Source organism: Pulveribacter sp. (assembly GCF_032079985.1).
GTDB lineage: Bacteria > Pseudomonadota > Gammaproteobacteria > Burkholderiales > Burkholderiaceae_C > Melaminivora.
In genome coordinates, this window is record NZ_DAMATK010000004.1 from 1 (window position 1) to 225,880 (window position 225,880).

Below are 225,880 nucleotides of genomic sequence, written 5' to 3' on the forward strand. Positions count from 1 at the left end.
TCCATCATCCAAACCCCCCTGCAGCTACAAGCGCAGGGGGGTTTCGGCTTTGGGGAGGTGAAAACCACGCAGGCAAGAAGAGAGCAGTTCCGGGATGGCTGGGGTAATATTGACGTACACGTCAACGCCAGCCTTGGAGCGATAGCGCGGCTGGCGCTTTTGATCCTTTCTCCTAGCCATGGCCACCTACACCATCAGCGACCTTGCCCGGGAATTCGACCTCACTACACGGGCAATGCGTTTTTATGAAGACATGGGTTTGCTATGTCCAGAACGCAGCGGTCCCGGCGGACGTACGCGCGTCTACAGCAGTCGTGATCGCGCCCGCTTGCGCCTGACCTTGCGGGCCAAGCGCCTTGGGTTGTCACTGACCGAGGCCAAGGAGATCATCGACCTGTACGACAGCCCTCGCGACACCGGCGTACAGCTGCACCGTTTCCTGGAGGTGCTAGGCACGCACCGTAAGCAACTCGAGGCCCAGATGACTGATCTGCAGGCCAACCTGGACGAAGTGCGTGAGCACGAGCGCGAAGCACGGGAGCTGCTACGAAAAATTGACCTCGCATCGGCGCAAAGTCATGGATAATTGACGTTTACGTAAACGTCACTACTTTCCCTCGCACATCTCACAGGAGCCGATTCATGAGCATCAACCAGTTGCCTGGCCTGAACTTCCAGTTGGGCGAAGACATTGACGCGCTGCGCGACACAGTGCGCGAGTTCGCGCAATCGGAGATCGCCCCGCGTGCTGGTGAGATCGACCACAGCGACCAGTTCCCCATGGACCTGTGGAAGAAGATGGGCGACTTGGGCGTGCTGGGCATCACGGTGTCTGATGAGTACGGCGGCGCTGGCATGGGCTATCTCGCACATATGGTGGCGATGGAGGAAATCTCCCGCGCCAGTGCCTCGGTCGGCCTGTCCTACGGCGCCCACAGCAACCTGTGCGTGAACCAGATCAACCGCAACGGCAACGAGGCACAGAAGGCCAAGTACCTGCCCAAGCTCATCGGCGGCGAGCACGTCGGTGCCCTGGCCATGAGCGAGCCCGGTGCCGGCTCCGACGTGATCAGCATGAAGCTGAAGGCCGAGGACAAGGGCGGTGTTTACCTGCTCAATGGCAGCAAGATGTGGATCACCAATGGCCCCGACGCCGACACACTGGTGGTTTATGCCAAGACCGAGCCAGAACTGGGCGCGCGCGGCGTGACGGCCTTCCTGATCGAAAAAGGCATGAAGGGCTTTTCCATAGCGCAAAAGCTCGACAAGCTGGGTATGCGCGGCAGCCACACGGGCGAACTGGTATTCGACAACGTCGAAGTGCCGGCTGAAAACGTGCTGGGCCAGGTCAATGGCGGCGCCAAGGTGCTGATGAGTGGCCTGGACTACGAACGCGCCGTACTCACCGGCGGCCCGCTGGGCATCATGCAGTCCGTCATGGACAACGTCATTCCCTATATCCACGACCGCAAGCAGTTCGGCCAGAGCATCGGCGAATTCCAGCTCATCCAGGGCAAGGTGGCCGACATGTATACCGTGCTGCAGGCCGGCCGCTCGTTTGCCTACACCGTTGCCAAGAATCTGGACATGCTGGGCACCGAACACGTGCGCCAGGTGCGCAAGGACTGCGCCAGCGTCATCCTGTGGTGCGCCGAGAAGGCCACCTGGATGGCTGGCGAAGGCATCCAGATCTTCGGCGGCAACGGCTACATCAACGAATACCCGCTGGGCCGCCTGTGGCGCGATGCCAAGCTGTACGAGATCGGCGCCGGCACCAGCGAAATCCGCCGCATGCTGATCGGCCGCGAACTGTTCGCGGAGACCTGCTGACCGGCGCGGCCAGCCATATGCGGGGCGCACGCCGCCCTTTTCTTTCAGCCAACCAAGGATCCCCGATGACCACCGCTTCCATCGAAGAACTGTTCGTACACAACCGTGAATGGGCGCAGCAGATGGAGCGTGATCGACCGGGCTTCTTCACCGGCCTGATGGCGCAGCAAAAGCCGCGCTACATGTGGATCGGCTGCTCCGACAGTCGCGTGCCGGCCAACCAGATCACCGGCCTGGAGCCTGGCGAAGTCTTCGTGCATCGCAACATCGCCAATGTGGTCGTGCCCAGCGACCTGAATGCGCTGTCCACCATCCAGTACGCCGTCGACCAGCTGCAGGTGCAGCACCTGATGGTCGTTGGCCACTACGGCTGTGGTGGCGTGCGCGCGGCGCTGGAGGACATGCGCGTGGGCCTGGCCGACAACTGGATTCGCCACGTGAAGGACGTGCGCGACAAGTACGCCTCCGTGCTCGAAAGCCTGTCGCCCCAGTGGCGGCTGGACGCGCTGTGCGAACTCAACGTCATCGAGCAGGTGGCCAACGTGGCGCACAGCACCGTGGTGCACGACGCCTGGGCGCGCGGGCAGGACCTGACGCTGCACGGCTGGTGCTACAGCCTGCAGAACGGCCTGATTACCAACGTCGAGGTGACGGTGCCCGGAGCCGGCGGACTGGACGAGGTGCAGCGGCGCGCCGTCGAGCACGTCGCCAGCCGCCAGCGCGGCTGAGCGGCCGCCGCCCCGGCAGGGCAGCGGTAGCCCCGGCCTGACCGACCGACCATGTTCCCCGAACGCCTCGACGCCCCGCAGGCCTATGCCATCGCCCGGGCGATGATGGACGGCTTCAACCGGCACTACCGGCTGTTCCGCGCGGAATCGGCCCGGGCCAAGCACCGTTTCGAAACAGCCGACTGGCACGGCCAGCAGCGCGCCCAGCGCGAGCGCATCGAGTTCTATGACCTGCGCGTGAAGGAGTGCGTGCGCCGGCTGGACAAGGAGTTCGGCGCCGGCGCTCTGCCCATGGAGGTGTGGCACGAGGTCAAGCTGCACTACATCGGCCTGATGGTGAACCACCTGCAGCCCGAGCTGGCCGAGACCTTCTTCAACTCGGTCACCACCAAGATCCTGCACCGCACGCACTTCCACAACGACTTCATCTTCGTGCGCCCCGCCGTCAGCACGGAATACATTGAAAGCGACGACCCGGCTGCACGGCCCACCTACCGCGCCTACTACCCCCAGGGCGACCGGCTGCACAAGACGGTGGTTCGCATCGTCGAGGACTTCGCGCTGCAGCGGCCCTTCGAGGACTTGCCACGCGACGTGGCGCTGGTGATGCGCGCCATCCGCGAGCGCCTGGGCGCGGCCAAGCTGCGCACCAACTTCCAGGTCCAGGTGCTGGCCAGCCTGTTCTTTCGCAACAAGGGCGCCTACCTGGTGGGCAAGGTCATCAATGGCTATGTGGAGCTGCCCTTTGCCCTGCCCATCCTGCATGGTGAGCAGGGAGGCCTGATCATTGATGCTGCCCTGTTCGGCGAGAGCGACCTGCAGATGCTGTTCAGTTTCGCGCGGGCCTACTTCATGGTCGACATGGAGGTGCCCAGCGCCTACGTGCAGTTCCTGCGCAGCCTCATGCCGCGCAAGCCGCGCGGCGAGCTGTACACCGCGCTCGGCCTGGCCAAGCAGGGCAAGACGCTGTTCTACCGCGACTTCCTGCACCACCTGAAGTACTCCAGCGACCGACTGCGCATCGCCCCCGGCATCAAGGGCATGGTCATGCTGGTGTTCGACCTGCCCAGCTTCCCCTACGTCTTCAAGCTCATCAAGGACCGCTTCCCCGCGCCGAAGGACACCACGCGCGAGCAGGTGCAGGCCAAGTACCTGCTGGTCAAGCAGCACGACCGCGTGGGCCGCATGGCCGACACGCTGGAATACAGCCTGGTGGCCTTCCCCCGCGAGCGTTTCGAGGACGCGCTGATTGAGGAGATCCAGCGCCACGCGCCCAGCCAGATCGAGATCAGCGACCGGGACGGCGACGGTCACCAGGAGGTCATCATCCGCCACCTGTACATCGAGCGGCGCATGATCCCGCTGAACATCCACCTGCAGGAGTGCTTTGACACCGGGCTTCAACAACCCGAGGCACGCCACGCGCTGGAGCACGCCGTGGTCGAATACGGCAACGCCATCAAGGACCTGGTGGCCGCCAACATCTTCCCTGGCGACATGCTGTGGAAGAACTTTGGCATGACCCGCAATGGCAAGGTCGTGTTCTACGACTACGACGAGATCGAATACCTCACGGACTGCCACTTCCGCCGTGTGCCGCCCCCGCGCAGCGAAGAAGATGAAATCTCGGGCGAAGTCTGGTGGCCCGTCGGCCCGCGCGACGTGTTCCCCGAAACCTTCGTCCCCTTCCTGCTCGGCAACCAGGCCGTGCGCGAGATCTTCCTGCGCCACCACGCCGACCTGCTGGACGTGCAGTTCTGGCAGTCGCACCAGGAGCGCATCCGGGCCGGCCACGTCTACGACGTGTTTCCCTACGACGTGCAGCGCCGCTTCCAGGCGGGCGGAGCCGCATCTTCTTTCTTCTCCCAACCCTCATCCGTTTCAGGAGCCATGCCATGACTTCCCCGCAAACCAATCACGACCCCATCGTCATCGTCGGCGCCGCGCGCACGCCCATGGGCGCCTTCCAGGGCGACTTTGCCGACCTGCCCGCCTGGGAGTTGGGCGGCGCCGCCATCCGCGCCGCCGTCGAGCGCGCCGGCATCGCACCGGAAAAGGTCGATGAAGTGCTGTTCGGCAACTGCCTGATGGCCGGCCAGGGCCAGGCCCCCGCACGCCAGGCCGGCCACGCCGGCGGCCTGCCGCGCAGCACCGGCGCCGTGACGCTGTCCAAGATGTGCGGCGCCGGCATGGAGGCCACCATCCTGGCCCACGACCAGCTGGTCGCCGGCAGCCGCGACGTGATGGTCGCCGGCGGCATGGAGAGCATGACCAACGCCCCCTACCTGCTGAAGAAGGGCCGCGGCGGCTACCGCATGGGCCACGACAAGGTCTATGACCACATGATGCTGGACGGCCTGGAGGACGCCTACGAGCCCGGCCGCTCCATGGGCACCTTCGGCGAGGACTGTGCGGCCAAGTACCAGTTCACGCGCGAGCAGCAGGACCAGTTCGCCATCGCCAGCGTGCAGCGCGCGCAGGAGGCGGCCAAGAGCGGCGCCTTCCAGGAGGAGATCACGCCCGTCACGGTCAAGACGCGCAAGGGCGAGGTCACTGTGAGCGTGGACGAAGGCCCGGCCAAGGCCAAGCTGGACAAGATCGGCAGCCTCAAGCCCGCCTTCAAGAAAGACGGCACCATCACGGCGGCGTCCAGCTCCAGCATCAACGACGGCGCCGCCGCCCTGGTGCTGATGCGCGAATCCACCGCCTCGGCCCTGGGCGCCAAGCCCCTGGCACGCATCGTGGCCCACGCCATGCACGCGCAGGAGCCCGAGTGGTTCACCACCGCCCCCGTGGGCGCAACGCAGAAGGCGCTGAAGAAGGCCGGCTGGAAGGTCGAGGACGTGGACCTGTGGGAGATCAACGAGGCCTTTGCCGTCGTCCCCATGGCGCTGATGGCCGACCTGAATGTGCCGCACGACAAGGTCAACGTGCACGGCGGCGCCTGTGCCCTGGGGCATCCCATCGGCGCCAGCGGCGCGCGCATCCTGGTCACGCTGCTGCACGCGCTCAAGACGCGTGGCAAGAAAAAGGGCCTGGCCACGCTGTGCATCGGCGGCGGCGAGGCCACGGCCATGGCCATCGAGCTGGTCTGAGTGCGGGTTGCCTGCACTCATTTTTCGATAGCTGCCAGCGCTTGTGGGACAAGCGCTGGAGGCAGATTTGACCTAAAACCACACCCATGCCTACAGCCCTGGTGATCGGCGCCTCGCGCGGCATCGGCCTGGAGTTCGTGCGCCAATACCGCGAGGCCGGCTGGCGCGTGCTGGCCACCGTGCGCGATCGGGCCGGCGCCGAGCGCGTGCAGGCCCTGGGCGCGCAGGCGCTGACCGTGGACGTGGCCAACCCGGCGAGCGTCAGCGGCCTGGGCTGGCTGCTCGACGGCGAGCGGCTGGACCTGGCCTTGTACGTGGCCGGCATCATCCGCCGCCCGGACGCGCGCACGCCGCCCACGCGCGAGGACTTCGACGCCGTCATGCACACCAACGTGCTGGGCGCCATGCAGGCCCTGCCGCAGGTGGCGCCGCTGGTCGAGGCGGCCGGCGGGACGTTCGCTTTCCTGTCGACCTCCATGTCGCAGATCGGCACCGTGGCCGCAAGCAACGCCTGGTTGTACCGCACGAGCAAGGCGGCGCTGAACATGGCCGTGGCCGCCGCGCAGCACGACTATCCCGGCGCCACGCTGGTCACGCTGGACCCTGGCTGGGTGCAGACCGACATGGGCGGCGAGACCGCGCCGCTGTCGGTGCAGGGCAGCGTGCAGGGCCTGCGCGCCGTGCTGGCCAGCCTGCGGCCCGAGGACCGTGGCTGGCTGCTGCACCACGACGGCCGGCGCGCCAGCACCTGGTAGCCGGACGCGCTTTCAAACTTCAAAAGTCAAAGAGACAAGGAACACAGCCATGCTGCTGACCCAGGACCAGGAAATGATCCGCGATGCCATGCGCGACTTCGTGCAGGGGCAGATCGCGCCGCACGCCGCGCAGTGGGACCGCGAGCACACCTTCCCGCGCGAGGTGCACCGCGGCCTGGCGCAGCTGGGGGCGTATGGCATCTGCGTGCCCGAGGAATGGGGCGGCGCCGGGTTGGACTACGTCAGCCTGGCGCTGGTGCTCGAAGAGATCGCCGCCGGCGACGGCGGCACCAGCACGGCCATCAGCGTCACCAACTGCCCCGTCAACGCCATCCTGATGCGCTATGGCAACGATGCGCAAAAGCGCCAGTGGCTGGAGCCCCTGGCGCGCGGCGACATGCTCGGAGCCTTCTGCCTGACCGAGCCGCACGTGGGCTCGGACGCATCGGCGCTGCGCACCACCGCGGTCAAGCAAGGCGATGAATACGTCCTCAACGGCGTCAAGCAGTTCATCACCAGCGGCAAGAACGGCCAGGTGGCCATCGTCATCGCCGTGACCGACAAGGGCGCTGGCAAGAAGGGCATGAGCGCCTTCATCGTGCCCACCGACACGCCCGGCTATGTGGTGGCGCGGCTGGAGGACAAGCTGGGCCAGCACAGCAGCGACACGGCGCAGATCAACTTCGACAATTGCCGCATCCCGGCCGCCAACCTGATCGGCGTCGAGGGCGAGGGCTACAAGATCGCCCTGGGCGCGCTGGAGGGCGGGCGCATCGGCATCGCCGCGCAAAGCGTGGGCATGGCGCGCGCGGCCTTCGAGTTCGCACTGCAGTACAGCAAGGAGCGCGAGAGCTTCGGCCAGCCCATCTTCAACCACCAGGCGGTGGGCTTTCGCCTGGCCGACTGCGCCACGCAGATCGAGGCCGCGCGCCAGCTCATCTGGCACGCCGCCGCGCTGCGCGACGCCGGTAGGCCGTGCCTGAAGGAGGCTGCCATGGCCAAGCTGTTCGCCAGCGAGATGGCCGAACGCGTGTGCAGCGCCGCCATCCAGACCCTGGGCGGCTATGGCGTGGTGAACGACTTTCCCGTGGAGCGCATCTACCGCGACGTGCGCGTGTGCCAGATCTACGAAGGCACCAGCGACGTGCAGAAGATCATCATCCAGCGCGCGCTGGCCTGAGGGCCTTCCCTCGGCCCGTCACTCGCTGCCGCGCCGGCGCAGCACCACGGTGATGTTGCCGTTGGCCTCGATGGTGGCGCGCTCCACCTCGCGCAGGTGCAGGCCGCCGCCGGACCGCAGCGCGGCCATCAGGTCCTCGATGGTCAGCAGCTCCTTGCGCATCAGCCGGTCGTTGACCTGGCCGTTGCGCACCAGTACCCGCGGCGAGCCGTCGATCAGCCGCTCCAGCCGGGGGACGCGGTAGGTCAGGTGCGCCAGCAGCACGTGGCACGACAGCAGTGTGGCGGCCGAGATCAGGCCGCCGACCAGCGAGTTGTCGCCTGCGTTCATGGAGTTCTGCACGGCGTTGGACAGGATCAGCAGCAGGACCAGGTCGAATGGCGCCAACTGCCCCGTCTGGCGCCGCCCCGTCAGGCGCAGGAACACCAGCAGAAATACATAGACCACCACGCCGCGCACAATGAATTCCCACCACGGCACCTCCATGTCGAACATGGTCCTACCTCCCATCTCTGCGGACCCCTGCCGCAGCTACCTTCGAGCATAAAAAGCCCTGCGCCGCGCCATGCGGGACGAAAAGCCGACTGCCTGCCGGCGGCCATCCATGGCGTCGGGGCCGCGGACAATGCCGGCATGACCGCACGTCACGACGACCACCCCGCCACCGCGCCTTGCCCCTGCGGCCGCGCGCTGGCTTACGCCGCCTGCTGCGGCCGCTACATCGATCACTGGGCCGACACGCCCGCACCGGATGCGGAGAGCCTGATGCGCTCGCGCTATACGGCCTTCGTGCGCGAGCAGGCAGAGTATCTGCTGGCCACCTGGCATGCCTCGCGCCGGCCGGCGCAGCTGGACTTCGAGCCCGGCGTGCGCTGGCTGGGCCTGCAGGTGCGCGCGTACCACGTGTCTGCGCCACAGCGTGCCGAGGTGGAGTTCGTCGCCCGCTCGCGCACGGGCGGCGGCCCCGCCCACCGGCTGCACGAGCGCAGCCGCTTCGTGCGCGAGGACGACGGGCGCTGGTACTACGTGGATGGGGAGATTTTTGGGTGAAATCGGGCTCTAACGCTTGCCAGTCAAGCGCTGGCAGCTATTGATATGGGAGCGTCCGTCATTCCCACCACAGCGCGCCGATGTCGTGGGCGAAGATGGGGTAGTTCATCCAGGCGCCGCGCAGGCCCTTGCGCACCACGGTGACCAGGTCGGGCGTGAAGATCCACGCGTTGACCGCGTCACGCGCCAGGTGGCGTTGCAGCTGGGCGAATAGCTGCTGGCGTGCGCGCGGGTGTTCGGCCAGGGCGTGCTGCTCGGCCAGCGCCCGGAAGGCCGGGCTGTCGTAGCCGAAGTAGTAGCCGGGGTCGGTGTAGATCAGGTAGTCCAGCGGCTCGACGTGGTTGATCAGCGTGATGTCGAAATCGCCACGGAAAGGGCCGTCCAGCCATTCGTGCCACTGCATGCGCCGCAGCTCGGCCTGTATGCCGACCTTGGCCAGGTACTCGGCCACCACTTCGCCGCCCAACAGTGCATAGGGCACGGGCGGTAGCGCCAGCTGCAGGCGCAGCGGCGTGCGCACGCCGGCCTCGCGCAACAGTGCGCGGGCGCGTGCCGGGTCGTATGGGTACAGGCTCTGCATGTGCAGGTAGCCGGCGTCGGTGGGTGCGAAGTGGCTGCCGATGGCCGTGCCATGGCCGTCCAGCGCCCGGCGGATGAAGCCTTCGCGGTCGATGGCGTGGGTGATGGCGCGGCGCACGCGCACATCGTTCAACGGAGGGCGGCGGTGGTTCAGCGCCAGCATGCCCTTGCCGCTGGAGTTGCCGATCAGCACCTGGTAGCGCCTGTCGCCGCGAAAGCGCCGCACGCTGCTGGTGGCGAACTGGAAAAACAGGTCCACCTCGCCCGCCTCCAGCGCGGCCTCGCGCGCCTGCAGGTCGTGGATGAAGCGAAAGACAGCGCCGTCCAGAGGCACCTGCTGCGCCGCCCGCGCATGAGGCGCACGCGCCAGCGCGATGCTGTGCCCGCGCTGCCACCCGGTGACCTGATAGGGGCCGGTGCCCACGGGTGCGCTGGCGGCCTGGGCTGCGCTGGCCGGGTGGAGGATGACGGCCGTGGCCTCGCCCAGGCGAAAGAGCAGGTGTGCGTCCGGACGGTGCAGCGTCAGAGTGACGGTGTGCGCATGCGGCGTCTCAATGGCGGCGATGTTGTCGAACAGCGCGCGCCGCGCCTTGTTGCTGGAGCCCGGCGCCTGAGCCCGCTCGAAGGAAAAGCGCACGGCCGCTGCGTCCAGCGCGCTGCCGTCATGAAAGCGCACGTCCGGGCGCAGCCGGAAGCTGAAGGCACGCCCATCCGGGCTGGCCTGCCAGCTCTCGGCCAGCAGTGGGGAGACGGAGCCGTTTTCCTCCACGCGGGTCAGGCCCTCCAGCACGTTGTAGTGCACCACCTCGCCCACTGCGGCCGCCGCGGCCACGGTGGGATCCAGGCTGTTGGGCTCCAGCGAGAGATTCAGCGTCGCCGGGCGCTGGCTTCCCGCGGACGGCTGGGCCTGCGCGGCCGCTGTGCCCGCCGCCCACAGCGCGGCTGCCCGTGCGATGGATTCGCGCCGGGTGAGGAGCGCCGTGGCGGGCTGCGGTGGGTCGAAACAGGGCGGATAAGAGAGGCTCATTCGGGAAAACCTATGGTGAGCAACGGGCCGTCAGCAGACAATGGTAGTGCCAGTAACTAACCGCAACCTCGGGCGCATCTCGTCCAGCACTCGCCCACCTGACACGCACTACATGCAGCCCTCCATTTCACCCAACGGTCCCGCCGCGCCCTCGCGCGCGTGGTGGCTGCTGCCGCTGGTGGCCGTGCTGGGCTGCCTGGCGCTGGGCTGGGGCGTGCGCACAGCATGGCAGGAGCGTGAGCAGCGCTACCGCCACGTGATCGAGGGCAGCCTGGCCGCCATCAACCAGCTGCAAGTAGGCAGCGTGGCCGCCTGGCGTCAGCGCCGCATGGGCGAGGCCGCATCGCTGGCCGACGACCGCCTGTTCGCTGCTGCCGTCTCGCGCTGGCGCCGCGCACCCGCCCCGGCCAATGCCGCCGTGCTGCGCGAGCGCCTGCGCGGGTTGGTCGAGCACCTGGGCTACACCGGCGCCTATCTGGTGGACCCGCAGGGCCAGCTGCTGCTGGGGCCAGACGGCTCCCTGCAGGGCCAGATGCCAGCGCCCGCGCGCGAATCGCTGCGGGCCTCGCTGGCGCTGGCCCAGCCCGCGGGCACGGGGCTGCAGCGCGACGCCAGCTTCGCCTTCCCGTACTTCGGCCTGCTGGCGCCGCTGTACGACGGCAGCCAGCCGCTGGGCGCGGTGTGGCTGGTGGTGGACGCGCGCACCACGCTGTACCCGCTGCTGGCCACCTGGCCCAGCAGCAGCCACACGGCCGAGTCGCTGCTGGTGGAGCGCCAGGGCGACTTCCTGGTGTTCCTGAGCCCGCTGCGCCACCGCAGCGACGAGGCGCTGACCCTGCGCATGCCCTGGCGTCCCGACAGCGGCGAGCCCGTCGCCCTGGCCGCAGGCGGCTCGCGCGGCACGCTGTACGGGCGCGACTATCGTGGCAAGCAGGTGCTGGCCACCGCCAGCGCCGTGCCCGGCAGCAACTGGCTGCTGGTGTCCAAGATTGACACCGACGAGGCCTTCATCGAGGCGCAGCGGCGCGAGTGGCTGGCGCTGGGCCTGGTTGCCAGCCTGGCGCTGCTGCTGCTGGGGGGCGCGGTTGTGCTGTGGCGCTGGCGTGCCTGGCGGCGCGAGCGCACCCTCAAGGACCGGCTGGAGCACAACATGCGCTGGCTGGAGACGGCTCAGCGGGCCGCCTCGGTGGGTTACTTCGCCTATGACGCGGGCAAGCGCGTGTTCACCATGTCGGCCATGGCCAACGTCATCTTCGGCGTCCCAGCGGACACCGAGCTGACGCTGCGCCAATGGATCGACATGGTGCACGCCGACGATCGCGAGGAGATGCTGCAGAAGCACGGCGATGCCATGGCACAGCGCGGCCCGCTGCGCGCCCAATACCGCATCCTGCGCGCCAGCGACCGCCAGATGCGTTGGCTGGAGGTGCGCGCCGAGTACGGCGACGCCAACGGCCCCGAGCGCTCGCGCATGACGGGCACGGTGCAGGACATCACCGAGCGCCGCCAGGCCGAGGAGCAGCTGGAGCGCTACCGCGCGGCGCTGGAGGCGCAGATTCGCATCGACCCGCTGACCCAGCTGGCCAACCGGCTGGCGCTGGACGAGCAGGTCGCCTTCGAGTGGGAGCGCGCCCTGCGCGGCGGCACGCCGCTGGCCCTTCTGATGATCGACGTGGACCGCTTCAAGGCTTTCAACGACCACTATGGCCACGTTGCCGGCGACCGCTGCCTGCAAAGCGTGGCGGTGGCGCTGTCCACCGCCACCGGGCGTGCCGGCGACGTGGTGGCCCGCTATGGCGGCGAGGAATTCGCCGTATTGCTGCCCGGTGCCGGCGAAGACCAGGCCTGGGCCGTGGCCGAGCGCCTGCGCGAGGCCGTGCGCGCGCTGGGCATCGAGCATGCGCGCGGCTGCGAGGACGGCATCGTCACCATCAGCGTGGGCGTGGCCAGTCTGCAGCCGGCCGGGCGCGAGGTGACCACCGGTGCGCCACGCGTCGGCGTGGACATGGCCCACGCCCTGTTCCGCCAGGCGGACGCGGCCCTGTACCGCGCCAAGCAGTGCGGCCGCGACCAGACCATGGTCTATGGTCCGGAGTGCGACATTGCACTGCACGACGCGCCGGACAGCCTGCTGTAGGCCCGGCCCCCACCTCTCCCTTTTCCTCATGAATGCAACAACCCTGCGCACGGCGCGCTTCGACGCCGTGCTTTTCGACTGCGACGGCGTGCTGGTGGACAGCGAGCCCATCACCAACGGCGTGCTGTGCGCCATGCTGAACGAGGCCGGCTGGCCCATCACGGCGGCCGAATGCATGGCCACCTTCGTCGGCAAGACCGTGCGCAGCGAGGCCGCGCGCATCGAGGCGCACACCGGCCGCCCGCTCACCGATGCCTGGATGGCCGAGTTCTACGCCCGGCGCAATGCGCGCCTGGCGGCCGAGCTGCAGCCCATCGACGGCGCGCTGCAGGCCGTGCGTGCCGTGCACGAGCGGCTGGCCGGGCGCATCGCCTGCGCCTCGGGCGCCGACCGGCAGAAGGTGGAGATGCAGCTGGCCCAGGTCGGCTTGGCGCCGCTGTTTGCCGGGCGCGTGTTCAGCGGCCACGAGATGCCGGCCACCAAGCCCGCGCCGGACGTATACCTGGCGGCCGCCGCCGCCGTGGGCGTGCCGCCCGCGCGCTGCCTGGTGGTGGAGGACACGGTGACCGGCGTGACGGCCGGCGTGGCCGCCGGCGCCACCGTGGTGGGCTACAGCCCGTCGGCCATCGGCCACGGCTCGCCCGAGGCCCTGCGCGCGGCCGGCGCCGTGCACGTCATCGCCGACATGGTGCAGCTGCCGGCGCTGCTGGGCTGATTTGCTCAGATTTTGATAGCTGCTCGCGCTTGACTGGCGGGCGCTGGGGCCCGATTTTGCTTGAATTTCAGGCGCGCAGCGCGGCCAGCAGCGCCTGGGCCCGGTCGGTGCGCACGTCCTTTTCCTGGGCCATCTGGCGGGCAATGGCGTCAATCTCGGGGCCCGTCGCGCCGGCCACGATGGCGATGTTGCGCGCGTGCAGTGCCATGTGCCCGCGCTGGATGCCTTCGGTCGCCAGCGCGCGCAGGGCGGCCAGGTTCTGCGCCAGGCCCACGGCCACGGCCGCCTCGCCCAGCTCCTGCGCTGTGGCCACGCCCATGATCTTGAGCGACAGCTGCGCCAGCGGGTGGGTCTTGGTGGCGCCGCCCACCAGGCCCACGGGCATGGGCATCTCCAGGCTGCCGACCAGCCAGCCGCGCGCGTCCTTCTCCCAGCGCGTCAGCGAGCCGTAGTGCCCGTTGCGGCAGGCCCAGGCGTGGGCGCCGGCCTCCACCGCACGCCAGTCGTTGCCGGTGGCGACGATGACCGGGTCGATGCCGTTCATGATGCCCTTGTTGTGCGTGGCCGCGCGGTAGGGGTCGACGGCGGCGAACTCGTAGGCGTCCAGGATGCGCTCGATCATGTCGCCGCCGTCGTAGTCGGCCGTGGCCAGCGCCTCGGGCGACAGCGCCACGCGGGCGCGCGACAGGCGCAGGTCGGCCAGGTTGGACAGGATGCGCAGCCGCACCTGCCCGCCGGTGATGGCCTCGACCAGCGGCGAGACGGACTCGGCCATGGTGTTCACGGTGTTGGCGCCCATGGCGTCGCGCACGTCCACGATCAGGTGCATCACCAGCATGGCACCGCGCCGCGTGTTCTCCAGCACGTGCACCTCGATGTCGCGGCAGCCGCCGCCCAGGCCGATCAGCACCTTGTCGCGCTGGTTGGCCAGGTCGATGACCTCCTGGCGGCGGCGCAGCAGCGACTGGCGCGCGCCGTGCGGGTCGGTCAGGCCCAGCACCTGCACCTGGGCGCGCATCAGCGGCGCAGTGCTCGACGTCTCGAAGCCGCCGCACTCGCGCGCTATCTTTGCCATGAAGGAGGCGGCGGCCACCACGGAGGGCTCCTCCACCGCCATGGGGATGAGCACGTCCTTGCCATTGATCTGGAAGTAGCCGGCCACGCCCAGCGGCAGCTCGAAGGTGCCGATGACGTTCTCGATCATGCCGTCGGCCACGGCGGGGTCCAGCGCGCCGGCGTGGGCGAGGCGGCGGGCGTCGTCGTCGCTCAGGTGCGCCGCGGCCGCGAGGTGCGCGAGGCGCTGCGGCACGGTCATGGAGCGGAAGCGGGGCAGGCGGGAGTCAATGCGGGTCATGGTGGATGGAGCAGGAGCGGGTGAGGAAAACGAAAGGGATGGCGGCCGTTCGCAGGCAGGCGCCCAGGTACAGTGCGGGCGCATGAGCGCTCCATCTGATCCCCTGTTCATCGCGCTGGCGGATTCGCTGGAGCGGCAGATCCGCGACGGCGTGTACCGCAGCGGGGACAAGCTGCCTTCGTTGCGCGAGATCGCCGCGACGCGCGGCTACGGCAAGAACACGGTGGTGTCCGCCTTCGAGCTGCTGGTGGCCCGGGGTCTGGTGGAGCCGCGGCGCGGCTCGGGCTTTTTCGTCAAGGAGGCCGTGCCCGAGGCCGGCGAGAGCGCGGACAACCCGTCGCGGCGCCGGGCCATGGACATCGTCTGGCTCATGCGCATGCAGCTGCGCAACGAGCCGGGGCAGCTGACCGTGGGCGACGCGTTCCCGCCGTCCGAATGGCTGGCCGGCGCGCGGCTGGACCGCTCCCACCACAAGGTGGCGCGCGGCGGGCTGGGCGCGCTGTTTCGCTACGGCGACCGGCTGGGCTATGCCCCGCTGCGCCACCGCCTGGTGCGGCGCCTGGCGGACGTGGGCATAGCCGCCCACCCGCAGCAGATCGTGCTGACCCACGGGGCCAACGAGGCCATGGACCTGATCGTGCGCTACTTCGTGCCGCCCGGCGGCGTGGTGCTGATCGACGACCCGGGCTACTACCCGCTGCTGGGCAAGCTGCACCTGGCCGGCGCCCGCATCGTGGGCGTGCCCCGCCTGGCGGACGGCCCCGACCTGCAGGCCCTGGAGCAGGCGCTCAAGGCCGAGCGCCCACGCCTGTTCTTCACGCAGTCGCTGGCCCACAACCCCACGGGCTCGGACCTGTCGGCGTCCAAGGCGCAGGCCGTGCTGCGCCTGGCGGAGCAGCACAACCTGCTGCTGGTCGAGAACGACGCGCTCTCTGACTTCCGCCCCGCCACGGCGCCGCGGCTGTCGGCGCTGGACGGCCTGGAGCGCACGCTCTACCTGGGCAGCTTCTCCAAGTCGCTGTCGGCCGCGCTGCGCGTGGGCTTCGTCGCCTGCAGTGCCGACCTGGCGCAGGAGCTGGCGGACCTCAAAATCCTGACTGCTGTCAGCAGCTCGGAATATGCCGAGCGCGCCGTCGAGACGCTGCTGGCCGAGCGGCGCCATGCCCGGCACCTGGAGCAGCTGCGCGCCCAGCTGGCCGAGGCCACGCAGAGCGCCTACGCGCTGCTCGACCGCATGGGCGCCGAGGTCTTCGTGCGCCCCGCCCACTCGCTGTTCATCTGGGCGCGCTGGCCCGGTTTCGACGACGCCCAGGCGCTGGCCCAGTCCATGCTGGACCTGGACATCGTCATGGCGCCCGGCAACATCTTCAGCGTGGACAGCACGCGCATCAGCCCCTGGTCGCGCTGCAACCCGCACGCGGTGCAGGACCCGCGCTTCGCGCGCGCGCTGGAGCGGTTGCGAGGATGACATTTCATCCATAGCGCTGTGCGCTGCGTGAAACCGATGAAACTGGCGCGACCCACGCGCGGGCAGCCGCGCAAGGGCCGCCCCGCCGCGCTGGCTGCGTCCCCCTGCCCGCAGCGCGCAGGGCTGCGAGAGCGGGGGGAAGGCGCGAAGCGCCTCAGGGGGGTGTTGTTTCATTTTTTGCGTTTTTTCCATGCGCGCAGGTCGTGCATGCCGGGCAGGGTGCGCGGGTCCACACCGGCACCGAAGATGCTGTGCTTCTGGATCTTCTGCGTGCCCGTGGTCGGGATCTGGTCGCTGAACCAGACCCAGCCCGGCGTCTTGAAATAGGCCAGGCCGGCCTCGCAGTGCGCGAACAGCGAGCGCAGCAGGACCTCTCTGTCTTGCGCCTGGCGTGCATGGGGCTTGAGCACGATGCAGGCCAGCACTTCCTCTTCGCGGATGTCGTCGGGTACGGCCATCACGGCGGCCAGCTCCACGTCGGGGTGGGTCAGCAGCCAGGCCTCGACCTCGGCGGCCGCGATGTTCTCGCCCGAGCGGCGGATGATGTTCTTGCGCCGCTCCACGAAGTGCAGCATGCCCGTGGCGTCGCGCGTGACCACGTCGCCGGTGTGGAACCAGCCGCCGCGCCACGCGGCCTCGGTGGCGGCCTCGTCATCGAGGTAGCCCGAGAAGAAGTCCTTGCGCGGCGTGGCGGCCGAGTGGCGGATCAGCATCTCGCCCGGCGTGCCGTCGGGCACGTCGCGCCCCGCGTCGTCCGCCACGCGTACTTCGATGCCCGGCGTGGAGCGGCCGAAGGCGCGCGTGCCCACCTGGCGCGGCGGGTGGCAGTCCACCAGGATGCGCACGTTCTCCGTCATGCCCCAGAGTTCGAGCAGCGGAAAGCCGAAGCGCTCTTCGAACGCGGCGTGCAGCTGCGGCTCCACGCCCGCGCCCATGCCGAAGCGCACGCAGTGGTCACGGTCGGCGGGCGAGGGGGGCTGCACGCAGAGCATCTGCACGATCACGCCCAGGTAGTGGACGATGGTCGCCCGCGTCTCGCGGACCTCCTGCCACCAGCGCGTGGGCTGGAAGCGGTCGGTCTGAATCTGGCAGCTGCCGGTGAGCAGAGCCGCTTGAAACGACAGGATGGAGGCGTTGACGTGGAACAGCGGCAGCGGGTTGTAGATGCGCTCGCCCTCGGGCCGGAAATCGACGAGCCCGCCACGCGTGGCGTAGTAGGCGCCCGCGGCCAGCTCGTAGCGGTGCGAGAGCACGCAGCCCTTGGGCCGGCCCGTGGTGCCCGAGGTGTAGAGGATGCTGGCGGGCGTGTCGGCCTCGGGTGTCCAGTCCGTCGTCGGGATGGGTGCCGGGGGCAGGTCGGTGTCGAACTGCTCGAAGAGCACGGCGGGCGGCTGCCACGTGGCCTCGCGCGCCCCGGCCTGCCAGTCGGCTTGGCGCGACTGCAGCACCACGGCCAGATCCACGTGCGCATGGTCGATCAGATAGGCCAGCTCGCGCGGGCGGTAGTCGGGGTTGACGGGCACGCAGCAGATGCCCAGCGCGTTCATGGCCAGCTTGTGCAGCATGTGCTCCAGCCGGTTCTCCAGCAGCAGGGCGATGCGGTGGCCCTGGCCATAGCCCGCTTGGCGGTAGAGGGCCATCAGCTTCTGCACGGTGTCAGCCGCTTGCGCATAGGTGATGGTGCGGCCCTCAGGGTCGTAGGCGCGCGTGAGGTTGGGCGGGGCCACGAGCAAGGGCCGGTCGCCGAACGCGGCGGCGGCCTCTTGCAGCACACCGCCGATGGTGGCGCTCTCGTGCGGAGTCAGCATGGGTTTCTTCCCAGAATGAGGTCGGCCGCCTTCTCGCCGATCATCATCGAGGCGGCGCAGATGTTGGCCGAAGGAATGGCCGGCATGACCGACGAGTCGGCCACGCGCAGGCCCTGCAGTCCGTGTACGCGCAGCTGCGCATCGACCACGGCGCCCGGGTCGTCGGCGGGCCCCATGCGTGCCGTGCCGCACAGGTGGTACGACGACACGCCGTAGCGGCGGATGTAGGCGAGGATGTCTTCGTCGCTCTGTGCATCCTGGCCCGGCATGGCCTCGGCTGCGAAGAAGGGTGCGAGCGCCTGGGTGCGCAGCAGCCCGCGCGCCAGGCGCACACCAGCGGTGAGCACACGCACGTCCTCCTCGTGCGACAGGTAGTTGGGGCGGATCAGCGGGTCGGCCCAGGGGTCGCTGGACCGCAGCCGCACCTCGCCCTCGCTGCGCGGGCGGTGCGCCCAGACGCCGCAGGTCATGCCGGGGTAGGTGTCGAGCTGGCCGACATAGCCCTCGCGGTAGCTGGCCGGGGTGAACACGCCCTGCAGGTCGGGCCTCACGCCGTCGCCCAGGCCCGAATGCCAGAAGAAGTGCACCAGCGACGGGCTCAATGCCAGGATGTTGGGCTTGCCCGCGAGCCAGCGCGCCGCCTGGCCCCACAGGCGCGGCATGCGCGCCAGTTCGTTGATGGTGAGCGCGCTGCCGCGCCGCACGTGCCCGACCACGCGCACCGAGAAGTGGTCTTTCAAATGCGAGCCCACGCCTGCGAGGGAATGCACCACGGGCAGGCCCAGCGCCTGCAGGTGGTCCTCCGGGCCGATGCCCGAGAGCTGCAGCAGCCGGGGCGTGTTGATCGCGCCCGCGCAGACGATGACCTCGCGCCGCGCGCCCACCGTTGTGGCTTGTCCCTGCGGGCCACCGCGCGTGTACTCCACGCCCGTGGCGCGTGTACCTTGGAGCACGATGCGCGTGGCCTGCGCATGGGTGCGCACTGCCAGATTGGATGGAGGCGAGCGCAGGTAGCCGCGCGCCGTGCTATGGCGCCAGCCGCGGTGGATGGTGCGCTGGAAGTAGCCCACGCCGGCCTGGGTGTCGCCGTTGTAGTCGGGGTTGCGCGGCAGGCCCTGCTCCTGGGCGCCGGCGATGAAAGCCTCGCAGATCGGATGCGTCCAGTCGATGGGCGTGACCGGCACCCGGCCTGCGGTGCCGCGCCGCGTGCTGCTGCTGCCCATGGAGTTGTTAGGGCCCAGCCAACGCTCGTTGCGCTGGAAGTAGGGCAGCACCTCGGCGAACGACCAGCCCGGGTTGCCCAATGCGGCCCAGCCGTCGTAGTCCTCGGCCTGGCCGCGGTTGTAGATCAGGCCGTTGATCGCGCTCGATCCGCCCAGCGTCTTGCCCTGGGGCAGCGGCACGCGCCGCTCCAGCGTGCGCGCATCGGGCTCGGAGCCGTAGGTCCACGTGTACTTGGGATCGAACAGCATCTTGATGAAGCCGGCCGGCAAATGCAGGTAGGGATGGCGGTCGGGCGGCCCGGCTTCGAGCAGGCAGACACTGACGGTCGGGTTGGCTTCGGCCAGCCGCCGCGCCACGATGGCGCCGGCCGCGCCCGCGCCGACCACCACGTAGTCGAAACTTTCCTGCACCTCAGTGCTCCCCGATGCTGCGCATCGTCCGCGGCCGATAAAACTGGCACGCGCAAGGCCAAGGCAGCCGAGCAAGGGCCGCCTCGCAGCGAGGGCGGCGTCCGCCCTCCCGCAACGCGCAGCGATGCGAGAGAGGGGGGAAGGCGCGAAGCGACTCAGGGGGGTGTTGCATGTCAGTGCCCCCCGAGGTAGGCGGCGCGCACCTTCGGGTCGCGGCGCAGCTCGCGGCCGGGGCCCTGCAGCGTGATGCGGCCGGTCTCCAGCACATAGCCCCGGTCGGCCACGGCCAGGGCCTGGTTGGCCATCTGCTCCACCAGCAGGATGGTCACGCCCAGCGTGCGCAGGCTGCGGATGGTGTCGAAGATTTCCTTGACGATCAGCGGCGCCAGGCCCAGCGAGGGTTCGTCCAGCAGCAGCAGCTTCGGCCGCGCCATGAGGGCGCGGGCGATGGCCAGCATCTGCTGCTCGCCGCCGGACATGGTGCCGGCCATCTGCAGCTGGCGTTCGCCCAGGCGCGGAAAGCGCTCGAACTGGGCCTGGATGTCGGCCTCGATCTCCGCCGCGCTGGCGCGGCGGTGGTAGGCGCCCAGCACCAGGTTGTCGCGCACGGTCTGGTCGGCAAAGACCTGCCGGCCCTCGGGCGACTGCGCGATGCCCAGGGCCACGCGCCGGTGGCCGTGGATGGCTGCCAAGTCCTGCCCCTGGAACAGCACGCGCCCGGCCTTGGCGGGCTCCAGGCCCGAGATGCAGCGCATCAGCGTGCTCTTGCCGGCCCCGTTGCCACCGATGATGGTGACCACCTCGCCCGCCTGCACGTGCAGCGAGACACCCTTCAAGGCCTGTACCGCGCCGTAGTGCACGTGCAGGTCGTCGATGCGCAGCAGTTCATCGGACATGGGCACCACCTTCCTGTTCCTCGTCTTCTTCTTCGCCGTCGGCCGTGCCCAGGTAGGCCGCGATCACGCGCGGGTCGCTCTGCACCTGCGCGGGCGCGCCCTCGGCGATCTTCTGGCCGTAGTCCAGCACGATCACGTGGTCGGACACGGCCATCACCAGGTCCATGTGGTGCTCGATCAGCAGCACGGTGACGCCCAGGTCGCGGATGCGCAGGATGACCTGCGCCAGCTCCTGCGTCTCCTGCGGGTTCAGGCCGGCGGCGGGCTCGTCGAGCAGCAGCAGGCGCGGGTGCGTGGCCAGCGCGCGTGCCAGCTCCAGGCGGCGCTGCACGCCGTAGGGCAGGCTGCCGGCGATCTCCTGCGCCTTGTCCTTCAGGCCCAGGGCGTCGAGGATCTGCAGCGCCTCGTCGCGCGCGGCGCGCTCGGACGCGCCGCCGCGCCCCAGCAGGCTGCCGAAGAAGCCCGTGGGCATGTGCGCATGCAGGCCCAGCTTGACGTTGTCCAGCACCGACATGCCGGCAAACAGCTTGAGGTTCTGGAAGGTGCGGCCCAGGCCCGCGCGGGCGATGCGCCAGGGCGCCAGCCCCGTCACGTCGCGGCCGTCGAAGCGGATGCTGCCGCGGTCCGGCGGCACGATGCCCGAGAGGATGTTCAGCAGCGTGGTCTTGCCCGCGCCGTTGGGGCCGATCAGCGAATGCACGTGGCCGGCGCGGATGTCGATGTCCACCTCGTTGGTGGGCACCACGCCGCCGTAGGCCTTGTACAGGCCCTGGGCCTGCAGCAGCATCTCGTCGGCGCCGGCCGCGCCGCGCGGGCGCCAGGGCGCGAGCTGCCCGGGCAGGCTTTCAGCGGGCAGCAGGCCGGGCGCCCAGCGCCGCGCCATCTTCTTCACGAAGCCGGCCAGCCCGTCGGGCATGGCGTAGAGCGCGAACAGCAGCAGCGCCCCGTAGGTGAAGTGCTGCACGCCCGGCCAGCGCGAGAGGACGGCGTCCAGCAGCGTCAGCACCACGGCGCCCAGCAGCGGCCCGTAGATCGAGGGCCCGCCGAACAGCACCATCAGCAGGATGAAGATCGACAGGTTGAAGGTGATGAAGTCGGAGTTGATGTACTGGTTTTGCTGCGCGATCAGCGCGCCGGCCAGGCCGCAGGTGACGGCGCTGATCACGAAGGCCAGCACCTTGAAGCGGTAGACGCTGATGCCCACGCTCTCGGCCGCCACCTCGGCCGTGTTCACGGCCATGAAGGCGCGGCCGAAGCGCCCGCGCAGCAGCAGGCGCAGCATGACGTGCAGCGCCACGGCCAGCAGCAGCACGAACCACACCCAGTGCTTGGAGCTGAACATGGTGCCGCCCAGCGACAGCGGCAGCACGCCGTAGATGCCCTGCTGGCCGGCGAACACGTCCTGCCATTCGGAGACGATCTTCTCCACCACGATGCCGAAGCCGATGGTCACCATGGCCAGCGCCGGGCCCTTGACGCGCAGCGCCGGCAGCGCGATGACGACGCCGAAGATGCCGGCCATGACCCCGGCGGCCACGAAGGCCGGCCAGGGGTTCCAGCCCCAGCGCGCGGTGAGCAGGGCCACGGTGTAGGCACCCACGGCGAACAGGCCGGCATGGCCCAGCGATTTCTGGCCCGTGTAGCCCACCAGCACGTTCATGCCCGCGGCGGCGATGTAGTTCACGCCGATCAGGAACAGCACGCGCAGGTAGAAGTCGTTGTCGGTCAGCAGCGGCACGGCCGCCGCCAGCGCGACGACAACGATGAGCCACAGGGTGTGCTGTTGTTTGTGCGCGCCGCCCATCACACCTTCTCCTCGATGCGCTGGCCCAGCAGCCCCTGCGGACGCACCACCAGCACGATGATGATGAGAAGGAAGATGCTGATCTCGCGCAGCTCGGCATGCCACAGGCCCACCAGCGCCTCGATCACGCCCAGCAGTACGCCGCCCAGCATGCAGCCGCGCGGGCTGGTCAGCCCGCCGACGATGGCCGACGAGAAAGCCTTGAGCGCCAGCGTGAGGCCCATGAACACCGAGGCGGTGGTGATGGGCGCAATCAGCAGCCCGGCCAGCCCCGCCAGGCTGGAGCTGATGACGAAGGCCAGTACCACGATGGCGCCGACGTTGATGCCCATCAGCGTGGCGGCGCTGCCGCTTTGCGCCACGGCGCGCACGGCCTTGCCGATGCGTGTGGCGCGCATCACCCAGTCCAGCGTGAACAGCACGGCCACGCTGGCCACCAGCACCAGCACCTCCTGCGGCAGCACGCCGGCGCCGCCGATGCGGATCACGTCGTTGCCCAGCGGCGAGGGCATGACCAGCGGCGAAGGGCCCCAGATCGCCAGCGCCGTGTTCTGGATGATGATGCCGAAGCCGATGGTGCTCATCACCCAGGCCATGCCGCCCTGGCCCACGAAGGGCCGCACGGCGGTGTAGTACAGCAGCACGCCCAGCAGCGCCAGCACCACCATGGAGCCGACCAGGCTGAGCAGGTAGCGCGTCAGCGTCACCTCGGCGGGCAAGAGCGCGTCGGTCATCTGCTTGCCGGCCAGCAGCAGCAGCACCGAGACCGCGACGAAGGCGCCGGCCACCAGGAACTCGCCCTGGCCGAAGTTCAGCGTCTTGGTGGTGTTGAAGGTGATGTTGAAGCCCACGGCCACGAGCGCGTAGATGCTGCCCAGGGCCAGGCCGCTGAAGATCGCCTGGAGTATCGATTCGGCCATGCGCCGCCCTCCACTAGCACTGAGGCTGGAGATATCAAAAAAGTGAGCTGCTGGCGCTTGTCCAGCAACGGTTTCAGGTGGTTTTTATGCTGAAACCCTTGCCAGTCAAGCGCTGGCAGCTCCTATTTTTAAGAGAGGCCGGGTGCCCAATGCCCCCGGCGCCGGCGATCACTGCTTGAGATCGGCGGGCGTGAGGGACTTGTAGACCGGGTCCTCGAAGCGCTGCACCTCGGTACCATTCTTCCAGCGCGCCAGGTAGAAGTCGCCCACGTGCAGGCCCTCGTGCATGGTCTTGCTGAAGGGCTTGTCGTAGGTCTTGATGACGCCCTGCACGCCGCTGACGTTCTCGAGCGCGGCGGCGACCTTCTCGCCGTCGGTGCTGTTCGCCTGCTTCATCGCGGCGGCCAGCAGCATCACCGAGTCATAGGCCTGCGCGGCGCAGGGGAAGCAGGTCAGCGCCGGGAAGTTCTTGCGCACGCGCTCGCCCAGCGACTTGGTCTTGTCGGAGGTGTCCTCGGTGGTGGAGGCGGCCATGATCAGGTGCTCGGACAGCTTGGGCCCCGTCATCTTCGGGAACAGCGAGCTCAGGTTGCCCCAGGTGCCCAGCGTGGTGGGCATGTAGTTGATCTTCTCCATGCTGCGCACCACCTGCGCGGCACCGTCGGCGATGCCGTAGATGATCACGGTGTCGGCCCCCGCGGCCTTGATCTTGTTGAGCTGCGAGGTCATGTCCGTGTCCTTGGGGCCGTACTTCTCGACGGCCACGGGTTTCACGCCGTGCAGCGCCAGCACCTCGGTCGCGTCCTTGATGCCGCCCTGGCCGTAGCCGGTGGAGTCGGCCAGCACGGCGATCTTCTTGTCCTTGGACGCCTTGACCGCGTAGGCGGCCAGCAGCGAGACCTGCTCGCGGTCCACCATCGACACGCGGAACAGGTAGTTCTGCGGCTCCTTGGCATAGCGCGTGGTGATCTCGGTGGCCGTGCCGATGGGCACCACCACGGGAATCTTCTTTTGCTGCGGGATGTGCAGCCAGGCCAGCGCGTTGCCCGAGTTGGCCGGGCCTACCAGGGCCTGCACCTTCTCGCTGTCGAGCAGGTCCTGCACCGTCTGGATGGCCTTCGGCGGCGTGCCCTGGTCGTCGCGGATCACGCCGACCACCTTCTTGCCCAGGATGCCCCCGGCCTTGTTCACGTCCTCGATGGCGGCCTCAAAGCCCCAGCGCCCGGCAATGCCCAGCTCGGCCACGCCGCTGCCGGACTGGTCGGCCGTGTAGCCGATCTTGATGTCCTGCGCCTGGGCGGTGAAGGCGCATGCCACCGTGAGAGCCGTGGCCGCGGCCTTGGCGATCTGGCGAATTCCTGTCATGGCTTGTCTCCTGTTGTCGTCGCCATTGCTGGCGGTGCGGATCTGGTGATCCATCTGTACCCGCCGCTGGCCGCACCGGTAAAGCGGGGCAGCAGGCGAATCTCTACCCACTGTAAGCCTGCTGTACCTGCCGGGACAGGTACAGTTGGTGCCAACAGCTGGCATTCGGGCGCTGCGCCGCTCACAAGCGCAGCAGCAGGTCGGCCGCCTTCTCCGCGATCATCAGCGTCGGGGCGCCGGTGTTGCCCGAGGGCATAGCCGGCATCACCGAGGCGTCGGCCACGCGCAGCCCGTCCAGGCCGTGCACGCGCAGCTGCGCATCCACCACCGCCGACGCGTCGTGCACTGGCCCCATGCGGCAGGTGCCCATGAAGTGCCAGGCGGTGCCGCCGCGCTGGCGCGCGTACTCCAGCAGGTCCTCGTCGCTCACCGCGTCGGCGGGCGGCGCCTCGTCGCGCAGCACGTAGGGCAGCAGCGGGGGCGCGTGCAGGATGCGGCGCGTGAGCCGCAGCCCGTCGACCACCACGCGGCGGTCTTCCTCGCGCGCCATGTAGGCAGGCTGGATCTCGGGCGACTCGAACGGGTCGGCCGAGAGCGCCCGCACATGGCCGTGGCTGGCCGGCCGCATCTGGTAGAAGCCCAGCGTCATGCCTGCAAAGCCGTCGAGCCGGCCCGCGATGCCCGAGGCGTAGCTGCCGGGCGAGAAGTGGAACTGCAGGTCCGCCGCGTCCAGCCCCGGCCGCGAGGCCGCGAAGGCATAGGCCACCGACGGGCTGATGGCCAGCACGCTGGGCCGGCCCAGCGCCCATTTGGCGATCTCCAGTCCCAGGCGCCAGCCGCGCGCCGTGCTGTTGATGGTGGCGGTGCCCTGCACGCGCACCACCGAGCGCACCATGAAGTGGTCCTGCAGCCGCTGGCCTACGCCGGGCAGCACGTGCACCGGCGCCACGCCCAGGTCCGCCAGCCAGCCGGCCGGCCCCACGCCCGACAGCTGCAGCAGCTTGGGGCTGTTGATGGCCCCGGCGCACAGGATGACCTCGCGCCGCGCGCGCACCGTGCGCTGCGCGTTGCCCGGCTGCATGCGCACCTGCACGCCCACGGCGCGCCTGCCCTCGAACACGATGGCCGCGGCGTGCGCGCCGGTGCGCACCGCCAGGTTGGGGCGCCCGCGCGCGGGCTTGAGGAAGGCGGTCGCCGCGCTCACGCGGCGGCCCTGGTGGATCCAGCGCTGGTAGTAGCCGGCGCCGTCCTGCACGCCCGCGTTGTAGTCGCCCGCCGGGCCGATGCCCAGCGAGTGCGCGCTTTCGATGAAACCGTCGCACAGCGGGTGGCGCCAGTCGCAGTCGGTGATGGGCAGCAGGCCGTCGTGCCCGCGGTGCGGTTCGTCGCCGCCGCCGATGCGCCGCTCGGTGCGCTGGAAGTAGGGTAGCACCTCGGCGTAGCTCCAGCCCGGGTTGCCCTGGGCGGCCCAGCCGTCGTAGTCGCGTGCGGTGCCGCGCGTGTAGTTGAAGCCGTTGATGGCGCTGGAGCCGCCCAGCGTGCGGCCCAGCCGCATGGTCACGCGCCGGCCCGCCGTGCCCTCGCCGGGCGCGGTCTCGAAGGGCCATGTGTAGCGCGGGTCATAGCCTACCTTGATGAAGCCGGCCGGGATGTGGATGAAGGGGCTGCGGTCCGGCGGCCCCGATTCCAGCAGGCAGACGGTGTGGCGCCCGTCCTCGCTCAGGCGGTTGGCCAGCAGGCAGCCGGCCATGCCGGCGCCGACGATGACGTAGTCGAAGGTGTCGGCATTCATGCCGGGCGCAGGTCGGGGGAAGGGGTCGGGTCCACGCCCTGCTCCAGGGCCGCGCGGTGCTGGGCCTGCAGCGCCCGCTGGAACGCCGGGCGCGCCTGCAGCCGCTGCCAGTAGTGCGCGACGGCGGGCGGAAACTGCCCGTCCAGCTCCAGGTGCTGCGCCAGCTGCAGGGCATAGGCGACGGCCACGTCGGCGGCGGTGAAGCGGCCGGCGCACAGGAATTCGCCGTGCTGCACGGCGGCATCCACGGCGCGCAGCCGCGCCAGGAACCAGCGCGCATAGTCCTGCGCCACCTGGGGCTGGCGGCGCTCTGGCGGCTCGAAGTGGGTGTAGCGCAGCACCAGGGTCTGGGGAAAGGTGAGCGTGGCGTCGCTCATGTGCAGCCAGTTCAGGTAGCTGCCGTAGGCGGGATCGTCCACGGCCACGTCCAGCCGCCCGGCGCCGTGGCGCGCCGCCAGGTACTGGCACATGGCGGCCGACTCGGTCATGCGCGTGGCACCGTCCTCCAGCAGCGGCACGGTGCCCAGCGGGTTGTCCTCCAGGAACGGGCGGGCATGCACCCGGGGCGGAAAGGGCAGGGCGCGCAGGCGGTAGGGCAGGCCCAGCTCCTCCATCATCCACAAGGGGCGGAAGGAACGGGCGCTGACGCAGTGGTGTAGAACGATCATGGCGGATGCATCGTGGCCGCCGCGCAAGGGGGCTGTCAAGCCGCCGGGCCGCGGATCAGTCAGCGGGCCGGCTGCGGTGCCGGAACTCGGCGGGCGACTGCCCCGTCCAGCCCCGGAACGCCCGGATGAAGCTTTTTTCGTTGGCAAAACCCGCCGCCTGGGCCACTTGCTTGATGGGCCGGTCGCTGCGGTGCAGCAGCTCGGTGGCCCGTGCGCGGCGCACCTCGTCCTTGAGCTGCTGCAGCGTCGCGCCCTCGGCGGCCAGCTGGCGGTGCAGCGTGCGCGGCGACAGGTGCAGCTGCTGGGCCACGGTCTGCGCGCTGTGCATCGCCTGGGGTGCGGCCGCCAGCAGCTGGCGCACGCGCTGCACCAGCAGGCGGTCGCGCCGGTACTGGCGCACGGTGAGCGGCAGGGCGTGCTGCAGCATCTGGTCCATGGCGGCGGCGTCGCGCACCAGCGGCAGCTGCAGGTAGCGCGCATCGAACTGCACGGCCGCCTCGGCCGCGCCGAACTGCGCGGGGCCGGCGAACAGCACGGCATAAGCGTCGGCATGCGCCGGCGCCGCGAACGGGAACTGCGCTCCCAGCACCGGCAGGCGCGAATCGATGAACCAGCTGGCCAGCCCCAGCGCATTGCGCAGCACCGAGACCAGGCAGAACTCGCGCAGGCCGCCCAGGTCGCGTTGCTCGGCGATGGCGAGCTGGGCCTGCCCGCCCTCGGTCGTCAGGCGCAAAGCGATGGCCTGGGTCAGCAGGCCGTGGTGGCGGCACCAGCGCGCCAGCGCCAGGCCCAGCGTCGGCGCGGTGAGCGAGGCGCGCGCCAGCAGGCCGTAGCTGCCCCAGGGCAGGCGCCGCTCGAACCAGCCCAGGGCCTCGTCGTCCAGTTCGCGCATGGCGGCGTCGCACAGGGCCTCCATCTGCCAGGCCGTGATGCGTGCCCGCGGGTCGGCCCGTTGTTCTGGCGCGATTTGTGCCTGGGCCAGGGCGCCGGCCGGGTCCATGCCGCGCTGCGCGTAGGCCTGCGCGATGGCCTGCACGAAGGCCATGGGCGTGGCCGCCACGGCCCCCTGGCGGGCCGGCGCGGGGCGGTGCGAGGGCAGGGACGGGGTGTACATGGCGTGGCAATTATTGCAACCTTGCTGGCCTCATCGGGGACGGGGTGGGGCTTATCCTGCGCCCAGGCGGCCTGCCTGCGCAGTGCGCGGGCGCGCCCGGCCCTTTCTGCGGAGACAGCACACACCATGGACAGCGCATTCCCCTCCCGCCAGCGCTACACGCTGAGCCACGCCAGCGGCGCCACCGAGACGCCGCTGATCGAGCAGACCATCGGCGACTTCTTCGCCGGCATGGCGCAGCGCCAGCCGCAGCGCGAGGCGCTCGTCAGCCGCCACCAGGGCCGGCGCTATACCTATGCCGAGCTGCACCGCGAGGTGCGCCGCCTGGCCAGCGCGCTGCTGGGCCTGGGGCTGCAAAAGGGCGACCGCATCGGCATCTGGTCGCACAACAACGCCGAGTGGGTGCTGATGCAGCTGGCCACGGCGCAGGTGGGCCTGGTGCTGGTCAACATCAACCCGGCCTACCGCGTCGCCGAGCTGGAATACGCCTTGACCAAGGTCGGCTGCAAGGCGCTGGTGACCATGGCGCGCTTCAAGACCAGCGACTATCTGGGCATGCTGCGCGAGCTGGCGCCCGAGCTGAACCGGTGCCTGCCCGGCAAGCTGGCCGCCAAGCGGCTGCCCGATCTGCGCGCGGTGGTATGGATCGACGTGGCCGGCCAGGGCGAGGAGCAGTCCGGCATGCTGCGCTTTTCCGAGCTCATGCAGCGCGGCAACCCCGAGGATGCCCAGGTGGACGCGGTGGCGGCGGGCCTGAAGAACACCGACCCCATCAACATCCAGTTCACCAGCGGCACCACGGGCTTCCCGAAGGGCGCCACGCTGACGCACCGCAACATCCTGAACAACGGCTTCTTCATCGGCGAATGCATGCGCCTGACGCCCGAGGACCGGCTGTGCATCCCCGTGCCGCTGTACCACTGCTTCGGCATGGTGCTGGGCAACCTGGCGTGCTTCACGCACGGCAGCGCCATCGTCTACCCCAACGACGGCTTCGACCCGCTCACGGTGCTGGAGACGGTGCAGGCCGAGCGTTGCACCGGCCTGCATGGCGTGCCCACCATGTTCATCGCCGAGCTGGACCACCCGCGCTTCAAGGAATTCGACCTGGGCACGCTGCGCACCGGCATCATGGCCGGCTCGCCCTGCCCGACGGAGGTCATGAAGCGCGTGGTGGGCGAGATGCACCTGTCGCAGATCACCATCGCCTACGGCATGACGGAAACCAGCCCGGTCAGCTGCCAGAGCAGCGTCGACACGCCGCTTGAAAAGCGCGTCTCCACCGTAGGCCAGGTGCAGCCGCACCTGGAAGTGAAGATCGTCGACCCCGAGACCGGCTCCACCGTGCCCGTGGGCACCAGCGGCGAGCTGTGCACGCGCGGCTATTCGGTCATGCACGGCTACTGGGGCGACGAGGCCAAGACGCGCGAGGCCATCGACGCCGAGGGCTTCATGCACACCGGCGACCTGGCCACCATGGACGAGGACGGCTATGTGAACATCGTCGGCCGCATCAAGGACATGGTGATCCGCGGCGGCGAGAACCTGTACCCGCGCGAGATCGAAGAATTTTTGTACCGCCACCCTCTGGTGCAGGACGTGCAGGTGGTCGGCGTGCCCGACGAGCGCCTGGGCGAGGAGCTGTGCGCCTGGATCATCGCCAAGCCCGGCACCGCGCCCACCGAGGACGACATCCGCGCCTTCTGCAAGGGCCAGATCGCGCACTACAAGGTGCCGCGCTACATCCGCTTCGTGGCCGAGTTCCCGATGACCGTCACCGGCAAGATCCAGAAATTCAAGATCCGCGACGCGATGAAGGACGAGCTGGGCCTGCGCGAAGCCAAGACGGCCTGAGCCAGCCCCGCACTCTTATTGGATTTGGACGGAAAAACCCATGATTCTCGAAACCCAACTCAACCCGCGATCGGCGGACTTCCAGGCCAACGCCGCGGCCATGTGCGCCCTGGTGGACGACCTGCGCGTTCAGGTCGAACGCGTGTCCCAGGGCGGCGGCGAGGCCGCCCGCGCCAAGCACCTGGCACGCGGCAAGCTGCTGCCGCGCGACCGCGTGCAGATGCTGCTCGACCCCGGCACGCCCTTCCTGGAGATCGCGCCCCTGGCGGCGCTGAACATGTATGACAACGCCGCACCCGGCGCCGGCCTGATCGCCGGCATCGGCCGCGTGGCCGGCACGGACTGCCTGATCGTGTGCAACGACGCCACCGTCAAGGGCGGCACCTACTACCCCATGACGGTGAAGAAGCACCTGCGCGCGCAGGAGATCGCGCAGCAGAACTGCCTGCCGTGCATCTACCTGGTGGACTCGGGCGGCGCCAACCTGCCCAACCAGGACGAGGTCTTCCCCGACCGCGACCACTTCGGCCGCATCTTCTACAACCAGGCCAACATGAGCGCGCAGGGCCTGGCGCAGATCGCCGTGGTCATGGGGTCGTGCACGGCCGGCGGCGCCTACGTGCCGGCGATGAGCGACGAGACCATCATCGTCAAGAACCAGGGCACCATCTTCCTGGGCGGCCCGCCGCTGGTCAAAGCCGCCACGGGCGAGGTTGTCTCGGCCGAGGATCTGGGCGGCGGCGACGTGCACACCCGCCTGTCCGGTGTGGCCGACCACCTGGCGCAGGACGACCTGCATGCCCTGGCGCTGGCCCGCGCGGCCGTGAAGAATTTGAATGGAAATCGGCCTCTAGCGCCCGTGGAGCATGCGCCAGCAGCTCCTAAATTTGCAGCAGAGGAGCTCTACGGCGTCATCCCCACCGACACGCGCAAGCCCTTCGACGTGCGCGAGATCATTGCCCGCATCGTGGACGGCAGCGAGTTCGACGAGTTCAAGGCGCGCTTCGGCTCCACGCTGGTCACGGGCTTTGCCCGCATCGAAGGCATGCCGGTGGGCATCATCGCCAACAACGGCATCCTGTTTTCCGAGTCGGCCGTCAAAGGCGCGCACTTCATCGAGCTGTGCTGCCAGCGCAAGATCCCGCTGGTGTTTTTGCAGAACATCACCGGCTTCATGGTCGGGCGCAAGTACGAGAACGAGGGCATCGCCCGCCACGGCGCCAAGCTGGTGACCGCGGTGGCCACGGCCAATGTGCCGAAGTTCACCATCATCATCGGCGGCAGCTTTGGCGCCGGCAACTACGGCATGTGCGGGCGCGCGTACTCGCCCCGCTTCCTGTGGATGTGGCCGAACGCCCGCATCTCCGTCATGGGTGGCGAGCAGGCCGCCAGCGTGCTGGCCACCGTGCGCCGCGACGGCATCGAGGCCAAGGGCGGGCAGTGGAGCATGGAGGAAGAAGAAGCCTTCAAGGCCCCCATCCGCCGGCAGTACGAAGACCAGGGCCACCCCTACTACGCCACTGCGCGCCTGTGGGACGACGGCATCATCGACCCGGCCGACACCCGCCGCGTGCTGGCCCTGGGCCTGGCCGCCGCGCGCCACGCGCCGGTGCCGGACGTGAAGTTCGGCATCTTCCGCATGTGACGGGCAGCAACGGGAGGATGTCCATGAGCGCTCTGAAGATTACCTACGGCGAACATCGCGCCACCATCACGCTGACCCAGCCCGAGGTGCGCAACGCCTTCAGCGACGAGGTCATCGCCGAGATCACCGCCGCCTTCCAGGAGGTGGGCGCGCGCGACGACGTGCGCGCCGTGGTGCTGGCGGCCGAGGGCCCGGCGTTTTGCGCCGGCGCCAACCTCAACTGGATGCGCCGCATGTCCGACTACACGCGGGCCGAGAACCTGGCGGACGCGGGCAAGCTGGCCGAGATGCTGCGCGTGATTTACGAGTGCCAGAAGCCGACCATCGCCCGCGTGCAGGGCGACGTGTACGCCGGCGGCATGGGCCTGGTGGCCGCGTGCGACATGGCGGTGAGCGTGGACACGGCGGGCTTTTGCCTGTCTGAAGTGAAGCTGGGCCTGATCCCGGCCACCATCAGCCCCTACGTGATCCGCGCCATGGGCGCGCGTGCGGCGCACCGCTATTTCCTGACGGCAGAGCGCTTTGACGCGCAAGAGGCGCTGCGCATCGGCTTCGTGCACGAGGTGGTCGCTGCCGACCAGCTGGATGCGCGCGTCGATGCGCTCGTCAAGGCCCTGGCCAGCGCCAGTCCCAACGCCGTGCGCGCGTGCAAGCGGCTGGTGCAGGACGTGGCCGAGCGCGCCATCGACGGTCAGCTCATCGCCGCCACGGTGGAGGGCATCGCCGACATTCGCGCCAGCGACGAAGGCCGCGAGGGCGTGCAGTCGTTTCTGCAAAAACGCAAACCGGCCTGGGTCGCGGGCTGACGCAGCGGTAGACCGGCCATGGACCAGCTCTGGCTTGCCTTCGTGCAGTGGCTCCACACCGTGGGGCTGCATGTGGACGCCGGCACCTCGCGTGCCGTGGCCGAGAGCGCCGCGCGCGCCACGCAGCAGCTGGACATGCCGGCGCTGCTGGCGCTGGCGGCGGCCCTGGGCTGGGCCAGCGGCTTTCGGCTGTACGCGGTGGTCTTCATCGTGGGCCTGATGGGCGCGGCGGACTGGCTGGCGCTGCCTGCGGGCCTGAGCATGCTGGCGCACCCGGCGGTGCTGGCCGTGAGCGGCTTCATGCTGCTGGTGGAGTTCTTCGCCGACAAGGTGCCCTGGCTGGACAGCGCCTGGGACGCGCTGCACGCCTTCATCCGCGTGCCCGCCGGCGTGGCGCTGGCGGCCGGCGTGTTCAGCGCCGACAACGCCACCATGGCCGTGGTGGCGGGGCTGCTGGGCGGCTCGCTGTCGGCCACGGCGCTGGCCACCAAGATGACCACGCGGGCGGCGGCCAACACCTCGCCCGAGCCGTTCTCCAACTGGGGCCTGTCGTTCCTGGAGGACGGCCTGGTTGTGGCCGCGGTCTGGCTGGCCACGCAGCATCCGGTGCTGTTTGGCATCGCGCTGGTGCTGGTGCTGGCGCTGTCGGTGCTGCTGCTGGTGGTGCTGTTCAAATTTTTGCGCGCCGTGCTGCGGCGCATCTCTTCGCTTTTTTCCCGTTCTGCCAAGGTGGCCTGAATGTTCCAAAAAATCCTGATCGCCAACCGCGGCGAAATCGCTTGCCGAGTCGCCGCCACGGCTCGTCGTATGGGTATCAAAACCGTCGCCGTCTATTCCGACGCCGACGCCAATGCCAAGCACGTGGCCGCCTGCGACGAGGCCGTGCACATCGGCGGCAGCGCGCCCAAGGACAGCTACCTGCGCTGGGAGCGCATCCTGGACGCCGCGCGCGCCACCGGCGCGCAGGCCATCCACCCGGGCTACGGCTTCCTGTCGGAGAACGAGGACTTCGCCCAGGCCTGCGCCGCGGCCGGCCTGGCCTTCATCGGCCCGCCGGCGTCGGCCATTGCCGCCATGGGCCTGAAGGCCGAGTCCAAGCGCCTGATGGCCCAGGCCGGCGTGCCGCTGGTGCCCGGCTACCAGGGCGAGGACCAGGACCCGCAGCTGCTGCAGCGCGAGGCCGACGCGATCGGCTACCCCGTGCTCATCAAGGCCAGCGCCGGCGGCGGCGGCAAGGGCATGCGGCTGGTGGAAAAGAGCGAGGACTTCGCCGCGGCCCTGGAGTCGTGCAAGCGCGAGGCCATCAACAGCTTCGGCAACGACGCCGTGCTGGTCGAGAAATACGTGCTGCGCCCGCGCCACATCGAGATCCAGGTCTTCGGCGACACGCAGGGCAACGTGGTCTATCTGTTCGAGCGCGACTGCTCCGTGCAGCGCCGCCACCAGAAGGTGCTGGAGGAAGCCCCCGCCCCGGGCATGCCGCCGGCGTTGCGCCAGCAGATGGGCGAGGCGGCCGTGGCAGCGGCCAAGGCAGTGGGCTACGTGGGCGCCGGCACGGTGGAATTCATCGTCGAGCAGCCGGGCGGCTATGAGCAGCCGGAGGCCATGAAGTTCTACTTCATGGAGATGAACACCCGGCTGCAGGTGGAGCACCCGGTGACCGAGGCCATCACCGGCGAGGACCTGGTGGAGTGGCAGCTGCGCGTGGCCGCCGGCCAGCCTTTACCGAAGCGCCAGGACGAGCTGCGCATCGTCGGCCATGCCATCGAGGCGCGCATCTGCGCCGAGAACCCGGACAACCAGTTCCTGCCGGCCACCGGCACGCTGTATGTCTATCGCAAGCCGGACGCCGCAGCGTTCGAGCGCGGCACGCCACGCATCGACGATGGCGTGCGCCAGGGCGACGCCATCAGCCCCTTCTACGACAGCATGATCGCCAAGCTGATCGTGCATGGCGACACGCGCGAGCAGGCGCTGGCGCGGCTGGACGAGGCGCTGGCGCAGACCCACATCGTCGGCCTGGCGACCAACGTGCAGTTCTTGCGCCACGTTGTGGCCAGCGGCGCCTTCCGCGAGGCCAAGCTCGACACCGCGCTGATCCAGCGCGAATCCGCCGTGCTGTTCGAGCAGGAGCGCGTGGGCCTGCCCCTGGCCGCCGCCGCCGCCGTGGCCGCGCTGCTGGCGCGCGAGCAGCAGGCCGAGCGGGCGGGTGACCCGTTCAGCCGCCGCGACGGCTGGCGTTCGCTGGCCGGCCACCGTCGCCGCTTCGCCTTCGATTTTGGCGGCCAGCCGGCGACGGCCTGGCTGACCTATGGCCAGCGCGGCCAGGCGCACCAGCTCGCCGTGGGCACGGAGGCGGACGGCAGCGAAGGCGCCGTGCAGGGCGCGCTGTCCTTCGCGGCGCTGGCGGACGGCAGCGTGGACCTGCAGTTCGCCGGCCAGCGCATGCGCGCCCACATCTACGCCCAAGGCGAGGCCTTCGAGGTCTTCACCCCGCGCGGCGCCACGCGCATCGGCGTGGCCGACCCGCTGGCGCATGCCGGCGAAGCGGCGGGCGAGGGCGGCCGGCTGACGGCGCCCATGCCGGGCAAGGTCGTGTCGTTTGCCGTGCAGGCCGGCGACAAGGTCACCAAGGGCCAGCCCCTGGCCGTGATGGAAGCCATGAAGATGGAGCACACCATCGCCGCGCCGGCCGACGGCGTGGTGGCCGAGCTGCTCTACGCCCCTGGCGACCAGGTGGCTGAGGGCGCCGAGCTGCTCAAGCTGGCGGCCGCCTGAGGCCGGCATGCCGCCAGGATGCTGCATGGAAAGCTTCTGTTTTGATAGCTGTTCGCGCGTGACTGGCGGGCGCTCAGGGGCATTTTTGCTTGTAGCCCTGTCAGCGCGGCCCTGGTGCTAGGCTCGGTTGCCATGAAGATCGCCTTTTGTTGTACCGGCACCCGGCCGGAGCCCTGGCTGGAAGGCCTGTCCGCCGCGCTGCCGCAGGCCCAAATACAGGTCTGGGAGAGCGGCGCGCCGCAGGCCGACTACGCCGTGGTCTGGGCCCCGCCCCAGCAGTTCATCGACGAGCAGCCCGGCCTGCGTGCGCTCTTCAACATCGGCGCCGGGGTGGATGCCCTGCTGCGCCTGGCGCTGCCGCCCGGCCTGGCTGTGGTGCGGCTGGAGGACGCCGGCATGTCGGTGCAGATGGCCGAGTACGTCTGCCATGCGCTGGTGCGGCATTTCCGCGAGTTCGATGCCTACGAAGCTGCCGCCCGGCAGGGGCAGTGGAGCTTTCGCAAGCCGCGGCTGCGCAGCGACTTTCCCGTCGGCATCATGGGCCTGGGCGTGCTGGGCCAGCGCGTGGCGCGGGCCGTGGCGCAGTTCGATTTTCCCGTCAACGGCTGGAGCCGCTCGCCGCGCACGCTGCCGGGCGTGCGCACCTTCAGCGGCGCGCAGGGCCTGCGCGACTTTCTGGCCGCCAGCCGGGTGCTGGTGAACCTGCTGCCGCTCACGCCCGAGACGGACAACATCCTGAACCGCGAGACCCTGGGCGCGCTGCAGCCGGGCGGCTATGTGATCAACGTGGCGCGCGGCGCCCACCTGGTGGAGGCCGACCTGCTGGCCCTGCTGGACGAGGGCCACCTGGCCGGCGCGACGCTGGACGTGTTCCGCACCGAGCCGCTGCCGGCCGACCACCCGTTCTGGCAGCACCCGGCGATCACCGTCACGCCCCACACTTCGGCGCGCACGCTGCGCGACGAGAGCATCGCCCAGATCGCCGAGAAAATAGCCCGGCTGCACCGCGGCGAGGCCGTGGGCGGCGTGGTCGACGTGGCGCGCGGCTACTGACACCGACGGACCATTCTTTTTCTGCCCCGGAGGGCCACAGACATGCAGCTACCCACCCGCGTGAAGATCATCGACGTAGGCCCGCGCGACGGCCTGCAAAACGAAAAGCAGCCCGTGCCCGCCGAGGTCAAGGTGGGGCTGGTGCAGCGCCTGCAGGACGCCGGCCTGGCCGAGATCGAGGTCACCAGCTATGTGTCACCGAAGTGGGTGCCGCAGATGGCCGACAACCACGAGGTCATGCAGGCCATCGCCCGCAAGGCCGGCGTGCGCTATTCGGTGCTGACGCCCAACCTGAAGGGCTGGGAAGCGGCCGCGCAGGACGCGCCGGACGAGATCGTCGTCTTCGGCGCCGCCAGCGAGGCCTTCAGCCAGAAGAACATCAACTGCTCGATCGCCGAGAGCATCGTGCGCTTCGCCCCCGTGGTGGAGGCGGCGCGCGCCGCCGGCGTGGCCGTGCGCGGCGCCATGAGCTGCACCGTGGGCTGCCCCTACGAGGGCGAGATCGCCCCCGAGCGCGTGGCCTACCTGGCCGGGCTGATGAAGGACATCGGCGTGCAGCGCGTGGACGTGGCCGACACCATCGGCGTGGGCACGCCGCGCAAGGTGCAGCGCGCCATCGAAGCCACCCTCAAGCACTTCGCACTGGACGAGATCTCGGGGCACTTCCACGACACCTATGGCCAGGCGCTGGCCAACACGCTGGCGGCGCTGCAGCTGGGGGTGTGGAACTTCCAGTCCTCCGTGGCGGGCCTGGGCGGCTGCCCCTACGCCAAGGGCGCCACGGGCAACGTGTCCACCGAGGACCTGGTCTTCATGCTGCATGGTATGGACATCGAGACCGGCATCGACCTGGACCGGCTGGTGGACGCCGGCGTGTTCATCAGCGATTTCCTGGGCCGCAAGCCGAATTCGCGCGTGGCCACGGCGCTGCTCAACAAGCGCGCAGGCTGAAGGCGCGCACCATGGATGACATCGTCCGCCAGGCCATGGCCAAGTGGCCCAACGTGCCGCACTGCCACGGCTGGTTGGGGCTGGACAGCCGCGGGCGCTGGTTCCTGCGCGACGAAGCGGTGCAGGCCCGCGGCCCGTTCCCGCGGGACAAGGGCGAGGAGATCCGGCACGAGGCGCTGCTGGCCTTCATCGCCCGCAACTACGGCGCCGACGCGCAGGGCCGCTGGTTCTTCCAGAACGGCCCGCAGCGCGTCTTCGTCGAGCTGGAGCTGACGCCCTTCGTCTGGCGCGTGCAGGGCGACGGCAGCGTGGCCGCGCACACCGGCCAGGACGCCGGTGCGGTGCGTGAGTGCCTGCTGGACGAGCACGGCCGGCTGCTGCTGGCGTGCGAGTTGGGGCTGGGCCTGGTGCACAGCCTGGACATGGAGCGCGCGGCCGCGCAGATCGAGGCCGGGCGCTGGACGCCGGAGCCGGTGGACTGTAGCGCGCTGGAGCAGCGCTTCGGCTACGTGCGCAGCCCCGCGCTGCAGGCGCTGCCCGAGGGCGTGCGGCGCGTGGCCGCCGCGCTGGCCGCCGCCGGCCATCCGCACGCGCCGCGCCTGCTCGATGGCGCTGCGCGCACCGCGCAGCAGGCGGCCGACGCTTTGGGCGTGGCCGTCGGCCAGATCGCCAAGAGCATCATCTTCCGGCGCGAGCGTGACGGTGCGGCGGTGCTGGTCATCGCTTCGGGCGACCGGCGCGTGGACGAGGCCAAGGTGGTGGCACGGGTCGGTGCCATCGGCCGCGCCGACGCGGCCTTCGTCAAGCAGGCGACGGGTTTTTCCATCGGCGGCGTGGCGCCCCTGGCGCACCCCCATGCGCCGGTGACGCTGATCGACGCCGACTTGTTTCGCTTCGACGTGGTCTGGGCGGCGGCGGGACACCCGCATGGTGTGTTCGCGCTGCAGCCGCAAGACCTGGTGCACCTGACCGGCGCGCCGGTCGTGGACGTGGTGCAGGAACCGCATGACTGATACTACTGAATTGATAGCTGCTCGCGCTTGCTCGGTAAGCGCTGAAGGCCATTTCTACCCTGAAAACCCGGGGCCGGTCGCCTCGCCCTGCGTTTCGGTGTGCCGCATGACCGCCGACCGCAGCCACTGCCAAGGGTGCTTTCGCACCATCGACGAAATCCGCGCCTGGGCCGGCGCCGATGCCCAACAGCGCCGCGCCATCTGGGCCGCGCTGCTGCAGCGCGCCGGCGTGGCCTGTCCCGAGGAGCTTGCCCGGCCATGAAGCACATCACCTTCTACCTGGACTTCGTCTCGCCCTACGCCTGGCTGGCCTTCGAACGCCTGCCGCAGGAGCTGGAAGGGCTGAGCTTTCACGTCAGCTACCGCCCGGTGCTGCTGGGCGCGCTGCTGCAGCAGCACGCCAACCCCGGCCCGGCGGGCATCGCCCCGAAGCGCGACTGGACCTACCGCCATGTGTCCTGGCTGGGCCATGCCCTGGGCTGCGGGCTGGACATGCCGGCGCGCCACCCCTTCAACCCGCTGCCGCTGCTGCGTCTGGCGCTGGCCTGCAGCGACGACGGCAGCATCAACCGCTTCGTTGCCGGCAGCGTGCTGCGTCACGTCTGGCTGGGCGGGCAGGATGCGCTCGACCCCGCGCGGCTGCAGGCGCTGGAGGAGGTGCTGGCCGAACAGCGCCGCCCCGACCCCGATGGCCAGCAGGCCAAGGCCCTGCTGCGCGCCAATACCGAGGCCGCCGCCGCGCGCGGCGTGTTCGGCGTGCCGGCGTTCGAGACGGACGGGCGCCTGTTCTGGGGCCTGGACGGCCTGCCCATGCTGCGCGCCAGCCTGCAGGGCGACGCCTGGTTCGACGGGCCGGCCTGGCAATCCGCACCGGCCGTGCCATCCGGCCTGCCGCCAGCGCGCTGACGGCGCTGCGCACCATCGCCGGCTGGCCCTTTTGGGCCTTGCTGTCCATTCAGGGTTTGTCCTATGCGGGGCAAACCCTTGTTTTTTATGGCGGGTTAACCCTGGTTTTCTGACGCCGGCGGGACTCGCCCGCTGGCCCGGGCGGGGCATTTCCCGCATGAAGAAAAGCAACCCAAGGGTTGCCACGGATGTTGTCAGGACGGCGTAAGCGAGGCGCCCGGAAGCCCTGCCCGCATGTCAGTTTTCGGTCAGATCGCCCATCGATATTGCGCCACCGAGCACTACAGCGCACGTTTCCGCCCTGGATGTGGCGCGTGTCTGCAGGCATCAATTTTTGGACATTCATCCTTACAACGCAGGAGACAACGCATGGCTACCCACACCGCAACGCTGGCCGCCAAGCCCGCGCACCGGCCGATGTCGGCGGAAGAGAAGAAGGTGATCTTCGCCTCGTCCCTCGGCACCGTCTTCGAGTGGTACGACTTCTACCTCTACGGCTCGCTGGCGGCCATCATCGCCAAGCAGTTCTTCAGCGGGCTGGATGCGGGCGCGGCCTTCATCTTCGCGCTGCTGGCCTTTGCGGCCGGCTTCCTGGTGCGGCCGTTCGGTGCCCTGGTGTTCGGCCGCCTGGGCGACATGATCGGGCGCAAGTACACCTTCCTGGTGACCATCCTGATCATGGGCGTCTCGACCTTCGTCGTCGGCGTGCTGCCCTCCTATGCCTCCATCGGCATGGCCGCACCGGTGATCCTGATCGTGCTGCGCATGCTGCAGGGCCTGGCCCTGGGCGGTGAGTACGGCGGCGCCGCCACCTACGTGGCCGAGCACGCGCCCAACGGCCGCCGCGGCGCCTACACCTCCTGGATCCAGACGACGGCCACGCTGGGCCTGTTCCTGTCGCTGCTGGTCATCCTGGGCACCCGCACCATCATGGGTGAAGCGGTGTTCAACGACTGGGGCTGGCGCATCCCGTTCCTGGTCTCCATCCTGCTGTTGGGCGTGTCGGTGTGGATCCGCCTGTCCCTGTCCGAGTCGCCTGCCTTCCAGAAGATGAAGGCCGAGGGTAAGACCTCCAAGGCACCTCTGTCCGAGTCCTTCGGCCAGTGGAAGAACCTGAAGATCGTGATCCTGGCGCTGGTGGGCCTGACCGCCGGCCAGGCCGTTGTCTGGTACACGGGCCAGTTCTACGCGCTGTTCTTCCTGACGCAGCAGCTGAAGGTGGACGCCGTCACGGCCAACCTGATGATCGCCGCGGCCCTGCTGATCGGCACGCCCTTCTTCGTGATCTTCGGCTCGCTGTCGGACAAGATCGGCCGCAAGCCCATCATCATGCTGGGTTGCGTGCTGGCCGTGCTGACCTACTTCCCGGTGTTCAAGGCGCTGACCGAAGCCGCCAACCCCGACCTGGCCCGCGCCCAGGCCACGGCCGGCGTGGTCGTCACGGCCGACCCGACCACCTGCTCCTTCCAGGGCAACCCCGTGGCCCGCGAGATCGACTTCAAGAGCTCGTGCGACATCGCCAAGCGCTACCTGGTGCAGAACTCGGTGAGCTACGACAACGTGGCCGGCCCCGCAGGCTCGCCCGCGGTGGTCAAGATCGGCGACAAGACCGTCACCGCCCCCGTGGGTACGGTGGTCAACCACAAGTTCGACGCTGACAGCACCGCCGCCATCGCCGCCTTCAAGAAGGAAATGGCCGAGGACCTGAAACTGGCCGGCTACCCGACGAAGGCCGACCCGGCCAAGATCAACAAGCTGATGGTGCTGGTCATCCTGAGCTACCTGGTGATCCTGGTGACCATGGTCTACGGCCCCATCGCCGCCATGCTGGTGGAGCTGTTCCCCACCCGCATCCGCTACACCTCCATGAGCCTGCCCTACCACATCGGCAACGGCTGGTTCGGCGGCCTGCTGCCCACCACCTCGTTCGCCCTGGTGGCCTCGGCCGGCAACATGTACAGCGGCCTGTGGTATCCCATCGTCATCGCCGGCATGACGGCCGTGATCGGCACGCTGTTCCTGCCCGAAACCAAGGACGTGGACATCTACGCGGACGACTGAGATCGTTTCCAATACTCCGGGGCGCGTCGCCGCGCCCCGGCCGCAACGGGCCCCGCAAGGGCCCGTTTTCTTGTCACAGCCGGCTGAAAGACGGTGGCTGTGGCGGTAAAACATCACGCCCGTGATCAGCTGGACATTCCAGTGTGATAGCCCGGGGTCTAGCACCTAGAATTTGTGCCGTAGTCGCACATGGCGCAAACCGGCCCGATGCAGGCGGCAAAGCAGTGCCTACCACCCGATGGACACAAGCAATCAAGGAAAGCAAATGCAAAAAGCAAATCGTCTGCTGCTGGCAGCCGTCGCCCTGCTGGGCACCTCCGCCGTCTTCGCCCAAAGCAGCGTGACGCTGTATGGCCGCGTGAACACCTCCGTCGAGCGCCAGAAGGTTGGTGACGACAGCCGCACCGTGATGCAGAACAACTCCTCGCGCTTCGGCTTCAAGGGCACGGAAGACCTGGGCGGCGGCCTGAAGGCCGGCTTCCAGCTGGAAAGCGGCTTCAACTCCGACGACGGCACGGGCTCCGGCTGGACCCACCCCACGACCGGCATGTCCTTTGCCCGTCAGAGCGAAGTGAACCTGTCGGGTGGTTTCGGCATGATCCGCCTGGGCAACTTCACGCCCGAGTCGTACTACGCCACCGCCGACTACGTGAGCATGCACAACCATGACACGGGCACGTCCTCCGACGCCTTCTACTACGACCCCGTGTGGTTCGGCGGCCTGAGCACCAAGAACAAGATCGGCTACCGCACCCCCAGCCTGGGCGGCTTCACGCTGGACGCATCCGTGAACCTGCATGAGCAGACCTCCGGTGGCAAGAACGGCTACGACCTGGCCGCCAACTACAACATCGGTGCCCTGAACCTGGGCGCCGGCTACAGCCAGGTCGACGACAACAAGCAGCTGGGCCTGCGCGCCCTGTACACCATGGGTCAGTTCGTGGTTGGCGGCTACTACCAGCGCAATGACCAAGACGTGCTGGGCACCCGCAACAACTATCGCGTGGCTCTGGCCTACATGATGGGCGCCTCCGAGTTCCACGTGAACGTGGGCCGTGCTGCCAAGTGGGAAAACCTGGCTGACAGCTCCGCCACGCAGTGGACCCTGGCCTACAACTACAACCTGAGCAAGCGCACCAAGGCCTACGCCTTCTACACGAAGGTGGACAACAAGTCCGGCGCTGATTACATGACCGGCGCTGCTGGCGCTGACTTCAGCTCCTTCGCCGTGGGCGTTCGCCACAACTTCTGATGCCGCGGCAGCGCAAGCTGCCCGCAACGCTGGTCTGAGCCGCTCGCGGCCGGATCGGCTGGCAACGAGGCCTCACACGCATGTGTGAGGCCTTTTTTCATGCCGTCGCACCATCTGGCAAGCGTGGGCGGCCAGGATCGTAAATACCAGCCTTTTTGGCCCCCAGCCCTTGTCCAGTAAGCGGCAGCAGCTATTGTTTCAGTAGCCTTTCAGTGGCTCCACCTCTGGGCGTTGGCAGGTACCTGACCGGAACGCAGGCAGGGGTCGACCGGCGCCAGCGCCCGCACGTCCGGCGCGACGGGGCCAGCGCGGGGCGCACGCCCGTCTCAGGCCGCCAGCACGGCGGAGGTGGGCAGCAGGACCCGCAGGCGGCGGCGGGGCAAGAGGGTTCGGGCTTGCATGAAGCGGCTGCTGCCTGCGGGCAGGCGGGACGGCCAGCCGCCGGGCGGCGCCCGTCAGCGCTGGAAGCGCCCGTCCATGCCGATGATGGACAGGTCGGCGAAATCCAGCCCGGTGTGGTCCGCGCTGCTGTAGCTCAGCTCCAGCCCGCCCAGGTCGTAGCGGCTCAGGCTCTCCAGGGCGGCGTGCAGGCGGGAGCGGTCCGGCTTGGGGCCGGCACGGCGCAGGCCTTCGACAAGAACCTTGGCGTTCACGAAGCCCTCGACCATCGCCGGCGTCAGGTCCTTACCCTGGGCGCGTGCCAGGCCAATGGCCTCCTTGATGACGGCGTAGCTCAGCGAGCGCTCGGACGGGAAGACCTGCGACACCACCACGCCGCGCGCCTGGTCGCCCAGGGCCTGGACGAAGCCGCCCGAGGCGTTGTTGGACAGCGTCACGATCTGGCCGCCCACGCCCGCGGCGCGCAGGGCCTTGATGCCATCCACCACCGCCGCGCCGGTGCCGATGAAGATCACGGCCTGCGGCTCCTGGGCACGCACGCGCGGCGCGATGGCGGAAAAGTCCGGCTTGGCGCGGTCGAACTTCTCCACGAACAGCGCCTGCAGCCGGTTGGCGGCAAAGCCCTTTTGCGCGCCGGCCAGGGCGTCTTCGCCGAAGCCGTCGTCCACGTGCACCACGCCGATGCGCTGCACACCCAGCAGCGACAGGTGGGCGATGGCTTTTTGCACCTCGCGCTGGTAGGGCGCGCGGATGTTGAAGATGTTCCTGCGTACCGGCTCGTGCAGTGCCATGGCGCCGGTAGAGGGGCCCACCAGCGGCACGCCGTGCTGGTCCAGCAGCGGAAGGATGCCCAGCGTGTGCGGCGTGCCGCGCGTCATGAACAGCGCCAGCACGCCCTTGTCCTCGATGAGCGTGCGGGTGTTTTCCAGCGTCAGCTTGGGGTCGAACTTGTCGTCCAGCGTGACCACTTCGATGGTCTGGCCGTTCACACCGCCGCGGGCGTTCACCTGGTCCAGGTAGAGCTGGGCGCCCAGCATCGATTCCTTGACCGTGGCCGCCGCCGACCCCGTGACGCCCACCGACTGTCCCACGAGCAGCTGGGCCTGCGCCAGCGGCGCCGCCAAGGCAGACAGGCCCAGCGCCAGGGCGGCGCCGACCAGCTGCCGGCGCAAGAGGTGATTCCAAGACTTCGTCTTCATGGGAGGGTCTCCGTTGCCGCAGGAAAGGGATTGCGCAGAGTGTAAGAGAGTGTGTGCGATACCGCTTGCGCTCGCGGCACATGAGTCCGGCAGGGACTATGGTGTTTCCATAGAATTTTCGCCCCTCGCCCCCATAACTGCACTCATGACCCACGGACTGATCCGCATCCACGGTGCACGCCAGCACAACCTCAAGAACATCGACCTGGACATCCGCACCGGCGAACTCACGGTAGTCACCGGGGTGAGCGGCTCAGGCAAGTCCAGCCTGGTGTTCGACACCCTCTACGCCGAAGGCCAGCGCCGCTACGTGGAAACCTTCAGCGCCTACGCGCGCCAGTTCCTGGACCGCATGGACAAGCCGGCCGTGGACAAGGTGGAGGGCGTGCCGCCGGCCATTGCCATCGACCAGACCAACCCGGTGCGCAGCTCGCGCTCCACCGTGGGCACGATGACCGAGCTGAACGACCACCTGAAGCTGTTGTTCGCCCGCGCCGCCCAGCTGTTCGACCGGGCCACCGCCCTGCCGGTGCGCCACGATTCGCCCGACAGCATCTACGCCGAGCTGCTGGAGCGCGCCCGCCAGGCCGGCGACCCGCGCTTGGCCGTCACCTTTTCCGTCGAACTGCCGGCCGGCACCACGGCCGACGAGGTGCAGCAATGGCTGTCCGCCAGCGGCTACACCCGGGTGCAGGCCGAGCGCGAGCTGGCCACGCCCAGCGGCCCCAAGAAGGTGCTGGACGTGGTGGCAGACCGCTTCCGCGTGCTGGGCGCCGAGCGCGCCCGGGTGTTGGAGGCCATTGAGGCCGCGCTGCACCGTGGCGGCGGGCGCCTGGCGGTGTACGTGCTGGACGAAGGCAAGGAGGGCGGCGAGCCTCCGGTCTGGAAGTTCTCCACCGGCCTGCACTGCCCCGAGAGCGACCTGCGCTACGCCGAGCCCATTCCCTCGATGTTCAGCTTCAACTCGCCCGCCGGCGCGTGCGAGACCTGCCGGGGCTTCGGCCGCGTGATCGGCGTGGACTGGGGCCTGGTCGTGCCCGACCAGCGCCTGACCCTGCGCGCCGGTGCCATCAAGACCATCCAGACGCCGGCCTGGAAGGAAGCGCAGGACGACCTGATGCGCCACGCCGAGGTGGCCGGCATCCCGCGCGACACGCCCTGGTACAAGCTGACCGACGAGCAGCGGCACTGGGTCATCGAGGGCACGCCCGGCTTCAAGAATGGCAACTGGAACAAGCAGTGGTACGGCATCCGCCGGTTCTTCGAATACCTGGAGAGCAAGGCCTACAAGATGCACATCCGCGTGCTCTTGTCCAAGTACCGCAGCTACACCACCTGCCCGGACTGCGCCGGCGCCCGCCTCAAGGGCGACAGCCTGCTGTGGCGCGTGGGCGGCAAGCAGGACGCCGACGCCGTGCTGCCGCCGGACCGGCGCTTCCTGCCGCGCGGCACGGCGTGGACGCGTGGGCAGCTCGAAGCCCTGCCCGGGCTGTGCCTGCACGACCTGATGCTGCTGCCCATCGAGCGGCTGCGGCGCTTCTTCGCCCTGCTGGGCGCGCAGGCGCAGCAGGCGCCGGCGGCCGACGAGGCCGGCGACCAGCAGGCGCTGCGGCTCATCCTGGAGGAGATCCAGGCCCGCCTGCGCTACCTGACCGACTCCGGCCTGGGCTACCTGACGCTGGACCGCCAAAGCCGCACCCTGTCCGGCGGCGAGGTGCAGCGCATCAACCTGACCACGGCCCTGGGCACCTCGCTGGTCAATACCCTGTTCGTGCTGGACGAGCCCAGCATCGGCCTGCACCCGCGCGACATGCACCGCATCACCGAGGCCATGCTGCGCCTGCGCGATGCCGGCAACACCCTGGTGGTGGTCGAACACGACCCGGCCGTCATGCTGGCCGCCGACCGGGTGCTGGACTTCGGCCCCGGCCCGGGCGAGCAGGGCGGGCGCATCGTCTTCGACGGCCCGGTGGCCGCGCTGCGCCGTGCCGACACGCTGACCGGCCAGTACCTGGGCGGGCGCCGCCAGGTGGGCGCCGGCGTGCGCCGCCAAGTGGCCGAATCCACCCCGCGCCTGGTGCTGGAGGGCGCGCGCGAGCACAACCTGCAGGACGTGACAGTGGACTTCCCGCTGCAGCGCCTGGTCACCGTGACCGGCGTGTCGGGCTCGGGCAAGTCCACGCTGATCCAGGACGTGCTGGCGCCGGCGCTGATGCGCCACTTCGGCAAGGCCACCGAATCGCCCGGCGTGCACGACCGCCTGCTGGGCGCGGACCACCTGGCCGACGTGGTGTTCGTCGACCAGTCGCCCATCGGCAAGACGGCGCGCTCCAACCCGGTCAGCTACGTGGGCGCGTGGGACACCATCCGCGAGCTGTTCGCCGTCTCGCCGCTGGCGCGCGAGCGCGGCTACACGGCGGCCAAGTTCAGCTTCAACTCCGGCGACGGGCGCTGCCCGACCTGCGGCGGCTCGGGCTTCGAGCACGTGGAGATGCAGTTCCTGTCCGACGTCTACCTGCGCTGCCCCGACTGCGACGGCAAGCGCTACCGGCCCGAGGTGCTGGAAGTGCGCATCGAGCGCGGCGGCCGGCTTCTGAGCGTGGCCGACGTGCTGGAGCTGACCGTGGCCGAGGCGGCCCAGTGCTTCGCCAGCGACCGCGACGTGATCCGCGCCCTGCAGCCCATCGTCGATGTGGGATTGGAATACGTGCGCCTGGGCCAGCCCGTGCCCACGCTGTCCGGCGGCGAGGCGCAGCGCCTGAAGCTCGCCGGCTTTTTGGCCGAGGCGGCGCGCAGCGCGTCCAAGTCGCGCCAGGCGCTGTCGAAGAAGGGCACGCTGTTTTTGTTCGACGAGCCCACCACCGGCCTGCACTTCGACGACATCGCCAAGCTGATGCGCGCGCTGAGGAAGCTGCTGGACGCCGGCCACTCGCTGGTGCTGATCGAGCACAACCTGGACGTCATCCGGGCCAGCGACTGGATCATCGACCTGGGGCCGGACGGCGGCGACGCCGGCGGCCGGCTGGTGGCCGAGGGCACGCCCGAGGACGTGCGCCAGCACCCCACGTCGCACACCGGCGCCGCGCTGCGCGAGTACGAGCAGGCCCTGGGCGAAGGCGGGCACAGCGCGCAGGAAGCCGCAGCGGCGCTACAAAGAAGTGAGCTGCTGGCGCTTACCAGCAAAGCGCCAGGGGCCGAAAATGCCATTGAAATCGTCAATGCCAAGGAGCACAACCTCAAGCACCTGAACGTGTCCATCCCGCGCGGCAAGTTCAACGTGGTGACCGGCGTGTCGGGCTCGGGCAAGTCCACGCTGGCCTTCGACATCCTGTTCAACGAGGGCCAGCGCCGCTACCTGGAGAGCCTGAACGCATACGCCCGCTCCATCGTGCAGCCGGCCGGTCGGCCGGAGGTGGACGCCGTCTACGGCATCCCGCCCACGGTGGCCATCGAGCAGCGGCTGTCGCGCGGCGGCCGCAAGAGCACGGTGGGCACGACCACCGAGGTCTGGCACTACCTGCGCCTGCTGTACGTGAAGCTGGGCGTGCAGCACTGCGTGCACGACGGCGCGCCGGTGCAGCCGCAGACCATGGAGAGCATCGCCGCGCAGCTGCTCACGCAGTTCCGCGGCCAGTGCATCGGGCTGATGGCGCCGCTGGTGCTGAACCGCAAGGGCGTCTACACCGAACTGGCCGACTGGGCGCGCCCGCGCGGCTACACGCACCTGCGCGTGGACGGCGAGTTCCTGCCCACCACGGGCTTCCCGCGCCTGGACCGCTTCAAGGAGCACACGGTTGAGCTGCCCGTGGCCAGCGTGCGCATCGATGCCGCCCACGAGGACGAGCTGCGCACCCACCTGGCCAAGGCCCTGGAGCTGGGCAAGGGCGTGGTGCACGTGCTCAGCGGCATCGAAGGCCTGGAGGCGGCGCTGCACGACGGGCTGCCCACGGCCGGCATCGGCCGCGTGGCGGCCTTTTCCACCAAGCGCGCCTGCCCGGTCTGCGCCACCAGCTACGCCGAGCTGGACCCGCGCCTGTTCTCCTACAACAGCAAGCACGGCTGGTGCCCCGATTGCGTGGGCACGGGCGTGCAGCTGACGCGCGAGCAGCGCTCGGTGCTGGACGACTCCGCCCCCTTCGACAAGACCCAGGGGCGCGAACAGACCTTCGCCGAGCCCGAGGTGGACGACCTGGAGGACCGCGCCTGCCCCACCTGCGAGGGCACGCGGCTGAACGCCGTGGCGCGCGCGGTGCTGTTCGCAGGCACGCCGATCACCGGCGTGGCGCGGCTGTCGGTGCACCAGGTGCGGGCGTGGATCGACACGCTGCAGCTGTCCGGCCGCGAGCAGGAAATCGCCCGCGACCTGATCCCCGAGATCAAGAGCCGGCTGGACTTTCTGCAGGAGGTCGGCCTGTCCTACCTGACGCTGGACCGGGGCGCGCCCACGCTCTCGGGCGGCGAGGCGCAGCGCATCCGCCTGGCCGCGCAGCTGGGCAGCAACCTGCAGGGCGTGTGCTACGTGCTGGACGAGCCCACCATCGGCCTGCACGCGCGCGACAACGGCATCCTGCTGAATGCCCTCACGCTGCTGGGCGACAAGGGCAACACCCTGGTGGTGGTGGAGCACGACGAGGACACCATCCGCCGGGCCGACCACATCATCGACATCGGCCCCAGCGCCGGCAAGCGCGGCGGGCGCCTGGTGGCGCAGGGCAGCGTGGCCGACATCGAGGCTGCGCCCGATTCGCAGACCGGCCGCTATCTGCTGCACGCCATGCGCCACCCGCAGCAGGCCCGGCGCCCGGTACTGCCTGGCGCGGCTGCTGCAAAAAGCATAGCTGCCAGCGCTGATGAACCGGGCGCTTCAGCTTCGAAGCCCACCAAAAGCCGCAAGAAACAAGCGCCAGCAGCTACTGAAACTATAGCGACCGAGGCCGCGCCTGCCTGGCTCACGGTGTATGGCGCCCGCCTGCACAACCTGCAGCAGGTCGACGCCCGCGTGCCGCTCAAGCGGCTGGTGGCCGTCACGGGCGTGTCGGGCTCGGGCAAGTCCACGCTGGCGCGCGACGTGCTGCTGGCCAACGTGCAGGCCTGGGTGCAGCAGCGCGCCACCAAGGCCGGGCGCGACGCGATGGACGCCGGCAAGTCCCCGCCGCTGGTCGGCTGCACCGGCCTGTCCGGCTTCGAGAGCATCGACCGCGTGCTGGAGGTGGACCAGACGCCCATCGGCAAGACGCCGCGCAGCTGCCCGGCCACCTACATCGGCTTCTGGGACACCATCCGCAAGCTGTTCGCCGAGACGCTGGAGGCGAAGGCGCGCGGCTATGCGGCCGGGCGTTTTTCGTTCAACACCGGCGCCGGCCGCTGCCCGGCCTGCGAAGGCCAGGGCATGCGCACCATCGAGATGAGCTTTCTGCCCGACGTGAAGGTGCCCTGCGAGGTCTGCCACGGCGCGCGCTTCAACCCCGAGACGCTGGCCGTCACCTGGCGCGGCAAGAACATCGGCGACGTGCTGCAGATGGAGGTCGACGAGGCGGTGGAGTTCTTCGCCAGCATGCCGGCCATCGCGCATCCGCTGCAGCTCTTGAAGGATGTGGGCCTGGGCTACCTGACGCTGGGCCAGCCCAGCCCCACGCTGTCGGGCGGCGAGGCGCAGCGCATCAAGCTGGTGACGGAACTGACCAAGGTGCGCGACGAGGTCGGCCGCCGCGGCCAGAAGGCGCCGCACACGCTGTACGTGCTGGACGAGCCCACCGTGGGCCTGCACATGGCCGACGTGCACCGGCTGATCCGGGTGCTGCACCGGCTGGTGGACGGCGGGCACAGCGTGCTGGTCATCGAGCACGACCTGGACGTGATCGCCGAGGCCGACTGGGTCATCGACCTGGGGCCCGAGGGTGGCTCGGGCGGCGGGCGCATCGTGGCCGCCGCCACGCCCGAAGAGGTGGTGCGCCTGGGCACGCACACCGGCGTGGCCCTGGCGCCGGTGCTGGCGCGGGCCTGAAAAGCGGGGTGATCGGCGGCCCGGCGGGGCGCCGATCTCCTACACGGTCATCAGCGCCGCGCGCACAAGGGCGGGAAAAACACGTTTCTAGGATCACGCCAGCTTCTCCGATCCACCCCTTCCTTACGACTGCCCGCAGCAACATGAAGAACAACATCACCTCCAAGACCTGGGCCTGCCTGGCCGTCACCGCGGCCGCTCTGACGCTCACCGCCTGCGGCGGTGGCAACGACGACGATCCCGAACCCAGCGAGCGCACTGGCGTGCTGACGGTCACCAGCGCCACGGCGCCCGGCTTCGACGGCGTCTATGGCGATGGCAACGTCAACCTGACGGACGTGGACAAGAAGAACCCCGTGGGCTCCTACCCCGAGGTCTGCACCTTCAAGTTCGACGGCATCAACCGCGTGGCCGGCAGCGGCCAGGCCTCGGGCGACGTGCGCTACCGCCCCGACTCGGCCGTGGTCTACGAGGCCTTCATCAGCTTCATGGGCAGCGAATTCGGCGCCAGCGACTGGGGCGACGTCCAGGTCGTGCGTTCCACCGACCGCATCCGGCTGGTCAACAAGGTGCTCGAGAACGACCAGGGCGTGCGCATCACCGTTTCCGGCGTCATCCCCATGCGCGGCAACCGTCCCGGCGGCTGCTGATTCCCAACCCCTCGCCCCTTCACAGGGGTTTGCCCCGGCTGCCGTCAGGTGGCCGGGGTTTTTTATCGCCGGTCGGATGGGACAATCGCCGCCATGACCACCCCTTCTGCCGACACCCTGACCCTCGTCCGCCCCGACGACTGGCACCTGCACGTGCGCGACGGCGCGCCCCTGGCCACCGTGGTGCCGCACACGGCCGCCCAGTTCGCCCGCGCCATCATCATGCCCAACCTGCGCCCGCCGGTGACCACCGCCGCCCAGGCGCTGGCGTACAAGGCGCGCATCCTGGCCGCCGTGCCCGAGGGCCTGCAGTTTGAGCCCCTGATGACGCTGTACCTGACCGACAACCTGGCGCCCGAGGAAATCGCCCGCGCCCGGGCCGCCGGCGTCGTCGCCGCCAAGCTCTACCCGGCCGGCGCCACCACCAACAGCGACGCCGGCGTGACCGACCTGCGCAAGATCTACCCCACGCTGGAGGCCATGCAGAAGGCCGGCATGCTGCTGCTGGTGCACGGCGAGGTGACCAGCCCGGACATCGACCTGTTTGACCGCGAGGCCGTCTTCATCGAGCAGCAGCTCATCCCGCTGCGCCGCGACTTCCCCGAACTGAAGATCGTCTTCGAGCACATCACGACGAAGGAGGCGGCGCAGTACGTGACGCAGAGCGACGCGCACACGGCCGCCACCATCACCGCCCACCACCTGCTGTACAACCGCAACGCCCTGTTCACCGGCGGCATCCGCCCGCACTACTACTGCCTGCCGGTGCTCAAGCGCGAGACGCACCGCCTGGCGCTGGTACAGGCGGCCACGGGCGGCAGCGGCAAATTCTTCCTGGGCACCGACAGCGCCCCGCACCCGGCGCAGCTCAAGGAGCACGCCAGCGGCTGCGCCGGCTGCTACACCGCCCACGCCGCCATCGAGCTGTATGCCGAGGCCTTCGACAACGCCGGCGCACTGGACCAGCTCGAAGCTTTCGCCAGCTTCAACGGCCCGGCCTTCTACGGCTTGCCGCGCAACCAGGGCACCATCACCCTGCGCCGCCAGGCCTGGACGGTGCCCGACAGCTACCCCTTCGGCGACGCCGAGTTGAAACCCCTGCGCGCCGGCGAGTCGCTGGCCTGGCGGGTGGACGCCGGCCGCTGACAACGCCCCTGCACCCCAGACGAAAGGCCGCCCATGCCGGATTCCGAACGCGGATTGCGCATCGCCCTGCTGATCGACGCCGACAACGCACCGGCCGAGAAGATCGACGAGATCCTGACCGAGCTGTCCACGCTGGGCGAGATCAACATCCGCCGTGCCTACGGCAACTGGACCAAGCACGGCCTGCAGGGCTGGCAGAGCCGGCTGCTGGAATTCGGCATCCGGCCCATCCAGCAGTTCGACTATTCCAGGCGCAAGAACGCCACCGACATGGCCATGACGGTGGACGCCATGGAGCTGCTCTACACCGACCGGCCCGACGCCTTCGGCATCGTCTCCTCGGACGCCGACTTCACGCCCCTGGTCATGCACCTGCGCGCCAAGGGCTCGGCTGTCTACGGCTTCGGCGCCGAGCAGACGCCCAAGCCCTTCGTCAACGCCTGCTCGCGCTTTCTGTACCTGGAGTCGCTCACCGGCGAGCCGGAAGGTGAGGCCGATGCCGCGCGCTCCGCCGGCCAGCCCGCCGACGCGCTGCCCGCCGAGCCCGCCGAACCCGTGCCTCCGCCGCAGGAGCTCCCCGCCCCCGGCGTGCCGGCCCGCCCGGCCACGCTGCGCGTGCCCACCACCGCGCTGCGCCAAGACACCCGCCTGCTGAACCTGCTGCGCCACGCCGTGCAGGCCTGCCAGGACGAGGACGGCTGGGCCCGCGTGGGCGCCCTGGGCACGCAGATCGGCAACAAGACCTCGTTCGATGCGCGCAACTACGGCTACGCCACGCTGTCCAAGCTGCTGGCCGCCACCCAGGCCTTCGAGCTGCGCGACGAGGGCACGCCGCGCGTGGCCGTGCGCGACAAGCGTAGCGCCCGCACGCCGCAGCCGCCGCTGCATGGCGCCGCCGGGTAACTTGGCCCCTATCGACTGGCAGCGCCCCTGGCTGGCCGACCTGGCCGCGCTGGGCCGCCGCGCGGCGGCGCTGGTGGAGCAGGGCGCCTGCGTCGCCGAGGCGCTCAACGCCCTGGTGGCCGCCGGCCATGCGCCCGACCCCGGCGTGCGCTTCGTGCCCCAGCAGGCCCTGCCGCCCGGCCTGGCCTACGAGCAGTTCGTCTTCGAGCGCCGCCGCGTGCCCACGCGCGACAACCTGCACGACTTCTTCAACGGCCTGGCCTGGCTGCGCTGGCCGCAGGCCAAGCGCCGGCTGAACGCCTGGCAGCACGGCGCCATCGTCCGGGCCGGCGTGGGCGCGGTGCGGGGGCCACTGCGCGACGCCATCACGCTGCTGGACGAAAACGGCGCCCTGCTGTGCGCACCCGCGCCGCTGCACCAGGCGCTGGCCGCGCGCCAGTGGCGGCATGCCTTTGTCGATCTGCGCCCGCTGTGGCGCCAGGCCCGGCTGCTGCCCTTCGGCCACGCGCTGCTGGAGAAACTGGGCGAACCGCGAAAAGGCATCACAGCCCATGTCCTGCAAGCGCCGCAAGCTATCGAAACAGTAGCGGAGGCGGATGCCTGGCTGGCCCACGGCCTGGGTGCCGAGGCCCTGGCCGCCAAGCCGTTCAATCCGGTGCCGGTTCTGGGTGTACCCGGCTGGTGGGCGGGGAACGAAAGCCCGTGCTTTTATGATGACCCGCTCGTTTTCCGGCCGCCGCGCGGGGCTTGAACCGCCGGCCGGGCGCCCCATCTCTGCCGGGCGCGCCAGCGCCGATTTCCTTCTTTCGTGGAGCTCTCCTCTCAAATGAAACGCATAGCGCTTTTCCTGCTGACCAACGTCGCCGTGGTGGTGGTGCTGGGCATCGTCGCCAGCCTGCTGGGGGTGAACCGCTACCTCACCGCCAACGGCCTGAACCTGGGCGCGCTGCTGGGCTTCGCCTTCATCATGGGCTTTGGCGGCGCCATCATCTCGCTGCTGATGAGCAAACCCATTGCCAAGATGAGCATGGGCGTGCAAATCATCAACAACCCGCGCAACCAGGACGAGGCCTGGATCGTGGAGACCGTGCGGCGCTTTTCCGAGCAGGCCGGCATCCAGATGCCCGAGGTCGGCATCTACCAGGGCGAAGCCAACGCCTTCGCCACCGGCGCCTTCAAGAACTCGGCCCTGGTGGCCGTCTCCACCGGCCTGCTGCAGGGCATGACGCGCGAGGAGGTCGAAGCCGTCATCGGCCACGAGGTGGCCCACGTTGCCAACGGCGACATGGTCACCATGGCGCTGATCCAGGGCGTGATGAACACCTTCGTGGTGTTCCTGTCGCGCGTCATCGGCTATGCGGTGGACAGCTTCCTGCGCAGGAACGACGAGAACAACTCCGGCCCCGGCATCGGCTACATGGTCACGACCATCGTGCTGGACATCCTGCTGGGCTTTCTGGCCGCCATCATCGTGGCCTGGTTCTCGCGCCAGCGTGAATTCCGCGCCGACGCCGGCGCCGCCCGTCTGATGGGCCGCAAGCAGCCCATGATCAACGCCCTGTACCGCCTGGGCGGCATGGTGCCCGGCGAGATGCCCAAGAGCCTGCAGGCCATGGGCATCACCGGCGGGCTGGGCAAGCTGTTTTCCTCGCACCCGCCCATCGAGGAGCGCGTGGCCGCGCTGCAGAACGCGCAGCAGCTCTGACCCGCGCTTGCACAGTAGTCAAACCGCCGCAGGGTTCGCGCCCTGGGGCGGTTTTTTTCTGGCCTGAATGTCAGGGTGCTATTGGAAAAATAGCTGCTGGCGCTTAACTGGCGCGCGCTAGAGCTCGTTTTGGCTTGAAGTTTCCTGCCCGCCTCCCCGGCGGCGCCACAGCAGCTCGGTGGCCAGCAGCGCCACGGCGGCGGCCACCAGCGGCGCCAGGTAGTACAGGGCACGAAACGCCAGCACCACGGCCAGCGCCTCGCTGACCGGCATATAGGCCGACAGCACGGCCGTGCCCACGGCCTCCAGCACACCCAGCCCGGCGGGGATGCGCGAGATCAGACCCGCCACCGCGCCCAGCAGCACGGTGGCCAGCGCCGCCGGATAGGGTGCATGACCACGCGCCAGCGCCCACACGGCCGCACCCATCAGGCCCCAGCTGGTGCACGACAGCGCCAGCTGCGACAGCGCCACCGGCCAGCGAGGCAGGGGCAGACTGTGCCCGCGCAGCGTGAGTGCCTGGCCGCCGCGCCAGGCGCACAGCAGCACGTAGCCGGCGCTCAGCGCCGCCAGGGCCAGGCCCAGCCAGCGCAGCTGCCCGCCGTCCAGCGACCAGCTGGGCGGCAGCGGCGGCGCCCAGCGCCAGAACACCAGGCAGGCCAGCGCGAAGTAACCCACCCAGTTGGTAACAATGGAGACCACCACCACCTGGGCGATCTGGCCCACGTTCAGCCCCAGGCGCGAGTACAGCCGCCAGCGCACCGAGACCCCGCCCACCAGCGAGCCCAGGTTCAGCGTGAACGGGTAGGCGATCAGCGTGACCGCCATGGTGCGCGCGACCGACAGCCGGTGGCGCACCAGGTAGCGGCCAAACAGGTCGAAGCAGCCGTAGGCCAGATGCCCGGCCCAGCCCAGCAGCGCTGCCAGCGCCAGCGTGGCCGGCGGCAGGCCGCGCAGGGCGCGCCACACGGCCGGCCAGTCCACCTGCATGGCGCCGCGCACCAGCAGCCAGACGATGAAGAGCGCCACGGCCGCCATGGCCGCGCCGCCGGCCCAGCGCCAACCCGGGCGCGCCAGCAGCGCGCGCCAACGGCCAGCGCCAGGAGCAGGCGCCGCAGCGGCAGTGCGGGAGGGTGAGGCGGTCACGCTGGCGGCTCCTGGTGGGGTCATTGCGCGCCGGGGCGCACCAGCGAGATGGTGGGCTGGTGGCGTGGCAACCAGCCGGCCCAGGTGGGGAACCAGCGCATCAGGTGGTACACGCAGTAGCCGCGCAGCAGGCGCAGGCCCTCGAAGGCGCCTTGCGGCTCGGGCCGCACCTGCTTGCAGCTGTCCTGCATCAGCCGCTGCAGCCGGTCGTACAGCAGGGCGTTGAAGGCCTCGTCGCGGATGACCACGTTGGCCTCCAGGTTCAGCGACAGGCTCAAGGGGTCGAGGTTGCTGGAGCCCACGGTGGACCACTGCCGGTCCACCAGCGCCACCTTGCCGTGCAGCGGGCGCTCGCAGTATTCATAGATGCGCACGCCAGCACGCAGCAGGTGGTCGTACAGCAGGCTGGCGGCCGTCTTCACGATGGGCATGTCCGGCTCGCCCTGCAGGATCAGGCTGACCTGCACGCCCCGGCGCGCGGCGCGGCGCAGCGCCCGCACCAGGCGCCAGCCGGGAAAGAAATAGGCGTTGGCGATCACCACACGCTCGCGCGCGGCGCGCAGGGCGATGCGGTAGTGGCGCTCGATGTCGGTGGTGTGCAGGTCGTTGTCGCGGGTGACGAAAAGCGCGTCGGCGCCGCCCGCGTGCGGCAGCTCGGGCAGCGGCGTGCGCCGCTGGCGTTTTTGCTCATGGCGCGGCAGCACGGCGCGCCGGGCAAAGCGGTGCATGTGCGCCACGATGGGCCCGCGCACGGCCACCGACCAGTCCTGCTTGGCCTGCGGGCCGAAGTCGGCCACGTGGTCGGCCGAGTAGTTGATGCCGCCGATGAAGGCCAGCTCGCCGTCGACCACCACGATCTTGCGGTGCATGCGCCGCAGCAGGTTCAGCCGCTGGCCGAACAGGCGCCGTCCGCCCGGGTCGAACACGCGGAAATGCACGCCGGCCTGCACCAGGCTGGCGATGAACTCGGGCGGCAGGTCGGGCGAGCCGAAGCCGTCCACCAGCACATGGACCTGAACGCCGCGCTGTGCGGCCTCCAGCAGGGCGGAATGCAGGGCCTGGCCGATCTTGTCGTCGAACAGGATGAAGGTCTCCAGCAGCACCTCGCTGCGCGCGTTGCGGATGGAGTCGAACACGCGCGGAAAGAACTCCTCACCGTTTTCCAGCAGCTCAAAGTGGTTGCCCGGCACCCAGCGTGAGGAGCGGCGCGGCCGCTGGGCCCGTGCCGTCGGCGAGGCGGTCACAGCGCGATCTCCGCGGCCAGCGGCGCATGGTCGGACAGTCGGTTCCACGGCTGGCGCGGCAGGGCCAGCGGCGTGTGTACGGCCGCGCCGCGCACGTAGATGCGGTCCAGCGGCAGCAGCGGCATGGGCGCCGGGAAGGTGCGCACGGCGCGGCCCAGCGAGTGCACGAAAACCTCGCGCAGCCCGGCCTCGCGCGACAGCAGGTTGTGCGCCCGGCCGCGCCAGTCGTTGAAGTCGCCGGCCACTACCACCGGATCGCCCTCGGGCAGCGAACGCACCAGCGCCGCCAGCCGGTGCAGCTGGCGGTGGCGGTGCGCTTCCTGCAGCCCCAGGTGCACGCAGATGGCATGCACCGGCATGGCCAGGGTGGGCGGCTGCAGCACACAGTGCAGCATGCCGCGGCGCTCCGGGCCCGACACCGAGATGTCGTGGTTCTCAAAATGCATGATGGGGAACTTGGACAGCAGGGCGTTGCCGTGGTGACCCTTGTCGTAGACCGCGTTGCGACCGTAGGCGTACTGGCTCCAGATCGAGTCGGCCAAAAATTCGTAGTGCGGCTGGGCAGGGAAGTTGGCCACCCGGCTGGCGTGGCGCTCGTGCGTGCCCAGCACCTCCTGCAGGAAGACGATGTCGGCCGAGACCTCGCGCACGGCCTCGCGCAGCTCGTGCAGCATGAAGCGGCGGTTGAAGGAGGTGAAGCCTTTGTGCACGTTCACGGTGAGCACCGTGAAGGCCATGCGGTCGGGGGAGGGGTTGGGAGTGGGATGTCTCATGGCAATGCAGCGCGCCGGCCGTTGCTCGGGGCGTGGCGTCGATTTTTGCCAGCGGCCCGTCGATGGCCTGTAGGACGGTGGGCCAAGGCCCTGCATGTGCCCGGCGCGAAAGCTCGTCCCTGCAGAGAGCATGAAAAAGGGCCTCCGCTGGAGGCCCTTGGGGTGGTTGGCTGGCTGCGACCCGCTCAGCCGGGCAGGAAGCCTTCCACCGACAGATAGCGCTCGCCGGTGTCGTAGTTGAAGCCCAGCACGCGGCTGCCGGCCGGCAGCTCGGGCAGCTTCTGGGCGATGGCGGCCAGCGCGGCGCCCGAGGAGATGCCCACCAGCAGGCCTTCCTCGCGCGCGGCGCGGCGGGCGTATTCGCGCGCCGGCTCGGCGTCCACCTGGATCACGCCGTCCAGCAGATCCACGTGCAGGTTCTTGGGGATGAAGCCGGCGCCCAGGCCCTGGATGGGGTGCGGGCCGGGCTGGCCGCCGGAGATCACGGGCGAGCCCGTGGGCTCGACGGCGAAGACCTTCAGGCTGGGAAACTTGGCCTTGAGCACCTGGGCCACGCCGGTGATGTGCCCGCCCGTGCCCACGCCGGTGATGACCGCGTCCAGCCCGTCGGGGAAGTCGGCCAGGATCTCCTGCGCCGTGGTGCGCGCGTGTACCTCGACGTTGGCCGGGTTCTCGAACTGCTGCGGCATCCAGGCGCCGGGCGTGCTGTCCACGATCTCCTGGGCGCGGGCGATGGCGCCCTTCATGCCCTTTTCCTTCGGCGTCAGGTCGAACGTGGCGCCGTAGGCCAGCATCAGGCGGCGGCGCTCGATGGACATGCTGTCGGGCATCACCAGCACCAGCTTGTAGCCCTTGACGGCGGCCACCAGCGCCAGGCCGATGCCGGTGTTGCCGCTGGTGGGCTCGACGATGGTGCCGCCGGGCTTGAGCGCGCCGCTGGCCTCGGCCGCCTCGACCATGGCCAGGGCGATACGGTCCTTGATGGAGCCGCCAGGGTTGGCGCGCTCGGACTTGACCCAGACGTTGGCGCCCGGCCCGAACAGCCGGTTGATGCGCACGTGGGGGGTGTTGCCGATAGTCTGCAGGATGTTGTCGACTCGCATGGTGTCTCCAGGAGGGTTCGGTTGGAAAAGCCGGCAAAGCGGGTTGAGGCCGCCCATTGTGGAGAAATCGTTCTGCGGTGTCGCGATATGGATATTCCGCCCGCGGCCCGCCGTGCCCGCGCCGCAGCAGGGTGGCGGCGTTGACCTGCGTCAAGCGGTGGATGCGAAGCGGCGCACGGCGCGGGCGGGCGGGGCGGACAATGCACGCATCCACCGCCCCTTGCCGCTTTGTGCCATGACCCTGCTGCACACCACCATGCTCATGCTGACCGCCAGCTGCGCGCTGCTGCTGGTCGGCTTTTCCGCGCGCGAGTCGCGCTGGGGCCCGCTGCTGATGATGGCGGGCATCGTCGGCGCGCTGCTGCTCATCGCCTACAACATCTTCCAGCTGCTGCCGGAGCACTGAAGTCCGCCTGCGAAAGCCCCGCGGCCGCCGCCGCGGCGCGCCAGGCCCGATAATCGCGCCCGTGAAGCACGCCAGACCGCCGCTGGTGCAAGCTGGGAAACCAGGCACTGGAGGAACGTCCGGACTGCACAGGGCAGCGTAGCAGCTAACGGCTGTCCACCGTGAGGTGAGGATCAGAGCAACAGAGACGAGTTCGAGCGTAGAAGCGCCCACCCGGGGTGTTCTGCGGTTCGCCAGCGCAAGCTGGCGCGGCTGGCGCAAGCCAGACGGTGACGGGCGATCAGCCCGGCACGACGCAGCCACTTCGGGCGCTTCGCGCCCGAAGTGAAACGGGCAATCTCTACGCGCAGCAATACCAAGTAGGCCAGCGTTGACGTGGCTCCGCGGAGCTGGCGGGTAGGTAGCATCGAGCCGAGGTGGCGACACCCGGCCCAGAGTAATGGCGGTCACGCCGCGGGCAACCGCGGTGCACAGAATCCGGCTTATCGGCGTGCTTCACACTTTTTTTCCGCATTCATAGTCAAAATCGGCTCCAGCGCTTATGGGATAAGCGCTGACCGCTCTCTTTTTAGGAGCAATGTGGCGCCTGGCCGGCGCGCAGCTGGCGCGCCCGCTCGGCCGTGGCGGGGTGGCTGCCCAGCCAGTCGGTCCAGCCCGCCCCTGCGTCGGCCGTGCCCTCGCCCTCGCTTGGGCGCGCTTCCCTCTTCGCCTTGCTGTCGCCGCCAATGTGCAGCAGCAGGTCGGCCATGGGCGCGCTGGGCAGGCCGGCCTGGCGCAGCAGGGCCAGGGCGTGGCAGTCGGCCTCGCGCTCGTGGCTGCGCTGGTAGGCCAGCCCGGTGAGGGCCGAGCTGCCTGTGGCCAGCAGCCCGGACACGTCGCCCAGCGCCAGCCCCAGTCCCATCTGCACCACGCCCTGCTCGACCAGCATGCGCGTGGTGTGGCGGTGGGCCACGTGGCCGATCTCGTGCGCCAGCACGCCGGCGATGGCGTCATCCTGCAGCCCGGCCGCGCGGGCCGCCTCCACCAGGCCGTCGGTGACGACGATGGCGCCGCCGGGCAGGGCAAAGGCGTTGGCGCCCAGGCCGCGGCGAAAGTCCAGCGTGTAGCGCGGCGCGTAGTGCGCATAGCGCGCCGGCAGCGCCGGCATGTGCGCCACGAGGGCCTCGAAGCGCGCGCGCAGCGCCGCCTGCCGCTCGGGCGCCAGGCGGCTGGGCTCGAGCACGCCGTCGTCCATCTCGCGCAGGGCATGGCGCGACAGGGCCTGCTCCCACGGCAGCGGCACGTGGCGCGTCAGTTGCGCGGCCAGCCAGGGCGTGGCGTGGCGGTAAAACAGCGTCACGATCACGGCTGCCAGCAGCAGGCCGACCAGCAGCGCCGGCCAGCGCGTCTGCAGCCGCTCGCGCACGCTGGCGCGGCCGCCGGCGGCGCGGCGTGCGGCATGCCAGGCCGCGGCATCGTCGATCTCCAGGCTGCCGGCCTCGCCCAGGTCCACGACCGCGCCCTGTTGGGGCGCGGTACGCGCGCTCCACATCTCGGGCCAGCCGATCTGGCGCCCTTCCAGGCGCAGCGGAGCGGCGCCGCTGGCGTGCAGCACCAGGGCCGGGCCGCCGCGGGCGGGCACCAGCGCCACGTGCACGGCGCGCGGCTGGCTGCTGCGCCCGTCGTACCAGCGGGCGCGCAGCAGCTGGGGCGCGGGCGGCGGGGCGGTCATGGCGCTCAGCCGATCAGGTCCAGCCCGGCCGCGTCGGCCAGCGCGTCGCCGATGCCGCTGGCCTGCTGGCGCTCCAGGCGGCCGGCGACCTGGTCGACGCCGCCCTTCACGTGCACGGTGACGGACTGTAGCTTCATGCGGTACTCGCTCACCCGCGCGAAGGGGCGGTACAGGCCCAGCGTCAGCAGCGTGAAGAGCGCGTTGCGCAGGCGCAGCAGCACGAAGCCGCCCACGCGCAGATTGCATTTGAAGCGGGCGATGCCGCTTACCCCGGTGTGGCCCCAGGTCAGGCGAAACAACGCCGCCTCGCGGTAGGCGCGCGCCGGCGCCGTGGCCAGGGCCAGCAACAGCAGGCCCAGCACCATCGCCGCCACGATGAGCAGCACCGCGCCCATGCCGGGCCGGGCCGGCACCAGGGCCTTGAGCAGCGCCCACGAGCCGCCCAGCACGGCTGCCAACAGGGTCGACAGCACCAGCACCGAGACGATGAACACCGCCAGCGTGGCCAGCCACAGCCAGACGAAGTCGCGGTAGCGCAGCTTCAGCCGCCCGGCTTCCTGGCCGATGCTGGCGCGGCGCACCATCAGGCTGCGGTAGTTGTATTCGAGCCGGATGACGCACAGCACGGCCAGCACCAGGCCCAGGGCGATCAGGCCTCCCATAGGCGCGGTGAAGGCGGGCAGGCGGCGCTCTTCGGCCGGGGGCACCTCGGGCGCCAGCAGCTGCAGGCCGCCGCCCACGGCCAGCACCACCAGCGCCAGCGCGAAGACCGGCCAGCTGGCCACATAGACCTCGCGCCAGGAGGCGTTGAAGGCCAGGCGCACGCCACGCCAGCGCGTGTTGCCCAGGCGAAAGCGCATGGCGCTGCCCCAGATCAGCGGCGACAGCAGCGCGCCGCCCAGCAGCAGCAGGCCCAGGGCCAGGTCCTGCCCGGTCTGCGCGGCCAGCTTGTAGGCCAGCGTCAGCAGCGCCACGGCGATGAAGCCCACCACCATGCGCCGCTGCTGCGCGGTGAACTCCAGCGCGCTGCCGGCCACCAGGCTGTGGCCGTAGAAATACTGGGCCGTGCGCCGCCGCGCCCAGGGCGTGTACAGCCCCAGCGTCAGGATGGACAGCAGCACGTTGACGATCCACACCCGGAAATAGCCGCCGCCGCTGCCGGTGAAGCGCAGCGGGTGGGCCTCGATGTCGTGCGAGGCAAAGGACGCGCGCAGCGCGCCGCCACCACCCAGGGTCTGGGCATCCATAGATTTCCCCTCTCTCTTTCTTTTTTGTGCCCGCCACAGGCGGCGGTGGCGCAGTGTATCCGGGTGTTTCCACGGCACACAAGCAAAGAGTGAAATCTGCCTTCAGCCCTTATCCAGCAAGCGCTGACAGCTATTGTTTCAGGAGCTAAAAGCGCTCCCAGGGCAGCAGATAGCGCCACTGGCCCTCGGGCAGCTTGGCCAGCGCCACGCGGCCGATGCGGATGCGCCGCAGGGCCGTAACCTGCAGTCCCACCGCCGCGCACATGGCCGGCACCTGGCCGGGGCGTATGCCCTTGAGGGCAAAGCGCAGGCGCTGCTCGCTTTGCCAGCTGACCTTGATGGGCGGCAGCGCCCGGCCGTTGAAGGACAGGCCGTGGCACAGGCGCTGCAGGCCGCCTTCGGCGATCTGGCCTTCGACCTGCACGATGCATTCCTGCTCCAGCGTCTCGATGTCCTCCACCAGCCGGCGCGCCATGCGCCGGTCCTGGGTGTAGACCACCAGGCCGCTGGCCTCGGTGGTCAGGGGCGTGTGGCACACCAGCTGGCGGAAGTGCCGCTGCAGCACGCGCACCGGCGGGCCGCCCTCAGCGTGGCGGCTGTCCGGGTGGATCAGCGTCAGCGCATCGGGCGCGCCGCGGCTGCGGCTGGCGTGCGCATCGCCGGGCGCGGCGCCCAGGCCGGCCTCGTAGCCGGCCGGTTTGTGCAGGACCAGCGTGATGGGCGGCACCTCCTCGGCGCGGGCGCGCGGGGCCAGTTCCACCTGCTGGCCCGGCGCTACGCGGGTGCCCGGCTGCTCGACCACCTGGCCGTCCACGCTGACCCAGCCGCCCTCGATGTACAGCTCGGCCTCGCGGCGCGAGCACTGCTGCTGCTCGGCCAGGCGCTTGGACAGGCGGACGGTGTCTTGGTCTTCTTCGGTCATGCGGGGCAATTCAAGCGATGGCTAAGGCAGCCAAGCTTACGCAACTGGCGCTCGCCCAAGCCAGCAGACGCCGCGGATCCGGCTTTGCCGGTCCGCTGGCGTCGTCCCCCTGCCCGCCATGCGCAGCATGGCGAGAGCGGGGGGAAGGCGCGCAGCGCCTCAGGGGGGTGTTCAATCATTCCCTGGTTCGAGCATGCGGATGCGCTCCACGTGGGCCAGCAGCGAGCGCTGGGCCAGCGGCCACATGCGCGGCGGCACGTCGGCGTAGGCCAGACGGGTCCAGTCCTCCATGCTGCCTTCGGGGCGCGCCTGCATGGCGGCCAGCACCTTGGCCTCGCGCGCCAGGCGGTGGGCGGTGAGCTGGGCAATGGCGCCGCGCGCATCGCACAGCACGTAGCCGTGGGCCGGGGCGATGAACTCCACGCCGTGCTGCACGCACAGCGCGTCCAGCCGGGCCAGCGAGTCCAGGTAGTGGGCCATGTTGCCGTCGGGCGGGTCGATGATGGTGGTGCTGCCGTTCAGGATGTGGTCGCCGGAGAACAGCAGCCCGTCCTCGCGCAGGATCAGGCACAGGTGGTTGGCCGCGTGGCCGGGCGTGTGCACCACCTCCAGGGTATGGGTGATTTCGCCCTCCAGCCCTTGTCCTGTCAGCGTCAGCAGCTCTCCATCTGATAGCGCCCGGTCAGGCACGAAATGGCTGGCCGCGCGCGCCGTGGGGGCCGAGGGCAGGCCCAGCACCGGCGGGGCAGCACGGCCGTGCGCGACCACCAGGGCCTGCAGCGGCGCGGCGCCAGGGGAGTGGTCGGCGTGCGAGTGGGTGCAGACGATGGCGCGGATGTCGCCGCCGGCGGCGCGCCACAGGCGCTCCAGGTGCTCGCCGTCCTGCGGGCCGGGATCGATGGCGATATAGCCGGTGGCCGGCTCGCCCACTAGGTAGCTGTTGGTGCCGGGGCCGGTCATCACGCCGGGGTTGGGGGCCGTCAGGCGCTGCACGTTCTTGAGCAGCGGCACGGGCCGCTCGCACTGCCAGTCCAGCACGTGCTGGCCGAGGCCGTCGGGGCAGACCAGGGCCAGCTCGCCAAACGGCGCCTCGTGCTCCATGTAGCGGGCCTCCTTGCCGGCCAGCAGGCCCGAGCGCGGGCTGCTGACCCACAGCGGCTGCTCGTGCGCCACGGCGTCCAGCACGGCCTGCACGTCGGCATACTGCGCCAGGCGCTCCAGCGTGCGGATGGTCGGGTAGATCATGAAGAACTGCCCTGCCTCGTGCCGGGCCAGGGCGTCGGCGGGACTGACCCAGACGGGCTCGAACTGCTCGGACTCGTCGGCCACGGGCTCCTGGCCGGGCGGCATGCGCGCCACCAGGAAGGGCACGGCGAAGCGCTTGGGCAGGTTGCGGTCGGCCGTCCAGTGCGCCAGCGGGTACATGGCGTCCGCCGCCAGGCGCAGGCCGCGCGCGGCCACCTGGGCGGCGAAGGGCGCCTTGCGGTCCAGCGCGGCGATGTCCTCGGGGCCGGCCCAGCGGCCGTCGGCGCGCCGCGCCAGCAGGATGCCCAGCTCCTCGAAGCTCTCGCGCAGCGCGGCCAGGGCCTCGGTCAGGCGCTCGCCGGCCTGGGCCGGGCGGTGGTCGGCCAGGGCGTGGGAGGCGGGCGCGGCGTCCTGCGCCTCGATGCCGCCGCCGGGAAAGACGTAAGCCCCGGGCACGAAGCTGGCCGTGGCCGAGCGGCGCGTCATCAGCACCTGCAGCGTGCTGGCGCTGCCATCGGGTGCGGGCGCGTCGCGTAGCAGCAGCACGGTGGCCGCATGCAGCGGTGTGACGGGGGGGCGGCGGGGGTGGAGGTGCTGGCTGTCGCGGGGCATCGGCTCATTATCGGCAGGCTCCGGGCGTCACCGGGCTCAATTGCGACAGGCGCTCCAGCACCGGGCCGACCAGCGCCGGGGCGCGGGCCACGCCGGCGCTCCACAGCAGCTCCAGCAGCTCGATCAGCGCGGCGCCGTCGCCGCTTTGCCGCACCAGCGCGGCGGCGGCATGCTCGTCGTCGGCGTGCAGGTGGTTCAGTACGTTCAGGGTGAGTGTCATGGGGGTCTCGTCCATCCGTTCATCGCAGGGCCGCCATGCTGCGCAGCCCGGGCGCGGCGGGGTTGCGGCAGGTCAAATCCGAGAAAAAAACTCAAGTTCTCGCCCCTGGGGTTTTCCCGCGTGCGGTGCGCCCGGTGCTGCGCCCCGGGCCGGCGCCGGATAATCCCCGCCATGCACATCCGCTTCACCAAGATGCAGGGCGCCGGCAACGATTTTGTCGTGCTGGACGAGACGGCGGCCCCCCTGGGCCTGCAGCCGGCGCACTACCGCCGCCTGGCCGACCGGCACTTCGGCGTGGGCGCGGACCAGGTGCTGACGGTGCGCCCCTCGCCGGCGCCTGGCATCGACTTCGAATACCTGATCCACAACGCCGACGGCGGGCAGGTCGAGCAGTGCGGCAACGGCGCGCGCTGCTTTGCCCGCTATGTGCACGACAAGGGCCTGACGGACAAGGACGTGCTGCGCGTGCAGACCCTGGCTGGCGTGATCGAGCTGCGCCTGGCGCCGGACGGCCGCGTGCGTGTGGACATGGGCCGCCCCGCCTTCGACCCGGCCAGCGTGGCCTTCGACGCCGGCGGCCTGCAGCCCGTGGCCGAAGGTTTGGGGCAAAAATGGCCTCTGGCCCTTGAGGGGCAAGCGCAGGCAGCTATGGTTTGGATAGCGCTGGTATCCATGGGCAACCCGCATGCCGTGCAGCTGGTGCCCGACGTGGACGCCGCCCCCGTGGCCCTCGTGGGCCCGCTGGTGGAGGGTCATCCGCGCTTCGCCGAGCGGGTGAACGCCGGCTTTCTGCAGATCGTGGACCGCACCCGGGCACGCCTGCGCGTGTACGAGCGCGGCGCCGGCGAGACGCTGGCCTGCGGCTCGGGCGCTTGCGCCGCCGTTGCGGCAGGCATCCGCCTGGGGCTGCTGGACACGCGCGTGGATGTGCACACCCGCGGCGGCCTGCTGACCATCGAATGGAGCGGCGAGCCACACGCCAGCGTTTTCATGACCGGCCCCGCCACCACGGTGTTCGAGGGCGAGATCGACCTTCCCGCGGACGCCAGCGCGTCCGCCTGACCGCCATGACCCTGCCCATCACTCCCATCACCGAAGACGACATCGCCCAGTACCTGGCGGCCACGCCGGGTTTCTTCGAGCGCCATGCCGAGCTGCTGGCCTCCGTTACCTTCGCCAGCCCGCACGGCCAGCGCGCCGTCAGCCTGCACGAGCGCCAGGCCGAGATGCTGCGCGACAAGATCAAGCTGCTGGAGCAGCGCGTCATGGAGATGGTGCGCCACAGCAACGAGAACGCCGCCATCGCCGGCAAGGTGCACCAGTGGGCGCGCCAGCTGGCCGGCGTGCGCTGGGCGGCCGAGGTGCCCCAGGCGGTGGAGCAGGGCATACGCACCCTGTTCGACGTGCCCCAGGTGGCGCTGCGCGTGTGGGGCGTGGCGCCGGCCCACCTGAACGCGCCCTTCACCCAGGGCGTGAGCGAGGACGTGCGCGCCTTCGCCTCGTCGCTGACCATGCCGTTTTGCGGTCCCAATCTGGGCTTCGAGGCCACGGCCTGGCTGCCCGACGCGCAGGAGGCGCGCTCGCTGGCGCTGCTGCCGCTGCGCGAGGGCGCCATCGACAGCGCCGACAGCCCGGCCTTCGGCCTGGTGGTGCTGGCCTCGCACGACGCGCAGCGCTTCGAGGCCACCATGGGCACGGACTTCCTGGTGCGCATGGCCGAGCTGGCCAGCAGCGCCCTGTCGCGCCTGCAGTGAGCCCCGAGGCAGTGCCCCCGGCCGACGGCGGCCTGCCCGCCGAGGCGCTGGCCTACCTGGATTACGCGCGGGTGCAAAAGCGCTTGGCCGCGCGCACCCTCATCCTCTACACCCTGGACCTGCAGCGCCTGTGCGCCCATGCGCGCGAGGCGCAGCTGCCGCTGCTGCAGCTGGGCAGTGGCCACATCCGCCGCTTCGCCGCGCAGATGCACGCCGGCGGGCGCAGCGCGCGCGGCATCGCGCTCATCCTGTCGGGCTGGCGGGGTTTCTATGCCTGGGCGGCGCGCCAGGGCCTCATCGCGCACAACCCGGTGCAGGACGTGCGCGCGCCCAAGGCGCCCAAGCCGCTGCCCAAGGCCCTGCCGGTGGACGACGCCGTGCGCCTGGCCGAGCACGAGCAGCCCGGGGCCGACCCCTGGCTGGAGGCGCGCGATGCCGCCGTGGTGGAGCTGCTGTACGGCTGCGGCCTGCGCGTGGGCGAGCTGGTCGGGCTGGACGTGGCCGCTAGCAGCGCCGCCCAGCAGCAGGGCCGCGGCTGGGTGGACCTGGATGCGGGCGAGGCCCACGTCTTCGGCAAGGGCGGCAAGCGCCGCAGCGTGCCCCTGGGCGGCGCGGCGGCGCGGGCGCTGGCGCACTGGCTGTCGCAGCGGGCGCTGCCCTTCGGCGGCGGCGCTGGACGACTGGACGACTGCGCCCTGTTCGTGGGCCGGCGCGGCGCGCGCATCACGGCGCAGACCGTCTGGCTGCGCCTGCGCGAGCGCAGCAGCGTGGCCGGCCTGACCACGCCGGTGCACCCGCACATGCTGCGCCACTCGTTTGCCAGCCACCTGCTGCAGTCCAGCGGCGACCTGCGCGCCGTGCAGGAGCTGCTGGGCCACGCCAGCATCACCACCACCCAGGTCTACACGCGGCTGGACTTCCAGCACCTGGCCCAGGTGTACGACCAGGCGCATCCGCGCGCGCACAAGAAGAGCGGGGACTGAAGGGCCGGGCCTGGGGCGCTGCCTTGCGGCCGGGCGGCAGGCGTGGGAAAGTGTCACCTCCCGTGCACTTTTCCATCCCCCCACGAAAGGAGCGACTCATGGCCGATACCTGGCTGCCTTCCCTCATCACCGACACGCCCCAGCAGGGCTTCGAGCTGGCCATCACCCTGAGCCGGCGCGGCGTGAAATACACCCAGCCCGACCCCGAGGTGCTGCACCGCCTGCGCCCCGAGTACGCCGAGGACCACCAGGCGCTGACGGCCGCCTCGCAGGTGGTGGCCCTCAACTTCCAGACCGTAGCAGCCGCCAACAATTACTGGCGCAGATAGACTGATTGCTATTGAATAGATAGCTGCTGGCGCTTGGCTGACAAGCGCTGGAGGCCAAAAAGGCTTGAATATCAACCCCGCAGGCCGGGGCTTGGCGGCTTCGCTACAGTCAGGCCCCGAATCGGCCCGCGCGCGCCCCTGGCGGCGGCGCGGGCGCTTTTGTTGCAAGCCATTCCCGCAAGGCGCCTTCCATGTCCCTGATCCCCGTCACCATCCTCACCGGCTTCCTCGGGGCCGGCAAGACCACTTTGCTCAAGCGCGTGCTGACCGAGGCGCATGGCCAGAAGATCGCCGTGATCGAGAACGAGTTCGGCGAGGAGAACATCGACAACGACATCCTGCTCACCGAGTCGAAAGAGCAGATCGTGCAGATGAGCAACGGCTGCATCTGCTGCACCATTCGCGAGGACCTGCGCGAGACGCTGCAACTGCTGGCCGCCAAGCGGCGCAAGAAGATGCTCGACTTCGAGCGCGTGGTGATCGAAACCACCGGTCTGGCCGACCCCGGCCCGGTGGTGCAGACCTTCTTCATGGACGACGAGATCGCCGAGACCTACCTGGTCGATTCCATCATCACGGTGGTCGACGCCAAGCACGCGGACAGCCAGCTCAACGAGCGCCAGGAGGCACGCCGCCAGGTGGGCTTTGCCGACCAGATCTTCCTGTCCAAGACCGACCTGGTGAGCGAGGCTGAGAAGGACGCGCTGATCCACCGCCTCAAGCACATGAACCCGCGCGCGCCCATCAAGGCCGTGCACTTTGGCGAGGTGCCGCTGGCCGAGGTGCTGGACCTGCGCGGCTTCAACCTGAACGCGCGGCTGGACATCGACCCGGACTTCCTCAAGGAGGACGACGGGCACGACCACGGACACGTGCATGACGAGCACTGCGGCCATGACCACCACGACCATGGCCACGAGCATGGCGAGCATTGCCACCACCCGCACCACCACCACCATGACGACGACGTGAAGAGCTTCGTCTACCGCGCCGATCGCCCGTTCGATCCGGCGCGGCTGGAAGATTTCCTGGGCGCCATCGTCAACATCTACGGCCCGCGCATGCTGCGCTACAAGGGCGTGCTGGACATGAAGGGCACCAGCCGCAAGGTCATTTTCCAGGGCGTGCACCAGCTCATGGGCAGCGACCTGGGACCCGAATGGACGGCGGATGAGCCGCGCGTCAGCCGCATGGTCTTCATTGGCATCGACCTGCCGCGCGACATCTTCGAGCAGGGCCTGGGCCAGTGCCTGGCCTGAGGCGTGCGCCGGCCATGGCGCAGTGACCCCGTGCGGTATGCGTTGCTCCCTGGCCCCCGCCTGCCATGGTCTATACAATCGCGCCCCGGCTCGAACGCCCCCGCCAAATCACGCTAGTGGCCGCAGGGGCGTGCCACCCGCGCCTGGCGCGGCGTAAGCGCTGGTTGCTGTTGCAGGCCGGTCGTCCGACAGGCGCACAGCAGCTGGCACTACACCGCGCATCCGGTTCCGCAGGCAGCATGGGCAGCTTCCCCGCTGCGCCCTGCGGCCGGCGGAAATTCGAACAACCTACGACGGCCGGCAGCGTGCAAGCGCTGTCCGCTACGCCAGCTTCATCATTCAGACCATGACTACGACCCTGCAAAAATCTGTGGCGGCCGCCAAGAAAGATCCCAAGCTGGCCAACAACTGGAAGACCAAGCCCGCCGAGGAGCTGACCGACGCGGAAGTGCTGGCCATGCCCGAGAGCGAGTACATGAACGACAAGCAGATGGCGTTCTTCCGCCACAAGCTGGTCGAGCTCAAGCAGGCCATGCACGAAAACGCCGGCGAGACCACCGAGCATCTGCGCGAGGACACCGTCGTCGTGCCCGACCCGGCCGACCGCGCCACCATCGAGGAAGAGCACGCCCTGGAGCTGCGCACCCGCGACCGCGAGCGCAAGCTGCTCAAGAAGATCGAGCAGTCCATCGCCCGCATCGACGCTGGCGACTACGGCTATTGCGACGAGACCGGCGAGCCCATCGGCGTGCCCCGCCTGCTGGCCCGCCCCACGGCCACGCTGTCGCTGGAGGCCCAGCAGCGCCGCGAGCTCAAGCAGAAGATGTTCGGCGATTGACCGTCGCCCCTCCTGCTTTTCCCGCAATCGCCACAGCCGCGCACGAGGCACAATGGGCCGCATGAGCAAGGACGAATCTTCCTCCTCATCGCCGCCGTCGTCCTCCACGCGCGGGCTGCTGTCCAAGGTGGTGCGCTTCGTGCGCAACCCCACCGTGAATTGGTCCGAGCTCGACGCCATGGATGAAGAGCGCGAGAGCCAGTACAGCAAGCAGATGCTCAAGGAGATGATCGAGCGCAAGCGCCGCAACGATTTCGTGCGCCGCCGCGAGTTCGATTACCTACGCAAGCTGCGCCGCAGCGAAGGGGCTCGCGCCGAGCGCACCGACGATGCGGGCCCGCGCAGTTCGGCTTTTCAGACCAGCATGACCTCGCCCGACGACCGGGCCGACACGCTGCGCAAGATCGACGAGATCGAGGCGCAGATGTCCCAGCAGTGGTGGAAGGGCAAGGGCGCCCCCCCGGGTAGGCCGGCCATGGCGCCTGCTCCGCTGCCGCCGGCCGCTGATGCTCCAGCGCCGCGCATCGACCCCGACCAGCCAGCCCCGGCATCGGCCGCCATGGCCTCGGCTTTGGCCGGCTCGCCCTTTGCCGCCGGCGAGCACGGCCGCGCTTTCGCGCCGACCGCGCCCATGACCATGCCGGCGCCGGTCGCTCCCCCGGTCGCCGCACCGCCCCCCGCGCCGGCCATGGTCGAGCCGCTGTTCCCGCCGGCCGTGGCACCCGAGCCCGCGGCTGCTCCCGCGCCCCACGCCGCGCCGGCGCGCGAGAAGTTCGTGCACGACCCCGACCTGGAAGAGGCCGCCATCCGCTTCGCCAATGCCGACTACGACGGCGCCGAGGCCGCCCTCAAGGACGTGTTGGCCCAGCGCGAGGGCACACCCCCGGCCGAGCAGGAGCACATCTGGTACACGCTGTTCGACCTGCACCGCGCCACCGGACGCCAGGAGCAGTTCGAGACCCTGTCCATCGATTACGCCGCCCGCTTCGGCCGCTCGGCGCCGACGTGGTTCTCCATTCCGCTGCAGCTGGGCCTGAAGGTGGACGTGGCCGGCAGCGGCACGGCCGTCGCCGCGCAGCAGCGCGAGCTGACCTGGAACGCCCCGCCGCTGATCACCCTGCAGTCCATCGCTGCGCTGCAGGCCTCGCTGGCCCGCGCCGCATCGCCCTGGACGCTGACCTGGAGCCGCCTGACCGGCATCGAGCCGGCAGCCGTTCCGGCCCTGGCCGAGCTGCTGGAGCGCTGGGCCGGCCAGGACGTGCAGCTGCGCTTCATCGGCGTGCCTGCGCTGCGCGCGCTGGTGCAGGCGCAAACGCCTTCGGGCGAGCGCTCGCGCGACCCGCAGTGGTGGCGCCTGCGCATGGCGCTGCTGCGCGTGATGGGCTGGGCCGACGAGTTCGAACTGGCCGCGCTGGACTACTGCGTCACCTACGAGATATCCCCGCCGTCCTGGACGGCGCCGCGCTGCGGCTTCAGCGGCGACGCGGACGCCCCGGCTGCGCCGGAAGCTGACGGCGCCCCGATGCGCGACGCGCCCGACAGCGACCTGTACATGACTTCGGGGTTCGCCCTGTCGCAGCCGGCTGGCATCGACGAGCCGCCCCTGCCGGCTCTGGTCGGCCACATCGAGGGCGACGCTAGCGCCGCCCTGCAGGCCCTGCAGTCCTTCGCCCGGCCCGGCGCGCCGCTGGTGGTGGAATGCGGGCAGCTGATCCGCATCGACTTCGCGGCCGTGGGCGGCGTGCTGAACTGGGCGGCCACGCAGCAGGCTGCCGGCCAGGAGCTGGAGTTCCGCCGCCTGCACCGCCTGGTGGCCGTGTTCTTCAACGTGATCGGCGTCAACGAACACGCCTGGATCGTGCCGCGCCAGGACTGAAGCGGCCCGCCCGGCGCGCCGGCGTGGTTGCAAACGCGCGGCCCCGCCCCATTTCCTCTCCCATGGAACAGTTTCACGGCACCACCATCCTCAGCGTGCGGCGCGAGCGCCCGGACGGCAGCGTCCAGGTCGCCATCGGCGGCGACGGCCAGGTCACCCTGGGCAACATCGTCGTCAAAGGGTCGGCCCGCAAGGTACGCAAGTTGCACCACGGCAAGGTGCTGGCGGGCTTTGCCGGCGCCACGGCCGACGCCTTCACCCTCTTCGAGCGTTTCGAGGCCAAGCTGGAAAAGCACCAGGGCCACCTGACGCGCGCGGCCATCGAGCTGACCAAGGACTGGCGCACCGACCGGGTGCTGCGCCGCCTGGAGGCCATGCTGGCCGTGGCCGATCACAGCGCCTCGCTGATCATCACGGGCAACGGCGACGTGCTGGAGCCTGAACAGGGCATCGTCGCCATCGGCTCGGGCGGCGCCTACGCGCACTCGGCGGCCAAGGCGCTGCTGGACAACACCGATCTGCCGGCCGAGGACATCGTCCGCAAGTCGCTGGCCATCGCCGGCGAGCTGTGCATCTACACCAACATGCACCACACCGTCGAGACGCTCTGAGCGGCCGGCGGTTGCTTCTCTTTTGATGGCTTCCAGCGCTTGACTGGCAAGGTCTGGAGGCCAATTTGGCTCTATTTTTTCAGGCAGGCCGCAGCATGTCCTTGTCCATGACTCCCCAGGAGATCGTCTCCGAACTCGACCGCCACATCGTCGGCCAGGCCGGCGCCAAGCGCGCCGTGGCCATCGCCCTGCGCAACCGCTGGCGGCGCCAGCAGGTCGACAGCAGTCTGCGCCAGGAGATCACGCCCAAGAACATCCTGATGATCGGCCCCACGGGTGTGGGCAAGACCGAGATCGCCCGCCGCCTGGCGCGCCTGGCGGACGCCCCCTTCATCAAGGTGGAGGCCACCAAGTTCACCGAGGTGGGCTACGTGGGCAAGGATGTGGACGCCATCGTGCGCGACCTGGTGGAGGTCGCCGTCAAGCAAACGCGCGAGACCGACATGAAGAAGCTGCGTGCCCGCGCCGAGGACGCGGCCGAGGAGCGCATTCTGGACGTGCTGCTGCCCAGCGCCCGCACCGGCGAGCCGCCGGCCGACAGCACGGCGCGCCAGGTGTTCCGCAAGAAGCTGCGCGAGGGCCTGCTCGACGACAAGGACATCGAGATCGAACTGGCCGAGGCCCGCCCGCAGCTGGAAATCATGGGCCCGCAGGGCATGGAGGAGATGACCGAGCAGCTGCGCGGCATGTTCAGCCAGATGGGCCAGGAACGGCGGCGCACGCGCAAGCTCAAGATCGGCGAGGCCTTGCGCTTGCTGACCGACGAGGAGGCCGCCCGCATGGTCAACGAGGACGAGGTGCGCCAGCGCGCTCTGGCGAATGCCGAGCAAAACGGCATCGTCTTTATCGACGAAATCGACAAGGTGGCCGCCCGCCAGGAGGCTGGCGGCGCCGAGGTCTCGCGCCAGGGCGTGCAGCGCGACCTGCTGCCGCTGGTGGAGGGCACCACCGTGTCCACCAAATACGGCATGGTCAAGACCGACCACATGCTGTTCATCGCCTCGGGCGCCTTCCACCTGGCCAAGCCCAGCGACCTGATCCCCGAGCTGCAGGGGCGCTTTCCCATCCGGGTGGAGCTGGCCTCGCTGTCCGCGCAGGACTTCGAGGCCATCCTGACCCAGACGGACGCCTCGCTGGTGCGCCAGTACCAGGCGCTGCTGGCCACCGAGGGGGTGCAGCTGCAGTTCACCCCCGAGGGCATCACCCGGCTGGCGCAGATCGCCTGCGACGTCAACGAGCGCACCGAGAACATCGGCGCTCGCCGCCTGGCCACGGTGATGGAGCGGCTGCTGGACGAAGTCAGCTTCGGCGCCACCCGCCTGTCGGGTCAGACGGTGGTGGTGGACGCGGCCTACGTAGACGAGCGGCTGGCGTCTTTGAGCCAGGATGAGGATCTGTCCCGATACATCCTGTGATGAAGGCGGGCAAGGCCCGCCGGTGCTTCACAAACCACTTCCATAGCAGCAGCTAACTGCTTGGCTGGCAAGGTTTTTTTGCCAGGCAAGGGCTGAGCTTTGCCGGCTAAGTCCTTGATTTCATTGCAAAATGTTATGGCATGCCCCCTTGCCTGGTGTGCTTTTCCTGCTACAGTGCAAAAAAGTGCAATGAAGTGGTGAAAAGTGGCCTCCGACGCGCTTTTTTCGTCATCGCGCTGTGAAGGCCATACCGACCGAGGGGTTCAGTTTCCGTGTTTCAAGGGGCGTCATCGCTGAGTCTGGATGCCAAGGGGCGGCTGTCCGTGCCGACCCGGCATCGTGACGCCCTGGGCGGCGAACTCACCATCACCAAGCACCCCGACGGCTGCCTGATGGTCTTCCCGCGTGCGCAGTGGGAGCAGTTCCGCGAACGCATCGCCCAGCTGCCCATGTCGGCTCAGTGGTGGAAGCGCATCTTCCTGGGCAACGCCATGGATGTGGAGGTGGACGGCACCGGTCGCGTGCTGGTCTCGCCCGAGCTGCGCGCCGCCGCCGGCCTGTCCAAGGAGGCAGTGCTGCTGGGCATGGGCACCCATCTCGAGTTGTGGGACAAGAGCACCTACGAGGCCCGCGAAGCCGAGGCCATGCAGGCGCAGATGCCCGATGTCCTTCGGGATTTTTCGTTTTAAGGGGCCCACATGAACGCGCCCCTGCGGCACACCACAGTCTTGCTGGGCGAGGCTGTCGATGCATTGCTCGGCGGCCCGCTGGGCGCGTACGGCACCTTCGTGGACGGCACCTTCGGGCGCGGCGGGCATTCGCGGCTGATCCTGTCGCGCCTGGCGCAGGACGGGCGGCTGGTGGCCTTCGACAAGGACCCCCAGGCCATCGCCGAGGCCGAGAGCATCCAGGACGCGCGCCTGTCCGTCCGCCACGAGGGCTTTTCCCACCTGGGCGAGCTGCCCGCGGCCAGCGCCAGCGGCCTGCTACTGGACCTGGGTGTGAGCTCGCCCCAGATCGACGAGCCCGGGCGGGGCTTCAGTTTTCGTTTTGACGGCCCGCTGGACATGCGCATGGACCCCACGCGCGGCCAGAGCGTGGCCGACTGGCTGGCGGCGGCCGATCCGGCCGCGATAGCGGAGGTGATACGTGACTATGGCGAAGAACGGTTTGCTGGCCCCATTGCAAAGGCGATTGCTGCTTGGCGCACAAAGCAGGGCCCGATCACGCGAACTGCCGAGCTGGCCGACCTCGTGGCTGGCACGGTCAAGACCCGCGAGCCTGGCCAGCACCCGGCCACGCGCACCTTTCAGGCTTTTCGGATTTTCATCAACGCCGAGCTGGAAGAGCTGCGCCAGGCGCTAGCAGCCAGCCTGCAGATCCTGGCGCCGGGCGGGCGGCTGGTGGTCATCAGCTTCCATTCGCTGGAAGACCGCATCGTCAAGCAGTTCATTGCCCAGCACACCAAGGAGGTCTACGACCGGCGCGCGCCCTTCGCCCAGCCGCAGCCCATGCGGCTGGCGGCCGTGGCGCGGGTGAAGCCGGGCGCGGCCGAAGTGGCCGCCAACCCGCGCGCGCGCAGCGCCGTCATGCGCGTGGCCGAGCGCACGGAGACCCCGGCATGACCCGGCTCAGCGTGGTGCTGCTGCTGGCCGTGATGGCCAGCGCCCTGTATCTCGTGCACACGCAGTACGAGTCGCGCCGCCTGTACACCGAGCTGCACCGCGCCCTGGCCGAGTCGCGCCAGCTGGCCACCGAGCAGCAGCGCCTGCAGGTGGAAAAGCGCGCCCAGGCCACGCCGTTGCGCGTGGAGCGCCTGGCGCGCGACCGCCTGAACATGCGCATGGCCACGCCCGCCATCACCCAGTACGTCACGGATGACGGCCGCGCCGGTGCGCCGGCCGCTTCCGCCGCTGTTGCGGCAGGCCCCGGGAAGGCCCCCTCGTGAGCAGCCGCGCCGTCGCCTACACCTCCAGCCCGCTGCTGGCGGCCAAAACGCCCGTGTGGCGCAGCAAGTTCATCGTTGCGCTGGTGGCGCTGGGCTTTTTTGCGCTGGCCGGGCGCGCGGCCTACGTGCAGGTCATCGGCAACGACTTCTTCCAGCGCCAGGGCGAGGTGCGCTTCGCCCGCACGCTGGAGCTGCCGGCCAACCGCGGCCGCATCCTGGACCGCAACGGGCTGATCCTGGCCTCCAGCGTGCCGGCGGCCAGCATCTGGGCCATCCCCGAGGACGTGGACAACGACAGCGCCGAGGGCCGCGCGCGCCTGAAGGCCCTGGCGCGCCTGCTGGACATGCCGTTGCCCGCGCTGATGGCCCGGTTGGCCAATGAGGACAAGACCTTCGTCTGGATCAAGCGCCAGCTGGACTGGGACGTGGGCCAGCAGGTGGCGGCGCTGAACATCAAGGGCATCTACCAGCGTAAGGAATACAAGCGCCAATACCCCGAAGGCGAGCCGGCGGCGCACATCGTGGGCTTCACCAACGTGGAGGACCACGGCCAGGAAGGCATGGAGCTGGCCTTCGACAAGGAACTGGCCGGCAAGCCGGGCTCGCGCCGCGTGATCAAGGACCGCCTGGGCCGGGTGGTGGAGGGCGTTGGCGCCGAGGTACCGCCGGTCGACGGCCGCGACCTTCAGCTGTCCATCGACAGCAAGGTGCAGTTCTTCGCCTACCAGAAGCTGCGCGACACGGTGCAGCTGCACAAGGCCAAGGCCGGCAGCGTGGTGGTGCTGGACGCCCGCAGCGGCGAGGTGCTGGCGCTGGCCAACTACCCCAGCTACTCGCCCAGCGACCGCACCAAGCTCAGCGGCGAGCAGCTGCGCAACCGGGCGCTGACCGACGTGTTCGAGCCCGGATCGGTCATCAAGCCCATCACCATCGGCCTGGCGCTGGAAAGCGGCCGCGTGCGCCCGGATACCCTGGTGGACACCACGCCCGGGCGTCTCACCATCACGGGCTCGACCATCAATGACACGCACAACTACGGCGTGCTCACCGTGGCCGGCGTGGTGCAGAAGTCCAGCAACGTCGGCACCACCAAACTGGCCATGCAGATGCCGGCGCAGGAGATGTGGGAGACCTTCTCGGCGCTGGGTTTCGGTCAGAAGCCCGCGCTCACCTTCCCCGGCGCCGTCAGCGGCCGCCTGCGCCCCTACAAGAGCTGGCGCCCCATCGAGCAGGCCACCATGAGCTACGGCTACGGCCTGTCGGCCAGCCTGTTCCAGATGGCGCGCTCGTACACCGTGTTCGCCAACGAGGGCCGCATCATCCCGGCCACCATGCTCAAGACCGACCACCCGCCCGCCGGGGTGCCGGTGTTTTCGGCGCGCACCGCCAACGAGGTGCGCAAGATGCTGCAGATGGCCGCTGGCCCCGGCGGCACCGGCCAGAAGGCGCAGACCGTGGGCTACTCGGTCGGTGGCAAGTCGGGCACGGCGCGCAAGCAGGTGGGCAAGAGCTACGCCACGGGCAAGTACCGCGCCTGGTTCACCGGCCTGGCGCCGGTGGACAACCCGCGCATCATCGTCGCCGTCATGGTGGACGAACCCGGCGCCGGCGTGATCTACGGCGGCGCCGTGGCCGCGCCGGTGTTCAGCGAGGTGGTGCAACAGACCCTGCGCCTGATGGGCGTGCAGCCGGACGTGGCTGTCAAGCCGCTGATCGTCGCCAACCCGGTGGAGGAATCCCTATGACCGCGCAGCCGCTCGTGCTGGCATCGCTGCAGCAGGCCGTGGACTGGCTGCGCGAGCGCGTGGCCGGCACGCTGCAGACCGACAGCCGGCTGGTGGCGCCCGGTGACGGCTTCATCGCCTGGCCCGGCGCCGCCACCGACGGCCGCGCCCACGTGGGCGATGCGCTGGCGCGCGGCGCCGCCGCCTGTCTGGTGGAAGGCGAGGGCGTGCAGGCGTTCGACTTCAGCGGTGCGGGCGACGCCGTCGCGGCGCTGCACGGCCTGAAGGCCGCCACGGGGCAGATCGCCGCCGAGTGGTTCGGCCAGCCCAGCCAGCGCCTGCAGGTGCTGGCAGTCACCGGCACCAACGGCAAGACCAGCACCTCCTGGTGGCTGGCAGAAGCCCTCAACGTGCTATCGAAAGAGAAGCTGCCCGCGCAGGCTGGATGCGCTCTGGTGGGCACTTTGGGCATTGGCGTGCCGCCGGACCTGGCCTCTACCGGCCTGACCACGCCCGACCCGGTGCGGCTGCAGCGCGCCTTCGCCCGCTTCGTGCAGGACGGGCACGGCGCCTGCGCCATCGAGGCGTCGTCCATCGGCCTGGCCGAGCACCGCCTGGCCGGCACGCACATCCGCGTGGCGCTGTTCACCAACTTCACGCAGGACCACCTGGACTACCACCCCAGCATGGCCGCCTACTGGCAGGCCAAGAGCCAGTTGTTCGACTGGCCCGGGCTGCAGGCAGCGGTGGTCAACGTCGACGACGCGCGCGGCGCCGAGCTGCACCAGAGCCTGTCCGGGCGCCCGCTGGACCTGTGGAGCGTGTCCATGCAGGGCCCGGCCCGGCTGCAGGCGCGCGACGTGGTCACCACCGGCGCCGGCCTGGCCTTCACTGTGGCCGAGGGCGTGCACAGCGTGCCCCTGCAGACGCAGCTGGTGGGCCTGTTCAACGTGTCCAACCTGCTGGGCGTGATCGCCGGCCTGCGCGCCCTGGGTGTGCCGCTGGAGGACGCCGTGCGCGCCTGCGCCCGGCTGCACCCGGTGCCCGGGCGCATGCAGCAGATCACCGCGCCCGACCAGCCGCTGGTGGCCGTGGACTATGCCCACACGCCGGACGCGCTGGCGCAGGCGCTGGCGGCGCTGGCGCCCATGGCAGCGCAGCGCGGCGGGCGGCTGTGGTGCGTGTTCGGCTGCGGCGGCAACCGCGACGCGGGCAAACGCCCGCTGATGGGCGCCGTGGCGCAAAAGGGCGCCGACCAGGTCATCGTGACCAGTGACAACCCGCGCGGCGAGGAGCCCGCGGCCATCATCCACCAGATCCTGGCGGGCACCATCGCTGGCACCAGCGTGCGCGCCGAGCCTGACCGCGCCGCCGCTATTCGGCTGGCGCTGGCCGAGGCCGATGCGCGCGACGTGGTGCTGATCGCCGGCAAGGGCCATGAGGATTATCAGGAAACACAGGGCGTGCGCCGGCCGTTCTCCGACCTGGAGCAGGCCCGTGCTGCGCTGGCCCTGCGCCCCGCCGCGCCGCAGATGACGCTGGCCCAGGCCCACGCCCTGGTGCAACGGCGCCTGCCGCAGGCGCGCCTGGTGGGCGACGGCGCCACGCCGATCGCCCGCGTGCACACCGACACCCGCACCCTGGCCGCCGGCGACCTGTTCGTGGCGCTGGCAGGCGAGCGCTTCGACGCGCACGACTTCCTGCCCCAGGCGCGCGTCGGCGGCGCCGTGGCGGCGCTGGCCGCGCGCGGTCTGCAAGAGGCCGGCCTGCCGGGCATCGAGGTGCAGGACACCCTGGCCGCCCTGGGTGCGCTGGCCGAAGGCTGGCGCGCCCAGCACCCGCTGCCGCTCATCGCCGTGACGGGCAGCAACGGCAAGACCACCGTCACGCAGATGACGGCCGCCGTGCTGCAGGCCTGGCTGGGCGATGCGGCCCTGGCCACGCGGGGCAACTTCAACAACGAGATCGGCGTGCCGCTGACGCTGCTGCGCCTGCGCTCCACGCACCGCGCGGCGGTCGTGGAGCTGGGCATGAACCACCCGGGCGAGATCGCCCGCCTGGCCGCCATGGCGCAACCCACGGTGGCGCTGGTCAACAACGCCCAGCGCGAGCACCTGGAATTCATGCACACCGTGCAGGCCGTGGCGCAGGAGAACGGCAGCGTGCTGGCCGCCCTGCCGGAGGGCGGCACGGCCGTCTTCCCGGCGGGCGACGCCTTCGCCCCGCTGTGGCGAGGCCTGGCCGGCGCGCGCCGCTGCCTCACCTTCGGCGACGGTAGCGACGTGTACGCCACCCGGGCGGACTGGCAGGACGGCGGCTGGCAGGTGCATATCGCCACCCCGGCCGGCGACTTTGCCATCCGGCTGTCCATCGCCGGCCGGCACAACGTGGCCAACGCCCTGGCCGCCACGGCCTGCGCGCTGGCCGCGGGCGCGCCGCTGGCGGCCATCGCGCAGGGGCTGCAGGCCTTCCGGCCGGTGACCGGCCGCTCCCGCGCCTTCGCGCTGCAGCGGGCCGGCCGCGCCATCACCGTGGTGGACGACAGCTACAACGCCAACCCCGACTCGGTGCGCGCCGCCATCGATGTGCTGGCCGAGCTGCCGGCGCCGCGCGTGCTGGTGCTGGGCGACATGGGCGAGGTGGGCGACCAGGGTGCGCAGTTCCACGCCGAGGCAGGCGCGCATGCGCGGGATGTGGGCATCGAGCAGGTCTACGCGCTGGGCACCCTGAGCGCCCATGCCGCAGTCGCCTGCGGCGAGCGCGCCCGGCATTTCGAAGACATGGCGGCGCTGCTGGCAGCGCTGCGCAAGGCCCTGCCCGAGGCGGGCAGCGTGCTGGTGAAAGGATCGAGATTCATGAAGATGGAGCAGGTGGTGCAGGCCATCCAGGAAGAAGGGGTGGTCGCATGCTCCTGATGCTTTCCCAGTGGCTGCAGGGGCTGTCGCCCGAGCTGAGTTTCCTGCGCGTGTTCCAGTACCTCACGCTGCGCGCCGTGATGGCCGCCATGACGGCGCTGGTGATTGGCCTGGTGGCCGGCCCGCGCGTGATCCGCATGCTGGCGGCGCTCAAGATCGGCCAGCCCGTGCGCGGCTACGCCATGCAGACCCACCTGGCCAAGAACGGCACGCCGACCATGGGCGGGGTGCTGATCCTGCTGTGCATCTCCATCTCCACCCTGCTGTGGTTCGATTTGTCCAACCGCTTCGTGTGGATCGTGCTGGCCGTCACGCTGGCCTTCGGCGCTATCGGCTGGGTGGACGACTGGCGCAAGGTGGTGCGCAAGGACCCGGAGGGCATGCGCTCGCGCGAGAAGTACTTCTGGCAGTCCGTCATCGGCCTGCTGGCGGCGCTGTACCTGGTGTTCTCCATCTCCGAGAACTCCAACGCCCGCGTCTTCGAGCTGTTCGTCAGCTGGGTGCAGTCGGGCTTCTCGCTGGACCTGCCCCCGAAGGCCGGCCTGCTGGTGCCCTTCTTCAAGGAGGTGAGCTACCCGCTGGGCGTGCTGGGCTTCGTCATCCTGACCTACCTGGTCATCGTCGGCTCCAGCAACGCCGTGAACCTGACCGACGGCCTGGACGGCCTGGCCATCATGCCGGTCATCATGGTCGGCTCGGCGCTGGGCATCTTTGCCTACGTCACGGGCAGCGCCAGCTATTCCAAATACCTGCTGTTCCCGCACATCCCTGGCTCGGGCGAGCTGCTGATCTTCTGCGCCGCCATGGCCGGCGCCGGCCTGGCCTTCCTGTGGTTCAACACCCACCCTGCCCAGGTCTTCATGGGCGACGTGGGCGCGCTGGCCCTGGGCGCGGCCCTGGGCACCATCGCCATCATCGTGCGCCAGGAGATCGTGCTGGCCATCATGGGCGGCATCTTCGTGGTTGAGGCCCTCTCGGTCATGCTGCAGGTGACCTGGTTCAAGTACACCAAGCGCCGCTACGGCGAGGGCCGGCGCCTGCTGAAGATGGCGCCGCTGCACCACCACTTCGAGAAAAGCGGCTGGAAGGAGACGCAGGTCGTCGTGCGCTTCTGGATCATCACCATGCTGCTGTGCCTGATCGGTCTGTCCACGCTAAAGCTGCGATGAACGACGAGCCCGTCCAACCCCCCGTGCCACCGGACGCCGCCGCGCCCGCGCTGACCGCCGCCGCCGAGGCGGCGCGGTTCGTTGCGCGCATCTTCGCCGAGGTCGGCCAGGCGGACGGCGAACAGCCGGCCGGCGTGCCGGCCACCCTCCAGGCAGAACAGACGGCCGAGCCAGCCGCCGCTCCGCTGGACTACGCCGCCGCGCAGCAGGCCCTGGCCACGCTGCTGACCGGCCGGCGCGTGCTGGTGCTGGGCCTGGGCGCCTCGGGCCTGGCCATGGCGCGCTGGTGCGCCCGCTGCGGCGCCGAGGTGCTGGTGGCCGACACGCGCGACAACCCGCCCCAGCTGCCCGCCCTGCGCGCGCAGCTGCCGCAGGCGCAGTTCGTCGCCGGGCCGTTCGACGAGGCTCTGGTGCAGAGCCGGGAGCTGTATGCCGTGCTGCGCTCGCCGGGTCTGGCGCCCAGCGATATTGCTCCTGTATTGAGAGCTGCCGGCGCTTGCCAGGCAAGCGTTTGGGGCGAAATTGACCTATATTCCCAGGCGCTTGCCGCACTGCGCGAGGCCCAGGGCTACGCGCCCGCCGTGCTGGCCGTCACCGGCACCAACGGCAAGACCACGGTGACCTCCCTCACCGGCCAGCTGCTGGCGCACGCCGGCCTGGACGTGGCCGTGGCCGGCAACATCGGCCCCACGCTGCTGGACACCCTGGCCGCGCGCCTGGACGCGCACGAGCTGCCGCAGGCCTGGGTGCTGGAGCTGTCGAGCTTCCAGCTCGACGGCGCGGCCGGCTTCGAGCCCACCGCCGCCACCGTGCTCAACCTAACGCAGGACCACCTGGACTGGCACGGCAGCATGCAGGCCTACGGCGCCGCCAAGGCGCGCATCTTCGGCCGCCACGGCCTGATGGTGCTGAACCGCGAGGACTCGGCCGTCATGGACATGCTGCCGCCGCCCGAGCGTGAAACCGTGCGCGGGCGGCCGGCGGTGCTGCGCCAGCGCGAGCACGTCACCTTCGGCGCCGACATGCCGCGCCGGCCCGGCGACTTCGGCATCGAGGTGGTCAACGGCATGGCCTGGCTGGTGCGCGCGCACGAGGCCGACGAGACGGCACGCCGTGGCCGCGCCGGCCGCCCGGAAGGCGAAGAGCTGCACATCCAGCGCCTGATGCCGGCCGACGCCCTGCGCATCCGCGGCCGGCACAACGCCACCAACGCCCTGGCCGCGCTGGCTCTGGCGCAGGCGGCCGGCTGCACCCTGGCCCCGCTGCTGCACGGCCTGCGCGAATACCGCGGCGAGCCGCACCGCGTGGAGCCCGTGGCCATCGTGGCCGAGGTGGAGTATTTCGACGACAGCAAGGGCACCAACGTGGGTGCCACGGTGGCCGCGCTGTCGGGCCTGGGGGCCGAGCGGCGCCTGGTCGTCATCCTGGGCGGCGACGGCAAGGGGCAGGATTTTTCCCCGCTGGCCGCACCGGTGGCACGCCACGCCCGCGCCGTGGTGTTGATCGGGCGCGACGCGCCGCAGATCCGCGCCGCGCTGCAGGACACGGGCGTGCCCCTGCTGCATGCGGCCACGCTGCCGGACGCGGTGCGCGAGGCCGCGGCGCGCGCCCACGCCGGCGACGCCGTGCTGCTGTCGCCGGCCTGCGCCAGCTGGGACATGTTCGGCGGCTACGAGCACCGCGCCCAGGTGTTCCGCGAAGCCGTGCAGGCGCTGGCCGAAGAGGCCGGCCAGATGATCGGCGGAGGCATGGCATGAGCAGCAGCAGTAGCGGCGCCGCCACCGCCCGCACCACGGCCACGGGACTGCTGCAGCGCCTGCTGCCGGGGCGCGAGCCGCGCGCCGCGGCCGACGTGCTGCCGGTGCGCGTGGGCGGCACCGAATACCGCCAGACGGCGGCCACACCGGCGCGCGTGCTGGGCTTTGACCAGGCGCTGCTGTGGGTGGTGGTGCTGCTGCTGGCCGCCAGCATCGTGATGGTGTATTCGGCCTCCATCGCCATGCCGGACAACCCGCGCTTCGGCTCGATCGCGCCCACGCACTTCCTGGTGCGCCACACGGTGGCCATCGGTGTGGGCTTCGTGGCGGCGCTGATCGCCTTCCAGGTCTCGATGAACGCCTGGGAGCGCATGGCGCCATGGCTGTTCGTGGTGTCGCTGGTGCTCTTGATCGCGGTGCTGATCCCGCACGTGGGCACGGTGGTCAACGGCGCCCGCCGCTGGCTCAGCCTGGGAATCATGAACTTCCAACCGTCCGAGCTGGCCAAGTTCGCCGTGCTGATCTACGCCGCCGACTACATGGTGCGCAAGATGGAGGTCAAGGAGCGGTTCTTCCGCGCCGTGCTGCCCATGGCCGCCGCCGTGGCCGTGGTGGGCGCGCTGCTGCTGGCCGAGCCCGACATGGGCGCCTTCATGGTCATCGCCGTCATCGCCATGGGCATCCTGTTCCTGGGCGGGGTGAACGCGCGCATGTTCTTCGTGATCGCCGCCATCCTGGTGCTGGCCTTCGCGGCCATGGTGTGGCTGTCGCCCTGGCGGCGAGAGCGCATCTTTGCCTACCTCGATCCGTTCAGTGAAGCGCACGCCCTGGGCAAGGGCTACCAGCTGTCGCACGCGCTGATCGCCATCGGCCGCGGCGAGATTTTCGGCGTGGGGCTGGGCGGCAGCGTGGAGAAGCTGCACTGGCTGCCCGAGGCGCACACCGACTTCCTGCTGGCCGTGATCGGCGAGGAGTTCGGTCTGGTGGGCGTGCTGGTGCTGATTCTGGCCTTCCTGTGGATGACGCGGCGCATCATGCACATCGGTCGCCAGGCCATCGCGCTGGACCGGGTGTTCTCCGGCCTGGTGGCGCAGGGTGTGGCCATCTGGATCGGCTTTCAGGCCTTCATCAACATGGGCGTGAACCTGGGCGCGCTGCCGACCAAGGGGCTCACCCTGCCTCTGATGAGCTTCGGCGGCTCGGCCATCCTGATGAACCTGGTCGCCATCGCGGTGGTGCTGCGGGTGGATTACGAAAACAAACTTCTCATGCGCGGAGGCCGCGCATGAGAAGTTTGTTTCGCCAAAACAAGTTGCGCCCGTGCGCCAGCGCGGGCCAGCGCGCAGCGCTGATGCGCGGAGGCCGCGCATGACGCAGAAAACTGCCCTCATCATGGCCGGCGGCACCGGCGGCCACATCTTCCCTGGCCTGGCCGTGGCCGAGGAGCTGGCCGCGCGCGGCTGGCGCGTGCACTGGCTGGGCACGCCCGGCAGCATGGAGTCGCGCATCGTGCCGCCCAAGGGCTTCGCCTTCGAGGCCATCGATTTCTCCGGCGTGCGCGGCAAGGGTGTGCTGACGCTGGCGTTGCTGCCGCTGCGCCTGCTGCGCGCCTTCTGGCAGGCATGGGGCGTGCTGCGCCGCGTGCGCCCGGACGTGGTGGTAGGCCTGGGCGGCTACGTCACCTTCCCCGGCGGGCTGGTGGCCTCGGCCGCGGGCTGCCCGCTGGTCCTGCACGAGCAGAACTCCGTGCCCGGCATGGCCAACCGTGTGCTGTCGATGGTGGCCCACCGCATCTTCACTGCTTTTCCCGGGGTGCTGAACAAGGGCCAGTGGGTGGGCAACCCGCTGCGCGCCGCGTTCACGCAGCAGGACGGCCCGGCCGAGCGCTTTGCCGGCCGCAGCGGCCCGCTCAAGCTGCTGGTGGTGGGCGGCAGCCTGGGCGCGCGTGCGCTCAACGAGATCGTGCCGCAGGCGCTGGCGCTGATCCCCGAGCAGCAGCGCCCCATCGTCACGCACCAAAGCGGCGCCACGCAGATCGAGCAGCTGCGCGCCAACTACCAGGCGGCAGGCGTGCAGGCCACGCTCACCCCCTTCATCGACGACACGGCCGAGGCCTTCGCCCAGGCCGACCTGATCGTCTGCCGGGCCGGCGCCAGCACCGTGACCGAGATCGCGGCCGTGGGCGCGGCGGCAGTGTTCGTGCCTTTCCCCTTCGCGGTGGACGATCACCAGACCACCAACGCCCGCTTCCTGGTCGACGCGGGCGCCGGCTGGCTGGTGCCGCAGGACCGGCTGACGCCCGAAGGGCTGGCGCAGATGCTACAAAATACAGAGCGGCCTGCGCTTGTACAGCGGGCGCTAGAGGCCAAAAAGATGCAAAAAACCCAGGCTGCCCGCGAGGTGGCGATGGCCTGCGAGGAGCTCGCTGCGCGATGAAACACGCCATTCGCCACATCCATTTCGTCGGCCTGGGCGGTTCGGGCATGTGCGGCATTGCCGAGGTGCTGCACAACCTGGGCTACCGCGTCTCCGGCTCCGACCTGGCGGACAGCAGCACGCTGTCGCGCCTGGCCGCCATGGGCATCGCCACCCACGTGGGCCACGCCGCCGCGCACATCGATGGCGCGGACGCGGTGGTCACCTCCACCGCCGTGCAGGCGGACAACCCCGAGGTGCTGGCCGCCCGCGCCGCCGGCATCCCCGTGGTGCCGCGCGCCCTGATGCTGGCCGAACTGATGCGCCTGCGCCGCGGCATCGCCATCGCCGGCGCCCACGGCAAGACGACCACCACCAGCCTGGTGGCCAGCATCCTGGCCGAGGCCGGGCTGGACCCGACCTACGTCATCGGCGGGCGCCTGAACAGCGCTGGCAGCAACGCGCGCCTGGGCCAAGGCGAATACATCGTGGTGGAGGCCGACGAGTCCGATGCGTCGTTCCTGAACCTGCTGCCCGTGCTGGCCGTGGTCACCAACATCGACGCCGACCACATGGAGACCTACGGCCACGACTTCGGCCGCCTCAAGCAGGCCTTCGTGGACTTCTTGCACCGCATGCCGTTCTACGGCCGCGCCATCCTCTGCGTGGACGACGCAGCCGTGCGCGACATCGCGCCGCAGGTGGGCCGGCCCATCACCACCTATGGCCTGGCCGAGGGCGCCCAGGTGCGCGCCACCGATGTGCGTGCCGTGGGCACGCAGATGCATTTCCAGGTGCAGCGGCGCATCGGTGCCGAGGTGCTGGCGCCCCTGTCCGTGGTGCTGAACCTGCCCGGCCTGCACAACGTGCAGAACGCCCTGGCGGCGATTGCCGTGGCGGCCGAGCTGGAGGTGTCCGACGCGGCCCTGCTGCGCGCTCTGGCCGCCTTCACCGGCGTGGGCCGGCGCTTCCAGAGCCACGGCGAGCTCCCGGCCGCCGGTGGCGGCAGCTTCACGCTGATCGAGGACTACGGCCACCACCCGGTGGAGATGGCCGCCACGCTGGCCGCGGCGCGCGGCGCCTGGCCGGGGCGGCGCATCGTGCTGGCCTTCCAGCCGCACCGCTACAGCCGCACGCGTGACTGCTTCGAGGATTTCGTGGCCGTGCTGGGCCAGGCCGACGCCGTGCTGCTTGCCGAGGTCTACGCCGCCGGCGAGGCGCCCATCGTGGCCGCCGACGGCCGCGCCCTGGCCCGCGCGCTGCGCGTGGCCGGCCGCGTGGAGCCGGTCTTCGAGCCCGACGTGGGCCAGCTGCCGGCGCGCATCGCCGCGCTGGCGCAAGGCGGCGACGTGGTGCTGTGCATGGGCGCCGGCTCCATCGGCGCGGTGGCCGGCGAGACCGCACGTTTACTACAAAAAGATGAGCTGCCAGCGCAGGAGGGACGGACGTTATGAGCCAATTTGACCAAAAAATCGACGTGGCCGGCCTGGGCAAGGTGGCGGTGCTGATGGGCGGCGCCTCCAGCGAGCGCGAGGTGTCGCTGATGTCCGGCGGCGGCGTGCTGCAGGCGCTGCGCGCGCGCGGCGTGGACGCGCACGCCTTCGACCCCTCGCAAAGCGATCTGTCTGAGCTGAAGTCCCATGGCTACGCCCGCTGCTTCATCGCGCTGCACGGCCGCCACGGCGAGGACGGCACGGTGCAGGGCGCCCTGGAACTGCTGGGCATTCCCTACACCGGCCCGGGCGTAATGGCTTCCGCCATCGCCATGGACAAGATCATGACCAAGCGCATCTGGCGCTTCGAAGGCCTGTCCACGCCCGACTGGCGCCTGGTGGCCAGCGCCGACGAGACCGCGCAGGCCTTCCAGGCGCTGGGCGCGCCCATGATCGTCAAGCCCTCACGCGAGGGCTCCACGCTGGGGCTGACCAAGGTCACGTCTATCGGCCAGTGCCAGCAGGCCTACCAGCTGGCCGCGCGCTTCGACCCCGAGGTGCTGTGCGAGCAGTTCATCGACGGCGACGAGACCACCTGCCCGGTGCTGGGCCAGGGCGAGGGCGCGCAGGCGCTGCCGGTGATCCGCATCGTGGCCCCCGAGGGCAACTACGACTACCAGAACAAGTACTTCACCGACGTCACGCAGTACCACTGCCCCAGCGGCCTGCCCGAGGCCGAGGAGCGCGCCATCCAGGAACTGGTGGTGCGGTCCTTCCGCACCCTGGGCTGCCGCGGCTGGGCGCGTGCCGACGTCATGGTGCGCAAGAGCGACCGCCAGCCCTTTCTGCTGGAGATCAACACCTCGCCGGGCATGACCGGCCACTCGCTGGTGCCGCTGTCGGCACGCAGCGCCGGCATCAGCTACGAGGACCTGTGCCTGCGCATCCTGGCCGACGCCTCGCTGGACGCGCTGCAGGGCCGCGCGCAGCCGCAGGACTAAAGAGGACGCAAAGGACATGAGCGCCACGCTGCCCGCACCGCTGGACGTACGCCTGATGAACGTGACCGCCACGGTCCTGTTCGCCGGCGTGGCCGTGGCCGTGCTGTGGGCCTGCGGCGGCTGGGTGCTGCGCCACCCGGCCTTCGCCGTGGGGCGCATCGCCGTGCAGGGCGAGCTGGTGCACACCAGCGCCATGAGCCTGCGCGCCAACGTGGCGCCGCAGCTGGTGGGCAACTTCTTCACGCTGGACCTGGACGCCGCGCGCCGTGCCTTCGAGCAGGTGCCCTGGGTGCGCCGCGCCCAGGTGCGGCGCGACTTCCCCAGCGGGCTGCTGGTGCAGCTGCAGGAACACGACGTGGTCGCCCACTGGGGCCCCGAGGGCAGCGGCATGCTGGTCAACAGCCACGGCGAGGTTTTCGAGGCCGCCGCCGACGACCTGGAGGCCGACAACCTGCCGCGCCTGGTGGGTGCGCCCGAGCGCTCGGCCGAGCTGCTGCACCTGGCCCGGCGCCTGGCGCCGGCGCTGGCGCCGCTGGGCTCGCCCATCGACACGCTGGAGCTGACGCCCCACGGCGGCAGGCGCGTGCTGCTGGACAGCGGCGCCGTGCTGGAGCTGGGTGCCGGCGACGAGGCCGCTCTGCTGGAGCGCGTGCGCCGGCTGGTGGCCACGCTGCCGCGCGTGGCGCAGGAGCAGGGCGGACGCACCGTGGCGGCACTGGAATACGCCGACCTGCGCCACGCCAGCGGCTACGCGCTGCGCCTGCGCGGGGTCACCACGGTGATGAGCGCCGAGGCGGCGCAGCAGGCCGCCCGCGCGGCACGCGCGCCCGCACGGCCGGCGCAGGCGCGCCGCGCGGTACAGAACAACTGAGGGCAAGGACTGGGTACAAGCGATGGCAAAAGAATACAAAGACGTGGTTGTGGGGCTGGACATCGGCACCGCCAAGGTCATGGCGGTGGTGGCCGAGGTGCTGCCCAGCGGCGAGCTGAAGCTGGCCGGCCTGGGCGTGGCGCCGTCCAACGGCCTCAAGCGCGGCGTGGTGGTGAACATCGAGGCCACCGTGCAGAGCATTCAGCAGGCCTTGAAGGAGGCCGAGCTGATGGCCGACTGCAAGATCCAGCGCGTCTACACCGGCATCACCGGCAGCCACATCCGCGGCCTGAACTCCAGCGGCATGGTGGCCGTCAAGGACAAGGAGGTCACCCCCACCGACGTGGCCCGCGTGGTGGAGACGGCCAAGGCCATCAACATCTCCAGCGACCAGCGCCTGCTGCTGGTGGAGCCGCAGGAGTTCGTGATCGACGGGCAGGACGTGCGCGAGCCCATCGGCATGAGCGGTATCCGCCTGGAGGCCAAGATCCACATCGTCACCGGCGCGCAGAGCGCCGCCGAGAACATCATCAAGTGCGTGCGCCGCTGCGGCCTGGAGGTGGAGCAGCTGCTGCTCAACCCGCTGGCCTCCAGCCAGGCCGTGCTGACCCCCGACGAGCGCGAGCTGGGCGTGGCCGTGGTGGACGTGGGCGCCGGTACCACCGACGTGGCCATCTTCACCGGCGGGGCAATTCGCCACACGGCGGTGATCCCGATCGCCGGCGACCTGATCACCAGCGACATCGCCATGGCCCTGCGCACGCCCACCAAGGACGCGGAGGACATCAAGGTCGAGAGCGGCTACGCCAAGCAATTGCTGGCCGAGCCCGAGGCGCAGGTGGAGGTGCCCGGCCTGGGCGACCGCAGCCCGCGCATGCTGAGCAAGCAGGCGCTGGCCGGCGTGATCGAGCCGCGCGTGGAGGAGATCTTCTCGCTGGTGCAGCAGGTCATCCGCGAGTCCGGCTACGAGGAAGTGCTGTCCTCGGGCATCGTGCTCACCGGCGGCAGCGCCGTCATGCCGGGCATGGTCGAGCTGGGCGAGGACATCTTCCTCAAGCCCGTGCGCCGCGGCCTGCCCAAGTATTCCAGCGCGCTGTCCGACATGATCGCCCAGCCGCGCGCAGCCACCGTCATGGGTCTGCTGGAGGAGGCGCGCATGGCGCGCCTGCGCGGCTTCAAGGTCGCGGCCAAGAGTGGCTCGGTGAAGACGGCGTTCGGCCGCTTCAAGGATTTCATCGTGGGGAACTTCTGACATGAAGAACCCTTACCTGCACCGCAAACGGGCACGCTGGCGGCACGCCAGGCCACCGCCTGCAACGACCGTCCTTTTTCATCACTTCCACAGAACCCCCCAACCCCTTACGGCCATCCCCGACTACAACGCAAAGACAGGAGCACCTTCATGAGCATCGAAATGATCGAAACCGACGAGTTCAACCAGGGCACGCACATCAAGGTGATCGGCGTGGGCGGCGGCGGCGGCAACGCCGTCGAGCACATGATTACCCGCGGTGTGCAGGGCGTGGAATTCATCAGCGCCAACACCGACGCGCAGCAGCTGCTGCGCAGCTCGGCGCACCGCACCATCCAGCTGGGCCACAACGGCCTGGGGGCGGGCAACAAGCCCGAGCGCGCCCGCGAGGCGGCCGGCCAGGCCGAGGAGGAAGTGCGCCAGGCGATCGCGGGGGCCAACATGCTGTTCATCACCGCCGGCATGGGCGGGGGCACGGGCACGGGCGCCGCGCCCGTGATCGCCCGCGTGGCCAAGGAGATGGGCATCCTCACCGTGGGCGTGGTCACCAAGCCCTTCGAGTGGGAAGGCAGCCGCAAGATGAAGAACGCGGAAGAGGGCCTGGCCGAGCTGGAGGCCAACGTGGACTCCCTCATCGTGGTGCTCAACGAGAAGCTGCTGGAGGTGCTGGGCGACGACGTGGGCCAGGAAGAGGCCTTCGCCCACGCCAACGACGTGCTGAAGAACGCCGTGGGCGGCATCGCCGAGATCATCAATGAGTACGGCCAGGTCAACGTGGACTTCGAGGACGTGCGCACGGTGATGGGCGAGCCCGGCCGCGCCATGATGGGCACGGCCGTGGCCACCGGCCCGGACCGCGCCCGCATCGCCGCCGAGCAGGCCATTGCCTGCCCGCTGCTGGAGGGCATCGACCTGTCGGGCGCCAAGGGCGTGCTGGTGCTGGTGACGGCCAGCAAGGGCAGCCTGAAGCTGGCCGAGTCGCGCTTGGCCATGACCACCATCAACGCCTACGCCTCGCCGGACGCGCATGTGATCTTCGGCGCCGCCTACGACGAGACGCTGGAGGACGCCATCCGCGTGACCGTGGTGGCTACCGGCCTGGCACGCACCGGCGCGCGCCGCCAGCCCATGCAGGTGGTGCAGGGCAGCCTGCGCACCGGCACCGACAACGTGGCCTACCACATGCCGGTTGCTGGTGCGGCCGTGGCCGGCGGCGTGGTCGGTGGTGCCAGCGGCACGGACTACGGCAACATGGCCGTGCCCAGCGTCTGGCGCACCAATCGCACCCAGGCCACGGCACGCGTGGATGCGCTGTCCTCGGGCGGCATGGACGAGCTGGAAATCCCGGCCTTCCTGCGCAAGCAGGCGGACTGATCGCCGGGCACAGGCCACTCAAACAAAAAAACCCGCTGGTTTGTGCCAGCGGTTTTTTTTCATGCCTGTTTGCTTTTTTAGAAAGATTCCCAGTCGTCCTGGGTGCCTGCCGGCACCTTGGCTGGCGCGGTGGTGGGCACCGCAATGGCCGGGCGCGGTGCCGCTGCCCTGGCAGGGGGGGCCGCCTGCCGGGTCGCCAGAGGCTGAACGGCGGCCGGGCGCGGCGTCGGCACGGCCGCGGGGCGGTGGGCAGCAACGGGCGCGGCATCCGCTTCCAGGCGGAACAGCGCCACCACCTGGGTCAGCCGCAGCGCCTGCTCGCGCAGGCTCTCGGCTGCGGCGGTGGACTGCTCGACGAGCGCGGAGTTCTGCTGCGTCATCTGGTCGAGTTCGCTCATGGCCGTGCTGACCTGGGCAATGCCCTGGCTTTGCTCGGAGGTGGCTGCACCGATCTCACCAATGATGTCGCTCACGCGCTGCACACTGGCCACGATCTCGTCCATGGTGCTGCCGGCGCTGCCCACCAGCTGCGTGCCCGTCTCCACCTTGTCCACCGAGGCGCTGATCAGCGTCTTGATCTCCTTGGCGGCCTCGGCGCTGCGCTGGGCCAGTTGGCGCACCTCGCCGGCCACCACGGCAAAGCCGCGGCCCTGTTCGCCGGCGCGGGCCGCCTCCACGGCGGCGTTCAGCGCCAGGATGTTGGTCTGAAAGGCGATGGAGTCGATCACGCTGGTGATGTCGCTGATCTTGCGGCTGCCGGCGTTGATCTGCTGCATGGTGTCCACCACCTGCGCTACCACCTGGCCGCCGCGCCCGGCGACCTGCGCGGCCGAGCTGGCCAGCTGGTTGGCGGTCTGGGCAGAGTCCGAGGTCTGGCGCACGGTGCCGGTCAGCTCCTCCATGCTGCTGGCCGTGGCCTGCAGGTTGCTGGCCGTGTCCTCGGTGCGGTGGGCCAGGTCGTTGTTGCCCTGGGCGATCTCGGCGGCGGCGGTGGCGATGCTGTCCGAGGCCGAGCGCACCTCGGCCACCAGCCGGCGCAGCGAGGCCACCATGTGTGCCAGGCCGTCCAGCAGCGAGCCGGGTGTGCTGGCAGGCACGGGCGCGTCCAGGCGGCCATGGGCTACCTCGGCCATGACGGCCATGGCCTGCGCCGGGTCGCCGCCGATCTGGCGCAGCACCGAGCGCAATACCGCCCAGCCCACAGCGCTCACCAGCAGCATGACCAGGGCCACGAGCGCCATATCCTTGAGCAGCGCCTGGCGCACGGCCGCGTCCACATCGTCGGTGTACAGGCCCGAGCCGACGAACCAGTTCCAGCCGTCCACGCGCATGGCGTACTGCAGCTTCGGGGACAGCTCCTGCTGGCCCGGCCGCGGGAACATGGCGGCGACGAAGGCCTTACCATCGGTGCTGGCGGCCAGGGCACTGGTGATCTGACGCAGCAGGTCCATGCCCGTGCCGTCCTTGAGCTTCCCGTCCATATTCTGGCCTTCCCATTCCGGCTTGATGGGGTGCATCACGCCATGGCTGTCCAGCGTCCAGATATAGAAGTACTCGGTGCGGCCGTCCGGCCCGCCGTAGCGCGACAGGCGCAGCGCCTCCCGGGCAGCGTTCTGCGCTTCCTCCTTGGGCACGGCGCCGCTGTCGGCCCGGGCCTTGTAGGCCATCACGATGCTGTGCGCGGATTGCACGGCTGTGGCCAGGGTGTCCTGCCGCGCCTGGATGATGAGTTGGCGCGCCTGCAGCAGCGCCATGGTGGCCATGGCCAGCAGCGCCAGCAGCGCGGTGGCCAGCATGAGGACGATCTTGGCCTTGAAGCTGAGTTTGTTCATGACGGAAAAAAGGAGAGGCACTTATTGCCTACGTTTGCTTACACAAGAGTCGTATTGTGCCTTTTGCCCGTACCCACGCCCTATCGGCGCCATAGCCGGGCGTTGGCCGTGCAGCGGGCCACCGGCCGCCTAAAATCGACCGATGCTTCAGCAACGCACCATCAAGACCCTCACGCGCGCCGTGGGCGTGGGGCTGCACAGCGGCCAACGGGTGGAGCTGACGCTGCGCCCCGCCGCGCCCGATACGGGCATCGTGTTTCGCCGCGTGGATCTGCCCGAGCCGGTGGACATTCCCATTCGCGCCGATTCCGTGGTGGATACGCGCATGGCCTCCACCATCGGCGTGGGCGGGGCCAAGGTGCACACGGTGGAGCACCTGATGTCGGCCTGCGCCGGCCTGGGGCTGGATAACCTGTATGTGGACATCACCGCCGAGGAGGTGCCCATCCTGGATGGCTCCTCCTCGTCCTTCGTCTTTTTGCTGCAAAGCGCCGGCATCGAATTGCAGAACGCGCCCAAGCACTTCATTCGCGTGACGCGACCCGTGGAGGTGCGCGAGGGCGAGGGGAGCAACCTGAAGTGGGCCCGGCTCGACCCGTACCACGGCTTCAAGCTGCGCTTCGAGATCGATTTCGCCCACCCGGCGGTGGACTCCACCGGCCAGAGCGTGGAGTTCGATCTGGGCGAGGGCAACTATGCGCGCGACATTGCCCGTGCCCGCACCTTCGGCTTCACCCGCGACGTGGAGATGCTGCGTGCCAGCGGCCTGGCCTTGGGCGGAGGGCTGGACAACGCCATCGTCATGGATGACTACAAGGTGCTCAACGCCGATGGCCTGCGTTACGACGCCGAGTTCGCCCGGCACAAGATCCTGGACGCCATGGGCGACCTGTACCTGGTGGGCCGCCCGCTGCTGGCGGCCTACAGCGCGCACCGCTCGGGCCACGCCATGAACAACCAGCTGCTGCGCGAGCTGTTGGCGCAGCAGGATGCCTGGGAGTTGATGGCCTTCGAGCACGAGCGCCAGGCGCCGCGCGGCTTTGCCCAGCCCGTGCGGGCCTGGTGAGCGGGGCGCGCCATGCTGCTGTTTCGCTGGCTCGTGCTGCTGCTGTTCCTGGCGGCGGCCGTCTCGTTCGCCTTCTTCGCCGCCACCGGGCAGCAACGCTACAAGCGTTTTGGCGTCGTGATCGTGAAGTGGACGCTCATCGCCGGGCTGGTGTTCTTCGCCGTTCTGGCCCTTGAGCGCCTGGCCTGAAGGCCGCCTGCCTATACTCGCGTCTGCTCCGGGGTGCACGAACGACAAATGGCGTGCTGAGATGGCGGACCGACCGCCAAAACCGCGAACTTGATCTGGTTAGTACCAGCGTAAGAAGAGCTGCAGCCATGGCCGGCCTGCGTCCCCCCTGCGGGGTGTACTAGGCCTTCATGGCCGATTGCGGAGCATTTCATTCATTCGTCCTGATGAACTGGAGTGCCCGTCATGAACGCCCCCGACCTCGACCGTTTCGCCCAGCTGCTGTCCAGCGCCCGCGAGCCTTTCCCTGCCTCGCGCAAGGCCTATCTGTCCGGCAGCCGCGCCGACCTGCGCGTGCCTGTGCGCGACATCACGCTGACCAATGGCGAAGTGGTCAGCGTCTATGACACCTCGGGCCCCTACACCGACCCGGCCGTGCAAATCGACGTGCGCCGGGGCCTGGCCGGCGTGCGCAGCGAATGGATTGCGGCGCGCGGCGACACCGAGGGCTACGAAGGCCGCGTGCGCAAGGCGCTGGACGACGGCCAGAAGGCTGAGGAGGGCGAGCGCCTGGCGCAGCTGCGCGCCGAGGCCGCGGCCCTGCAGCGCCGACCGCTGCGCGCCAGCAGCGGCGCCAACGTCACGCAGATGCACTACGCCAAGAAGGGCATCGTCACCCCCGAAATGGAATACGTGGCCCTGCGCGAGAACGGCCGGCGCGAGTGGATGCAGCCCTACCTGCAGGACGCCGCGCGCGAGCAGCGCCTGAGGGGCAACGGCCTGGGCGCCAGCATCCCCAACATCATCACGCCCGAATGCGTGCGCGATGAGGTGGCGCGCGGCCGCGCCATCATTCCGGCCAACATCAACCACCCGGAGGTGGAGCCGATGGCGATCGGGCGCAACTTCAAGGTCAAGATCAACGCCAACATCGGCAACTCGGCCGTCACCTCCAGCATCGAGGAGGAGGTGGAGAAGCTGGTCTGGGCCATCCGCTGGGGTGCGGACAACGTGATGGACCTGTCCACGGGCAAGAACATCCACACCACGCGCGACTGGATCATCCGCAACAGCCCCGTGCCCATCGGCACCGTGCCCATCTACCAGGCGCTGGAAAAGGTCGGCGGCATTGCCGAAGACCTGACCTGGGAAATCTTCCGCGACACGCTGATCGAGCAGGCGGAGCAGGGCGTGGACTACTTCACCATCCACGCCGGGGTGCGCTTGGCGTTCATCCACCTGACGGCGCAGCGGCGCACGGGCATCGTCTCGCGCGGCGGTTCCATCATGGCCAAGTGGTGCATGGCGCACCACAAGGAGAGCTTCCTGTACGAGCACTTCGAGGACATTTGCGACATCATGAAGTCCTATGACGTGAGCTTCTCGCTGGGCGACGGCCTGCGTCCGGGGTGTGCGTCCGACGCCAACGATGAAGCCCAGTTCGCCGAGCTGCACACGCTGGGCGAGCTGACTCAAACGGCCTGGAAGCACGACGTGCAGACCATGATCGAAGGTCCCGGCCACGTGCCCATGCATCTGATCCAGGCCAATATGGCCGAGCAGCTCAAGACCTGCCACGAGGCGCCGTTCTACACGTTGGGGCCGCTGACCATCGACATCGCACCGGGCTACGACCATATCGCCTCGGCCATCGGCGCGGCCATGATCGGCTGGATGGGCACGGCCATGCTGTGCTACGTGACCCCGAAGGAGCACCTGGGCCTGCCCGACCGCGACGACGTGAAGCAGGGAATCATTGCCTACAAGATCGCTGCGCATGCGGCCGACGTGGCCAAGGGCCATCCGGGCGCCCGTGCGCGCGATGACGCCCTGTCGCAGGCGCGCTTCGACTTCCGCTGGCAGGACCAGTTCAACCTGGGCCTGGACCCCGAGACCGCGCAGGAATACCACGACGAAACCCTGCCCAAGGACAGCGCCAAGGTGGCGCACTTCTGCTCCATGTGCGGGCCGAAGTTTTGCTCGATGAAGATCACGCAGGAGGTGCGCGAATTCGCGCGCCAGGGGCTGCAGGCCAAGGCCGAGGAGTTCAACCGCTCGGGGGGGGAGCTGTACGTTCCCATCCTTCCCGTCGGCTGAGCGGGCCTGTGGCGTGGGCTAGTGGGCCGGCAGCAGCGCGGTTGTGCTGCTGGGAAGCGTCCTCCCGGCTGGCTCGTCGGGCAGGCGGAACTGGCTCACCTGCGCGGCCAGGTCGTGGGCCTGGCCGCGCAAGCTTTCGGTGGCTGCAGCCGATTCCTCGACCAGCGCCGTGTTCTGCTGCGTTGCCTGGTCGAGCCGGGATAGCGCGGCGTGGATGGAGAGGATGTCCTGTTGCTGCGTCTGGTGGCTGGTGCGCATGTCGGCCATGGTGCGGGCGGCGCCCTGGATGGCCGTGACCACGTGCTCCATGGTGTGGCGTGCGTCTGCGGCTAGCGTGGCGCCGGTATCCATCTGTTCGACCGATGCAGCGATCAGCGCCCGGATCTCACGGCCCGCCGCGGCAGAGCGGTTGGCCAGGCTGCGCACCTCGCTGGCCACCACGGCAAAACCCCTGCCCTGCTGGCCTGCGCGGGCCGCTTCCACCGCCGCGTTGAGCGCCAGGATGTTGGTCTGAAAGGCCAGCCCGTCGATAACGCCGGTGATGTCGCCGATCTTGTGCGCCGTGTGAGATATCTGCTGCATGGTTTGCGCCACGCGCGCCGCGACGTCGCTGCCGCTGCGTGCCACGGCGACAGCCTGGGCCGCTTGCGTCTCGGTGAGCTGCGCTGTTTCCACCGATCGCTGCACGGCGCGCGTCACTTGCTCGAGGGCGGCCGCTGTCTCCTGCAGGCTGGCGGCCGTTTCCTCTGTGCGGTGGGAAAGACGTGCGTTGCCGTTGGCAATGTCGGTCGAGGCATGGTGCAGGCCATGCACGGATGTGCTCACCTGCCAGACCAGGCGCCGCAGCGCACCCTGCATGGCCGACAGCGAGTTCAGCATCTGCCCCGTCTCATCGCGGTCGTGCCCGACGATGTCCTGGCGCAGGTCCAGGCCGGCGACGCGGTGGGCCGTGTCGCTGGCCAGGGCGATGGGCCTCGTGATGCGGCCCACCAGCCACAGCGCCAGGAGCGTGCCGAGCACCAGCGACAGGACACCGAAAGCCAGCAGCGACAGGCGGGCACGGGAGCTCCAGTCGGCCACTACCAATGCCGACGAATCAATGGCTTGGCGCTGGGACTGCGTCAGGGCGGCAAGGCCTTCCATGAGTGCTTTGGAGGCAGGCATGAAGCGTTCGCTGTAGACCTGCCGGATGCGCGAGGTGAGCCCGAAGTCCCGGGCCTGCAGCAGCTCCGCGCGGGCTTGGCGGAAGACCGTGGCGCGGCGGTATACCTGCGCCAGAAGCTCCTCGTCCGGCGTGCCTGAGAGGCGCTGCGCCAAGGTGGCGATCAGCACGTCGTATTGGCGCTGCGTGGCGTCGATGTCGGCACCCAGGATGTCGCCCACCTCGGGTTCCGAGCTCAGGGCGACAGCCTTGTAGCGTTCGGCGTTGAGGGCCTGCAGGCGATAGGCATCCGCCACCAGGCGCTCGTTGGCCACGCTGCGCTGGACCATGTCGTCGGTGGAGCGGCCAATGTGCTGCAGCGACCAGAAGCCGATGGCCGAGCCTGTCAGACTCAAAGCCAGCATGGCCAGAAACAGGCCCAGCAGGCGCCGGCCCAGCGGGCCGATGGCCTGCCGGCTGGAGGGAGATAAAGGCGGAAACATGGGAAGGATGTCGTCGATGCCGGAAGTAATGGTCTGGCATGCACTTTTCCTCATAAGTGTGTCAATTTGTTTTCAATTTCCATTTCCGAAAACACTTGCTTGCACATGTTCGTGAGGAAACTTGATCGTGAATACCCTCTATCGAACGTTTTTTTTGCCACATAAAGTGGCGCCACCGGCAGACGAAGCGGCGATACCCAGGCCGTAGACCAGGCTCGGCAGAGGAATTCCATGACGATCACGGGGCGACTTTCCATCCGCGCGCGGCTTTATTTCGCGACCGTTTTTTCACTGCTGCTCCTGGCCGTTGTTGGCGCCATGGGCTACGTGGGGCTGGACAGAGCCCGATCGACCATGCACGAGCTGTTCGCCCGGCAGGTTCAGACCCTTACCTCCATGAGCGAGTTGCGCACCGGTCTGGGACAGCTGCGCCGTGTGGAGAAGGACATCGTTATCAACTTCAACAACTCCGTGGAGGTCAGCGCGCTGCGCGAGACCTGGACGGTGCAGCTGGGCGCGCTGCGTGAAGGCCTGGCCACCGTCCGCCGCTCGCATGTGGGCGACGGGCCTTTTGCCGCCGCCATCGACCAGGCGCTGGCGGAGATCAAGGCCTATGCCGACGGCATCACGCCCATCTTTGAGCAGATCGAGCGCGCCCAGCTCGACGGCGCCGGCGCAGGAGCCTATGCCGACCGGCTCAAGGCGCATATGGAATCCACCGACAGCGTGCTGGCCACCCTGGGCACGCAGGCGCGCGAGCGCATGGACGAGGCGCGCGCGCAACTGGACGCGCGCACGGCCACCATGTCGCTGCTGATCGCCGCTGCCGTGGTGCTGGCCCTGGCGGTTCTGGTGCCGCTGACGCTGGTCACGGTGCGCTCCATCGCCCGCGCCTTGCACCAGGCCAGCGGCCTGGCCGAGCGCATCGCCGCCGGCGATCTGTCGCAAGCCGTGCCCGCGGGCCAGCGCGACGAGATCGGCAGCCTGATCGACGCCATGGCGCGCATGCAGCAGTCGCTGCGCACGCTGGTGGGGCAGGTGCAGCAGGCGGCGGGCAACATCACCACCGCCAGCGCCGAGATCGCCACCGGCAACCAGGACCTGAGCCAGCGCACTGAGCAGGCTGCCGCCAGTCTGCAGGAGACGGCTTCTTCCATGGAGATGCTCACCGGCACGGTGCAGCACAGCGCCGAGTCCTCGCGCAGCGCCAGCCGGCTGGCCGCCGAAGCGGCCAGCGTGGCCGAGCGCGGCGGCGCCGTGGTGGCGCAGGTGGTACACACCATGGGCGAGATTTCGGAGAGCTCGCGGCGCATCGGCGACATCACCGGCGTGATCGACTCCATCGCCTTCCAGACCAACATCCTGGCGCTCAACGCCGCCGTGGAGGCCGCTCGCGCCGGTGAACAAGGCCGCGGCTTTGCCGTGGTGGCCGGCGAGGTGCGTAGCCTGGCGCAGCGCAGCGCCGAGGCCGCGCGCGAGATCAAGACGCTGATCCAGGCCTCGGTTGAGCGCGTGGCCGGTGGCGCACGGCTGGTGGGCGAGGCCGGCGAGACCATGACACAGATCGTGGGCAGCGTGCGCCGCGTCTCCGGTATCGTGACCGAGATTACCGAGAGCACGGCCCAGCAGAGCGACAACCTGGGACAGATCAACCAGTCGGTGAGCCAACTGGACCAGATGACGCAGCAGAACGCGGCGCTGGTGGAGCAGTCCACGGCCGCCTCGGAGGCGCTGAACGAGCAGGCCCGCCAGCTGGCCCAGGCCGTCAGCCGTTTCCGTGTGCAGGAGGGACACGGCGAAGTACGCAGTGCGGTGTCCACACCCGGCCATTCGCCGCGCCAGGCCGTGTCGCTGATGCCGGCAGTGCCCGCCCTGGCTGGCTGAGTGGCAGCTCCACACAGCAAAACGCCCGGCAGTGCCGGGCGTTTTTGATGGGGCGGGGCGCTTCAGCGCGTCAGAAGCTCACCGCCATGGCAGGCACGTCCACACGCACCATCGGGCGCGACAGCGCGGCGACCGTGGCCTGCCCGAACTGCGTGGCCCACTGCGGATCGGCGAAGTGCCGCGCGCCGGCGGCCTGCGCCACGGTGAGCACCTTGTCGGCCAGCAGCACCTTGCCGCTGGGGCGCAGGGGCTCGCACTCCAGCCGGGTGAATTCGTCGTCCAGCCAGCGGCGGGCCTGCTCATGCTCCATGGGCTGGCTGCCTTGCAGGTCCAGGCGCATCTCATCGCCGGGGGTGAGGGTGACGAACACTTCGCTTTGCATGGTGACTGCCTTTGCCTTGAAAAAGGGTTGGATGAAGGGCCTGGCCGAGCTTACACCGCGGCGGCGCGGCGGGCCTTCACGGCGGCGGCCAGCTCGGCCAGCGTGGCGACCGAGTCGTCCCAGCCCAGGCAGGCATCGGTGATGCTCTTGCCGTACTCCAGCGCCTGCGGGTCGTCCGTGCCCGGGGTGAACTTCTGCGCGCCGGCCACCAGGTGGCTCTCGATCATCACGCCGAAGACGCTGCGCGATCCGCCGCCGATCTGAGCGGCGATGTCGCGCGCCACGTCGCGCTGGCGCTCGTGCTGCTTGGCGCTGTTGGCGTGGCTGCAGTCCACCATCAGCGAGGCGGGCAGGCCGGCCTTCTCCAAGTCCTGGCAGGCGGCCTGTACGCTGGCGGCGTCGTAGTTGGGTGCCTTGCCCCCGCGCAGGATGACGTGGCAGTCCTGGTTGCCCTTGGTGTGCACGATGGCAACCTGGCCGTTCTTGTGCACCGACAGGAAGTGGTGCCCGCGCCCGGCCGACTGGATGGCATCGGTGGCGATGCGGATGTTGCCGTCGGTGCCGTTCTTGAAGCCGATGGGCGCAGAGATGCCCGAAGCCAGCTCGCGGTGCACCTGGCTCTCGGTGGTGCGCGCGCCGATGGCGCCCCAGCTGATCAGGTCGCCGATGTACTGCGGGCTGATCACGTCCAGGAATTCGCTGCCCGCCGGCACCCCCAGGCGGTTGATGTCGATGAGCAGCTGGCGGGCGATGCGCAGGCCCTCGTCGATGCGGTAGCTGCCGTCCAGGTAGGGGTCGTTGATCAGACCCTTCCAGCCCACCGTGGTGCGGGGCTTTTCGAAGTACACGCGCATGACGATCTCCAGCTCGCCCGCGTGTTGCTCGCGCACAGCCTGCAGCTGGCGCGCGTACTCCAGCGCCGCCGCCGGGTTGTGGATGGAGCAGGGGCCGATCACCACCAGCAGGCGGTCGTCCTCGCCATTCATGATGCGGTGGATGTTCTGGCGCGTGCGGGCGATGAGCGATTCCACTTGCGAGCCCTGGATGGGGAAGAAGCGGATCAGGTGGTCTGGAGGCGGAAGCACGGTGATGTCCTGGATACGTTGATCGTCGGTCTGGCTGGTTTTCTCGACGTTCGGGTACCAGGCATCGCTGGTGGGGACTCGGGCGTTCATGGCTGCTTCCTCTCGGGTATGGGTGGGATCGGTTGAAAAAGAAGAAAAAGGCCAAAAAAAACCGCCGGGCTGCTGGAGCTTCGGCGGTTTCTTGGGAGGGGTTCGGTTGTCAGTCGGGGTGCGCGCGTGCCTCTCTCATCCGCCTAGGATAGAGAACCAAAAGTAAAAGTAGGACGCGCTACGGCTGTGCATGCGGACCAATGTAGCAGGTTTGCGGCGCCGCAGCATAGGGCGGCGTTGCCCAGGCGCTACAGGCCGCGGGCCGCCAGCCAGCTGCGCAGGCGTGCCAGCAGGGGCGTGCGGGAAGGCCGCGGCGGAGTGGACAGGGCCTGCAGCGGGCTGCCGCCCTGGTGCTCGTAGATGTCCATCACCAGCAGCGCCTCGCCCAGGGTGCGCCAGGCCAGGCGCTCGAACTGGCCAAAGCGCTCGGTCTCGGCGGCGGCATCGCGCGCGGCCAGCGCCTGCCTCCAACGCGCCAGCGCATCGCGCAGTTCGCGCAGGGCGCGCTGGTAGGCGCCGAACTCGTACAGCGCGTGCCAGGCCGAGTCCATGCCCGTCAGCAGCCGCTGGTGTTCCTGGACGCAGCGCGCCAGCAGGGCCAGCTGGCGCTCGATGGCGTCCGCGTCCTGGTGCGCGCGCCGTGCCTGCGTGGCCTGTTCGATGTGCCCCGACAGCGTGGACAGGTGCTCGCGCAGCGGCCGCGTATCCTCATGCGCCGCGCCTTCACTCAGGAACTGGCTGAGGGCCGCAAAGCTGTGCAGCGAGCCCTGGCGCAGCTGGACGAAGGCGGTGGAGGTCTGCGGCATGCGTGTCGCGCTCCACCGTCGGCCAGGCCGTTTCAGGCCGTGCCGCCCACAGTCAGGCCTTCGATGCGCATGGTCGGCTGGCCCACGCCCACCGGCACGCTTTGGCCCTCCTTGCCGCAGGTGCCCACGCCGCTGTCCAGGCGCATGTCGTTGCCGATCATGGTCACGCGCTTGAGCGACTCGGGGCCGCTGCCGACCAGGGTGGCGCCCTTAACGGGGTAGAGGATCTTGCCGTTTTCCACCCAGAAGGCCTCGCTGGCGGAGAACACGAACTTGCCGCTGGTGATGTCCACCTGCCCACCGCCGAAGTTGGTGGCGTACAGGCCCTTCTTGATGCTGGCGACGATTTCGCCCGGGTCGCGGTCGCCGCCCAGCATGTAGGTGTTGGTCATGCGCGGCATGGGAATGTGGGCATAGCTCTCGCGCCGGCCGTTGCCGGTGGGGGCCACTCCCATCAGGCGCGCGTTCATCGCGTCCTGGATGTAGCCCTTCAGGATGCCGTCCTCGATCAGCACGTTCTTCTGCGTGGCATGGCCCTCGTCGTCCACGTTCAGCGAACCGCGCCGGTCCGCCATGGTGCCGTCGTCCAGCACGGTCACGCCCTTGGCGGCCACGCGCTCGCCGATGCGCCCGCTGAACGCGCTGGAGCCCTTGCGGTTGAAGTCGCCCTCCAGCCCGTGGCCCACGGCCTCGTGCAGCAGCACGCCGGGCCAGCCCGGGCCCAGCACCACGGTCATCTCGCCAGCCGGTGCCGGGCGGGCGTCCAGATTGGTCAGCGCCGCGCTCACGGCCTCGTCCACGTACTGGCCGATCTGCTCGTCGGTGAAGTAGGCCAGGCCGAAGCGCCCGCCGCCGCCGGACGAGCCCACCTCGCGCCGCCCGTTCTGCTCGGCGATCACCGTCACCGACAGGCGCACCAGCGGGCGCACGTCGGCGGCCAGCAGGCCATCGGCGCGCGCCACCAGCACCACGTCGTATTCGCTGGCCAGGCCGGCCATGACCTGCACCACGCGCGGGTCCTTGGCGCGGGCGCGCTGCTCGGCGCGCTCCAGCAGCTGCACCTTGGCCGTGCTGTCCATCGAGGCGATGGGGTCGATGTGGGGGTAGAGCGAGCGGCTTTGTGCTACTCTTTTAGGAGCTACTCGCGCTTTACCCGCCTTGCCTGCGGCCGAAATCGACCGAACCGTCGAGGCCGCGTCCATGAGCGAGGCCAGGGAGATGTCGTCTGAATACGCGAAGGCCGTCTTCTCGCCGCTCACGGCCCGCACGCCCACGCCCTGGTCGATGGAGAACGAGCCGGTCTTGACGATGCCTTCCTCCAGGCTCCAGCCCTCGTGGCGGGTGTACTGGAAGTACAGGTCGGCGTCGTCCACCTGGTGCGCGCGGATGTGCGCCAGCGCCTGGCCCAGATGGGATTCGTCCAGCCCGAAGGGGGTCAGCAGCAGGTCGCGGGCGACGGCCAAACGCTCGATGGTGGGTTCGCGGGAGATCATCGGGTCATTTTAGGCAGCGCCCCGTGACCCTGCCGGCGCCCGGCTACTGCACGCCGCCCTCGGTGGGTTGGTGCTGCGCGCGCGCCACCGACATCAGCACGCCGAGCGCCAGGCCCAGCGTGGTCATGGCCGTGCCGCCGTAGCTGATGAAGGGCAGGGGCACGCCCACCACCGGCAGCAGGCCGCTGACCATGCCCATGTTCACGAAGGCGTAGGCAAAGAAGATCATGGCCACGGCGCTGGCCATCAGGCGCTCGAACAGCGTGCCGGCCTGCGCCGCGATGGCCAGGGCGCGCCACACCAGCAGCAGAAAGCACACGATCAGCGTCAGGTTGCCCACCAGGCCGAACTCCTCGGAAAAGGCGGCGAAGATGAAGTCGGTGGTGCGCTCGGGGATGAACTCCAGGTGCGTCTGCGTGCCGGCCATGAAGCCCTTGCCCCACAGCCCGCCCGAGCCGATGGCGATCATGCCCTGGATGATGTGAAAGCCCTTGCCCAGCGGGTCGCGCGTGGGGTCCAGCAAGGTGCAGATGCGCTGCTGCTGGTAGCTGTGCAGCACCGGCCAGCGCACGCCGTCGGCGCACAGCTGCGGCTCGAACCACACCACCAGCGCGATGCCCACGGCGCCCAGCAGCACCGGTGGCACCACCAACTTCCAGGGCAGGCCGGCGAAGAAGATCACCGCCATGCCCGCGGCCATCACCAGCAGCGAGGTGCCCAGGTCGGGCTGCTTCATGATCAGGGCCACGGGCAGCGCCAGCAGCAGCCCGGCGACGACGAAGTCCAGCGCGCGCAGCTGGCCCTCGCGCTTTTGGAACCACCAGGCCAGCAGCAGCGGCATGGCGATCTTCATCAGCTCGCTGGGCTGCACCACCACGCCGATGTTGATCCAGCGCTGCGCGCCCTTCTTGGTGATGCCGAACAGCGCCACCGCCACCAGCAGCCCCACGCCCACCGCGTACAGCGGCACGGCCAGGGCCATCAGCCGCTGCGGCGGCACCTGCGCCACCACGAACAAGATACCTGCCGCCAGCAGCATGTTGCGGCCGTGGTCGACGAAGCGCGTGCCGTGATCGAAGCCGGCCGAATACATGGCCACCAGGCCGATGCCCGCCAGCGCCAGCAGCAGCAGGATCAGCGGCCAGTCGAAGCCGCGCAGCAGCGGCGCGATGCGCTGCGCGAGGGTGGGCGAGTGAAACGAAGCGCGGGTGCTGGCGACCATGGGGGCGCAATTATCGGGCCGCAGGGCTTTTCAAGGCATTTCCTGGGGGCGGCGCCGCACAATCGCCGCCATGCCCAACACCCATCTGCTGTACCTGCACGGCTTTCGTTCCTCCCCGCGCTCGGCCAAGGCGCAGCTGGTGGCCGCCCACGTGGCGCAGCACCACCCCGGTGTGCGCCTGTGGTGCCCGCAGCTGCCGCCCTCGCCGCGCGCGGCCATGGCGCTGGTGGCCGAGGGCATCGCCGCCTGGCCGCACTCGCGCATGGCCGTGCTCGGCTCCTCGCTGGGCGGCTACTACGCCAGCTGGGTAGCGCAGCACGCGCGTTGCGCCAGCGTCATGCTCAACCCGGCGGTGGACCCGGCGCGGGATCTGGCACGCTACATCGGTGAGCAGGCCGCCTGGCACGACCCCGAGGAGCGTTTTTTCTTCCGCCCCGAGTTCATCGACGAGCTGCGCCAGCTGGACGTGCGCGAGCAACCCCCCGCCGGTCCCCAGCTGCTGGTAGCCGCCCAGGGCGACGAGCTGCTGGACTGGCGCGAGATGGTGGCCCGCTACCCGCAGGCACGCCAGCGCGTGCTGCCCGGCGGCGACCATGCGCTGAGCGACTTTCCCCGCCTGCTGGACGAAGTCATCGCCTTCTGCGATTTGGCCTGAGTGTCTCTCAAGGCGTGCTGCTGGCTGGCAGGCCCCGGCTGAAGCGCGCCCAATCCCGCGGCCAGGCGCGGCGGTAGCGGTCGGCGTGCAGCGCGGCCTCGTCCTCGCGCCCCAGCAGGCGGGCGCTGGCGATCAGCTTTTCGATCACCCGCGGCTCGGGCGAGTAGTGCAGCAGCCGCGCCGCGGCCTCGTGCACGGCGGCGGCGTTGGCGGCATCGACCGGCGTGGTGGTCAGCCAGGCGAACAGCGCCGGGCCGCCGAACACCGGCCAGCGCCGCGCCACCTCGCGCCCATCCAGCGTGCGCAGGTCGGCCGGGCGTTCGGCCGCCGGGCGATACAGGGCGGCGACCGGGCGGTAGCCCTGCGCCAGCAGAAGGCCGGCGGCCGGCGCCAGCAGCAGCGCCGCCACGCCCGCGGCGCGCAGCGGCCCGCGCCAGGCGGCGGGCAGGGGCGGCAGCAGCGCGGCCACGGCCAGCGCCGCGGCCAGCTGGAAGGGGCCGTACCACAGCGGAAACTCCAGCAGGCTGTGCGCGGCGATCAGCGCCAGCACCCCCCAGGCCAGCTGGCGCGCCGGATCGCGCTCGGCCCACGGCCGGGCGCGCCAGGCCGCCCACAGGGCGCCGCCCACCAGGGCCAGCGCGGCGGGCAGGCCCAGCTCCACCGCCAGCTGCAGCGGCAGGTTGTGTGCGTTGTCCAGCAGCACGCAAAAGCGCAGGCCCTCGAAGGGGGTGATGTAGTGGCCGTACTTCAGCTCGCCCCAGCCCCAGCCCGTCCACGGCCGGGCGGCGATCAGTTCCAGCACGTTGCCCCACAGGGCCACGCGGCTGGTGCAGGCCTGGTGCGCGCCCTGGGCCAGCCGGGTGAACAGGCCCTCGGCCTGCACGCCCGTCCACTGCGCCAGCAGCAGCGGCAGGCCCCAGGAGGCCAGCAGATACGCCGCCAGACCCGCGGCATACACGGCCGGCGCCAGGGCGCCCGCGCCGCGCCGCCACATCAGCAGCAGCGCCGGCACGACCAGCAGCCATTGCAGTGCCCCGGTGCGCGAGGCCGTGGCCGCCCCGGCGGCGGCCAGCAGTGCCAGTGCCCAGGGCGTCGCCGCGGCCAGCAGCAGCGGCGCCAGCCGGCGCGCCGGGTGTGCCAGCGCCCAGGGCTGCAGCCGGGCCATCCACCACAGCAGCGCCCACAGGGCCAGCGACACCAGGGTCGCCTGCTGGTTGCGCTGGCGCAGGTTGCCCATGGCCTGGCCCAGGCTGGAGGCACGCACCCATGGCGACAGGCCGGCGTCGCCCAGGAAGTACTGCGCCAGGCCGATGGCGCCGCCGACCAGGCCGGCCGCGAGCAGCCCCGCCGCCAGGCAGGGCGCCAAGTGGCGGCGCGCCAGGGCCCCGCTCCAGGCCAGCAGGGCGACGAGCCAGGCGCAGGCGGCACTGGCCATCAGTGGCCAGAAGTTGCTGTTGGGCGCTTCGGTGAACGGAAAGACGAAGGGCAGGGCCACGGCCAGGGCGGCCAGCAGGCAGGCGGCCCGGCGCGCGGGCGGGGTTTCGGGGCGGTCGGTGGGCGCGCGCGTCATGGTCGCGGCCATGATAGGGCGGGCAGTGGCGGCTGCTGGATTGGGCGCAAAATCGGCCTCCATCGCCCGCCAGACAAGCGCCTGCAGCTATTTTTTGCATAGCAACCCTGCAACCGCCCGGGCGGGCCGGCCGCATGGGGGAAAATCGCGCCCTTATGCATGCACTGTTTGACGACGCCGGCAAGTTCCTGGCCGGGCGCATCCTCTCGGAGGCCGAAAATTCCGCGCAGATCGAGCTTGACTCGGGCAAGCGGGTCAAGGTCAAGGCCGCCAACATCCTGCTCAAATTCGACAAGCCCGCGCCGGCCGAGCTGCTGGCCGCCGCGCGCGAGCAGGCCGGCGGCATCGACCCGGCGCTGGCCTGGGAGTTCGCGCCCGAGGAGGAGTTCGGCTTCGCCGAGCTGGCGCGCGAGTATTTCTCCGCCTCTGCGCCGCCCGCCGAACAGGCCGCCATGCTGCTGGCGCTGTTCGAGGCGCCGCACTACTTTCGCCGCGCCGGCAAGGGTCGCTTTCGCAAGGCCTCGGCCGAGGTGGTGCAGCAGGCCCTGGCCGCCATCGAGAAAAAAAAGCAGCTGCAGGCGCAGATCGACGCCTGGGCCGGCGAGCTGGCCGCCGGCAGCTGCCCGCAGCCCATCCGCGACCAGCTCTACCGCATCCTGTTCAAGCCCGACAAGAACGCGCCCGAGTACAAGGCCGTGGTGGAGGCCAGCCGCATCGCCCACGAGGCGCCGCTGGCCCTGCTGACGCGCGCCGGGGCCATCGCGTCGAGCTACCAGTTCCACTGGCAGCGCTTTCTGTTCGAGCACTTCCCGCGCGGCACGGGCTTTCCGGACCTGGCCGCGCCCGAGCCGCCGGCCGACCTGCCACTGGCCGAGGTGCAGGCGTTTTCCATCGACGACTCGGCCACCACCGAGATCGACGATGCCCTGTCGCTCACCGGCCTGGGTACGGGCACGGTGCGTCTGGGCATCCACATCGCCGCGCCCGGCCTGGCGATACAGCCCGGGGGCGAGCTGGACCGGCTGGCGCGCACGCGCCTGTCCACCGTCTACATGCCCGGCCACAAGCTCACCATGCTGCCGGACGAGGTGGTGCAGCGCTACACGCTGGACGAGGGCCGCGCCAACCCAGCCGTGTCGCTGTACGTGAGCATCGACGAGCAGACGCTGGCCATCACCGCCAGCGAGACGCTGCTCGAGCGCGTGCCCGTCGCCGTCAACCTGCGCCACGACCAGCTGGACCACATCGTCACCGAGGCCTGGCTGGCCGACCCGGCCATTGAGCATGAAAACACGCCCCGGGCCTTGTCCGGCCTGCGCGAGCAGCTCACATTTTTATATCGCCTGGCGCGGCACCTGAAGGCCCAGCGCGAGGTGGTGCGCGGCAAGCCCGAGAGCTTCACCCGGCCCGACTACACCTTCCGCCTGCAGGGGCAGACGGGCGACGAGCCGGACGGCAGCGAGACGGTGGTCATCGGCACGCGCAAGCGCGGCGCGCCGCTGGACCTGATCGTGGCCGAGGCCGCCATCGTCGCCAACAGCCACTGGGGCCAGATGCTGGCCGAGCACGGCGTGCCCGGCATCTACCGCAGCCAGGCCAGTCTGGCGCCGGGCGTGAAGGTGCGCATGGGCGCCAAGGCGCTGCCGCACGCCGGCATCGGCGTGAAAAGCTACGCCTGGGCCACCTCGCCGCTGCGCCGCTACGTCGACTTGGTCAACCAGTGGCAGGTGATCGCCTGCGCGCGACACGGCCGCACGGCGGCGCTGGCCGCGCCCTTCAAACCCAAGGACGCGGAGCTGTTTTCCGTCATCAGCAGCTTCGACGCCACCTACGGCGCCTACAACGCCTACCAGGCCGGCATGGAGCGGCTGTGGACGCTCAAATACCTGCAGCAGAACGGCATTGCCGAGATCGACGCCACCGTGGTGCGCGACGGCATGCCCGGCGGCGGCTTTCTGGTGCGCGCGGATGCGCTGCCCCTGGTGCTGCCGGTGCTGGGCGCACAAAACCTCGCGCGCGGCGCCCGGGTGCGCGTGCGCCTGGGCGAGATCGACGAGATCGCGCTGGACGTGAACGGCACCGTGCTGGAGCGCCTGGACGACCCGCTGGATGCGCGCGACGACGGTCCGGTGGACGAGGGCGATGGCGGCGAGGACGACGACGGCGCCGTGGCCGGCCCGCTGGCCATCGCTGTGGACGTGCAGGGCGACGGCGAGGGCAGCGGCGAGGCCGCGGCCGGGGAGGGCGCCGCCGCGGGCGGCAGCGCCGATAATCCGGCGCCGTGAAAAACGCCGCCGCTTCTTTGCCCCAGCGCCTGTCCACGCTGCAGATCGCGCTGGGCCTGTCGATCGCCGTGCATGCGGTGCTGCTCACCGTGCGCTTCGTCGACCCCGAGGGCTTCAACCGGGTGTTCCAGGACACGCCGCTGGAGGTCATCCTGGTCAACGCCAAGTCCACCGGCGCGCCGGACAAGGCCCAGGCCATCGCCCAGTCGGCCCTGGCCGGCGGCGGCGACGCCGCGCAAGGGCGCGCTACCAGCCCGCTGCCGTACTCGGCCCTGACGGCCATCGGCGAAGACCTGGAGGACGCCCAGCGCCGCATGGACCAGATGCTGCAGCAGCAGACCCAGCTGCTGGCCCAGGTGCGCAAGGAGCTGGCCGTCATGCCCGTGCCCGACCCGCGCGCGCCCAGCGACAGCGCCCAGCAGCAGACGCAGGAGCAAAAGCGCCTGCACCTGCAAAAGCTGCTGGCCGAGATCGAGCGACGCATCAACGAAGAAAACGCCCGCCCGCGCAAGCGCTACGTCAGCCCCGCCACCATGGAGGGCGTGCACGCCGTCTACTACGACGCGCTGCGCCGCAAGGTGGAGGACAAGGGCACGCAGAACTTTCCCGAGCACGGCGGCAAGAAGCTCTATGGCGAGCTGGTCATGATCCTCACCGTCAACCACGACGGGCGCGTGCTGGAGACCGAGATCGCCCAAAGCTCGGGCAACCGCCACCTGGACCGCCGCGCCGAGGCGATCGCCCGCGCCGCCGGGCCGTTTGGCAGCTTCGGCCCGGCCATGCGGGCCCAGATGGACCAGCTGGCGCTGGTCGCGCGCTTCAAGTTCACGCGCGAGCAGACGCTGGAAACGGATTTGCGCTGATGAGCACCACCCCCGACCTGTACTGCGTGGTGGGCCACCCCATCGCCCACAGCCGCTCGCCCTGGATCCATGCCCGCTTTGCCGAGCTGACCGGCCAGGCCCTGGTCTACGAGCCGCTGCTGGCGCCGGTGGACGGCTTTGCCGACGCCCTGGCCGCGTTTGCGGCGCGCGGCGGGCGCGGCTGCAACGTCACCGTGCCCTTCAAGCACGAGGCCGCCCAGTGTGCCAGCCAGATCAGCCAGCGCGTGCAGCTGGCCGGCGCGGCCAACACGCTGACCCTGCAGCCGGACGGCAGCTGGCACGCCGACAACACCGACGGCCTGGGCCTGGTGGCCGACATCGTGCAAGGCGCCGGCAGGCCCATCGTTGGCTGCGACCTGCTGCTGGCCGGCGCCGGCGGCGCGGCGGCCGGCGTGCTGGGCCCGCTGCTGACGCAGCAGCCGCGGCGCATCGTCGTCACCAACCGCACGGCGGCACGCGCCCAGGCCCTGGTGGCGCGCCACGCCGAACTGGCGGCGCTACACAAAGTAGAGCTGCTGGCGCAGGGCCAGCAAGGGCTGAAGGGCGATTTCGACATCGTCATCAACGCCACCGCCAGCAGCCTGGAGGGCGGCGCCATCCCCGTGCCGGCCGGCGCCCTGCGCCCCGGCGCCCTGGCCTACGACATGATGTACGGGCCCGCGGCCCAGGGCTTCCTGGACTGGGCGCGCGCGCAGGGCGGCCAGCCGCGCGACGGGCTGGGCATGCTGGTGCACCAGGCGGCGGCCGCCTTCGCGCTGTGGCGCGGCGTGCAGCCGCCGGCCGAGCAGGTGCTGGCCGAGCTCCGCAAAACCCTGTTTTGACGGCTGCCATGCGGGGGCTGCTGCGCTGGCTGGGCCTGGTGCTGTGCGCGGTGCTGGCGCTGCAGCTGTTCTTCGTGCTGCGCATCGCCGCCATGGCGGCCATCGACCCCGAGTCCACCGCCTTCCAGCGCTCCGAGGCCTGGGCACAGGTGGCGGGCGGCGGCGGGCTGCGCTGGCGCCGGCAGTGGGTGCCGTACGCGCAGATCTCCGACCACCTCAAGCGCGCCGTGGTGGCCGCCGAGGACGACGGCTTTGCCACCCACGAGGGCGTGGACTGGGAAGCCATGGAAAAGGCCTGGCAGCGCAACGCCCGGCTGGCCGCGCAGGCGGACAGCCCCCGCGCCGGCACGCGCGCGCCGCGCATCCGCGGCGGCTCCACCATCACCCAGCAGCTGGCCAAGAACCTGCTGCTGTCGGGCGAGCGCACGCTGCTGAGGAAGGGCCAGGAGCTGGTGCTGACCTTCGCGCTGGAGCGGCTGCTGACGAAGCGCCGCATCCTGGAGATCTACCTCAACAGCGTGGAGTGGGGCGAAGGCGTCTTCGGCGCCGAGGCGGCGGCGCAGCACTACCATCGCAAGAGCGCCCGCCAGCTGTCCGCCGGCGAGGCGGCGCGCCTGGCCGTCATGCTGCCGGCGCCCAAGCGCTTCGAGAAAACGCCGGGCTCGGCCTACCTGGCCGCGCGCAGCCGCAGCCTGCAGGCGCGCATGGGCCGCTCCGAGCTGCCGTGACGCGTGGAATAAGCATCAAAACGGCCTTCAACCCAATACCAGCAAGCGCTGGCAGCTATCAAAAGCATAGTTCATGAGAATCCTCGGCATCGACCCCGGCCTGCAGACCACCGGCTTCGGCGTGGTGGACGTGCAGGGCCAGCAGCTGGCCTACGTGGCCAGCGGCACCATCCGCACCACGGGGCTGGCGCTGGGCGACCTGCCGGGCCGGCTGAAGGTGCTGTTCGACGGCATCGGCGAGGTGGCGGCGCGCTACCAGCCCGAGGCGGCGGCGGTGGAGATCGTGTTCGTCAACGTCAACCCGCAGTCCTCGCTGCTGCTGGGCCAGGCGCGCGGCGCAGCGCTGACGGCGCTGGTCAACGCGCAGCTGCCGGTGGCCGAATACACGGCGCTGCAGATGAAGAAAGCCGTGGTGGGCCACGGCCGCGCGGCCAAGGCCCAGGTGCAGGAGATGGTGCGCCGCCTGCTGCAGCTGCCCGGCTTGCCAGGCCCCGACGCGGCCGACGCGCTGGGCATGGCCATCACCCACGCCCATGCCGGCGCCGCCATGGCCCGCGTGGGGGCGGTGGCGCAGCTCAGCCGCCGCCAGCACGCGCTGTACAAGGGCGGGCGCAGCTACTGATCGACGTCCGCAGCGGCGGCCAGGAAGTCCGCCACCCGCTGCGCCACCTGCGTGGGATGCTCGCGGTGCGGCACGTGCCGGGTGTCCGCCAGCACCTCCAGCCGCGCTGGGCCGGCCACGCGGGCGGCGATGGCCTCGGGGTGGGCGCGCGAGCCGTATTCGTCGTCGCTGCCGTGCAGCACCAGCGTGCGGCAGCACACCCGGGGCAGTACGTCGTTGAGCGACCAGGAGGCGAACTGCGGCGACAGCCAGGTGCCGATCCAGGCGTCCAGCACCCACTCCGCCTTGTCTGCGTGGTAGCGGCGCAGGCGCTCGCGCTCCTGCGGGTCCTGGAAGGCCGCCTGGGCCTGCAGGATGCCGTCCCGTGTGCGGTCCTCCACGAAGGCCTGGGCCGATTCGGTGATGAGCGCCTCGCAGCCATCGGCGTGCAGGGCCGCGCAGTGCACGGCCATGCCGCCGCCCACGCTGTGGCCGAACAGGGCGAAGCGCTCCAGGCCCAGCTGCTCGCGCAGCCGGGGGAAGAATTCGCGTGCCTCCTCTTCGATGAAGTCCGGCGCCAGCCGGTCCGTGCGCCGGTCGGACTGGCCAAAGCCCAGTCGGTCGTAGGCGATGACGCTGCGCCCGGTCTGGCGCGCCAGCAGGGCGGGGAAGTCGCGCCACAGGGCCACGCAGCCCAGCGAGTCGTGCAGCAGCACCAGCGGCGCCGCGGCCGCGTCGTTGCTGCCTGCCCAGCGCCGCGTCAGCAGGCGGCCCCGGCCGGTGGCGATCCACCGATCCTGCGGCGCGGCGGCTGCGGCGCCTGGGCTGCCGCTCATGGCGCGGCCAGCAGCTGCAGCAGCCGGGCATGGATGCCGCCGAAGCTGCCGTTGCTCATGCACACCACGTGGTCGCCCGGCTGCGCGGCGGCCGCCACCTGCGCGGCCAGGGTGGCCACATCGCCGGCTGTCTGCGCCCGCACGCCCAGGGGCGCTAGCGCGGCGGCGGCGTCCCAGTCCAGCCCGCCGGTGTGGCAAAACGACAGGTCGGCCGGCTCCAGCGCCCAGGGCAGCTGGGCGGCCATGGTGCCCAGCTTCATGGTGTTGCTGCGCGGCTCGAACACGGCCAGGATGCGCGCGTTCGGCCCCAGGCGCTGGCGCAGACCATGGAGCGTGGTGCGGATCGCCGTGGGGTGGTGGGCGAAGTCGTCGTAGACGGCGATGCCGCGCACGTTGCCGCGCAGCTCCATGCGCCGGCGCACGTTCTGAAAATGCGCCAGGGCCGCGCAAGCCTGCGCTGGCGCCACGCCCACGTGTTCGGCGGCGGCGATGGCGGCCAGGGCGTTGAGCTGGTTGTGTACGCCGCTCAGGGCCCACTGCACGCGGCCGGCCGGCCCGGCCTGGCCGCGGCGCAGCACGGCGAAGTCGTGCGGCGGCCCGTCGGCGGTGAAGTCGCTGTCGGCCGCGCCGAAGCTGGCCACGCTGCTCCAGCAGCCCTGGTGCAGCACGCGCGCCAGGCTTTCCTCCAGCCTGTTGACCACCACCCGCCCGGACGGCGGCACGGTGCGCACCAGGTGGTGGAACTGCCGCTCGATGGCGCCCAGGTCGTCGAAGATGTCGGCGTGATCGAACTCCAGGTTGTTCAGCACCGCCGTGCGCGGGCGGTAGTGCACGAACTTGCTGCGCTTGTCGAAAAACGCGGTGTCGTACTCGTCCGCCTCGATCACGAACAGCGGGCGCTGCTGCCCCGCCACCTGGCGGCCCAGCCGGGCGGAGACGCCGAAGTCCAGCGGCACGCCGCCGACCAGGAAGCCGGGCGCCAGGCCGGCGCTCTCCAGGATCCAGGCCAGCATCGAGGTGGTGGTGGTCTTGCCGTGCGTGCCGGCCACGGCCAGCACGTGGCGGCCGGCCAGCACGTGCTCGGCCAGCCACTGCGGGCCGCTGGTGTAGGGTGCGCCGGCGTCCAGGATGGCCTCCATCAGCGGGAACTTCGCCGTGCTGTCCGCCAGCCGGGCGCGGCTGACCACGTTGCCGATGACGAACATGTCGGGCTTCAAGGCCATCTGGTCGGCGCCGTAGCCCTCGATCAGTTCGATGCCCAGGGCGGCCAGCTGGTCGCTCATGGGCGGATAGACGCCCGCGTCGCAGCCGGTCACCCGGTGGCCCGCCTCGCGCGCCAGCGCCGCCAGCCCGCCCATGAAAGTGCCGCAAATGCCCAGGATGTGTATGTGCATGGGGGCATTCTAAGAAGGCCGCAGGGCCATGCGGAATATGAGTCAAATCAGCCTCCAGCGCTTGCTGCACAAGCGCTGGCAGCTATTGAAAGCGTAGCTGACCGGGCTGCAATGCCCCTGCCGGGCGAGCGCATTGGGCTGCCCCCGGGGCGCCGCGGCAGGCCACAATGGCCGCTGCCCCCGCACCCTGCCCGCATCGCTATGTCCTCCAGCGCACTTGCCATCGAGATCGCCAACGCCGCCGCCCGCATGGCCGTGGAGGAGGGCCTGGAATGGGGCGCCGCCAAGCGCCGCGCCGTGCGCGAGCTGGGCCTGCCCAGCCGCACCGCGCTGCCCGACAACGACCTAGTGGAAGACGCCGTGCGCGCCTACATCGGCCTGTTCTGCGCCGACACCCAGCCGCAGGAGCTGCGTGCCCTGCGCCAGCTGGCCCTGATGTGGATGCAGCGGCTGCAGGCCTTTCGCCCCTACCTGGGCGGCGCCGTCTGGCACGGCACGGCCACGCGGCTGTCGGACATCCACCTGAGCCTGTTCTGCGACGACAGCAAGAGCGCCGAGATCGCCCTGATCGACCACCGCGTGAGCTACGAGCCGCGCGCCGTGACGGGCTTTCGCGGCGAGCCGGTGGAGATGCTCAGCCTGTCCAGCCATTCGCCCGAGCTGGGCGAGGCCATCGGCGTGCACCTGCTGATCTACGATCTGGATGATCTGCGCGGCGCCCTGCGCCCCGACGCGCGCGGCCGCGCGCCGCGTGGCGACGCCCAGGCCGTGCAGCGCCTGCTGGAGCAGGACGACGCACCCACCCCGCATGACTGACCCATTCACCCGCCGCGCATGACCGAAACGACCCCTCCGCCTTCCCTCCTGTCATCAGGCCGACGCCGCTGGCTGGCCATCGGCGTCGGCGCCCTGGCCGGGCTGGGCGGTGCCGGCCTGGCCGCCTGGCGGCTGTCGCCCGGCCCGGCGCAGCCGGACGCCGCCGCGCAGCTGTGGGGCGCCACCTTCGAAGGCCTGCAGGGCGAGGCGCTGCGCATGGCCGATCTGCGCGGCCGCCCGCTGCTGCTGAACTTCTGGGCCACTTGGTGCCCGCCCTGCGTGCAGGAGCTGCCGCTGCTGGACCGCTTCCACGCCGAGCAGCGCGCGCGTGGCTGGCAGGTGGTGGGGCTGGCCATCGACCAGGCGGCCAACGTGCAGAAATTCCTGCAGCGCGTGCCGCTGCAGTTTCCGCTGGCGCTGGGCGGGCTGGCCGGCTCGGACATCGGCCGCGCTCTGGGCAACGAGCGAGGTGGCCTGCCCTTTACCGTACTTTTTGCGGCAGATGGCAGCATCTTGAAGCGTAAAATGGGCGAGCTGACATCCGAAGACCTGGCTCTTTGGGCCACGTTGGCCTGAGCCACAGCACTGCATCAAAGAAAAAGCAGTAATTTGCGGCAATTTCGGTGCAATAGACCACCGTTGTGTGAATTTCGGGTAAATTCGCGCCCTTCCCGTTTTTAGCCGCTGGAGCTCCCATGGATTTGCGAAAACTCAAGACCCTCATCGACCTGGTCTCCGAGTCGAATGTTTCCGAACTCGAAATCACCGAAGCCGAGGGCAAGGTGCGCATCGTCAAGGCCGGCACCACCGTGGTGCAGCAGGTCATGGCCGCGCCCATGCAGGCCGTCGCCGCTCCGGCCGCAGCCGCCGCCGCTCCTGCCACCGCCGTGGCCGAAGCCGCTGCGCCTGCGGCTGCTGCCGCGCCCACCGGCCATGTCGTCAAGTCGCCCATGGTGGGCACCTTCTACCGCGCCTCCAGCCCGGGCGCCAAGCCGTTCGTCGAGGTCGGCAGCCAGGTCAAGGAAGGCGAGACGCTATGCATCGTCGAGGCCATGAAGATCCTCAACGAGATCGAGGCCGACAAGAGCGGCACCGTGACGCGCATCCTGGGCGAGAACGGCCAGGCCGTCGAATACGGGCAGCCGCTGTTCGTGATTGAGTAAGAGAACAACTCCCTGAGCCGCTGCGCGGCTTCCCCTTCTCTGGCGCGCGCTTCGCGCGCTGGGAAGGGGGACGACGCTGGCGGACCGGCGAAGCCGGATCCGCAGCGTCTGCTGGCACGGTGTGTGCCAGGTTTTAAGGCTGCGGGCGGTGCGCGGCGCAATGGAAGACTTCTATGGTTAAGAAAATTCTGGTGGCCAATCGCGGCGTTCCTACCGCAGGCGGGGCGAAGCAAATGGCCCTGGCACGCGCCAGCGTGCAGGCGATGAGCCGCGGGGGCGCTTATGTTTAAAAAGATCCTGGTCGCCAATCGCGGCGAAATCGCCCTGCGCATCCAGCGCGCCTGCCGCGAGCTGGGCGTGAAGGCGGTGATGGTCTATTCCGAGGCCGATCGCGACGCCAAGTACGTCAAGCTGGCCGACGAGGCCGTGTGCATCGGCCCGGCGCCCTCGCCTCTGTCCTACCTGAACATGCCGGCCATCATCTCGGCCGCCGAGGTGACCGACGCGGAGGCCATCCACCCGGGCTACGGCTTCCTGGCCGAGAACGCCGACTTCGCCGAACGGGTGGAAAAGAGCGGCTTCCAGTTCATCGGCCCGACGCCGGACTCCATCCGCATCATGGGCGACAAGGTCTCGGCCAAGCAGGCCATGATCCGCGCCGGCGTGCCCTGCGTGCCGGGCTCGGAGGGCGAGCTGCCCGACGATCCGGTGCAGATCCGCCGCACCGCACGCTCCATCGGCTATCCCGTGATCATCAAGGCCGCCGGCGGCGGCGGTGGGCGCGGCATGCGCGTGGTGCACACCGAGGCAGCCCTGGTCAACGCCGTGCAGATGACCAAGGCCGAGGCCATGGCGGCCTTCGGCAACCCGGCCGTGTACATGGAGAAATTCCTCCAGAACCCGCGCCACATCGAGATCCAGGTGCTGGCCGACAAGCACCGCAACGCCGTCTACCTGGGCGAGCGCGACTGCTCCATGCAGCGACGCCACCAGAAGGTGATCGAGGAGGCGCCGGCGCCGGGCATCCCGCGCAAGCTGATCGAACGCATCGGTGAGCGCTGCGTGGCCGCGTGCAAGAAGATCGGCTACCGCGGCGCGGGCACCTTCGAGTTCCTGTACGAAAACGGCGAGTTCTACTTCATCGAGATGAACACCCGCGTGCAGGTCGAACACCCGGTGACGGAGCTGATCACCGGCGTGGACATCGTGCGCACGCAGATCATGGTGGCTGCGGGCGAGAAGCTGCCCTTCACCCAGCGCCAGATCCAGATCAAGGGCCATGCCATCGAATGCCGCGTGAACGCGGAAGATCCCTACAAGTTCACGCCGTCGCCCGGGCGCATCACCATGTGGCACGCGCCGGGCGGCCCCGGCGTGCGCGTGGACTCGCATGCCTACACCAACTACTATGTACCGCCGAACTACGACTCCATGATCGGGAAGATCATCGTGCACGGCGACACGCGCGAGCAGGCCCTGGCGCGCATGCGCACGGCCCTGACCGAGACGGTGGTGGAGGGCATCAGCACCAACGTGCCGTTGCACTGTGAGCTGATGGTGGACGCCAACTTCGTGGCCGGCGGCACCAACATCCACTACCTGGAAGAGTGGCTGGCCCAGCGCAAGCGCTGAGCGGGCCGCACACCTTTCGCACGCTGGCACCTGGCGACGGGTGCCAGCTTTTTTGTGGGCCCCGAGTGCCCGTTTTCGTGAGGGATGCGCCATGTTCGAGCTGACCCTGCTGTGCCCCGAAGAGCGCGTGGAAGTGCTGGGCGAGGCCTTTGATGCGCTGGACGCCCTGAGCGTGTCGGTGGAAGACGCCGATGCCCAGACCGAGGCCGAGCAGGCCCTGTTCGGCGAGCCCGGCATGCCGGCCCCGCGCGAGGCCTGGCAGCGCAGCCGCGTCACCGCGCTGTTTTCCAGCCAGGCCGCGGCCGAGGAGGCCGCCACGCTGCTGGCGGCGCAGGACTTTTTTGCCGGCTGCCAGGTGCTGGGCATCGCCGCCGTGCCGGAGCAGGACTGGGTGCGAATGACGCAGTCGCAGTTCGACCCGGTGGAGATCACGCCCGAGTTCTGGATCGTGCCCAGCTGGCACGAGCCGCCCGCCGGCGCGCGCCAGACACTGCGGCTGGACCCCGGCATGGCCTTCGGCACCGGCACCCATCCCACCACGCGCATGTGCCTGCGCTGGATCGCCGGCCAGGGCAGCACCCGGGGCTTGGGCACGGTGCTGGACTACGGCTGCGGCTCGGGCATCCTGGCCATCGGCGCGGCCAAGTTCGGGGCTGAAGCCGTGGACGCCGTGGACATCGACCCGGCCGCCGTGCAGGCCACCGAGGACAACGCCCGCGCCAACGGCGTGCAGCTGCGTGCCGGCCTGCCTGACCTGGCGCGGGGTGAGTACGGCACCGTGCTGGCCAACATCCTGGCCACGCCGCTCAAAGTGCTGGCGCCGCTGCTGTGCGCCCACGTGGCGCCGGGCGGGCACCTGGTGCTGGCCGGCATCCTGGAGCGCCAGGCCGACGAGCTGAAGGAGGCCTACGCTCCGTGGCTGCAGCTGTCCGTGGCCGACAGCGAGGACGGCTGGATCCTGATGGCGGCGCGCCGCTGAGCGCCGCCGCCCGTACAGGGCGGGCGCCTAGAATCCTCCGCCGATGAGCCAGATCACACGCTGCCCGCATTGCGCGACCGCCTTCCGGGTGGTTGCCGACCAGCTGCGCATCTCGGACGGCTGGGTGCGCTGCGGCCAGTGCAAGGAGGTGTTCGACGCCACCGAGCAGCTGGGGCCGGAAGAGCCCGCGCCGCTGCTGGCCGACATGCCGATGGACCGCCTGGCCACGCCGCATGCGGCGCCGACGCGCGCCGCACCGCCGGCCGAGCCCAGCGTCTGGAGCAGCGCCCGCGCCGCGCCGGCGCCCGTTCAGCCATCCATTCAGGCGCCCGCGTCGGCCCCTGTCACTGTGCTGGCGCCCCAGCCCGCGCCAGCGGCCGCAGCCCCCGCGCCGTGGCAGCAACTGCCGCCGCCACCCGTGCCCGCCTTTCTGCTGGCCACGCCCGTGCCGCCGGCGGTGCAGGAGGAATCCGCCGCCAACGCGCCGGCGCCGGCCGATGAGGTCCAAGCGCCTGTCGCCAGCGAGCCGGCGTTGTCTGAAGAGCTGCCGCAAGAGATCGAAGAAGCGCCGGAGGCATTGCCCGAGCCTGCTGCGCAGGTGCTGCCGCTGGACGAGGGGCCTGTGGCAGACGCCGATGAGGCGGAGCCACCGCTTGCCGCGCCCGCCGAAGAAACCGTCCCGTCGCCACCGCTGCGCACCTACCCGGCCGAGGACGAGGATGAAGAGATCCCGCTCGGCCCCGAGCCCGAATTCGTCCGCATCGCCCGCCGCAGCGCCTTCTGGCGCCAGCCGGCCGTGCGCGGCCTGCTGGCGCTGCTGGTGCTGGCGCTGGCGGCCCTGCTGGCCGGGCAGGCGGCGCTGCACTACCGCGATGCGCTGTCGGCCCGCTACCCGCAGGCGCGCGTGGCGCTGCAGCAGCTGTGCGCGCGCCTGGGCTGCATGCTGCAGCCGCCGCGCGACATCTCCGCCGTGGTCATCGACAGCTCGTCCTTTTTGAAGGCGCGCGGCGACGCCAGCCGCTACGAGCTGCAGGTGGCGCTGAAGAACACGGCAGCCCACCCCGTGGCCATGCCGCTGCTGGAACTGACACTGACCGACGCCCAGGACCAGCTGCTGGTGCGCCGCGTGCTGCGTCCGGAGGGCGAGCTGGGCGCCGCCCCCGAGCTGGCGCCCGCGGCCGTCTGGAGCGCCACCGCGCCCGTGCAGCTGGAAGGCGGCACGCCGGTGGCCGGCTACCGGCTGCTGGCCTTCTATCCCTAACCACTCTTTGATTCGACACACCACATGGCAGCACTGATCTGCGGCTCCCTGGCCTTTGACACCATCATGACTTTCGAGGGCCGCTTTGCTGCGCAGATCCTGCCCGAGCAATTGCACATCCTGAACGTGTCCTTCCTGGTGCCCACGCTGCGGCGCGACTTTGGCGGCTGCGCCGGCAACATCGCCTACAGCCTGAAGCTGCTGGGCGGCGACCCGCGCCCCGTGGCCATGCTGGGCAGCGACGGCGAGGACTACCTGGCGCGCCTGCGCGATCTGGGCATCGACACCCGCCACGTGGCCCAGGCGGGCGACGCCTACACCGCCCAGGCGATGATCATGACGGACCAGGACAACAACCAGATCACCGCCTTCCACCCCGGCGCCATGCTGCACGCGCACCGCACGCGCATCGCGGCCGGCGAGGCGGGCGCGGCCATCGGCATCATCGCCCCGGACGGGCGCGAGGCCATGCAGGAGCACGCGGCGCAGTTCGTCGCCGCGCAGATCCCCTTCGTGTTCGACCCGGGCCAGGGCCTGCCCATGTTCGACGGCGAGGAGCTGCGCCGCTTCATCGGCCAGGCCGGCTGGGTGGCGGTGAACGACTACGAGGGCAAGATGCTGTGCGAGCGCACGGGCTGGAGCCTTCAGGAGATTTCGCAGCGCGTGCGTGGCTTGGTGGTGACGCTGGGCGGCGAGGGCTGCGAAGTCTGGGAGCAGGGCGAGCGCACCCACGTGCCCGCCGCGGCGCCCGCCGAAGTGGTTGACCCCACGGGCTGCGGCGACGCCTGGCGCGGCGGCCTGCTGTACGGTCTGGAGCGCGGCTGGCCCCTGGCGCGCTGCGCCCGGCTGGGCAACCGCCTGGGCGCGCTGAAGATCGCCCGGCGCGGGCCGCAGAACTACGAGCTGGACTTCGACCCGGAAAGCGTGTGAGCTTCTGGTAGACGCTACAAAATTAGGAGCTTTTGGCGCTTTCCTAGAGCCGGTTTACGATATATTTCTATCGCAAAGCCGTGCCAATCAAGCGGCAGTAGCTCTCTTTTTTGAAGCAGCAGGACAAGAAAAAACCCGGCGCAGGCGCCGGGTTTTTCGTTGGAGCGCTAGCCCGTCCTCAGGGCTTGCCGCCGGTGGGGAAAGGCCAGGCCGCCTGCGGGCTCAGCGTGGTCTGCGCGGCGGGTGCCGGCGCGGGCGCTGCGGCCTTCTTCGCAGGGGCGGCCTTCTTCGCCGGGGCCGGTGCCTTCTTAGCGGGCGCCGCTGCCTTCTTGGCCGGTGCAGGCGCTGCGGCCTTCTTCGCGGCCGGGGCTGCCTTCTTGGCCGGCGCCGCCTTCTTCGCTGCCGCCGGCGCTGCCTTCTTGGCGGCGGGCGCTGCGGCCTTCTTCGCCGGTGCCGCTGCCTTCTTGGCGGGGGCTGCGGCCTTCTTGGCGGGTGCGGCCGCCTTCTTGGCTGGTGCCGCCTTCTTCACGGCAGCGGTCTTGCCCGTGGTCTTCTTGGCCGGCGCTGCGGCCTTCTTGGCCGGCGCTGCGGCCTTCTTGGCCGGCGCTGCGGCCTTCTTGGCCGGTGCCGCCTTCTTCACGGCGGTGGTCTTGGCGGTGGCCTTCTTGGCGGGCGCTGCCGCCTTCTTGGCCGGCGCCGCAGCCTTCTTCGCGGGGGCTGCTGCAGTCTTCTTCACGGCGGCCTTCTTGGCCGGCACGGCCGCCTTCTTGGCGGGTGCTGCTGCTGCCTTCTTGGCCGGTGCGGCGGCCTTCTTGGTGGCAGCGGCGCCCGCGCCTGCGGCGGCCTTCTTGGTGGCCGGCGCCTTGGCGCTGGCGGTCGTGCCCGTCGTCTTCTTGGCGGGGGCGGCTGCAGGTTTCTTCGCAGCGGGTTTCTTCGCAGTTGCCATCATTTTCTCCTTGGGGTCGGTTGGCAGAGAGCACCCGGCGCCTGCATTGGGCGGCGGGCGATCCATGGCAACGACGCTTGCGTCCGCCACCACGAATGCGACAAAACGCTCCGGCGCTGCGGCGCATGGCGCCTGGTGCGGAGGGAGCGTGAAAGAAAACCCATGGCCGTCGTGCGCTGGCGCGTGTCAGTCCCAGGACAGCGCCCCGCCGGTCTGGTACTCGATGACGCGCGTCTCGAAGAAGTTGCGTTCCTTCTTCAGGTCGATCATCTCGCTCATCCAGGGGAAGGGGTTTTCCTCGTTGGGGAACAGCTCCGGCAGGCCGATCTGCGTGGCCCGGCGGTTGGCGATGTAGCGCAGGTAGCCCTTGAACATGGAGGCGTTCATGCCCAGCACGCCGCGCGGCATGGTGTCTTCGGCGTAGCGGTATTCCAGGTCCACGGCGTGGTGAAAGAGCGCCGCGATCTCGTCCTTGAACTCGGCCGTCCACAGGTGCGGGTTCTCCAGCTTCAGCTGGTTGATCAGGTCGATGCCGAAGTTGCAGTGCATGGACTCGTCGCGCAGGATGTACTGGTACTGCTCGGCCGCGCCGGTCATCTTGTTTTGCCGGCCCAAAGCCAGGATCTGCGTGAAGCCGACGTAGAAGAACAGGCCTTCCATCAGGCAGGCGAAGACGATCAGGCTCTTGAGCAGCGTCTGGTCGGCCTCGGGCGTGCCCGTCTTGAACGACGGGTCCATGATGGCGTCGATGAAGGGGATCAGGAACTGGTCCTTGTCGCGGATGGAGGCGACCTCGTTGTAGGCGTTGAAGATCTCGCCTTCGTCCAGGCCCAGCGACTCGACGATGTACTGGTAGGCGTGGGTGTGGATGGCTTCCTCGAAGGCCTGGCGCAGCAGGAACTGGCGGCATTCGGGCGCGGTGATGTGGCGGTAGGTGCCCAGCACGATGTTGTTGGCCGCCAGCGAATCGGCCGTGACGAAGAAGCCCAGGTTGCGCTTGACGATGCGGCGCTCGTCTTCGGTCAGGCCGTTCGGGTCCTTCCACAACGCGATGTCGCGCGTCATGTTGATCTCCTGCGGCATCCAGTGGTTGGCGCAGGTGGCGAGGTATTTTTCCCAGGCCCACTTGTACTTGAAGGGGACGAGCTGGTTGACGTCGGTCTTGCCGTTGATGATGCGCTTGTCGACGGCGGCGACGCGCCCTGCGCGGGCCGGCAGGCGCGGCTCCTGCGGGAGGCCGCTGTGCTGGCCGCCCTGCGGGAGATTTTGCGATGGGGTCTTGACTTCTTCGTCCCAGGTAAGCATGGCTTTTCCAGTGCTCGGATTATGGAAGCAGTGCTTCAAAAAGGAAAGCACCGAAGCGTTGTGCAGCCGCGTTTGTTGCGTGGTCGCCTGCTGCGTGTGGCTTCGATGCGGCGGTTTGTGCGCGGGCCGTCGCGCCGTTACTGGCAGGCTTCGCAGCCGGGGTCGTCGATGGCGCAGAACTTCACGTCGGTGGCAGGCTCGGCCATGGCCGCCGCGCCCTCGTGCGCATCGGTGGGCACGGCGTTGAGCTGGCGCTTGTTCACCGTGCTCATCTCGACGTGCGTAGCGCTTTGCGTGCGCAGGTAGTAGGTGGTCTTCAGGCCGCGCAGCCAGGCCAGCTTGTAGGTCTCGTCGAGCTTTTTGCCCGAGGCGCCGGCCATGTAGATGTTCAGACTCTGCGCCTGGTCGATCCACTTCTGGCGCCGTGCGGCAGCCTCCACCAGCCATGCGGGCTCGACCTCGAAGGCCGTGGCGTACAGCCGCTTGATGTCTTGCGGCACGCGGTCGATGGGAGCGAGCGAGCCCTTGAAGTGCTTGAGGTCCATGACCATCACGTCGTCCCACAGCTTCAGGCGTTTCAGGTCGCGCACCAGGTACTGGTTGATGACGGTGAACTCGCCCGAGAGGTTGGACTTGACGGACAGGTTGCCGAACGAGGGCTCGATGGACGCGTCCACGCCCACGATGTTGGAGATGGTGGCCGTGGGCGCGATGGCCACGCAGTTGGAGTTGCGCATGCCGTGCTGCGCTATCTGGCTGCGCAGGGCCTCCCAGTCCAGGCGCGTGCTGCGGTCCACTTCCACGTGGCCGCCGCGCTCGCGCGCCAGCAGCTCCAGCGAGTCCAGCGGCAGGATGCCGCGCGACCACAGCGAGCCGTCGTAGCTCTCATACGTGCCGCGCTCGCGCGACAGCTCGGTGGAGGCCAGGTAGGCGTAGTAGCAGATGGCCTCCATGGACTCGTCGGCGAACTGCACGGCCGCGTCGCTCGCATACGGCACGCGCAGCTCGTACAGCGCATCCTGGAAGCCCATCAGCCCCAGGCCCACCGGGCGGTGGCGCAGGTTGGACTGGCGCGCCTTGTCCACGGCGTAGTAGTTGATGTCGATGACGTTGTCCAGCATGCGCATGGCCGTGGCGATGGTGCTGCGCAGCTTGTCGTGGTCGATGCGGCCGTCCTTGAGGTGGCGCGACAGGTTGACCGAACCCAGGTTGCACACGGCCGTCTCGGTGTCGCTGGTGTTCAGCGTGATCTCGGTGCACAGGTTGCTGGAATGCACCACGCCCACGTGCTGCTGGGGCGAGCGGATGTTGCACGGGTCCTTGAAGGTGATCCAGGGGTGGCCCGTCTCGAACAGCATCGAGAGCATCTTGCGCCACAGATCCACGGCCGGCACGCGCTTGAACAGCTTGAGCTGGCCGCTGTCGGCCTGGGCCTCGTAGGCGGTGTAGGCGCGCTCGAAGGCCTGGCCGTACAGGTCGTGCAGCTCGGGCACGTCGGACGGCGAGAACAGCGTCCACTGACCCTTGTCCATGACGCGCTTCATGAACAGGTCGGGGATCCAGTTGGCGGTGTTCATGTCGTGCGTGCGCCGGCGGTCGTCGCCGGTGTTCTTGCGCAGCTCCAGGAACTCCTCCACGTCCAGGTGCCAGGTTTCCAGGTAGGCGCAGACGGCGCCCTTCCTCTTGCCGCCCTGGTTCACGGCTACGGCCGTGTCGTTGACTACCTTGAGGAAGGGCACCACGCCCTGCGACTCGCCGTTGGTGCCCTTGATGCGCGCGCCCAGGGCGCGCACGCGCGTCCAGTCGTTGCCCAGGCCACCGGCGAACTTGGACAGCAGGGCGTTTTCCTTGATGGACTCGTAGATGCCACCCAGCTCGTCGGGCACCGTGGTCAGGTAGCACGAGGACAGCTGCGAGCGCAGCGTGCCGCTGTTGAACAGCGTGGGCGTGCTGCTCATGAAGTCGAACGACGACAGCAGCTCGTAGAACTCGATGGCGCGGGCATTGCGGTCGTCCTCCTTCAAGGCCAGGCCCATGGCCACGCGCATGAAGAACGACTGGGGCAGCTCGATGCGCGCCTTGTCCACGTGCAGGAAATAGCGGTCGTACAGCGTCTGCAGGCCAAGGTAGTCGAACTGCTGGTCGCGCTCTGCCTTCAGGGCTGCAGCCAGGCGAGGCAGGTCGAACTGCAGCAGGGCGGGGTCGAGCAGCTCGTGATCCACGCCGCGCTGCACGAACTGCGGGAAGTGCTGCACGTAGGCGGCGGCCATTTCTGCAGGCGCCACGTCGCGGCCCAGCACCTCGCGCACGATGGTGTGCAGCAGCAGGCGCGCGGTAGCGTAGGTGTAGCCAGGGTCTTTCTCGATCAGCGTACGCGCGGCCAGGATGGAGGCCTTGTACACCTCGCCCATGGGCACGCCGTCGTACAGGTTGCGCAGCGTCTCGGCGGCGATGGGCGCTGCCTGCACGTCCTCGCCCAGGCCGGCGCAGGCAGATTCGATCAGCGCCTGCAGGCGCAGCACGTCCAGCTCGACACGCTGGCCGCCGTCCTGCACGAACAGGGCCGGCATCTGCGGCATGAGCTGCTCGCGCTGGTGCGCGCGCTCCTGCGCGCGGCGCTCGCGGTACAGCACATAGGCGCGCGCCACCTCGTGGTGGCCGCCGCGCATCAGGCCCAGCTCCACCTGGTCCTGCACGTCCTCGATGTGGAAGGTGCCGCCCGCCGGGCGCGAGCGCATGAGGGCGCGCATGACCGTCTGCGTCAGCTCGTCCACGATCTCCCGCACACTGGCCGAGGCCGCGCCCTGCGCGCCATGCACGGCCAGGAAGGCCTTCATCATGGCGACGGCGATCTTCTGCGGCTCGAAGGGCACGACGGCGCCGTTGCGCCGGATGATCTGGTAGTGCTCGAGCGCGCTGCCCATGCCCGCAGGCTGGACCGTGGCGGGGGACGCCTGGGGGGCGCGCGGAGTGTCGGCCAGGGCCGAGGGAGAGACAACTTGCATGGTTTTCCTTTCCGGGGAGGGCGTCGGACGGGCGGCGCAAGGCGGGCGCGGCAGCGCGCCGGCCAGGCTGCAGGCCGGGTGCCGCGACCTGTACGTCGGGCACTAGATTTAGCGTGGTCTGCTAGTGTAGAACACTATAGGTAGTGTTCTGGCGGTGCAAGCGTCAAACCCCGATTGGCGAAGTTTTCTGACACTGGGGCGTGCCCGGTTGACAGCGCCCGGGCGGGGAGTTGGCCGGCCGTCAGGGGCGCGCGGCCGTGCCGGGCGGCAGCAGCACGCCGCTGCCGGCCAGGGCGCGCCACATGCGGTGCCATTCGAAGCCGCTGCCCGGGTCGTCCTTGCGCTGCGGGGCGATGTGTTCATGGCCGGCGATGAAGCGGATCGGAAAGCGCTGCATCAGGGCCCGGCACAGCCGCAGCAGGGCGGCGTACTGGGCCGGCTCGAAGCGCAAGCCCTCCAGCCCTTCCAGCTCGATGCCTACCGAGTCATCGTTGCAGTTGTCGCGCCCGCGGTAGTGCGAGCGTCCCGCGTGCCAGGCGCGCCGTTCGGCGTCCACGAACTGCCAGACCACGCCCGTGCGCTCGATGAAGAAGTGGCTGGACACCTGCAGCCCGGCGATCTGCATGAAGTAGGGGTGGGCGTCCCAGTCCAGCCGGTTGGTGAACAGCCGCTGCACCTGCCCGCCGCCGTAGCTGCCCGGCGGCAGGCTGATGGAGTGCACGACGATCAGGTCCACCTGGGCACCGGCGGGCCGCTCGCCCTCGTTGGGCGAGGGCAGGCGGCGCGCGCCGGCCAGCCAGCCGCCGCGCCACGGGCCGCTACTGCGCGTCGCCATGCTCGTCGCCGCCCTGCGGCACGGCGATGTCCAGCCGCGCGATGCGGTAGCGGATCTGCCGCAGGCTGATGCCCAGGCGCGCCGCGGCCGCCGTGCGGTTGAAGCCTGATTCGTGCAACGCGCGCACTAGGATTTCGCGCTCTTGCTGGTCCAGCCAGGCCTGCAGGTCGCCCGGCATGTCGGCCGGGGCGGGGCCCGCAGGGGAGACGGCAAGGGTGCCTGTGGGCGCGGCAGCGGCGCCCGGCTCGGGGTCCTCGATGTGCAGCTCGCGCCCGTCGCTCAGGGCCACGGCGCGGTGCAGCAGGTTCTCCAGCTCGCGCACGTTGCCGGTCAGCGGATGGCGCGCCAGCTGCTGCAGGGCGGCGTCCGTCAGGGGCGGCACGGCAATGCCGCCTTCCTCCTGGATGCGCGCCAGCAGCGCCGCGCACAGGGCCGGCAGATCCTCGCGGCGTTCGCGCAGCGGCGGCACCACCACCTCGATGACGTTCAGGCGATAGTACAAATCCTGGCGAAAGCGCCCGGCCTGCACGTCGGCGGCCAGGTCGCGGTGCGTGGCGCTGACGATGCGCACGTCCACCGCCTCCTCCTGCGTGGAGCCCAGCGGGCGCACGCTGCGCTCCTGGATGGCGCGCAGCAGCTTGGACTGCATGGGCAGCGGCAGGTCGCCGATCTCGTCGAGGAACAGCGTGCCCCCGCGCGCCGCCTGGAAGAAGCCCTCGCGATCCTGGCTAGCGCCAGTATAGGAGCCCTTGCGGGCGCCGAAGAACTCCGCCTCGAGAAGGTTCTCGGGGATGGCGCCGCAGTTGACGGCCACCAGCGGCCCGCCAGCGCGCTGGCTGCTGGCATGCAGGGCGCGTGCCACCAGCTCCTTGCCCGTGCCCGACTCGCCGCGCACCAGCACCGGCGCCATGCTGCGCGCCACCTTGGCGATGCGCTGCTTGACGGCGCGCATGGCGCTGGATTCGCCGATCAGGCGCTCCAATGCATCCTGAGCTTGCGCCGGGACCTTGGCGCGCACGCCGCGCTGGGGCGCCGGCACGCCGCCCATGCCCTGGATGGCGGAGGCCACCACGGCGCGGAACTGCTTCAGGTCCACCGGCTTGGTCAGGTAGTCGAAGGCGCCGGCGCGCAGCGCCTCCACGGCGTTCTCGGCCGAGCCGTAGGCGGTCATGACCACGCAGCGCTCGCGCCGCTGCTGCTCGCGCAGATGGTGCAGCAGGTCCATGCCGACGCCGTCGGGCAGGCGCATGTCGCTGATGACCACGTCGAACTTTTGCGCCGACAACTGCTCGCGCGCCTCGGCCACGCTGGCGGCGGCCTCCACCCGGTAGCCCTCGCGCAGCAGCGTCAGTTCGTACAGCGTGCGCAGGTCGGGTTCGTCGTCGACGACAAGGATGGAGGCGGCGGCAGGTGTGTTCATGGGCGTTGCTTCAGTGCCCGATTGTGTCAAACAGCGACGGCGTGCTGGCCGAGAGGTTGCTGCCACGGAACAGGACCGTAAAAGCGTTGCCCGGCACTTCGCCACGCGACAGGCTGCGGCTGGTCCGCTGGTAGCTGATGGCGGCGCCGTGGCGCTGGCACAGCTCGCGGCAGATGTACAGGCCCAGGCCGCTGGAGCGACTCTCGGACGAAAAGAAGGGTTCAAACAGGTGGCGCTCCACGCTCTGGTCCAGCGGCGCGCCGTCGCTCCAGATCTGCAGCCCGGCCCGACCGCTGGGCGTGGTGCGCGTGGACACGCACAGCGAGTTGGCATGCGGGCTCATGTAGCGCAGGGCGTTGTCCAGCAGGTTCACCAGCACGCGGCGCAGGTGCTCCGGGTCGAATTCCACCTGGACGCTACCCGCCTCCAGCTTGAGCTGCCCCTGCCGCCTGGCCGGATCATGGGCCTGCCAGTCGACCCAGATCTGGCGCACCGCCTCGTCCAGCGCCACCATGGCCGGTTCGGCGTGCTGCGGCCGGTGCTGCACGCGGGCGATGTCCAGCACCTCTTCGGTGATGCGCACCAGGCGCTCGGCGTTTTGCCGCACCATGCTGGTCAGCCGCTGGTGGGCCGGGTCGGACAGGTCTTCGGCCAGCAGCTCGTTGGCCTGGGAGATGGCGGCCAGCGGGTTGCGGATCTCGTGGGCCACGGCGGCAGACATGCGGCCCATGGCGGCCAGCTTCTCGGTGCGCAGGCGCGCCTCCATCTCGCGCAGGTCGTGCAGGAACATCACGCACAGCGGCTCCTCGTCGGCGCTGAGGGCGGCGGCGCGCGTGTGGGTGGGCCAGCTGCGCACGCGCAGGGCCATGGGGGCCACGCCGCCGTGCAGTATGTTCACGTCCACCGTCTGCGGCACCTGCAGTGCGAAGGTTTCGCGCGCCAGCGCCAGCAGTGGCGCCCAGGCGCCGTGGTGCCCCAGCGCGAAGGGCACGCCGCCTTCGGCGTGCGGGCCCAGCAGCAGCAGAGCGGCCGGGTTGGCCAGTCGCACCTGACCCTCGGTGTCCAGTACCAGCACGCCGTCGGCCACGTGCTGCATGACCAGGGCGCTCACGGCGCGCTGCGTGCGGGCGTCCATCTGGCTGCGCTGGGCCGTCTCCTGTTCGCTGATCAGCCGTGCGGCCAACAGGTGGGTCAGGTAGGCGACGACGAAGTAGCCGGTGCCGGTCAGGGCCGCCTGCAGGTACATGGGGGCGTTGTCGGTGCCGCCAGCCCCTACGGCCCAGCCCAGCAGCAACAGCGTGGCGCAGGCGGCCGTGCCCAGCGCCAGGGTGAGCGTGCCCAGCACCGAGGCCAGCAGCAGCGGCAGCCCGAACAGCGGCGTGAAGTTCACCGAGCTGCCGCTTTGCAGCGCCTGCAGCACGGCGATAAGCACCAGATCCACGCCAATGGTGGAGAGCCAGTGCAGCCCCGGTTGGGGCGGCGGCGGCGTACGCCGGCCGAAGGCGCGCAGCGACAGCGTGGCGATGAAATACAGGCCGCTGGCCAGAAGCAGCAGCGGGCTGGCCAGCTGGTTCACGGCCGAGCCCGTCAGCACCAGCAGCACCAGGGCCAGCGCCACCATGACGCGCGCGGTCAGGAAGGCGTGCCACAGCCGCGCGAAGGGCAGGTTGCCCTGCGCAAGCGTGGGCGGCGAGCGCACGCGCCTCAGCCCTCGCGCTGGTGCGCGGGGCTGCAGTAGCAGCGCCCGTCCTGCTGCAGGGCCTGCGAACGCGGCAGGTGCACGCCGCAGCGCGCGCAACGCACCATGGGTTCGGGCAGAGGCTTGCTGGCAGGCGGTGGAGGCGGGGCCGCCCGGCGCTGGCCGCTGCGCCACAGGCCGTAGACCACGGCCACCACGGCCAGCAGTACCAGGTATTTCAGCATCAGGTCACCCGCTCCAGCACCACTTCCATGACGAAGCGCGAGCCGGCGTAGGCCAGCAGCAGCAGCGCCGCGCCGGCGTAGAGCACGCGTACTGCCTTGCGCCCACGCCAGCCGAAGCGGGCGCGGCCCAGCAGCAGCACGGCGAAGGTGATCCAGGCCAGTACCGAGAACACGGCCTTGTGGTCCCAGCGCCAGGCGCGGCCGTACAGCACCTCGCTGAACAGCCAGCCGGCGGCCAGGGTGGCCGACAGCAAAACGAAGCCGGCGGCCACGAAGCGGAAGGTGAGGCGCTCCAGCGTCAGCAGCGGCAGGCTGCTGGACAGCTCGGCCGCCTGGCGCATTTGCCGCTCGGCCCGGCCCATGAGCCAGGCGTGGATCACGGCCGCCGCGAACAGGCCGTAGCAGGCAATGCCCAGCGTCAGGTGCAGTGCCAGCCAGGGCGAAGCCGACACGTGCAGTGCCCGGCCAGGAAATATTGCTGCCAGCACGACGGCCGCGGCCCCCAGGGCACTGAGCATGGCGCGGGCGCGCATCTGCGGGAACAGCTGGTGCTCCACGGCATAGGCGGTGAGCACCAGCCACGCCGTCATGGACAGCGCTGGCGCAAAGCCGAAGTGCGGCACGTTGCCCAGCAGGCTCCAAGCCAGGGCGGCTGCGTGCAGCAACCAAGCCGGTGCCATGGCCCAGGGGCTGCGCGTGCCGCCGGTGCGTGCGGCAGCGGCCGCCGCCGCACCATAGGCCAGAGCCGCGGCGCCTGCCAGCAGCCAACTGGCCAGGGATGCGCTGGGTAAAATCATGGGTTCGCAGTTTAGCCGTCCGCCACCGGGCGGCGCCCGCCCGGCCGGCCGCTGTCGCAGCGCTGCCGGCGCCTCTGGAGCAAGCAGCCATGGCCTCCGCGCTTACCGACAAACTCACCCGTCTCGTCAAGGAGATGCGCGGCCAGGCCCGCATCACCGAATCCAACGTGCAGGACATGCTGCGCGAGGTGCGCATGGCCCTGCTGGAGGCCGACGTGGCCCTGCCCGTGGTGCGCGACTTCATCGCTCGCGTCAAGGACAAGGCCCTGGGTCAGGAGGTGCTGGGCAGCCTGAAACCCGGCCAGGCGCTGGTGGGCATCGTCAACAAGGAACTGGCCGCCACCATGGGCGAGGGCGTGGCCGACATCAACTTGGCCGCCCAGCCGCCCGCCGTCATCCTGATGGCCGGCCTGCAGGGCGCGGGCAAGACCACCACCACGGCAAAACTGGCCAAGCACCTGCAGGAAAAGCGCAAGAAGAAGGTGCTCACCGTCTCGGGTGACGTGTACCGCCCGGCGGCCATCGAGCAGCTCAAGACCGTGACCAGGCAGGCCGGCGCCGAGTGGTTCCCCAGCAGCCCCGACCAGAAGCCCCGCGACATCGCCGCCGCCGCGCTTGACTATGCAAAGAAGCACTATTTCGACGTGCTGCTGGTGGACACGGCCGGGCGCCTGGCCATCGACGAAGTGCTGATGCAGGAGATCCAGGATTTGCACGCCGTCCTCAAGCCCGTGGAGACGCTGTTCGTCGTCGATGCCATGCAGGGCCAGGACGCGGTGAACACCGCGCGCGCCTTCAAGGAGGCACTGCCGCTCACGGGCATCGTGCTGACCAAGCTGGACGGCGACTCGCGCGGCGGTGCGGCGCTGTCGGTGCGCCAGGTGACGGGTGCCCCCATCAAGTTCGCCGGTGTGTCCGAGAAGATCGACGGGCTGGAGGTGTTCGACGCCGAGCGCCATGCCGGGCGCATCCTGGGCATGGGTGACATCGTGGCGCTGGTCGAGCAGGTCAGCGCCGGGGTGGACATGGAGGCGGCGCAAAAGCTGGCCGCCAAGGTCAAGAGCGGTGACGGCTTCGACCTGAACGACTTTTTGTCGCAGCTGCAGCAGATGAAGCAGATGGGCGGGCTGTCCAGCTTCATGGACAAGCTGCCCAGCGAACTGGCGGCCAAGGCCGGCCAGGTGGACATGGACCGCGCCGAGCGCGACATCCGCAGGAAGGAAGGCATCATCTGCAGCATGACGGCGCAGGAGCGCCGCAAGCCCGAACTCATCAAGGCCACGCGCAAGAAGCGCATCGCCGCCGGCGCCGGGGTTCAGGTGCAGGAAGTGAACCGCCTGCTCAACGAGTTTGAGCAGATGCAGGGGATGATGAAGAAGATGAAGGGCGGCGGCCTCATGAAGCTCATGAAGAAGATGGGCGGCATGAAGGGCATGAAAGGCATGAAGGGTCTGCCCGGCATGCCCTTCTGAGATTTATGGTCTTTTTGGCCTCCAGCGCTTATGGATAAAGCGCTGGCAGCTATATAAAAGATAGCGACTGGTGCCTGCGCGGTGCGCGGCCGCGTGACGTGCAGGCCGTCACGTCGATCTCCACTCCGCTGTCGATCATCGGTGCTGCCTTCAGCCGGGCGACCTGCCCAGCCCAGCGAATCTCCCTTCGGACAGTGTGGCTCGCACCCGCTGGCGCGACGATGGAAAGGCATGATGACCGTGGCTGTTGCTGATTTTTTTCTCGACCCGTCCTTCAAGGGCTTTCCGGCGGCGGCTGCGCCAGGCCCTGCCAGTGCCATTGCCCAGCGTGGCTGGAACGTGCTGGCGGACGATCTGCCGCTACCGCTGGCGGTGCTGCGCCGCTCGGCTCTGCGGCACAACCTGGCCTGGATGCAGGACTTCGCCCGGCGCAAGGGCATCCTGCTGGCGCCGCACGGCAAGTCCACCATGTCCCCCGAACTGTTCGCGCTGCAGCTGCAGGCCGGCGCCTGGGGCCTGACCCTGGCCACGGCCTTCCAGGTGGGCATAGGGGTGTCAGCCGGCGCACGGCGCATCATCATTGCCAATCAGGTCGTGTGCGACGCCGACTTGGACGCGCTGGATGCGCTACTGGCCCGTCAGGCGGACTTGCGCCTGTGGTTCCTGGTGGACTCTCTGGCGCAGCTGGCCCTTATCGAGGACTGGGCCGCGCGGCGCGCCAGCGCCCGGGTGTTCGACGTGCTGCTGGAGATGGGCATCCCCGGCCAGCGCACGGGCTGCCGCAGCCTGGAGCAGGCGCTGCAGCTGGCGCGGGCACTGGCTGCCTCACCGGTGGTGCGCCTGGCAGGCATCGAGTGCTACGAAGGCGGCGTGGCGCGCTGCGACAGCGAGCACGACGTGCGTGAGGTGACCGGCCTGGTGCGACGCGTGGTGGAGGCGGCGCGCGCTTGCGATGCCGAAGGGCTGTGGAGCGCCGACGCGGACGTCATCCTGCTGACGGCCGGTGGCTCGGCCGTCTTCGACCTGGTCGTGCCCCTGCTGCAAACCCAGGGGCTGTCGCGCCCCGTGCGGGGCGTATTGCGCTCGGGCTGCTACATCACGCACGACCATGGCAACTACCGGCGCTTCCTCGCACTGGTGCAGCAGCGTGAGGGCCTGCAGGAGGCTCTGCGTCCGGCGTTGACCGTCTGGTCCATGGTGCAGTCGGTGCCCGAGCCCGGACTGGCGCTGCTGACCTGCGGACGGCGTGACATTTCCTACGATCTGGAGATGCCCATTCCCGTCAGGCTGGCGCGGCGCAGTGCGCTCGCGGCGGAGGCGGTGCCCGGTCACTGGAGCGTCAGCGCCCTCAACGACCAGCACGCTTATCTGTGTTTCAACAGGGAGGCGCCTTCGGCGCAGCAGCCGCGGGTGGGCGACCGGGTGGAGCTGGGCGTCTCGCACCCCTGCACCACTTTCGACAAGTGGCGCTGGATGCCGGTGGTGGAGGACGATGGCCGTGTCACCGGAGCCATCCATACCTGCTTTTGACCCCGGTCGGGCGCTGGCCGACCTGGCTCGCAGGCCGGAAACCCCGTTGATGTTTGAGGGGCCGGCTGCCCGGCCCAGACGCACCGCATCGTCTGCTTAGGCAGCGCCGTGCCGCGCCGGGCGGCCGGCGTGCAGCCAGGCGCGGCGCAGCACCTGCGGCGACCAGGCTTCCTCGGGGATCAGCAGCCAGCGGTGCTCGCGCACGCTGCGGCCCAGCGCAGTCTGGCTGGTCAGCACCGTGAGCGGCACGGCCAGCACCAGGGGCAGGCCGATGGGTAGCAGCCACACCAGTGCGCTGCCGTCCAGGGCCGCCACGGCCAGGGCCAGGGCCAGCACCACCAGGCTCATGGGTGCCAGCCTGCGGGCGGCGTCCTTCCACGGCACGGCGGCGGCCTCGCGCGGAGGCGACTTCCAGTCCAGCGACAGGCCGGTCAGCGCCGCCAGCACGAACAGCGAATGCGCCAGCATGCGGATGGGCGCCTGCAGAATGGCCAGCGTGCTCTCCAGCAGCGCCCCTGCGAGGAGGTTGCCGGCGCCGCCGAACTGGCGTTGCTCGCCCTTGAGCAAAATGGCCAGCACGCCCATCACCCGGGGCAGAAACAGTACGCACAGCGTCAGCGCCCACAGGGCCAGCAGCTGCCCCGATACGGCGCTCCAGCCAGCCGCCAGCGGAGCGCCCGAGAGCCACAGCGCCGTGCCCAGCGTGATGAAGGCCAGCCACAGCGGCGCTGACAGGTAGGCCATGGCGCCTGTCAGCAGCATGGCGCGGTGCACCGAATGCAGGCCGGGCTCGGCGATGAGTTGCGCGTTCTGCAGGTTGCCCTGGCACCAGCGGCGGTCACGCTGCAGTTCGGCCAGCAGGTCTGGTGGCTGCTGCTCGTAGCTGCCGCCCAGGTCAGGCACCAGCCAGACTTCCCAGCCGGCGCGGCGCATCAACGCGGCTTCCACAAAGTCGTGCGACAGGATGCCGCCCGACAGCCCCCCCTTGCCCTGGATGGGTGCCAGGGCGCAGTGGCGCATGAAGGGCTCGATGCGGATGATGGCGTTGTGACCCCAGTAGTGCGACTCGCCCAGCTGCCAGAACTGCATGCCCAGGGTGAACAGTCGGCCGGTCACGCGCGAGGCAAACTGCTGCGCGCGTGCATGCAGCGTCACGTGGCCTATGCCTTGCGTGGCCGTTTGGATGATGCCGGCGCGGGGATGGGCCTGCATCAGCTTGGCCAGGGTGACCAGGCAGTGGCCGCTCATCACGCTGTCGGCGTCCAGCACCACCATGGATTCATAGTCGCGACCCCAGCGGCGGCAGAAGTCGGCCACATTGCCCGCCTTGCGCTGCGTGCGGCGCTGGCGCAGGCGGTAGTACACCTCCACCTGGGGCTGCTGCGCCTGCGTGGCCAAGGCCGTGCGCAGCTCCTCCCAGGCAGCGCGCTCAGCCGCGGCAATCTCAGGGTCGTAGCTGTCCGAAAGCACGAACACGTCGAAGCTGCGTGCATTGCCCGTCGCCGCCAGCGACTCACAGGTGGCGCGCAGCCCGGCGAACACGGTGGTCACGTCCTCGTTGCAGATGGGCATGACGATGGCCGTGCGCGCCTGCGGCGACAATTCCCGGCCCGCCACGCTGCGTGCCGACAGGGCGTGGGCATCCCCGCGCAGCAGCACCCAGGCGCCCATCATGGCGGTGTAGAAGCCCGTGGTGACCCACAGCGACAACAGGGCGAAGAGGGCCAGCTGACCGTATTCCAGCCAGGCGCTGCCATAGGCCGGCTGCACGCTGGCGAACAGCGCCGTGGCCACGGCGCTGGTGACCAGCGACAGCAGCACGAACACCTGGCGCCGCCGCGTGGCCGCCTGCTGCCAGACGGGCGCCTGCTGCGGTGCCCGCGCCGGGGCGCGGCCCGTCAGGCGCATGAGCGCCGCCGTGCCCAGGCTGTTCCAGAAGCCCCGCCATGGCACCGGCACCATGGAGCCGCGGTGCAGGGGCGGCGCCGTGAAGGCGTTCGGATGGCGTTGCTCGCGCTCGGCCCAGGAGCGCGTCTCATGCAGGCTTACTCGGGAAGAAGAATGTGCGTCCATGTTTCGCTCACTGCGTCGTTGTCGTGTTGAAGGAAGGCGCGCAGCTCGACCGGCTGGCTCGCGTCCAGTCGCTGCACGCGCAAGGTCATGCGCCAGCCGCCGGTGGCGGGGTTGGGGTAGGCCAGGCTCTCCAGCACGCGGCCGTTGGCATCGCTGCTGACGCGGGCTTTCAGCTGCGCGCCGGCAGGCAGCGCCTGCAGGGCGGGGCCGGTGAAGTCCAGCACGTACTGCACCTGGCCGCGCAGTTGCTCGGGGCTTTGGCGCGTGTAGCCCATGCCACGGCGTGTCTGCGTCACCCAGCTGCCCGGGGGGCGCTGCTGGGTGTCCCCCTGCCAGAGGATTTCGTAGTCGAACTCCAGTGCCTGGCCGGGTTGGGGGCGCTGCTCGGGCACCCAGTAGGCGACGACGTTGTCGTGGGTCTCGTCCGGGGTGGGCAGCTGCACCAGTTCCACTCGGCCCGGGCCCCAGGCGTTGAGAGGCCGCACCCAGGCGCTGGGACGGCGCTCATAGCGCGCCTCCACGTCCTCATAGCTCGACCACTGCCGGTCGCGCTGCATCAGGCCGAAGCCCTGAGGGTCGCGCAGCGCAAAGGAGGTCACGCTGAGCGTGCGTGGGTTCTGTAGCGGGCGCCACAGCCACTCGCCATTGGCAGCGGCCACCATCAATCCGTCGGAGTCGTGCACTTCGGGGCGGAAGTCGCCAGGGTGCGGCTGGTTTTCCCCGAAGAAGAACATGCTGGTCAGCGGTGCGATGCCCAGCGTCGCGATCGGAGCGCCTTCGCCGCGGATGAACAGGCGGCTGCGCACGCGCGTCACTGTCTGTGCACCGGGCTGGATGTCGAAGCGGTAGGCACCCGTGGCACGGGGGGACTCCAGCAGCGCGAACAGGGTCACCTGCTTGGCCTGTGCCGTCGGGCGCACCAGCCAGAACTCCGTGAAGCGGGGAAATTCCTCCGCCTTCCCGCCAACGGTGTCGATCGCCAGGCCCCGGGCTGACAGGCCGTACTGCTGGCCCTGGCCCAGTGCGCGGAAATAGCTGGCACCCTGGAAGACCGCCAGCTCGTCCTTGTAGCCAGACGAATTCAGCGGGTAGTGCAGCCGCAGGCCGGCAAAACCCAGGTCGCCCCAGCGCTGGGGCTGCAGGCGGTTGGCGCCGAAGTCGAAGGCCGAGCGGTCGTAGCCGATGTGGCGTACCGAACCATCGGGCGCCACCTCGTTCACCAGCACGGGCTGGGGCTGCAGGGCGCCACGGTGGAAGAACATGACTTCGTAGGGCAGGCCCTGGTCGCGCCACAGGGCGCGCTCGGGGCGCCAGCGGATGTCGCGCAGGCCGTCGTAGTCCAGTCGCGCCAGCTCAGTCGGCAAGGCTGCGTCAGCAGCCTTGAAGGGCTGGGCGGCGCGCTCACGGGCCAGCCGGGTGAGGTCCTCGAAGTCGAAGGCCGCGGCAGGTCCGGCGGCGCAGGCCAGCAGCACTGCCGCAGCGGCCAGCCAGCGTGGGGCCATGCGGCAAGGGACAGGAGAAATGGGCGTCATGCCCTGGTAGGGCAAACCCTGTGCCAGAAAGAAAAAACGCTGGCCTGATAGTCACTTGGCACTGATACGCCAGGTAACTGGATGCACAAGACCCTTAGATGCGCCTCTGATAGGCCCTCACGTCGTCAGCGGGCGACGGAAAAATGTAGGACTGCAGCGAAAATCTATTGAAAATCAATAGGTTATTCATGTCGCTCATTGGCGACAGGTGGGTTGGGGCCTTCTTCTCCCTTGAAATGGCCGGGTGTCAGGGCGTGCTTTTGCAGCAGCCGGTAGAACTCCGTGCGGTTGCGCTGCGCCAGCCGGGCGGCATCGGCCGCGTTACCGTCCGTCATCTTCAGCAGGCCCACCAGGTAGTCGCGCTCGAAGCGCTGGCGCGCCTCGGCCAGACTGAGCACCTGCACCGCCGGGATGCGCAGAGCACGCTGCACCAGACTCAGCGGCACCAGGGGCGTGGTGGACAGGGCGCAGACCTGCTCGACCACGTTGTAGAGCTGGCGCACGTTGCCCGGCCACGGCGCGGCGCCCAGGGCCTTCAGCGCTTCGGGCGAAAAGCCGGACAGGCGCTTGCCGTACTTGCGTGCCAGCGCGCTCAGGAAGTGATTGGCCAGGAGCGAAATGTCCTCGCGGCGCTCGGCCAGCGAGGGTAGGCTGAGCGTGACCACGTTCAGGCGGTAATACAGGTCTTCGCGAAACTGGCCCGCGGCCATGGCCGCCTCCAAGTCGCGGTGCGTGGCCGAGAGGATGCGCACGTCCACGGCGATCGACTGGCTGGAGCCCACGGGCCGCACGGCCCGCTCCTGCAGCACGCGCAGCAGCTTGACCTGCAGGGCCGGCGGCATGTCACCGATCTCGTCCAGCAGCAGCGTGCCGCCCTCGGCCGCCTGGAACAGGCCCTTGTGGTTGCTCACGGCATCGGTGAAGGCGCCCTTGACGTGGCCGAACAGCTCGGACTCCAGCAGCGCCTCGGGAATGGCGCTGCAGTTGACGGCTACGAAGGGCTGGCCCGCGCGCGGGCTGGCGCGGTGGATGGCCCGGGCCAGCAGTTCCTTGCCGGTGCCGCTCTCGCCCAGCAGCATCACGCTGGCGTCCGACTGCGCCACCATGCGCGCGTCGGCCAGCAGGTCGGCCATGCGGCTGGAGCGGCTGACGATCTCGGCGCGCCAGCCCTCGTCGGCCTGCGGCATCGGCGCGGCGGCAGGGGCCGCCAGGGTCAGCGCCTGGGCGACCTTGTCCATCAGTTCGCGCGCGTCGTAGGGCTTGGTCAGGTAGGTGAACACGCCGCGCGCCGTGGCCTCCACGGCATCGGGGATAGTGCCGTGCGCCGTGAGCAGGATGACCGGCATGGCCGGGTGGCGTGCGCGGATGTCGTCGAACAGCGCCAGGCCGTCGCGGCCGGGCAGGCGCACGTCGCTGATCACCAGCTGAGGGCGCTCGGCCTCGAACTGCGTCAGCGCCGCCTCGGCCGAAACGGCCGTGCTGACCGCGTAGCCGGCCGCGTTCAGGCGCAGCGACAACAGCCGCAGCATGTCTGCGTCGTCATCCACCACCAGGATGCGCTGGCGCGCGGTGGGGGTCTCGCTGGCTGGTTTGGAGGGGCGGGATGGCATGAGTGACAAGCCTTCAGCGCGGCGCATTCAGGCTGCGCTCCAGGGTGCGCATGGCCTCCAGGCGCTCGCTCAGCTGCTCGTTGCGCTGCTGGGCCTCGCGCAGCTGGCGGGACTGGCGGTCCAGCTGCTCTTCCAGCCGCCGCTGCTGTAGCAGGCGCTCCTCCAACAGGCGCGCCAGTGGGTGCAGCGCGGCCAGGGCGCCGTCTTCCAGCACGCGCTGCGTCAGGCCCAGGGCACGGGCGGTGTCCGCCGGTTGGTGGGTGTGCATCAGTGCCAAGGCCAGGTAGAGCCGGCGCTCGGGAGGGCCATCCTTGGCCTTGTCCAGGCTGGAGATCTCTGCGGCCAGGGCGGGGGCGTCGGCGCCGCGCACGTGGTCCGCGTATTGCAGCGCCTCCTGCAAGGCGGGGTTCAGGGTCTCTCGCGGGGCCTCGAGCGGCTCCTCAACCGGTTCGGGCTCGGGCTCGGGTGGCCGTGGCACCGCGGGTGGCGGTGGCGGGCTGCAGCCCACCGCCGGCGCCGGTTGCACGGCTTCCGGTTGGTGGGTGGGGGCGGCGCAGCCCGCCACGGCCAGTAGGGCGGCGGCGAGCAGCAGGCATCTAGGAATCATCGGGTAGTTCGATACGGAAGGCAGTGTGCGGGCCCGTGTCCAGCAGCATGGCGTCGCCGCCATGCGCCATGGCATATTCGCGCACGATGGACAGCCCTATGCCCGTGCCGCGCGCCGTGTCCTGCGGCTGGCGCTGGCCCCGGTAAAAGGGTTCGAAAATATGCAAGCGGTCATTGTCATGGACGCCCGGGCCCTCGTCGTGTAGGTCGATCCGCACACGACCGTCCATCCGCGCCAGCTCGATGCGGATGGTGCCGCCACGCGGCGAGAAGCGGATGGCATTGGACAGCAGATTGGCCACGGCCGAGCCCATCTTCTCCGCATCCACGGTGAGCCGCACCGGCCCGCCCACCACCTGCACCTGCAGATCCTTGGCCTGCAACTGCAGCCGCTGCGCCTGCACCTGCGCCTGGACGAGGTCCGAAAGCTCTGTCGGGCTGCGTTGAAGCTGGCGCGCCTCGAAGGCAGCGGCGTTGAAGCGCAGTAGCGCTTCGATTTCGGCTTGCAGCGCCAGCGTGTTCTGACGCAGGATCTCCACCACTTCGCGCTGGCTGTCGCCCAGTTCGCCCGTGACGCCCTCCTGCAGCAGTGCCACGCCCTCGCGCAGCGAGGCCAGGGGCGTCTTCAGCTCGTGCGAGATGTGACGCAGAAAGCGCGCCTTGTCCGCCTCCAGCTCCAGCAGCCGCACGCGCAGCCACTCCAGCTGCTGGCCCAGACGCCGCACGTCCACCGGGCCGGCGATCTCCACGCTGCGCGACAGCTCGTTCTCGCCCAGGCGGCGAATGGCCCGCTCCAGCCGCTTGAAGGGCCGCGCCAGCCACACGCCCAGCGCCAGCGCCAGCAGCGCCGCCAGCGCCAGCGTGGCCACGACGCGCCGGGTGACGGCGCGGCGGCTGGCCTCGACGCGCTCCATCAGCTCGCCGCTGCGCCGGGCATTGAGTTCCTGCACCGCCTGGGCAATGGCGGCGTTCAGCGTGTCGATGTCCAGGAACAGCGCAGCCACGGCACGCTCGCTGTCCAGCGACTGCGCCGCCGGGCCCTGCAGCAGCGCTGCGACCTGCGCCAACCGGCCGTTCCACTGCTCGCCCAGCTGCGGCGGCAGGCCGCGCTGCTGCAGCGACTGCAGCGTGGCCTGCGCGTCCTGCCGTGTCTCATCGAAGTGCCGACGTAGCTGCGCGTCGCCCAGGATGAGCGACTGGCGCGCCGCTCGCTCCAGCGCCTGGCTGCGGCTGCCCAGGTTTTGTGCGGCGGCAGCCAGGGCGATGGCCTCGGCCGCACCCGAGCGGCTTTGCGCCATCAGCTGCTCGAGCGTGGCCAGGGCCTGCAGCGAACTGGCACCCAGCAGCGCACCGATGGAGAGAAACGCCAGCAGCAGCAGCTGCTGGAACGACAGGCCGCCCCGGGGTGGACGGCGCTTGCGAGCGGCGGCTTGCGATGTGGGCACGGCCTGCCTGCCGCCGCTGCGGTTCAGCGCACCAGCTCCGGTTGCGGCTCGCGCACCTGCACCTGGCCGCGCAGCGTGTAGGTGCGGGCCTCGGTGATGCGCACATCGATCATTTGCCCGATCAGCCGGGCGTTGCCCGCGAAGTTGACCACCCGGTTGCACTCCGTGCGGCCCATCAGCTCGCTGCCGTCGCGCTTGGACACACCTTCCACGAGGATGCGCTGCACCGTGCCGACGCGCTCCTGGCTGATCTCCAGGATGTTGCGGTTGATGACGGCCTGCAGCTCCTGCAGGCGGCGCAACTTGACGTCGTGCGGCGTGTCGTCGTGCAGGTTCGCCGCGGGCGTGCCGGGGCGCGGGCTGAAGATGAAGCTGAAGGAGTTGTCGAAGCGCACATCGTCGATCAGCTTCATCATTTTCTGGAAGTCTTCCTCGGTCTCTCCGGGGAAGCCCACGATGAAGTCGCTGCTCATGGCCATATCGGGCCGAATGGCGCGCAGCTTGCGGATGGTGCTCTTGTATTCCATGGCCGTGTAGCCGCGCTTCATGGCCATCAGGATGCGGTCGCTGCCGTGCTGCACCGGCAGATGCAAGTGGCTGACCAGCTTTGGAATGTGCGCGTAGGCCTCGATCAACCGGGGGGTGAACTCGTTGGGGTGGCTGGTGGTGAAGCGGATGCGCTCGATTCCGGGAATCTCGGCCACATACTCCAGCAGCAGGGCGAAGTCGGCCTTCTCGGCCGTGTCGCCCATGGCGCCCAGGTAGGCGTTCACGTTCTGGCCCAGCAGTGTGACCTCCTTCACGCCCTGGTCGGCCAGGCCCGCCACCTCGACCAGCACGTCTTCGAACGGGCGGCTGACCTCTTCGCCGCGCGTGTAAGGCACGACGCAGTAGCTGCAGTACTTGGAGCAACCCTCCATGATGGAGACGAAGGCGCTGGCGCCCTCGACGCGCGCGGGCGGCAGGTGGTCGAACTTCTCGATCTCGGGAAAGCTGATGTCCACCTGCGGCCGGCGCTGTGCCTCGCGGGCGTTCAACAGCTCGGGCAGGCGGTGCAGCGTCTGCGGGCCGAAGACCACGTCCACGAAGGGCGCCCGGCGGATGATCTCCTCGCCCTCCTGGCTGGCCACGCAGCCGCCCACGCCGATGAGCACGCCGCGTTCCTTCAGGTGCTTGACGCGGCCCAGGTCGGAGAAGACCTTCTCTTGCGCCTTCTCGCGCACCGAGCAGGTGTTGAAGAGGATCAGGTCGGCCTCGTCCGGGTCCTGTGTGGGCTCATAGCCCTGCGCGGCTTTCATCACGTCGGCCATCTTGTCCGAGTCGTACTCGTTCATCTGGCAGCCGAAGGTTTTGATGAAGACTTTCTTGGTCGTCATGGTGCAGTTCCCAACCTCACAGCGCCGTGGCCGGCTGGGGCGCCGGGGCGCTGCCCTTGCGCGCCTTGCTTTTGGCCTCCGCGGGCGTGAGCAGCCAGGCAGTGAGCAGCCGGCCGGTACTGGCCTCCATGACGTAGTTCACCGTGAGCGGCTCGCCAGCCAACGTGTGCGCGAACACCAGGGCGTTTTGCTGGTTGAAGATGCGCAGGCCCGGCGCCAGGCGCACGGCCTTGCCGTTGAGCTCGCCCTGGGTGCGGCTGAGGATCTTCAGCGTGCCACGTTCGGCGTTGGCGGGAAAGGTGCGCTGGCCGGCGGCCACCGGGGCCTGCTGGGCCGATGCGGCGGCCGGCATGCCGGCCAGCAGGGCGGCGCCGCACAGCAGCAGCGCGGCGCGGGAATGCGAAGGAAAACAGCGTTGCATGGTGTCTATCCAGAGGCTGTGGAAATGGGGAAAGGCAGCGATTGTGCCCAAGGCACAAAGACCGTCGGGACGCCCGGACGGCGAAATGCCCCCGTATTGGCTATGTGTTGCTAATTGCTACAGAATTTCGGGTTTTGCACCATGAGGCCCGGCGGCGTTCCCGACCGGGCCGTCAGTAGAGGATTGGATGAACTTCTCCCGCATCACTGTCGGCGCTCGCCTGGGACTCGGGTTTGCGCTGGTCATTCTGGCCGGTCTGGCCGTGGCCGTCTTCGGCAGCGTCCAGCTGCAGAGCGTTCAGGCCAGCACCACGCTGCTGGTACAGGACCGCATGGTCAAGATAGAGCGGCTCAACAACGTGCTGGACAACCTGAACATCGTGGCCCGCGCCGTGCGCAATCTGGCCATGATGGATGACGACGAGGCCCGCGAGGCCGAGAACCGCCGCATCGACCAAGCCCGCGAGGCCAACCAGACACTGCTGAAGCAGATAGGCGACAGCCTGGAGACGGACGAGGGCCGCAAGATCTTCGAGCAGCTGGAAAAGGTGCGCACGGGCTACAACGCCACCATCGACAAGGCCGCCGGCCTGGCGCTGGCCGGGCAAGGCACCATGGCCTCGGACGCCCTGCTGCGCGAGAACCGACCCCTGCAAGCCGCCTATTTCGGCGCGCTGCGCCAACTGATCGAGCTGCAGCAGGCAGCCATGCTGGAGACGGCGCAGGAGGTGCAGGGCCGGGCCAGCTCCGCCATGTGGCTGATGGGACTGGTGGCCGTGCTGGCCGCCGCCGCAGGCGCCGTGATGGCGTGGCTGCTGACGCGCTCCCTCATGCGCCAGCTGGGTGGCGAGCCCGACTACGCCACGCGTGTGGCGCGCGAGATTGCCCAGGGCAATCTGGCCGTGGAAGTGAACCTGCGCACTGGGGACGACGCCAGTCTGCTGGCCGCCATGCGCGCCATGCGCGATAGCCTGGCCCAGGTGGTCACCCGCGTACGCCAGGGCTCGGAATCGGTGGCCTCGGCCAGCACGCAGATTGCCCAGGGCAACCAGGACCTGTCCGGCCGCACGGAAAGCCAGGCCAGTGCGCTGCAGCAGACGGCAGCGTCGATGGAAGAGCTGGGCGCCACCGTGCGCCAGAACGCCGACAACGCGCGCCAGGCCAACCAGCTGGCCGTGAACGCCAGCACCGTCGCCACCCAGGGCGGCGAGGTGGTCGGCCAGGTGGTGGACACCATGCGCGGCATCAATGAATCGAGCCGCAAGATCGCCGACATCATCCAGGTCATCGACGGCATTGCCTTTCAGACCAACATCCTGGCGCTGAACGCGGCGGTGGAGGCGGCCCGCGCCGGCGAGCAGGGCCGGGGCTTCGCCGTGGTGGCCGGCGAGGTGCGCAGCCTGGCGCAGCGCAGCGCGGAGGCTGCCAAGGAGATCAAGCAGCTCATCACCGACAGCGTGGGTCGGGTGGAGCAGGGCAGCGCCCTGGTGGACCGTGCCGGCGCGACCATGCAGGAGGTGGTGGGTAGCATCCGCCGCGTGGCCGACATCGTGGGCGAGATCAGCGCTGCCAGCAGCGAGCAAAGCGCTGGCGTGTCGCAAGTGGGCGAGGCCGTCACGCAGATGGACCAGGCCACGCAGCAGAACGCCGCGCTGGTGGAAGAAATGGCCTCTGCCGCCGCCAGCCTGAACCAGCAGGCGCACACGCTGGTGCAGGCGGTGAGCGTGTTTGACCTGGGTGGCCACGCGGCCGTGCCGGCCCTGACGCACGCGGCCTGAAGACTTCAGGCAACAAAAAAGGCCCGGACTGGTTGGTCCGGGCCTTTTTGCTGGTGCTTTCGCGGGTGTTTGGTGGTGGTACCGGGACTTGAACCTGGGACATCAGCATTATGAATGCTGCGCTCTAACCAACTGAGCTATACCACCGAAGCCGCAAATTATAGAACAGAAATTTGCGGCCAGGCAATCACTGGTGCGTGAAGTTCGCGGCGCGCTTGTTCACGAAGGCGTCCATGCCTTCCTTTTGGTCGGCGGTGGCAAACAGGGCGTGGAACAGGCGGCGCTCATACATCAGGCCGTCGCTCAAGGTGCCCTCGAAGGCGCGGTTGACGGTCTCCTTGGCGGCCATCACGGCGACCTGGGAGAAACCGCAGATGACGAGGGCCGCGCCCAAGGCTTCCTCCATCAGTTTGTCCAGCGGCACCACGCGGCTGACCAAGCCGGCGCGTTCGGCCTCGGTGGCGTCCATCATGCGGGCGGTGAGGGCCATGTCCATGGCCTTGGACTTGCCCACCGCGCGCGGCAGGCGCTGCGTGCCCCCGGCGCCGGGGATCACACCCAGCTTGATTTCGGGCTGGCCGAACTTGGCATTGTCGGCGGCGATGATGAAGTCGCACATCATGGCCAGCTCGCAGCCGCCGCCCAGGGCGTAGCCCCTCACGGCGGCGATCACGGGTTTTCTGATCTGGCGGATCTGCTCCCAGTTGCGGGTGATGTAGTCGCCCTTGTAGGCATCCGCGAAGCTGTACTTGGCCATGGCGCCGATGTCCGCGCCGGCGGCAAAGGCCTTTTCGCTGCCCGTCAGCACGATGCAGCCGATCTTCTCGTCCGCGTCGAAGGCCTTCAGGGCCTCGCCCAGTTCGTCCATCAGCTGGTCGTTCAGGGCGTTGAGTTGCTTGGGCCGGTTCAGCGTGATGACGCCGACCTTGTCCGCCTCGGTGCGGACCTCGATGCATTCGTAGGCCACGGGGTATCTCCGTTATGTAGTGGTTGACTGAAAGAAAAAAAGGGCAGGCGAACGACTATAGCGGCCCTCGGGGCGAACTCAGGCTGGCCCCAGCCAGCGCCCGGCGGCCTGGGCGTCGGCCACGTCCAGGCGCACGGTGTCCGTGGCGGCATCGGCTGGCGGCAGGGACAGTGGCAGGCGCAGCAGGCGCCGGTCGCGCGCCAGCAGGGCGGTGAACTGGGTGTGCGTGCCGGCGTACAGCAGCACATCGTCCAACTGCTGCAGGCGCCAGGCCTCCCCGGGCAACTCCACACCCAGCCATTCGTCACCGGCCATGAAGCCCGCCGCCTCGGCGGCGCCGCCGCGCAGCACGGTCTTGACCTGCACGCCCGCCGGGCCCTCGCCGGCGCGCAGGCCCAGGCGCTGGGCCAGAGGCGCGGCTTGGTGGATGAGGGTGATGCCGTGGGCGGCCAGCAGTTCGGCCAGCGGCAGCTCCCCCGTGCCGTGCACCCAGGCGGCGATCTGCGGCGACCAGTCGCGGCCCGTGAGCTGCCGCAGCACGGCTAGCAGGTCGGCTTCGTCCATGGGACCGGCCTGGCAACGCTGCCACAGGGCGCGCATGACATCGTCCAGCGTGGCGCGGCCGCCTTGGCGCAGCGCCAGGTCCAGACACAGGCCGACCAGCGCGCCCTTGGTGTAGTAGCTGACGGTGGCGTTGGGCGTGTTCTCGTCCTGGCGGTAGTACTTGACCCAGGCGTCGTAGCTGGCCTGGGCCACGCTCTGCACGTGGCGCCCGGGGGTCTGCAGCACCTGGTTGATGGTCTTGGCGAGCACGCGCAGGTAGCTGGCGTGGTCGATCAGGCCGGCGCGGCGCAGCAGCAGGTCGTCGTAGTAGCTGGTGAAGCCCTCGAAGAACCACAGCAGCTGCGTGTAATTTTCCTGCGCGTAGTCGTAGCGGGCGAACTGCGCGGGGCGCAGGCGCTTGACGTTCCAGGTGTGGAAGTACTCGTGGCTGATCAGGCCCAGCAGCGTCTGGTAACCCTCGCCGGCCTGCAGCTCCTTGTCGTTCTGGCCCAGGCGCGGCAGGTCGCGCCGGCCGCAGATGAGGGCGGTGGAGTTGCGGTGCTCCAGCCCGCCGTAGCCGTCGGCCACCACGTTGAGCAGGAAGATGTAGCTGTCGAACGGCGGGCGACCCTCGCCGTGCCACAGGCGGATGGTTTCCTGGCAGATGCGGCGCACGTCGCGCACCAGGCGGTCGCTGTCGAAGCTGGCGGCGGCGCCGGCCACCACCAGGCGGTGCGGCACGCCGCAGGCGGTGAAGCGGATGCTCCAGAACGGGCCCATCTCCACCGGGCAGTCGACCAGCTCGTCGTAGTCGCGCGCGCGGTAGGTGCCGAAACCCGAGCGCGCCACCTTGTGCGGCGGCAGGCCCGTGGCCAGCGACCAGCCGGCCAGCGCCTGCGGGCGCTCGATCTCGATGTCGTGGGCCGCGTCCTCCAGCCCGTGCACGCGCAGGCAGACGCTGGTGCCGTTGAAAAAGCCTCGCGACGCGTCCAGCCAGGCCGTGCGCACCGAGGTGTCGTAGGCGGCGACTTCGTAGCTCAGCACCAGCGGGCGGCCGGCGGCGCATTCGGCGCGCCAGCTGCACTTGTCCAGCTGCGTCAGCGCCACCGGGCGACCGTCCTGGCTGGCGCTGAGCGACTGCAGGTTCTTGGAGAACTCGCGCACGAGGTAGCTGCCCGGGATCCACACCGGCAGCGACAGCCGCTGTCGCGCCGCCGGCGCATGCACGGTGAGCGTCACCCGGTACAGGTGCTGGTGCACCAGGGAGGGATCGATGCGGTAGTGAACGGCGGCCGAGGTGGGGCGCAGGGTGGTCATTGGGCTATCAAAAGATGAGCTACTGCCGCTTGCTAGACGGGTATTTGCGATGGTTTTCTATCGCAAAGCCGCCTGAAACAAGCGCTGGAAGCTCTTAAAACAGGAGCAAACGCGGTGCGGCCGTCACTTGCCCGCGGCCACCTCGGCCAGGCGCTTTTCCAGATCGGACGCGCCGATGGCGCCGGGCACGCGCGAGCCGTCGGTGAAGATCAGCGTGGGCGTGCCGGTGATCTTGTGTTTGCGCCCGAAGGCCAGGTTGCGCTGCAGCGCGGCGGTGTCGCAGCTGCTGGCCGCGGGCATCTTGTCGCGCAGCATCCAGTCGTCCCAGGTGGCGGCCGGATCCTTGGCGCACCAGATGTTGCGCGACTTCTCGGCCGAGTCCGGGCTCAGGATGGGGTACAGGAACAGGTACACCGTCACGTTGTCGACGTTCTGCATGTCCTTCTCGAAGCGTTTGCAGTAGCCGCAGTTGGGGTCCTCGAAGACCGCCAGCTTGCGCTCGCCCTTGCCGTGCACGATGGTCACCGCGTCCTGCAGCGGCAGCGACTTGAAGTCCACCGCCGTCAGCTTGTTGATGCGGTCCTCGGTCAGGTTGCGCCGCGCGCGGGTGTCGATCAGCTCGCCCTGGATCAGGTAGTTGCCCGCGGCGTCGGTGTAGAACAGGTCGGTGCCGATGCGCACCTCGTACAGCCCCTTCATGGGCGTTTGCCGCACCTCGTCGATCTGCGACAGCTGCGGAATGCGCTCGCCCAGCGCCTTGCGGATGGCCGCGTCCTGCGCGCTGGCCTGCGCGCCGAAGAGAAGAAGGGCCGCCGCGGCGAGCAGGGCGTGAAGGGGTTTCATGGTGGTGATCATCGTGTGGTGGTCAGGGGCCGCGGGCGCGGCGGCCGGCGCGGGTATCGGTGGCGGGTAAAGAAGATAGGGGTAAGTCAGGCGCCCGAGCCCATGGCCTGGCGGGCCACCCAGGCCTTCAGCGGGCCGCTGCGCTCGAAGCCGTTCATGCCCCAGTTGCGCAGCGCCGCCAGGCCCGCCTCGCGGCGGGAAAACAGCTGCTGCAGCCCGTCCATGACCAGGCTGGCCGGCAGCAGCGCCGCCTTGCGCTCGCGCTCGTAGCGGCGCAGCAGGCGCAGGTCGGACAGCTGACGCCAGCTCTCGCGCCGATGCAGCACGCGCGCCAGCGCTTGTGCATCGGCCAGGCCCAGGTTCAGGCCCTGGCCGGCCAGCGGGTGCACGTTGTGCGCCGCATCGCCGGCCAGCGCCCAGGCCTGCTGCGGCTGGCCGGGCAGGTGGCCGCACCAGCGACGCGCCTGCGCCTGCTGCAGCGGCCAGCTGGCGCGCGGCCCGCTCACGTGCAGTGCGCCCAGCGCGCCGTGGCTGGCCTGGGCCAGCTGCTGGGTGAAGCTGTCGTCATCGAGGGCAAGAGCCTGAGCCGCCTGGTCATGGGAGACAGACCAGACCACGGCCACCAAGTTCCCCTGCGGCCCGCCCAGGGGCAGGAAGGCCAGGATGCTGCCGTCCGCGCCGAACCACTGGCGCGCCACCTGGCCGTGGGGCAGCTCGCACTGCAGCCGCGTGGCCACGGCGGTCTGGCCGTAGGGGGTGACGTCGAAATCCACGCCGAACTGCTCGCGCGTGCGGCTGGCACGGCCTTCGCAGACCACCGTCAGCGGCGCGGCCACGGGCGCCGGGACCACCTCGACCTGGGGCTGAAAGCGCACGGCTTCCACCAGCCGCGCCTCCAGGGCCGGCACGTCGACGATCCAGGCCAGCGCCTCGCGGCCCTGATCCGCGGCGTCGAAATGCACGGCGCCGTCCTGGTCGGCCGCCACCTGCATGCGCAGCACGGGCGTGGCGTGTTCGGCGTCAGGCCAGGCGCGCAGCGACTGCAGCAGCGCCTGTGAGGCGCCGTTCAGCGCATAGGCGCGCACGTCGGGCGCGGCGTCGGCGGGGGCCGGCGGCGCCACCAGCGCCACGCGCAGCCGCTCGCGCGCCAAGAGAAGGGCCAGCGTGCGGCCCACCACGCCCGCGCCGCGGATGCATATGTCGAATGTCTGCGCCATGCGGCGGATTGTAGGAGCCGCCCCGGGAGCCCCGTGCGGGCGCCCGCGGGCGCTCAAGAAGGGGCTTTGGGGCCGGCGTCCTAGAATCGCGGGTTTCCCCAGACACCCAGAAAGCCTGAGCGCCATGAGCCTGAAATGCGGCATCGTGGGCCTGCCCAACGTCGGCAAGTCCACCCTGTTCAACGCCCTGACCAAGGCCGGCATCGCCGCCGAGAACTACCCGTTTTGCACCATCGAGCCCAACACCGGCGTGGTCGAGGTGCCCGACCCGCGCCTGGACCAGCTGGCCCAGATCGTCAGCCCTGAGCGCACCGTGCCGGCCATTGTCGAGTTCGTGGACATCGCCGGCCTGGTGGCCGGCGCCAGCCAGGGCGAGGGCCTGGGCAACCAGTTCCTGGCGCACATCCGCGAGACGGACGCCATCGTCAACGTGGTGCGCTGCTTTGAGGACGAGAACGTGATCCACGTGGCCGGCCGCGTGGACCCGATCGCCGACATCGAGGTCATCCAGACCGAGCTGTGCCTGGCCGACCTGGCCACGGTGGAAAAGGCCCTGAACCGCTACGCGAAGGCCGCCAAGAGCGGCAACGACAAGGAAGCCGCCAAGCTGGTCGCGCTGCTGACGCCGATCCAGGCGGCGCTGAACGAGGGCAAGCCGGCGCGCACGGTGGAGGTGTCCAAGGAGGACGCGCCGCTGCTCAAGCAGTTCTGCCTGATCACCGCCAAGCCGGCGATGTTCGTCGGCAACGTGGCCGAGGATGGCTTCGAGAACAACCCGCTGCTGGACAAGCTGAAAGAGTACGCCGCCGCGCAAGGCGCGCCGGTGGTCGCCATCTGCGCCAAGATCGAAGCCGAAATGGCCGAGATGGACGACGATGACCGCGCCATGTTCCTGCAGGAGATGGGGCTGGAGGAGCCCGGCCTGAACCGCCTGATCCGCGCCGGCTATGACCTGCTGGGCCTGCAGACCTACTTCACCGCCGGCGTGAAGGAAGTGCGCGCCTGGACGATTCACAAGGGCGACACCGCCCCGCAGGCCGCCGGTGTCATCCACGGCGACTTCGAGCGCGGCTTCATCCGTGCCCAGACCATCGCCTTCGACGACTACCTGCAGTTCAAGGGCGAGCAGGGCGCCAAGGACGCCGGCAAGATGCGCGCCGAGGGCAAGGAATACGTCGTCAAGGATGGCGACGTGATGAACTTCCTGTTCAACGTATGACGGCGCCGCACGACCAGGGTACGCCGGCCGACGGCTGGTTGGTGGACTGCCTCGCGCACGGCGAGGTGTTTTTTGCCTCGCCCACGCTGCAGCAGCGCTCGCACGGCCTGGAGGGCGCCGTGCGCGCCCACGAGCCGGTGAGCGCCGAGGGCATCCGCCGCCTGTTCGGGCGGGCGCGCGAGGCGGGCATCGCCGAGCCCGTGCTTTTCGGCCTGGTGCCGTTCGACACTGCGTGCAAGGCCAGCTTTACCATTGCGCGCGACCTGCAGGCGGCGCCCGTGCCGCCGCGCGGCGCCGCGCCCGCACCGGCCGGCCGCCGGCCCGCGGTAATGCAGCGCCAGCCTGTGCCCGCACCGGAGGTCTATGGCGACATGGTGCGCCAGGCGCTGGACCTGTATGCGCAGGGCGATGTGCGCAAGATCGTGCTGTCGCGCGCCATGGACGTGGAGCTGGACGCGCCCATCGCCTGTGCCGACGTGCTGCGCGATCTGCTGCGCCGCAACGCGCACGGCTACACCTTCGCCGTGCCTGCCTGGGAATGCGATGCGGCCGCCGACAAGCCCGCCGCCGTCATGCTGGGCGCCAGCCCCGAGCTGCTGGTGCGCCGCGAGGGTGACCGGGTGTTCATCAACCCGCTGGCCGGTTCCATCCCGCGCGTGGCCGATCCGGCCGAAGACCAGGCGCGCCGCGAGGGCCTGGCCGTCTCCGAGAAGGACCTGCGCGAGCACAGCTACGTGGTCAGCGACATCATGCGCATCCTGCGCGCGCACTGCGACGATCTGGACGTGCCCGATGGGCCGTCGGTGATCGGCACCGATGCGCTCTGGCACCTGTCGACCTTCATCACCGGCCGCCTCAAGGATCCCGCCATGTCGGCGCTGGAACTGGCCTGCGCGCTGCACCCCACGCCGGCGATCTGCGGCTTTCCGACGGCGCAGGCGTTCGCGCACATCCAGGCGCTGGAGCCGTTCGACCGCGAATACTTCGCGGGGCTCGTGGGCTGGCAGCGCGAGGGCGGCGACGGCGAATGGGCGCTGACGCTGCGCTGCGCCAGGTATGACGGCGACCGCCGCCTGCGCCTCTACGCGGGCGCGGGCACGGTGGCCGGCTCCGACCCGGACAGCGAGATCCGCGAGACGGCGATGAAGATGGAAACCTTCATGCGCGCTATTGCCTGACGGCGCGGCGCTCCAAAAAAAGGGCCTGCCAGCGTGTTGCGCTGGCAGGCCCTTTTTGCTGACGCGGCGGATCAGTTTTCCGCGAGGTTCAGGCGCTTGATCAGCGGCGACCAGCGCTGCAGCTCCTCGGTCATGTACTGGCCGAAGGCCTCGGGCGAGGTCGGCGCCGCTTCCATGTGCATGGTCTTGAGACGCTGGCCCACGGCCGGCGAGGCGAGCGCCTGGGTGAGCGCGGCGTTCAGGCGGGCCTTCACGTCGGCCGGAATGCCGGCGGGGGCCACGAAGCCGATCCAGCCCGAACCCTCCACGCCGGGGTAGCCCAGCTCGGCCACGGTGGGCGTGTCGGGCAAAAAGGCCAGGCGCTTGGCGGACACGGCGGCGATGGCGCGCAGGCGCCCGTCCTGCACCATGGGCATCACTGCCACGGGCGGCAGCGCGGCGAAGGTGGTGTCGCCGCTCAGCAGCGATGTGACGGCGTCGGGCGAGGACTTGTAGGGCACGTGCAGCGCCTTGCCGCCCACGCGGTCCAGCAGCAGCTCCACCGCCAGGTGCGACACGGTGCCCGCGCCGGTGCTGGGGAAGTTCAGCTTGGCGCCGGGCTTCTTCATTTCGGCCACCAGGTCGGGCAGCGACTTGATGGGCGAATTGGTGGGCACCACGAGCACGTTGTACTGGTGCACGGCCAGCGTAAGCGGCGTCAGGTCGGTAGCGGGCTGGTAGGGCAGGTTCTTGTAGATGACCGTGTTGTTGACCAGCGGGCCGGTGATGGACACGCCGAAGGTGTAGCCGTCGGGCTTGGCCTTGGCGATGGCGTCGGTGCCGAGGTTGCCGCTGGCGCCGGGCTTGTTCTGCACCACGATGCTCTGCTGGAGAGTCTTGCCCGCTTCCTCGGCCACTGCGCGGGCCAAGGTGTCGGGGCTGGAGCCGGGTCCGAAGGGGACGATCAGCGTCAGGGGTTGCTTGGCGGGCCAGGCGGCGCTCTGAGCGCTGGCGACCGCCATCAGGCCTATCGACAGCAGGGCAGACAGGCTGCGCAGGGCAAGTAGTTTCATCTCCAAGGATCTTTCTGATGGTCAAGGAAGGGCGGTTCAGGCGGAATGGAGCGCTTGCAGTCGAGATGATCCGCGCTGGCCAGCATTGCAACAAGCCGGCCTAGCGCTCCACCAGTCACAGATGCTAACGCCTGCCTCGCGCGGCATCCGGCCCGCGTGGCACCCGCGCCGTTCATCCGCTGCGCGACGTGGCACGTCAGTCTATTTGCGCAGCGCCGGGCAGGGCGCGAAACGCCGGGCGCGCGAACAGGTAGCCCTGCATCAGCGTCACCCCTTCGGCCAGGAAGAAGTCGCGCTCGCCCGCGGTCTCTATGCCCTCGGCGATGACCTGGATGTCCAGCTCCTGGCAGATGCGCAGCAGCCCGCGTGCGATGGCCTGGCGGGCGCGGCTGGTGTCCACGCCGCGCACCAGCGCCATGTCCAGCTTGACGACGTCGGGCTGGAAGTCCGCCAGCAGCGCCAGGCCGGCGTAGCCGGCGCCGAAGTCGTCGATGGCCGTCAGGAAGCCGAAGCGCTGGTACTCGCGCAGGATGGTCGCCAGCCACGGGCCATCCTCGACGCGTTCGCCCTCGGTGACCTCGAAGACGATGCGTTCCAGCGCCAGGCCGTGCTGGCGCGCGGCGGCCAGCGTGGTGCGGATGCACAGCTCGGGCCGGTAGACGGCGTTGGGCAGGAAGTTGATCGACACCCGCGCCTGCAGGCCCAGACTGGCGGCGGTGGCGATGGCCTTGACGCGGCAGGCCTGGTCAAAGCTGTAGCGGTTGTCGTGGGTGACCTGGCCCAGCACCCAGCCGGCACCCTGGCCCGCGCTGCCGCGCACCAGTGCCTCCTGCGCCCAGACCTGGCGCGTGGCCAGGTCCACGATGGGTTGGTAGGCAAAATCGAAATCGAAGGGCAGCGGGGCGGCATTCATGCAGCCGGCGCAGCCCGTGGCGGGCTGCTGCGCCGCGTCCTGGGGCATCTGGATCAAGGTCATGGGGAGGGGCCTGCAGGGCGGGGCGTTCGTTGGCATGCGGATGCACGCACAGGGCAGGCATGGTGGCACAGGTGGGCGCGGCCTGCCGGCCTGCCCCGGCTGCGCCCTACGGGGCAAAGGGTTCATGCGCGGCCACGGCCGGGTAGCGCGGCGCAGAGCACAATCAGCGCCGGATGTGGGCCAGGGTTTCCGGTTCGCGCCCTGCCCGTGCGGCACACCCGCCAGTGCCGCAGCCCCGCACCGGGGCGGGCTGGCCGATCCGCTTTGCTCCCTCAACCCACGGCCCTGCATGCACCCCGGCATCCTCTACGCAACCCTGGCCTATACCGCCTGGGGCCTGTTTCCCCTGTACTTTCGCCAGCTGGCCAGCGTCTCCGCGCTGGAGGTGATCGCCCATCGCACGCTGTGGTCGCTGGTCTTCGTGGCCGTGGTGCTGGTGGCACGGCGGCAGCTGGGCTGGATAGCGCCGGCGCTGCGCCAGCCGCGGCTGGTGGGCGTGTTTGCGCTGTCGGCGCTGCTGCTGGCGGCCAACTGGCTGGTCTACGTCTGGGCCATCAACGCCGGACACGTGCTGGACGCCAGCCTGGGCTACTTCATCCTGCCGCTGCTCAACGTGGCGCTGGGCTACGCCGTGCTGCACGAGCGCCCGCGCCGCGGCCAGTGGCTGGCCGTGGGCGTCGCCGCGCTGGGCGTGCTGTGGCTCACCGTGCAGGCCGGGCAGCTGCCGTGGATCGGCCTGTTCATCGCGCTCACCTTCTGCGGCTACGGCCTGCTGCGCAAGATGGCGCCGCTGGGGGCGCTGCACGGCCTGGCGCTGGAAACGGCGCTGCTGGCGCCCCTGGCCGTGGGCCTGCTGGCCTGGTGGGCGTGGCTGGGCCAGGCCGCCTGGCCGCACGCTGGCGTGGCGGATGCGCTGTGGCTGCTGTCGGCCGGGCCGGTCACGGCCGTGCCGCTGTTGCTGTTCGCCGCCGGGGCGCGGCGCATTCCGCTGGCCACCATGGGGCTGCTGCAGTACATCGCGCCCAGCCTGCAGTTTCTCAGCGGCATCTGGCTGCTGGGCGAATCGGTGCAGCCGGTGCGGCTGGTGGGCTTTGTGCTGATCTGGGTGGCGCTGGCGCTGTTCACGCTGGAAGGCGTCTGGCAGCACCGTGCGGCGCGGGTTGGATGAAAAGAATGCCAGTCAAACGTGGCTCAAACGCTCGCCAGTCAAGCGCTGGAAGCTATCAAAACCATAGTCAGCCGTGCAGCCAGCGGACCCACTCCGCCGGCACGGCGTGCAGCAGCGCCGCAGTCATGAGCAGGTAGCGCAGGAACTTGCCCACCGCCATATAGGCCAGGCAGGGCCAGAACGGCAGGCGCAGCCAGCCGGCGACGGCGCACAGCGGGTCGCCCACCACGGGCAGCCAGCTCAGCAGGCAGGCGCGCGCCCCCCAGCGGCGCAGCCACACGCGCAGCAGGCGCTCATTGCGCGGCAGCTGGCGCGGCATGCGCCGGACGGCGCCGCTTTGGCTGCGCGCGGCATGCCAGGCCTTGTGCGCGCCCAGGCCCATCCACCAGCTCACGGCGCCGCCCAGCGTGTTGCCCGCCGTGGCCGCCAGCACGGCGGGCCAGAACAGTTCGGGGTTGAGCTTGATCAGCCCGAACACCGCCGGTTCCGAGCCCACCGGCAGCAGCGTGGCCGAGACGAAGGCCACCAGGAACACGGTGGTCAGGCCGAACTGCGGCAGCGCCAGTGCGCCAAGCAGCTGTTGCATCCAGGCTTCCATGGGAGGGCGAGTTTAGGGGCTGGCAGGCGGGCCCGGCTTGCCCGGCGCGCCCGGCCTCTTGTATGGTGCGTGGTCACAAGAACGTAGGAGGGCAGCGATGGTTCGCAGGTTTTGCACGGGGATGGGCGCCGCAGCGGCGGGGGTAGTACTGATGCTGGGCGGTTGCGCACTGCCCGGCGCAGGCAGCGGCGGCGCGGCCGACGGCCTGGTGCCGCTGGCCAGCGTGGCGCCGGGCGTGCAGCAGGACATGCGCTACCACGGCAGCGACAACTTCCTGGGCCGCCCGGTGGCCGGCTACGAGGCGGCGCGCTGCTGGCTCAGCCCGCCCGCGGCGCAGGCGCTGGCGGCGGTGCAGCGCGAGGTGGAGCCCCTGGGCCTGCGCGTGAAGGTCTTCGACTGCTACCGGCCGCAGGCCGCGGTGGACGATTTCGTGCGCTGGGGCCGCGACCTGCAGGACCAAAAGACCAAGGCCGCCTACTACCCCCACGTGCCCAAGGAAGCGCTGTTCCAGCGCGGCTACATCGCCGAGCGCTCCGGCCACAGCCGCGGCAGCACGGTGGACCTGACGCTGGTGGTCGTCGACGGCGTGCGCGCCCGCCAGGTCCTGGCCGGCCCGCTGGCCGACGGCAGCGAGGCCGACATGGGCACGCCCTTCGACCTGTTCGACGAGCGCTCGCACACCGACAGCACCGACCAGCCGCCCGACGTGCAGCACAACCGCCAGTGGCTGCGCGCGCTGATGCAGCGCCACGGCTGGCGCAACCTGCCCGAGGAATGGTGGCACTACACGCTGGAGCGCGAGCCCTGGCCGCAGCGCTACCTGAACGTGCCGGTGCGCTGAGCGCACACGATTGCCAGGGAGACACGCCATGCCCGCCGCCCTGCGATGGATGCCCGCCGCCTTCCTGCTCGCCGCCCTGTGCCTGACGGCCTGGGCGCACCCGGCGCGGGCGGTGACGCTGCAGCTGGAGGGCCCGCGCGGGCCGGCGCAGCTCGATGGCGCGGCGCTGGCCGCCCACCCCCAGGCGCGCGACATCGACGTGCCGCAGGACGTGGCCTATGGCCGCGCCATGCGCTACCGCGCCGTGCCCCTGGCCGTGGCGCTGCGCGAGCTGGGCCTGAGCCGTGCCGACACGCTGGAGGTGGTCGCCACCGATGGCTTCGTGGCCCAGCTGCCCGGCGCCCTGGTGCTGGACGGCACCGCCGGTGGGCGCAGCCAGCCCTGGCTGGCCATCGAGCCGGCGCAGGCGCCCTGGCCGGCGCTGCCGGGCAAGGCGCATTCGGCCGGGCCGTTCTACATCGTCTGGCCCGTGGCCGAGGGCGTGAGCAGCGAGCAGTGGCCCTACGCCGTGGCCCGCCTGGCCGTGCGTGAGGCGCCCGAGCGCCGCTGGCCGCAAATCGCCGTGGCGCCGCAGCTGGCCGCCGACCACCCGGCGCGGCGCGGCCAGCCCGTGTTCATCACCCAGTGCCTGGTCTGCCACACCCTGAACGGCGCCGGCGGCGCCACCATGGGTCCAGATCTGAACCGGCCCATGAACCCTACACAGTACTTCCAGCCCCAGGCGCTGCGCCGCCTGCTGCGCGACCCGAAAAGCGTGCGCATCTGGCCCGCGCACACCATGCCGGCGTTCACTCCGGAGCAGCTGAGCGAGACGCAGATCGACGAGCTGATCGCGTACCTGGCCCATATGGCCGAGCGGCGCTGACGGGCGTCGTCAGGGGCTGAAAGGCGCGGCCCGCTTTTCGGCTGCTGAAAATTTGGGCAGGTACAATCGCCTCCCCCTTCCGCCCGTTTTGCCCCTGTACTGCGCCCCCAATGTCCGACCTGCGCATCGGCTCCCATGCCCTGCCCAACCGCCTGTTCGTCGCCCCCATGGCGGGCGTGACGGACCGGCCCTTCCGCCAGCTGTGCAAGCAGCTGGGCGCGGGCTACGCGGTCAGCGAGATGGTGACCTCGCGGCGCGACCTGTGGGACAGCCTGAAGACCAGCCGGCGCGCCAACCACGACGGCGAGAGCGGGCCGATCGCCGTGCAGATCGCCGGCACCGACGCGGACATGATGGCCGAGGCCGCCGTCTACAACATCGACCGCGGCGCGCAGATCATCGACATCAACATGGGCTGCCCGGCCAAGAAGGTCTGCAACAAGTGGGCCGGCTCGGCGCTGATGCAAAACGAGCTGCTGGCCGTGCAGATTGCCGCCGCCGTGGTGGCCGCCTGCGCGCCGCGCGGCGTGCCCGTCACGCTGAAGATGCGCACCGGCTGGTGCGACGAACACAAGAACGCCGTGCAGCTGGCGCGCCAGTTGGAGGACGTGGGCATCCAGATGCTCACCGTGCACGGACGCACGCGCGAGCAGGGCTACCGCGGCCAGGCCGAGTACGACACCATTGCCGCCGTGAAGGCCGCCGTGCGCGTGCCCGTGGTGGCCAACGGCGACATCGACAGCCCCGAGAAGGCGCGCGCCGTGCTGGCCGCCACCGGCGCCGACGCCCTCATGGTGGGCCGCGCGGCGCAGGGCCGGCCGTGGATTTTTCGCGAGATCGGCCACTACCTGGCCACGGGCCAGCACCTGGCGCCGCCGCTGGTGGCCGAGGTGCGCCGCCTGCTGCTGGCGCACCTGCAAGACCACTACCGGCTCTATGGCGAGGACACCGGCGTGCGCAGCGCGCGCAAGCACATCGCCTGGTATGTGCGCCAGCTGCCCGGCGGCGAGCAACTGCGCCAGCACATCAACGCCACGCTGGATGCTGCCGCGCAGTGGCAGACCGTGGCCGATTACTTTGACGCCCTGGGTGCGCGCATGGACCGGTTGCCGGCCGCCGCGGCCACGGCCAGCAACGAGCAACAGATACCAGCATGAGCAGCACCCCAAACCAAGGCGGCGGCAGCGGCCTGCAGCAGTGCGTGCGCGACAGCCTGCACAGCTACTTTCGCGACCTCGGCGGCGAAGCGCCCGACGGCGTGTACGACATGGTCGTGCGCCTGGTGGAGAAGCCCCTGCTGGAGGTGGTCATGAGCCAGGCGGACAACAACCAGTCGCGCGCCGCCCAGTGGCTGGGCCTGAACCGCAACACGCTGCGCAAGAAGCTGGTGGAGCATCAATTGCTCTGAAGAGCTATTCAATTTGATAGCTTCCAGTGCTTGCCCAGCAAGGGCTAGAGCCCGATTTCATTCATAAAACTGCCAGGGGCTACCCATGAAGACTGCACTCATCTCCGTCTCCGACAAGAGCGGAATCGTCGAATTCGCGCGTTCGCTGCATGCCCTGGGCGTGCGCCTGTTGTCGACCGGCGGCACGGCCCAGCTGCTGGCGCGCGAGGGCCTGCCGGTGACGGAAGTCGCCGAGGTCACGCAGTTCCCCGAGATGCTGGACGGGCGCGTGAAGACGCTGCACCCCATGGTGCACGGCGGCCTGCTGGCGCGGCGCGATGTGCCGGCGCACATGGCGGCCTTGCAGGAGCACGGCATCGGCACCATCGACCTGCTGGTGGTCAACCTCTACCCCTTCGAGGCCACCGTGGCCAAGGCCGGCTGCACGCTGGCCGATGCCATCGAGAACATCGACATCGGCGGCCCGGCCATGGTGCGCAGCGCCGCCAAGAACTGGAAGGATGTGGGCGTGGTGACGGACGCCGGCCAGTACGAGGCCGTGCTGGCCGAGCTGAAGTCCGCGGGCCGGCTGTCCGACAAGCTGCGCTTTGCCCTGTCGGTGGCGGCCTTCAACCGCATCGCCCAGTACGACGGCGCCATCAGCGACTACCTGTCGTCGGTGGATTTCGAAGAGGGCAAGCCGGCCGAGGCCTATGTGCCCACGCGCCACCTGTTCCCCGGCCAGAGCAACGGCATCTTCACCAAGATTCAGGATCTGCGCTACGGCGAGAACAGCCACCAGCAGGCCGCGCTGTACCGCGACCTGCACCCCGCGCCCGGCTCCATCGTCACCGGCGTGCAGCTGCAGGGCAAGGAGCTGTCGTACAACAACATCGCCGACGCCGACGCGGCCTGGGAATGCGTCAAGAGCTTTCGCCTGCCCGCCTGCGTCATCGTCAAGCACGCCAACCCCTGCGGCGTGGCCGTGGGCACCAGCGCGCTGGAGGCCTATTCCAAGGCCTTCCAGACCGACCCCACCAGCGCCTTCGGCGGCATCATCGCTTTCAACCGCCCGGTGGACGGCCCCGCGGCCCAGCAGATAGCCAAGCAGTTCGTCGAAGTGCTGATGGCGCCGGACTTCACGCCCGAGGCGCTGGAAGTCTTCAAGGCCAAGGCCAACGTGCGGCTGATGAAGATCGCCCTGCCGGCCCCCGGCGGCGACACCGCCTGGAAGCAGGGCCGCAACCTGATGGACGCCAAGCGCGTGGGCTCCGGCCTGCTGCTGCAGACGGCGGACAACCACGAACTGCAACTGCCCGACCTGAAGGTGGTCACCGCCAAGCAGCCCACGCAGGAAGAGATGCAGGACCTGATGTTCGCCTGGAAAGTGGCCAAGTACGTCAAGAGCAACGCCATCGTGTTCTGCAAGGGCGGCATGACCATGGGCGTGGGCGCGGGGCAGATGAGCCGCCTCGACTCCGCCCGCATCGCCAGCATCAAGGCCCAGGCCGCCGGCCTGTCGCTGGCCGGCACGGTGGTGGCCAGCGACGCCTTCTTCCCCTTCCGCGACGGTCTGGACGTGGTGGTGGACGCGGGCGCCACTTGCGTGGCGCAGCCGGGCGGCTCCATGCGCGACCAGGAGGTGATCGACGCCGCCAACGAGCGCGGCGTGGCCATGGTCTTCACCGGGGTGCGCCACTTCCGCCACTGAGTTGGCGCCAAGCGCATCGCGACATGAATCGGCCCCTACCGGACGACGAGGACGAGGGCGCATCCCGGCCGCGCTGGCTGGGCTGGGCCATCGTGGTCTTCATGGTGTTGGTGGTGCTGGGCGTGCTCAACGTGGGCTGGCGCATCCTGCAACCGGGCCCGGCCGCGCAGGCGCTGGACGCGGCGCAGCAGGCCCGTCCCGGGCTGGCCGCGGGCCGGGCTCTCGTCGAAGGCTCGGACTGCATGCGCTGCCACGGGCTGGTGCGGCGCTACGTCGGCCCTTCGTTCGGTCAGATCGCGGCGCGCTATGCCGGCCGCGCCGATGCGCCCGACTACCTGGCCCGCAAGATCCGCGAGGGCGGCGGCGGCGAATGGGGCCGCGCGCTGATGCCGCGCCACCCGCAGATCACCCAGGCGCAGGCGCTGCAGATGGCGCAGTGGCTGCTGGCCGTGCCGCCGGTCGCCACCACGGACGGGTCGCCGTGACCATGCTATTCAAACAATAGCTGCCGGCGCTTGATGGGCGGGCGATTGGGCCAGATTCAGGGTTGCGAGCGCGACCGCGCCGGTGTGGCGCCATGGAGCGCGGGCCACAGGTCTTTTTTGAGGGTTTTTGGGCTTCAGCGCTTGACCAGCAAGCGCTGGCAGCTCCTCTTTTTATAGCTTCCTGAACACGTCGCGCGCGACGGCGACGGTGTCGGCGATGTCCTGGTCGGTGTGGGCCGCGCTGACGAACCCGGCCTCGTACAGTGCCGGCGCGATGTACACGCCGCCGTCGAGCAGGCCGTGGAACAGCGCGTTGAAGCGCGCGCCGTCGGTCTTGAGCACTTCGGGATAGTTCTGCGGCAGCGCGGGGAGCAGGAAGAAGCCGAACATGCCGCCCTCGGTGTCGGCGCAAAAGGGCACGCCCGCCGCGCGCGCGGCGCCGGCCAGGCCGTCCACCAGGGCGCGGGTGCGCTCGGCCAGCTGCTCGTAGAAGCCGGGCTTAGCGATCTCGCGCAGCGTGGCCAGGCCGCAGGCCGTGGCCACCGGGTTGCCCGACAGCGTGCCGGCCTGGTAGACGGGACCCAGCGGCGCCAGTTGCTCCATGACGCTGCGCGGGCCGCCGAAGGCCGCCAGCGGCATGCCGCCGCCGATGACCTTGCCCAGCACGGTGAGGTCGGGCACAAAGCCGGGGATCTCGCGCGCGTAGACGCTCTGCGCGCCGCCCAGGGCGACGCGAAAGCCCGTCATCACCTCGTCCAGGATCAGCAGCGCGCCGTGCTGCGAGCACAGCTCGCGCGCGCGGCGCATGAAGGGCACGCTGGCGCGCACGAAGTTCATGTTCCCGGCGATGGGCTCCATGATCACGCAGGCCAGGTCCTTGCCGTGCAGGGCGAAGGCTTCCTCCAGCTGCGCCACGTCGTTGTATTCGAGCACCAAGGTGTGCTGCACCACCTCCGGCGGCACGCCGGCGCTGGTGGCGTGGCCGAAGGTGGCCAGGCCCGAGCCGGCCTTGACCAGCAGCGAGTCCGCATGGCCGTGGTAGCAGCCGTTGAACTTGATGATCTTGCTGCGCCCGGTGGCGCCGCGCGCCAGGCGGATGGCGCTCATGCCGGCCTCTGTGCCGGAGCTGACCAGGCGGATCATCTCCATGGAGGGCACGTGGCGCAGGATCTCCTCGGCCAGCTCCACCTCGCGCTCGGTGGGCGCGCCGAAACTGAAGCCTTCCAGGGCGGCCTGCTGCACGGCCTGCAGCACGGCCCGGTGGCCGTGGCCCAGGATCATCGGGCCCCAGGAGCCGATGTAGTCGATGAAGCGCTGGCCGTTGGCATCCCACATGTAGGCGCCCTGGGCGCGTTCGATGAAGCGCGGTGTGCCGCCCACGGCGCGGAAGGCCCGTACGGGGGAGTTGACGCCGCCGGGGATGAGCGCCTTGGCGCGGTCGAAGAGGAGCTGGTTGCGGTCAGTGCTGTGTGTCATGAGGGGGCAGATCAAAGCCCGCCGCGTCCGTCGGGTCGGCGGCGGAGGATTCGTCGTCTTCGGGGTCGTCCTCGGGCTGGGCCCAGAACATGCGGTCGGGCAGCACATGGCCCATGCCGGGGCGGAAACCGCACTCCAGGGTGCCGTCCAAGTAGCTCAGCGCCTCGCCCAGCGCCTCGCCCAGGTCGCAGCCGCTGGCCACCAGGGCCGTGAGGGTGGCGCTGAGCGTGTCGCCGGCGCCGGTGAAGGTGGCCTCGATGCGCTCGAAGCGCCCGCTGGCCAACACCGCCTGCGCCGAGGTCAGTACGTTGTCGATGTGCTGATCGGGCAGGGGCACGCCGGTCACCAGCAGGTAGGGCACGCCGTGTTCGGCGGCGGCGATGGCCAGCTCGCGTGGCGTGGGGTTGCCGCTGCCGGCCCACTCGGGCAGCAGCCAGCGCCACAGCACGCTGTGGCTGCCGACCAACACCGAGGTCTGTGGCAGCAGCAGCTCGGCGGCGGCGTCCAGGTACTGGTCGATCAGGTCGTCGCGCCACCACGACAGGTCGGGCATGTAGCTGATGACGGGTACGTCGGCGTAGTCGGCGGTGATCTCGGCGATGACGGCCAGGTTCTCCGGGCTGCCGGCGAAGCCGACCTTGATGGCCTGCACCGGCATGTCCTCCAGCGCGGCGCGCGCCTGCTCGTCCACGGCGTCGCTGTCGAAGGGGAAGTGGTCGAAGATGGCGGTGCTGTCGCGCGCGTAGGCGCCGGTCACAACGCCCAGTGGATGGCCGCCCACGGCGGCGATGGCCATGATGTCTGCGGTCAGGCCGCCGGCGCCGCTGGCGTCGCCGGCGTTGAAGGTCATCACGCAGACCGGGCCGGCCACGGCCTCGTCGTCTTCAGGAGTGCTCAGGGGGGAAGGTGTCATGGAGAAGTGCCAGCCTACCCGGTGGCACGAAAGCCGCGTCCTGCAGTGATCACTAGATACAATCGTTGCATTCTATGTGAAGGCCTCTTAAGCTGTGACCGACCTGACAACCTGGATGTGCGCCGTGTGCGGCTGGATCTACGACGAGGCCGCCGGTGCGCCCGACCATGGTCTGGCCCCCGGCACCCGCTGGCAGGACGTCCCTGCCGACTGGACCTGCCCCGAGTGCGGTGCCGGCAAGGATGCCTTCGAGATGGTCGAGATCTGAAATTCCGGCCTGCCGCCCCAGCTGTTTACCTCTCCCGCGAGGAGCATTGAATAAATTGGCTACGACGACAACCGCTCCCACGTTCAGAGTACTCGTGGTGGATGACAGCAACACCATCCGGCGCAGCGCCGAGATCTTCCTCAAGCAGGGTGGCCACGAGGTGCTGCTGGCCGATGACGGCTTCGACGCGCTCGCCAAGGTCAACGATTACCAGCCTCAGCTGATCTTCTGCGACATCCTGATGCCCAAGCTGGACGGCTACCAGACCTGCGCCATCATCAAGCGCAACCCGCGCTTCGCCGATACCCCGGTGGTCATGCTCTCGTCCAAGGACGGAGTGTTCGACAAGGCGCGCGGACGCATGGTGGGCTGCCAGGAATACTTGACGAAGCCCTTCACCAAAGACCAGTTGCTGCAAGTAGTGCAGCAATTTGCCAACGCTCAACAAGGAGTGCAGTAATGCCTATCCGCAAGGTTCTGGTCGTTGACGACTCGAAAACCGAACTCATGTTCCTCACCGACCTGCTGCAAAAGCAGGGCATGCAGGTGCGCACTGCCGAAAACGCCGACGACGCCCTGCGCCGCCTGGCCGAGGAAAAGCCCGATCTGATCCTGATGGACGTGGTCATGCCCGGCCAGAACGGCTTCCAGCTCACGCGCACCATTTCGCGCGATCCTCAGTTCGCCGACGTGCCCATCATCATGTGCACCAGCAAGAATCAGGAAACCGACCGCGTCTGGGGCATGCGCCAGGGCGCACGCGGCTACATCACCAAGCCGGTCGACCCTGCCGAGCTGCAGGCCAAGATCGACGCCCTCGGCTGATTCCGGGGACCGCACCCATGGCCAAACGTGAAGCGCTCAAGGAGCTCCAGACGCGCCTTGCCGTGCGCCTGCAGGCAGCAAGATCGGAAGGCGTTTCCGGCTCGTCCTGGCTGGCGGTGCAGTCCGGCGGGCGGCAACTGCTGCTGCCGCTGTCGCAGTCCGGAGAGATCTTTCCCTGGAGCGGCGTGCAATCCGTTCCGTATACGCAGCCCTGGTTCCTGGGCGTCGCCAACCTGCGCGGCGCGTTAGCGGGCGTGGTGGACCTGGCCGCTTTGCTGGGCACGCCCGCGGCGCGCAGCGAGCAGGCACTGGCCGAATCCAGCGTGCTGGCGCTCAACGCCGGCCTGGAGGTCAACGCCGCGTTGCTGGTGGACCGCTTGGCCGGCCTGCGCGGGCAGGACGCCTTCACGGCGTCCGAGCCGCGCGGGGAGGATGAGGCTCCTTACTTCGGCAGCATCTACATCGACGCGCAAGGCCTGCGCTGGCAGGAAATAGACCTGCAGGCCCTGGCGCAGCATCCCGCATTCCTGAGCATCAGCGCTTGAGCGCGTGTTTCCCTCCGTAAGGCAGAACCATGTCCGTCGTCAATCCCTTTGGAAAACTGTTCAATCGCAAGCCGGCCGCGCCGGAGGACGGCGTCACGGATCTGCCGGATGGCAGCCCGGATCCGCTGGCTGCAGGCCTGCTGCCCGAGACCTATGCGGCTGATGCCGTGAACAGCGTCCAGGGTGACCCGGGCATGCTGAGCCAGGACGTCGAGGGCGAGTTCGTCGATGAAGACCTGGTCAGTCTGCCGCTGCTGGGGCGTGCCGCGACGGCGGTACATCAGCGGCGCCTGCTGCTGCTGCTGGCCGTCGGCCTGGTGGTGCTGGCGCTGATCGCCGGCTGGGTGCTGCAGCAGGCCAACCGGTCGGCCGCGCAGCTGGCCGCCACCGGCCAATCGCTGATGCAGTCGCAACGCTTGGCCAAGTCGGTGACACAGGCCCTGGTGGGCAACCCGCAGGCCTTCCCCGATGTGGTGGACAGCTCGGGCGTGCTGGCGCGCAACGTGCGTGCCCTGGCCAACGGCGACGGCGACCTGGGCGTGCAGGCGCTCGGCGACCGTTACGGCAGCGAACTGCAGGCCATCATGCCGCTGGTGGACCGCGCCGAGCGCAATGCCGGCATCGTGCTGGGCCAGCAAAAGATCCTGACACAGGTCGGCGACGCCCTGCGCACCATCAATCGTCAGTCCTCCGACCTGCTGGAGATCGCCGAAACCGTGTCCTCGCTCAAGCTGCAGCAGGGCGCGCCGGCCACCGAGGTGTCCGCCGCCGGCCAACTGGTGATGCTGACGCAGCGGATCGGCAAGTCGGCCAACGAATTCCAGACGACCGAAGGCGTGAGCCCCGAGGCCGTGTTCCTGCTGGGCAAGGACTTGAACTCCTTCAAGGAAATTGCGCAAGGCCTGCTGGACGGTAGCGCCGACCTGCGCCTGGGCGCCACCCGCGACGGGCAGACGCGCGAGCAGCTTGATGCGCTGATCAAGCTGTACGAGCAGACCCGCACGCAGGCCGGTGCCATCCTGGGCAACCTGCAGGGTCTGGTGTCTGCGCGCGAAGCGCAGTCCACCATCATTGCCGACAGCGAGCCGCTGCGCCGCCAGCTCGAAGGGCTGCAGGAGCAGCTGTCCACGCAGTCTGGCATGAGCCTGGGCCAGCTGGCCGCGCTGGTGGCCGCCGGCCTGTTCGTGCTGCTGTGCGGCGTGGGCATTTCGCGCGTGCAGCTGCTGGACAGCCGCAACCGCCAGGCCTCGGCCGAATCGCAGCAGCGCGATGCCCGCCGCCAGGAGCAGGAGGCCAAGCGCGTGAACGACGCCAACCAGGCCGCCATCTTGCGCCTGATGAACGAACTGCAGGCAGTGGCCGAGGGTGACCTGACCCAGGAAGCCACCGTGACCGAGGACATCACCGGGGCCATCGCCGACTCGGTGAACTACACGGTGGAAGAGCTGCGCATGCTGGTGGGCAGCGTGCAGAACACGGCCACCCGCGTGGCCCAGACGACGGCACAGGTGGACAGCACATCCACGGAGCTGCTGGCCGCCTCCACGGAGCAGCTGCGCGAGATCCGCGAGACTGGCCGTTCGGTGCTGGACATGGCCGCGCGTATTAACGACGTGTCCTCGCAAGCGCAGGAATCGGCCTCGGTGGCACGCCAGTCGCTGCAGGCGGCAGAGCAGGGCCTGCAGGCCGTGCAGAACACCATCGGCGGCATGAATGCCATTCGCGACCAGATTCAAGACACCTCCAAGCGCATCAAGCGGCTGGGCGAGTCCTCGCAGGAAATTGGCGAAATCACCGAGCTGATCTCCGACATTACCGAGCAGACCAACGTGCTGGCCCTGAACGCCGCCATCCAGGCCGCCTCCGCTGGCGAAGCCGGCCGTGGCTTCTCGGTGGTGGCTGAAGAAGTGCAGCGGCTCGCCGAGCGCTCGGCAGACGCCACGCGCCAGATCGCGGCGCTGGTGAAAGCCATTCAGACCGACACCCAGGACGCGGTGGCCGCCATGGAGCGCTCCACCCAGGGTGTGGTCGAAGGGGCTCGCCTGTCCGACAGTGCCGGTACGACGCTGACCGAGATCGACCGCGTGTCGCGCCGCTTGGCCGAGCTGATCGAGCAGATTTCCTCTGCCGCTTCGCGCGAAGCGGAGTTGGCCAACACCGTGGCCGACAACATCCAGCACATCTTTGCCGTGACCGAGCAGACCGGCGAGGGTACGCGCATGACGGCCCAGCAAGTACGCGAGCTGTCGCAGATGGCCGAAGAACTGCGCCAGTCGGTGTCGCGATTCAAGATCGCCTGACCGGCTTCCACACCCTTCAACGAGCCGGCTGCGCGGCAGCCCAGGACGAACGCATGTCATCTACGGACGTCGCAAACGCAATGGGTCAGGACTGGACCCAGGGCGAGCAGGACCTTGGCCCCCTGGCCTGGGTCTTGGATGAACTCCGCAAATCACTGGAAGGGTCGGTCAAGGCCATGCGCCGCTTCGTGCGCGACGCCGAGGTGGCCCGGGAATCCGATCTGGCCTCGCTCGATGCGAGTGCCCTGCGCATCGCGCGCCAGCAGCTGCACCAGGCAGGGGGCGCGCTGGAAATGGTGGGCATGGGCCAGCCGGCGTTGATCGTGCGGGCCCTGGAAAATGCCGTCCAGCGGTTCGTGCAGCGTCCCGAGCTGTGCAGCGATGAGGCGGCCGCCGTCATCGAGCGCGCCAGTTTTGCTCTGATCGAATACCTGGAGCATGTGCTGGCGGGCAAGCAGGTCTCGCCGGTGGCGCTGTTTCCCCAATATCGCCAGGCGCAGACCCTGGCGGGGGCCGACCGTGTGCACCCGGCCGACCTGTGGCCCGTGGAGCGGCGCTTCCGCGAGCCCGAACTTCACCTCAGTGCCGAGCCGCAGGCCTATGACAGCACCGCCCGCGCCCATCTGGACAGCGCTGTGCTGCGCATCGTCAAGAGCGGCGACAGGCAGGCGGCGGCAGAGCTGCACGGCACCAGCCTGGGATTCGCCGCGGCGCAAACCGAGCGCCACGCGCGCTCCTTCTGGAAGATCTGCGCCGGCTTCTTCGAGGCGCTGGCCCAGGGCGTGCTGCAGGCGGATGTCTACGCCAAGCGCGTGGCCTCTCGCGTGCTGCTGCAGTACGCCTCGTTGGCCAAGGGCGACCCGGCGATCAACGACCGCCTGGTGCAGGACCTCCTGTTCTTCTGCGCCCAGGCAGTGCCCCCCGAGGGCAGGGCCATGCCGGCCCTGGCGGCCGTGCGGCAGGCCTTCGGCCTATCCCAGCACAAGGCCGTGGACTATGAGCAGGCCCGCTTCGGCCTGCACGACCCGGCCATCCTGGCCCAGGCCCGCAAGCGCATCGCCGCCGCCACCGAGACCTGGTCGGCGCTCGCGGGCGGCGACCGCAACAAGCTCAAGCCGGCCACTGACCAGTTCAGCCTGGTGTGCGATTCGCTGCGCAAGCTGCATCCCGACAGCGAAGGCCTGGCCCAGGCGCTGACCCGCGCCATGGATGCCACCACGCGGACGGGCGAGCCGCCCTCGGCCGCCCTGGCCATGGAAGTGGCCACGGCGGTGCTGTATCTGCAAGCCTCGTTCGAGGAACTGGACGCGGCACGCGAGCACATGGACCAGCGTGCCGATTGCCTGGCGCAGCGCCTGGACGGCGTGATCGGCGGAGGTGAGCCCCAGCCGCTGGAACCCTGGATGGAGGAGCTGTACCGCCGCGTCAGCGACCACCAGACCATGGGCAGCGTGGTGGACGAGTTGCGCGCCTCGCTGGCCGACGTGGAGAACTGTATGGACCAGTTCTTCCGCGATCCCACCCAGACGGCCGTCCTGGGCACGGTACCCGCCAAGCTCCAGCAGATGCGCGGCGTGCTGTCCGTGCTAGGCCTGGATCAGGCCTCGCTGGCGGTGGCCCGCATGCGCGACACCACCGAGCGCCTGATGACCGGCGCCGTAGCCGCAGAGGACCAGGCGCCGACCTTCGAGAAGCTGGGCAGCAGCCTGGGAGCCCTGGGTTTCCTGATCGACATGCTCAGCTACCAGCGGGCCATGGCACGCAAGCTGTTCGTGTATGACGAGGAACTGGGCGAGCTGCGCATCCTGATGGGGCGCGCCCGTCCTGCAGAGGCGCACGAGCCGGCGTCTGCCGAGCCGGTGCGAGACGAGGAGCCACCGCAGCTGCAGGCCGAGGCGCTGCCATTGCCGGAAGTCGTACGCGACCTGCCTGAGCAGGCCGAACAGGCGACGGAGCCGGCACAGCCGCTCGCTGCAGCGCCCGCGCCACCGCCACCGCCCGCCGCGGCTCCTATATCTACCGATGAGGACAGCGACGACGAACTGCTGGACATCTTCCTGGAGGAAGCCCGCGAGGTCGTGAACACGGGCTTTGCCGCCATTGACGCCTTGCACGCCGCCCCCGGCGAGCTGAGCGAGCAGACCACGTTGCGCCGAGCGTTCCACACGCTCAAGGGCAGCTCGCGCATGGTGGGACTGGCCGAATTCGGCGAGGCGGCCTGGGCCATGGAGCAGGCGCTCAACGCCTGGCTGGCCGAGCAAAAGCCCATGCAGCCACCACTCCTGCAGCTGTCCAGGCAGGCGCTCGAAGCTTTCGCACGTTGGGCGGCTGACATCGGCGCCGGCCGGGCTGATGACTGGCAAGCCCAGCCTTTCCGCGCAGCGGCCGACGCCATGCGCCTGGACGGTACGCTGGTGGCGCTGGCGCCTCTGCCGCCCGGAGGCACGGAGGAGCAGATCGCCGGGTCTGCCCCCCTGGTCGATGAGGCACCCCTTGCGGACCTTCCGGTCACGGACGTGCTGGAACTGCCTGCCGATGCGTTGGATTTCCAGGTGCCAAGCGTGGCCGAGGTTACGGCCGCATTGCCCGATGCAGCCCTGAGCGCCCCTGAAGAACTGCCGCTGCTCGACTTCGATCTGTCCGAGCCGGCGCCGCTGGATCCGCCGGCCGCCTTCGTGGAAGAGGAAGAGCCTGAGCCTCCGCTGGACTTCGCCGACACCTCCATCGACGACGGGCAGGACGATACCCACGCGCCGCCCGATGTGGCCGCAGCGGAGGAGATCGACTTCGCCTTCTTCGAGCAGGCCCTGGACTCGACGGAGGCTGCGCACGCCGCTCCGGCAGCGGAAGCATCTCCGTCTGCTGCAGCGCGTGAGGACACTTTCTTCCTGGGCGCGGCCGACCTGGATGCCGACCTGACGCTGGAGGCAGGCGATGAACCTCTGCCGGCAGAGGAGGCAGTCGAGGCGGCCGCCGAACCTGCCTTTGCCGCTGATGTGCCGCAAGAGCCGGTGCCGCAAGAGCCGGTGCCGCAGGACGAAGCGCAGGTACAGGCCGAAGAAGCTCAGCCATTGCCGCAGGAAGCTGAGGCGCAAGCGGCACCGGAGCCCGAGGCTGTCGGCAGCGACGACGCCGTCAAGGTCATTGAGCATCTGCGCATCGGCATTCCGCTCTACAACGTCTATCTCAACGAGGCGGACGAATGGTCGCGCCGGCTCGTCACCACCCTGCAGGAATGGTCGCTGGAGCTGCCCAATCCGCTGCCCGACATCGCCGTTGCCCTGGCGCATTCGTTGGCCGGCAGTTCTGCCACGGTGGGCTTCACGGCGCTGTCCGAGCTCGCCCGTACGCTGGAGCACGCGCTCACGCACCTGCAGCTGTTGCCGGAGGGCCTGCCTGAGCACGCCCAGGTGGCCAACGCGGCGGCGGAGGACATTCGCCGGCTGCTGCACCAGTTCGCTGCCGGCTTCCTCAAGGAACCCAACCCGCAGGTGCTCGCGCAGTTGGGCGAAATTCTGGATGCGGAAATCACCAGCACCCGCGCTCCGCTGCAGGCGGCGGACGACGAAATGGCCGGCTGGCAGGACGACCTGGCGGACGAGGCCTTCGTGCCGCCGCCCGCTGCGCCCCAACCGGCGTTGGAAGATGGCGCCGCAGGTGCGCGCTTGGCCGAGCGCGAACGCGAGATCGATGCCGCCATCGCCCACGCCGTGGCTGCGGCCGTGGATATCGACGACGACATCGACGCGCTGGACATCATCGACCCCGACCTCTTCCCCATCTTCGAGGAAGAGGCCGTGGAGCTGCTGCCGCGCATCGGCGGCGCGCTGCGCCAGTGGGCCGCCCGGCCGGACAACCTGAGCGCGCGCAGCGAACTGCTGCGTGCCCTGCACACCCTCAAAGGCAGCGCGCGGCTGGCAGGAGCCATGCGGCTGGGCGAAATGTCGCACCGGCTGGAGAGCGCCGTCGAGCAGATCGACCTGGAGGGCGTGCAGTCCGCGCATGTCGAGCCACTGCTGGCTCACCTGGATGCCCTGCAGGCCGACTTCGACGCCCTGCGCACCATTGGCGCCCAGCCCCTGACCGAAGCCGTGGCGGTGCCTCACGCTGAGGCATTGGCTGCTGCGCCCGAACAGGCAACCACCGACGTGCAGGCCACCCCGGCCCTGCGCCAGCCCCTGGCCCGGCCCATTGCGGCCGCCGCTCCGGTGCGTGTCGGCAGCGGCCAGACGATGCGGGTGCGTGCACAGTTGCTGGACCGTCTGGTCAACCAGGCTGGCGAGGTGATGATCGCCCGCTCGCGCCTGGAGGCGCACATGGGTCAGCTGCGCGGCTCGCTGGGCGATCTGACGGGCAACCTGGAGCGCCTGCGCCAGCAGCTGCGCGACATCGAGGTGCAGGCCGAGACGCAGATGCAGTCGCGCCTGGCCCTGTCCAAGGACATGGCCGCTGGCTTCGATCCGCTGGAGTTCGACCGCTTCACCCGCGTGCAGGAACTCACGCGCATGATGGCCGAGTCGGTCAACGACGTGGCTACCGTGCAGCGCAACATGCAACGCGCCATGGAAGGCGCCGAAGACGACCTGATCGCCCAGGGCCGCCAAGCCCGCGAGCTGCAGCGCGACCTGCTGCGCACCCGCATGGTGGAGTTCGACAGCATTTCCGAACGCCTGTACGCCGTGGTGCGCCAGGCGTCCAAGGAAACCGGCAAGCAGATCAAGCTGGACATCGCTGGCGGCTCCATCGAGATGGACCGCGGCGTGCTGGACCGCATGACTCCCGCGTTCGAGCACCTGCTGCGCAACTGCGTGGGCCACGGCATCGAGGATGCCCAGGCGCGCACCGCGGCCGGCAAGCCGGCGGCGGGCACCATCACCATCGGTCTGGGCCACGAGGGCAACGACGTGTCGGTGGCCTTCCACGACGACGGCGGCGGCCTGGACGTGGACCGCATTCGCGCCAAGGCCGTCTCCCAGGGCCTGATCCAGCCGGATGCGCAGATCACTTCGGCCGAGGCGGCCAACCTGATCTTCATGCCGGGCTTTTCCACGGCAGCCGAAGTCACCGGCCTGTCGGGCCGGGGCATTGGCATGGACGTGGTGCGCTCGGAGGTAAGCGCGCTGGGCGGACGCATCGAGACCGAGTCCGAGCGCGGGCGGGGCACCACCTTCCGCATGGTGCTGCCCCTGACCACCGCGGTGACGCAGGTGGTCATGCTGCGCACCGGCGATCTGACCTTCGGCGTTCCCGCCAACCTGGTGGAGATCGTGCGCCGCAGCAGCAGCGCGGAGGTCGATGCCGCCTACGCCAGCCAGTCCTTCGAGCACGGCGGCGAACAGCTGGCCTTCTACTGGGGCGGCGCGCTGCTGCAGTCCTCGCGGGGCAGCGCCGAAACCGGCGGCCGAAGCCGGCCGGTGGTCATCCTGCGCAGCGCGTCGCAGCGCATCGCCATGCACGTGGACGAAGTGCTGGGCAACCAGGAAGTGGTGGTGAAGAACCTGGGCCCGCAGCTGTCGCGTCTGCCGGGCCTGGCGGGCATGTCGGTGCTGGCCTCCGGCGCCGTCGTGCTCATCTACAACCCGGTGGCCCTGGCCACGGTGTACGGCGAGCAGCTGCGCGCGGTGGCCGAACAGGCGCCGCAACAGCAGGATGCCGGCACGGCGCTGCCCCTGTCGCCCGCGATCGCCGCGGCGCCCCAGGTGCCGCTGGTGCTGGTGGTGGACGACTCCATCACCGTGCGCCGCGTCACCCAGCGCCTGCTGGCCCGCGAAGGCTATCGCGTGAGCCTGGCAGCCGACGGCCTGCAGGCCCTGGAGCGGCTGCAGGAAGAGCGCCCCGCCGTGGTGCTGTCGGACATCGAGATGCCACGCATGGACGGCTTCGACCTGGCGCGCAACATCCGCGCCGACGCCGAGCTGCACGACCTGCCCATCATCATGATCACCTCGCGCATCGCGCAAAAGCACCGTGAGCACGCCATGGAACTGGGCGTGAACCACTACCTGGGCAAGCCGTACTCCGACGAGGAACTGATGAGCCTGGTGCAGCATTACGCCCGCCAGGCAACGCTGGCGCAGGCCGAGGAGGCCTGAAGGGCCGCCCTGGGCCGGCCCCGTCCCTGAACCACGGCCCGGCAGGCGCGTCCTGCCGGGCCGTTTTCACGTGCGGCATCCAGGGACATGGCGAGCGGCGGGCGGCAGGTCAAGGCCGTAAAATCGGTGCATGTCCGCCTCCAGCATGCCCACGATGAATCTGACCCACCACTTCCTCATCGCCATGCCGGGTCTGGAGGAAAGTGAGTCGTTCTTCTCGCGCAGCGTGGTCTATCTGTGCGAGCACAGCGAGCGCGGCGCGCTTGGGCTGGTGATCAACAAGCCCATGGGCATCAAGCTGGAAGGCCTGCTGGAGAAGGTGGACCTGACCTTGGGCCGCAAGGACCTGGCCGCATCCCCCGTCTTCCACGGCGGCCCGCTGCAGACCGAGCGCGGCTTCGTGCTGCACGACGTCATGCAGACCGAGCAGGCGGTGCAGGATGACGGCGACCAGTCGCCCTACGCTTCCACCCTGTCGATCGCCGGCGGCTATCTGCAGATGACTACCTCCAAGGACGTGCTCGAAGCCCTGTCCCACGGTGTGGGCCCGCGGCGCGTGCTGGTCACGCTGGGCTATGCCTCCTGGGGCGAAGGGCAGCTCGAATCCGAGCTGGCGGAAAACAGCTGGCTGACCGTGGAGGCCGACCCGCAGGTCATCTTCGACGCCCCCGTGCCGGAGCGCTACGACCGCGCTTTGGCCCTGCTGGGCCTGCAGTCCTGGATGCTCTCGCCCGAGGCGGGGCACGCATGAGCGGCCAGTCCGCCGCCGTCATCACCCCTGCCGCTGACGCGGTCCCCCCGCACTTCCAGAGCTTCCTGGCCCTCGACTTCGGTGCCAAGCGCACGGGCGTGGCCGTAGGCACGCGCATGCTGGGCACGGCCACGCCCCAGCCCACCATACGCGCCGAGGGGGCCGACGCCCGCTTCGCCCAGGTGGCCGAGCGCCTCCGCGAATGGCAGCCCGACGCGCTGGTGGTGGGTATTCCCGTCCACCCCGATGGCACTGCCCACGAGAACACCGCCCGTGCCCTGAAGTTCGCCCGCCAGCTGCGTGGCCGCTTCGGCCTGCCCGTGTACGGCGTGGACGAGCGCTACAGCACCACCGCCGCGCTGGAGGACGGTGCGCGCGACGCCGATGCCGGCGCGGCCTGCATCATCCTGGAACAGTTTCTGAGGAGCCTTTCCCAATGACCACCCCTGACGCCACCCGCCCCGGCCACCTGCTGCTGGACGCCGAGGCGCTGTACGCGGAGCTCGCGCGCGGCGTGCGTGCGCTGCTTGCCCCCGGAACGCGCCTGGCCGGCATCACCTCCGGGGGCGCCTGGCTGGCCGCGCGGCTGCAGCGCGACCTGGGCCTGGCGGAGGCGCCCGGCGTGCTGTCCTCGTCGCTGCACCGCGACGACTTCGCCCGCCGCGGCCTGGCCGCCAGCGCGCAGACCCAGCTGCCCTTCGACGTGAACGGCGCCGACATCCTGCTGCTGGATGACGTGCTCTACACCGGCCGCACCGTGCGCGCCGTGCTCAACGAGCTGTTCGACTATGGCCGCCCGGCCCGCGTGCGTCTGGCAGTGCTGGTGGACCGCGGCGGGCGCGAGCTGCCGATCGCCGCCGAGTTCGCCGCCGCCCGTGTGGCGCTGCCGGCCAGCCAGTCGCTGGCGCTGGCGCGCACCGAAGCGGGCGCCTTCCATTTCGACGTCAAAGAGGCCTGACGGTGCTGTACAAGCGCAACCCCCAACTCAACAAGAACGGCGAGCTGATCCACCTGCTGTCCATCGAAGGGCTGCCGCGCGACACGCTGACCCACATCCTGGACACGGCCGCCAACTTCGTCAGCGTCAACGACCGCGAGGTGAAGAAGGTGCCGCTCTTGCGCGGCAAGAGCGTGTTCAACCTGTTCTTCGAGAACAGCACGCGCACCCGCACCACCTTCGAGATCGCCGCCAAGCGCCTGTCGGCCGACGTGTTCAACCTGGACATCGCGCGCAGCTCCACCGCCAAGGGCGAGACGCTGCTGGACACCATCGACAACCTCTCGGCCATGGCGGCCGACCTGTTCGTGGTGCGCCACAGCGAGTCGGGCGCGCCCTACCTGATCGCCCAGCACGTGGCGCCGCACGTGCACGTGGTAAACGCCGGCGACGGCCGGCACTCGCACCCCACGCAGGGGCTGCTGGACATGTACACCATCCGGCACTACAAGCGCGATTTCTCCAACCTGACGGTGGCCATCGTCGGCGACGTGCTGCACTCGCGCGTGGCGCGCTCGGACATCCACGCCCTGACCACGCTGGGCGCGGCCGAGGTGCGCGTGGTCGGCCCGCGCACGCTGGTGCCCGGCGACCTGTCGCACATGGGCGTGCGCGTGTTCCACAGCCTGGAGGAGGGCATCAGGGGCTGCGACGTGGTCATCATGCTGCGGCTGCAAAACGAGCGCATGAGCGGCGCGCTGCTGCCCTCCAGCCAGGAATATTTCAAGAGCTTCGGCCTCACACCGGAGAAGCTGCGGCTGGCTAAGCCCGACGCCATCGTCATGCACCCCGGCCCCATCAACCGCGGCGTGGAGATCGACTCCGCCGTGGTGGACGGCCCGCAGGCGGTGATCCTGCCGCAGGTCACCTTCGGCATCGCGGTGCGCATGGCCGTCATGTCCATCGTGGCGGGGAACGAGGCTTGAACCCCCCTGAGCCGCAGGACGGGGAACACCCCCCTGAGTAACCGTCTTCAAAGTCAAGCCCTATGAAGCGAAGCATCCCAAGGCTTGCCCGTTCTGACCATGGCGTTGAGCATGGTCAGAAGCTTGCGCATGCATGCCACCAGGGCCACCTTGGGCAGCTTGTCGGCACCCTTGAGGCGTTCGTAGAAAGCCCGAATGGCAGGGTTGTAGCGCGCAGCAGTCAGCGTAGCCATGTACAGCACACGCCGTATCTCAAAGCGCCCGCCTTGCACCCTGCGGCGGCCTTTTCGGTTGCCCGAATCGTTGGACATGGGAGCTACGCCCACCAAAGCTGCGATCTCGCGGCGGTTAAGCCGGCCCAGTTCGGGCAATTGCGCAATCAGCGTGGCACTGGCCACCGGTCCAATCCCGCTGGCCGACTGCAGCAGCCGGTCGAGCTCGCCGAAGTGCTCGCCCACGTGGCCCACCATCTGCGCCTCCAAGTCATCGAGTTGCGCTTTGATTGCAGCGACGATGGCCTGGATGCTCGGGTGCAGCTTTCTTGGGGTGATCTGCAGGCGCTGGCGCTCACTGCCCAGCATGGCCAGCAACTGGCGCCGGCGCGTGACCAGAGCAGACAGCCACTGCTGGCATTCATCGGCCAGGGGGCGAACAAAGCGCGCCAGGTCCTCACGGCGCACGAGCACCGCCGCCATCTCGGCCAGCATGCGCGCATCCACCGCATCGGTCTTGGCCAGGCGCCCCATGCTCTTGGCAAAGTCCCGCGCCTGGCGCGGGTTGAGCACCGCCACGGGCAGGCCCGAGGCTTGCAGCGCACACGCCAGGGCTGCTTCATAGCCACCGGTGGCCTCCATCGCCACAAGCCCTACGCCCAAGGGCTGCAAGGCAGCGGCCAGCGCCGAGTGGCCATCGGCATCGTTGGCAAACCGCTGGACAGCGCCGTTGGCGTCCAGCACACAGACATCCACGTGGGCCTTGGCCACGTCGATGCCCACCGTCACTGACAAAGCAGACATGATCTTCAACTCCCATGCTTGTACATGCGCGCTCAGCGAAGGCGCGCGTAACCGTTCGGGATCAATGAAGACCAGCGCGGCACACGTGCGTTGTGTACTCAGGGACGGGCCTGAATACCCAAGTCGCTACCAAACTGCACGGGCCGGTCTGGCTGCCTCAAGGGCTGTCAGACTTTACCGCGGTGGTCAGGTAGAAGATACAAGGCGCTGCGCGCCTTCCCCCCTCTTTGTCCGCGCTGCGCGAGGGAGGGGGGACGCCGCTGGTGGACCGGCGCAGCCGGATCCACGGCGGCTGCTGGCTTGACGGGTGCGCGAACGAGCGGACCCGGAAAGCAAGGTTTGCTATATGTTTTATAGCTGCTCGCGCTTATCCAGAAAGCGTTAGCGGCCACTTTGGCTGATAAACCATGAAAATCCTGATCGAGAACGGCCGCGTCATCGACCCCGCCAGCGGGCTGGACAAGGTGTGCAGCGTGGCGCTGGCGGCCGGGCGCATCATCGCCGTGGACCGGCTGCCCGAGGGCTTCATGCCCGCGCGGCGCATCGACGCCAGCGGCTGCCTGGTCCTGCCCGGCCTGGTGGACCTGGCTGCGCGGCTGCGCGAACCCGGCTACGAGCACGAGGGCATGCTCGAATCCGAAATGGCCGCGGCCGTGGCCGGCGGCGTGACCAGCCTGGTCTGCCCGCCCGACACCGACCCGGTGCTGGACGAGCCCGGCCTGGTGCAGATGCTGAAGTTCCGCGCCGAGAAGCTGCATCAGGCGCGCCTGTTCCCGCTGGGGGCGCTCACGCGCGGCCTGGCCGGCGAGGTGCTGACCGAGATGGCCGAGCTGACCGAGGCCGGCTGCGTGGGCTTTTCCCAGGCCGAGGTGCAACTGCCCAGCACCCAGGTGCTGCAGCGCGCGCTGCAGTACGCCGCCACCTTCGGCTACACCGTCTGGCTGCGCCCGCAGGAACTGCACCTGGGCCGCGGCGTGGCCGCCAGCGGCCCGCTGGCCACGCGCATGGGCCTGTCGGGCGTGCCCGTGGCGGCCGAGACCATCGCGCTGCACACCATCTTCGAGCTGATGAAGAGCACCGGTGCGCGCGTGCACCTGTGCCGCCTGTCCAGCAGTGCCGGGGTGGAGCTGGTGCGCCAGGCCAAGGCGGCGGGCCTGGCCGTCAGCTGCGACGTGAGCATCAACTCGCTCATGTTCACCGACACCGACATCGGCTACTTCGACAGCCGCGCGCGCCTCACGCCCGTGCTGCGCCAGCAGCGCGACCGCGAGGCGCTGTCCGCCGGCTTGGCCGACGGCACCATCGACGCGCTGGTTTCCGACCACACGCCGGTGGACGATGACGCCAAGGCGCTGCCCTTTGCCGAGGCCGAGGCCGGCGCCACCGGGCTGGAGCTGCTGCTGTCCGTGGCCGTCAAGTGGTCGCAGGACGCCGGCGTGCCTTTGGCGCGCGCGCTGGCGGCCATCACCGCCGAGCCGGCACGGGTGCTGGGCGCGTCGCTGGGCACGCTGCAGGCCAGCGTGGGCCGCATCGCCGAGGGCGGCGTGGGCGACCTGTGCGTCGTCGACCCCGGCGCCCACTGGACGGTGCAGGCCGACGCCCTGGCCAGCCAGGGCCGGCACACGCCGTTCTCCGGCTACGAATTGCCGGCGCGCGTGCGCACCACCCTGGTGGGCGGACAGATCGCGTTCGAGCGCTGAGAAGGTGGGCCGTCTCGGCCTGCGCGCTGGGCGCACGCTGCGCGCGCTGTGGCGGCTGGCCCGCATCGCCGCCCACCTGCTGCAGGGCCTGGCCATTGTGGCGCTGCGCTTTCCCCGGCTGCAGGAGGACCAGCGCCAGGCCCGCGTGCAGGCCTGGTCGCTGGCGCTGCTGGGCCGTGCCGGCATCCGGCTGCAGGTGCGCGGCACGCCGCCCCTGGCCGGGCCGGTGCTGCTGGTGGCCAACCACTCGTCCTGGCTGGACATCCCCATGCTGCACGCGGCGCGCTACTGCCGCTTCGTCTCCAAGGACGACGTGCAGGACTGGCCGCTGGTGGGCACCCTGGCCACCGCCGCCGGCACGCTCTACCTGGCGCGCGAGTCGCGCCGCGGCATGCTGCGCACGCTGGAGCTGATGCGCGGCGCGCTGGAGCAAGGCCAGGTGCTGGCCGTCTTTCCCGAGGGCACGACGGGCGACGGGCGAGCGCTGCTGCCTTTCCACGCCAATTTGCTGCAGTCGGCCATCGCCAGCGGCGCGCCGGTGCAGCCCGTGGCCCTGGGCTTTGCCGACGCCGCCAGCGGCGCGCCCAGCTACGCGCCCTGCTGGCCGGGCGACGAGAGCCTGTTGCGCGCCGTCTGGCGCACCCTGGCCGCGCCAGCGCTGGTGGCGCAGGTGCACTTTGGCGAGCCCGAGCCGTCGGCCGGCCGTGACCGACGCGCCTGGGCGCGGTCGCTGCAGGCGGGCGTGGAGCGGTTGCGCCAGGGCTGACGCGTAGGCGCCACGAGCAGGCTGTAACTTTCTGTTTGCATGGGCGCAGGTGTCACTGTGCTGGGCTAAGGTTCGCGCCTCGCCAAGCGCGGCTTGGCGCTTGGCATCGGTAAACCGCAAACAAATGGACAAGGAGGGGACACCATGGGACTCGTAGAACGCGCAACCGCCATCTTGCTCAGGCCACGCGAGGCCTGGGCCGCCATCGACACCGAGCCGGCCACCACCGGTCAGCTGTTCACCGGCTACCTGATGATCCTGGCGGCCATCCCTGCCGTGTGCGGCTTTATCGGCTTGTCGCTGATCGGCGTGGGCGGCATGGGGTATCGCTTTCGCGTGCCATTCGCCTCGGGGTTGGCCAGCATGGTGCTGTCCTATGTGCTCAGCATCATCGGGGTGTACGTGCTGTCGCTGGTGATCAACGCACTGGCGCCCACGTTCGGCGGCACTCGCAACCCGCTGCAGGCGCTGAAGGTGGCGGTGTATGCCAGCACGGCCGCCATGCTGGGCGGTGTGTTCAGTCTGTTGCCACTGCTGGCCATCCTGGGCCTGGTGGCGGCGCTGTATTCGCTGTACCTGCTGTACCTGGGTCTGCCGGTGCTGATGCGCAGTCCTGCCGCCCGAGCGCTGCCTTACACGGCCGTGGTGGTGCTGGCAGCGCTGGCCATGGGCCTGGTGATGGGCGCCGTGGTGTCGCTGGTCACGCCCAGTGCGCCGGGGCTGATGGGCGGCTCGGGCGGGGCGCCCGCCGTGTCCATTGACACGCCGCAGGGCCGGGTGACGGTGGATACCGCCCGACTGGAAGAGATGGGCAGGAAAATGCAGGAGGCCGCGGACAAGGCCACCCAGGCGGCGCAATCAGGCGGCGCGCCCGGCGCGGGTGCCGCTGCCGCTGGTACTTCTTCGGCAGGCGTGGCGGCCCTCAAGGCGGCCCTGCCTGCCAGCGTGGCCGGACTGCCGCGCACCTCTTTCAACGTACACGACGGCGCGGCCCTGGGCCTGGCCATCAGCCAGGCCGAGGCCGAATACGGCAGCGGCGAGCGCACGGTCAACGTTTCCATCGTGGATGGCGGTCCCATGGGCCAGCTGGCGCAGATGGCCGGCCTGGTGCAGGGCGAGAGCGAGACGCAGGATTCGGTGGAGAAGACCTGGCAGGACAACGGCCGCACCATGCAGCAAAGCTACGCCAAGGACGGCAGCCACGCCGAGCTGCGCGCCATCCTGAAGAACGGCGTGCTGGTCAGCGTGGAGGGCACGAACGTGCCCTTCGATCAGGTGCAGGCCGCCATGGCACAGATCGACCTGGGCGCGCTGGAGCGCCTGCAGCGCCCGGCCGCCAAGCAGCCCTGATGGGGGTTCCCGCCCGCGCCCGGCTCAGGTCCGGGCGAAGGTGACCACGTGGTCCACCTGCGGGCGGATACCTATCCACTCGCCCACGGCGTGGTCATGGTGGCTGGGCACGTGGGCCATCACCGTCAGGCCGCCGGCCAGCTCCAGCGTGTACAGGAACTCCGCCCCGCGAAAGGACTTGCGCAGCACCCGCGCCTGCACCGGCGCGCCGTCCTCGTGCACCACATCGTCCGGGCGCAGCAGCACGTCGCACAGGCCCAGGTCGTAGGCCGAGGGCAGGGGGCAGCCGTCGATGTCGGTCAGGTCCCCCAGCGGCGTGCGCGCCACCACGTGACCGCCCTGGCTCACCAGTTCGGCCGGGGCGAACACACCGTGGCCGATGAAGCTGGCCACGAAGCGCGTGGCCGGACGGTGGTACAGGGCATAAGCGTCGTCCCACTGGTGCAGGTGGCCGCTCTCCAGCACACCGATGCGGTCGCCAATGGCAAAGGCTTCCATCTGGTCGTGCGTGACGAACAGCGCCGTGGCGCCGGCCGCCTTCAAGATGGCGCGCACCTCGTGCGCCAGGCGCTCGCGCAGGTCCACGTCCAGGTTAGAGAAGGGCTCGTCCAGCAGCATCAGGCGTGGACGCGGCGCCAGGGCGCGCGCCAGCGCCACGCGCTGCTGCTGCCCGCCCGACAACTCGTGCGGAAAACGGCCCTGGCTGCCCTCCAGGCCGACCAGCGCCAGCGCCTCGCGCACGCGCTGCTCCTGCTCGGGCCGGGGCAGGCCGTGCACGCCGAAGGCCACGTTGCGGCCCACGGACAGGTGCGGGAACAGGGCGTAGTCCTGGAACACCATGCCGATGCGCCGCTCCTCCGGCGGCAGGCTGCGCCCCGGCGCGCCCACCAGTTCGCCGCCCAGCCGGATGCTGCCGCCGGCCACCGGCTCCAGCCCGGCCACGGCGCGCAGCAGCGTGGTCTTGCCGCAGCCCGAGGGGCCGATCAGCACGCCGATCTCGCCGGCGGCCAGGCCCAGGGTCACATCGTGCACGGCGGCCTGCGCCCGCGCGCCGTAGCGCACGTCCAGTTGGGAAACTTCCAGGAACATGGGCCGGATTCTAGGCGCCTTGCCGCGTAGAATCGTTCCCATTTGCATTGCCCGGCCGCCGCGCCGGCGTGCCGTGCGGGCGCCGGGCGCCCGTCCTTTCTCCACCTCCCGCTTTTTCCTTTGCACCGCTCCCTCGCCGCGCCGCTGCGCACTGTCTTCCTGATGCTGCTGGCGTTGGCTCTGGTGCTGCCGGTGCTCACCGTGTTCTCGGCCTGGCTCCCCGGTACGACCGCAGGCCAGCAGGCCGGCGCCATCGTGCGTGAGATGGCCGCCACCGTGCTGCCCGAATACCTGTGGACCACCGTCTGGCTGGGCCTGGCCGTGGCCCTGGGCGCGGCCGTGGTGGGCACGGCTGGCGCGGCCGCCGTGACGCTGTTCGACTTTCCCGGCCGTCGCCTCATGGAGTGGCTGCTGCTGCTGCCCCTGGCCATGCCGGCCTACGTGACGGCCTACGCCTATACCGACTTCCTGCAGTTCAGCGGCCCGCTACAGGTCTGGCTGCGCGAGACCTTCGGCCTCGAAGGCCGGCTGCTGCCCGAGGTGCGCAGCCTGTGGGGGGCCGTGTGGGTGTTCATTTTCTCGCTCTACCCCTACGTGTATCTGCTGGCGCGCACGGCGTTGTCCGAGCGCGCGGCGCACCTGATGGAGGCGGCGCGCCTGCTGGGTGCTTCGCCCGGGCGGCGCATCATGCAGGTGGCGCTGCCGCTGGCGCGCCCGGCCGTGGCCGCCGGCGTGGCGCTGGTGCTGATGGAGACGCTGGCGGACTTCGGCGTGACCAGCTATTTCGGCATCCAGACCTTCACCGTGGGCATCTACAAGGCGTGGCTGGCCATGGACGACCGCCTGGCCGCCGCGCAGCTGGCAACCATCTTGCTGGTGCTGGTGGCGCTGCTTTTGCACCTGGAGCTGCGCGCCCAGCGGCGCATGCGCTTTGCCGCCGGCGGCGTGGGACGCGCGGGCTCGGCCGAGGCCCAGCCGCAGCCGCTGGCCGGCTGGGGCGTGGCGCTGGCCTGGGGCGTGTGCCTGGTGCCGGTGGTCATGGGCTTTTTTGCGCCGGTGCTGTTCATGCTGCGTCCGCTGGCGGCCGACTGGTCGGTGCTGCCCTGGGGCCGCTTCATCGAATGGGCCGGCAACAGCGTGCGCTTGGGGTCCATCACGGCGGCCCTGGCGGTGGCCATCTCCTTCGTACTGGCCTTCGCCGTGCGCCGAAGCCGCGACACCTTCACCCGCGCCGTGGTGCGGCTGGCCAGCCTGGGCTACGCCGTGCCCGGCGCCGTCATCGTCGTCGGCCTGCTGCTGCCCGTGGGCTGGGTGCAGGCGGCCTGGCCCGAGGCGCGCGTGCCTGCGCTGCTCACCGCCACGGCCGTGGGCATCGTCTGGGCCTACCTGGTGCGCTTTTGCGCCGTGGCGCTGCAGTCGGTGCAAAGCGGCTACGCGCGCATTCCCATGAGTCTGGACGACTCCTCGCGCATGCTGGGCGTGGGCGGCACGCGGCTGCTGGCGCGCGTGCACTGGCCGCTGCTCAAGCGCTCGGCCGCGGCGGCCGCGCTGCTGGTCTTCGTGGACGTGATGAAGGAGCTGCCCGCCACCATGGTGCTGCGCCCCTTCAACAGCGACACCCTGGCCGTAGTGGCCTACCAGCTGGCGCGCGACGAGCGCCTGGGCGAGGCGGCGCTGCCCTCGCTGGCGCTGGTGGCCGTGGGCCTGGTGCCGGTGATCCTGCTCAGCCGCACCCTGCGCGCCGCGCGGCGCTGAACCTACACTGGCCGGCATGACGAGCACGACGACCCCGGCCACCGCCCGGCCCGACATCACCATCTACCACAACGCCCGCTGCAGCAATTCGCGCGGCGCGCTGGCGCTGCTGCGCGAACGCGGCATCGAGCCGACTATCGTGGACTACCTCGCCCAGCCGCTGGACGCGGCGCAGCTGCGCGCCCTGGTGGCGCGCCTGGGCGTGCCGGTGCGCGAGCTGCTGCGCAGCAAGGAGGCCGCCTACGCCGACCTGGGCCTGCAGGATGCGGCGCGCAGCGACGAGGAGCTGATCGCCGCCGTGGCCGGCCACCCCGAGCTGCTGAACCGCCCCATCGTCGTCACCCCGCGCGGCGCGCTGCTGTGCCGCCCGCCCGAGCGGGTGCTGGAGATTTTGTAAGCAAAATCGGCCTCCAACCCTTTCTGGACAAGCGCTGGCAGCTATCAATTTTGAATAAACCTGGGTTTCGCCGCCACCTAAGATTGGCTTAAGCGCCGCCGCGCACACTGCCTTTCATCGTGATCACCACGCTTGAAAGGCAGGCCATGAACACCCTCACCTCCACCCCCCGCAGACTGATCCTGGCCCTGGTGGCCGCCGGCGCGCTGGGCGCCACGGGCGCCGGGCTGATCGGCAGCCACCCGGCGCGCGCCATGGCGGCGCCCCCGGCCATCGCCCCCGTGCCCGCCCTGCAGGCGGGCGGCGAGGCCCTGCCCAGCTTTGCCGCCATCACGGCCCAGAACGGCCCGGCCGTGGTCAACATCAGCGTCAGCGGCACGCGCCGCACGGCCCTGGCCGCGGGCGACGATGACGAGGACAGCGGCGTGCCCGACCCCATGCAGGAGTTCTTCCGCCGCTTCGGCATGTCGCCGCAGGGCCCGCGCATGCCGCAGAACGTGCCGGTGCGCGGCCAGGGCTCGGGCTTCATCGTCAGCCCTGACGGCGTGGTGCTGACCAACGCCCACGTGGTCAAGGGCGCCGACGAGGTCACCGTCAAGCTGACCGACCGGCGCGAGTTCCGCGCCAAGGTGCTGGGCGCCGACCCGCAGACCGACGTGGCCGTGCTCAAAATCGATGCGACCCATCTGCCCACCGTGCGCCTGGGCAGCACCAAGTCGCTGGCCGTGGGCGAATGGGTGCTGGCCATCGGCTCGCCCTTCGGCTTCGAGAACAGCGTGACGGCCGGCGTGGTCAGCGCCAAGGGCCGGGCCCTGCCCGACGACAGCGCCGTGCCCTTCATCCAGACCGACGTGGCGGTGAACCCGGGCAACTCCGGCGGCCCGCTGTTCAACGCGCGCGGCGAGGTGGTGGGCATCAACTCGCAGATCTACAGCCGCTCGGGCGGCTACCAGGGCGTGTCGTTCGCCATTCCCATCGAGGTGGCCGAGCGCGTGCAGCAGCAGATCCTGGCCACCGGCCAGGTCAGCCACGCGCGGCTGGGCGTGACGGTGCAGGAGGTCAACCAGACCCTGGCCGACTCCTTCGGTCTGGACAAGCCGCAGGGCGCCCTGGTGGCCGACGTGCAAAAGGGCGGCCCGGGCGACAAGGCGGGCCTGCAGTCGGGCGACGTGATCCGCAGCATCGACGGCCAGCCCATCGTGGGCTCGGGCGACCTGCCGGCCTACATCAGCCAGTCCCAGCCGGGGGCCCGGGTGCGGCTGGAGGTGTGGCGCAAGGGTGCGAGCGAGACGCTCACTGCCACGCTGGGCAACGCCGCCGACAAGAAGGCCGTCGCCGACGCCGGCGCCGGCCAGGGCGCCGCCCAGGGCCGCCTGGGCCTGGCGCTGCGCCCCCTGGAGCGCGACGAGCAGCGCCAGGCGGGCGTTGAAGGCGGCCTGCTGGTTGAGCAGGCCAGCGGCCCCGCCGCCCGCGCCGGCGTGCAGGACGGCGACGTGCTGCTGGCCATCAACGGCACGCCGGCGCGCGACGTGGCCCAGGTGCGCAGCGCCGTGGCCAAGGCCGGCAAGTCGGTGGCGCTGCTGGTGATGCGTGACGGCAACCGCATCTTCGTGCCTGTGCGCCTGGGCTGACAGGGCAGGGCGGGGCGTGCCGTTATCCTCGCCGGCATGCCCCCCCGAGCTGTGAGGACCGCGCCATGCGCCTGCTGCTGGTCGAAGACGACGCCATGATCGGCGAGGCCGTGCAGGACCTGCTGCGCGCCGAGCACCACGCGGTGGATTGGGTGCGCGATGGCCCGCAGGCCGACGCCGCCCTGGCCGCCCAGGCCTACGACCTGGTGCTGCTGGACCTGGGCCTGCCCGGGCGTGACGGCCTGCAGGTGCTGCGCGACCTGCGCGCACGCCGCGACCGCACGCCCGTGCTGATCACCACCGCGCGCGACGCCGTGGCCCAGCGCGTGCAGGGCCTGGACGCCGGCGCCGACGACTACCTGCTCAAGCCCTTCGACATGGACGAGCTGCTGGCCCGCATCCGCGCCCTGGCGCGGCGTGCCGCCGGCGGCGACGAAACCTACGAGCGCGATGGCGTGGCCATCCACCCCGCCACGCGCCAGGCCAGCGTGCACGGCCAGCCGGTGCTGCTGTCGGCGCGTGAATGGGCCGTGCTCACGCCGCTGCTGGCGCGCCCCGGCGCCGTGCTGTCGCGCGCCCAGCTGGAGGACAAGCTCTACGGCTGGGGCGAGGAGATCAGCAGCAACGCCGTCGAGGTCTACATCCACGGCCTGCGCAAGAAGCTGGGCGCGGGCCTGATCGTCACCGTGCGAGGCGTGGGCTACATGGTGCCGCCAGCGGCGGCGCGAGCGCCATGAGCGGCCGGGCCACGCACTCGCTGCGCGCGCGGCTGCTGCTGACGCTGCTGGTGGCCATCGCCCTGGGCGTGCTGGCGCAGGCGGCGCTGGCTTGGCGTGCGGCGCTGGCCGAGGCCGACGCGCTATTCGACCGCCAGATGCAGCAGACGGCGCAGGCGCTGCGCCCGGGCCTGCCGGCGTGGGGCCTGCGCGAGTACAGCGACCCGCTGGTGCCGGGGCAGGAGAGTTCGGAGTTCGTGGTGCAGGTCTGGACGGCCGACGGCCTGCGCATCTTCGAGTCCAACATCGGCCTGGGCCTGCCGCAGCGCGCCGTGCTGGGCTTTTCCACCGTGCAGGCGGGCGGCAGCACCTACCGCGTGCTGTCCGTGGCCACGCCGTTGCAGGTCATCCAGGTGGCGCAGGACATGGCCGTGCGCCGCGCGCTGGCGCGCCAGCTGGCGCTGGGCACGGCCTGGCCTATTGCGCTGATGGCGCCGCTCTTGGCGCTGGCCGCCTGGTGGGCCGTCAGCGGCTCGCTGGCACCGGTGGAGCGGGTGCGCCGCCAGGTGGCCCAGCGACGGGCAGACGAGCTGTCGCCCGTGGACGGCGCCGGCCTGCCGGCCGAGGTGCGGCCACTGGTCGATGAGCTGAACCTGCTGCTGGCGCGCATGCAACAGGCGTTCGAGGCGCAGCAGCACTTCGTGGCCGATGCGGCGCACGAGCTGCGCTCGCCCCTGGCGGCGCTGCGGCTGCAGGCCCAGGCACTGGCGCGCGCCGACGACGAGGCCGCGCGCGAGCGCGCCGCCGCGCGGCTGACGGCCGGCATCGACCGGGCCACGCGCCTGGTCGAGCAGCTGCTGGCCCTGGCGCGCCAGGAGGCGCAGGCCAGCGGCGCGCCCCCGCAGCCCCTGGTGCTGGCCGAGCTGGTGCAGCGCGCGGTGATGGACGCCGCCCCGGCGGCGCACGCGCGCGGCATCGACCTGGGCCTGGTGCCGCTGGAGGGCGAAGCGGCCGGCGCCCAGGTGCGCGGCCACGCCGAGGCGCTGGCCATCCTGCTGCGCAACCTGCTGGACAACGCCGTCAAGTACGCACCCGAGGGCGGCACCGTGGACGTGGCGCTGCAGGCGCAGCCGGATGCTGTGGTGCTGACGGTGGACGACGACGGCCCCGGCATCCCCGAGGCCGAGCGCGAGCGCGTGCTGCAGCGCTTTCACCGGGCGCAGGCCGGCAGCGGCACGGCCGTGGCCGGCAGCGGCCTCGGCCTGGCCATCGCCCAGGCCATCGCCCGCATGCACGGCACGCAGCTGCAGCTGCAGACGGCGCCACAGCTGGGCGGCCTGCGCGTGCGGCTGGCGCTGCCGCGCGCGCCATAAAAGAAGCGGCGGCCCGCCTAGGACCGCCGCTGCAACTCCTGTTTTGATAGCTGCCAGTGCTTGACTGGCAAGCGCTGGAGCCTGTTTTGACCTTGAAAAGCGGCAGGGCCTCAGCGACCGGCGCCGCCCACCTTGTAGACGCTGTCGTCCTTGGCGCCCGTCACCTCCAGCACCCCCACCGCACCCTTGCCGGCACGCGACAGGGCGTGGTCCACCAGGGCGTACTGGCCGGGGTACTCGACCTTGAACTCGACGATGGTCGCGCCGCCGGGGGCCACCAGGGTAGTCTGCACGTCCTTCTTGACCGAGCTGATGGAGCCTTCGCTGTAGACCTTGTCGAAGATCTCGCCGATCACGTGGAAGGACGAGATCTTGTTCGGGCCGCCCACGCCGAAGTAGATGCGCACCGTCTCGCCCACCTTGGCCGTCAGCTTGTGCTCCTTGGTCAGCGAGCCCACGGCGCCGTTGAAGACGTAGTAGTCGGGCAGCTCGGCGGCCATCTTGTCCAGATCGGCCTCCTGGTGCGTCTTGGCGCCGTGCGGGCGGGTGGTGTACATGTCGCCCTGCATCACGTAGTACTCGCGGTCCACCTTGGCCAGGCCTTCCTCGGGTTCGACCAGGATCAGGCCGTACATGCCGGCGGCGATGTGCTGGGGCACCAGCGGCGTGGCGCAGTGGTAGACGTACAGGCCGGGCTTCAAGGCCTTGAAGGTGATGGTCTTCTCCTGGCCCGGGGCGACCTGGGTGTGCTCGCCGCCGCCGTGCCCGCCGGTGACCGAGTGCAGGTCGATGGAGTGGATCATCTTGCTGTCGCGGGCGTTGGCCAGGGTCAGCTCGACGCTGTCGCCGACGCGGGCGCGCAGCATGGGGCCGGGCACCTTGCGGTCGAACGTCCAGTAGGTGAAGCTGGTGCCGTTGTCCAGCTTGCCGTTCAGCTCCACCGTCTCCATGCGGTACTTGAGCAGCTGCGGGGCGCGGTTGCCGATGGGGGCGGGCACGGCGGCCGGATCCATGGCGACGCTGATGGCGGCGGCATCCGCCGGGCGCGAGGCCGGTGCGGTGTACAGCTGCGCGCCGCTCAGGGGCGAGACCTTGGCGGCCGTGGGCGCGGCGCTCTTGCCGTTGCCAGGCACGGCCTCGAAGGTGCCTTCCATGCCGATCTGGCGGTGGCCCGGGATGGTGCAGTAATACGTGAAGCTGCCGGCCTGCGTGACCGTGAAGCGCACCGTGACGGTGCCGGTGCTGGCGTCGAACTTGGGCGACTGCACGCCCAGCTCGGCAATGGCCAGGTCGTGCTGGGCGCCTTCGCCGCTTTTCAGCACGATCTCGACCGTGTCGCCCACGGCGGCGCGCAGCACCGGATTGGCCACGCCGTGGTCATCGACGAACACCATCTTGCCGTCGACGATGCCGGTCTCCAGCACGAAGCGTTTGGCGGCGGCGTCTGCAGAGGCGGTCTCAACGGGTGCGCTGACGGCGGCGGGAGCGGGGTGGCCCTGGCTGGCGTGTTGCCCGGCCAGTGCTGCGAAGGCCAGCGTGCCGGCGCACAGGGCGGCAGCGGCAAAGGCCAGGGGCTGACGGGGGAACGAACGGGGGGCTTGCATGGTGACCTTCCTTGTGAAGATGAACTTTCGGTGTCCCCTCTGGCCGGCTGCGTGTGCATCGGTGGAGACGGTTGCTATGGTATTTAAATGTGAATGAAAAATGAACATTAAGACGCGGATTGCTTGATCTTCGTCAAGCAAGATGCTGGGCGGCAGTGAGCGGTTTTTACCAAAAAGTGCCTGAAATGCTTGATGGACAAGCGCTGGAAGCTATGTTTTGAATAGCAGCCGGCGCGGGAACTGCGCGCTCCTTTGAGCGGCCGGCGGGGCCCGCTATGCTCGGTGGCCATGCCTGCGCTCGCCTGCCCGTGCCATCCCCATCGCCGGTCCCCGCCCGGAGGCCGGGCGTGATCCGCATCGCGCTGCTGTCCGGCCTGGGCCACACCATCGTGGTCGTGCTGGGCCTGCTGATCTACGTGCTGGCCACGCGCATCAACCACCAGCGGCGCCATCCCTCGGCGGCGCTGGGCTGGGTGCTGGGCATGGTCATGCTGCCCTACGTGACGCTGCCGCTGTTCTTGCTGTTCGGCGTGCGCAAGTTCGCCCGTCCCGGGCGCCGCCACCATTGGCAGGAGGCGCCGCCCGTGGGCGAGGGCCCGCCCTGGGCGGCGCAGCTGCTGGCCGGCATGGAGGTGCCGCCCGCCGTGCGCAACACCCACATCGTGTTGCACCGGGACGGCGCCGACGCGCTGGACGGGTTGCTGGCCACCATCGCCTCGGCGCGCCAGCAGCTGGACGTGAGCACCTACGTCTTCGCCCACGACGAGATCGGCCGCCAGGTCTCGCGCGCGCTGCTGAGCGCCGTACACCGCGGCGTGGCCGTGCGCCTGCTGGTGGATGCCGTGGGCAGCCTGCAGACACCCCCCGGCCTGCTGCGCGCGCTGGCGCGCCAGGGCGTGCAGGTGCGCCGCTTCATGCCGCTACTGCACAACCCGCTGCAGGGTCGCACCAACCTGCGCAACCACCGCAAGCTGGTGGTGGCCGACGGCAGGCGCCTGTGGAGCGGCGGGCGCAACCTGGCCTGCGAGTACTTCCTGGACCGGCCCGGCCGCCCGGCCTGGGTGGACCTGAGCTTCGAGGTGCACGGCCCCGTGGCCGGGCACGCCCACATCCAGTTCGGCACCGACTGGCGCATCGCCCAGGGCCGCATGCTGCGGCGCATGCGCCGTGCCCCGCACATGCCGCTGCTGCCCGCGCCCGAGCACGGCGCGTTGGCGCAGTGGATCGCCAGCGGCCCGGACCATGCCGATGACACGGTACATGCCCTGCTGATGGCCGGCGCCTTCCATGCGCGCCAGCGCATCGTCGCCGTCACGCCGTACTTCGTGCCCGACGACGGCCTGCTGGACGCCTGGTGCCTGGCCTGCCGGCGCGGCGTGCAGGTCAGCCTGCTGGTGCCGGCGCGCTCCAACCACCGCCTGGCCGACATCGCCCGCGAGCGCGCGCTGCGCCAGCTGGCGGCCGCCGGCGCGCGCGTGTGGCTGTCGCCGGCCATGCTGCACGCCAAGGCGGTGCTGATCGACGACGACCTGGCCCTGGCCGGCTCGCTCAACCTGGATGCGCGCAGTCTGTTCCTGAACTACGAGGCCATGACCGCGTTCTACGGCCAGGACGAACTGCGCTGGCTGTCCGGCTGGTGCCAGCGGCTCATCGCGCAGGCCCGGCCCTATAAGGCCCACGCCCCTTCATTGCCGCGCGATCTGCTGGAAGGCGTGGTGCGGGCGCTGGGCTTTCAGCTGTAGCGGCGCCGGCCTACAGCCGGGGCGGCGGGGCGCTCCTAACGTGCGGCTGCCGCGCACCGCCGCACCCCGAACAAAGGCCTGCCATGAGTCCCGCCACCCCTCCGCCGCCGCGCAAGGACGCGGCCCCGCCACCGCCTCCCACTGTGCGCGACGAAAAGCGCATCAAGCGCTACGTCGCCATCCTGCTGGTGGTCGTCGTGCTGGCGGTGCTGGCGTTCAACATGATGGCGCCGCGCGACCGCCTGCGTGCTCCGGACGAGGCCGGCACCCCGGCCGCGACCGAGCAGCGCCAGCAGCCCGCCACCACCGCCCCGGGCGACGGCACCTCGCAGCGCGTGACGCCCGAGGGCACCGACAGCCCCACGCCGCCCGGTCGCGAAGGCATGGGCGCGCCGGCCGGCGCCGCACCGACAACCCGCTAACGGGCCGCAGGCCGGCCGGCCGCCCCGCTGCCAAAGGCCGGGCGCACCGTGCAGTCGAACGGCCCCTGCAGCTGCTGCACGGCCGCCGCATAGCGCGCGGGCGTTTCGGCGGCGATGCAGTCGCGCGGCACCCAGACCTCGTGCCCCAGCATGCGCGCGTCGGTGGCCGAGAGCATCACGCACATGTCCGCCGCCCAGCCCACGATGACCAGCCTGCGCGTGCCCATGCGCGCCAGCAGGTGCTGCAGCGGCGTGGAATGAAACGCCGAGTGCTGGGGCTTCAGGATGACCAGGTCCTGCGGCGTGGGCGTGAGCAGCCGCGCGATGGCGCCGCGCCGGCCCGGCAGCATCTGGCAGGCGGCCAGGATGTCGCGGAACTCGCTGTGCCAGGTGCCGTAGTTGTCGTTGGCGTAGATGGCCGTCGCGCCGCGCGCGGCCAGGCGTTTTTTGAGCCGCGCCACGCGCTGCGCCGCATCCCAGGCACTGGGCAGCAGGTTCTCGGCCGCAGGAAAGTTCATGGGGTTGATGACGTCCACCAGCAGCAGGACCTGCTCGCTGTGGGGCAGCGGGGTGCTGGTCAGCGCGCGTGCGCGGCTTGGGGGCATGCGAAAGAACTCCGAAAGAGAGAGAAAACCAGGCGGGCTGTCCAACATAAGGCCGAGCCCGCGCACGCTCTGTAGGAAGGCCGCCATCGCCTGCCGGCGTGGTAGCGCGCGCAATGACGGCGCGCGCCTACGCGCCGCGCGCCGGCCCGCGGCTCCAATGGCCGCTGCCGGCCCGTCGGGCCATTCACCCCACGTAAAGGAGATTCCCATGGCCAAGCCCCGCTATGACCAAGCCCAGCTCAAGGATTTGCTGCTGCAGATGATGGAGACCGAACTCGGCGGCGAACAGGTCTACCGCGCCGCCATCGAATGCGCCATCAACGACGACCTGCGCAAGGAGTTCGAGGAATACCTGGAAGAGACCCTGACGCACCAGAACGTGGTGCGCAGCACCTGCGAGGCGCTGGGGATCGACCCGGACGAACAGGTGCCCTCGCGCGCCGTGGTGCGGCACATCGGCGAGTCGCTGGTGAAGGCCATCGCGCTGGCCCGCCAGGGCGGCGACCCGGCCGCCGCGCAACTGGTTGCCTGCGAGTGCGTGGTGCACGCCGAAACGAAAGACCACGCCAACTGGGAGCTGCTGGGCAAGGTCGCCGAGGTGGCCACGGGCGATGTCGGCAAGGCCCTGAAGCAGGCGCACGAGGCGGTGGAAAAGGACGAGGACCACCACCTGTACCACTCCAAGGGCTGGTGCCGCGAGCTGTGGATCGAAAGCCTGGGCATGCCGGCCGTGCTGCCGCCGCCGGAAGAGGTCAAGCAGGTGGAGACGGCCATCGGTGCCTCGCGCGCCGAGCAGCAGCGCGACGCCATGCTGTAAAGGCCGGCTTAGGGGCGCCTGATCGCCCCGCCGCCCTGGCCGCATCGCCCACAAAAAAAGCCCGCACTTGGCGGGCTGGTGTCAGGGCAGGGGCGCGTCACTTGGATTGGTTCTGGCCCTGGCTGCGCTGGCTGTTGCTGCCCTGCGCAGACTGGTTGCTGGCCTGATTGCCTTGCTGGCTGTTCTGGCCGGCGGCCTGCTGGGGCTGCTGCTGGCTCTTGGCCTGGTTTTGATTCTGCTGGTTCTGCTGGTTTTGCTGATTCGACTGGTTCTGATCTTGCTGTGCCATGTGGAACTCCTTGGTTGCCGCAGGCGGAAGTGCCTGCAGGTCTTCATTGAAGGCTCTTCAAAGGCAGCCGGTTGCCGGAGTGGTCCTACGAGGCGGTAGGAGGAGCGCAGTGCAGATGAGTAGTCACGCTCGACGGGCATGCCGGAAGGGTACCGGCCACAAGCACCAAAGCCCGCGTCAACGGGCTTTGTTTTGGGCGATCCGGGTGGCCGCGGCGCAGTGCCTGAGCGACCTTTGTGGGGACGCCCTATGGATACGCTATCTGGTCCCCCCGACAGGAATCGAACCTGTATCTGGCGCTTAGGAGGCGCCCGTTCTATCCATTGAACTACGGGGAGCGGCAAAGCCGGCGATTGTAAGCGGCGCGCAAAGGCCCTCATCGATGGGCTCGTTTGCTACGCTTTTCATAGCTACCAGCGCTTGCCGCACAAGCGCTGGAGCCACTTTTCATTGCCAATCAGTCGTAGCGCACCGTATAGATCAGGTCCACTGCGCTCTGCTCGCCCGTCTGCCCGCGCAGGGTCAGGCGCTTGGACAGGTCGTAGAAGATGAACAGGGTGCCCATGACGCCCGACAGGCTGCGCTCGTAGGTCACATACAGGTCGCGCGACAGGCGTTTGCCGAAAGTCAGGGCGGCGCTGGCGGCGCCTTCGCCCTGGCCGGGGCCCTTGAAGCCGATCTCGTCCAGGCCGATGCGCTGGGCGATGCCGCCGCCGCTCTTGTCGCCGCCGCCGCTCAGGAAGGCCAGCGCCGCCTGCTGCAGCAGCGCAGCCTCGGCGCCACCGGCCGCGGCGCTGCGGCCCAGCACCACCCAGGACAGCTTTTCCGCGTCCGGCAGCTCGGGCTCGGAATACAGACGCACGCGCGGCGCCTGGGCGCTGCCGGTGACCTGCACGCCCGCGCGCACGGCGATGTTGGGACGCAGGGCCAGCACGTCCAGGGCCGGATTGTCGTAGGGGCCGTTGAAGCGCAGCAGGCCGCTTTCCACGTCAAGCGCCTGGCCCCAGGCGCGGTAGCGGCCCTGGTCGGTGCGCACCTCGCCGGTCACGCGCGGGGTGCCACCGGTGGCGGCGCTGGAGCGGATGTCCAGCTGCCCGGTCAGCCGCGTGGTGATGCCGTGGCCCTGCAGGGCGAAGTCGTCGCCCAGGTTCAGGGTCAGGGCGATGTCGGGCGTGCGCGCGGCCTGCACGCCGCCTTGCTCGCGGGCCTGGGCGGCCTTGGCGTTCTTTTGCGCCTTCTCGGCGGCGGCGCGGTCCAGCGCGGCCGAGCGCACCACCACGTCGTCGCCCAGCGTGGGCGCGCCGGCCTCGGGCAGGATCAAGGTGGCGCGGTCGGTGGTCAGCTCGCCGCGCAGGGTGAACTGGCCGCCCTCCAGCCGTGCGCGCAGCTGGCCGGAGACGCTGACCTGCCGGTCGGCGCGCACCAGCACCTGCAGCGCCCGCGCCTGGGCGCGCACGTCCATGCGGATGCCGGAGGCGCCTGCCTGCTCGCCCGCGCCGGCCCAGGACACGGTGCCGCTGCCGCTCAAGGTGCCGCCGTCGGCCGGTGCGGCCGTGCGGTTGCCGCTGAAGCCGGCGATGCGCGCGCGGCTGCCGTGGCCGCCCTTGAGGTGCAGCTCGGTGATCTCCAGCTGCTGGCCCTGCAGCGTGGCGCGCAGGCGGCCGTCCTGCAGGTCCACGCCGTCCAGCAGCGAGCGCACGGCGAAGCGGTCGGCCGCCAGCTGGCCCGTCCAGCGCGGCGCGGCGCGGCTGCCCGACAGGCGGGCGTCGGCCGACAGCGTGCCCTGCACGCGCCAGCCCGGCGGGGCCAGCAGCGACCACACGCCGACCTCGGGCAGCTCGGCGTGCACGGTGGCGGCCAGGGGCGCGTCCTCGGGCCACAGCCAGCCACCCTCGGCGCTGCGCGCCAGCTGGGTGCTGCCTTCGGCCTGCACGCGGCCGGCGCGTTCGCTGTCCCAGGCCAGCCGGGCGCGCAGCGCCTGGCCCTCGGCCGACAGCTCCAGCACCGCTTCGCGCAGGCCGGCGGCGGTGGAGGCGCTGGTTTGCTCCTGCGGGCGGCCTTCGCCCTGGCCTTCGCCGCTGCTGCGCACCACGGTGACGGCCGGCGCGTCCAACGATTCGCCGGTGGCGATGCGCAGGTCGCCGCCGGTGCGGCGCACGCTGGCCTGGGCGCGCAGGCCGGCGGCGGTGGCGGCCACGTCCCAGCGTGCGGCCAGCAGCAGGTCGCCCGACACACCCAGGCGCGCCAGCGCGCCCTGGCCGTCGGTCTTGAAGGCGTCGGCCCAGGCCAGGGGCACGCCCTGCAGCTCGCCCTGGCTGGTCAGTTCCATGCCGCCCTGGGCGTCCTGGGCGTAGCGCAGCGGCTGCCAGCGCAGCGTGGCCTGGCCCGGCTGCGGGCCGCTCAGGCGCGCGGCGCCGGCGCCGGCCTGCACGGCCAGGCGCGGCGACTGCTGCAGGGCCAGGGTGATGGGCTCGTCCAGCTGCAGCGTCCAGGGGCCGGGCTGGCCCTTGGCGCTGGCTTGCACGCGCAGCTCGTTCACCTGCGCCTGCCACTCCCCGCCGGCGCCGTTGCCTGCGCGATGGCCGCCAGTGGCACGCAGGTGCAGCTCGGCCTGCTGATCCGGGCTGGGGCGCACCTGGCCGTCCAGCGCCAGCGTCAGGCGGGCCAGGCTGCCGCCGAGCGCTGCGCTGGTGCGCAGCAGCTCGATGGCCAGCGGGCCGGCGTCGGTGCCCGGCTGGGGCGCGCGCGACAGCTGCAGGCGCGGCGCCTGCAGCTGCGCCTGCAGCGTGAAGTCGCCGGCGCGCGCCTCGGGCTGCTGCGGCGCGGGCAGCAGGCCGGCGGCCTGCAGCTGCTGCTGGGCGGCGCGCCAGCCGCCGCGCCACTGGGCGTCCAGCGTGGCGTTGCCGTCCAGGCTGAAGCCGGCCAGCGGCACGGGCAGGGCGGCCAGCCAGGCCTGGGCGCGCGCGGCGTTGGCCAGGCGCACGGCCAGCGTGCCGCTGCCGCTGGCCGGGGCCAGCCGGCCGTCCACCTGGGCGGTGGCGCCGGGCACCTCGGCCTGCACGCGGCCGCGCGCGGACAGGGCCTGGGTGTCGATCTGCAGCCCGCTGGCGCGCACCTGGGCGCCCTGGGCCTGCAGCAGCAGCTCGGGCAGCTCGATGCTGTGGCCTTCCCAGCGGCCCTGCGCGGACAGGCGCTGCAGTAATAGCGGCGCGGGCTGATTGCCGCCGCGCGCGCGCTGGCGCGGGGCGCTGGCGCGCAGGTCGGCGGCAAAGCGCACGGCGCCGCCCTGGGCGCTGCCGCTGGCGCTGGCCGTGCCGGTCAGCGGCGCCGGCGCCAGGCGCGTGTGCAGCTGCGCCGGATCGACCCCCTGCACGCGGGCCTGGCCCTGCAGCGCGCCGCTGTCCGGGGTGAAGCTGCCCTGCAGGCTGACGCGGCCGCCGCCGGCCTGCAGCTCGGCGCCGGGCACGCTCCAGGTGCTGCCGTCGAAGGTGGCCTCGCCGCGCAGGGACTGCAGCGGCAGGTGCTGGCGGTCCCAGGGGCCGGGCTGGGCGTTGGCCAGGTCGGCGCTGATGTGCCAGCCGCCGCCCTCCACCGGCTCCACGCCGGCCTGGCCGGCCAGCCGGGTGACGGGCGCCTGGGGCCACAGCAGCGCCAGGTCCACGGCCTGCAGCGCGGCCTGGGCCTGCTGCAGCGGCTGGCTCGCCCAGGGGGCGATGCGGGCCTGCACGTCGGCCTGCATGGGGTCATCCTTGCCGGGCTCCTGCGGGCCGCTGCGCAGCTGGGCGGTGGCGGCCAGCAGCGCGTCGCGCCCGGCCAGGTTGCCGCTGACGTTGGCACTGGCCTGGGCGTGCAGGGTTTCTTCGCTGCCGGGCACGGCGGTGCGCAGGGCGCCCTGCAGGCTGGCGGCCAGCGGCATGGGGGCCAGGGCGCCCAGCGTGGCCTGCAGCGAGTAGCGGCCCTGGGCAACGGTGACGTGGTCGATGGTCAGCTGGTGCTCGTCGCCTGCGTAGCGGTAGCGGCCGGCCAGGTCGTCGATGACGAGGGGCTGGGCCGGCTCGCCGCGCCCGGCCCAGACCAGGTGGTCCACGCGAAAGGGCAGGTCCACCTGCAGCGGCAGCACCAGCTGCTGCAGCGGCTCGGGCGGGCCTTCGTCCTCCTGGGGTTCGCCGCGCGGGGTGAGCACGACGCTGGCGGCGTGCACCTCGCCCAGCTTGAGCTGGCGCGACAGCAGCGGCGCCAGCTGCCAGCCGATCGTGGCGTCGTTGACCTCGACGGCCAGCGTCTCGCTCTGCCAGCGCAGCCAGCCGATGTGCCCGCCGGTGCGCACCGAGCCGGTCACGTCCTTCATCTGCAGCTGCTGGCCGGCGGGCAGGTAGGCGGCGGCGCGGGTGAGCGCCGTGGCCAGCGAGGTGCTGCTTCCCGTCCACCACCAGGCCAGCGCGAGCAGCGCCACCAGCAGTACCAGCAGCAGCGCCAGGCCCCGGCGCACGAAGCGCCAGCGGCTCTTGCGCGGCGGCGCGGGCTTGGGAGCCACGGCGGCGGCGTAGGGGTCGGGGGACTGGTGCTTGGGCATCAAGGAAGAATCAAAATGAGGAGCTGCTGGCGCTTGTCTGGTGCGGGTTTGCGTTTGAAAAGCATTGCAAATTGGCTTGGATCAAGCGCTGGCAGCTATGCAAACCATAGCGGCCATGTCAAAAGCTGAAACCCAGCCGCAGGTGCAGGCGCAGCTGCTGCTCCTGCACGCCGTAGGCCAGGTCGGCCTGCAGCGGACCCACGGGGCTGCGCCAGCGCAGGCCGGCGCCCACGCCCACGCGGGCGCGCAGGTCGCCTAGGCGGTCGGCCACCGCGCCCACGTCGATGAAGGTGGCGCTCTCGAAGTCCGAGCGGTTGCCGCGCACGGTAATGGGGTGCTGCCATTCCACGCTGCCCACGGCCAGGTAGCGGCCGCCGTAGAGCGTGTCGTTCTCGGTGCGCGCGCCGATGCGCCGCCAGCCGTAGCCGCGCACGGTGGTGTCGCCGCCGGTCAGGAACAGCTGGGTGACGGGGATGGGCGCGTCCGAGCGGGCCAGGACGGCGCCGCCCTCGGCGCGCAGCGCCAGCCGGCTTTCGCGGCGGATGCCCTCGCCCAGGTCCACCCGGCCCATGGGGCGAAAGCCCTGCCAGCGCACGTAGGCGCGGGTGAACGGCCGGCGCACCGGGTGCAGCGTGGTGCCCACGCCCAGTTCGGCGGCCACGCCCCAGCCGCGCGTGGGGTTGGTGCTGTTGTTGAAGTAGCGGCCCGTCCAGCCGTAGTTGGCGGTCAGCGCGCTGCTGGAAGGCGGGGCGCCCTCGCCCTGGCTCTTGGCTGTGTCCAGCTGCAGGAAGTAGCTGCGGTCGATGCGGTCGCCGCTCTTGGTGCGCCCGCCGCGCAGGCGGCTGCTGTTGACCTCGTAGTCGCCAGTGGTCTCGCGCTGCAGCCGCAGGCCGCTGAACCAGCGCCAGCCGTCGTCATCGGGCAGCGCCGTCCAGTCGGTGGACAGCAGCTTGTGCTTGCGGTCCAGCTCGATCTTGGACAGCGCCCGCCAGCCGATGCCGGGCAAGCGATTGTGCGTGTGGTCCAGCGACAGGCGCGGGCCGCTGTCGGTGGACAGGCCGACGCCGAAGACGGCCTTCTTCAGCGGCGCCTCGCGCACCTGGGCGGTGACGGGGGCTACGGCGGCGGGGGCGTCCTGGTCGATGGCTTCGGTGTCCAGCGCCAGGAACACGGCGTCGTAGTAGCCGCTGCTGGCCAGGCGCTGCTGCGCGTCCAGCAGGCCTTGCTCGCTGTACGGGGCGCCGGCGGGCACGCGGGCGATGCGGCGCGCGCCCTCCGGGTCGTAGCGCTCGCTGCCTTTGATCTGCACCTCGCCGAAGCGCACGTCCGGCCCCGGCGCGTAGCGCACCTGCAGGGCGGCCTCGGCGCGGTCGGCGTCGACCTCGGCACGACTTTGGTCCACGCGCGCCAGGGGGTAGCGGCGCGACTGCAGCTGGCGCAGGCCCTGGCTCTTGGCGTCGTCCCAGTCGTTTTGCGTGAAGGGCGCGCCCGGCTGCAGCCCGAAGCCGCGCTGCAGCTGCGCCTGGCGCCGCGCCAGGCCCTTACCGTCCGGCCGGGCCGGGTCGCCGCTGCCGGCGACCTCGATGGCGGCGCTGGCGATGTGCGTGCGCTGGCCGGGCGTGACGCTGACGGTGATGGTGCGCGCCGGGGTGTCGCGGCGCGCACCGGCGCCGGGCGCGGGGTTGTCGTGCAGGGCGACGGCGATCTCCGGGCTGAAGTAGCCCAGCGTGGACAGCAGGGCGCGCACGTCGGCCTCGGCGGCCCCCAGCAGGCGGCGCAGCTCGGCATCCTGCAGGTCGGGCAGGTGGCGAAAGCGCTGCAGCTGCATGTGGCGCGACAGGTATTCGCGCACCTGGGCGTCATCGGTCTGCACCTCCAGCGCGAAGGCGTCGGGGCCGCTGCGCTCGGAGGCGTCGGAGGCGATGGCGCCCTGGCGCTCGTCGGCCGGCTGCTGCGCGTCGCCGCCGCGCAGCAGGCCGCAGCCGGTCAGCGCGCCGCCCGCCAGCAGCAGCGAAAACAGCAGCGCCGGCCATCGGGCCGGCGCGCGCTGGGAGGCAGAGGAGGAGAGGGGGCTTGTTTTCGTCGGCACTGCGCTTTATTTTGACAAAAGGCGCATCGCGTCCTCCAGCCCTTTGAGTGACAAAGGGAACATGCGCCCACCCACCAGCTGCTGGATGATGGCGATGCTCTGGCGGTACTGCCACACGCCTTGCGGCTCGGGGTTGATCCAGGCGTGCCGGGGGAAGGCGTGGGTCAGGCGCTGCAGCCATTCGGCGCCAGCCTCCTCGTTGTTGTATTCCACGCTGCCCCCGGGTTGCACGATCTCGTAGGGGCTCATGGTCGCATCGCCCACAAAGACCAGCTTGTAGTCCTTGTTGTACTTGCGGATGACATCCCAGGTCGGAAACTTCTCGGCGAAGCGGCGGCGGTTGTTCTTCCACATGAAGTCGTAGACGCAGTTGTGGAAGTAATAGAACTCCAGGTGCTTGAACTCGCTCTTGACGGCGGAAAACAGCTCTTCGACGCGCTGGATGTGCTCGTCCATGGTGCCGCCCACGTCCATCAGCAGCAGCAGCTTCACGTTGTTGTGCCGCTCGGGCACCATCTTGATGTCCAGCCAGCCGGCGTTGGCGGCGGTGGAGCGGATGGTGTCGGGCAGATCCAGCTCCAGGTCGCTGCCGGTGCGGGCGAACTTGCGCAGGCGGCGCAGCGCCACCTTGATGTTGCGCGTGCCCAGCTCCTGCGTGTCGTCGTAGTCGCGGTAGGCGCGCTGCTCCCAGACCTTAACGGCGCTCTTGTTCTTGCCGGCGCCGCCGGTGCGGATGCCCTGCGGGTTGTAGCCGCCGTGGCCGAACGGGCTGGTGCCGCCCGTGCCGATCCACTTGCTGCCCCCCTCGTGGCGCTCCTTCTGCTCCTCCAGGCGCTTCCTTAAAGTCTCCATCAGCTCGTCCCAGCCCATCTTCTCGATGGCGGCCTTTTGCTCGGGGGTGAGTTCGCGCTCGAGCATCTTGCGCAGCCAGTCGGCGGGGATGTCCTTGGTGATGTCGGTCAGCAGCTCCACGCCCTTGAAGTAGGCGGCAAAGGCGCGGTCGAACTTGTCGAAGTGCTTCTCGTCCTTGACCAGGGCGGTGCGGGACAGGTGGTAGAAGTCCTCCATGCTCCAGGCATCCTGGGAGCGCGGGCCGGCCACGCCGGCCTGCAGGGCTTCGAGCAGGGTGAGGAACTCGCGCACCGACACCGGCAACTTGGCGGCGCGCAGGGCATAGAAGAAGTCGATTAGCATGAAAAATGCCGCCAGCGCCCGTCAGGCAAGCGCATGGCGCTCCAAAAGATATAGCAACTGGGCGCGCGCCTCGGGCCACTCGCCAGCGCGCATGCTGTACATGACGGTGTCGCGGATGGTGCCGTCGCGGCGCAGCGCGTGGCCGCGGATGACACCGTCCTTCCTGGCGCCCAGCCGCTCGATGGCGCGCTGCGAGGCGAAGTTGTAGTTGTCCGTGCGCCAGCCCACCACGTGGCAGGCCAGCTGGTCGAAGGCGTGGCCCATCATCAGGAGCTTGGCGGCGGTGTTCACATGCGTGCGCTGCACGCTTTGCGCGTACCAGGTATAGCCGATCTCCACGCGCCGCACGGCGGGCAGGATGTCGTGGTAGCTGGTGCTGCCCAGCACGCGGCCGGTGGCGTCGTCCAGCACGGCGAAGGCGAAGCGGTTGCCGGCCTCGCGCATGGCCAGGGCGGTCTCGATGTAGGCGCGCGTGTCCTGGGGCTCGGGCACCGAAGTGACGCGCAGCTTCCACAGCTGGCCATCGGCCGCGGCGGCGGCCAGGCCCGCTTCGTGCGCCAGGGCCAGGGGCTCCAGGCGCACGCAGCGGCCCTGCAGGGTGACGGGCTGCACGAAGGTCATGCTCAGGCCCCGCTGGCGCCGCGCGCCGTGCGGGCGTTGCGCCAGCGCCGCGCCAGGTTCAGCCCCAGTCCGCCGCCCAGGCCGACCAGGGCGATGGCGGCGATGCTGCCCGGGCCGTAGCCCTCGGCGAAAAGGTCCAGGCCCAGCAGCAGCGCTGCTCCGTAGCCGGTGAGCGCGCCGACGACGAAGCCCACCGCGTCGCTCACGCCTTCCAGCAGCAGCCGTCGTGCAGCGCTCATGGTGAACCCTCCTTCAGCGGTTGCGCTGGTTCATGAAGACCAGCTTTTCGAACAGGCTCACGTCCTGCTCGTTCTTCAGCAGGGCGCCCACCAGCGGGGGCACGGCCACCTTGCTGTCGGCGGACTGCAGCGCTTCCAGGGGGATTTCCTCGGCCAGCAGCAGCTTCAGCCAGTCGATGAACTCGCTGGTGGACGGCTTCTTCTTCAGCCCGGGCAGGCCGCGCACGTCGTAGAACGTCTTCATCGCCGCCGTGAGCAGCTCGCTCTTGAGCGTCGGGAAGTGCACGTCGACGATCTTCTTCATCGTCTCGGGCTCGGGGAACTTGATGTAGTGGAAGAAGCACCGGCGCAGGAAGGCGTCGGGCAGTTCCTTTTCGTTGTTGGAGGTGATGAACACCAGCGGGCGGTGCTTGGCGCGGATCATTTCGCGCGTCTCGTAGCAATAGAACTCCATGCGGTCGAGCTCGCGCAGCAGATCGTTGGGAAACTCGATGTCGGCCTTGTCGATCTCGTCGATCAAGAGGGCCACCGGCTGCTCGGCCGTGAAGGCCTGCCACAGCACGCCACGGACGATGTAGTTGTGGATGTCCTTGACGCGCTCGTCGCCCAGCTGGCTGTCGCGCAGGCGGCTCACCGCGTCATATTCATACAGGCCCTGCTGCGCCTTGGTGGTCGACTTGATGTGCCACTGCAGGAGCGGCATGCCGAGCGCACCGGCGACCTCTTCGGCCAGCAGCGTCTTGCCGGTGCCGGGTTCGCCCTTGACCAGCAGCGGGCGCTGCAAGGTGATGGCGGCGTTCACGGCCAGCATCAGATCCTGCGTGGCCACGTAATTCTGGGAACCCTGGAATTTCATGAAATCTGGAAGAAGGAAGAGAAGAAAGGAAGAACGAGGGAAATCGTTGATGAAGTCGCTTGACAGGCGCTCGCTATAATCTTTTGGAGTTACTGCTGAGACAACCAATCATCTGATTGTGCGCGCAAAATGAAAAAAACACGGACCACGATATTCGGCCTGGCTGTCGCTCTGGCGACCAGCATGGCAACCGCCCAGGACGTCAAGGGCGATGTGAAGGCAGGTGCCGGCAAGGTCGCCATGTGCATCGGCTGCCACGGCATTCCGGGCTACAAGGCCAGCTTTCCTGAAGTGCACAAGGTGCCCATGATCTCGGGCCAGAGCGCCGGCTACATCTCCGCCGCGCTGCACGCTTACCAAAAGGGCGAGCGCCGCCACCCCACCATGCGCGGCATCGCCGACTCTCTGAGCGACCAGGACATCGCCGACGTCGCGGCCTACTACTCCAGCCAGGTGCAAGGCGAGGGTGGCGCTGCTCCGGCACGCCAGCCCAGCGCCAGCGTAGCGCCGCTGCTGCAAAAGGGCGCCTGCGTGTCCTGCCACGGCGACAACTTCTCCAAGCCCATCGACGGCGCCTATCCCAAGATCGCCGGCCAGTACGCCGACTACCTGTTCGTTGCCCTGAAGTCCTACAAGGTCGATCACGGCAGCTATGTGGGCCGCAGCAACGGCGTGATGGCCGGTATTGCCAAGCAGTTCACCAACGCCGAACTCAAGGAAATTGCCAAATACGTCGGCTCGCTGGACGGCGATCTGCGCGTGGTGCCCCAATCGCGCTTCAGATAAGCGAGGCGCCTGGGCGCCTGCAGCCAAATGATGGCAAAAGCCCGCGAAAGCGGGCTTTTTGCTTTCTTCGGCTTTCATAATTCGGTACGCGGGGGTGCGGTATTGGAGCTTTGAGCAAACCCTTTCCTACAATAGTTGCCCTTTATGCGTTTTCCGGCTTCCATTTCCTGCGTGCGTACAGCCCGGCTGGCCTGTTGTGCCGCCGCGCACGCCCGTGCGCTGCGTCTGTGCGGGGTGGGGCAGCCGGTCCTGCTCGCCGCACTTGTCTGCGCCCGGCGGCCGCTCCTTCAGCCCTGAATCCTTTTCGGGGCCAGCCTCATCCAGCGCTGCCGGGCCCCAGCCGGGCACGGCCGTGCCGCCGCCTCCAGCGGCCTCTCCAGGCCTTCCCCTTAGCGATGACACCGCCGCCGCCCGACCAGTTCCCTGGCCGGTCTGCCCCCCGACACCGCCCTGCAGGAGCCTTGCCATGCGCATTCAGACCATCGTTGCCCTCACCGACTTCTCCACCCTGGCCGAGCACGCCCTCGACCGCGCCGCGCTGCTGGCGGCGCACCATGGGACGCAGCTGGAGCTGCTGTATGCGGCCGAGAAGCAGGATGCGAAGTTCTACGACCCGCAGGCGCGCCTGGAGCAGCGCGCCCGCCAGCTCGCACGCCGGCATGAACTGGCTGTCCAAGCGTGGCCGGAGGCCGGGGTGGCTGCTGTCCTGGCTGCGACGCGGCGGGCAGACCTGCTGGTGATGGACTCGCGCCTGCATGGCCGCCGGGCGTGGCCAGCGCGCGCCACGGGCCTGCTGGCGCGGGTGCTGCGTGCAAGCCCGTGCCCGGTGCTCGTCGTGCAGGCTGCGGCGCAGCAGCCCTATGCTCACGCGCTGGTACATGCCAGTGGCGACGCCGGCGGCGCGCTGCAGCGCAGCGCCACGGGTCTGCAGGCCAGCGCGACGGTGGAGCTGTTTCATGCCGCACGGACGCTGCGCGGCTTGCGTCTGGCCTGCGGCGAGGCGTTCGGCCGGGCACTGCGCAGCCGGCGGCAGCCGGCACAGCCGCAGCAGACCCGGCTGCGCGTCTCGGATGCGTTTGAAGCCCGGCGCAACCGCGTCGGCCTGGCCACGGGCGGGCTGGACGCCGTGCGCCAGTTGGTCGTGCAGCAGCAGAGCACGCGCGCCGACCTGCTGGTGCTGGCGCATGTGCGGCGCAACCTGCTGCGGGATCTGCTGCAGGCAGGCAAGGCGCATCGACTGCTGACCGGCCCGGACGGGGTGGCCTGCGATGTGCTGCTGGTGCCTGGCGCGGCCAGCGCCGCCGTGGTGCGGTGGTCGACTATGGGCGGCGGCTGGACGCGGGCGGCTTCCTGAGTCTGGCGCCTGCGCGCTACGAATCCGCCGACGCGTGAATGGCTAGGGCCTGCCGTCCTGCGTGGCCCGGCGCTGCACGCAGGCCACATAGGCCTGGCCGTCGGGCGCGCGGCCGGCGCGCTGCGCCTCCCACAGCATGGTGCCCAGGCATTCCATGGCCACGTGGTGCGCGTCGTGCAGCGAGCCCAGGCGGTGCGCCAGCAGCTCCACCGCCTGGCGGATGCCGCGCGGCTGGTCGATGCTGCACTGCTCGCTGATGGACAGGTGCATGGACAGGTGCAGGAAGGGGTTGGTCTGGTCCGAGCCCTCGGCATAGACGCGCGCCAGCGCGGCCTCAACGTCGGCCAGGTCGGTGTGGTATTCGGGGTGCTCGGCGGTCCACAGTCCGGCCAGGGTCTCGATGGCCTCCATCGGTTGGCCGGCCTGCTGCTTGGCGTGGGCGGCGCAAAAAAAGCGCCGTACGTCGGCTTGCGAAGGGTTGAACATGGTGCCGGGCAGCGTAGCACGGGCCTCCAAGGCCACGCCTTTGCAGGGTGTTGTGCCTCGACGCACGGCGCCCGATCCCCTGACGGAGCCAGAACGTCCACCTGCTGTCACCTGGAGAGAGCGAATTTCAGGACCTGCGCGTGCCCAGCGTGCGCGAGATGGCCTGCGAGGTCTGCAGCAGCGCCGGCAGCAGCTGCTCGCGCATGGCCGCCTCGCTGGTGCGGTTGGCTTGGCCGCTGATGTTCAGCGCGGCCACGGTGTGGCCCGCGCGGTTCTTCAAGGGCGCGGCGATGGAGATCAGTCCTTCTTCCAGCTCTTGGTTGACCAGGCACCAGCCCTGCTGGCGGGCCTGGGCAATGCGCTCCAGCAGCGCGTCGTCCTGCAGCAGCGTGTGCGGGGTGAAGGCGTGGCGCGGTGCGGCGGCCAGGCGCTGGCGCAGCTCGTCCTCGGGCAGGGCGGCCAGCAGCACGCGGCCCATCGACGTCCAGAACGCCGGCAGGCGCGAGCCCACGCCCAGGTTGGTGCTCATGATCTTGTGCGTGTGCACGCGCAGCACGTAGACGATGTCCAGACCGTCCAGCACGGCGGCCGAGCAGGACTCGCGCACCTGGTCCACCAGCGCTTCCATCTCGGGCTCGGCCAGGTCCCAGATGGGCATGGACGACAGGTAGGCAAATCCGAGGTCCAGGATGCGCGGCGTGAGATGGAACAGCCGCCCGTCGCTGTCCACGTAGCCCAGCGTCTGCAGGGTGAGCAGGATGCGCCGCGCGCCGGCGCGCGTCAGGCCCGTGGCGGCGGCCACCTCGCTCAGCGTCTGCTGCGGCGCCTGGGCGCTGAACGAGCGGATGACCTCCAGCCCGCGGGCGAATGACTGCACATAGCTGTCGCCAGGCCTAGGGTTAACACTGATTTCCCCACAGTTTTCATGCATGGCTGTTCCGTCCTAAAATTCATTGTACGAACAAATGTTCTATATGCGAACAAATCGCGTTGACTGGTTGGGATTGTCTCCCCAGCCTGCCCCCTCGCTTCTTCGTTTCCGTACTTCTATTTCCCTGACGACATGACCAACAAGATTGCCCAGTCCGTCGCCGCCGCGCTGGCCGGCGTGCAGGACGGCGCCACGGTGCTCATCGGCGGCTTCGGCACCGCCGGCATTCCCGGCGAACTGATTGACGGCCTCATCGAGCAGGGCGCGCGCGACCTGACGGTGGTCAACAACAACGCCGGCAACGCCGACGCCGGCCTCGCCGCGCTGCTCAAGACCGGGCGTGTGCGCAAGATCATCTGCAGCTTTCCGCGCCAGGTGGACAGCTGGGTGTTCGACGAGCTGTACCGCAGCGGCCAGCTGGAGCTGGAGCTGGTGCCCCAGGGCAACCTGGCCGAGCGGCTGCGCGCCGCGGGCGCCGGCATCGGTGCGTTCTTCTGCCCCACGGCCTATGGCACGGAACTCGCCAAGGGCAAGGAGACGCGCGAGATCAACGGGCGCCAGTACGTGCTGGAGTACCCCATCCACGGCGACGTGGCGCTCATCAAGGCCGAGCGCGGCGACCGCTGGGGCAACCTGACCTACCGCATGTCGGCGCGCAACTTCGGCCCCGTGATGGCCATGGCCGCCCAGCACACCGTGGCCACTGTGCACGAGGTGGTCGAACTGGGCGCGCTGGACCCCGAGGCCATCGTCACCCCCGGCATCTTCGTGAGCCAGATCGTGCGCATCGAGCGCGTGGCCACACAGGCCGGCGGCTTCAAAAAATCTGCATGAAATCGGCCTCCCGGGCAGAAGGAACAAGCGTGAGCAGCTATCAAAAGAGAAGTAAAGACGAGCTGGCCCGGCGCGTGGCGCAGGACATCCACGACGGCGCCTACGTCAACCTGGGCATCGGCCAGCCGACCCTGGTGGCCAACCACATCCCCGAGGGCCGCGAGGTCATCCTGCACAGCGAGAACGGCATCCTCGGCATGGGCCAGGCACCGGCCGCGGGCGACGAGGACTACGACCTGATCAACGCCGGCAAACAGCCCGTGACGCTGCTGCCAGGCGGGGCGTACTTCCACCACGCCGACAGCTTCGCCATGATGCGCGGCGGCCACCTGGACATCTGCGTGCTGGGTGCCTTCCAGGTCTCCGCCACGGGCGACCTGGCCAACTGGAGCACGGGCGAGCCCGGCGCCATTCCCGCCGTGGGCGGCGCCATGGACCTGGCCATCGGCGCTAAGCAAACCTGGGTGATGATGGATTTGCTGACCAAGCAGGGCGAGCCCAAGGTCGTCGCCCAGTGCAGCTACCCGCTCACCGGCATCGGCTGCGTCAAGCGCATCTACACCGACCTGTGCACGCTGGCCTGCACGCCCCAGGGACTGCGCCTGATCGACGCTGTGCCCGGCCTGTCGCTGGACGAGCTGCAGCGCATCGTCGGCCTGCCCATCGCAGCCGCAGAGGCGGCCGCGAATTGAGCACCAAATAGGCCTCCAGCGCTTGTCAGATAAGCGCTGCCAGCTCACTTTTTTGACATTTTCCCCACCGGAGACACCATGAGCCAAGACCGCCAGGCCTTCATCTGCGACGCCATCCGCACGCCCTTCGGCCGCTATGGCGGCGCCCTGTCCAGCGTGCGCGCCGACGACCTCGGAGCGCTGCCCATCCGCGCGCTCATCGAGCGCAACCCCGGCGTGGACTGGACGGCCGTGGACGACGTGCTGTACGGCTGCGCCAACCAGGCCGGCGAGGACAACCGCAACGTGGCGCGCATGAGCGCGCTGCTGGCCGGCCTGCCCATCGACGTGCCCGGCGCCACCATCAACCGCCTGTGCGGCTCGGGCCTGGACGCCGTGGGCACCGCCGCGCGCGCCATCAAGGCGGGCGAGGCGCGCCTGATGATCGCCGGCGGCGTGGAGAGCATGAGCCGCGCGCCGTTCGTCATGCCCAAAGCCGAAAGCGCCTTCAGCCGCAGCAACGCGGTGTACGACACCACCATCGGCTGGCGCTTCGTCAACCAGCTGATGAAGGAGCAGTACGGCGTGGACTCCATGCCCGAGACGGCCGAGAACGTGGCCGATGACTTCCGCATCGAGCGCGAGGCGCAGGACCGCATGGCCCTGGCCAGCCAGCAAAAGGCCGCCGCCGCCATCGCCGCCGGCCACCTGGCGCGCGAGATCGTGTCCGTCACCATCCCCCAGAAGAAGGGCGAGCCCCTCGTCGTCAGCCAGGACGAGCACCCGCGCGCCACCACGCTGGAGGCGCTGGCCAAGCTCAAGGGCGTGGTGCGCGAGGGCGGCACGGTGACCGCCGGCAACGCCAGCGGCGTGAATGACGGCGCCTGCGCCCTGCTGCTGGCCAACGAAGCGGCCGCGCAGCAATACGGCCTGACGCCGCGCGCCCGCGTGGTCGGCATGGCGGTGGCCGGCGTAGCCCCGCGCATCATGGGCTTCGGCCCGGCGCCGGCCGTGCGCAAGGTGCTGGCGCAGACCGGATTGAGCCTGGAGCAGATGGATGTGATCGAGCTGAACGAGGCCTTTGCCGCGCAGGGCCTGGCCGTGCTGCGCGACCTGGGCCTGCAGGACGACGACAAGCGCGTCAACCCATGGGGCGGCGCCATTGCCCTGGGCCACCCGCTGGGCGCCTCGGGCGCGCGGCTGGCCACCACGGCCGTGAACCAGCTGCACGCGCTGGGCGGTCGCTACGCGCTCGCCACCATGTGCATCGGCGTGGGGCAGGGCATTGCCGTGGTGCTGGAGCGCGTATGAGCACCCCTTTGAAGGAGCGCGTGCTCATCACCGGCGGCGGCGCCGGCATCGGCGCGGCCACGGCCGAGCGCTGCCGCGCCGACGGCTACGAGCCGGTGGTCATCGACCGCAATGTGGAGCATGTACCCGGCGGCATCCAGGCCGATCTGTCCGACCCGGCCGAGACGGCGCGCGCGCTGCAACAGGCGCTGGCCGGCGGCCCCATCACGCGCCTGGTGAACAACGTCGGCATCGTGGTGCCGGCCGAGGCCGCCGAGCAGACGCTGGCGCAGTTCGACCTGGCCGTGGCGCTGAACCTGCGCTGCGCGCTGCAGTGCATGCAGGCGCTGCTGCCTGGCATGCAGGCGGCGGGCTTCGGACGCATCGTGAACATGTCCTCGCGCGCCGCGTTGGGCAAGGAGCTGCGCACGGCGTATTCCGCCACCAAGGCCGGGCTGGTCGGCATGACGCGCGTGTGGGCGCTGGAGCTGGGACGCTGCGGCATCACCGCCAACGCCATCGGCCCCGGTCCCATCCGCACCGAGCTGTTCGACCGCGCCAACCCGCCCGGCGCGCCGCGCACGCAGGCCATCGTAGACGCAGTGCCCGTCAAGCGCGTGGGCACGCCCGAGGACGTGGCGCACGCCGTGTCCTACCTGCTGGATGCGCGCAGCGGCTTCGTTACCGGCCAAGTGCTGTACGTGTGCGGTGGCATGACCGTCGGCGTGGCCGGGGTGTAGCGCCAGCCCGCTTTTGCTTTGCTTTCCTTCTCCGCCGCGACGGCGCCCCCTTCATTCCCAAAAACCGACCCCAAGGACACGATATGACTTCCATCCGCCCTATTGCCCGCCGCACGCTGCTGGCCACCAGCCTGGCCGCCCTGGCCTCCGGCGCGCTGCCCCTGGGCGCCGCCGCGCAGGACTTCCCTACCAAGCCCATCACCATCGTGGTGCCGTTCTCCGCCGGTGGCACCACCGACATCCTGGCGCGCGTGATCGGCCAGGGCCTGCAAAAGGAGCTGGGCCAGTCCGTCGTGGTGGACAACCGCGCTGGCGCCGGCGGCAACATCGGTGGCGCTTTGGCTGCCAAGGCGCCGGCCGACGGCTACACGCTGTTCATGGGCACGGTGGGCACGCACGCCATCAACGAGGCGCTGTACAAGAAGATGCCGTTCGACCCGGTCAAGGACTTCGCCCCGCTGACGCGCGTGGCCAACGTGCCCAACCTGCTGGTGGCCAATCCCAAGCAGCCGTTCAAGACGGTGCAGGAGCTGATCGCCTATGCCAAGGCCCATCCGGGCGAGGTGAACTTCGGCTCCTCGGGCAGCGGCAGCTCCATCCACCTGTCGGGCGAGCTGTTCAAGACCATGGCCAAGGTGGACATGGTGCACGTGCCCTACAAGGGCAGCGCCCCGGCCGTGACCGACCTGCTGGGCAACCAGATCGGCATCATGTTCGACAACATGCCCTCGGCCATCCAGCACGTGCGTGCCGGCAAGCTGCGCCCGATCGCCGTGACTACGGCCCAGCGCTCGCCCGAGCTGCCCGACGTGCCCACCATCGCCGAGGCCGGTGTGCCCGGCTATGAGGCCACGTCCTGGTTCGGCATGTTCGCCGTGGCCGGCACCCCGAAGCCGGTGCTGGACAAGCTGCACGCCGCGCTGGCCAAGGTGCTGGCCCAGCCCGACGTGAAGAAGAAGATCGCCGAGCAGGGCGGCGAGGTAGTGATCGAGACGCCCGAGCAGTTCGCCGCCTTCATCAAGACCGAGACCGCCAAGTGGGGCAAGGTGGTGAAGGAGTCGGGCGCACGCGCCGACTGAGTCCTTTTGCTACTGAATTAGGAGCTTGTAGCGCTTGCCTGGCGGGCGCTGCAGGCTCTTTTCTTTCAAGGCTGGAAGGGCGGCCGCTCAGCGCCGGCCGCGGCCATGCGCTCCTGGCGCTCCTTGGCCAGCTGCTCGACCAGCTGCTGGCGGCCCTGGCGGGCGACGGCCAGCATGGCCTCGCGGTCGCCCTGGTGCGCGTACATGCGCTCGGACAGGGCCATGTTGTGCGCCGTGAAACGCTCGGCGAAGGCAGCGGCCTCCTGCGGGCTCTCGCCCATCAGCTCCAGCACCGTGCGCGCGCTCAGCACGCTGGCGCGAAACAGCTCGCGCTCGACGTGCTGCACGCCCAGGTCGCGCAGCGCGTGCCAGTGCGTCACGTCGCGCGCGCGGGCCACGATCTGCAGGTGCGGGAAGTGCTTGCGCGCGGCCTGCACGATTTTCAAAGACTGCTCGGGCGCATCCACCGCCACCACCAGCACGCGCGCGCTGCCGGCGCCGGCCAGGCGCAACAGCGGCACGCGGGTGGCGTCGCCGTAGAAGACGCGGTAGCCGAAGGTGTGGGCCACCTCCAGCATCTCCACGCTGTGGTCCAGCACTGTGGCTTCCAGCCCCTGGGCCAGCACCATGCGGGCGACGATCTGCCCGTAGCGGCCGAAGCCGGCAATGATGATGGGCGCGCTTTGCGGCGGCTCCGACAGGGTGCGCTCGTCGGGCACGGGCGGGGTGGCCGGCGGGCCCAGGCGCGCGTGGCGCAGCAGCAGCGCACGGTCCACCGCCACCAGCAGCAGCGGCGACAGCAGCATGGACAGCGCCACCGCGCCGATCAGCATGGAGGCCGCGTCGCCACCGATGGCGCCGAAGTTGGCGCCGGTCTGAAAGACCACGAAGGCGAACTCTCCGCCCTGCGCCAGCACCAGCGTGAACACCGGCCTCTCGCGGTAGGGCATGCCGCTGGCGCGCGCCAGCAGCCAGATGACCACGCCCTTGACGACCAGAAAGCCCAGCAGCAGCCCCAGCATGGCCCAGGGCGCGCGCGCCAGCACGCCGAAGTCGATGCTCATGCCCACGGCGATGAAGAACAGGCCCAGCAGCAGGCCCTTGAAGGGCTCGATGTCGGTCTCCAGCTCGCGCCGATACTCGCTGTCGGCCAGCAGCACGCCGGCCAGGAAGGCGCCCAGGGCCATGGACAGGCCCACCCACAGCATCAGCATGGCGATGCCGACCACCAGGAACAGCGAGGTGGCGGTGAAGATCTCCGGCTGCTTGCTGCGCGCGATCCAGCGCAGCACCGGGCGCAGCAGCAGGCGCCCGCCCAGCACGATGGCGCCCACCACGGCGGCGGTGCGCAGCGCCTCCAGCCCCAGGTCGCCCGGGCCGTGCGGATGGTGCGCGGCGGCGGCGCCCAGCAGGGGCAGCAGCGCCAGGATCGGAATCGCCGCCACGTCCTGGAACAGCAGAATGGAAAACGCCTTCTGGCCGCTGTCGGTGCGCATCAGGTTGCGCTCGGCCAGCACCTGCAGGGCGATGGCCGTGGACGACAGCGCCAGTCCCAGGGCCGCCACCAGCGCCACACGCCAGGGCAGGCCCAGCGCCCAGGCGATGGCCCACAGCACCACGGCACAGCCGGCCATCTGCGCCAGCCCGAGGCCCAGAATGGGACGGCGCAGGCTCCACAGCCGGCTGGGCTGCAGCTCCAGCCCGACCAGGAACAGCATCAGCACCACGCCGAACTCGGCGAAGTGCAGGATGTCCTGCACGTTGCTCACCAGGCCCAGGCCCCAGGGCCCGATGGCGATGCCGGCCGCCAGGTAGCCGATGATGGCGCCCAGGCCCAGGGCGCGGGCGATGGGCACGGCGATCACCGCCGCGGCCAGGTAGGTGAAGCCGTAGGTGAGCCAGACGGGCGCTTGGGCCATGGTGGAAGTAGGGAGAGGGGAAACGCGCGGCCGGATGGCCGGGGGAAATTGTGGCACCAGCGGGCGCGGCCGAGGGGCGGCCCGGGATTTGCTATGTAATAAATAGCGGCTGTCGCTTGTGTGGAAAGGGCTGGAGGCCCATTTGGCTTGTATGCTGCAGCCGCCTAGGCGCTGCATGGCAAAGCGGTGCGCCCGTAGAATCGCGGCCTTCTTTCCCCGTTCCCTTCTCTTTTTTACTGGCGTCGCGCACTATGGACTGGCATACCTGGATGGCATTTTTCGCGGCGTCGTGGGTGATTGCCATCTCACCCGGCTCGGGCGCGGTGCTGTCCATGAGCCATGGCCTGTCCTACGGCGTGCGCGGCGCGGGCGGCACCATCGTCGGGCTGGAGCTGGGCCTGCTGTTCATCCTGGTGGTGGCGGGCGCCGGCGTGGGCTCGCTGCTGATCGCATCGGAGCTGGCTTTCAGCGTGGTCAAGGTGCTGGGCGCCTGCTATCTCATCTACCTGGGCTGGTGCCAGTGGCGCGCCGGCAGCGCTGGTACGCTGGGCGGCGACGTGGCTGCCGCACCCATGAGCCTGCGCCGGCGCGTCTTCACCGGCGCGCTGACCAACGCCACCAACCCCAAGGGCATCCTGTTCATGGTGGCCGTGCTGCCGCAGTTCATGACCGACACGCGCCCGCTGTGGCAGCAGCTGATGGTGATGGCCGCCACCCTGGTCGTGGTGGACCTGATCGTGATGAGCGGCTATGCCGCCGGCGCCAGTGCGCTGCGCCGCCTGATGCAGAGCGCCAGCGCCATGCGGGCGCAAAACCGCGTCTTCGGCTCGCTGCTGATGGCGGTGGGTGCGGGCCTGTTCTTCGTCAAGCGGGGCGGACAGGGCGCCTGAGTGGCGCCGCCGGGCCGGGCGCAGTCGCCCACTGGACAGAGGCCCGCCAGGGCACTCGCTACAGTGGCCGGCCATGAAAAAGACCTTCCGCAGCTATTCCGAGGTCACTGCCAGCATCGGGCAGGAAGTGGCCGTCACCGACTGGATCGACGTCACTCAGGCGCAGATCGACCTGTTCGCCCAGGCCACGGGTGACCACCAGTGGATCCACACCGACCCGGCGCGGGCGGCGGCCGGGCCGTTCGGCACCACCATCGCGCATGGCTTTCTGACGCTGTCGTTGCTGCCGCGCTTCATGGAGGCGGCCTTCGAGGTCGAGGGCACGAAGATGGGCGTCAACTACGGGCTGAACCGGGTGCGCTTTCCGGCGCCCGTGCCCGCCGGCAGCCGGCTGCGCGCACGCCTGGCGCTGACTGCCGCCGAGGCGGTGCCGCCGGACGGCATGCAGATGACCTGGGAGGTGGCCGTGGAGCGCGAGGGCGGCGACAAGCCGGTGTGCGTGGCCGAGGCGCTGGTGCGCAGCTACGGCGCCAGGGCCTGAGGGCCTGCGGCCGCGGTGGCCGACAGGAAGCTGTTTTGCCGCCAGGCCTCATACACCGTGATGGCCACGGCGTTGGACAGGTTCAGGCTGCGCTGCGCCGGCATCATGGGCAGGCGCAGGCGCTGCGTGGGCGGAAAGGTCTCGCGCAGCACGGGCGGCAGCCCGCGCGACTCGGCGCCGAACACCAGCCAGTCGCCTGGCAGGAAGGCTGTGTCGTACACCGACTGCGTGCCGTGCGTGGTCAGTGCGAACATGCGCGACAGGTCGGGCTCCTCCTCGCGCAGCAGGGCTGTCCAGCCAGCGTGGCGGCGTACCTCGGCGTATTCGTGGTAGTCCAGTCCGGCGCGGCGCAGCAAGCCGTCGTCCATGGAAAAGCCCAGCGGCTCCACGAGATGCAGCGTGCAGCCGGTGTTCGCCGCCAGGCGGATCACATTGCCGGTGTTGGGCGGGATCTCGGGTTCGACCAAGACGATGTGAAACATGTGCACTATTGTGATTGGGAACCCTTGCCTATATAGAGGGTTGCGGCGTGCCTTGCCCCTCTTTTGGTAATCAATCGTATCGAGAGGGCGTACGCGCCATTACCAGCGCATCGACATGGGCCGCGCCGGCGGCGTGCAGCGCCAATGCGGCCGCGTGCAGCGTGGCGCCAGTGGTCATCACGTCATCCACCAGCAGGACGCGCCGGCCCTGCACGGCGCCGGCGGCCAGCGGCTGCAGTGCGAAGGCGCCGCGCAGATTGCGCAGGCGGGCGGCACGGCCCAGGCCGCTTTGCGCGTCGGTGTCGTGCAGCCGCAGCAGCAGGCCGGAACGCAGGCGGGAGCCCACCTGCAGGGCGCGGGCCAGCAGCAGCGCCTGGTTGTAGCCGCGTTCGCGCAACCGCCGGGGTGCCAGCGGCACGGGCAGCACCAGTTCGGCCTGCTGGAGCAGGTCGGACGCGCCGGGCGCGGCCCGCATCAGCGTTGCCAGCGTGGCGGACCAGCCGGGATCGGCCTGGAACTTGAATTGCCCGATCACGCCGGCCCAGGGATAGCCGTATTCCACCGCGGCCACGCAGCCCTGCAGCGGCGGTGGCTCGCGCAGGCAGGCGCCGCAGCGGTCGACGCCGGGCGCCACCGGACTGGCGCAGCTGCCGCAGCGCGCCGCAGGCGCCGCGAACTGCAGCCGGCAAGCCGCGCACAGCCGCTGCGCCGGCCAGGCGTGGCACAGCGCGCACTGGCTGGGCACCAGCGCTGCAGCGTGCCGCGCCAGGGCGGACAGGACCGGGGCAAAGGGCATCGGATCAATATACTCGTCGGCCTCAGCGGCCGTCCCTGTCTTTGTCCCCATGCCCGAGCAACTGCCTCCCACCATCGACCCCCAGGCCGCTGCGCGCTGGCATGCCAGTGTGGCGCCCGAGTCTCCGTGGCTGCATGAGGAAGTGGCGCGGCGCATGTACGAGCGGCTGCAGTGGATCGTGCAGCCGCCAGCCGCGTGGTGCGACTGGGATCCGCTGCGCGGCGGCATGCAGGCCCATGCGCTGGTGGCGCAGCACTTCCCGCAGGCGGTCAGCCACGTGGCCGAGACCTCCTCGCCCCAAGGTCTGGCAGCGGCCCAGGACCGGCTGGCGCGGCCCTGGTGGAGTCCGGCGCGCTGGTCCGGCGCCGCCCCGCGCTTCGGCGTGCCGCCCGACGGCGGCGTGCAGATGCTGTGGTCCAGCATGGCACTGCACATGGCGGCCGACCCGCAGGCGCTGATCAAGGCCTGGCACCGTGCACTGGCGGTGGACGGCTATCTCATGTTCTCCTGCCTGGGGCCGGACACGCTGCGCGAACTGCGCGCCCTGTACGGCAGCCTGGGCTGGCCCGAGCCCGCGCACGCCTTCACCGACATGCATGACTGGGGTGACATGCTGATGCACGCCGGTTTCTCCGAGCCGGTGATGGACATGGAGCGCATCACCCTGATCTTCGCCACGCCCGAGCGGCTGCTGCAGGAACTGCGCGGCCTGGGGCGCAATCTGCACCCGCAGCGCTTTGCCGGCCTGCGCGGCAGGCGCTGGCACCGGCAACTGCAGCAGCAGCTGGCCGAGCGGCTGGCCGATCCGGCGCAGGGCGGCCAGCTGGCGCTGACCTTCGAAATCGTTTACGGCCACGCCATCAAGCCCGCGCCGCGGGTGCGTGTGGATGGCGAGAGCGCCGTGTCGCTGCAGGACATGCGCGCCATGCTGCGCGGCAAGCGCTGAAGGCCGTGGATGGGCGTGCGACGCCTGTCAATGATGCCGATCAATGCGAGCTACAATAAATTTTGCTTGCGGATTGGGAACTTCCTGCGGCCCGGTAGCGCCGGGCCTGTTTGTCGCATCTGACGGGCCTGGTGCGGGCGTTTTTTCGCTCGGTCAGGCCTTTGATTTGCGCCATTAACTATTACCCACTGCTCGGGACTAACGCGGATTGCCGCGTCTTGTGGCCCTGGGCATGCTGGGTGCAGCGGGAGGTTTCGTCCCAGCGCGTGGCGGCAGCCCCGCACCGCATCATGGAGACAACAGGACGCCCGGGAGCGGCCTGGACTGATGAGCCGCTGAATGCATCACATGCGTGCGGGCAGCAGGGAATTGGTCAATTGGAGCTTAGGAAAAAAGTGAGAACGATGAAGCGCATATCCAACAAGCTGGGTTCGTTGCTGCTGGCAGGCTCAGCCTGGGTCGCCACCGCGGCCCACGCCGTGCAGGACCTTCCCGGCGGCCCTGCCGTCAATCAGCTCAACCTGCCACCGCCGGTCACCAGGATCGCCGAGGAGCAGCACTTCCTGCACTGGATGATGCTCATCGTCTGCACGGTGATCTTCCTCGGCGTGTTCGGGGTCATGTTCTATTCCATCTGGCACCACCGCAAGTCGCGCGGCGCCAAGGCAGCGAACTTCCACGAGTCCGTCACCGTCGAGGTTGCCTGGACCATCATCCCCTTCGTCATCGTCATCCTGATGGCGCTGCCCGCCACCAAGGTGCTGGTGGCCCAGAAGGACACCACCAACGCCGACCTGACCATCAAGGCCACCGGCTACCAGTGGAAGTGGGGCTACGACTACATCGCCGGCGAGGGCGAAGGCCTGGCCTATATCTCCACGCTGGACAGCAGCCACCGCCAGATGTCCGACAGCGGCGACGTCTCCAAGGCGCCGCCCGACTACCTGCTGAAGGTGGACAACCCGCTGGTTGTGCCCGTGGGCAAGAAGGTGCGCGTGATCACCACTGCCAACGACGTGATCCACTCCTTTATGGTGCCGGCCTTCGGCATCAAGCAGGACGCCATTCCCGGCTTCGTGCGCGACACCTGGTTCCGCGCCGAAAAGGTGGGTGACTACTACGGCCAGTGCGCCGAGTTGTGCGGCAAGGAGCACGCCTACATGCCCATCCACGTGAAGGTGGTTTCCGCGCCGGAGTACACCGCCTGGGTGGCGGAGGAAAAGAAGAAGGCCGCCGCCAAGCAGGATGACCCGAACAAGGTCTGGACGCTGGAGGCCCTGATGCCGCGTGGCGAGAAGGTCTACGCCGCCAACTGTGCCGCCTGCCACCAGGCCAACGGCAAGGGCGCAGGCCCCATCAAGCCCCTGGACGGCTCGGCCGTGGTGCTCGATCAGGACCACACCAAGCAGATCCACATCGTGCTCAACGGCGCGGCCGGCGGTGCCATGCCGCCGTGGAAGCAGCTGAGCGACACCGATCTGGCGGCCGTCGTCACCTACACCAAGAATGCCTGGTCCAACAAGAGCGGCCAGCTGGTGCAGCCAGCCGAGATCGTGGCCCAGCGCGGCAAGTAAAGCCGCCCATTGCACGGATTGAAGAGGACCTTAGTCATGAGCGCAGTTCTGGACAACCAGGGACACGGCGGAGCGGGCCACGCCCACGGGCACGACGATCACCATCACCACGGCCCTACCGGCTGGCGGCGCTGGCTGTACGCCACCAACCACAAGGACATCGGGACGCTGTACCTGCTGTTTTCCTTCACCATGCTGATGATTGGCGGCGTGCTGGCCATGCTGATTCGCGCCGAGCTGTTCCAGCCCGGTCTGCAGCTGGTCAACCCCGAGCTGTTCAACCAGCTCACCACCATGCACGGCATCATCATGGTGTTCGGCGCCATCATGCCGGCCTTCGTGGGCTTCGCTAACTGGATGCTGCCGCTGCAGATCGGTGCCTCGGACATGGCGTTTGCGCGCATGAACAACTTCAGCTTCTGGCTGATGGTGCCTGCCGCCTGCATGCTGGTGGGCTCGTTCTTCATGCCCGGCGGCGCGCCCGCCGCGGGCTGGACGCTGTACGCGCCGCTGACGCTGCAGATGGGCCCGTCCATGGATGTCGGCATCTTCGCCATGCACATCCTGGGCGCCAGCTCCATCATGGGCTCGATCAACATCATCGTGACCATCCTGAACATGCGCGCTCCCGGCATGACGCTGATGAAGATGCCCATGTTCTGCTGGACCTGGCTGATCACCGCCTACCTGCTGATCGCCGTCATGCCCGTGCTGGCCGGCGCCATCACCATGACGCTGACGGACCGCCACTTCGGCACCAGCTTCTTCAATCCCGCCGGCGGCGGCGACCCGGTGATGTACCAGCACATTTTCTGGTTCTTCGGCCACCCCGAGGTCTACATCATGATCCTGCCGGCCTTCGGCATCGTCAGCCAGGTCGTGCCCGCCTTCAGCCGCAAGCGCCTGTTCGGCTATGCCTCCATGGTGTACGCCGTGGCGGCCATCGCGATCCTGTCGTTCATCGTCTGGGCGCACCACATGTTCACCACCGGCATGCCGGTGACGGGTCAGCTGTTCTTCATGTACGCCACCATGCTGATCTCCGTGCCCACGGCCGTGAAGATCTTCAACTGGACGGCCACCATGTGGCGCGGCTCGATGACGTTCGAGACGCCGATGCTGTGGGCCGTGGGCTTCATCTTCGTGTTCACCATCGGCGGCTTCACCGGCCTGTTCCTGGCCATGGCGCCGCTGGACATCCAGCTGCAGGACACCTACTACGTCGTGGCCCACTTCCACTACGTGCTGGTGGCCGGCTCACTGTTCGCCATGTTCGCCGGCTACTACTACTGGAGCCCGAAGTGGACCGGCCACATGTACAGCGAGACGCGCGGTCGCATCCACTTCTGGGGTTCGATGATCACCTTCAACCTCACCTTCTTCCCCATGCACTTCCTGGGGCTGGCCGGCATGCCGCGTCGCTACGCCGACTACCCCATGCAGTTCGCCGACTTCAACATGATCGCCTCCATCGGCGCCTTTGGTTTCGGCCTGATGCAGGTGTACTTCTTCCTGTTCGTGGTGCTGCCGGCCATGAGCGGCCGCGGCGTGCCCGCGCCGCAAAAGCCCTGGGAAGGTGCCGAAGGCCTGGAATGGGAAGTGCCCTCGCCGGCACCCTTCCACACCTTCGTCGAGCCCCCGAAGCTGGATGCCACCGCCACGCGCGTGATCGGCTGATGGCCGACCAGCAGCACCGGAGCGCAAGCATGGCCCTGCCTGAAGACAAGCGAAAAGCCAACGTCCGCCTGGGCCTGATCCTGGCGTCCCTGGCGCTGGTGTTTCTGCTGGGCTTCGTCGTGCGCATCGTCTGGCTGCACTGAGCGAACGCCATGCTTACACGCGGGCAGGCCGGGTAATCAATGAGGAGGCATTGGCGATGGGTGTGAAGGGTGAAAACCTGAAGATGGTGGGCAAGCTGGGCGTGGTCGCCCTGGGCATGTTTGCCTTCGGCTACGTGCTGATCCCCATCTACAAGTCCATCTGCGAGGCCACGGGCATCAACATCCTGTCGCTGTCCGAGCGGCTGGTGCCGGGCAACGGCTCGGCCGGTCCCAACGCCCGCATACCGGCCAACAGCCAGGTGGACAAGAGCCGCACCATCACCGTGCAGTTCGATGCCAACGCACGCGGCCCGTGGGACTTCAAGCCGGCGCAAAGCTCCATCCAGGTGCACCCGGGCGAGCTGACCACCGTCATGTACGAGTTCCAGAACGTGCAGAACCGCCGCATGGCGGCCCAGGCCATCCCCAGCTACGCGCCGCGCCAGGCCGCGGCGCACTTCACCAAGCTGGAGTGCTTCTGCTTCAACCAGTACACCCTGGAGCCGGGCGAGAAGAAGGAGTGGCCCGTGGCCTTCGTGATCGACCCGCGCCTGTCCAAGGACGTGACCACCATCACGCTGTCCTATACCTTCTTCGAGGTGGGCGGCAAGACGCCGGCCGCGCCGCAGTCCACCGCGGCGGCGCCCGCAGGCGCTGGCGCAGGAGGCGGTGCATGAGCGGCGGCGCGTCCCGGCCGGGCTCGCAGCAGGGCAAGACCTCGCTGCTGCGCTCGCTGCGCGCCGTGGCCTGGTCGCTGATCGGCCTGCGTGCGGGCGACGAATACCGGCGCGACCTGCAGAGCATCCAGCCGCTGCACGTGCTGCTGATTGGTTTGATCGCGCTGTTTGCCTTCGTGCTGATACTGATCGGCATCGTCAAATGGGTGACCTGAACGTCTGCCCCGGACCGGCCGCCAAACGACACGACGACACAACAACGGGAACACCCGGAACTTTGAGAAATACTGAGATCGAGGAGCTGACATGAGTGCAACCACGCCGGGCGCCACGCCCTACTACTACGTCCCCGCGGAGTCGCGCCACCCCATCTTCGCGGCAGCCGGGCTGTTCTTCGTGATCCTGGGGGCCAGCCAATGGATCAACGGCACCGAATGGGGCATGTACTCGTTCTGGTTCGGCATCGCCTGGTGGCTGTTCGTGCTGTTCCAGTGGTTCCGCGAGGCCGCGCACGAGAGCGAGCGCGGCCTGTACGGGCGCAAGATCGACCTGTCGTACCGCTGGAGCATGAGCTGGTTCATCTTCTCGGAGGTGATGTTCTTCGGCGCCTTCTTCACCGCCCTGTGGTGGGCGCGTGCCCACTCGTTGCCGGCGCTGGGCAGCGTGGACAACAGCCTGCTGTGGCCCGGCTTCAAGGCCGTCTGGCCCAGCCTGGCGGCCGGCGCCACGGGTTCGCCGGCCGGCACGGTGGAGCCCTTCCAGACCGTCGGCCCGTTCTGGCTGCCCACCATCAACACCGCGCTGCTGCTGACCTCCGGCGTCACGCTGACCATCGCCCACCACGCGCTGCGCCTGGGCCAGCGCGGCCGCACCATCGCCTTCATGTGGATCACCGTGCTGCTGGGCATCACCTTCCTGTGCGTGCAGGGCTACGAGTACTACCACCTGTACACGGACCTGAACCTGAAGATGAGCTCCGGCGTGTTCGGCTCCACCTTCTTCCTGCTCACGGGCTTCCACGGCTTCCACGTCTTCGTGGGCATGCTGATGCTGCTGTTCATCACGCTGCGCCTGCAAAGCGGCCACTTCACGGCCGAGCGCCACTTCGGCTTCGAGGGCGCCGCCTGGTACTGGCACTTCGTGGACGTGGTCTGGCTGGGCCTGTACATCCTGGTGTACTGGATGTGACACGCCAGCCGATCGAGGCCCCAAAAAAAGCGCCGCAAGGCGCTTTTTTTACGGGCTGGCTTACGGGCGGCAGGTAGCTATCAAAATGAGAGCTGCTCGCGCTTTATGCTAGCCAGTTTGCGTATGAAAAAAGGTCGAAAGCCGCACCACACAAGCGCTGGCAGCTCCTGTTTAAATAGCGCCGTCACTGCGGCGCGGCCGGCAGGCCCGTGGGCTGGATGTAGCCCAGCTTCCACGCCAGCAGCAGGCACAGGAACAGCACCACCGACAGCCCCACGCGCAGCGCCAGCGACCACTCCATGCGCGCGCTACGCTTGCGGTCGTCCTCGCCGGGCCGGCTGCCGCGCATCATGAAAAACAGCGCCGACGCCAGGCTGGCGATGATGGCGAGAAACGCCAGGGCCACGAGGATCTTCATGGAACGCATTATCCGGTGAACACCGACCGCCGCACACGCCTGGGCTGGCGCTTCTGGCTCATCACGCTGGCCGCTCTGGGGGCCATGGCGCTGACCGCCTCGCTGGGGCGCTGGCAGCTGTCGCGCGCCGCGCACAAGCTGGCCGTGCAGTCCGCCATCGACGAGCGCGCGGCCCAGCCGCCGCTGCCCCTGCCGCGCCTGGCCGAGGTGCGCGACGCGGACGGTCTGCAGCCGCTGCTGCACCGCCAGGTACAGCTGCGCGGCCAGTGGGTGGAGGACGCCACCGTCTTCCTCGACAACCGGCAGATGTACGGCCGCCCGGGCTTTTTCGTGCTCACGCCGCTGCGGCTGGCGCTGCCCGCCGGGGCGGGGCAGGGCGCCGTCGTGCTGGTGCAGCGCGGCTGGGTGCCGCGCGACTTCCTGGAGCGCACCCGTCTGCCTGAAGTGGTCACGCCCGCCGGCGACGTGCAGCTGCCGGGCCGCGTGGCCGGCCCGCCCTCGCGGCTGTATGAATTCCAGGCCCCGGCCGGCACCGGCCCAGGGTCTTCGCGCATCCGGCAAAATCTCGACGTGGCGGCCTTTGCCGCCGAGACCGGCCTGCCGCTGCTGCCCCTGTCCGTGGTGCAGACCGGCGCTGGCGCCGATGGCCTGTCGCGCGACTGGCCCGCCGTGGACAACGGCGTGGACAAGCACTACGGCTACGCATTCCAATGGTTCGGGCTGTGCGCCCTGGTGGCAATCCTCTATGTCTGGTTCCAACTCGTCCGACGCTTCGCTCGCCCGCGGCCCTGATCTTTCCGCCCGCAGCGCGGGCGCCACCGCCCCCGACGAGCCGCTGGGCCTGACGGTGCACACCCTGCCGCAGGCCGGCGACGCGCTGGCCGCGATGCAGCGCTCGCGTCGCGGGCGCTGGCAGATGCTGGGCCTGCTGCTGGTCTGCGCGGCGCCGGTCATCGCGTCCTACTTCACCTACTACGTCATTCGGCCCGAGGGGCGGCGCAACTTCGGCGAGCTGATCGAGCCGCAGCGCCCGCTGCCCGCCACGCTGCGCGCCACCAGCCCTGACGGCGCCCCGCACCTGCTGGACGAGCTGCGCGGCCAGTGGCTGCTGGTCAGCGCCGCCGGCGGCGCCTGCGCCGACAACTGCCGCAACAACCTGTACCTGCAGCGCCAGCTGCGCGAGAGCATGGGCCGCGACAAGGACCGCATGGACTGGGTCTGGCTGGTCACCGATGACGCCCCGCTGCCCGCCGACATCGGTCCCGCGTTGGCCCAGGCCACGGTGCTGCGCGCCCCGCAGCAGGAGGTGCAGCAGTGGCTGGCCCCGGCCGAGGGCCACGCGCTGGACGAGCACGTCTACGTGGTCGACCCCCAAGGCAACTGGATGATGCGCTTTCCCGCCCAGCTCGACCGCGCCGGCGCCGCCCGCGCCAAGCGCGACCTGGAGCGCCTGCTGCGCGCCTCCTCGTCCTGGGACAAGGCCGGCCGCGAGCCGCTGGAGCCGCGCTGATGGCGCCTTCGTCCGTGCAGCCGCTGTACGACCTGGCGCCGGTGCTGGAGCTGATGGCGCTGGGGCTGCTCATCGCCGCACTGCCGCTGGCCTGGGTCTGGCGCAAGCACCGCGGCCGCACCCCGGCCGCGCGCATGCAGGCGCTGCTGGTGCTGACGCTGTTTTTGACGTTCGATCTGGTGCTGTTCGGCGCCTTCACGCGGCTGACCGACTCCGGCCTGGGCTGCCCCGACTGGCCGGGCTGCTACGGCAGCGCCAGCCCGGTGGGCGCGCGCGCCGAGATCTCCGCCGCCCAGGCAGCCCTGCCCAGCGGCCCGGTCACGCACGGCAAGGCCTGGGTCGAGATGATCCACCGCTACCTGGCCACCGGCGTGGGCGTGCTCATCATCGTGCTGGCCGTGCTGGCCTGGCGCGAGCACCTGCGCCGCCGGCGCACGGGCGGCGCCGAGC

General features: G+C 69.9%; 195 protein-coding genes, 2 tRNA genes, 1 other RNA gene, 1 pseudogene and 1 riboswitch (1 of these 200 cut by a window edge). Of the genes and pseudogenes, 124 read left to right on the plus strand and 75 right to left on the minus strand.

What is annotated here, in order from left to right:
- Positions 1–178: 178 nt before the first annotated feature.
- The 7 genes from RT282_RS12600 to RT282_RS12630 all read left to right on the plus strand — a co-directional run bounded on the left by RT282_RS12600 (position 179) and on the right by RT282_RS12630 (position 7,588).
- Positions 179–586, plus strand: coding sequence for a MerR family DNA-binding transcriptional regulator (locus RT282_RS12600; RefSeq protein WP_313314623.1), 408 nt, complete (start codon positions 179–181; stop codon positions 584–586).
- Positions 587–642: 56 nt separating this feature from the next.
- Positions 643–1,830: an isovaleryl-CoA dehydrogenase gene (locus tag RT282_RS12605; RefSeq protein ID WP_313314626.1), complete on the plus strand. Its 1,188-nt coding sequence runs from the start codon at positions 643–645 to the stop codon at positions 1,828–1,830.
- A gap of 65 nt (positions 1,831–1,895) precedes the next feature.
- Complete coding sequence (can, locus tag RT282_RS12610; RefSeq protein ID WP_312758565.1) at positions 1,896–2,558, plus strand: carbonate dehydratase; 663 nt, start codon at positions 1,896–1,898, stop codon at positions 2,556–2,558.
- Between the two features lie 51 nt (positions 2,559–2,609).
- A complete protein-coding gene (gene aceK / locus RT282_RS12615) occupies positions 2,610–4,457 on the plus strand; it encodes a bifunctional isocitrate dehydrogenase kinase/phosphatase (protein WP_313314630.1) in 1,848 nt (615 codons plus the stop codon).
- Entirely contained in the window at positions 4,454–5,653 is a 1,200-nt protein-coding gene (locus RT282_RS12620) for an acetyl-CoA C-acyltransferase (protein ID WP_313084799.1), read from the plus strand. Before aceK ends, RT282_RS12620 begins: the two co-directional genes overlap by 4 nt.
- Positions 5,654–5,739: 86 nt before the next feature.
- Entirely contained in the window at positions 5,740–6,408 is a 669-nt protein-coding gene (locus RT282_RS12625) for an SDR family oxidoreductase (protein WP_313314633.1), read from the plus strand.
- Between the two features lie 49 nt (positions 6,409–6,457).
- Positions 6,458–7,588, plus strand: a complete 1,131-nt coding sequence (locus tag RT282_RS12630; protein ID WP_313314636.1) for an acyl-CoA dehydrogenase family protein — start codon at positions 6,458–6,460, stop codon at positions 7,586–7,588.
- A gap of 18 nt (positions 7,589–7,606) precedes the next feature.
- Here the strand turns inward: RT282_RS12630 and RT282_RS12635 are convergent, their stop codons facing one another.
- Positions 7,607–8,083, minus strand: coding sequence for a DUF421 domain-containing protein (locus RT282_RS12635; RefSeq protein WP_312303037.1), 477 nt, complete (start codon positions 8,081–8,083; stop codon positions 7,607–7,609).
- Positions 8,084–8,221: 138 nt separating this feature from the next.
- Between RT282_RS12635 and RT282_RS12640 the strand changes: the two genes are divergently transcribed.
- The gene (locus RT282_RS12640; protein WP_313314640.1) at positions 8,222–8,638 is read left to right on the plus strand and encodes a YchJ family metal-binding protein; all 417 of its coding nucleotides are present in this window, start codon (positions 8,222–8,224) and stop codon (positions 8,636–8,638) included.
- A 58-nt stretch (positions 8,639–8,696) separates the two neighbouring features.
- On the opposite strand, the gene RT282_RS12645 is transcribed toward RT282_RS12640, so the two are convergent.
- Positions 8,697–10,244, minus strand: coding sequence for an ABC transporter substrate-binding protein (locus RT282_RS12645; RefSeq protein WP_313314642.1), 1,548 nt, complete (start codon positions 10,242–10,244; stop codon positions 8,697–8,699).
- Positions 10,245–10,356: 112 nt separating this feature from the next.
- Here RT282_RS12645 and RT282_RS12650 point away from each other — a divergent pair, with 112 nt between their 5' ends.
- Positions 10,357–12,381, plus strand: coding sequence for a diguanylate cyclase domain-containing protein (locus tag RT282_RS12650; RefSeq protein ID WP_313314644.1), 2,025 nt, complete (start codon positions 10,357–10,359; stop codon positions 12,379–12,381).
- Between the two features lie 28 nt (positions 12,382–12,409).
- On the plus strand, positions 12,410–13,096 hold the full coding sequence (locus RT282_RS12655; RefSeq protein WP_313314647.1) for an HAD family phosphatase: 687 nt from the start codon (positions 12,410–12,412) through the stop codon (positions 13,094–13,096).
- 67 nt (positions 13,097–13,163) lie between these two features.
- Here RT282_RS12655 and RT282_RS12660 read toward each other — a convergent pair whose 3' ends face one another.
- Positions 13,164–14,450, minus strand: a complete 1,287-nt coding sequence (locus RT282_RS12660) for a hydroxymethylglutaryl-CoA reductase, degradative (RefSeq protein ID WP_313314650.1) — start codon at positions 14,448–14,450, stop codon at positions 13,164–13,166.
- Positions 14,451–14,532: 82 nt separating this feature from the next.
- Between RT282_RS12660 and RT282_RS12665 the strand changes: the two genes are divergently transcribed.
- The gene (locus RT282_RS12665) at positions 14,533–15,918 is read left to right on the plus strand and encodes a PLP-dependent aminotransferase family protein (RefSeq protein ID WP_313314652.1); all 1,386 of its coding nucleotides are present in this window, start codon (positions 14,533–14,535) and stop codon (positions 15,916–15,918) included.
- A 170-nt stretch (positions 15,919–16,088) separates the two neighbouring features.
- Here the strand turns inward: RT282_RS12665 and RT282_RS12670 are convergent, their stop codons facing one another.
- The 9 genes from RT282_RS12670 to RT282_RS12710 form a co-directional block, all read right to left on the minus strand.
- Entirely contained in the window at positions 16,089–17,726 is a 1,638-nt protein-coding gene (locus RT282_RS12670) for an AMP-binding protein (protein ID WP_313314655.1), read from the minus strand.
- Positions 17,720–19,360 (minus strand): GMC family oxidoreductase N-terminal domain-containing protein, encoded by a 1,641-nt coding sequence (locus RT282_RS12675; protein WP_313314658.1) that lies wholly within the window; start codon positions 19,358–19,360, stop codon positions 17,720–17,722. Before RT282_RS12675 ends, RT282_RS12670 begins: the two co-directional genes overlap by 7 nt.
- 173 nt (positions 19,361–19,533) lie before the next feature.
- On the minus strand, positions 19,534–20,256 hold the full coding sequence (locus RT282_RS12680; RefSeq protein WP_313083709.1) for an ABC transporter ATP-binding protein: 723 nt from the start codon (positions 20,254–20,256) through the stop codon (positions 19,534–19,536).
- Positions 20,246–22,060, minus strand: a complete 1,815-nt coding sequence (locus tag RT282_RS12685) for a branched-chain amino acid ABC transporter ATP-binding protein/permease (protein WP_313314660.1) — start codon at positions 22,058–22,060, stop codon at positions 20,246–20,248. Before RT282_RS12685 ends, RT282_RS12680 begins: the two co-directional genes overlap by 11 nt.
- On the minus strand, positions 22,060–22,980 hold the full coding sequence (locus RT282_RS12690) for a branched-chain amino acid ABC transporter permease (protein ID WP_313314663.1): 921 nt from the start codon (positions 22,978–22,980) through the stop codon (positions 22,060–22,062). Before RT282_RS12690 ends, RT282_RS12685 begins: the two co-directional genes overlap by 1 nt.
- Positions 22,981–23,148: 168 nt before the next feature.
- Positions 23,149–24,345 (minus strand): ABC transporter substrate-binding protein, encoded by a 1,197-nt coding sequence (locus RT282_RS12695; RefSeq protein WP_312758593.1) that lies wholly within the window; start codon positions 24,343–24,345, stop codon positions 23,149–23,151.
- A 181-nt stretch (positions 24,346–24,526) separates the two neighbouring features.
- Complete coding sequence (locus RT282_RS12700; protein ID WP_313314666.1) at positions 24,527–26,137, minus strand: GMC family oxidoreductase; 1,611 nt, start codon at positions 26,135–26,137, stop codon at positions 24,527–24,529.
- Entirely contained in the window at positions 26,134–26,805 is a 672-nt protein-coding gene (locus RT282_RS12705) for a glutathione S-transferase family protein (RefSeq protein ID WP_313314668.1), read from the minus strand. The genes RT282_RS12700 and RT282_RS12705 overlap by 4 nt, the downstream gene beginning before the upstream one ends.
- A gap of 55 nt (positions 26,806–26,860) precedes the next feature.
- Positions 26,861–27,919, minus strand: a complete 1,059-nt coding sequence (locus tag RT282_RS12710; RefSeq protein WP_313083722.1) for an AraC family transcriptional regulator — start codon at positions 27,917–27,919, stop codon at positions 26,861–26,863.
- Between the two features lie 126 nt (positions 27,920–28,045).
- Here RT282_RS12710 and RT282_RS12715 point away from each other — a divergent pair, with 126 nt between their 5' ends.
- The 13 genes and pseudogenes from RT282_RS12715 (at position 28,046) to RT282_RS12775 (ending at position 42,238) form a co-directional block, all read left to right on the plus strand.
- Positions 28,046–29,773 (plus strand): AMP-binding protein, encoded by a 1,728-nt coding sequence (locus tag RT282_RS12715; protein WP_313314670.1) that lies wholly within the window; start codon positions 28,046–28,048, stop codon positions 29,771–29,773.
- A 40-nt stretch (positions 29,774–29,813) separates the two neighbouring features.
- Positions 29,814–31,418, plus strand: coding sequence for a carboxyl transferase domain-containing protein (locus RT282_RS12720; protein ID WP_313314671.1), 1,605 nt, complete (start codon positions 29,814–29,816; stop codon positions 31,416–31,418).
- 17 nt (positions 31,419–31,435) lie between these two features.
- Entirely contained in the window at positions 31,436–32,224 is a 789-nt protein-coding gene (locus RT282_RS12725; RefSeq protein ID WP_409519484.1) for an enoyl-CoA hydratase/isomerase family protein, read from the plus strand.
- Between the two features lie 18 nt (positions 32,225–32,242).
- The gene (locus tag RT282_RS12730; RefSeq protein ID WP_313314675.1) at positions 32,243–32,962 is read left to right on the plus strand and encodes a DUF4126 domain-containing protein; all 720 of its coding nucleotides are present in this window, start codon (positions 32,243–32,245) and stop codon (positions 32,960–32,962) included.
- Complete coding sequence (locus tag RT282_RS12735) at positions 32,963–35,002, plus strand: acetyl/propionyl/methylcrotonyl-CoA carboxylase subunit alpha (protein ID WP_313314677.1); 2,040 nt, start codon at positions 32,963–32,965, stop codon at positions 35,000–35,002.
- A gap of 132 nt (positions 35,003–35,134) precedes the next feature.
- On the plus strand, positions 35,135–36,055 hold the full coding sequence (locus RT282_RS12740) for a glyoxylate/hydroxypyruvate reductase A (RefSeq protein ID WP_313314679.1): 921 nt from the start codon (positions 35,135–35,137) through the stop codon (positions 36,053–36,055).
- Between the two features lie 42 nt (positions 36,056–36,097).
- A complete protein-coding gene (locus tag RT282_RS12745) occupies positions 36,098–37,006 on the plus strand; it encodes a hydroxymethylglutaryl-CoA lyase (protein WP_313314681.1) in 909 nt (302 codons plus the stop codon).
- A gap of 35 nt (positions 37,007–37,041) precedes the next feature.
- A pseudogene (locus RT282_RS12750) lies at positions 37,042–37,470 on the plus strand (DUF2946 family protein); the annotation flags it as partial.
- Between the two features lie 60 nt (positions 37,471–37,530).
- Positions 37,531–38,019 carry a YbaK/EbsC family protein gene (locus RT282_RS12755; RefSeq protein WP_313315011.1) on the plus strand — a complete coding sequence of 163 codons (489 nt, stop codon included), beginning with the start codon at positions 37,531–37,533 and terminating at the stop codon, positions 38,017–38,019.
- A complete protein-coding gene (locus tag RT282_RS12760; protein WP_313314683.1) occupies positions 38,012–38,281 on the plus strand; it encodes a DUF1289 domain-containing protein in 270 nt (89 codons plus the stop codon). The genes RT282_RS12755 and RT282_RS12760 overlap by 8 nt, the downstream gene beginning before the upstream one ends.
- Complete coding sequence (locus RT282_RS12765; RefSeq protein ID WP_313314685.1) at positions 38,278–38,925, plus strand: DsbA family protein; 648 nt, start codon at positions 38,278–38,280, stop codon at positions 38,923–38,925. The genes RT282_RS12760 and RT282_RS12765 overlap by 4 nt, the downstream gene beginning before the upstream one ends.
- Positions 38,926–39,294: 369 nt before the next feature.
- Positions 39,295–40,986, plus strand: coding sequence for an MFS transporter (locus tag RT282_RS12770; protein WP_313314687.1), 1,692 nt, complete (start codon positions 39,295–39,297; stop codon positions 40,984–40,986).
- 265 nt (positions 40,987–41,251) lie between these two features.
- Positions 41,252–42,238, plus strand: coding sequence for a porin (locus RT282_RS12775; protein ID WP_313314689.1), 987 nt, complete (start codon positions 41,252–41,254; stop codon positions 42,236–42,238).
- Positions 42,239–42,693: 455 nt separating this feature from the next.
- Here the strand turns inward: RT282_RS12775 and RT282_RS12780 are convergent, their stop codons facing one another.
- Positions 42,694–43,836, minus strand: coding sequence for an ABC transporter substrate-binding protein (locus RT282_RS12780; protein WP_313314690.1), 1,143 nt, complete (start codon positions 43,834–43,836; stop codon positions 42,694–42,696).
- A 145-nt stretch (positions 43,837–43,981) separates the two neighbouring features.
- On the opposite strand from RT282_RS12780, the gene uvrA reads away from it, so the two are divergent.
- From uvrA to htpX, 6 genes are all read left to right on the plus strand, one after another.
- Positions 43,982–49,840, plus strand: coding sequence for an excinuclease ABC subunit UvrA (gene uvrA, locus RT282_RS12785; RefSeq protein WP_313314692.1), 5,859 nt, complete (start codon positions 43,982–43,984; stop codon positions 49,838–49,840).
- Between the two features lie 143 nt (positions 49,841–49,983).
- Entirely contained in the window at positions 49,984–50,490 is a 507-nt protein-coding gene (locus RT282_RS12790) for a hypothetical protein (protein ID WP_313314694.1), read from the plus strand.
- 93 nt (positions 50,491–50,583) lie between these two features.
- On the plus strand, positions 50,584–51,636 hold the full coding sequence (gene pyrC, locus RT282_RS12795) for a dihydroorotase (protein WP_313314697.1): 1,053 nt from the start codon (positions 50,584–50,586) through the stop codon (positions 51,634–51,636).
- Positions 51,637–51,669: 33 nt separating this feature from the next.
- The gene (locus RT282_RS12800; RefSeq protein WP_313314699.1) at positions 51,670–52,539 is read left to right on the plus strand and encodes an NYN domain-containing protein; all 870 of its coding nucleotides are present in this window, start codon (positions 51,670–51,672) and stop codon (positions 52,537–52,539) included.
- Complete coding sequence (locus RT282_RS12805) at positions 52,523–53,290, plus strand: DUF3025 domain-containing protein (protein ID WP_313314700.1); 768 nt, start codon at positions 52,523–52,525, stop codon at positions 53,288–53,290. Before RT282_RS12800 ends, RT282_RS12805 begins: the two co-directional genes overlap by 17 nt.
- Positions 53,291–53,365: 75 nt before the next feature.
- A complete protein-coding gene (gene htpX / locus RT282_RS12810; protein ID WP_313314703.1) occupies positions 53,366–54,244 on the plus strand; it encodes a protease HtpX in 879 nt (292 codons plus the stop codon).
- A 117-nt stretch (positions 54,245–54,361) separates the two neighbouring features.
- On the opposite strand, the gene RT282_RS12815 is transcribed toward htpX, so the two are convergent.
- From RT282_RS12815 to cysK, 4 genes are all read right to left on the minus strand, one after another.
- On the minus strand, positions 54,362–55,390 hold the full coding sequence (locus tag RT282_RS12815) for a YbhN family protein (RefSeq protein WP_313314705.1): 1,029 nt from the start codon (positions 55,388–55,390) through the stop codon (positions 54,362–54,364).
- Positions 55,391–55,410: 20 nt separating this feature from the next.
- Positions 55,411–56,634, minus strand: coding sequence for a cardiolipin synthase ClsB (gene clsB / locus RT282_RS12820; protein ID WP_313314707.1), 1,224 nt, complete (start codon positions 56,632–56,634; stop codon positions 55,411–55,413).
- Positions 56,631–57,407 carry an endonuclease/exonuclease/phosphatase family protein gene (locus RT282_RS12825; protein ID WP_312303116.1) on the minus strand — a complete coding sequence of 259 codons (777 nt, stop codon included), beginning with the start codon at positions 57,405–57,407 and terminating at the stop codon, positions 56,631–56,633. The genes clsB and RT282_RS12825 overlap by 4 nt, the downstream gene beginning before the upstream one ends.
- Before the next feature lie 185 nt (positions 57,408–57,592).
- Entirely contained in the window at positions 57,593–58,510 is a 918-nt protein-coding gene (cysK, locus tag RT282_RS12830; RefSeq protein WP_313080801.1) for a cysteine synthase A, read from the minus strand.
- Positions 58,511–58,745: 235 nt separating this feature from the next.
- Here cysK and RT282_RS12835 point away from each other — a divergent pair, with 235 nt between their 5' ends.
- Together RT282_RS12835 and rnpB are read left to right on the plus strand one after the other, a co-directional pair.
- The gene (locus RT282_RS12835) at positions 58,746–58,916 is read left to right on the plus strand and encodes a hypothetical protein (protein WP_312303120.1); all 171 of its coding nucleotides are present in this window, start codon (positions 58,746–58,748) and stop codon (positions 58,914–58,916) included.
- A 63-nt stretch (positions 58,917–58,979) separates the two neighbouring features.
- An RNA gene (gene rnpB, locus RT282_RS12840) (RNase P RNA component class A) lies at positions 58,980–59,417 on the plus strand.
- A gap of 67 nt (positions 59,418–59,484) precedes the next feature.
- Here rnpB and RT282_RS12845 read toward each other — a convergent pair.
- The 5 genes from RT282_RS12845 to RT282_RS12865 form a co-directional block, all read right to left on the minus strand.
- Entirely contained in the window at positions 59,485–60,627 is a 1,143-nt protein-coding gene (locus RT282_RS12845) for a M48 family metallopeptidase (protein WP_313314711.1), read from the minus strand.
- Positions 60,628–60,632: 5 nt separating this feature from the next.
- On the minus strand, positions 60,633–61,874 hold the full coding sequence (locus RT282_RS12850) for a YjgN family protein (RefSeq protein ID WP_313314714.1): 1,242 nt from the start codon (positions 61,872–61,874) through the stop codon (positions 60,633–60,635).
- Between the two features lie 145 nt (positions 61,875–62,019).
- Positions 62,020–62,796: an RNA pseudouridine synthase gene (locus RT282_RS12855; RefSeq protein WP_313314717.1), complete on the minus strand. Its 777-nt coding sequence runs from the start codon at positions 62,794–62,796 to the stop codon at positions 62,020–62,022.
- 171 nt (positions 62,797–62,967) lie between these two features.
- Positions 62,968–64,653, minus strand: coding sequence for an MBL fold metallo-hydrolase (locus tag RT282_RS12860; RefSeq protein ID WP_313314720.1), 1,686 nt, complete (start codon positions 64,651–64,653; stop codon positions 62,968–62,970).
- 7 nt (positions 64,654–64,660) lie between these two features.
- Positions 64,661–64,873 carry a hypothetical protein gene (locus RT282_RS12865; RefSeq protein WP_313314721.1) on the minus strand — a complete coding sequence of 71 codons (213 nt, stop codon included), beginning with the start codon at positions 64,871–64,873 and terminating at the stop codon, positions 64,661–64,663.
- Positions 64,874–65,044: 171 nt separating this feature from the next.
- Between RT282_RS12865 and dapF the strand changes: the two genes are divergently transcribed.
- From dapF to ftsZ, 23 genes are all read left to right on the plus strand, one after another.
- Complete coding sequence (dapF, locus tag RT282_RS12870; RefSeq protein WP_313314723.1) at positions 65,045–65,935, plus strand: diaminopimelate epimerase; 891 nt, start codon at positions 65,045–65,047, stop codon at positions 65,933–65,935.
- A 5-nt stretch (positions 65,936–65,940) separates the two neighbouring features.
- Entirely contained in the window at positions 65,941–66,627 is a 687-nt protein-coding gene (locus RT282_RS12875) for a DUF484 family protein (protein WP_312303135.1), read from the plus strand.
- Positions 66,624–67,610, plus strand: a complete 987-nt coding sequence (locus tag RT282_RS12880) for a tyrosine-type recombinase/integrase (protein ID WP_313314725.1) — start codon at positions 66,624–66,626, stop codon at positions 67,608–67,610. The genes RT282_RS12875 and RT282_RS12880 overlap by 4 nt, the downstream gene beginning before the upstream one ends.
- A gap of 98 nt (positions 67,611–67,708) precedes the next feature.
- Positions 67,709–67,939 carry a hexameric tyrosine-coordinated heme protein gene (locus RT282_RS12885; RefSeq protein ID WP_313314727.1) on the plus strand — a complete coding sequence of 77 codons (231 nt, stop codon included), beginning with the start codon at positions 67,709–67,711 and terminating at the stop codon, positions 67,937–67,939.
- A gap of 191 nt (positions 67,940–68,130) precedes the next feature.
- Positions 68,131–69,198, plus strand: coding sequence for a GTP-binding protein (locus tag RT282_RS12890; RefSeq protein WP_312303146.1), 1,068 nt, complete (start codon positions 68,131–68,133; stop codon positions 69,196–69,198).
- Between the two features lie 346 nt (positions 69,199–69,544).
- A complete protein-coding gene (gene dksA / locus RT282_RS12895; protein WP_312303149.1) occupies positions 69,545–70,036 on the plus strand; it encodes an RNA polymerase-binding protein DksA in 492 nt (163 codons plus the stop codon).
- Between the two features lie 61 nt (positions 70,037–70,097).
- Entirely contained in the window at positions 70,098–71,912 is a 1,815-nt protein-coding gene (locus tag RT282_RS12900; RefSeq protein WP_313314730.1) for an STAS domain-containing protein, read from the plus strand.
- Positions 71,913–71,974: 62 nt separating this feature from the next.
- Positions 71,975–72,523 carry an ATP-dependent protease subunit HslV gene (hslV, locus tag RT282_RS12905; protein ID WP_312756281.1) on the plus strand — a complete coding sequence of 183 codons (549 nt, stop codon included), beginning with the start codon at positions 71,975–71,977 and terminating at the stop codon, positions 72,521–72,523.
- 95 nt (positions 72,524–72,618) lie between these two features.
- Positions 72,619–73,938, plus strand: a complete 1,320-nt coding sequence (gene hslU / locus RT282_RS12910; RefSeq protein WP_313314732.1) for an ATP-dependent protease ATPase subunit HslU — start codon at positions 72,619–72,621, stop codon at positions 73,936–73,938.
- A 272-nt stretch (positions 73,939–74,210) separates the two neighbouring features.
- On the plus strand, positions 74,211–74,627 hold the full coding sequence (gene mraZ / locus RT282_RS12915) for a division/cell wall cluster transcriptional repressor MraZ (protein WP_312306077.1): 417 nt from the start codon (positions 74,211–74,213) through the stop codon (positions 74,625–74,627).
- A 9-nt stretch (positions 74,628–74,636) separates the two neighbouring features.
- Complete coding sequence (rsmH, locus tag RT282_RS12920) at positions 74,637–75,563, plus strand: 16S rRNA (cytosine(1402)-N(4))-methyltransferase RsmH (protein ID WP_313314734.1); 927 nt, start codon at positions 74,637–74,639, stop codon at positions 75,561–75,563.
- A complete protein-coding gene (gene ftsL / locus RT282_RS12925) occupies positions 75,560–75,886 on the plus strand; it encodes a cell division protein FtsL (protein WP_312306081.1) in 327 nt (108 codons plus the stop codon). Before rsmH ends, ftsL begins: the two co-directional genes overlap by 4 nt.
- Positions 75,883–77,631, plus strand: a complete 1,749-nt coding sequence (locus RT282_RS12930) for a penicillin-binding protein 2 (RefSeq protein WP_312306083.1) — start codon at positions 75,883–75,885, stop codon at positions 77,629–77,631. The genes ftsL and RT282_RS12930 overlap by 4 nt, the downstream gene beginning before the upstream one ends.
- Positions 77,628–80,525 carry a bifunctional UDP-N-acetylmuramoyl-L-alanyl-D-glutamate--2,6-diaminopimelate ligase MurE/UDP-N-acetylmuramoyl-tripeptide--D-alanyl-D-alanine ligase MurF gene (gene murF, locus RT282_RS12935; protein ID WP_313314738.1) on the plus strand — a complete coding sequence of 966 codons (2,898 nt, stop codon included), beginning with the start codon at positions 77,628–77,630 and terminating at the stop codon, positions 80,523–80,525. Before RT282_RS12930 ends, murF begins: the two co-directional genes overlap by 4 nt.
- On the plus strand, positions 80,516–81,694 hold the full coding sequence (gene mraY, locus RT282_RS12940; protein WP_312756286.1) for a phospho-N-acetylmuramoyl-pentapeptide-transferase: 1,179 nt from the start codon (positions 80,516–80,518) through the stop codon (positions 81,692–81,694). Before murF ends, mraY begins: the two co-directional genes overlap by 10 nt.
- Positions 81,691–83,451, plus strand: a complete 1,761-nt coding sequence (gene murD, locus RT282_RS12945) for a UDP-N-acetylmuramoyl-L-alanine--D-glutamate ligase (RefSeq protein ID WP_313314742.1) — start codon at positions 81,691–81,693, stop codon at positions 83,449–83,451. The genes mraY and murD overlap by 4 nt, the downstream gene beginning before the upstream one ends.
- Positions 83,448–84,740: a putative lipid II flippase FtsW gene (gene ftsW, locus RT282_RS12950; RefSeq protein ID WP_313314745.1), complete on the plus strand. Its 1,293-nt coding sequence runs from the start codon at positions 83,448–83,450 to the stop codon at positions 84,738–84,740. Before murD ends, ftsW begins: the two co-directional genes overlap by 4 nt.
- Before the next feature lie 79 nt (positions 84,741–84,819).
- A complete protein-coding gene (gene murG, locus RT282_RS12955; RefSeq protein WP_313314751.1) occupies positions 84,820–85,887 on the plus strand; it encodes an undecaprenyldiphospho-muramoylpentapeptide beta-N-acetylglucosaminyltransferase in 1,068 nt (355 codons plus the stop codon).
- Entirely contained in the window at positions 85,884–87,320 is a 1,437-nt protein-coding gene (gene murC, locus RT282_RS12960; protein ID WP_313314754.1) for a UDP-N-acetylmuramate--L-alanine ligase, read from the plus strand. Before murG ends, murC begins: the two co-directional genes overlap by 4 nt.
- Complete coding sequence (locus RT282_RS12965) at positions 87,317–88,300, plus strand: D-alanine--D-alanine ligase (protein ID WP_313314757.1); 984 nt, start codon at positions 87,317–87,319, stop codon at positions 88,298–88,300. Before murC ends, RT282_RS12965 begins: the two co-directional genes overlap by 4 nt.
- Before the next feature lie 16 nt (positions 88,301–88,316).
- A complete protein-coding gene (locus tag RT282_RS12970) occupies positions 88,317–89,171 on the plus strand; it encodes a cell division protein FtsQ/DivIB (protein WP_313314761.1) in 855 nt (284 codons plus the stop codon).
- Positions 89,172–89,193: 22 nt separating this feature from the next.
- A complete protein-coding gene (ftsA, locus tag RT282_RS12975; RefSeq protein ID WP_312307355.1) occupies positions 89,194–90,423 on the plus strand; it encodes a cell division protein FtsA in 1,230 nt (409 codons plus the stop codon).
- A gap of 150 nt (positions 90,424–90,573) precedes the next feature.
- Entirely contained in the window at positions 90,574–91,797 is a 1,224-nt protein-coding gene (gene ftsZ / locus RT282_RS12980; RefSeq protein ID WP_312307356.1) for a cell division protein FtsZ, read from the plus strand.
- Between the two features lie 77 nt (positions 91,798–91,874).
- Here ftsZ and RT282_RS12985 read toward each other — a convergent pair whose 3' ends face one another.
- Positions 91,875–93,629 (minus strand): methyl-accepting chemotaxis protein, encoded by a 1,755-nt coding sequence (locus tag RT282_RS12985; RefSeq protein WP_313314766.1) that lies wholly within the window; start codon positions 93,627–93,629, stop codon positions 91,875–91,877.
- A gap of 142 nt (positions 93,630–93,771) precedes the next feature.
- On the opposite strand from RT282_RS12985, the gene lpxC reads away from it, so the two are divergent.
- The 3 genes from lpxC (at position 93,772) to thiC (ending at position 96,960) form a co-directional block, all read left to right on the plus strand.
- Entirely contained in the window at positions 93,772–94,695 is a 924-nt protein-coding gene (gene lpxC, locus RT282_RS12990) for a UDP-3-O-acyl-N-acetylglucosamine deacetylase (protein WP_313314769.1), read from the plus strand.
- 12 nt (positions 94,696–94,707) lie between these two features.
- Positions 94,708–94,884, plus strand: a complete 177-nt coding sequence (locus RT282_RS12995) for a hypothetical protein (RefSeq protein ID WP_312756295.1) — start codon at positions 94,708–94,710, stop codon at positions 94,882–94,884.
- A 19-nt stretch (positions 94,885–94,903) separates the two neighbouring features.
- A riboswitch (TPP riboswitch) is annotated at positions 94,904–95,018 on the plus strand.
- A 91-nt stretch (positions 95,019–95,109) separates the two neighbouring features.
- Positions 95,110–96,960, plus strand: coding sequence for a phosphomethylpyrimidine synthase ThiC (thiC, locus tag RT282_RS13000; protein ID WP_313314773.1), 1,851 nt, complete (start codon positions 95,110–95,112; stop codon positions 96,958–96,960).
- An 18-nt stretch (positions 96,961–96,978) separates the two neighbouring features.
- Here the strand turns inward: thiC and RT282_RS13005 are convergent, their stop codons facing one another.
- Positions 96,979–98,658 carry a methyl-accepting chemotaxis protein gene (locus RT282_RS13005; protein WP_313314776.1) on the minus strand — a complete coding sequence of 560 codons (1,680 nt, stop codon included), beginning with the start codon at positions 98,656–98,658 and terminating at the stop codon, positions 96,979–96,981.
- Positions 98,659–98,835: 177 nt separating this feature from the next.
- Here RT282_RS13005 and RT282_RS13010 point away from each other — a divergent pair, with 177 nt between their 5' ends.
- On the plus strand, positions 98,836–100,488 hold the full coding sequence (locus tag RT282_RS13010; protein WP_313314778.1) for a methyl-accepting chemotaxis protein: 1,653 nt from the start codon (positions 98,836–98,838) through the stop codon (positions 100,486–100,488).
- Positions 100,489–100,558: 70 nt separating this feature from the next.
- Here the strand turns inward: RT282_RS13010 and RT282_RS13015 are convergent, their stop codons facing one another.
- The 5 genes from RT282_RS13015 to rodA form a co-directional block, all read right to left on the minus strand.
- Positions 100,559–100,870: a hypothetical protein gene (locus RT282_RS13015; protein ID WP_313080872.1), complete on the minus strand. Its 312-nt coding sequence runs from the start codon at positions 100,868–100,870 to the stop codon at positions 100,559–100,561.
- A gap of 50 nt (positions 100,871–100,920) precedes the next feature.
- The gene (locus RT282_RS13020; protein ID WP_313314781.1) at positions 100,921–102,045 is read right to left on the minus strand and encodes a 3-deoxy-7-phosphoheptulonate synthase; all 1,125 of its coding nucleotides are present in this window, start codon (positions 102,043–102,045) and stop codon (positions 100,921–100,923) included.
- A 248-nt stretch (positions 102,046–102,293) separates the two neighbouring features.
- Positions 102,294–102,851 carry a hypothetical protein gene (locus RT282_RS13025; protein ID WP_313314784.1) on the minus strand — a complete coding sequence of 186 codons (558 nt, stop codon included), beginning with the start codon at positions 102,849–102,851 and terminating at the stop codon, positions 102,294–102,296.
- 32 nt (positions 102,852–102,883) lie between these two features.
- Positions 102,884–104,344, minus strand: a complete 1,461-nt coding sequence (gene tldD, locus RT282_RS13030) for a metalloprotease TldD (protein ID WP_313314787.1) — start codon at positions 104,342–104,344, stop codon at positions 102,884–102,886.
- A 43-nt stretch (positions 104,345–104,387) separates the two neighbouring features.
- Entirely contained in the window at positions 104,388–105,566 is a 1,179-nt protein-coding gene (gene rodA, locus RT282_RS13035; RefSeq protein ID WP_312303636.1) for a rod shape-determining protein RodA, read from the minus strand.
- Between the two features lie 70 nt (positions 105,567–105,636).
- Between rodA and RT282_RS13040 the strand changes: the two genes are divergently transcribed.
- Entirely contained in the window at positions 105,637–106,221 is a 585-nt protein-coding gene (locus RT282_RS13040; RefSeq protein ID WP_313314790.1) for a YqiA/YcfP family alpha/beta fold hydrolase, read from the plus strand.
- Between the two features lie 7 nt (positions 106,222–106,228).
- Here the strand turns inward: RT282_RS13040 and RT282_RS13045 are convergent, their stop codons facing one another.
- The gene (locus RT282_RS13045) at positions 106,229–107,791 is read right to left on the minus strand and encodes a Wzy polymerase domain-containing protein (RefSeq protein ID WP_313314792.1); all 1,563 of its coding nucleotides are present in this window, start codon (positions 107,789–107,791) and stop codon (positions 106,229–106,231) included.
- Positions 107,792–107,946: 155 nt separating this feature from the next.
- On the opposite strand from RT282_RS13045, the gene RT282_RS13050 reads away from it, so the two are divergent.
- From RT282_RS13050 to ruvC, 5 genes are all read left to right on the plus strand, one after another.
- On the plus strand, positions 107,947–110,076 hold the full coding sequence (locus tag RT282_RS13050; RefSeq protein WP_313314795.1) for an RNB domain-containing ribonuclease: 2,130 nt from the start codon (positions 107,947–107,949) through the stop codon (positions 110,074–110,076).
- Positions 110,073–110,939 carry a TonB family protein gene (locus tag RT282_RS13055; RefSeq protein WP_312303628.1) on the plus strand — a complete coding sequence of 289 codons (867 nt, stop codon included), beginning with the start codon at positions 110,073–110,075 and terminating at the stop codon, positions 110,937–110,939. Before RT282_RS13050 ends, RT282_RS13055 begins: the two co-directional genes overlap by 4 nt.
- Positions 110,939–111,781 (plus strand): shikimate dehydrogenase, encoded by an 843-nt coding sequence (gene aroE, locus RT282_RS13060; protein ID WP_313314799.1) that lies wholly within the window; start codon positions 110,939–110,941, stop codon positions 111,779–111,781. Before RT282_RS13055 ends, aroE begins: the two co-directional genes overlap by 1 nt.
- A gap of 8 nt (positions 111,782–111,789) precedes the next feature.
- Positions 111,790–112,509 carry a monofunctional biosynthetic peptidoglycan transglycosylase gene (gene mtgA, locus RT282_RS13065; RefSeq protein WP_313314802.1) on the plus strand — a complete coding sequence of 240 codons (720 nt, stop codon included), beginning with the start codon at positions 111,790–111,792 and terminating at the stop codon, positions 112,507–112,509.
- A 73-nt stretch (positions 112,510–112,582) separates the two neighbouring features.
- A complete protein-coding gene (gene ruvC, locus RT282_RS13070) occupies positions 112,583–113,131 on the plus strand; it encodes a crossover junction endodeoxyribonuclease RuvC (RefSeq protein ID WP_312756308.1) in 549 nt (182 codons plus the stop codon).
- Here the strand turns inward: ruvC and RT282_RS13075 are convergent.
- Both RT282_RS13075 and mpl read right to left on the minus strand, forming a co-directional pair.
- Complete coding sequence (locus RT282_RS13075; protein ID WP_313314805.1) at positions 113,125–113,946, minus strand: alpha/beta hydrolase; 822 nt, start codon at positions 113,944–113,946, stop codon at positions 113,125–113,127. The genes ruvC and RT282_RS13075 overlap by 7 nt on opposite strands.
- Positions 113,943–115,340, minus strand: coding sequence for a UDP-N-acetylmuramate:L-alanyl-gamma-D-glutamyl-meso-diaminopimelate ligase (gene mpl, locus RT282_RS13080; protein ID WP_313314808.1), 1,398 nt, complete (start codon positions 115,338–115,340; stop codon positions 113,943–113,945). Before mpl ends, RT282_RS13075 begins: the two co-directional genes overlap by 4 nt.
- A gap of 201 nt (positions 115,341–115,541) precedes the next feature.
- Here mpl and RT282_RS13085 point away from each other — a divergent pair, with 201 nt between their 5' ends.
- The 7 genes from RT282_RS13085 to RT282_RS13115 all read left to right on the plus strand — a co-directional run bounded on the left by RT282_RS13085 (position 115,542) and on the right by RT282_RS13115 (position 122,121).
- On the plus strand, positions 115,542–116,156 hold the full coding sequence (locus RT282_RS13085; protein WP_313314811.1) for a hypothetical protein: 615 nt from the start codon (positions 115,542–115,544) through the stop codon (positions 116,154–116,156).
- Between the two features lie 18 nt (positions 116,157–116,174).
- The gene (locus tag RT282_RS13090; RefSeq protein ID WP_313314814.1) at positions 116,175–116,732 is read left to right on the plus strand and encodes a TlpA disulfide reductase family protein; all 558 of its coding nucleotides are present in this window, start codon (positions 116,175–116,177) and stop codon (positions 116,730–116,732) included.
- A gap of 119 nt (positions 116,733–116,851) precedes the next feature.
- Positions 116,852–117,319 (plus strand): acetyl-CoA carboxylase biotin carboxyl carrier protein, encoded by a 468-nt coding sequence (gene accB, locus RT282_RS13095; protein WP_312303609.1) that lies wholly within the window; start codon positions 116,852–116,854, stop codon positions 117,317–117,319.
- 282 nt (positions 117,320–117,601) lie between these two features.
- Positions 117,602–118,951: an acetyl-CoA carboxylase biotin carboxylase subunit gene (gene accC, locus RT282_RS13100; protein WP_313080906.1), complete on the plus strand. Its 1,350-nt coding sequence runs from the start codon at positions 117,602–117,604 to the stop codon at positions 118,949–118,951.
- Between the two features lie 91 nt (positions 118,952–119,042).
- Positions 119,043–119,930, plus strand: coding sequence for a 50S ribosomal protein L11 methyltransferase (gene prmA / locus RT282_RS13105; RefSeq protein WP_313314818.1), 888 nt, complete (start codon positions 119,043–119,045; stop codon positions 119,928–119,930).
- A gap of 43 nt (positions 119,931–119,973) precedes the next feature.
- Entirely contained in the window at positions 119,974–121,191 is a 1,218-nt protein-coding gene (locus RT282_RS13110) for a DUF3426 domain-containing protein (protein ID WP_313314821.1), read from the plus strand.
- A 24-nt stretch (positions 121,192–121,215) separates the two neighbouring features.
- Positions 121,216–122,121 (plus strand): carbohydrate kinase family protein, encoded by a 906-nt coding sequence (locus tag RT282_RS13115; protein WP_313314824.1) that lies wholly within the window; start codon positions 121,216–121,218, stop codon positions 122,119–122,121.
- 178 nt (positions 122,122–122,299) lie between these two features.
- Here the strand turns inward: RT282_RS13115 and RT282_RS13120 are convergent, their stop codons facing one another.
- From RT282_RS13120 to RT282_RS13155, 8 genes are all read right to left on the minus strand, one after another.
- Positions 122,300–123,067, minus strand: a complete 768-nt coding sequence (locus RT282_RS13120; protein ID WP_313314827.1) for a hypothetical protein — start codon at positions 123,065–123,067, stop codon at positions 122,300–122,302.
- 186 nt (positions 123,068–123,253) lie between these two features.
- A complete protein-coding gene (locus tag RT282_RS13125; protein ID WP_313314830.1) occupies positions 123,254–124,372 on the minus strand; it encodes a ribonucleotide-diphosphate reductase subunit beta in 1,119 nt (372 codons plus the stop codon).
- 137 nt (positions 124,373–124,509) lie between these two features.
- On the minus strand, positions 124,510–127,377 hold the full coding sequence (locus RT282_RS13130) for a ribonucleoside-diphosphate reductase subunit alpha (protein ID WP_313314834.1): 2,868 nt from the start codon (positions 127,375–127,377) through the stop codon (positions 124,510–124,512).
- Positions 127,378–127,618: 241 nt separating this feature from the next.
- A complete protein-coding gene (gene ampD, locus RT282_RS13135) occupies positions 127,619–128,212 on the minus strand; it encodes a 1,6-anhydro-N-acetylmuramyl-L-alanine amidase AmpD (protein WP_313314836.1) in 594 nt (197 codons plus the stop codon).
- The gene (locus RT282_RS13140; protein WP_313314839.1) at positions 128,196–129,632 is read right to left on the minus strand and encodes a sigma-54 dependent transcriptional regulator; all 1,437 of its coding nucleotides are present in this window, start codon (positions 129,630–129,632) and stop codon (positions 128,196–128,198) included. Before RT282_RS13140 ends, ampD begins: the two co-directional genes overlap by 17 nt.
- Positions 129,633–129,642: 10 nt before the next feature.
- The gene (locus tag RT282_RS13145; RefSeq protein ID WP_313314842.1) at positions 129,643–131,331 is read right to left on the minus strand and encodes an ATP-binding protein; all 1,689 of its coding nucleotides are present in this window, start codon (positions 131,329–131,331) and stop codon (positions 129,643–129,645) included.
- A 5-nt stretch (positions 131,332–131,336) separates the two neighbouring features.
- Entirely contained in the window at positions 131,337–131,555 is a 219-nt protein-coding gene (locus RT282_RS13150; RefSeq protein WP_409519485.1) for a PP0621 family protein, read from the minus strand.
- Positions 131,555–132,352: a cytochrome c biogenesis protein CcsA gene (locus tag RT282_RS13155; RefSeq protein ID WP_313314845.1), complete on the minus strand. Its 798-nt coding sequence runs from the start codon at positions 132,350–132,352 to the stop codon at positions 131,555–131,557. Before RT282_RS13155 ends, RT282_RS13150 begins: the two co-directional genes overlap by 1 nt.
- Positions 132,353–132,441: 89 nt before the next feature.
- Here RT282_RS13155 and ffh point away from each other — a divergent pair, with 89 nt between their 5' ends.
- Together ffh and RT282_RS13165 are read left to right on the plus strand one after the other, a co-directional pair.
- Entirely contained in the window at positions 132,442–133,824 is a 1,383-nt protein-coding gene (ffh, locus tag RT282_RS13160) for a signal recognition particle protein (RefSeq protein WP_312756340.1), read from the plus strand.
- Positions 133,825–134,055: 231 nt separating this feature from the next.
- Positions 134,056–135,354 carry an amino acid deaminase gene (locus RT282_RS13165; protein ID WP_409519486.1) on the plus strand — a complete coding sequence of 433 codons (1,299 nt, stop codon included), beginning with the start codon at positions 134,056–134,058 and terminating at the stop codon, positions 135,352–135,354.
- A gap of 96 nt (positions 135,355–135,450) precedes the next feature.
- Here RT282_RS13165 and mdoH read toward each other — a convergent pair whose 3' ends face one another.
- The 7 genes from mdoH to RT282_RS13200 form a co-directional block, all read right to left on the minus strand.
- Positions 135,451–137,427, minus strand: coding sequence for a glucans biosynthesis glucosyltransferase MdoH (gene mdoH / locus RT282_RS13170; protein ID WP_313314850.1), 1,977 nt, complete (start codon positions 137,425–137,427; stop codon positions 135,451–135,453).
- A complete protein-coding gene (locus tag RT282_RS13175) occupies positions 137,400–138,929 on the minus strand; it encodes a glucan biosynthesis protein G (protein WP_313314851.1) in 1,530 nt (509 codons plus the stop codon). The genes mdoH and RT282_RS13175 overlap by 28 nt, the downstream gene beginning before the upstream one ends.
- 212 nt (positions 138,930–139,141) lie before the next feature.
- Complete coding sequence (locus RT282_RS13180; RefSeq protein WP_313081744.1) at positions 139,142–140,569, minus strand: sigma 54-interacting transcriptional regulator; 1,428 nt, start codon at positions 140,567–140,569, stop codon at positions 139,142–139,144.
- A 13-nt stretch (positions 140,570–140,582) separates the two neighbouring features.
- Positions 140,583–141,176 carry a hypothetical protein gene (locus RT282_RS13185; RefSeq protein ID WP_313314854.1) on the minus strand — a complete coding sequence of 198 codons (594 nt, stop codon included), beginning with the start codon at positions 141,174–141,176 and terminating at the stop codon, positions 140,583–140,585.
- The gene (locus RT282_RS13190; RefSeq protein WP_313314857.1) at positions 141,166–142,620 is read right to left on the minus strand and encodes an ATP-binding protein; all 1,455 of its coding nucleotides are present in this window, start codon (positions 142,618–142,620) and stop codon (positions 141,166–141,168) included. The genes RT282_RS13185 and RT282_RS13190 overlap by 11 nt, the downstream gene beginning before the upstream one ends.
- Positions 142,621–142,643: 23 nt before the next feature.
- Entirely contained in the window at positions 142,644–143,996 is a 1,353-nt protein-coding gene (gene miaB / locus RT282_RS13195; RefSeq protein ID WP_312756350.1) for a tRNA (N6-isopentenyl adenosine(37)-C2)-methylthiotransferase MiaB, read from the minus strand.
- 16 nt (positions 143,997–144,012) lie between these two features.
- Positions 144,013–144,417: a hypothetical protein gene (locus RT282_RS13200; protein ID WP_312756352.1), complete on the minus strand. Its 405-nt coding sequence runs from the start codon at positions 144,415–144,417 to the stop codon at positions 144,013–144,015.
- Between the two features lie 187 nt (positions 144,418–144,604).
- Between RT282_RS13200 and RT282_RS13205 the strand changes: the two genes are divergently transcribed.
- Entirely contained in the window at positions 144,605–146,194 is a 1,590-nt protein-coding gene (locus RT282_RS13205; RefSeq protein ID WP_313314861.1) for a methyl-accepting chemotaxis protein, read from the plus strand.
- Between the two features lie 70 nt (positions 146,195–146,264).
- Here RT282_RS13205 and RT282_RS13210 read toward each other — a convergent pair.
- The 5 genes from RT282_RS13210 to RT282_RS13230 form a co-directional block, all read right to left on the minus strand.
- Positions 146,265–146,341 (minus strand) — tRNA-Met (locus tag RT282_RS13210).
- A gap of 40 nt (positions 146,342–146,381) precedes the next feature.
- Positions 146,382–147,161, minus strand: coding sequence for an enoyl-CoA hydratase (locus RT282_RS13215; RefSeq protein ID WP_313314864.1), 780 nt, complete (start codon positions 147,159–147,161; stop codon positions 146,382–146,384).
- 78 nt (positions 147,162–147,239) lie between these two features.
- Positions 147,240–149,021 (minus strand): peptidase M61, encoded by a 1,782-nt coding sequence (locus tag RT282_RS13220; protein ID WP_313314867.1) that lies wholly within the window; start codon positions 149,019–149,021, stop codon positions 147,240–147,242.
- Positions 149,022–149,144: 123 nt separating this feature from the next.
- On the minus strand, positions 149,145–149,864 hold the full coding sequence (locus tag RT282_RS13225) for a DsbC family protein (protein ID WP_313314869.1): 720 nt from the start codon (positions 149,862–149,864) through the stop codon (positions 149,145–149,147).
- A gap of 86 nt (positions 149,865–149,950) precedes the next feature.
- Entirely contained in the window at positions 149,951–151,081 is a 1,131-nt protein-coding gene (locus RT282_RS13230) for an FAD-dependent monooxygenase (RefSeq protein WP_313314871.1), read from the minus strand.
- A gap of 124 nt (positions 151,082–151,205) precedes the next feature.
- On the opposite strand from RT282_RS13230, the gene ychF reads away from it, so the two are divergent.
- Both ychF and RT282_RS13240 read left to right on the plus strand, forming a co-directional pair.
- Positions 151,206–152,300, plus strand: coding sequence for a redox-regulated ATPase YchF (gene ychF, locus RT282_RS13235; RefSeq protein WP_312756692.1), 1,095 nt, complete (start codon positions 151,206–151,208; stop codon positions 152,298–152,300).
- Positions 152,297–153,478, plus strand: coding sequence for an isochorismate synthase (locus RT282_RS13240; protein ID WP_312303551.1), 1,182 nt, complete (start codon positions 152,297–152,299; stop codon positions 153,476–153,478). The genes ychF and RT282_RS13240 overlap by 4 nt, the downstream gene beginning before the upstream one ends.
- A 71-nt stretch (positions 153,479–153,549) precedes the next feature.
- On the opposite strand, the gene RT282_RS13245 is transcribed toward RT282_RS13240, so the two are convergent.
- The gene (locus tag RT282_RS13245; RefSeq protein WP_312303549.1) at positions 153,550–154,530 is read right to left on the minus strand and encodes a tripartite tricarboxylate transporter substrate binding protein; all 981 of its coding nucleotides are present in this window, start codon (positions 154,528–154,530) and stop codon (positions 153,550–153,552) included.
- 196 nt (positions 154,531–154,726) lie between these two features.
- On the minus strand, positions 154,727–155,506 hold the full coding sequence (locus tag RT282_RS13250) for an EAL domain-containing protein (protein WP_409519487.1): 780 nt from the start codon (positions 155,504–155,506) through the stop codon (positions 154,727–154,729).
- A gap of 289 nt (positions 155,507–155,795) precedes the next feature.
- Here RT282_RS13250 and rarD point away from each other — a divergent pair, with 289 nt between their 5' ends.
- The gene (gene rarD, locus RT282_RS13255; protein WP_313314874.1) at positions 155,796–156,674 is read left to right on the plus strand and encodes an EamA family transporter RarD; all 879 of its coding nucleotides are present in this window, start codon (positions 155,796–155,798) and stop codon (positions 156,672–156,674) included.
- Positions 156,675–156,741: 67 nt separating this feature from the next.
- Here rarD and RT282_RS13260 read toward each other — a convergent pair whose 3' ends face one another.
- On the minus strand, positions 156,742–157,260 hold the full coding sequence (locus RT282_RS13260; protein WP_312307293.1) for a YqaA family protein: 519 nt from the start codon (positions 157,258–157,260) through the stop codon (positions 156,742–156,744).
- Between the two features lie 109 nt (positions 157,261–157,369).
- Between RT282_RS13260 and RT282_RS13265 the strand changes: the two genes are divergently transcribed.
- The 6 genes from RT282_RS13265 to RT282_RS13290 all read left to right on the plus strand — a co-directional run bounded on the left by RT282_RS13265 (position 157,370) and on the right by RT282_RS13290 (position 162,561).
- Entirely contained in the window at positions 157,370–158,113 is a 744-nt protein-coding gene (locus tag RT282_RS13265; RefSeq protein ID WP_313314877.1) for a M15 family metallopeptidase, read from the plus strand.
- Positions 158,114–158,141: 28 nt separating this feature from the next.
- Positions 158,142–158,978 (plus strand): cytochrome c, encoded by an 837-nt coding sequence (locus RT282_RS13270; RefSeq protein ID WP_313314879.1) that lies wholly within the window; start codon positions 158,142–158,144, stop codon positions 158,976–158,978.
- A 110-nt stretch (positions 158,979–159,088) separates the two neighbouring features.
- Entirely contained in the window at positions 159,089–160,135 is a 1,047-nt protein-coding gene (dusB, locus tag RT282_RS13275) for a tRNA dihydrouridine synthase DusB (protein ID WP_313314881.1), read from the plus strand.
- Complete coding sequence (locus RT282_RS13280) at positions 160,132–160,386, plus strand: Fis family transcriptional regulator (protein ID WP_312306282.1); 255 nt, start codon at positions 160,132–160,134, stop codon at positions 160,384–160,386. The genes dusB and RT282_RS13280 overlap by 4 nt, the downstream gene beginning before the upstream one ends.
- Before the next feature lie 85 nt (positions 160,387–160,471).
- Positions 160,472–162,076, plus strand: a complete 1,605-nt coding sequence (gene purH, locus RT282_RS13285; protein ID WP_313314884.1) for a bifunctional phosphoribosylaminoimidazolecarboxamide formyltransferase/IMP cyclohydrolase — start codon at positions 160,472–160,474, stop codon at positions 162,074–162,076.
- A 23-nt stretch (positions 162,077–162,099) separates the two neighbouring features.
- The gene (locus RT282_RS13290) at positions 162,100–162,561 is read left to right on the plus strand and encodes a c-type cytochrome (protein WP_313314886.1); all 462 of its coding nucleotides are present in this window, start codon (positions 162,100–162,102) and stop codon (positions 162,559–162,561) included.
- A gap of 171 nt (positions 162,562–162,732) precedes the next feature.
- Here RT282_RS13290 and hemL read toward each other — a convergent pair whose 3' ends face one another.
- On the minus strand, positions 162,733–164,037 hold the full coding sequence (gene hemL / locus RT282_RS13295; protein WP_313314889.1) for a glutamate-1-semialdehyde 2,1-aminomutase: 1,305 nt from the start codon (positions 164,035–164,037) through the stop codon (positions 162,733–162,735).
- Complete coding sequence (locus tag RT282_RS13300; protein ID WP_313314890.1) at positions 164,021–164,950, minus strand: bifunctional hydroxymethylpyrimidine kinase/phosphomethylpyrimidine kinase; 930 nt, start codon at positions 164,948–164,950, stop codon at positions 164,021–164,023. The genes hemL and RT282_RS13300 overlap by 17 nt, the downstream gene beginning before the upstream one ends.
- A gap of 94 nt (positions 164,951–165,044) precedes the next feature.
- On the opposite strand from RT282_RS13300, the gene RT282_RS13305 reads away from it, so the two are divergent.
- The 10 genes from RT282_RS13305 to RT282_RS13350 all read left to right on the plus strand — a co-directional run bounded on the left by RT282_RS13305 (position 165,045) and on the right by RT282_RS13350 (position 177,654).
- Complete coding sequence (locus tag RT282_RS13305) at positions 165,045–165,218, plus strand: rubredoxin (RefSeq protein ID WP_312756703.1); 174 nt, start codon at positions 165,045–165,047, stop codon at positions 165,216–165,218.
- 55 nt (positions 165,219–165,273) lie between these two features.
- Positions 165,274–165,678 carry a PleD family two-component system response regulator gene (locus RT282_RS13310; protein WP_106845550.1) on the plus strand — a complete coding sequence of 135 codons (405 nt, stop codon included), beginning with the start codon at positions 165,274–165,276 and terminating at the stop codon, positions 165,676–165,678.
- Positions 165,678–166,043 (plus strand): response regulator, encoded by a 366-nt coding sequence (locus tag RT282_RS13315; protein WP_312306267.1) that lies wholly within the window; start codon positions 165,678–165,680, stop codon positions 166,041–166,043. Before RT282_RS13310 ends, RT282_RS13315 begins: the two co-directional genes overlap by 1 nt.
- A gap of 17 nt (positions 166,044–166,060) precedes the next feature.
- On the plus strand, positions 166,061–166,588 hold the full coding sequence (locus RT282_RS13320) for a chemotaxis protein CheW (protein WP_313314894.1): 528 nt from the start codon (positions 166,061–166,063) through the stop codon (positions 166,586–166,588).
- A gap of 29 nt (positions 166,589–166,617) precedes the next feature.
- Positions 166,618–168,888: a methyl-accepting chemotaxis protein gene (locus tag RT282_RS13325; RefSeq protein WP_313314895.1), complete on the plus strand. Its 2,271-nt coding sequence runs from the start codon at positions 166,618–166,620 to the stop codon at positions 168,886–168,888.
- 53 nt (positions 168,889–168,941) lie between these two features.
- A complete protein-coding gene (locus RT282_RS13330; RefSeq protein WP_313314897.1) occupies positions 168,942–174,980 on the plus strand; it encodes an Hpt domain-containing protein in 6,039 nt (2,012 codons plus the stop codon).
- 130 nt (positions 174,981–175,110) lie between these two features.
- Positions 175,111–175,731: a YqgE/AlgH family protein gene (locus RT282_RS13335; RefSeq protein WP_313314899.1), complete on the plus strand. Its 621-nt coding sequence runs from the start codon at positions 175,111–175,113 to the stop codon at positions 175,729–175,731.
- On the plus strand, positions 175,728–176,171 hold the full coding sequence (ruvX, locus tag RT282_RS13340) for a Holliday junction resolvase RuvX (protein WP_312306256.1): 444 nt from the start codon (positions 175,728–175,730) through the stop codon (positions 176,169–176,171). The genes RT282_RS13335 and ruvX overlap by 4 nt, the downstream gene beginning before the upstream one ends.
- Positions 176,168–176,689: a bifunctional pyr operon transcriptional regulator/uracil phosphoribosyltransferase PyrR gene (gene pyrR, locus RT282_RS13345; RefSeq protein ID WP_312306254.1), complete on the plus strand. Its 522-nt coding sequence runs from the start codon at positions 176,168–176,170 to the stop codon at positions 176,687–176,689. The genes ruvX and pyrR overlap by 4 nt, the downstream gene beginning before the upstream one ends.
- A gap of 2 nt (positions 176,690–176,691) precedes the next feature.
- A complete protein-coding gene (locus RT282_RS13350) occupies positions 176,692–177,654 on the plus strand; it encodes an aspartate carbamoyltransferase catalytic subunit (protein ID WP_409519488.1) in 963 nt (320 codons plus the stop codon).
- 53 nt (positions 177,655–177,707) lie between these two features.
- Here the strand turns inward: RT282_RS13350 and RT282_RS13355 are convergent, their stop codons facing one another.
- Positions 177,708–178,670 (minus strand): IS110 family transposase, encoded by a 963-nt coding sequence (locus RT282_RS13355; RefSeq protein ID WP_313314902.1) that lies wholly within the window; start codon positions 178,668–178,670, stop codon positions 177,708–177,710.
- 407 nt (positions 178,671–179,077) lie between these two features.
- Here RT282_RS13355 and RT282_RS13360 point away from each other — a divergent pair, with 407 nt between their 5' ends.
- The 3 genes from RT282_RS13360 to RT282_RS13370 all read left to right on the plus strand — a co-directional run bounded on the left by RT282_RS13360 (position 179,078) and on the right by RT282_RS13370 (position 182,486).
- Positions 179,078–180,370 carry a dihydroorotase gene (locus RT282_RS13360; protein ID WP_313314904.1) on the plus strand — a complete coding sequence of 431 codons (1,293 nt, stop codon included), beginning with the start codon at positions 179,078–179,080 and terminating at the stop codon, positions 180,368–180,370.
- A 4-nt stretch (positions 180,371–180,374) separates the two neighbouring features.
- On the plus strand, positions 180,375–181,136 hold the full coding sequence (locus tag RT282_RS13365; RefSeq protein WP_313314906.1) for a lysophospholipid acyltransferase family protein: 762 nt from the start codon (positions 180,375–180,377) through the stop codon (positions 181,134–181,136).
- Positions 181,137–181,280: 144 nt separating this feature from the next.
- Complete coding sequence (locus RT282_RS13370) at positions 181,281–182,486, plus strand: Yip1 family protein (protein ID WP_312756712.1); 1,206 nt, start codon at positions 181,281–181,283, stop codon at positions 182,484–182,486.
- Positions 182,487–182,510: 24 nt separating this feature from the next.
- Here RT282_RS13370 and RT282_RS13375 read toward each other — a convergent pair whose 3' ends face one another.
- Positions 182,511–183,575, minus strand: coding sequence for an ABC transporter ATP-binding protein (locus RT282_RS13375; RefSeq protein ID WP_312303896.1), 1,065 nt, complete (start codon positions 183,573–183,575; stop codon positions 182,511–182,513).
- A gap of 162 nt (positions 183,576–183,737) precedes the next feature.
- Between RT282_RS13375 and RT282_RS13380 the strand changes: the two genes are divergently transcribed.
- From RT282_RS13380 to RT282_RS13400, 5 genes are all read left to right on the plus strand, one after another.
- Complete coding sequence (locus tag RT282_RS13380) at positions 183,738–185,330, plus strand: iron ABC transporter permease (RefSeq protein ID WP_313081829.1); 1,593 nt, start codon at positions 183,738–183,740, stop codon at positions 185,328–185,330.
- Positions 185,331–185,346: 16 nt separating this feature from the next.
- Entirely contained in the window at positions 185,347–185,727 is a 381-nt protein-coding gene (gene arsC, locus RT282_RS13385) for an arsenate reductase (glutaredoxin) (protein ID WP_312303893.1), read from the plus strand.
- Positions 185,728–185,873: 146 nt separating this feature from the next.
- Complete coding sequence (locus tag RT282_RS13390; RefSeq protein ID WP_313314911.1) at positions 185,874–187,358, plus strand: DegQ family serine endoprotease; 1,485 nt, start codon at positions 185,874–185,876, stop codon at positions 187,356–187,358.
- Between the two features lie 65 nt (positions 187,359–187,423).
- Positions 187,424–188,095 (plus strand): response regulator transcription factor, encoded by a 672-nt coding sequence (locus tag RT282_RS13395; protein WP_312303887.1) that lies wholly within the window; start codon positions 187,424–187,426, stop codon positions 188,093–188,095.
- Positions 188,092–189,447: an ATP-binding protein gene (locus RT282_RS13400; protein WP_313314913.1), complete on the plus strand. Its 1,356-nt coding sequence runs from the start codon at positions 188,092–188,094 to the stop codon at positions 189,445–189,447. Before RT282_RS13395 ends, RT282_RS13400 begins: the two co-directional genes overlap by 4 nt.
- A gap of 110 nt (positions 189,448–189,557) precedes the next feature.
- Here the strand turns inward: RT282_RS13400 and nirK are convergent, their stop codons facing one another.
- Complete coding sequence (gene nirK / locus RT282_RS13405; RefSeq protein WP_312303882.1) at positions 189,558–191,051, minus strand: copper-containing nitrite reductase; 1,494 nt, start codon at positions 191,049–191,051, stop codon at positions 189,558–189,560.
- Positions 191,052–191,398: 347 nt separating this feature from the next.
- Between nirK and RT282_RS13410 the strand changes: the two genes are divergently transcribed.
- Positions 191,399–192,793, plus strand: coding sequence for a phospholipase D-like domain-containing protein (locus RT282_RS13410; RefSeq protein WP_313314916.1), 1,395 nt, complete (start codon positions 191,399–191,401; stop codon positions 192,791–192,793).
- A gap of 83 nt (positions 192,794–192,876) precedes the next feature.
- Positions 192,877–193,215 carry a hypothetical protein gene (locus tag RT282_RS13415; protein ID WP_313082633.1) on the plus strand — a complete coding sequence of 113 codons (339 nt, stop codon included), beginning with the start codon at positions 192,877–192,879 and terminating at the stop codon, positions 193,213–193,215.
- Here the strand turns inward: RT282_RS13415 and RT282_RS13420 are convergent.
- Entirely contained in the window at positions 193,212–193,820 is a 609-nt protein-coding gene (locus RT282_RS13420) for an isochorismatase family cysteine hydrolase (RefSeq protein WP_313314919.1), read from the minus strand. The two genes, RT282_RS13415 and RT282_RS13420, sit on opposite strands and share 4 nt — an antisense overlap.
- A gap of 208 nt (positions 193,821–194,028) precedes the next feature.
- Here RT282_RS13420 and RT282_RS13425 point away from each other — a divergent pair, with 208 nt between their 5' ends.
- Entirely contained in the window at positions 194,029–194,637 is a 609-nt protein-coding gene (locus RT282_RS13425; RefSeq protein WP_312303871.1) for a hypothetical protein, read from the plus strand.
- Between the two features lie 97 nt (positions 194,638–194,734).
- On the opposite strand, the gene RT282_RS13430 is transcribed toward RT282_RS13425, so the two are convergent.
- The 8 genes from RT282_RS13430 to RT282_RS13465 form a co-directional block, all read right to left on the minus strand.
- Entirely contained in the window at positions 194,735–194,926 is a 192-nt protein-coding gene (locus RT282_RS13430) for a hypothetical protein (RefSeq protein ID WP_313314921.1), read from the minus strand.
- Positions 194,927–195,189: 263 nt separating this feature from the next.
- Positions 195,190–195,264, minus strand: a tRNA-Arg gene (locus RT282_RS13435).
- Between the two features lie 119 nt (positions 195,265–195,383).
- On the minus strand, positions 195,384–199,499 hold the full coding sequence (locus tag RT282_RS13440; protein WP_313314923.1) for a translocation/assembly module TamB domain-containing protein: 4,116 nt from the start codon (positions 199,497–199,499) through the stop codon (positions 195,384–195,386).
- 118 nt (positions 199,500–199,617) lie between these two features.
- Positions 199,618–201,588 carry a BamA/TamA family outer membrane protein gene (locus RT282_RS13445; RefSeq protein ID WP_313314925.1) on the minus strand — a complete coding sequence of 657 codons (1,971 nt, stop codon included), beginning with the start codon at positions 201,586–201,588 and terminating at the stop codon, positions 199,618–199,620.
- A gap of 6 nt (positions 201,589–201,594) precedes the next feature.
- Positions 201,595–202,782: a VWA domain-containing protein gene (locus RT282_RS13450; protein WP_313314927.1), complete on the minus strand. Its 1,188-nt coding sequence runs from the start codon at positions 202,780–202,782 to the stop codon at positions 201,595–201,597.
- 21 nt (positions 202,783–202,803) lie between these two features.
- Complete coding sequence (locus RT282_RS13455) at positions 202,804–203,403, minus strand: GNAT family protein (RefSeq protein WP_313314929.1); 600 nt, start codon at positions 203,401–203,403, stop codon at positions 202,804–202,806.
- Between the two features lie 2 nt (positions 203,404–203,405).
- Positions 203,406–203,642: a hypothetical protein gene (locus tag RT282_RS13460; RefSeq protein ID WP_313314930.1), complete on the minus strand. Its 237-nt coding sequence runs from the start codon at positions 203,640–203,642 to the stop codon at positions 203,406–203,408.
- Positions 203,643–203,655: 13 nt separating this feature from the next.
- Positions 203,656–204,498: a MoxR family ATPase gene (locus RT282_RS13465; RefSeq protein WP_312303856.1), complete on the minus strand. Its 843-nt coding sequence runs from the start codon at positions 204,496–204,498 to the stop codon at positions 203,656–203,658.
- Between the two features lie 129 nt (positions 204,499–204,627).
- Here RT282_RS13465 and RT282_RS13470 point away from each other — a divergent pair, with 129 nt between their 5' ends.
- A complete protein-coding gene (locus tag RT282_RS13470; protein ID WP_313314932.1) occupies positions 204,628–205,284 on the plus strand; it encodes a c-type cytochrome in 657 nt (218 codons plus the stop codon).
- Positions 205,285–205,750: 466 nt separating this feature from the next.
- A complete protein-coding gene (locus RT282_RS13475) occupies positions 205,751–206,638 on the plus strand; it encodes a universal stress protein (protein ID WP_313314934.1) in 888 nt (295 codons plus the stop codon).
- A 42-nt stretch (positions 206,639–206,680) separates the two neighbouring features.
- Here RT282_RS13475 and RT282_RS13480 read toward each other — a convergent pair whose 3' ends face one another.
- Complete coding sequence (locus tag RT282_RS13480) at positions 206,681–207,124, minus strand: DUF1841 family protein (protein ID WP_313314937.1); 444 nt, start codon at positions 207,122–207,124, stop codon at positions 206,681–206,683.
- Positions 207,125–207,251: 127 nt separating this feature from the next.
- Positions 207,252–208,055: an IclR family transcriptional regulator gene (locus RT282_RS13485; protein WP_313314940.1), complete on the minus strand. Its 804-nt coding sequence runs from the start codon at positions 208,053–208,055 to the stop codon at positions 207,252–207,254.
- Positions 208,056–208,187: 132 nt separating this feature from the next.
- Here RT282_RS13485 and RT282_RS13490 point away from each other — a divergent pair, with 132 nt between their 5' ends.
- From RT282_RS13490 to RT282_RS13510, 5 genes are all read left to right on the plus strand, one after another.
- On the plus strand, positions 208,188–208,889 hold the full coding sequence (locus RT282_RS13490; RefSeq protein ID WP_313314943.1) for a 3-oxoacid CoA-transferase subunit A: 702 nt from the start codon (positions 208,188–208,190) through the stop codon (positions 208,887–208,889).
- A 29-nt stretch (positions 208,890–208,918) separates the two neighbouring features.
- Positions 208,919–209,581 (plus strand): 3-oxoacid CoA-transferase subunit B, encoded by a 663-nt coding sequence (locus RT282_RS13495; protein ID WP_313314946.1) that lies wholly within the window; start codon positions 208,919–208,921, stop codon positions 209,579–209,581.
- 78 nt (positions 209,582–209,659) lie between these two features.
- Positions 209,660–210,871 carry a 3-oxoadipyl-CoA thiolase gene (gene pcaF / locus RT282_RS13500; protein WP_313314949.1) on the plus strand — a complete coding sequence of 404 codons (1,212 nt, stop codon included), beginning with the start codon at positions 209,660–209,662 and terminating at the stop codon, positions 210,869–210,871.
- A complete protein-coding gene (locus tag RT282_RS13505; RefSeq protein WP_313314951.1) occupies positions 210,868–211,590 on the plus strand; it encodes an SDR family oxidoreductase in 723 nt (240 codons plus the stop codon). The genes pcaF and RT282_RS13505 overlap by 4 nt, the downstream gene beginning before the upstream one ends.
- Before the next feature lie 83 nt (positions 211,591–211,673).
- On the plus strand, positions 211,674–212,669 hold the full coding sequence (locus RT282_RS13510; protein ID WP_313314953.1) for a tripartite tricarboxylate transporter substrate binding protein: 996 nt from the start codon (positions 211,674–211,676) through the stop codon (positions 212,667–212,669).
- 65 nt (positions 212,670–212,734) lie between these two features.
- Here the strand turns inward: RT282_RS13510 and kefC are convergent, their stop codons facing one another.
- Entirely contained in the window at positions 212,735–214,588 is a 1,854-nt protein-coding gene (gene kefC / locus RT282_RS13515; protein ID WP_313314955.1) for a glutathione-regulated potassium-efflux system protein KefC, read from the minus strand.
- A 251-nt stretch (positions 214,589–214,839) separates the two neighbouring features.
- Between kefC and RT282_RS13520 the strand changes: the two genes are divergently transcribed.
- Both RT282_RS13520 and RT282_RS13525 read left to right on the plus strand, forming a co-directional pair.
- On the plus strand, positions 214,840–215,478 hold the full coding sequence (locus RT282_RS13520; RefSeq protein ID WP_313314957.1) for a LysE family transporter: 639 nt from the start codon (positions 214,840–214,842) through the stop codon (positions 215,476–215,478).
- 73 nt (positions 215,479–215,551) lie between these two features.
- The gene (locus tag RT282_RS13525; RefSeq protein ID WP_313314959.1) at positions 215,552–216,019 is read left to right on the plus strand and encodes a MaoC family dehydratase; all 468 of its coding nucleotides are present in this window, start codon (positions 215,552–215,554) and stop codon (positions 216,017–216,019) included.
- Here the strand turns inward: RT282_RS13525 and RT282_RS13530 are convergent.
- Positions 216,001–216,501, minus strand: coding sequence for a tRNA (cytidine(34)-2'-O)-methyltransferase (locus RT282_RS13530; RefSeq protein WP_312303831.1), 501 nt, complete (start codon positions 216,499–216,501; stop codon positions 216,001–216,003). The genes RT282_RS13525 and RT282_RS13530 overlap by 19 nt on opposite strands.
- A gap of 70 nt (positions 216,502–216,571) precedes the next feature.
- On the minus strand, positions 216,572–217,297 hold the full coding sequence (locus RT282_RS13535; RefSeq protein WP_313314962.1) for a phosphoribosyltransferase family protein: 726 nt from the start codon (positions 217,295–217,297) through the stop codon (positions 216,572–216,574).
- Between the two features lie 49 nt (positions 217,298–217,346).
- Between RT282_RS13535 and RT282_RS13540 the strand changes: the two genes are divergently transcribed.
- The 7 genes from RT282_RS13540 to RT282_RS13570 all read left to right on the plus strand — a co-directional run bounded on the left by RT282_RS13540 (position 217,347) and on the right by RT282_RS13570 (position 223,502).
- Positions 217,347–218,243, plus strand: a complete 897-nt coding sequence (locus RT282_RS13540) for a biotin synthase (RefSeq protein ID WP_313314965.1) — start codon at positions 217,347–217,349, stop codon at positions 218,241–218,243.
- Positions 218,244–218,647: 404 nt separating this feature from the next.
- Entirely contained in the window at positions 218,648–219,817 is a 1,170-nt protein-coding gene (gene coxB / locus RT282_RS13545) for a cytochrome c oxidase subunit II (protein WP_312303823.1), read from the plus strand.
- Positions 219,818–219,853: 36 nt separating this feature from the next.
- Positions 219,854–221,494: a cytochrome c oxidase subunit I gene (ctaD, locus tag RT282_RS13550; RefSeq protein WP_313314968.1), complete on the plus strand. Its 1,641-nt coding sequence runs from the start codon at positions 219,854–219,856 to the stop codon at positions 221,492–221,494.
- A 29-nt stretch (positions 221,495–221,523) separates the two neighbouring features.
- Positions 221,524–221,637 carry a cytochrome oxidase small assembly protein gene (locus tag RT282_RS13555; RefSeq protein WP_313314971.1) on the plus strand — a complete coding sequence of 38 codons (114 nt, stop codon included), beginning with the start codon at positions 221,524–221,526 and terminating at the stop codon, positions 221,635–221,637.
- Between the two features lie 56 nt (positions 221,638–221,693).
- On the plus strand, positions 221,694–222,314 hold the full coding sequence (locus RT282_RS13560; RefSeq protein ID WP_313314973.1) for a cytochrome c oxidase assembly protein: 621 nt from the start codon (positions 221,694–221,696) through the stop codon (positions 222,312–222,314).
- Positions 222,311–222,529, plus strand: a complete 219-nt coding sequence (locus RT282_RS13565; protein ID WP_313314976.1) for a DUF2970 domain-containing protein — start codon at positions 222,311–222,313, stop codon at positions 222,527–222,529. Before RT282_RS13560 ends, RT282_RS13565 begins: the two co-directional genes overlap by 4 nt.
- Before the next feature lie 91 nt (positions 222,530–222,620).
- Positions 222,621–223,502 carry a cytochrome c oxidase subunit 3 gene (locus RT282_RS13570; protein ID WP_312303814.1) on the plus strand — a complete coding sequence of 294 codons (882 nt, stop codon included), beginning with the start codon at positions 222,621–222,623 and terminating at the stop codon, positions 223,500–223,502.
- Positions 223,503–223,686: 184 nt separating this feature from the next.
- Here the strand turns inward: RT282_RS13570 and RT282_RS13575 are convergent, their stop codons facing one another.
- Positions 223,687–223,920 carry a twin transmembrane helix small protein gene (locus RT282_RS13575; protein WP_312303813.1) on the minus strand — a complete coding sequence of 78 codons (234 nt, stop codon included), beginning with the start codon at positions 223,918–223,920 and terminating at the stop codon, positions 223,687–223,689.
- 15 nt (positions 223,921–223,935) lie between these two features.
- On the opposite strand from RT282_RS13575, the gene RT282_RS13580 reads away from it, so the two are divergent.
- The 3 genes in view from RT282_RS13580 to RT282_RS13590 are tightly spaced (each overlapping or abutting the next) and all read left to right on the plus strand, a layout consistent with a single transcriptional unit that may run on beyond the window.
- Positions 223,936–224,712, plus strand: coding sequence for an SURF1 family protein (locus RT282_RS13580; RefSeq protein ID WP_409519489.1), 777 nt, complete (start codon positions 223,936–223,938; stop codon positions 224,710–224,712).
- Complete coding sequence (locus RT282_RS13585; RefSeq protein WP_313314980.1) at positions 224,666–225,430, plus strand: hypothetical protein; 765 nt, start codon at positions 224,666–224,668, stop codon at positions 225,428–225,430. The genes RT282_RS13580 and RT282_RS13585 overlap by 47 nt, the downstream gene beginning before the upstream one ends.
- Positions 225,430–225,880 carry the start of a COX15/CtaA family protein gene (locus RT282_RS13590; RefSeq protein WP_313314983.1) on the plus strand. The gene runs 749 nt beyond the window's last position, so 451 of the gene's 1,200 nt are visible here — the first part of the coding sequence; the start codon lies at positions 225,430–225,432; the stop codon falls past the right edge of the window. The genes RT282_RS13585 and RT282_RS13590 overlap by 1 nt, the downstream gene beginning before the upstream one ends.

Excerpts from the sequence above, each read along its gene's own strand:
- RT282_RS12600 (WP_313314623.1), top strand. The coding sequence starts at position 179 with ATGGCCACCTACACCATCAGCGACCTTGCCCGGGAATTCGACCTCACT.
- RT282_RS12605 (WP_313314626.1), top strand. The coding sequence starts at position 643 with ATGAGCATCAACCAGTTGCCTGGCCTGAACTTCCAGTTGGGCGAAGAC.
- can (WP_312758565.1), top strand. The coding sequence starts at position 1,896 with ATGACCACCGCTTCCATCGAAGAACTGTTCGTACACAACCGTGAATGG.
- aceK (WP_313314630.1), top strand. The coding sequence starts at position 2,610 with ATGTTCCCCGAACGCCTCGACGCCCCGCAGGCCTATGCCATCGCCCGG.
- RT282_RS12620 (WP_313084799.1), top strand. The coding sequence starts at position 4,454 with ATGACTTCCCCGCAAACCAATCACGACCCCATCGTCATCGTCGGCGCC.
- RT282_RS12625 (WP_313314633.1), top strand. The coding sequence starts at position 5,740 with ATGCCTACAGCCCTGGTGATCGGCGCCTCGCGCGGCATCGGCCTGGAG.
- RT282_RS12630 (WP_313314636.1), top strand. The coding sequence starts at position 6,458 with ATGCTGCTGACCCAGGACCAGGAAATGATCCGCGATGCCATGCGCGAC.
- RT282_RS12635 (WP_312303037.1), bottom strand. The coding sequence starts at position 8,083 with ATGTTCGACATGGAGGTGCCGTGGTGGGAATTCATTGTGCGCGGCGTG.
- RT282_RS12640 (WP_313314640.1), top strand. The coding sequence starts at position 8,222 with ATGACCGCACGTCACGACGACCACCCCGCCACCGCGCCTTGCCCCTGC.
- RT282_RS12645 (WP_313314642.1), bottom strand. The coding sequence starts at position 10,244 with ATGAGCCTCTCTTATCCGCCCTGTTTCGACCCACCGCAGCCCGCCACG.
- RT282_RS12650 (WP_313314644.1), top strand. The coding sequence starts at position 10,357 with ATGCAGCCCTCCATTTCACCCAACGGTCCCGCCGCGCCCTCGCGCGCG.
- RT282_RS12655 (WP_313314647.1), top strand. The coding sequence starts at position 12,410 with ATGAATGCAACAACCCTGCGCACGGCGCGCTTCGACGCCGTGCTTTTC.
- RT282_RS12660 (WP_313314650.1), bottom strand. The coding sequence starts at position 14,450 with ATGACCCGCATTGACTCCCGCCTGCCCCGCTTCCGCTCCATGACCGTG.
- RT282_RS12665 (WP_313314652.1), top strand. The coding sequence starts at position 14,533 with ATGAGCGCTCCATCTGATCCCCTGTTCATCGCGCTGGCGGATTCGCTG.
- RT282_RS12670 (WP_313314655.1), bottom strand. The coding sequence starts at position 17,726 with ATGCTGACTCCGCACGAGAGCGCCACCATCGGCGGTGTGCTGCAAGAG.
- RT282_RS12680 (WP_313083709.1), bottom strand. The coding sequence starts at position 20,256 with ATGTCCGATGAACTGCTGCGCATCGACGACCTGCACGTGCACTACGGC.
- RT282_RS12685 (WP_313314660.1), bottom strand. The coding sequence starts at position 22,060 with ATGGGCGGCGCGCACAAACAACAGCACACCCTGTGGCTCATCGTTGTC.
- RT282_RS12690 (WP_313314663.1), bottom strand. The coding sequence starts at position 22,980 with ATGGCCGAATCGATACTCCAGGCGATCTTCAGCGGCCTGGCCCTGGGC.
- RT282_RS12695 (WP_312758593.1), bottom strand. The coding sequence starts at position 24,345 with ATGACAGGAATTCGCCAGATCGCCAAGGCCGCGGCCACGGCTCTCACG.
- RT282_RS12700 (WP_313314666.1), bottom strand. The coding sequence starts at position 26,137 with ATGAATGCCGACACCTTCGACTACGTCATCGTCGGCGCCGGCATGGCC.
- RT282_RS12705 (WP_313314668.1), bottom strand. The coding sequence starts at position 26,805 with ATGATCGTTCTACACCACTGCGTCAGCGCCCGTTCCTTCCGCCCCTTG.
- RT282_RS12710 (WP_313083722.1), bottom strand. The coding sequence starts at position 27,919 with ATGTACACCCCGTCCCTGCCCTCGCACCGCCCCGCGCCGGCCCGCCAG.
- RT282_RS12715 (WP_313314670.1), top strand. The coding sequence starts at position 28,046 with ATGGACAGCGCATTCCCCTCCCGCCAGCGCTACACGCTGAGCCACGCC.
- RT282_RS12720 (WP_313314671.1), top strand. The coding sequence starts at position 29,814 with ATGATTCTCGAAACCCAACTCAACCCGCGATCGGCGGACTTCCAGGCC.
- RT282_RS12725 (WP_409519484.1), top strand. The coding sequence starts at position 31,436 with ATGTCCATGAGCGCTCTGAAGATTACCTACGGCGAACATCGCGCCACC.
- RT282_RS12730 (WP_313314675.1), top strand. The coding sequence starts at position 32,243 with ATGGACCAGCTCTGGCTTGCCTTCGTGCAGTGGCTCCACACCGTGGGG.
- RT282_RS12735 (WP_313314677.1), top strand. The coding sequence starts at position 32,963 with ATGTTCCAAAAAATCCTGATCGCCAACCGCGGCGAAATCGCTTGCCGA.
- RT282_RS12740 (WP_313314679.1), top strand. The coding sequence starts at position 35,135 with ATGAAGATCGCCTTTTGTTGTACCGGCACCCGGCCGGAGCCCTGGCTG.
- RT282_RS12745 (WP_313314681.1), top strand. The coding sequence starts at position 36,098 with ATGCAGCTACCCACCCGCGTGAAGATCATCGACGTAGGCCCGCGCGAC.
- RT282_RS12760 (WP_313314683.1), top strand. The coding sequence starts at position 38,012 with ATGACTGATACTACTGAATTGATAGCTGCTCGCGCTTGCTCGGTAAGC.
- RT282_RS12765 (WP_313314685.1), top strand. The coding sequence starts at position 38,278 with ATGAAGCACATCACCTTCTACCTGGACTTCGTCTCGCCCTACGCCTGG.
- RT282_RS12770 (WP_313314687.1), top strand. The coding sequence starts at position 39,295 with ATGGCTACCCACACCGCAACGCTGGCCGCCAAGCCCGCGCACCGGCCG.
- RT282_RS12775 (WP_313314689.1), top strand. The coding sequence starts at position 41,252 with ATGCAAAAAGCAAATCGTCTGCTGCTGGCAGCCGTCGCCCTGCTGGGC.
- RT282_RS12780 (WP_313314690.1), bottom strand. The coding sequence starts at position 43,836 with ATGAAGACGAAGTCTTGGAATCACCTCTTGCGCCGGCAGCTGGTCGGC.
- uvrA (WP_313314692.1), top strand. The coding sequence starts at position 43,982 with ATGACCCACGGACTGATCCGCATCCACGGTGCACGCCAGCACAACCTC.
- RT282_RS12790 (WP_313314694.1), top strand. The coding sequence starts at position 49,984 with ATGAAGAACAACATCACCTCCAAGACCTGGGCCTGCCTGGCCGTCACC.
- pyrC (WP_313314697.1), top strand. The coding sequence starts at position 50,584 with ATGACCACCCCTTCTGCCGACACCCTGACCCTCGTCCGCCCCGACGAC.
- RT282_RS12800 (WP_313314699.1), top strand. The coding sequence starts at position 51,670 with ATGCCGGATTCCGAACGCGGATTGCGCATCGCCCTGCTGATCGACGCC.
- RT282_RS12805 (WP_313314700.1), top strand. The coding sequence starts at position 52,523 with ATGGCGCCGCCGGGTAACTTGGCCCCTATCGACTGGCAGCGCCCCTGG.
- htpX (WP_313314703.1), top strand. The coding sequence starts at position 53,366 with ATGAAACGCATAGCGCTTTTCCTGCTGACCAACGTCGCCGTGGTGGTG.
- RT282_RS12825 (WP_312303116.1), bottom strand. The coding sequence starts at position 57,407 with ATGAGACATCCCACTCCCAACCCCTCCCCCGACCGCATGGCCTTCACG.
- cysK (WP_313080801.1), bottom strand. The coding sequence starts at position 58,510 with ATGCGAGTCGACAACATCCTGCAGACTATCGGCAACACCCCCCACGTG.
- RT282_RS12835 (WP_312303120.1), top strand. The coding sequence starts at position 58,746 with ATGACCCTGCTGCACACCACCATGCTCATGCTGACCGCCAGCTGCGCG.
- RT282_RS12845 (WP_313314711.1), bottom strand. The coding sequence starts at position 60,627 with ATGACCGCCCCGCCGCCCGCGCCCCAGCTGCTGCGCGCCCGCTGGTAC.
- RT282_RS12850 (WP_313314714.1), bottom strand. The coding sequence starts at position 61,874 with ATGGATGCCCAGACCCTGGGTGGTGGCGGCGCGCTGCGCGCGTCCTTT.
- RT282_RS12855 (WP_313314717.1), bottom strand. The coding sequence starts at position 62,796 with ATGACCGAAGAAGACCAAGACACCGTCCGCCTGTCCAAGCGCCTGGCC.
- RT282_RS12860 (WP_313314720.1), bottom strand. The coding sequence starts at position 64,653 with ATGCCCCGCGACAGCCAGCACCTCCACCCCCGCCGCCCCCCCGTCACA.
- RT282_RS12865 (WP_313314721.1), bottom strand. The coding sequence starts at position 64,873 with ATGACACTCACCCTGAACGTACTGAACCACCTGCACGCCGACGACGAG.
- dapF (WP_313314723.1), top strand. The coding sequence starts at position 65,045 with ATGCACATCCGCTTCACCAAGATGCAGGGCGCCGGCAACGATTTTGTC.
- RT282_RS12875 (WP_312303135.1), top strand. The coding sequence starts at position 65,941 with ATGACCCTGCCCATCACTCCCATCACCGAAGACGACATCGCCCAGTAC.
- RT282_RS12885 (WP_313314727.1), top strand. The coding sequence starts at position 67,709 with ATGGCCGATACCTGGCTGCCTTCCCTCATCACCGACACGCCCCAGCAG.
- RT282_RS12890 (WP_312303146.1), top strand. The coding sequence starts at position 68,131 with ATGTCCCTGATCCCCGTCACCATCCTCACCGGCTTCCTCGGGGCCGGC.
- dksA (WP_312303149.1), top strand. The coding sequence starts at position 69,545 with ATGACTACGACCCTGCAAAAATCTGTGGCGGCCGCCAAGAAAGATCCC.
- RT282_RS12900 (WP_313314730.1), top strand. The coding sequence starts at position 70,098 with ATGAGCAAGGACGAATCTTCCTCCTCATCGCCGCCGTCGTCCTCCACG.
- hslV (WP_312756281.1), top strand. The coding sequence starts at position 71,975 with ATGGAACAGTTTCACGGCACCACCATCCTCAGCGTGCGGCGCGAGCGC.
- hslU (WP_313314732.1), top strand. The coding sequence starts at position 72,619 with ATGTCCTTGTCCATGACTCCCCAGGAGATCGTCTCCGAACTCGACCGC.
- rsmH (WP_313314734.1), top strand. The coding sequence starts at position 74,637 with ATGAACGCGCCCCTGCGGCACACCACAGTCTTGCTGGGCGAGGCTGTC.
- ftsL (WP_312306081.1), top strand. The coding sequence starts at position 75,560 with ATGACCCGGCTCAGCGTGGTGCTGCTGCTGGCCGTGATGGCCAGCGCC.
- murF (WP_313314738.1), top strand. The coding sequence starts at position 77,628 with ATGACCGCGCAGCCGCTCGTGCTGGCATCGCTGCAGCAGGCCGTGGAC.
- mraY (WP_312756286.1), top strand. The coding sequence starts at position 80,516 with ATGCTCCTGATGCTTTCCCAGTGGCTGCAGGGGCTGTCGCCCGAGCTG.
- murD (WP_313314742.1), top strand. The coding sequence starts at position 81,691 with ATGAACGACGAGCCCGTCCAACCCCCCGTGCCACCGGACGCCGCCGCG.
- ftsW (WP_313314745.1), top strand. The coding sequence starts at position 83,448 with ATGAGCAGCAGCAGTAGCGGCGCCGCCACCGCCCGCACCACGGCCACG.
- murG (WP_313314751.1), top strand. The coding sequence starts at position 84,820 with ATGACGCAGAAAACTGCCCTCATCATGGCCGGCGGCACCGGCGGCCAC.
- murC (WP_313314754.1), top strand. The coding sequence starts at position 85,884 with ATGAAACACGCCATTCGCCACATCCATTTCGTCGGCCTGGGCGGTTCG.
- RT282_RS12965 (WP_313314757.1), top strand. The coding sequence starts at position 87,317 with ATGAGCCAATTTGACCAAAAAATCGACGTGGCCGGCCTGGGCAAGGTG.
- RT282_RS12970 (WP_313314761.1), top strand. The coding sequence starts at position 88,317 with ATGAGCGCCACGCTGCCCGCACCGCTGGACGTACGCCTGATGAACGTG.
- ftsA (WP_312307355.1), top strand. The coding sequence starts at position 89,194 with ATGGCAAAAGAATACAAAGACGTGGTTGTGGGGCTGGACATCGGCACC.
- ftsZ (WP_312307356.1), top strand. The coding sequence starts at position 90,574 with ATGAGCATCGAAATGATCGAAACCGACGAGTTCAACCAGGGCACGCAC.
- RT282_RS12985 (WP_313314766.1), bottom strand. The coding sequence starts at position 93,629 with ATGAACAAACTCAGCTTCAAGGCCAAGATCGTCCTCATGCTGGCCACC.
- lpxC (WP_313314769.1), top strand. The coding sequence starts at position 93,772 with ATGCTTCAGCAACGCACCATCAAGACCCTCACGCGCGCCGTGGGCGTG.
- RT282_RS12995 (WP_312756295.1), top strand. The coding sequence starts at position 94,708 with ATGCTGCTGTTTCGCTGGCTCGTGCTGCTGCTGTTCCTGGCGGCGGCC.
- thiC (WP_313314773.1), top strand. The coding sequence starts at position 95,110 with ATGAACGCCCCCGACCTCGACCGTTTCGCCCAGCTGCTGTCCAGCGCC.
- RT282_RS13005 (WP_313314776.1), bottom strand. The coding sequence starts at position 98,658 with ATGAGGAAAAGTGCATGCCAGACCATTACTTCCGGCATCGACGACATC.
- RT282_RS13010 (WP_313314778.1), top strand. The coding sequence starts at position 98,836 with ATGACGATCACGGGGCGACTTTCCATCCGCGCGCGGCTTTATTTCGCG.
- RT282_RS13015 (WP_313080872.1), bottom strand. The coding sequence starts at position 100,870 with ATGCAAAGCGAAGTGTTCGTCACCCTCACCCCCGGCGATGAGATGCGC.
- RT282_RS13020 (WP_313314781.1), bottom strand. The coding sequence starts at position 102,045 with ATGAACGCCCGAGTCCCCACCAGCGATGCCTGGTACCCGAACGTCGAG.
- RT282_RS13025 (WP_313314784.1), bottom strand. The coding sequence starts at position 102,851 with ATGCCGCAGACCTCCACCGCCTTCGTCCAGCTGCGCCAGGGCTCGCTG.
- tldD (WP_313314787.1), bottom strand. The coding sequence starts at position 104,344 with ATGATCTCCCGCGAACCCACCATCGAGCGTTTGGCCGTCGCCCGCGAC.
- rodA (WP_312303636.1), bottom strand. The coding sequence starts at position 105,566 with ATGGTCGCCAGCACCCGCGCTTCGTTTCACTCGCCCACCCTCGCGCAG.
- RT282_RS13040 (WP_313314790.1), top strand. The coding sequence starts at position 105,637 with ATGCCCAACACCCATCTGCTGTACCTGCACGGCTTTCGTTCCTCCCCG.
- RT282_RS13045 (WP_313314792.1), bottom strand. The coding sequence starts at position 107,791 with ATGACGCGCGCGCCCACCGACCGCCCCGAAACCCCGCCCGCGCGCCGG.
- RT282_RS13050 (WP_313314795.1), top strand. The coding sequence starts at position 107,947 with ATGCATGCACTGTTTGACGACGCCGGCAAGTTCCTGGCCGGGCGCATC.
- aroE (WP_313314799.1), top strand. The coding sequence starts at position 110,939 with ATGAGCACCACCCCCGACCTGTACTGCGTGGTGGGCCACCCCATCGCC.
- mtgA (WP_313314802.1), top strand. The coding sequence starts at position 111,790 with ATGCGGGGGCTGCTGCGCTGGCTGGGCCTGGTGCTGTGCGCGGTGCTG.
- ruvC (WP_312756308.1), top strand. The coding sequence starts at position 112,583 with ATGAGAATCCTCGGCATCGACCCCGGCCTGCAGACCACCGGCTTCGGC.
- RT282_RS13075 (WP_313314805.1), bottom strand. The coding sequence starts at position 113,946 with ATGAGCGGCAGCCCAGGCGCCGCAGCCGCCGCGCCGCAGGATCGGTGG.
- mpl (WP_313314808.1), bottom strand. The coding sequence starts at position 115,340 with ATGCACATACACATCCTGGGCATTTGCGGCACTTTCATGGGCGGGCTG.
- RT282_RS13085 (WP_313314811.1), top strand. The coding sequence starts at position 115,542 with ATGTCCTCCAGCGCACTTGCCATCGAGATCGCCAACGCCGCCGCCCGC.
- RT282_RS13090 (WP_313314814.1), top strand. The coding sequence starts at position 116,175 with ATGACCGAAACGACCCCTCCGCCTTCCCTCCTGTCATCAGGCCGACGC.
- accB (WP_312303609.1), top strand. The coding sequence starts at position 116,852 with ATGGATTTGCGAAAACTCAAGACCCTCATCGACCTGGTCTCCGAGTCG.
- accC (WP_313080906.1), top strand. The coding sequence starts at position 117,602 with ATGTTTAAAAAGATCCTGGTCGCCAATCGCGGCGAAATCGCCCTGCGC.
- prmA (WP_313314818.1), top strand. The coding sequence starts at position 119,043 with ATGTTCGAGCTGACCCTGCTGTGCCCCGAAGAGCGCGTGGAAGTGCTG.
- RT282_RS13110 (WP_313314821.1), top strand. The coding sequence starts at position 119,974 with ATGAGCCAGATCACACGCTGCCCGCATTGCGCGACCGCCTTCCGGGTG.
- RT282_RS13115 (WP_313314824.1), top strand. The coding sequence starts at position 121,216 with ATGGCAGCACTGATCTGCGGCTCCCTGGCCTTTGACACCATCATGACT.
- RT282_RS13120 (WP_313314827.1), bottom strand. The coding sequence starts at position 123,067 with ATGGCAACTGCGAAGAAACCCGCTGCGAAGAAACCTGCAGCCGCCCCC.
- RT282_RS13125 (WP_313314830.1), bottom strand. The coding sequence starts at position 124,372 with ATGCTTACCTGGGACGAAGAAGTCAAGACCCCATCGCAAAATCTCCCG.
- RT282_RS13130 (WP_313314834.1), bottom strand. The coding sequence starts at position 127,377 with ATGCAAGTTGTCTCTCCCTCGGCCCTGGCCGACACTCCGCGCGCCCCC.
- ampD (WP_313314836.1), bottom strand. The coding sequence starts at position 128,212 with ATGGCGACGCGCAGTAGCGGCCCGTGGCGCGGCGGCTGGCTGGCCGGC.
- RT282_RS13140 (WP_313314839.1), bottom strand. The coding sequence starts at position 129,632 with ATGAACACACCTGCCGCCGCCTCCATCCTTGTCGTCGACGACGAACCC.
- RT282_RS13150 (WP_409519485.1), bottom strand. The coding sequence starts at position 131,555 with ATGCTGAAATACCTGGTACTGCTGGCCGTGGTGGCCGTGGTCTACGGC.
- RT282_RS13155 (WP_313314845.1), bottom strand. The coding sequence starts at position 132,352 with ATGATTTTACCCAGCGCATCCCTGGCCAGTTGGCTGCTGGCAGGCGCC.
- ffh (WP_312756340.1), top strand. The coding sequence starts at position 132,442 with ATGGCCTCCGCGCTTACCGACAAACTCACCCGTCTCGTCAAGGAGATG.
- RT282_RS13165 (WP_409519486.1), top strand. The coding sequence starts at position 134,056 with ATGATGACCGTGGCTGTTGCTGATTTTTTTCTCGACCCGTCCTTCAAG.
- mdoH (WP_313314850.1), bottom strand. The coding sequence starts at position 137,427 with ATGGACGCACATTCTTCTTCCCGAGTAAGCCTGCATGAGACGCGCTCC.
- RT282_RS13175 (WP_313314851.1), bottom strand. The coding sequence starts at position 138,929 with ATGGCCCCACGCTGGCTGGCCGCTGCGGCAGTGCTGCTGGCCTGCGCC.
- RT282_RS13180 (WP_313081744.1), bottom strand. The coding sequence starts at position 140,569 with ATGCCATCCCGCCCCTCCAAACCAGCCAGCGAGACCCCCACCGCGCGC.
- RT282_RS13185 (WP_313314854.1), bottom strand. The coding sequence starts at position 141,176 with ATGATTCCTAGATGCCTGCTGCTCGCCGCCGCCCTACTGGCCGTGGCG.
- miaB (WP_312756350.1), bottom strand. The coding sequence starts at position 143,996 with ATGACGACCAAGAAAGTCTTCATCAAAACCTTCGGCTGCCAGATGAAC.
- RT282_RS13200 (WP_312756352.1), bottom strand. The coding sequence starts at position 144,417 with ATGCAACGCTGTTTTCCTTCGCATTCCCGCGCCGCGCTGCTGCTGTGC.
- RT282_RS13205 (WP_313314861.1), top strand. The coding sequence starts at position 144,605 with ATGAACTTCTCCCGCATCACTGTCGGCGCTCGCCTGGGACTCGGGTTT.
- RT282_RS13220 (WP_313314867.1), bottom strand. The coding sequence starts at position 149,021 with ATGACCACCCTGCGCCCCACCTCGGCCGCCGTTCACTACCGCATCGAT.
- RT282_RS13225 (WP_313314869.1), bottom strand. The coding sequence starts at position 149,864 with ATGAAACCCCTTCACGCCCTGCTCGCCGCGGCGGCCCTTCTTCTCTTC.
- RT282_RS13230 (WP_313314871.1), bottom strand. The coding sequence starts at position 151,081 with ATGGCGCAGACATTCGACATATGCATCCGCGGCGCGGGCGTGGTGGGC.
- ychF (WP_312756692.1), top strand. The coding sequence starts at position 151,206 with ATGAGCCTGAAATGCGGCATCGTGGGCCTGCCCAACGTCGGCAAGTCC.
- RT282_RS13240 (WP_312303551.1), top strand. The coding sequence starts at position 152,297 with ATGACGGCGCCGCACGACCAGGGTACGCCGGCCGACGGCTGGTTGGTG.
- RT282_RS13245 (WP_312303549.1), bottom strand. The coding sequence starts at position 154,530 with ATGAAACTACTTGCCCTGCGCAGCCTGTCTGCCCTGCTGTCGATAGGC.
- RT282_RS13250 (WP_409519487.1), bottom strand. The coding sequence starts at position 155,506 with ATGACCTTGATCCAGATGCCCCAGGACGCGGCGCAGCAGCCCGCCACG.
- rarD (WP_313314874.1), top strand. The coding sequence starts at position 155,796 with ATGCACCCCGGCATCCTCTACGCAACCCTGGCCTATACCGCCTGGGGC.
- RT282_RS13260 (WP_312307293.1), bottom strand. The coding sequence starts at position 157,260 with ATGCAACAGCTGCTTGGCGCACTGGCGCTGCCGCAGTTCGGCCTGACC.
- RT282_RS13265 (WP_313314877.1), top strand. The coding sequence starts at position 157,370 with ATGGTTCGCAGGTTTTGCACGGGGATGGGCGCCGCAGCGGCGGGGGTA.
- RT282_RS13270 (WP_313314879.1), top strand. The coding sequence starts at position 158,142 with ATGCCCGCCGCCCTGCGATGGATGCCCGCCGCCTTCCTGCTCGCCGCC.
- dusB (WP_313314881.1), top strand. The coding sequence starts at position 159,089 with ATGTCCGACCTGCGCATCGGCTCCCATGCCCTGCCCAACCGCCTGTTC.
- RT282_RS13280 (WP_312306282.1), top strand. The coding sequence starts at position 160,132 with ATGAGCAGCACCCCAAACCAAGGCGGCGGCAGCGGCCTGCAGCAGTGC.
- purH (WP_313314884.1), top strand. The coding sequence starts at position 160,472 with ATGAAGACTGCACTCATCTCCGTCTCCGACAAGAGCGGAATCGTCGAA.
- RT282_RS13290 (WP_313314886.1), top strand. The coding sequence starts at position 162,100 with ATGAATCGGCCCCTACCGGACGACGAGGACGAGGGCGCATCCCGGCCG.
- hemL (WP_313314889.1), bottom strand. The coding sequence starts at position 164,037 with ATGACACACAGCACTGACCGCAACCAGCTCCTCTTCGACCGCGCCAAG.
- RT282_RS13300 (WP_313314890.1), bottom strand. The coding sequence starts at position 164,950 with ATGACACCTTCCCCCCTGAGCACTCCTGAAGACGACGAGGCCGTGGCC.
- RT282_RS13315 (WP_312306267.1), top strand. The coding sequence starts at position 165,678 with ATGCCTATCCGCAAGGTTCTGGTCGTTGACGACTCGAAAACCGAACTC.
- RT282_RS13320 (WP_313314894.1), top strand. The coding sequence starts at position 166,061 with ATGGCCAAACGTGAAGCGCTCAAGGAGCTCCAGACGCGCCTTGCCGTG.
- RT282_RS13325 (WP_313314895.1), top strand. The coding sequence starts at position 166,618 with ATGTCCGTCGTCAATCCCTTTGGAAAACTGTTCAATCGCAAGCCGGCC.
- RT282_RS13330 (WP_313314897.1), top strand. The coding sequence starts at position 168,942 with ATGTCATCTACGGACGTCGCAAACGCAATGGGTCAGGACTGGACCCAG.
- RT282_RS13335 (WP_313314899.1), top strand. The coding sequence starts at position 175,111 with ATGTCCGCCTCCAGCATGCCCACGATGAATCTGACCCACCACTTCCTC.
- ruvX (WP_312306256.1), top strand. The coding sequence starts at position 175,728 with ATGAGCGGCCAGTCCGCCGCCGTCATCACCCCTGCCGCTGACGCGGTC.
- pyrR (WP_312306254.1), top strand. The coding sequence starts at position 176,168 with ATGACCACCCCTGACGCCACCCGCCCCGGCCACCTGCTGCTGGACGCC.
- RT282_RS13355 (WP_313314902.1), bottom strand. The coding sequence starts at position 178,670 with ATGTCTGCTTTGTCAGTGACGGTGGGCATCGACGTGGCCAAGGCCCAC.
- RT282_RS13360 (WP_313314904.1), top strand. The coding sequence starts at position 179,078 with ATGAAAATCCTGATCGAGAACGGCCGCGTCATCGACCCCGCCAGCGGG.
- RT282_RS13370 (WP_312756712.1), top strand. The coding sequence starts at position 181,281 with ATGGGACTCGTAGAACGCGCAACCGCCATCTTGCTCAGGCCACGCGAG.
- RT282_RS13375 (WP_312303896.1), bottom strand. The coding sequence starts at position 183,575 with ATGTTCCTGGAAGTTTCCCAACTGGACGTGCGCTACGGCGCGCGGGCG.
- RT282_RS13380 (WP_313081829.1), top strand. The coding sequence starts at position 183,738 with ATGCTGCTGGCGTTGGCTCTGGTGCTGCCGGTGCTCACCGTGTTCTCG.
- arsC (WP_312303893.1), top strand. The coding sequence starts at position 185,347 with ATGACGAGCACGACGACCCCGGCCACCGCCCGGCCCGACATCACCATC.
- RT282_RS13390 (WP_313314911.1), top strand. The coding sequence starts at position 185,874 with ATGAACACCCTCACCTCCACCCCCCGCAGACTGATCCTGGCCCTGGTG.
- RT282_RS13395 (WP_312303887.1), top strand. The coding sequence starts at position 187,424 with ATGCGCCTGCTGCTGGTCGAAGACGACGCCATGATCGGCGAGGCCGTG.
- RT282_RS13400 (WP_313314913.1), top strand. The coding sequence starts at position 188,092 with ATGAGCGGCCGGGCCACGCACTCGCTGCGCGCGCGGCTGCTGCTGACG.
- nirK (WP_312303882.1), bottom strand. The coding sequence starts at position 191,051 with ATGCAAGCCCCCCGTTCGTTCCCCCGTCAGCCCCTGGCCTTTGCCGCT.
- RT282_RS13415 (WP_313082633.1), top strand. The coding sequence starts at position 192,877 with ATGAGTCCCGCCACCCCTCCGCCGCCGCGCAAGGACGCGGCCCCGCCA.
- RT282_RS13420 (WP_313314919.1), bottom strand. The coding sequence starts at position 193,820 with ATGCCCCCAAGCCGCGCACGCGCGCTGACCAGCACCCCGCTGCCCCAC.
- RT282_RS13425 (WP_312303871.1), top strand. The coding sequence starts at position 194,029 with ATGGCCAAGCCCCGCTATGACCAAGCCCAGCTCAAGGATTTGCTGCTG.
- RT282_RS13430 (WP_313314921.1), bottom strand. The coding sequence starts at position 194,926 with ATGGCACAGCAAGATCAGAACCAGTCGAATCAGCAAAACCAGCAGAAC.
- RT282_RS13440 (WP_313314923.1), bottom strand. The coding sequence starts at position 199,499 with ATGCCCAAGCACCAGTCCCCCGACCCCTACGCCGCCGCCGTGGCTCCC.
- RT282_RS13450 (WP_313314927.1), bottom strand. The coding sequence starts at position 202,782 with ATGCTAATCGACTTCTTCTATGCCCTGCGCGCCGCCAAGTTGCCGGTG.
- RT282_RS13455 (WP_313314929.1), bottom strand. The coding sequence starts at position 203,403 with ATGACCTTCGTGCAGCCCGTCACCCTGCAGGGCCGCTGCGTGCGCCTG.
- RT282_RS13460 (WP_313314930.1), bottom strand. The coding sequence starts at position 203,642 with ATGAGCGCTGCACGACGGCTGCTGCTGGAAGGCGTGAGCGACGCGGTG.
- RT282_RS13465 (WP_312303856.1), bottom strand. The coding sequence starts at position 204,498 with ATGAAATTCCAGGGTTCCCAGAATTACGTGGCCACGCAGGATCTGATG.
- RT282_RS13470 (WP_313314932.1), top strand. The coding sequence starts at position 204,628 with ATGAAAAAAACACGGACCACGATATTCGGCCTGGCTGTCGCTCTGGCG.
- RT282_RS13475 (WP_313314934.1), top strand. The coding sequence starts at position 205,751 with ATGCGCATTCAGACCATCGTTGCCCTCACCGACTTCTCCACCCTGGCC.
- RT282_RS13480 (WP_313314937.1), bottom strand. The coding sequence starts at position 207,124 with ATGTTCAACCCTTCGCAAGCCGACGTACGGCGCTTTTTTTGCGCCGCC.
- RT282_RS13485 (WP_313314940.1), bottom strand. The coding sequence starts at position 208,055 with ATGCATGAAAACTGTGGGGAAATCAGTGTTAACCCTAGGCCTGGCGAC.
- RT282_RS13490 (WP_313314943.1), top strand. The coding sequence starts at position 208,188 with ATGACCAACAAGATTGCCCAGTCCGTCGCCGCCGCGCTGGCCGGCGTG.
- pcaF (WP_313314949.1), top strand. The coding sequence starts at position 209,660 with ATGAGCCAAGACCGCCAGGCCTTCATCTGCGACGCCATCCGCACGCCC.
- RT282_RS13505 (WP_313314951.1), top strand. The coding sequence starts at position 210,868 with ATGAGCACCCCTTTGAAGGAGCGCGTGCTCATCACCGGCGGCGGCGCC.
- RT282_RS13510 (WP_313314953.1), top strand. The coding sequence starts at position 211,674 with ATGACTTCCATCCGCCCTATTGCCCGCCGCACGCTGCTGGCCACCAGC.
- kefC (WP_313314955.1), bottom strand. The coding sequence starts at position 214,588 with ATGGCCCAAGCGCCCGTCTGGCTCACCTACGGCTTCACCTACCTGGCC.
- RT282_RS13520 (WP_313314957.1), top strand. The coding sequence starts at position 214,840 with ATGGACTGGCATACCTGGATGGCATTTTTCGCGGCGTCGTGGGTGATT.
- RT282_RS13525 (WP_313314959.1), top strand. The coding sequence starts at position 215,552 with ATGAAAAAGACCTTCCGCAGCTATTCCGAGGTCACTGCCAGCATCGGG.
- RT282_RS13530 (WP_312303831.1), bottom strand. The coding sequence starts at position 216,501 with ATGTTTCACATCGTCTTGGTCGAACCCGAGATCCCGCCCAACACCGGC.
- RT282_RS13535 (WP_313314962.1), bottom strand. The coding sequence starts at position 217,297 with ATGCCCTTTGCCCCGGTCCTGTCCGCCCTGGCGCGGCACGCTGCAGCG.
- RT282_RS13540 (WP_313314965.1), top strand. The coding sequence starts at position 217,347 with ATGCCCGAGCAACTGCCTCCCACCATCGACCCCCAGGCCGCTGCGCGC.
- coxB (WP_312303823.1), top strand. The coding sequence starts at position 218,648 with ATGAAGCGCATATCCAACAAGCTGGGTTCGTTGCTGCTGGCAGGCTCA.
- ctaD (WP_313314968.1), top strand. The coding sequence starts at position 219,854 with ATGAGCGCAGTTCTGGACAACCAGGGACACGGCGGAGCGGGCCACGCC.
- RT282_RS13555 (WP_313314971.1), top strand. The coding sequence starts at position 221,524 with ATGGCCCTGCCTGAAGACAAGCGAAAAGCCAACGTCCGCCTGGGCCTG.
- RT282_RS13560 (WP_313314973.1), top strand. The coding sequence starts at position 221,694 with ATGGGTGTGAAGGGTGAAAACCTGAAGATGGTGGGCAAGCTGGGCGTG.
- RT282_RS13565 (WP_313314976.1), top strand. The coding sequence starts at position 222,311 with ATGAGCGGCGGCGCGTCCCGGCCGGGCTCGCAGCAGGGCAAGACCTCG.
- RT282_RS13570 (WP_312303814.1), top strand. The coding sequence starts at position 222,621 with ATGAGTGCAACCACGCCGGGCGCCACGCCCTACTACTACGTCCCCGCG.
- RT282_RS13575 (WP_312303813.1), bottom strand. The coding sequence starts at position 223,920 with ATGAAGATCCTCGTGGCCCTGGCGTTTCTCGCCATCATCGCCAGCCTG.
- RT282_RS13585 (WP_313314980.1), top strand. The coding sequence starts at position 224,666 with ATGTCTGGTTCCAACTCGTCCGACGCTTCGCTCGCCCGCGGCCCTGAT.